Consider the following 230,686-nt stretch of genomic DNA (forward strand, 5'->3'; position numbering starts at 1 on the left):
GGGTGGGCATGGGCTACAGCCAGCATGCTGGCATGGTGATTGTGGCCGACGGTAGTGAGCAGGCTGCGGCCCGTCTGGAGCGGGTCTTGATTAACGATTGCGCCAGTGGTGTGATGCGTCATGCGGATGCCGGCTACGAGCTGGCGATTCAAACGGCCAAGAATTTCGGGCTGACATTGCCCATGATCAAGTAAGAAAAACAGGACAGATAAATGAGCAAGAGTATCGAGCTTTCTCCCGGCGCACTGACTTTGGCACAGCTGCGCCAAATCTGGCAGGAACCGACTGTTCTGACTCTGCCACCAGAGGCGATCGGGGCCATGGATGCGTCCTCGGCCATTGTGGCCAAGATCATCCGGGAAGGTAATCCGGCTTATGGCATCAATACCGGCTTTGGCAAGCTGGCCCAGCAACGCATTCCCGACCACGATCTGGAGCAACTGCAAAAGAACCTGATTCTGTCGCACTCCGTGGGGGTGGGCGAGCCGGTGTCCGATGCAGTGGCCCGCTTGATCATGGCCATGAAAATTGCCAGCTTGGCACGGGGCTTTTCGGGCATACGTTCGCATGTGGTTACGACCTTGCTGGATATTCTGAATGCGGGCGTGGTGCCTTTCATCCCGTCCAAAGGTTCGGTGGGCGCATCGGGTGATCTGGCGCCCTTGTCGCACATGACCTTGACGCTGATCGGGGAAGGACAGGCCAAGTGGCAGGGCGAATGGATGCCAGCCCAGCAGGCGTTGGCCAATGCGGGTATCACTCCCATTGTGCTGGCTGCCAAGGAAGGCTTGGCGCTGATCAATGGCACGCAAGTGTCTACGGCTCTGGCCCTGAACGGCCTGTTCCGCACCCAGACCTTGTTCCGTAATGCGATTCTGGCCGGTGCCTTGAGCGTGGACGCCGCCAAAGGCAGTGATGCGCCTTTTGATGCGCGCATCCATGAGGTGCGTGGACAGCCGGGGCAAATATATGCGGCTCGCCTGTACCGGGAGCTGCTGGCTGGCAGCCAGATTCGTCAGTCGCATCGCGACAATGACAACAAGGTGCAGGACCCCTACAGCTTGCGCTGTCAGCCCCAGGTCATGGGTGCGATTCAGGATCTGATCACGCAGAACGAACGAAGCCTGCTGACGGAAGCCAATGCTGTCACGGATAACCCGCTGGTGTTTCCCGGCAAGAATGGCGAGCCGGATCAGGTGATTTCCGGAGGCAACTTCCACGCCGAGCCGGTGGCGTTCGCTGCCGATGGCTTGGCTCTGGCGATTGCTGAAATTGGTGCCTTGGCAGAGCGTCGAGTCGCTTTGTTGATTGATGCCAGCATCTCTGGCTTGCCACCGTTCCTGGTGCCTTCTGCGGGTTTGAATTCGGGCTTCATGATTGCCCATGTGACCGCGGCGGCTCTGGCTTCGGAAAACAAGTCGCTGGCACATCCTGCCAGTGTGGATAGCCTGCCTACTTCGGCTAATCAGGAAGACCACGTCAGCATGGCAACCTTTGCGGCGCGCCGTCTGGAAGACATGGCACAGAACACGGCTGCGATTGTGGCGATTGAATTGCTGTGCGCGGCACAAGGCATTGATTTTCATGCGCCCTTGCTGACTTCCGAGCGTTTGAAAAAGGTGCAAGACGCGATTCGCCAGGCCGTGCCTTTTTACGATCAGGACCGTTACTTGGCTCCCGATATCGAGGCCCTGAAAGCCTTGGTGCTGGATGAGAGCCTGGCGGCGACGGCGGCTGATCTTTTTTAGTTTTCATGAAGTACTGCTGATTGTTTTTGTCTCCACGAACTTGTCCCTGGCATGGGTCCCCACGCCAGGGATTTTTTTGCTTCACGGCGACCCAGCATTGCATTTCTCTGGACTACGCCCTGCTGACATAAGTCCACGGTGAACACGACGGCTGCTGCGTCCCCTACGTAGGCAGGCACGGTATCTGCTATCGAGCGACGGCCTGTATTGCCAACTGAGGCGTGCCAATCAAGATGGATATAAAGCTCACAAGTCACATGGCTGTGGCGATGTGCATGCGCTATGTTCACAAGGAGGATAAGCCCGCGTGGGATGGGCGAGCGGATGGCGAATTGGCTACTCCACGACGAGAGATTGATAAGTGTGCCCGATACGGGTATAGTTTGGAGGTCGATATGACGCGCGTTCTCAAGCGCAAAGACTTTGCGCGATGGCAGGCGGCCGAGAAGCTGCCTGATATTGCCTTGTGCAAGGCAGTTCAGGAGATGGAAAGCGGTCTGATCGATGTGGACTTGGGGGGCGCCTTATACAAGAAGCGGGTAGCTCGCCCTGGTGGTGGCAAAAGCGGCGGCTATCGCAGCTTGCTTTCGGCCAGAATAGGTAGCCGTTATGTGTTCCTGCATGGGTTCTCCAAGAGCGACAAGGGGAACATCACGCCGGATGAGAAGAAAGCGCTGCAATTTGTAGGGAAGGTGTTCCTGGGCTTGTCGCCTGAAGCCTTGTTGAATGCATTGCAGGCTGACGTGTTATTGGAGGTGAATTGTGAGCAAGATCATCGAATCGCTACGCGGCGACCTGGCGGCGCTTCAGGAGGCAGGAGCGATCGGCAAGGTGACGATGCGCGAGTTTGACGCAATTTGTCCACCGCCAGTTCGGGAGTTCGATGCGGCCGACATCAAACGGCTGCGGGAAGGCTTGAAGTTCAGCCAGCCGGTATTTGCGCTTTATTTGCATACTACGGCATCGACCATACGCAAGTGGGAGCAAGGTGAAACCCATCCCACTGGCCCGGCACTCAAGCTGCTGAATATCATTGCCGACAAGGGCTTACAGGCCATCATTTGATTTTTTTGTACCTAAGCCTTGTTCAGTAGACTGCTCAATGTTTTTTTATAAGCCGCAAATGCCGCCTCTTCCTGATGATGATGGCCCTCTGTCACACAGGCCTTACCACTGACGAATACATCACGAATCGGGTTGGCGTGGGCGCGTTCGGAAAAGACCAGAGCCGACAGCCAATGCTGCTTATCCAGCCCCGCCAGACTGGGGTGCTCCAGGTCAATCACCATTAAATCTGCCTGATGACCGGGGCTTAGTTGCCCGCTGGCTCGACCGGACGCCTGTGCGCCACCACGTGCGCAGGTGTCAAACAAGTAGTCCGCGACGAAAGGTTGTTGGGACGAAGTCAGCACATTGCGTTGCTGGCTGGTCAATCGTTGACCATATTCCAGCAAGCGCAGTTCGGCGCGCCAGTCTACGCAGATATGGCTGTCTGAACCTAGGCCCATACGTCCTTGCTCCGCCAGAAAGGCGGCAGCAGGGAACAGGCCATCACCCAGATTCGCCTCGGTGCTTGGGCACAAGCCTGCTACGGCACCGCTGCGGGCAATTTGCTTGCGCTCCTGCTCGTCAATATGAGTGGCGTGGATCAGGCACCAGCGTTCGTCCACATTGAAGTTGTCATAGAGATAGGCCACCGGACTGCTGCCTTTGATGTCCCGGCAGGCCAGCACTTCGGCTATCTGCTCGGCAATGTGGATGTGAATCGGGTGGCGTGACGGCAGGCTGTGCAGGCCGTCGATCAAGGTACTGATGGAGCCGACGTTGGCGGCGCGCAGGGAGTGGGGTGCAACTCCGTAACGCCGGTCAGCACTCAAGGGGTGGCTGTTGTGCAGAGACTCCAGCAGGTACAGCAACTGTGTAGGGCTATTCAGAAAGCGCTGTTGATCCTGACGCGGCGCCTTGCTACCGAAATCGCTGTACTGGTACAGCACAGGCAGCATGGTAATGGCCAGACCGCTGGCGCTGGCCGCTTCCATGACGCCTTGGGCCAGCAGGCCTATGGGCGTGTAATTCTGACCGTCGCGCTGGTGATGCAGATAATGGAACTCGCACACGCTGGTGTAGCCTGCTTTCAGCATCTGTATATAGAGCCATTGAGCAATGGCCTGCATGTGCTCGGGCTCCAGGCGGGCAGCGAAGCGGTACATCAGGTCGCGCCAGCTCCAGAAGCTGTCCTGGCCTTGCCCCCGGAATTCAGTCAGCCCGGCCATGGCACTTTGAAAAGCATGTGAATGCAGATTGGGCATGCCCGGCAGTACGGCACCTTGCGCTGTGTGGACGGAACCCGCCGCGTCTATGGCCTGCTGACTGGCTTCGGGCAGAACGTCTGTCAGTGTGCCGTCCTGGTCCCAGCGCAGCAGTACATTCGCTTGCCACTGGCCGTCCAGATAGGCCCAAGGGGCCCAGAGCGCTTCATGTTTTCGTAGGATGCTCATGATCATTCCTTGCGCAGGTCACGGCTGATTGTGCCTTGGTATACGACCAGGGCGCAGCGTGGCAGGCCCAGCCAGTAGACCAGCTCGGGCAGGGAGTCTATGTCCCAGGCGACAAAGTCGGCACGGGCCCCGATGCTGAGTTCACCGTTGATGTCGGGGGCACCCAAGGCCTGAGCAGCATGGCGGGTGACACCTGCCAGGGCTTCGGGGACAGTCAGTCTGAAAAGCGTGCTGCCCATGTTCAGTATCAGTAATAGGGATGCACAGGGGGAGGTGCCAGGGTTGCTGTCAGTGGACAGGGCCATCGGTACGCCGTGTTTGCGCAGCAGTTCAATCGGGGGTAACTGGGTTTCGCGTAGAAAGTAGTAGGCTCCGGGCAGCAGCACGGCCACGGTTCCGGCTTTTTTCATGGCAATGACGCCTGCTTCATCCAGATATTCCAGATGGTCGGTGGACAGGGCCTGGTAGCGGGTCGCCATTTCCGTGCCGCCCAGATTGGAGAGCTGCTCGGCGTGCATTTTGACGGGCAAGCCCAGCGCTTGGGCCGCTTTCAGAACGCGTTCGGACTGCTTCAGGTCGAAGGCAATACGCTCGCAAAAGACGTCAACCGCGTCGATCAGTCCTTCTTGTGCCAGAGTGGGCAGCATTTGATCACAGACCAGATCCAGGTAGGCATCGGTTTGCCCGGCAAATTCAGGGGGCAGGGCATGGGCACCTAAAAAGGTGGTGCGCACCGTGACCGGGCGCAGCTCGCCCAGACGGCGGGCGACACGCAGCATTTTGCGCTCGCTCTCCAGATTCAGACCGTAGCCGGATTTGATTTCAATCGCGGTGACGCCTTCGTCCAGCAAGGCATCCAGTCGGCGCAGGGCTTGGGCCAGCAGTTGGTCCTCGCTCAGGGAGCGCGTCGCTTTGACGGAGGACACAATGCCGCCACCCTGACGGGCGATTTCTTCATAGGAGGCCCCTGCCAGCCGCAAGGCAAATTCCTGGGCGCGGTTGTCGCCGTAGACCAGATGGGTGTGGCAGTCGATCAGCCCGGGGGTGACCCAGCGGTTTCCCAGCTTGTGTTCTTGAGTGGCGTCTTGCCACTGCGCAGGCAGGTCATGACGTGGGCCCATCCAGGCGATACGGTCCGCCTGTACAACCAGGCAGGCATCTTCGATGACGTACTCGGGGTCGGCGGTGGGGGCCAGGCGTAAATCGGTCCAAAGTGTGTAGCTCATCATTTCATTCCGTGGGAGCGATATAGACGTAGACCAGCGGGGCATCAGCAGGGTCGGCCTGCAGTTGCAGGGACAAGGGGGCGGGTGTGCTGCCTGTCAGGGCTTGCCCGGCGCCCAGGGTCCAGCTGTGTGTGTCGGCCTGGAGTTGATAGCCGCCTTGCGGTGCGTACAGAAAATGCGTACCAGCGGCCAATTTCATGGAGTCGTTCCGTCCTTGCCATGCGTGCAAGCTGCCTTGGGCTCGGCCCCGGCGCAGCATCAGGTTCAAGTCCTGTGTCGGACCGAGTGGTAACAAACAGGCCATCTTGTCCTCGCCGGCGAAGGCGTAGGGCTGGAATGGATGCAGCACATGGACGTGTTGGTCGTGAATCAGCTGCATGTTGTCGCCCTCGATCAACATGATGTGTCGGTCTATGCCGGGGAAACGGGAAAAATCGCCGGAGGTCTGGACCTGGGCCAGGCTGATGCGCCAGTCAAAGTGCTCATAGTCGGAATGTTCGGGATGGCACAGCACCTCGCGCGTGGTGCCGCCACCGTTTTTCCACGGCTGCGCGGGCAGGCTGCTGATGTTTAGCAGACGAAGCAAAGTGGCAGGGTGGGGCTGGCTCATGGTGGCATGGCTCCGGGCGGATTTTCAATTGTATATACAATAGCTGAGTATAGACAAAGTGCGACGATCGTCTTGAAGGGCAGGCTGTTTTTTCAGGGTAAATCCCGAGCACAAACCCTTGAGCTACTTGCGCTGCAAGCCGCTTGGTGGCAAGGTATACGCTAATAAACCCGAGTCATAATTCATTCAAAGGTGCAGGATGCCTGGTTTTTTCGGCATCCTGCGTTATTTATTGCAAGCTAGAAAGTTTGCATATGAAGTATTTAATCGTTCTTCTTCAGGACTTCCCCGAATCATGGATACCCTCTCGCAGTCTTTTACCTTTTCCCAACGTGCCCAGAAACTGAGTGGCTCCGCAATTCGTGAAATTCTCAAGGTCACTGCGCGTCCCGAGATTATTTCCTTTGCGGGCGGTCTGCCCACTCCAGTCGGCTTTCCTGTCGAGGAAATGCAAAGCGCGTTCAACAAGGTACTGAGCGAGCAGGGCCGTGTGGCACTGCAATACACCACGACGGAAGGCTATCTGCCCCTGCGCCAATGGCTGGCAGAGCAAATGAGCGCCGAAGGTGCTCCTGTGGACGCCGACGAAATCCTGCTGGTGAACGGTTCGCAGCAAGCCCTGGACATGCTGGGCAAGCTGTTCATTGATGAAGGCAGCAAGGTGCTGGTGGAGTCGCCTACTTATCTGGGCGCTTTGCAGGCTCTGTCTGTGTACGATCCCTCTTTCGTGGCTATTCCTACCGATGGCCAGGGCATGATCCCCGAGTACGTGTCGGCTCCTGAAGCCATGGGTGCCCGTCTGCTGTACGCACTGCCCAACTTCCAGAACCCTACCGGCCTGCGCCTGCCTCTGGAGCGTCGTCAGGATCTGGTAGAGCGATGTGCGGCTGCGCATATCCCGATCGTCGAGGACGATCCCTACGGCGAACTGCGTTACGCCGGCGAGCGTCTGCCCAGCCTGCTGTCCTTGGGCCGCAAAGCCGGTGCTACCGTGATACGCCTGGGTACCTTCTCCAAAGTGCTGGCTCCTGGCCTGCGTCTGGGCTACATCGTGGCTCCCGCCAAGATCATCGACAAACTGGTGCAGATCAAGCAGGCCACGGACTTGCATACCTCCACACTGACACAGATGGCTGTTTACGAAGCCGTCCATAACGGTTTCCTGGAAAAGCACCTGCCCAAAGTGCGCGATATTTACCAGAAACAGTGCGCCATCATGCTGGACGCCATGGACAAGAACTTCCCGACGACGGCTCAATGGACCCGTCCTGAAGGCGGCATGTTCATTTGGGTGACCTTGCCCGAGCATGTGGATGCGACGGTCCTGCTGCAAAAAGCCATTGAGAACCTGGTGGCCTTTGTTCCGGGCGAACCTTTCTACGCCGGCAAGGACGTCAAGCGCAACACCCTGCGCCTGAGCTTTGCCACCGTGCCCGAGGAAAAAATTCGCGAAGGCATCGCCATCTTGGGTAAACTCATCAAGGAAGCCTGATCGTCGTTTGGCAGGCAAGGGACGCAGACTGATGGGTCTGCGTCTTTTCATGCGCTGGCCTGGCCAGCGCTGTGGTTTTCAGCGCCGGCCATTGTGTTTTGCCTGCTCCCAGAGCATGAACAGGTTCCTGGAATCCACCGCATACCCTCTGCCAGAGGGTATGCCTGTTTTCAGTCTATGGCTTGAGGCCTGGATTTAGGTTTTACCTCTATGACATCTCCATCCGCTTCGGAATCTTCCCCGCGTCCTGATCTGTCCGATATGCGCCCCAACAATGACTGGGTGGCTCGCTATTTGCCAGCATCCTGGGGGCCGTATGCCCGTTTGTGTCGGCTGGATCGGCCTGTAGGCACCTGGCTGACCCTCCTGCCCGCTCTGGCCGCTCTGGTGCAGGCAGCGGACGGTATTCCTACCCTGTGGCGTTTGGTGATCTTTTCTCTGGGCGCCTTGTTGATGCGCGGTATTGGCTGCTGCTTTAACGATATGGCGGACCGTAATTTCGACCATCAGGTTGAACGTACCCGTTTCCGGCCCTTGACCAGTGGCCAGATCACCATGCGTCAGGCGGTGATCTTCGTGCTGGCGCAAATGGCCGTGTGTGCCTTGCTGCTGCTGGCTATCAATGAGTACAGCCGTTGGCTGGCACTGGCCCTGTTCCCGATCGTGATGATTTACCCCCTGTGCAAGCGTTTTACCTACTGGCCGCAAGTGGTTCTGGGTATCTGCTTTAACTGGGGCATGTTGATGGCCTGGTCCGATACGCAGAACATGGTGCCTTTTGGCGCCATCCTGATGTGGGTGGGCGCGATTTTGTGGCAGGTGGGCTACGACTCCATCTATGCCTATATCGACATGGCTGACGATACCAAGCTGGGCCTGCACTCCACGGCTCTGCGTTTCCGCGATGCAGGCAAAACCTGGATTAGCGGTTTTTACATCGCCGCCATGGCCTGCTGGCTGGTGGGCGGTTTTCTGCTGAACGAGCGGATTTTGTACTACGTGGTGATGGCCGTCATCGGCATTCATCTGCTGTGGCAGATGCGGCAGTTTGACGTGCGCTATCCCGAACGAGGCCTGCGCCTTTTCCGTGCCAACATCTGGGTTGGTGTGTTGCTGGTGGTGGCCGCTTTGGCTGGCACGATCAGCCTGGCTTGATCTGCATTCAAGCAATTTACGTAAAGCTTTAAAGGTTTGAAGAATGGCCTCTCCTCTTGAGTATGTCGCAACGGCGCTATTTGCCATTGCCATCGTCCACACCTTCTCGGTTCCGGTATTCGCCCGCCTGGCCAATAAAGGCGGCAGCCACGCGGGGCTGTGGCACATGTTGTCCGAGGTCGAGGCCGTGTTTGGCGTCTGGGCCTGTGTGCTGGTGGCCTATATGGCCGTTTTTGTGGATTTGCAGTCCGCCATCGAGTATCTGGAAACCCGCAACTTCACCGAACCCATGTTTGTGTTCGCGATCATGGTGGTTGCTGCCAGCCGTCCGATTCTGGAATTGGTGAACAAGACGGTGTCGGTGCTGGCGCGTGCCGTGCCCGTGTCTGACAAGATTTCCACCTACTTCATCACTATTTCGGTAGTGCCTCTGGCCGGTTCCCTGATTACCGAGCCTGCTGCCATGACGTTGGCGGCGCTGCTGTTGCACAAAGCCTATTTCCGTCACCAAGGCCATGCCGGTTTCAAATATTTAACCGTGGGCGTGCTGTTTGTGAACGTCTCTATTGGTGGCGTGCTGACTGCCTATGCAGCCCCTCCGGTCTTGATGGTGGCCAGCACCTTTGGCTGGGACACCGCCTTTATGGCGACGCATTTTGGTTGGCGTGCTGTGATGGCCGTCTTGATCAATGCCACCCTGGTCACCCTGGTTTGCCGTAAAGCCTTGATGGAAATGGGGCAGGGCATGCCTGAAACACAACAGGCACAGCGTTCAGTGCCCATTACCGTCATGGCCATTCACGTGGCTTTCCTGGTGGCGATTGTGCTGGGCGCGCATCACCCCATTGTGTTCATGGCCCTGCTGATGCTGTTTATTGGCTACGCCCACTCCTACAAGCATTACCAGAACCCCTTGCTGGTGCGTGAAGGCCTGATGGTTGGCTTCTTCCTGGCCGGTCTGGTGGTCCTGGGCGGGCTGCAAAAGTGGTGGCTGCAGGATCTGCTGGGCGGCTTGTCGCCCACCGTGCTGTTCTGGGGGGCGACGGCCTTGACGGCAGTAACGGATAACGCGGCGCTGACCTATCTGGGCTCTCTGGTGGAAGGCACCTCGGATATCTGGCGCTATATGCTGGTGGCCGGTGCGGTTACGGGCGGTGGTCTGACCGTGATTGCCAACGCGCCCAACCCCGCCGGCTTCTCCATTCTGAAAGGCAGCTTCCCGGATGGTGCGATCTCGCCTCTGCGTTTGCTGCTTAGTGCCATGGTGCCAACCCTGGTCGCAGCCTGCATGTTTTTGATCTGAACCGGATGGCCGCCAGGGGCGGCCTGTCTGGCCGGGGCGAAGTTCAGTGCGATTGAACGCCAAAAGGGCTAAAATCACGGCAGAAGCGCCCCTGGGAACCCTTTGCGGTTGCTGATTGAACGGGTCTCCGGCTTGAATTTGCTGGTTTCGACCCTACTTATTTGTATCTCGAAGTTTGTTTCGGCTTTTTGTTAGGGTGAGTCGTGCCTATCTATGCGTATAAATGCAGCTCGTGCCAATACGAAAAAGATGTGCTGCAAAAAATGTCGGACCCCGTTTTGGAGGTTTGTCCAGAATGTAACCAGCCTACCTTTACCAAACAGGTAACGGCGGCCGGATTCCAGCTCAAGGGTACGGGCTGGTATGTAACGGATTTTCGTAACCAGGGTGGCAGCAAGCCCGCGGACAGTGGCGCTACGTCCACACCCGCGCCTGCGACGACACCTTCTTCCTCATCGTCCAGCTAACACCATTTCTTATGCGCCCCTTCAAGCGTTATTTCGTCACTGGCCTGCTCATTTGGGTGCCCTTGGTCATCACCGTCTGGGTGCTGACTTTGCTGATCGAAACGCTGGAGAGCGTAGTGCCGGAGTTTCTGTCTTCGCAGGCCCTGTTCGGCCTGCGGATTCCCGGCTTTAGAATTGTGCTGGTGCTGGCCGTCTTGTTTGGCACGGGTTTGCTGGCGGCCAATTACCTGGGCCGTGCCGTTGTGGATCGTTGGGAATTGCTACTTGGGCGTATTCCTTTGGTGCGTTCCATTTATAATTCCGTCAAGCAAGTCAGTGATACGGTGTTGGCACCCGATGGTCAGGCGTTTCGCGAGGCCGTTCTGGTGCAGTATCCCAGGGCCGGTTCCTGGACCATTGCCTTTTTGACCGGCACGCCGGGCGGACAAGTGGCGCAGATACTGGGAGAGGACTTTGTCAGCGTCTACGTGCCCACCACGCCCAACCCGACTTCCGGTTTTTTCCTGATGATGCCTCGGGCGGATGTACACAAGCTCGACATGACAGTGGATGCGGCGCTTAAATACATCGTATCCATGGGAGTGGTCAGCCCTACCGAGCCGATCGCTTTACCCCCTGTTTCTGACCAGCCGGAGGGTCCTGAAGGGACACCCCCCTTGGCTGGAACCTGAATTTTCCAATTTGCAGTTTTTACTATTTCGGAGTCATCCTAGATGCGTACGTGTTATACCGGCGAGGTTTCCAAAGAATACCTGGGCCAGACGGTCAATTTGTTTGGCTGGGTACATCGTCGCCGCGACCACGGGGGTGTGATTTTCATTGATCTGCGCGACCGTGAGGGTCTGGCGCAGGTTGTCGTCAACCCTGACAACGTTCAGGCCTTTGAAGTGGCCGAACGTATCCGTAATGAGTACTGCCTGCGCATTACCGGCCGCGTTCAGGCTCGTCCTGAAGGCACGGTCAATCCTGATCTGCGCTCGGGCGAGATTGAAATCGTTTGCGACGAAATCGAAATCCTGAACGCTTCGGTCACGCCTGCTTTCCAGCTGGATGATGACAATCTGTCCGAAACCACGCGTCTGACGCACCGTGTGCTGGATTTGCGCCGTCCGCAAATGCAGAACAACCTGATGCTGCGCTACAAAGTGGCCATGCAATCCCGTCGCTACCTGGACGACCTGGGTTTCATCGATATTGAAACCCCCATGTTGACCAAGAGCACCCCTGAAGGCGCTCGCGACTATCTGGTTCCCTCGCGTGTGAACGCAGGCGAATTCTTCGCACTGCCCCAGTCGCCCCAGCTGTTCAAGCAAATGCTGATGGTGTCGGGCTTTGACCGCTACTACCAGATCACCAAGTGCTTCCGCGACGAAGACTTGCGTGCTGACCGCCAGCCTGAATTTACCCAGATTGACTGCGAAACCTCCTTCCTGAACGAAGAGCAGATTCGCGATATTTTTGAAGGCATGGTCACGCACATTTTCCGTACTGTGCAAAACGTGGAACTGCCCAAGTTCCCCACCATGAGCTGGACTGAAGCCATGCAGCGCTACGGTTCGGACAAGCCTGACCTGCGCGTCAAGCTGGAGTTCGTGGACGTGGCTGACTTGATGCGTGAAGTGGACTTCAAGGTCTTCTCCGCTCCCGCCAACGACCCATCCTGCCGTGTGGTTGCCCTGCGTATTCCTGGCGGTGGCGCCATGCCCCGCAGCGAAATCGACGCCTACACCAAGTTCGTCGGTATCTACGGTGCCAAGGGCCTGGCTTATATCAAGGTCAACGATGTGACCTCGATCCCTGAAGGCCTGCAGTCGCCTATCGTCAAGAACATCAACGTTGAGGTTCTGAAGCAGGTGATGGAGCGCACGGGCGCCCAGAACGGCGACCTGATCTTCTTTGGTGCTGACAAGGCCAAGATCGTGAACGACGCGATTGGTGCCCTGCGTATCAAGATCGGTCACAGCGAATTTGGCAAGGCCAACGGTCTGGCCGAAGACGGCTGGAAGCCTCTGTGGGTGGTGGACTTCCCCATGTTCGAATACGACGAGGGCGAAAACCGCTACTTTGCTGCTCACCACCCCTTCACCAGCCCCAAGGACGGCCACGAAGACCTGCTGGAAACCGATCCCGGCAAGGCCTTTGCCAAGGCCTACGACATGGTGCTGAACGGTTGGGAAGTGGGTGGCGGTTCGGTCCGTATCCACCGTGCCGACGTTCAGAGCAAAGTGTTCAATGCCTTGAATATCGGTCCTGAAGAAGCACAACTGAAGTTCGGCTTCCTGCTGGATGCGCTGCAATACGGTGCGCCTCCACACGGTGGTCTGGCCATGGGTCTGGATCGTCTGGTCACCTTGATGGCTGGTGCCGATTCGATCCGTGACGTGATTGCTTTCCCCAAGACACAACGTGCTCAGTGCTTGCTGACCCAGGCCCCATCGGCTGTGGACGAGCAGCAACTGCGCGAGTTGCATATTCGTCTGCGGGCTGTTGAAAACAAGTAAGTCAGATGGGGGGACGGCGTGTCAGTGATTCGGGTAGTTAGCTACAACATTCACAAGGGCCGCTCGGCTTCGGGCAAACGGGAGTCTTTGGCGGATCTGCGTCTGGGGCTTTACGGGCTGTCTCCCGACTTGTTGTTTTTGCAGGAAGTGCAAGGGCGTAACCAGCTGCAAAGCAGCCTGGACGCCCAGCACGAATCGCTGGCTGCTGCCTTGCGCATGAATACGGCTTACGGCTGCAACGTGGTGCGTCCCCATACGGACCATGGCAACGCCTTGTTGTCGCGCTTTCCCATTTTGCAGTACGAAAACCAGGACATCTCCGACCATCGCATGGAACAGCGCGGTTTGCTTCATGCGGTTGTGGATGTTGGCGGCCGTCCGGTGCATTGCATTGTGGTGCACCTGGGGCTGTTCAACAGTGGTCGGGTGCGTCAGGTTCAGGCCTTGCTCGATCGCATCAAGCGCATTGTCCCTGCGGACGAACCTTTGCTGATCGCGGGCGACTTCAACGACTGGAATAACCGCCTGGCGCCTATCTTTGTGCAGCAATTGAATCTGTATGAAGTGTTTTCCTTCTCGCCTCGTGGTCAGGCCGATAACCGCTTCCGTTTGCGTCAGCCCATCAAATGGCTGCGCACCATGCGCAAAAGCGGGCTGGTCGTGCCGGATCAAGGCATTCAGCTGGGCGTGAATGGTGCCGCCCGCATGACGCCACCTCCCCGCACCTTCCCCGCCGCCTTCCCCTGGCTACGTCTGGATCGTGTCTATCAGCGTGGTTTTGCGGTGCGTAATGCCCGTGTGCTGGTGGGTGAGCCCTGGAAGCAATTGTCCGACCACGCCCCCATCCTGACCGAGCTGGAGCTGCCTTAAAGGGCATTCAGTGGTTTCCTAACGCATAGGCCTAGCAAGCATGCCGAGTCTGAAGCGCGATCCACTTTGGCACGAAGGTAATCAGATCACCTTGCTGCAAAACGGCCAGGAATTTTTTCCGGCTATTTGCAAGGCGATCGACCAGGCCAAAAAGCGCCTGCACCTGGAAACCTACATTTTCAACCTGGATGACAGCGGTAATAGTGTCCTGGACGCCTTGCGTCGGGCCTGCGAGCGGGGTGTGCGCGTCCGCGTGGTGATTGATGGTTTTGGCAGTGATGTGCATGCCTTGCAGATTGCAGAACAGCTAAAGGCCATGCGTGCCCGCTACCGAATTTATCGCCCCAAGCCCCAAGGTTGGCGCGAACCGCGCTTGTCTTTGCGACGCCTGCGCAGGCTGCACCGGAAAATGCTGGTGGTCGATGAGCGCATTGGCTTTGTCGGTGGCATCAATATTCTGGATGACTTTGATGATGTGCCCTTGATCAATGGCGAGGGCAGGCCGCGTTTTGATTTTGCCGTGCGTTGCGAAGGGCCGATTGTGGATGATATGGTGCGGGCTCAGCAGGCTTTATGGCTGCGTATGGCCTGGCGCAGACGCAAGGATTGGGACAGCTTCACCCAGCGTTTTACCTTATGGCGTGAATGGCGCAAGCGCCGTCAGGAACGCAAGAAGGCAGAGCAGGCCGGCCAGGTTTTTGAAGGCATACGGGCCAGTTTGCTGCTGCGGGATAATGTGCGCCATCGTCAGCAAATTGAGCAGGCCTACTTGCAGCTGCTGTGCAAGGCAAAGGAGCAGGTCATTTTGGCCAATGCCTATTTCTTTCCGGGTCGCACCTTGCGCCGTCGTATTGAGCAGGCTGCGGAGCGGGGCGTGCGGGTGCGCTTGTTGCTGCAAGGCCATGCTGAATACTTCCTGCAATATCGGGCCTGTAGATTCATGTATGGACAATTGCTGGATCATGGCATCGAGCTGTACGAGTACAAGGCCAGCTATTTGCACGCCAAAGTGGCCGTCATTGATGACTATTCCATGGTGGGTTCGTCCAATCTGGATCCGTTCAGCCTGCTCCTGGCGCGTGAGGCCAATGTACTGATTCAGGATCAGCCGTTTACCCAGAACTTGCAGGCCAGGCTGGAGTACGAGATCGAGCACAATGCCGCACGAGTCTACCCGGAGCAGTATCAGCGTCTGGGTGTATTCAGCCGGCTGGTCGATTACCTGGCCTATGGTATGTTGCGCCTGGGCGTGCTGCTGACGGGTAAATCGTCCTTGTATTGAGTGCAATCCTGTACGTTGTGCGGGTCTTTACCCATACAAGGTGCCGCCAGCCGGGCAGCACCTTATAAAATACTCTCTATACTTTAAGAGTTTGGTCCCGAAGGACCGAGTTTGCCGTAACCATAATTACTTTTACCCGGAGGGTGGACCACATGAAAACACGTGCAGCTGTTGCCTGGAAAGCGGGCGCACCGCTAACGATTGAAGAGGTCGATCTGGCAGCTCCCAAAGCGGGCGAAGTGCTGGTCGAGATCAAGGCGACGGGCATTTGCCATACCGATTACTACACCCTGTCTGGCGCGGATCCAGAAGGTTTGTTCCCAGCGATTCTGGGCCATGAAGGTGCAGGCGTGGTGCTGGATGTGGGCGCTGGCGTGACCAGCCTGCGTCCCGGCGATCACGTAATCCCTCTGTACACACCCGAGTGCCGTCAGTGCAAATCCTGCCTGTCGCGCAAGACCAACCTGTGTACCGCCATTCGCTCTACCCAGGGCAAGGGCCTGATGCCCGATGGCACCTCGCGCTTCTCCATTGGTGGCAAGCCTGTGCACCATTACATGGGCACATCGACTTTTGCCAACCATATCGTGGTGCCAGAAATTGCCTTGGCCAAGATTCGTAGCGACGCACCTTTCGACAAGGTGTGCTACATCGGCTGTGGCGTGACCACAGGCTTGGGCGCTGTATTGTTCACCGCCAAAGTGGAAGCGGGTGCCAATGTGGTGGTCTTCGGTTTGGGAGGTATTGGCCTGAACGTGATACAGGGCGCCAAGATGGTCGGCGCTGGCAAGATCATTGGCGTGGATATCAACCCCGAGCGCGAAGCCATGGCTCGCCAGTTCGGCATGACCGATTTCGTGAACCCCAATGAAGTTGAAAACGTGGTGGACCACATCATTCAACTGACAGACGGCGGCGCGGATTACTCCTTTGAATGTATCGGCAACACCAAGGTGATGCGTCAGGCGCTGGAGTGCTGCCACCGCGGTTGGGGCCAGTCCATCATTATTGGTGTGGCCGAGGCCGGTGCCGAAATCTCCACCCGTCCCTTTCAACTGGTCACAGGCCGTGAATGGAAGGGCTCTGCTTTTGGTGGCGCCCGTGGCCGTACCGACGTGCCCACGATTGTGGACTGGTACATGGATGGCAAGATCAATATCGACGATCTGATCACCCACACCTTGCCGCTGGAGCGCATCAACGAAGGCTTTGACCTGATGAATGCCGGTAAATCCATCCGTTCGGTGGTGATGTACTGATAGACGTCGCTTGAGGAGGGCGCAGGCAGCCGCCTGCACCCTTTATCCCGGTTCCAGAGTCCGTGGCCGCCCTTGGGCGTGCCACAGGATGTGGGCCGGATCTGCAATTGAGAACAAGAGGGGGCTATGACTCAGACACTGGAACTGCTCAACGAACACCGCTGTTTTAATGGTTGGCAGCGCTACTACCAACACGCTTCGCAGACAATTGGCCTGCCCATGCGTTTTTCTGTGTATATGCCGCCGCAACTGCAGGCCAGCGCCCAAAAAGGGGCCGCCAGTCTGGCAGAGGCCATCGGGCAAGGCCGTGTGCCTGTGCTGTTTTTCCTGGCAGGGCTGACCTGCACGGAAGAAACCTTCATGATCAAGGCCGGTGCCCAGCGCTACGCTGCCGAGCACGGCATCATGCTGGTCACTCCCGATACCAGCCCGCGTGGCGCGGGTGTGGACGGGGAGGAGGAGGGCTGGGATCTGGGAACTGGCGCCGGTTTTTATCTGGATGCCACTGAGCCTGGCTGGAACAAGAATTACCGCATGGAAAGCTATGTGACCCAGGAGCTGTTTGATCTGGTCACGACCATCCTGCCCGGCGACGCCAGCCGTGTGGGTATTTTTGGTCATTCCATGGGCGGCCATGGTGCCTTGACGCTGGCTCTGCGCCATCCTGGCAAGTACCGCTCCGTGTCGGCCTTTGCGCCTATTGCTGCGCCAACCCGCTGCCCCTGGGGCGAAAAAGCATTTGGTGCCTACCTGGGTCAGGATCGCCAGGCTTGGGAACAACATGACGCCAGCGTCTTGATGGCCAAGGCCAGCACACCGTATCCCGCCGGTATTCTGGTGGATCAGGGTTTGAGCGACGGTTTTCTGGCCGAACAACTGTATCCGGAAGTATTCGAGCAGGCGTGCGAGCAGGCCAAACAGCCTTTGACCCTGCGCCGTCACGATGGCTATGACCACGGCTACTACTTCATCTCGACCTTCATTCAGGACCATCTGAATTTCCACGCCGAGCGACTGTGATCGCTGGATAAACAAGGTCGCACTTTGTTATTTTCAGGTGGGCATGAAGGCGTTACTCTCAGGCAGCCACGGTTTTTTTTTGCCTGTTTGTGGCGTTCTGCCCACCGATTTGCAGCAGTTTTCCCCCAAGTAGTGAACTTTTTCTTGCTGCGACGCTCTTATTCCTGTATTCGAAATTTTTAGCACTCCAGACCATCGAGTGCTAAACTCAATGATTGTTGAAATACGTTTTCTGCGGTTTGAGGGCCTGGTTTAGTGCTCTCGCCGGCTGACCTTTGAAGGATTTTCCATGACACAACAAGCGAACGCTTTGGCCCTGACGTCTGGTAATGAACTCGTCGCCGCCGTGTCTAATCCAGGCGCACTGGGGACGATCGAAGCGTATATTTCTGCTGTTAACCGCCTGCCCATGCTCAGCGCTGAACGCGAGACCGAGCTGGGTCAACGCCTGCGCGACCAGGATGACCTGGATGCTGCGCGTGAACTGATTTTGTCGCACCTGCGTCTGGTGGTCTCCATTGCCCGCCAGTACCTGGGTTACGGCTTGCCTCATGCCGACCTGATTCAGGAAGGTAACGTGGGCCTGATGAAGGCCGTCAAACGCTTTGACCCCGATCGCGGGGTGCGCCTGGTGTCCTTTGCCGTGCATTGGATCAAGGCCGAGATCCACGAATACGTCGTGCGCAACTGGCGCATGGTGAAAGTGGCCACGACTAAGGCCCAACGCAAACTGTTTTTCAATTTGCGCCGCATGCGTCCGGACGGACAAACGCTGGATACGGCTCAGGTAGACGCGATTGCACGTGAACTTGATGTGCGTCCACAGGACGTCAGCGAGATGGAAGTGCGTCTGTCCGGTCACGATATGGCCCTGGAAGCCCCGGCCAACGACGACGATGACAACTTCGCGCCTATTTCCTACCTGTCCGACGAAGGGCACGAGGAACCGACACGCGTGCTGGAGCGTCGTGCCCAGGACATGCTGGAAGGCAGTGGCCTGGAAGAAGCGATCGACACGCTGGACGAGCGTTCGCAGCGCATTGTGCGCGCCCGCTGGTTGCAGGACGATGGCGGTGCCACCTTGCACGATCTGGCCGCCGAATTTGGCGTGTCGGCAGAGCGTATTCGCCAGATTGAAGTGGCGGCATTCAAGAAGCTGCGCGTCGCCTTGGCGCCAGCGGCTTAAGTCGTTTTAAAGAGTTACAACTTTTCGGGGAATCCGAAGAACTTAAGCTGATCTTCGCGGACTAAACAATACATTTGCTGATTTTTGCCACCTATGCAATTCGGCATTTGCGCATCCGCTTCGGCTTCTCCTCTTCCCCTCCCTTTTGAAGCGGATGTTTACGGGACACCAGCTAGGTGTCCCTTTTTTTTTGCCCTGATTTTTCAGCTGTTTTGCCTGCCGAGTCAGCCCGACCCAGCAGGCAAAAACGATCAGAAGGTCAAAGCGGCACGCAGCCAGACGGTGCGGCCAGGGTCATTAAAGCGGCTTGCTGCGCCAAAACCAAAACCGCTGTTCCCGGCCAGATTCAGGTGCTCGCCGTAAGTCTTGTCGAACACATTATCCACACCGGCAGTCAGCGACAGATTGCGGTTGATCTTGTAGCCGCCATACAGCGACAGGGTGCTGAAGCCACCCGTAGGCCCGAAGTCGTAACCCACCACATTCCCTTGCCCCTGTGAATAGCGATTTTGCTTGGCCACAATGCGCCAGACTCCGCCTGCAGACCAGGGGCCTTGCACATAGTCCGCCGTCAAACGCACATCCAGCGGGGGCATTTGCGGCAGGGCGCGGCCATCCGTACTGTTGCGGCCCCAGGCATAGGCCAGGCTGCCGCCCAAGGTCCAGTTGGGCGTGGCTTTCCAGTCTGCACCCAATTCCCCACCCATGATGCGGGCCTTGACGTTTCTGGCTTGGGTTTTCGTGCCCATCATGCCGCCGGGCAGGTAGTCGAACAGGATGTAATCCTGAATCTGGCCAATATAGGCGGAGGCCCAGGCCGAGACTGTTTCATCCTTGTACTGCGCGCCAAAATCCAGCTGTGTGGTTTTTTCAGGCTGAATGACCAGGAAGGCACTGGCGCTGCCTTGTGGACCGCTGGCCGGGGAAATCAGCTCCCAGTAATCCGGCATGCGTTGCACATGGCCAATACCGGCGTACAGACTCAACGGCAGGGAATCCAGATCATGCTCGATACGCAGGAAGGCACTGGGCAGGGTTTCCTTACGGCGCTCGTTCGCGCCGGGGTTGGGCTTGCTCATCATGCCGCTGCCCAGGCTGGGGCGCAGGTCACGGGCGCTGGCCCAATCCAGACGTGCACCACCAATCAAACGGCTGGCGTCGTTCAAATCCCAACGGGCTTCGGTGAACAGGCCAATATTGTCGAACTCGGCATCTTTCACCCAATCCTGATCGCGGTAATCCTGCATGCCCATGCCACTGCGTTTGCGATGGCGGCTGCGCATCAAATCAGCACCCGTGGTCAGGGTCAGGTCTTCGCTCAAGGCCCAATCCATGCTGAGACGGCCGCCCCAGGTCAGGCGGTCCACATTGGAGGCCATAGGCATGGACATGCCACCACCCGGTTTGAAGGTGCGCAGCCCGTAGTTGTCCATAACGTGATCGGCGTAGTTGTAGTAGAGCTGGGCCTCCACATTGCGCAGCACGCCTTCGTGCATATCCTTCTTGAAACGCAGACCCAGGGTTTCACGCTTGAATTTCGTACCATCCATGCCACGACCAGCATAGCGGGCATAGCCGTCACCCGTACCTGCGCTTAACTCCAGCAAGGTATCGGCATCCGGTGTCAGGCCAATGGCGACGTCTGTATTCCACTTTTTCCAGCGCGAGGGCACACGTTCACCATCCCCGTCCTTGTAGTCCTGAGCGCGATCTTGATTGGCGGTCAGGCGGGCATAGTAAGAGGCATTGCCAGCAGCAAAGTCCACATTGCCTGCGTGACGGCCAGCCGAGCCGCCCAGAATACTGGCGTCCAGCGTGGCATCGTTTTCGGTAAAGCCGGGCGCTTTGCGCTCGAAACGTACCGTCCCGGCAGAAGCCCCTGGGCCCCAGCGCACGCTTTGCGGACCTTTGATGATGGTCAGTTCATCAAAGGATTGGGGCGAAATGTAGGAGGTCGGCGCATCCATGCGCGACGGGCAGGCCCCGGGCATGGAGCTGCCATTGGTCAGTATGTTCAGACGCGAGCCAAACATGCCGCGCAGTACCGGGTCCCCGTTGCTGCCGCCATTACGAATGGCGGCAAAGCCAGGAATGGTTTTCAAGTAATCTGTGCCGTCGCTGGCCGGCAAGGGCAGGCGGGGCAGCTTGGGGTTGGTGCTGAACTGCAAAGGGGATTCAGGAGCAACCCCGGTCACCACAATGGGGCTCAGTTGTTCAATAACGGTGGATTGGGCCAGGGCAATAGAGGGCACGCAGGCCAGCACACCGGCGCTGATCAGGCCGGGGTTTATTAATTTCTTCATGACTAAATTCCGAAGAGCAGCCGTCGTCCAGCGGCAAACCCGCTTGGGCGATAGCAACAAAGGAGAAAAGGCGTAGCGGCAGGGCCGAACGCGGGGAATCAGGCAGGAAGAAGAGAGGGCGGGGCGCGTTGCCCCACCGGCGGGCCACGAATAAAGGCCTGTGCCAGGGCGGGGCTAAGAGGGGGAAGCAGGAAGGGCCGGAAATGGCCCAGGCTCAAGGGCGTGACGACCGCAACAGGAGCCGGTGTCAGCGCGGCTTGCAGCATGACAAAGAAGGGACAGGTCGCGCTGGTGGTGGCCTCGTCCGAATGGGCGCTGTTGTCCTCGCCTAACAAGGCCGCCCAGTGCTGAATCATTTCAGGTGGCAGGTTTTGTCCTGAGGGCAGACAGAAGGCCAGCGCATAACCCTGATCGGTCTGCTTGGGCATATAGCCCGCAGGCACCATTCCGCGTAGCACCACTGCCAGCAACAACAAGCACAGGCCCAGACGATGGGGCCAGTGTGTCGCAGCGAGGAAGGTGCGCGGAAAATTCATGATGCGAAAGTATAACGAGTTATGTCAGGGACGAATTTGCGCTGGCGCAGATTTTGGCTTGCTGCCGTATCACCGTCTATTTGTGTTTCTGACCGCGGGCCGGAGACCAAAAAACGTAAATTTTGCGAGAAAAAGATAATTCGGCGGCTGTAGGTCGGGAAAAAGGCGCTATTCTGATTCATGCGGAAAGCGGGGGGATTTTCCGTGCCGATCTGGCTTGCCCATGCCTGAATGCGTATGCACATGCCGATCGACTCAATGCCGATGACAAAGGATGTCGCGATGCAGATTGGGCAGTTTGTTTTTGGATTGGCAGGCCTGCTAGGGCTGGTTGCCTTTATGCCGCCTTTGGCTGGACGCTTGCGACTGCCGTACTCCGTACTTCTGGCCCTGATCGGCTTTGCACTGGGTATCTTGCTGCATCTGCATGCCTGGGCGCCCAAGATGGTGTCGGACTTCCTGAATACCTTGCAGGCCTTCGACATCTCCTCCGAGACCTTTCTTTACGCCTTCCTGCCTATCCTGCTGTTCGAGACATCGCTGGCCATGAACTTGCGCCGCCTGCTCGACGATATAGGCGCCATCCTGATGATGGCTATCGTGGCCGTGGTGGTCTGTACCTTTGCCGTGGGCTACGCCCTGAACGCTGCTTCCTCCTATGGGCTGGTGGTCTGTCTGATGCTGGGCGCAATTGTGGCCACCACTGACCCAGTCGCTGTGGTGGGCATCTTCCGTGAAGTGGGCGCACCCAAGCGCTTGTCCACGCTGGTGGAAGGCGAAGCCCTGTTCAACGATGCGGCTTCAATTGCCTTGTATTCCGTGCTGCTGGCCGTGCTGACCGGCGGTGGCGAGTTAAGCGGCAGCACCGTGCTGGGCAGCTTTCTGTTCAGCTTCTTAGGCGGTGGTGTGGCAGGTTTCCTGATGGGGCGTCTGGCTAGCGGCCTGTTCGTGCTCTTGCGTGGCTGGCCGGCGGCTGAAGTCACCTTGACGATTGCCTTGGCGTATCTGGCCTTCTTTGTGTCCGAGCATTATCTGGGCGTATCAGGTGTGGTCGCCACGGTGATTTCCGGCTTGGTGGTGGGCTCCACGGGGCGTACCCGCATGTCGCCTGCGACCTTCGAGCTTTTGAGCAGCTCCTGGACGCAGATGGGCTTCTTGGCCAACTCCCTGATCTTCTTGTTTGCTGCCATGCTGATTCCGCGCCTGATGGCCGAAATCACCTGGACGCAGATTGGCCTGGTGGCCTTGCTGTTTGTGGTGACCTTGCTGGCGCGGGCCGTCATGGTGTTTGCCGTGCTGCCTTTGCTGGGGCGCACCCGCTTTGGCACCCGAGTCAGTCGCCCCTATCGGGTGGTGATTTTATGGGGTGGTCTGCGCGGCGCTGTCTCCCTGGCACTGGCCTTGGCCGTTACGGAACAGCATGCCATTCCGCATGATGTGCGCCAGTTCATCGGTGTGGCTACCACGGGCTTTGTGTTGCTGACCCTGTTTGTGAACGGGATCAGTTTGCGACCCTTGATTCGCCGTCTAGGCCTGAACCAGCTGACACCGCTGGAACGTCATTTGCGCGATCAGGCGGTGAGTCTGGCCCTGGAAGAGCTGCGCGACAAGACGGAGGAGTTGGGTCGGCAAGAGCAGATCAAACCACAGGTTATCGAGCGCCTGTGTACGGTCTTCGATGCCAGTCAGGCCGGTGTGGCGTCTGGCCAGATCCAGAGCCTGACCGAGGCGCAGAAAGTGAAAATGGGCATGGCGATTCTGTCGGCCCGCGAGGTGGAGCTGTTTTACGAGCTGCTGAAATCGCAGATTGTGGATTGGAAAACAGCCGAGTCCTTGTTGAGCCGCGCCGAACGCATGAACGATACGGTGCGTCTGGCTGGTTTGGCCGGTTTCGAGGCCGCCATTGCCAATGATCTGCGTTACTCCCGAGGTTTCCGGTCTGCTTTGCGCTTGCACTATCTGTTTGGCCTGCAAGGCTGGCTGGTGCGGGAACTGGACAAGCGTTTCTCGAACCTGATCGCCAAGCGGTCTGTGGCCCAGCGTCTGATACGTTTTGCCGAAACCGAATTGGCCCCCTTACTGGGCCAACAGGCCACAGGCACGATTGTGCAGGCTCATAAGCTGCGCCTGTCTCAGCTGGAAGATGCCTTGCATTCCTTGACGCTGCAATACCCGGTGTTTGCGCAGTGGTTGCAGGAGTCCTATCTGGCACGAGTGGCGGCGGCCCAGGAACGGGCGCACTACCGCACCATGCTGTCGCATTCCCTGATTACCAGCGAAATGTATGCCGATCTGGTCAAACAGATTACGCAGCGTTGGCGTTATCTGGATGAACGTCCCACTCTGGACATGACCATGAGCGCCATAGAGCTGATTGCCCAAGTGCCCATGTTCGATGGCATCTCCGAGCAAGCCAAGAAAGACCTGGCACGGCGCTTGCGTCCGCGTCTGGCGCTGCCAGATCAGAAAATTCATCTACGCTATGGCGGTATGCGAGTCATGTTCTTCGTTGCTTCCGGAGCATTGGAACTGACCTTACCCGACGGTAGTCTGGTGGAACTGGGAACCGGCCAGACCATTGGCGAAGTGAATGTCATGGAGCACAGTGACCATGCCGGTGAAGTGCGCTCCCTGGGCTATAGCCGCCTGCTGATGCTGACCGAACGCGACTTCGATACCTTGCGTGGCAAAGATCCCAGCTTCAGTGAAAAAATCGAAGCCGTTGTGCGCCAACGCCAGCGGGCTTACCAGGTCTGGCAGGAGTTCGAGTCCGGCCAACGCCAGCACGAAGAACTGCCACCGCTGTTTGGTTTGGCGCATGCCTTGAGTCAGGCGGAGAGTTTTGTGGGGCCTTTGCAGCCTAGTGGGGGCACCTCTGTTGTAACGGAAGCGGCGTAGTCCGGCAGCAAGCAGCGTGAATACGACCTTGATGGCGGAGTGATGTAAAAGAGTGGTTATCGACGTTGGTCTGGCTGTTGTCCGACCAACTTTGTCGTATCAGGCGTATTCCGTGGCTACTACGAGATAGGCAACAGTTACTCGGTCACCGTAGACTCGTGCTGACGTTGAATCGTCAGAGTAAAGAACTTTTTACTTTGCGCACTTTCTCGGCTACGTGCCCGTGTTTACAGAGTGTGCATGATGCCTTTCATAGACTATGACTGCCAACACTCAAACCGTGAAAAAAGACAGTATCTTGATACTTGATATTGACGGTACGTTGACCGATTCCATTGCCATGCATCAGGAAGCCTTGTTTGGGACCATGCAAGCGCTAATGTTGGAGCATTTGAATACCGACTGGGGCAGCTATCCTCATCACACTGATACCGGGATCTTTACTCATGCAATGGAAGAGCATGGGCGAACAGGGATCTCGCCAGATCAGATGGCGAGTTTTGAGAGGGATTTGGGTTCCCGGTTTTCGGTCCTGCTTGCTGAGCGCGGCTTGCGTGAAATTGCTGGTGCCCGAACATTCGTAAAGGCTATGGAGACGACACGCTGGGGCGTAGTGTTCGCCACGGGAGGTATCCGGTCAGTGAGCCGGAAAAAACTTCATGCTGTTGCGATCGATTTTGTGGAGGAAGCGTTGCTTACCTCGTCCGAGCATGCTGCACGTGATGATCTCGTCGAGGCTGCGCGAGTCCGTGCAATGCATCTCTATGATATGGACAGGCCTCGGGCCGTGGTGTCTGTAGGAGATGGTTTGTGGGACATGCGGGTCGCGAGTGCGCTTGGTTTGGGGTTCGTTGGTATTGGCAGTCCTGATTCAGCATCAGGTCGTGCCTTGCGTACTCAAGGAGCCACTGTCGTTGATGATCTGGGTGATGTCATACGATGTCTGGAGTTGTCGTAAGCATGACGGTCTCAGGGCGTTATCAATAGCGCGCAAGATATTGGCTTGGCGTGATGCCGGTGACCTTGCGAAACATCAGGGAAAAGGCGCTGGGTGTGTCGTATCCGACATCCCCTGCCACTTTGGTAATAGGCATTCCTGCGGTTAAAAGAGGAATCGCCGCCAGTAAACGCATTTGTTGACGCCAATCTCGGAAAGACAAGCCAAACTCTGCCTGGAAAAGCCTGGTAAGTGTCCGACTGGACGCTCCCACAATGTGTGCCCAATCTTGAAGGCTCCTGTCGTCAGCTGGAGTTTTATGCACGCTATCAAAGATTCGTTTGAGTCTCGGGTCTCGAGGACGTGACACTGATAATGGCCGACGTTCCTTCCAGTCTATTTCTAGCAAGATGAGCTGAATTATCCGCTCGTCGCGTCCTCCCAATTCGTACTCTATCGGCATCTCAATTGCACGGCTGATTAGTTCTCGTAGTAGTGCAGAGACTCGAATGATTGTCGGCTGCTTCGGGGACCCTAAGGCACAACGTGTCGTGTCGATATAAAGGGTCTGGAGCGAGACATTCCCTCGCATGCGTGTTTCATGAGTCGTTTCCGCCGGAATCCAGAGCGCTTGCTGAGACGGAACAACCCAGAGTGTGTCGTGCGTCTGAACTTCCATGACACCAGCAGAGGCATACAGAAACTGTGCACGTGGATGACTATGTGCAGAGCTTATATATCCGTCAGGATATTCTTTGCCCATCGCACCAATAAAGCGGGGAATGTCTTGGTAGTCAGTGTGGTATAGGCTTTTTTTTCTCATGGCCTTCCTTGGTTCATTTAATTGCCTATTTTATAGAAAATCATTTTAAGTTTTATTGTTTGTTGAGGCTTAGACTTATTGCTGCCTAATTTAATTTTCATTGCTTAATAATTTTTTAAAAAATAGTAATGGAAATAAGATGGTTTTCTTGTTTTTTTTGGTCATGGCGGATGAAATTGTCGCTTTAGACATATTTTTTGTCTGAATAGGAATAGATCATCATGGGGCAAGTCAATAAAATATACTTCGTTTTAAATAATTTTTGTATTTAATTTTCATTTTTAATAGATATTTATAATGACTCTATGAATAAATTGAAGGCTTCTGGAAATGTGTTTAGAACTGATTTTCGACAAGAAGATACTAAGCTAAATGAGACGCTGAGCATAATTGAGGAAGCTTTTTTCGCTCCTTCTTATCCAGATGAAATCACTATAGATTCAGCGTCTGCTCTTTGCCTTGAAGATATTTTACATATGGAGGCTATCAAGGGAAGCGCTAGCGAAACTATTGGTAGTCCTTTTTTTTGTGTAAAGCGTGAAGATTTTCTCCAGTGTGGACGGGCTTGGCTAAGTAGGGCTCTATCCAACCCAAGAGTTGATGATTACGTGCAATCAGGCGCGTTGCGGCATCCTCAACGGCCAGAGCGCCCTATCGGCTTTGTTTACTCTAGATATATTTCACAGCTGGGCTACCGATTGAGTTTCCGAGGGTTAGATCCTGAAGTTGATCAAATACATCTCCATACATGGATGAACAATGAGCGTGTCAATGCTTTCTGGGGAATGCAGGGAACGCCAGAGTTTCATTATCAATTACTACATGCACTGCTTGCAGATAAGCATGCACAGCCATTGATTGGCGAATTTGATGGCTGCCCTTTTGGTTATTTCGATGTTTATTGGGCGAAAGAGGACAAGGTAGGTCAACACTATGATGCGGCCGACTACGATCGTGGACTTCATATGCTGGTTGGTGATGATCGATTCCGAGGTGAACATCGTGTAGAGGCCTGGCTTGCATCACTTATCCATTATGCATTCTTGGATGAGTCTAGGACGCAGAGGCTAGTTTGTGAGCCTCGTATTGATAATGAGCGCATGATCAATTATTTGCGCCGATTTGGATTTTCTGTTGTAGGGGAGATTGATTTTCCTCACAAGAAAGCACTACTGCTGAGCATGACTCGAGATATTTTCTTTAAACGTGGCATGCTCTTGGGGTCATTGGATTAGTAGATTTAATCGATGTTTTGAATTTTTGATTTTTATTTAAGATGATTTTTTAGCAATTTTTCATAGTGAATTTATAGCTGGTTCTTAATTCGCTATTTATTATTTTCAAAAAATTATGGAATATGTATCCGCCGATTTAATTAGGTATTTGCCTTTGGAATTAGCCATTTTATGGGCGGTTTTGGGCTTTGCATATACGGTTAAGGTAGTGGTAGGCGGGAGACTAAGTGTCACTACTGTCGAAGAGTTAGGCCCACGTATTCAAACCTGGTTAAAGATCTTGCTTTTTTTTACTGTTCCCGCGTTTTTTGGGAATGTGGCAATTGTGGTTGCTATGTCTTTAGTGAGTTATCTTGCCTTACGTGAGTTTATCTCTATAACTCAACTTGGGGTTCATGGTAGAGCACAGTGTTTTTTTGCGTATATGTTGATCCCCGCGACTTATACGATGGCCTATTTTTACCCTCAAAGCTTAAATTTGTTCATCCTTCCAGTTGTGGCGGCGACGTCTATTAGTTGCATCTCCGTTTTGAAAGGTGAAACTAGTAACTATATTTCAACTACCGCTACTTTATTGTGGGGCTATATTTTTTTGGTTTTTAATTTGAGTTTATCGGTAACTTTTATTTCATCGGGTGGCGCAATTGTTGGCAGCGGATTTTATATGCTGTTGTTGCTGACCGTAGTCAATGATGTCATGCAGTACGTATGGGGGAAGGCTTATGGCAAACGGAAGATTTTCCCTTCCGTTAGTCCAGGTAAAACAATAGCCGGGGCTATTGGTGGTGCACTGAGTACAGCCGTCGTGTCACTCATATTAGCTCCGTATTTAATTAATGGAATGAGTATTTTTATTTCTATCGTTTTAGGTTTTTCAGTTTCGTTGGCCGGTGTTTTTGGTGATGTTTGCTTCTCGGCAGTTAAGCGGAACTTAAATATTAAAGATAGTGGTAGTTCTCTTCCTGGGCACGGCGGGTTTCTTGATCGCGTGGATAGTTTGACTTTGAGTGCGCCTGCATTTTTTTGTTTTTTATTTATTTGAATTAATGTTTAATTTAAATAGTTAATTTTTAATATGTCAAATCTCATAAAGCCGTTAAAGATTGCAACTCGAAATCCGCATTTTGAAATAGTTAATGAGCCAGTTTTTAATGAGTTTTGGCTCTGGTTTATGTATTACACTCCGATTGGGGTGGTATTGCGTTATGTTATTTTTCGAAATCGCTTTTTTTCGAATATTTATGGAATTCTGAATCGTAGCAATAAATCTACTCGTAAAATTCGTAGTTTTGTAAAAAACTATAATATTGAGATTAGCGAATTGGATCGTCCTATAGAATCATTTTGCAGTTTTGACGAATTTTTCACGAGGAAACTGAGAGTTGGGGCTCGGCCAATCGATATGAAGCTGGGAGTGTTGATCTCACCCGCAGACGCGCGTGTAATTAAGTATGAGATGAAAGAGGATTGTGTTCTTCCCGTTAAGGGGCGTAGCTTTACTTTGGAAGCACTTCTGGGAAAAGCCGAAATGGCGCAAGCTTATGTGGGAGGCACTGTCATCGTGCTCAGGTTGGCTCCATTCGATTACCACCGCTTTTGTTATATCGATGATGCGACGGTTGGCAATACATGGACGTCTGGGCGTTTGTGTGAGGCTGTTCATCCGTATGCATTGTGGGCTAATGCTAAATCGTTCACGGTTAACGTACGAGATTGTAGCCTCTTACATACCACCACTTTTGGCGATGTTTTGCATGTTGACGTAGGAGCGTTGGGTGTCGGCGCTATTACTCAGTTAAACCAATCTGGTACCCGTGTGGTACGTGGGCAAGAGAAAGGTTTTTTCTCTCTTGGTGGGTCGACAATAATTCTTGTTTTTAAACCAGGTACCGTTGTGATGGATTCTGATATTGAAGCGAATAGTAATAATGGAATTGAAACATTGGTGCGCTATGGAGAAAGTATTGGCTTTCGAAAAAATTGATATGAATTCCTCGAATTTGGTTATTCAAGCTAGGGATTTTTGCTCGCGTTGGAAAGGACGTTTTTTTTCATCGGATGCAGTTTCAGCGTTGCGAAAAACTGATATTTTGTCGCATATGGTTGACCGACAAAAACTTCCATATGAGATTTACCGATCGTCTTTTGAATTACTGCATGAAATTGGTAAGGTTGATATTGCTGCAGCGGTTGGGCTAACCATGCATCAGTATGCTTTAGGGACGATTGCTACTGCAGAGATTTTTGATGAGGAGTCTCGTCAGAAGCGAGATTATTTTCTCAAGATGATTCAAGATGAAAAGCTACTGTGTGCGGTTTCGAGTTTTGATATGACGATTCAATCGGATGGGCGAATCAAAGCTGGTCTTAACGCAGTGATGGTGGATGGGCGATGGGTGGTTACCGGACGTAAACGCTATCAGTCGATGGCAAGTATTGCCGATATTCTGTTTTTTACTGCAGCCATTTCTGATCATAGTTTTGGGCTTTTTTATGTCGTATTGAAAGACAATCCAAATATTGCGTTCGATACAACTCCTCCCGTTGCTTTTTTGCAGGAGACCGATACGCGTGCAATTAACTTTGATCAGGTCAGTATTGCCCCATATCAGCTTGTTAGCGTAGCTGATATCACTGCCACAACGCAGTTTCATGCCTATTCACTTTCTTGGTTTCAGTCGCTTATTTCAGCTGCGTATCTTGGCGCAGCGCGTGCAGCTTTAGAGGTTTGCATACGTAAGATAGCCACGGTAGGTTCCGGTGATAGCGTTCTGAAGCATGAAAGTGCTGTAGGTCGTATGGAGCTGCAATTGCGTTCTGCGCTCTCCTTACGTTATGCCGTTGAGTCGGTGTTGGTGGAGGCTTCTCATAACTCTCCAGCTGTGGCGATGAGAGAGTTTAGCGTTGCAGCAGAGGTTCTCAAGTACACCGGTACACAGGTCGCTTCTTCTATCGTCTCGCAAATTCGGCACTTAGGAGGACTCAGCATGATGGTAGATGAAAGTTCATTTGGCAGAATCTCTGAGTATGTGCTGTATGGCGCTATGCATCCCCGTTCTAATAGTGATTTAGAAAGTAGCTCGGGCCGTAGTGCGTTGAGCAGGTAGGTCTTTGATGCGGTCAAGCTGATGAAATTTCTTTTCCAAGTTCTACTGCGCCTGATTTTTTACAAGGCATTTGGTCGGTTTATCTCGATCTTTGTCCTCGGAGTGAGAGTGACGGGGCGGGAGCGCCTTCCTAAAGCTGGTCCTGCCATTTTGATTGCGAATCACAATAGTCACTTGGATACACTAGTGCTCGGAGCCTTACTTCCTTTCAGGGCTCTTCCTTTGCTTAGTCCCGTTGCTTCAGATCGCTACTTTTTACGAAATCGTTGTCTTGCTTGGTTTGCCACCCATGTTGTAGGTATTCTTCCGGTTGGGGGGGCAAACGGTGGCGAGGCGAAGCGCTCTTTGCAGCGTTGTAGTAAGGCCTTGGAGGAGGGACAGATCTTGATTTTCTTCCCTGAAGGCACTCGTGGAGAACCCGAGATTCCATCGCGTTTGAAGGGCGGTATCGCAACACTTGCTGAACAGCATCCCAATGTTCCCATGATTCCTGTGCGGCTTTCGGGGTTAGGGTATTCACTTCCTAGAGGGGCTGCGATTCCACTCCCGCATGCTTGCTATGTGCGAGTGGGTGTGCCTGTGCGGTGGAATGGCTCTAGACGCGCTTATATGCACTCGGTTTCGGTTGAGTTTGGTGTAACGGACGCAGAGTCGTGTGCTTAGGTTGAGAGGAACCTTGAACACGAGCCGCAGGACTAATGCCCTACAGGGCATGGCGTACGCTATTTTAGCCTTTCGAGTGTTTGGAGCGGTCCCACGTCTATTATTGCAGGCTCTAGCCCCTCAGTTGGTGGTGATGCTAGGCGTTCAGCCTGCTGATATTGCTTTTGTGCTACTGGGCAATATGCTTGTGGCAAGCATGATCATTCTTATCTATCCTGTAATAGCAAGGTATGTGGGCATTGGATTGTTACTCTTGATAGGGACGAGTCTCTCCGCTGCGACATTGGCTTTCATTGCATTTGCGGATTCATTTCATATCTTGGCTGCTGTTTTTTGCATTGGCGGTGGCATAGGATGGGCATTGCTCGGGTTGCAGTGTCCTCAGCACTTGGTTGCTAACCTACCTCCTGAATCCTTGTTGATTAATATGCGGGCGCTGACTGTTGGGCCACTCATCTCAGGCTTGGTTGTACCGCCTGCGGTACTGTGGGCTTCTCAGTTCATCCAATGGCAGACTGCTGTGCTTTGTTTAGTTGTGATGACACTGGTATTTTGCCTGTTTGCGGTTATACGAGTGCCTTCTAGAGGACGGTTTTTACCTACCCCAGGAGAGGCCGGACGGCATATTGCGGCGAGGTCAATGTTGCGAGTGGGTTTTGCTGAGTATGCAGCGATTGCTTTGTCGGGCGGACTCGCTGGTTTCTTTGCTTTGCATTTTGTGCTTATCGTTGACCAGGCATTCGAAAGCCCTAATATCACCGCGATCGCGCTTTTTATGTCGGGTCTGACAACGTTTGGCTCGATCTTCCTGTTTACGCGCATGCAGGAATCGGGAAACCTGTTTCGCAGTCTTATTGTCGGATCGATGCTGGCCTCTGCTGTATGTATGGTGACAGCAGCTTTTTATCAAACTTGGCTTGGGTTGGTCAGCTTACAGGCTTGGCCAGCACTTTCTGCAGGCTATTTTATGTACAGCATGAGTGTAGCTGCATCTTATGACAAGGTAGCACGTGTGTCGGGTCGTTTGATCATAGTGCACATGTGCAGTGCTGGTGCTGGCGCTTATTTATTTAGTTTGGCTGTGCAGGCAATGGGCTCTTATTTATGGCCTTTGCGAATTGTTGCTGGGTTCTCGTTCTGTGTGTCGTTATTGTTGGTAACCATGGCAAATAATAGAAAGTCTTCAAGGCCATAACTCAATCTATCGAATAGTTTTGTGGTTTTAAAATCTATGCATTTGGATAGACGTAATTACTTGGTAAGGGCCATACGCCTATATTGCATAAGCAGACTGGGTGGCGCCCTCTGGGATAGGGCGGTCGTTATTTCCTCACTCTGTCGATGAGATTCAGATCAAACGCACCCAATGATCCAGCAGCAGCGCTCCAAACAGGACGGCCAGATAAATAATGGAAAAGCGGAACAGCTTGCGGGACAGCTCATCGCTGTAGTTGCGGTGCAGTTGATGGGCGTATTGAATGAAACGTGCGCCCAGCAAGATCGCAGCCACTAGATACAGCACACCACTCATGCGGATGATGAAGGGCAGCAGGCTGGAAGCCATCAGGATGTAGCTGTAGAGCAGCACATGCAGCGTCGTAAAGGTTTTGCCGTGGGTGACGGGGAGCATGGGCAGGCCGGAGCGCTGGTAGTCGTGCTGACGGTAGAGCGCCAATGCCCAGAAGTGCGGGGGCGTCCAGATGAAGATGATCAGCACCAGCAGCCAGGCTTCAGCCGGTACGGCATTGGCAATGGCGGCCCAGCCCAGGGCAGGGGGCATGGCACCGGACAAACCGCCGATCACGATGTTTTGTGGGGTCAGGGGTTTGAGAATCACGGTATAGATCACCGCATAACCAATGAAGGTGGCCAAGGTCAGCCACATGGTCAGCGGATTCACCCAGTAATACAGCACCAGCATGCCCATGCCGCCCAGCAAACCGGACATGGCCAGGACTTGCGGCGGGGTAATGGTGCCGCGTGCCGTACCGCGCCGAGCGGTACGCAACATGCGGGCATCAATCTGGCTTTCGATCAGGCAGTTGATGGCAAAGGCGGCAGCCGCCAGCATCCATATGCCCAGCGTGCCCGCGACCACGGTGCCCGGATCGGGCAGGCCGGGAGCAGCCAGAAACATGCCGATAACGGCACAGAAAACAGCCAGCTGGGTGACTCTGGGTTTAGTCAGTACCAGATACTGGCGCAGGAGCGAGGCGGGAGCCAGGGTAGCGGTGTTTGTCATACTGTATTCCTTGGGGGACAGTCGACTTGCGGGAAAGCCGTACCAACAGGGTGACGCAGCATAAAACGAGACCGGCAGCTCCCCCATTATGCAGGACGGCAATCAAAAGAGGCCATTGGAAAAAGATCGTGGTTAACCCCGTGATGAGCTGAGCCAGCAGCAGCAAAAGGACCAAAGTTGCGGGGCGACGCAATATGGGGTCGGCGCGTAATTTCCACGCAACGGAACCCAGAACCAGAAACACCAAAAAGGCCATATTGCGGTGAACCCAATGGATGGCGGTCAGCGCGGCCTGGGAAATCATTTCACCGGAAGGCAGCTCGCCCAGCGCGCGGAATAGCGAGAATCCGCCGTGCAGATCCATCTCGGGTATCCATTGGCCGTGGCACTGCGGGAAGTCCATGCAGGCCAGCGCAGCGTAGTTGGTGCTGACCCAGCCACCCAAACCAATCTGAATGGTCAGCAGGAGAAATGCGCCGATCAACCAGGGTCGCCAGCGGCGGGTTACCGGGGACACAGGCGGGCCGGGGTTCTCGCGCACGGCCAGCCAGGTCATCAAGGCCAGCACGCTCATGCCGCCCAGCAAGTGGGTGGTGACGATAATGGGCATCAGCTTGTGGGTCACGGTCCAGGCGCCAAAGGCGCCTTGCACGCACACCGCCAGCAAGGTGAATAGAGCCAGGCGTGCCGAATGGCCCAGCGTATGACGATGCCGCCAGGCCATCCATACAATGGCAATAATCAGCATGCCCAGGGCCGCGCCTACGTAGCGGTGGATCATTTCAATCCAGGCCTTGCCCCAGCTGACCGGGCCATAAGGCATGGCTTGATAAGCTTGTTCGATATGTGCGCCCGCGCCCAGCGGCGTGAGCTTGCCATAGCAACCGGGCCAGTCCGGGCAGCCCAGACCGGAATCTGTCAGGCGCACAAAAGCGCCAAACATGATCAGGTCCAAAGTCAGGAACCAGGTCAGGTAAACCAGCTTGCGGTAGCGTTGGCGGATATCGGCCATAAACTTATCCGATGCGTGAATTGTTCAGCAGTTTGCGTATATCGGTGCGAACCTTGAGCGGGTCGGCATCGCCCGGAAACAGCATCATCAAATTGCCATTGGGGTCGATGATCCACATGCCATTCTTGACGGCTTGTTCGGGGGCCTTGCCAGCAGCGTCAGGAGTCAGAAATTCGGCCAGCTGGCGCGGATCGGCGCGCAGCATATGCGTACCTTGATAGGCCTCCAGAATTTGCTCGGTTGGTTGGCCCTGGTCGGTCACAAACCAAACACGAGCCAGGCGATCCACGTTCTTGCCTTGGCTGGCGTGGGAGTTGCGCAGGATGAACAGCTTGCGCACGCAGCTTTCGGGGCAGGCGCTTTCATCGGCGCTGACCAGTACCCAGCGACCCCGCAGCGATTGCAGATCAAAGGCCTCGCCTTGCAAATTGCGCAGGGGCAGGGCGGCGGGTTCAGGCACGCTGCGCTGGGGCTCAATCAATTGACCGTAGGCATTGCTCTCGTCTGGCCGCAGTCCCAATGAAGGCATGTAGTAGGCGGCCAGTGCAAACAGCACGGGTGCCAGACTGATCGCCAGCAGCAGATACAGCGGAGTCATGGAACGCGGGCGGGCAGGGGTTTGAGTCGTGTCCACGTTAGGTTTTCCTTGTAGGGGCAGAGTTGGGCCTGGAGCGTCGCAGCCATTTCCACGCTACACCGATCCAGGCACACAGGGCAATCAGGGCAAAACCGAACCATTGCAGTGCATAGCCCCGGTTCTTTTCAAAGTCGATATTCGGGTCGGGCCAATTGGTTTGCAGCTCCGAGGCGGGGGCGGTCTGGGCCAGTACACGCGGCAGCACAGGTAGATCAATGCGGCTGCGCAGATCTTCCAGGGCCAGGTTCTGCACGACAGGGGGCGTACCCGACGAGTCGGGCAAGTGTTCGGGCAAGGGGCTGCTGCCCAGCTCAAACAGACGCGGAACACGTTCCATCAACTCGCCCGAAATGGTTTCGGAGCCGGAAGGCGCGGCCGGAACGCTAGGGGTTTGCCCCGGTACACGAGCCAGCCAACCACGTAGCACGAGCAGGCTGGAGCCCGCCAAATCGCCCTCATCCAGCACAAAAGGGGTGGCAATCCAGTAGCCCGGTTTACCTTTGAAATTGCGATTATCCAGGAGTACAGTTAACTCACTGCGCCAGGAGCCGTGCACCGCGACAGACTGCCACAAGGCACCTTTATCCAGGCTGGCCTGGGAATCAATATGCAGGGGAGCTTGCTGGCGGCCTTGTTCTATTTGTTGTGCCAGGCTTTGACGTTCCTGCGCGCGGCTCAGTTGCCAGCGTCCCAGGCTAATGAACAGCAGCATCAGCAAACCCAGACAAACCAGGGCAAGCAGGGATCGAGTCGAAGAAGAACGAGGATTGTTGCTGGACATCAATTCAACCTGAAGCGGGGGAGACGTAATGCGTGTGCTAGTCCTGATCGTGTTTCTGGGGATTATTGTTTCGTTGGGTTCGGCCCTGGTGTATTTGATGCGGGACCGGGGTAATTCCAATCGTATGGCCTATGCTCTGACCTGGCGAGTGGGTTTGTCCGTGGCCCTGTTCCTGTTTGTGTTGCTGGCCCATTACCTGGGTTGGATTGAAAGCACCGGCGTGCCCTTGGCCTGAAGTAAAAACCCAGGCCCGAAGAAACGGGCCTGGGTCATGAATCACTAGAACCAGTAGACGTACAGGTACAGGCCCAGCCACACCACGTCCACAAAGTGCCAGTACCAGGCGGCACCTTCAAAACCAAAGTGGTGCTCGGCGGTAAAGTGGCCGCGCATCAGCCGTATCAGCATCACCGTCAGCATGGTGGCGCCGATAATCACGTGAAAGCCGTGAAAGCCCGTCAACATATAGAACAAGGCCCCGTACGCACCGGAAGTGAACTTCAGGTTCAGTTCGGCGTAGGCGTGCATGTATTCGTAAGCCTGGCAGGCCACAAAGGCGAAGCCCAGCGCAACCGTCATGAACAGCCAGAAGATCGCGCCGCCACGCTTGCTGGCGCGCAGGGCGTGGTGAGCAATGGTCAGGGTGACGCCCGAGGTCAGCAGCAAGGCCGTATTGATCGTAGGTAGCCACAGCGGGCCTACGGTCTGGAACGGGGCGACAGTGCCAGCGGGGCCCTGGTTGGGCCAGGTGCCGGTGAAGTCAGGCCAGAGCAGGGCGCGGTGATCCAGGTCGCTTAACAGCGGCGTGGCAATTTCACGGGTATACCAAAGCGCCCCGAAAAAGGCCGCAAAAAACATGACTTCGGAAAAGATGAACCACGACATGCTCCAGCGATAGGAGACGTCTACGCGTGTGCTGTTCAGGCCGGTTTCGGACTCGCGCACGGCGTCGCTGAACCAGAAGAACAGCACCAGCAAGAAGCTGAGAATCCCGACCAGAAACACCCAGAAGCCGCCCGGCCAGTTATTGATCCAGGTAGCCGCACCCAACAGCGTCAGGCACAGGGAAATGCTGGCGCGTACCGGATGCCCCGACAAGCCGGGGACGTAGTAATACGGCGCCTTGGACGGGTGAGCCGTAGTCTCGACATGCATAGTGTTCTCCTTCGGGTCATGTGCCCTTGGGCGCAGTATCCGGCCAGGGTTCAGCTGGCCTGACCAATGAACCAGCGGGCCACCATAATCAGGCCCACAACGAAAACAACCGTGGCGATCAAGGCGGCAATAATCAGATAGACCGGATTGATCTTGGCAATGTCCTGCTCATGGTCGCGGCCACGACGGACTCCAAAAAATCCCCAGGCAATGGCTTTCAATGTCTGGAAAAAACTGAGCTTGCGCCGTGTGAGGTCCCGAAAATCGTCATCCATATCACTGTCCTAAAAATTGACTGCCTTTTAGAAAGGTCCAGGCCATGACGGCAATGACGAACACGGCCAGGAGCAATCCCAGACGGCGGTTGCGACGGCGTTGTTCGGGGGTCATACGGCGTTCCTCCAGTGTTACTTGACGACAGGGGGTACTTCAAACGTGTGATGCGGGGCGGGCGAGGGCACCGTCCATTCCAGACCCTCTGCGCCTTCCCATGGCTTGGCACTGGCCACTTCACCCTTGCCGCGCGCCGCCTGAATCACGATGTAGATCAGCAGCAGTTGCGACAGGCCGAACCAGAAGGCGCCAATGGTGGCAATCTGGTGGAAGTCCGTGAACTGACCGGCGTAGTCCACATAACGACGTGGCATGCCCGCCAGGCCCAGAAAGTGCATGGGGAAGAAGGTCACGTTGAACGAGATCATGGTGGACCAGAAGTGGATCTTGCCCAGACGCTCGTTGTACATGCGACCGGTCCACTTGGGCAGCCAGTAGTAGGCACCGCCAAACAGGGCGAACAAGGAACCGGCCACCAGCACATAGTGGAAGTGAGCCACCACGTAATAGGTGTCGTGTACCGCAATATCAATCGGAGCCACGGCCAGGATCAGGCCGGTAAAGCCGCCAATCGTGAACACGAAGATAAAGCCGATGGAAAACAGCATGGGTGTTTCAAAGGACAGCGAACCGCGCCACATGGTGGCCACCCAGTTGAAGATCTTCACCCCGGTCGGAATGGAAATCAGCATGGTGGCGTACATGAAATACAGCTGCCCCGTTACCGGCATCCCAGTGGAGAACATGTGGTGGGCCCACACCAGGAAGGACAGAATCGCGATAGCGGCGGTTGCGTACACCATGGAGGCATAGCCAAACAGGGCTTTGCGCGAGAAAGCAGGCACGATGGCAGAGACAATGCCAAAGGCCGGCAAGATCATGATGTAGACCTCCGGGTGTCCAAAGAACCAGAAGATGTGCTGGTACAGAACCGGGTCACCACCACCGGCAGCGTTAAAGAAGTGGGTGCCAAAGTGACGGTCTGTCAGCAGCATGGTCACGGCAGCGGCCAGTACCGGCATCACGGCAATCAGCAGGTAAGCGGTAATCAGCCAGGTCCAGCAAAACAGCGGCATTTTCATCAGCGTCATGCCAGGGGCGCGCATGTTCAATACCGTCACCACAATATTGATGGCCCCCATGATGGAGGACGCGCCCAGAATATGGACCGCAAAAATCGTGAAGTCCATGCCCGGTCCCATCTGCAAGGACAGCGGGGCGTACATGGTCCAGCCACCGGCAGGCGCGCCGCCAGGCACAAAGAAGGACGCGGTAAACAGAACGGCACCCACGGGCAGCAGCCAGAAGCTGAAGTTGTTCATGCGGGCAAAGGCCATGTCCGATGCGCCAATCTGTAGCGGAATCATCCAGTTGGCAAAGCCCACAAAGGCCGGCATGATCGCGCCGAAAATCATGATCAGGCCGTGCATGGTGGTGAACTGGTTGAACAGCTCGGGCCGGAAAAACTGCAGACCCGGCTGGAACAGTTCGGTACGCAGCAGCAAAGCCAGCACGCCGCCCTCCAGCAACATCACAAAGGAGAAGATCAGGTACATGGTCCCGATATCTTTGTGATTGGTGGCGAACAACCAGCGACGCCAGCCGCTAGGGGTGGCATGGGCATGATGGTGATCATCATGTCCGCTCGGGTTCGCTACATGGTCGACGGTGACGCTACTCATGCTTGACTCCTTGCTGCACTCCCCCTGGCCGTAGTCAGGGATAGATTGATAGTGTGATAGGCGGCGAGCGCAGACTTAGCGCTGTTCCTTGACGTCGGCGGGCATCACGACAGGGTCAGGCCCTTTGCCAGCGTTGCCCCAGGCGTTGCGTGTGTAGGTAATGACCGCAGCAATCTGTACATCGGTCAGTTGATTGCGGAAGGCGGCCATTGCGGTGCCAGGGTGACCATTCAACACCGTGTCGATCTGGCCTTTCTTGGGGGCGAGCACAAATTTCGTATCGCCATCCAGAGCGGGGAAGGTGCCGGGCATGCCCTTGCCGTTGGCCTGGTGGCAAGCCACGCAGTTCTGCGCAAAGATCTGTTTGCCGCGCTCGGTCAACTCGTCCTTGGTCCACTCTTTATTGGGATCGTCGGCCTGGGCAGTCATCAAGTCGTTCTGCTCCTGGGCCCACTTGTCGTAGTCTTCTTGCGCCATCACTTGCACCACGATGGGCATATAGGCGTGGTCCTTGCCACACAGCTCGGCGCATTGACCGCGGTAGGTGCCGACCTTGTCCGCACGGAACCAGGTATCGCGCAAAAAGCCAGGGATGGCATCTTGCTTGACGCCAAACTCGGGCACCATCCAGGAGTGGATGACGTCCTCGGCCGTCAGCATGACGCGCACTTTTTTATTAACCGGCACGACCAGTGGCTTGTCCACTTCCATCAGATAGTTCGGGCCAATGGGTTCGCGGCCTTCAATCTGGGCGCGCGGGGTGGACAGGTTGGACAGGTATTTCACACCCGTGGCCGGACCGTCCAGATACTCGTAGCCCCATTTCCACTGATAGCCAGTGACCTTGACGGTCAGGTCGGCGCTGCTGGTGTCCTTCATGGCCACCACGGTTTTGGTGGCAGGCAGTGCCATGCCGATCACGATCAGGAAAGGGATGATGGTCCAAGCCACTTCCACACCCAGGTGTTCGTGAAAGCGGGCGGCAATCGCGCCCTTGGACTTGCGGTGCCGGATGATGGAATAGAACATCACGCCGAACACGCCAATAAAGATGATGGTACAGATGATCAGCATCATCCAATGCAGCCAGGCAATGTCCTGGGCGATGGGGGTAACCCCGTTATGCAAATTGAGCTGATTGACACGGGGACCACCCTCCATGTGGGTGATCTGAGCCAGGCTTGGCCCTGCCGTCGAACAGGCGGTCAGAGCAAATAAACTTCTCCACATCTTCATTGTTGTCCCTCTTTTGGTGTTGCCATGCCAAACCGGGGTTCGGCTGCGTCAACGCTCCGAAAAATCCAACGCTGGAAGAAACTGCTGTGTTGCAGTGGCGGGCTTGTCGCATCTAAGTGCTGGTCCGCTCGAAGTTTTTAGTAGCTTATCTGTTCACGGAAATTATATAGAACTTGTTTTAGCCTTCAAGGGCAGGGTATGTCCCTAGAAGACAAGGTTGGACTAAACGCTACAAAAGCCGTAATGGGGCAAGGCTTGAATTACAATCGCCGACTATGACTTTGTTCCAGAACCGATCACTTACTCAGGCCCTGCGTCAGCGCATGGCCAGCTTGACCAGTCAGCTGCAACAATTGCCCCCACCGGGCAGCCGCCCTGTCACTGTTGATGGGCGCGTTGCCGGATGGATCACCCCCAAGGCCGCTCGTTGTATCGAGCCTTTGCCAGGGGTCTCGATTGAAGAAGATGTCTTGCGTCTGAGCGATTGCCCCAGCCAGGAATTGAGCTTGGCTCAGGTCCTGGATCAGGTCGCCTTGCGTTTGCAGGAAGGCGGTTGCATTCGGGCCTGGCGTGACGAGTTGCTGGACGTGGTCGGAGAAGGGCAGTGCCTGTCGCGCATTGAACGCGGTGCGGTACGGCCCTTGGGCTTTTTGACGCAAGCCGTGCATTTGAATGGCTGGTCCACAGACGGCCGTATCTGGGCCGCACGTCGTTCACCCACCAAATCGACAGACCCGAATATGTGGGACACGCTGGTCGGTGGATTGGCAGTCAGTGGTGAATCACTGCATACCTCTCTCATACGCGAAAGTTATGAAGAAGCGGGGTTGGCCGAGTCCGTGCTGGACAATTGCACCCCCTTGCGCGTGTCCTTGCGCATGCACCGTCGTCTGCCGGAAGGCTATCAGGTGGAGAACGCCCTGGTTAGCGATTGCGTGCTGGCCGACGATGTACGGCCCTGCAATATGGACGGCGAGGTTAGTGAGTTTCGCTTATTGACGCTGGATGAAGCCTGGCAAATGATAGAAGCAGATTTGTTCACCCTGGAAGCGCAAGTGGTGCTGATCGACAGCATCAAGCAGCATCTGGAACAGCTGGCCTGAACCTGGGAGTCACCGGGCAGGCATCAACCCGATGGGAGCTACGCATGAACCCGAATCCTTTTGGTATACCTGATTTCAATGCCCTGGGCGGCGGCAACAATCCCTTGCTGCGCAGCATGGACATGATGGCGCAGGCCTGGAAAAACATGGCCAGCGGCGGGGCGGGCGATTTGAGCTCGGGCATGATGCCCAGCTTGTCCCCCGATGATCTAGATCGTCGTATTCGTGACTTGCGTGCCGTGGAAAGCTGGTTGCAGCTGAACCTGTCCATGCTGAGCACGACCATCCAGGGGCTGGAGATTCAGCGCTCCACCTTGGCGGCCATCAAAACCATGGCACAGCAAGGTACGCAGGCTGCGGGCGGGAAAAATCCCTTTGAAGCCTTTATGGCCTTCAATCCCATGGCGGCAGCGGCGGATAGCGCGGCTACCTCAGATTCCAAGTCTGGGGCCAACAAGCCGGAAGCGGCATCGCAAACGGCATCTCAACATGCTTCGACACAGCCTCAACAAGCTGCGCCACAGCCCGAAGCGGCTGCCACGCAGGACGCCCCAAAAGATAAACAGCCCGGTGCCCAGCAGGACGCCGGTGCAGGCAATCCCGCTGCACAAGCGTGGTGGAACATGCTGCAACAGCAGTTTGATGCCATGGCGACCGCCACAGCGGCATCAATGCAGCAGGTGGAAAATTATCGTCAGCAGGCGAGCAAGGCTAAAGCGGCAGGCTCGTCGGCCAAACCCTCCAAACCGGCAGCTGCCAATGCCCAGACGTCGGCCAAGACCAGTGCTCCGGCAGCAGCCAAGCCGGTGAAAACGGCAGCGAAAGCCGCCACTAAAACTGCGGCCAAGGCGGCCACCAAAACGGCGGCTAAAAAAACCGCCACGCGCAGCACCAAAAGCAGTACCAAAAAGAACTGATCGACCAACCTTGTAGGTAAATTTTTATGCTTAATATCGTGATTCTGGCAGCAGGCATGGGCAAGCGTATGCAGTCTGACCTGCCCAAAGTACTGCATCCTATCGCCGGCAAATCCATGCTGGCCCACGTGCTCGACAGCGCACGTGAACTGGAGCCGGAAAAAGTTGTGGTCGTGGTGGGTCATGGCGCCGAGCGCGTTCAGCAAACCTTCGCACAGGCCGAGCTGGCCTTTGCCTTGCAGCAACCGCAGCATGGCACGGGCCATGCAGTGCAACAGGCCGTGCCTGAACTGGTCGGTGGCCACCAGGAAGATGACGCCACGCTGGTTCTGTATGGCGACGTTCCTTTGGTCCAGGCTGACACCTTGCGCCGCTTGCTGCAAGCGCGTGGCCAAGGCGTGGCCGTGCTGACCGAAACGCTGGCAGACTCCACCGGCTACGGCCGCATCATTCGCGGTGCAGATGGCACCGTACAGCGCATTGTCGAGCACAAGGATGCCAGCGAAGCCGAGCGTGCCGTGAAGGAAGTGAACACCGGCATTCTGGTAGCCCCGACGGCGCGCCTGAAAGATTGGCTGACCCGCATCACCAACGACAACGCTCAGGGCGAGTACTACCTGACCGACATCATTGCCTTGGCGGTTGCCGATGGCGTGCCCGTGCAAGCTGCTCAACCAGCTGCTGGTTGGGAAACCCTGGGTGTGAACAGCCGCATTCAACAGGCCGAGCTGGAGCGTCTGTGGCAAGCAGAACAGGCTCGCCGTCTGTTGGAAAAAGGCGTGACCTTGGCCGACCCGGCCCGCTTTGATCTGCGCGGCACACTGGAGTGTGGCCGTGATGTGTTCATTGATGTGGGTTGCGTGTTTGAAGGCAAGGTTGTGTTGCAAGACGGCGTGCGTGTCGGCCCGCATAGCGTGCTGCGTGACGTGACGATTGGTGCCGGTACGCAAATCGAAGCTTTCAGCCATCTGCAACAAGCCCAGGTTGGCGAAGAAGCCCGTATCGGCCCTTACGCCCGTCTGCGCCCTGGTGCTGTTCTGGCCAATCACACCCACGTGGGCAACTTCGTGGAAATCAAGAACACCCAGCTGGGTGAAGGTTCCAAAGCCAATCACCTGGCCTATATCGGTGATGCCGATGTGGGGCAGCGTGTGAACATTGGCGCAGGCACCATCACCTGCAATTACGATGGCGTGAACAAGTTCCGCACCGTGATTGGTGACGATGCCTTCATCGGCTCGGATACGCAGCTGGTGGCTCCGGTGACGGTAGGCCGTGGCGCAACAATTGGTGCGGGTACGACCCTGGTGCGCAATGCGCCGGATGATCAGCTGACCTTGTCGCGTTCGGAACAGCGCAGCGTGTCCGGCTGGAAGCGCCCGGTCCGCAAATCTTGATGTGTGTTAGCCCATCTTTGGCATCCCTCCCTTTGCATCGCAAGGGGAGCATTGCTGCGTACGCTTGTGGCACACAGTGCCCGGATGGGCTGATTCTGGATCGTCTTCATGCGCATTCTGCAGCTTAACTTCGAGCGCGGCTGGCGCGGTGGCGAGCGGCAAACCCTGCTGAGCATCCAGCAGATGCAACAGGCTGGTCATCAGGTCAGTCTATTGGCCCGACGTGATGAAGAGTTGGCCAAGCGTGCTAAAGAGCAGGGCGTGAGTGTGGTGGAATGCGCCTCCGTGGGTGCCGCGCTACGCTATTTACTGGTGCATGGCCGGGGTTTTGATATCGTCCATTCCCAAACCGCGTCCTGCATGAGCTGGCTGGCCTTGCTGCATTTCTGGTTGCCCAAACGGGTGGTCTTTACGCGCCGCACGGCTTTTCCGATTGACCGCAAACGCGTCGAGCAACGTAGCGGACAGCAGCCAGACAGCGCTTTGACTTCCAAGGAACGACGCACGCGTTGGAAGTGGCGCAAGGCGGATCGTTTGGTAGCGATCAGCCAGGCAGCAGCGGCAGAGCCGCGTCGCCTGGGCTTTTCCGTAGATGTGATTCCTAGTGCCATCGAGTACGTCGAGCAGGATGAGGCCTATGTGAACCACTTGCGGCTGCGGTGGAATCCGCAGGGCTTGCACGTTCTGGGGACGATGGCGGCATTGACGTCTGAGAAAGACCCCCAGACTTTGATACGCGCGGTTCATGCCTTGTATCAGCGTCGTCAGGACTTTGTGTTTCTGCATTTCGGTGCGTCTGGCTCCGAGACCTCGGCGGCAGAGGAACTGATTGCGCAGTTGGGGCTGGAAGACTGCTACAAGCTGGCTGGCTTTGAAGCCCGCCCTGAACAGGCTTATCGCTTGATGGACGGCTTTGTCCTGAGCTCCCGGCATGAAGCCCTGGGCTCCAGCGTTCTTGATGCGTTCGTGTACGGCGTGCCCGTTACGGCCACGATGGCGGGCGGTTTGAGTGAGCTGCTGGATAATGGCCGTGGCAAGTTATGCGCGGTAGGGGATGCACAAGCCATTGCACAGGCTCTGGATGACACTTTGAGCAATCCGACAGCAGCGCGGCAACAGGCAGCGCTGGCGCATCGTTGGGTGCAGCAGGAGCATGACCCCGCTGTCATGGTGCAGCGTTACTTGCGTCTGTATCAGCAACTGGTACAGCAACGTGTACGGAACTGAGCCCGGCTTACATCTTTGGTGCAGGTAAAGGCACCCGCGTCTCGAACTTGGCCTTATGAATCGAAAAGAAGCTTCGTATATTGCGGATATTCGCCTGGCTGGTGAATAAAGCGTGAGCCAGCTTGTGATACGCCGTCATGTCGCTGACCTGCAAGATCACAATGAAATCCACCCCGGTCGAGACGCGATAGCATTGCGTCACTGCTGCTTCGGGGGCCATCAGGCGCTCGAATTGCTGCAGGTATTCTTCACCCTGACGGTCCAGCGTAATCTCCACAATGGCCGTCAAGCTGGGGCCCAGTTGCTCCGGGTCCAGCAAGGCAACCTGCCTGCGAATTACCCCTTGTTCGCTTAAACGACGTACTCGCCGCAGGCAGGTCGGGGGAGAGGCATGCACGCGCAAAGCCAGCGTTTGATTGCTGATGGAAGCATCATTTTGCAGTTGCTCCAGAATGCGTAAATCCAGCTCATCCAGTTCAATCATGACAATGTTTATCTATCTATGATGAAATAAAATTCCGTTAAATAAATTTAATTTATCTTTTCTTTCATATTGATTATTAAATGAAATTTTAATTCATTTCAAAGAAAAAATAGACATAAAATTTTTCATGATTCAGATCAGAATAAGCGGATTGAATTGATTAGTTGGCCCACCGAAAGGGGCCATGAACAGGAGTTGGCTATGTGTGGAATTGTTGGCGCGGTAGCGCAACGCGATATTGTCCCCGTGCTGCTGGAAGGTTTGAAGCGTCTGGAGTACCGGGGCTACGATTCTTGCGGCGTTGCTGTTCATGCGCAGGGCCAGTTGTTGCGGGCACGCAGTACTCAGCGCGTGGCCGAGCTGCAAGAACAGGTCAAGGCAGATCATCTGCAAGGCTTTACCGGCATTGCTCACACTCGCTGGGCAACGCACGGCGCGCCTGCTACTCACAATGCTCACCCTCATTTCTCCGGCAAGGGCAAAGCGCGTATTGCGCTGGTGCATAATGGCATCATTGAAAACCACGACGAATTGCGCGCCGAGCTGCAAAGCATTGGCTACGTGTTCGAGAGCCAAACCGACACCGAGGTTATCGCTCACCTGATCGACCACCTGTACAACGGGGATCTGTTCGAGGCCGTGCAGCAGGTCATCCGTCGCTTGACCGGTGCTTATGCGATTGCCGTGTTCTGTCAGGACGAACCTCACCGTGTAGTGGGTGCGCGCCATGGTTCGCCGCTGGTTGTAGGTGTGGGCCAGAATGAAAACTTCCTGGCTTCGGATGCCTTGGCATTGGCCGGCACCACCGATCAAATCATCTACCTGGAAGACGGTGATGTGATTGATTTGCAGATCAATAAAGTGTGGATCATGGACAAGGACGGCCGCGCTGTTGATCGTCCGGTACACACCGTACATCTGCACACCGCAGCCGCTGAATTGGGCCCATACCGCCACTTCATGCAAAAGGAAATCTTCGAGCAGCCCCGCGCTGTAGGCGATACCTTGCAAGACATTGAAAGCGTCACACCCGAGTTGTTTGGTGACCAGGCCTACAAGGTTTTCCAGGACATCGACAATGTGCTGATTCTGGCTTGCGGCACCAGCTACTACGCCGGTCTGACCGCTCGCTACTGGATTGAGTCTCTGGCCAAAATCCCCGTCAATGTGGAAATTGCCAGCGAGTACCGCTACCGCGACAGCGTGCCCAACCCGCGCACTTTGGTGGTGACGATTTCCCAGTCCGGCGAAACCGCGGATACTCTGGCCGCCTTGAAACATGCCCGCAGCCTGGGCATGGAACAGACCCTGACCATCTGCAACGTGGCCACCAGCGCCATGGTGCGCGAATGCAAACTGTCCTACATCACCCGTGCTGGCGTGGAAATTGGTGTGGCTTCCACCAAAGCCTTCACCACCCAGTTGACCGCCTTGTTCCTGCTGACCATCGCGCTGGCTCAAGTCAAAGGTCACCTGAATCAGGAGCAGGAAGGCGACTACCTGAAAGCCCTGCGCCACCTGCCTACCGCTATCGCTGCCGTGCTGGCTCTGGAGCCACAGATCATGGCATGGGCTGACCGTTTTGCCAGCAAGGAAAACGCCTTGTTCCTGGGCCGTGGCATGCATTACCCCATCGCCATGGAAGGCGCGTTGAAGCTGAAAGAAATCAGCTACATCCACGCCGAAGGCTACCCAGCCGGTGAACTGAAGCACGGCCCTCTGGCCCTGGTCACCGAAGCCATGCCCGTGGTCACTATCGCCCCACGCGATGAACTGCTGGAAAAGCTGAAATCCAATATCGAAGAAGTCCATGCACGCGGTGGTGAGCTGTACGTGTTTGCTGACGCCGATACCCGCATCGGCAGCAGCGAGCGCGTGCATGTGATCCGTATGCCGGAGCACTACGGCAAACTGTCTCCCATCCTGCACACGGTGACCTTGCAATTGCTGGCCTATCACACTGCCTGCTCGCGTGGCACGGACGTGGATAAGCCACGGAATTTGGCCAAGAGTGTGACTGTCGAATAAGTTTTTCAGATTACATCGACCGTAAAGAGCCGCTTATGCGGCTCTTTTTGCATTCTTCGCCGTTTGGCAATTTTCGAGTGGTTTTTATAGGGAAATAAATCCTGCGAAAGAGGGTGAGCCTTGCCTGAAAGCCAGTTTATGTGTCGCTGCAAACACACACCGCTAGCGGATTTTGCAGCTCACACTCTATAATTGATAACGATTCTCATTATCTAGCGGTGCGGAGTACCCTCGTGTCATCTTCAGTTCTTCCCTTGTCAGGCGTGTATTCGGCCGAGTCGGTCGAGTCACTTTACTGCGACCACCATAGTTGGTTGCAGCGCTGGCTGCATCACCGCTTGGGTGGCGCGGACCAGGCGGCTGACTTGGCGCAGGACACGTTTGTACGCTTGTTAAGCAGCCGTTCCCGCTGGCAATTTGCCAGCCCCGGCGAGGCTCGCGCCTACTTGCGCAAGACAGCACAAAACCTGTGCATCAATCTGTGGCGACGTCAGGAAATTGAGCAGGCCTGGCTGGATATTCTGGCTGCTACACCCGAGAATTTTTACCCTTCGGCGGAACGTCAGGCCATGATTTTGCAGGCGCTGGAAGAGATCAGCGCCATGCTCAGCAGCCTGTCTCCCAAAGCGGCCAAGGCGTTTACCCTGGCCGTCATTTGCGAGATGACGGACGATGAGGTCGGCGCAGAAATGGGTATTTCCGGCCGCATGGTGCGCAAGTACGTGGCACAAGCCATGTTGGGCTGCATCAGTCTGCATGCTTGCCAGACCGTCGCCGAATTGCGTCAGGAACCTCAATACTAAGCCTCATGAAGCACGGCTCCAGTTTTTCTTCTCCCGCTACACCTCCCCACGCCGTTTTGATGCAAGCCGCTGAATGGTATGCCTGCCTGCGCGATGGCAAAGCCAGTGCGGCGCAGCGCTCTGCCTGGCAGAACTGGCTCAAACAGGACGAGATGCACAGCACCGCTTGGCGTTATGTGGAGGAAGTCAGCCGCAGTTTTGAGCCTGTGCGTACCACGCCGGATTCGCGCCGTGTGGTAGAGAAATTGCATACGGCTAACGAGCGTTTGCATCAGCGCCGTCGCGTGCTGACCAGTGTCGCCGTACTGGCAGGCACGGGAGTTCTAAGCTGGCTGGGCTGGCGTCAGTCCTGGCTGCCCTCCAGTGTTCTGGCTTTGGCGGCTGACCACTCTACACAAACCGGAGAGCAGAACCAGATTGTGCTGGCAGACGGTTCCCGGCTGTGGCTGAACACCGCCTCTGCGATTGATGTGCAGTTCACTGCGCAGGTTCGCCATATTGTTTTGATCTCCGGCGAGATCTTCATTCAGACGGCCAAAGACGATACGGACAGACCGTTCACTGTTCAAACTCCGCAGGGCAATATGCGTGCCTTGGGCACGCAATTCAATGTGCGTATGGACAAGGACTGTACGCAGCTGGCGGTCTACGAAGGGGCTGTGCAGGTGTCTACGGCAAAAGGTCAAAACACCGCCACGGTACAGGCGGGCAAGCAGGTGCACTTTAGTGCGCAGCGTATCCGGCAAAGCATGGACGCCGATCAGGCGCGCGAAGCCTGGACCCAAGGCGTGCTGGTGGCTGACAACATTGCCTTGCGTAGCGTGATCAAGGAATTGAGCCGTTACCGCAAAGGCTATCTAGGTGTAGATGAGGCAGTGGCCGATCTGAAGGTCTATGGCAGCTTCCCCATTCATGACACGGACCGCGTGCTGAAAATGCTGGCTTCAGCATTGCCGATTCGCATCGATCAGCCCATGCCCTGGTGGACCAGTGTGCAAGCTCTGGATTGATTGAGCAGGGCATTCCACCAACGATGGTCATAAATAATAAAAATAAAAACCTATCAGATTCAAAGGCTTGCCGGATTTTGGCCAAAAAACCTCAAAAAAGATGCAAAAGCAGGTTCCGGGTTTTGGAGACTTGGTGGTTTTAGACAGTAAGAGGACCTGATTGGCGTGAGGCCAATGAAGCAGGAGGCAGCCCGCCGTGGCTGCTCAGTACTGAACATCAACGCAAGAACATCGTTCAGGTTCATCGTTTTTATTGTGACTGACCCGTGTTTTTGAAGGATGTCTCCTTATGCATCGTCGCCCCGATCCCCTTTCCCTGTCCAAGGATGCAGGATCGCATTGCGCCCCTTTGCGTCCACTGGCCTTGGCCCTGTATGTCTTGATGGCCGGTAGCGCGTTTATTGCCAGTACCTCGCCTGCCCAGGCGACCACGCGAAGCAGCCCGACGGCAGACAAGACACAGCGTTATGACATACCAGCAGGCCCCTTGAGCCGGGTGTTGATGCGCTTCTCGCAAGAAAGCGGGGTCTATCTGGTTGGCGCAGGCAGCGTGGCCGAAGGCAAGCAAAGCGCGGGCCTGAAAGGCAATTACAGCGTGACGCAGGCCTTGGATACCTTGCTGGCAGGCACGGGCATTCGCTACTCGCGCGATGCCAATACCGTCAATTTGTGGCCCGTCACGGAAACCACTCAATTGGCCCCCGTGCGTGTGCAGGGCACCTTGAATCGGGCGACTGAAGACACAGGCTTGTACACGCTGAACGGTACCAGCAGCACCGCGACGCGCTTGAACATGGACACCCAGCACACGCCGCAGTCGGTCAGTGTGATGACGCGCCAGCAAATGGACGATTTCGGCCTGACCAGCTTCGATGATGTGATGAACTTTACCACCGGCGTGACGGCCAATACGGCTGCGGTGGGAGGCGGGTTTCAGTTTCAGGCCCGTGGCTTTGACATCAGCAATGTGCAAGTGGATGGCGTGCAAAGCAGCTACCGTGCTGCCGGGCGTGGAGCATTTAATCCTATTTCTCTGGATATGGATTTATACGACCGTGTGGAAGTCGTGCGCGGAGCGACAGGTTTGTTGTCGCCTACCGGCGAGCCCTCCGCCTTGATCAATTTGATTCGCAAACGTCCGCAAGCAGAATTTGGCGGCAAGTTAAGCGCCCACTATGGCTCCTGGAACGACAAACGCGTAACGGCGGACGTGACCGGCCCGCTGACTGAAGACGGCCGTTTGCGTATGCGTGTTATTGGTTCGCGCAAGCAGGCGGATTCCTTCATGGATCGTCAGGACCACAAGAACGATTTGCTGTCCGGCATGCTGGAATTCGATTTGACTGACCGAACCTTGCTGACCGCGGGCTACGACTACCAGACCGCCAAGCTGCGAGGCGAAGGCAATATGGGTGTGCCCTTGTTTACCAGCGAGGGCGACCGTATTGACGTTTCGCGCTCCATGTCGCTGGTGCCGGATTGGACCTACTGGGACAAGAAGCATCAAAACGCTTTCTTCTCGGTCGAGCATGAGTTTGAAAACAAGTGGAATGCCAAGCTCAGCTACAGCCATCAACGTGACGATGGCGATGCCCTGATTACTGGCCTGGGGCAGGGCGTGAATCCGGTGGTGCGACCGGACGGATCCGGCATAGGCATCCGCGCCAACCTGGCCGCCAATGGCTATCGCCATCAGGACAACCTGGAGTTGTCGGCCAATGGTCCTTTCGAGCTGTTTGGCCGCGAGCACCAGCTGATGTTCGGTTTTAACGGCACTCGCAAGCGTGACACCACGTATACCATGCAGGTCAGCGATACCCGCAACTGGTTCATCCCCAATATTTACGACTGGGACGGCTATATGCCCGAGCCCAGCGTCAGCCGCACGGGTGAATGGAACCGCGTCCACACACGCGAATACGGCTTCTTTGCCGGCACGCGCCTGAACATTATTGATCCCTTGAATGTGATCATGGGCATGCGCTTGTCGGATTACAAAACCTACCGTGACAACTACGGTAAAACCGGCCAGTTCACTGGCGTGTCCAACGAGCTGCGCAACCGTAATGAAATTACGCCGTACTTTGGGGTGACGTATGACATCAACCCGAACCTGACGGCCTACGCCAGTTATACCCGCCTGTTCCAGCCGCAAAGCTACAAGGACATCAACGAGAATTTCCTGGATCCTATCACCGGGGTTAACCGTGAGATCGGTCTGAAAGGCAGTTTGATGGAGGAGGCCCTGCAGTTCTCCCTGGCCGCTTTCGAGACCCGTCAAAACAACCTGGCCGTCCTGGACCCTTCGGTGCCGGATGACTTCCTCTTGCCCGATGGCAGCCGTCCTTATGTATCTTCGGGTGCAGGCAGTAAAACCAAGGGTTTTGAAGTGGAGCTGAACGGCGCGCTGACCAACAACTGGAACGTGTTTGCCTCCTATAGCTACGCCAGCACCAAGAACGGTGAAGGCGAGCGGATCAACACCTACATTCCCAGCCAAACCTTCCGTCTGGGCACCATGTACCAATTCTCCGGTGCGTTGCAAGGCTTGAGCGCCGGCGCCACAGTGAATTGGTTTGGCAAGCGTGATCTGTGGACGGCTGGCCGTCCTTACACCGCCAGCAACGGCAAGGTGCTGGAAGACACCCACAGCAGCTATGCCCTGGTTGGCTTACATGCCAATTACCGCGTGAACCAGCATTGGAATGCCAAGCTCACGGTAAACAATTTGTTCGACAAGCGTTACTACGACAACTTCGTGATCTTCCGGGCACGTTACGGCGCGCCGCGCAATGTGCATCTGTCCATTGATTACCAGTGGTAATTCCTTCCCCCACTTTTATCGAGCCTAAATTATGACGTCGTCTACTACTCGCCATCTTGTGCGTGGTCTGTACCTTGCTATTGCAATGAGCTTGTCGGCCGGCTACGTACACGCCAAAACTCCTGCCCCTGCAGGCTATCAAGCCGTTACCCAAGCACAGATCATGCAAAAACCGACTGCCGCCGAAGTTCTGGAAATCGTCTTCAGCCCTGCGCAATCCAGCTTGTACGTGTCCTCTCCCAACTGGAAGGACGAGACCTTGTCGCGCACGCTGGTGCTGGACCCCAAGACCCTGGAAATCAAGCAAGAGATTCCCATGGAGGCCAAGAGCTTTGGGGTAGCCCTGGATGATGCCGCCAACCGCCTGTATCTGACTCAAGGTTTCAACGGCACGATTGCCGTGGTTGATACCGTCAAGAACGAGGTCATCAAGCGCATTCGGGTGCAGGAAAAAATCAATTTTCAGGACACCATCAACGCGGCTGATTTTGGCCAGGCACGCAAAGACGGTTTGCTGAAGATGATGGAGCGTTTCAAGATTACCGAGGACTTCCAGTACAAGACGCGTGAACTGGTCGTGGACAAGAAAAACCACCGTGTGTTCGCGCCTGGCTTGGGCCTGGGTTTTGACAGTGTGCTGTTCGTGGTGAATACCCGGACATTGGAGCTGGAAAAAGTGCTGCCAGGCTTTGGCTATAACGTCGTGGGCATCACCCTGGACGAGGCCAATAACCGCTTGTTTGTCTCCAATATGCAGGGCCAAATCATGGTGGTAAATAGCCAGACCTTGAACATCGATCAGGTCTGGGAAATTGAAGCCGACCAGTTGCTGAACCTGGCGTATGACCCGGCGCAGAACCGATTGTTCGGGGTGGACCAGGGGATTGACCGTGATGACGCGCGTAACCTGCATCTGGAGCGTGAATACAAGCGCCGCAGCGCTGGTCATCAAGTGTTTGTGCTGGATGCATCCAACGGTAAAACCCTGGCAACCATGCCTACCGGCGAAGTGCCTATTGGTGTGCGTTTTGACGCCGAATCCCAGCGTCTGTTTGTCGCTAACCGAGGCGGTGTGCGCGAGAAAGAGGGCAAGGGTTCGGTCAGTATTTTCGATACGGTGAACTACAAGCCGCTGCAAACCATTGAGCTGGCTCCACACCCCAACAGTCTGGAATACATCCCCGCTGAAAAAGCCTTGTATGTGTCGGTGAAGAACGACGGCAACAGCAAGGAAAAAGGGACTAAAGAGCGTATGGTGCGCATCCAGTTCTAAAAGGCCAAAGCAGCCTGATTGATTGACAAGGTGGGACCCAAAGCCCGGGTTTGGCGTGATGCCGAACTCGGGCTTTTTTACGTGTATGGATTGCTTGCGAAATTTATTCGTAATCTATAAGATTAGATATCTAATCAAATGGCATGTTCTATGTGGAAAGGGTGAAACAGTGCTGCAGTCTTGCGCTGCACGCAGTTTCTTTGTTGCCCCACCTGTAAACGCTACATATCCAATTCTTCAGTCCCTATTACGTCTCCTCAGTGAAAGGAAAACAGCCCATGTCTCATTATTTGATCGAGCTTTACACGCCTAATACCAAGTGGAATGCCTTGCCCGTCGAGCAGCGCCAGACCTTTCTGACAAGTCTTCAGGAGGCGATGGGTGGCCTCTCAAACCTTGGTATTGAGGTGCTGGCTCTGACCGCTACCGAGCACGATATTGATTGCTCCAGTGCGCACCGTTTCATGGGTGTTTGGCGCTTCCCTGATCAACAAGTTTGCCGGGCCTTGCTGGCCGGCATTAAAGCCAGTGGCTGGTACGAGTACTTCGATCATGTGAATGCGGCGGGAGCAGAAGGGGGTTTTGCTCAACACCTGGCGGAGCTGGCTAAGGATTCTCAGCCTGTTTGAGGGGCAGGCAGTCAGGCGGGGCGGTTAAAAAACGTTCATAGATCAGAGTTTATGTGATATAAACGGTTATCTATGAACGATTATGGTTGTCTGCACCATGCCCAAGAAACTCGCTCCTACTCCGTTTTACCTGCCAGCCGTCGAGTCACGGACTCTGGTGTGGGGGCGCTGCATTCGTACTCAACGTGTTGCTCAGAAAATTACAGCTCAAGTCTTTAGTTCAAGAGTCGAGGTCTCAGAAAGTACATTACGCCGAATGGAACGAGGCGATCCGGCTGTGGCAATGGGGAGCTATTTGACTGCCTTGGCAGCGCTTGGTCTGCTCGAATCCATCGTGCCTATGCCTGATGCTCATTGGAGCAGTGGAGATATGAAGGGGCGCGCAAGACTGGACAGAGATGACGATGAGTATTTCTAAGCCTTTATACGTCTATTTGCAGCGGCCTGACACGGGGCAATGGGTGACCGTGGGTCGGTACAGCCACGACTCGTCAGCTCAGCTTGGCCAATTCATTTATGCGCCTAGCTATCAGGATGCAGGTCTGCCATGGTCAATTGATCCGGTTAACTTACCGCTGAGTGGCTCCGTCCCAATTCAGGCGAGTCGCTACGGTGGCCTGCATGATGCGCTACGTGATACTTGTCCCGACGCCTGGGGCCGGTTACTCATTCAAAGGCAACACGGATTAAGCGATAGCTCTCCAAACCATGCTTATCTTCTGAAGGCTGGTAATGCGGAGCGCTGGGGAGCATTGGCGGTCGGCTCTTCGCCTAAACCCTCGATCGCAGAATTGTCCGCACCGCCCATCACAGAAATTGAAAAGCTGAGCGCAGAGCTGCAAGCAATGCAACTGCGCCGCCCTCCGGTGGACCCGTATTTACGTCGCCGGCTGATGGCCACACCCAGTATGGGTGGAGCCAGACCGAAAGCAACCGTTCGTGATGGTGATCAGTTCTGGCTTGTGAAACCGATTCTGCCATCTGATACCGAGGATATTCCGCGTCTTGAACATGCAACTCAAGAGTGGGGTCGGGCAGTGGGCTTGAACTTTGCCCAAACCGCGTACACAGGTTTGGGTGAGGACTCCGCCCTGAGTGTGATGCGCTCATTGAGGTTTGATCGCCAACATGGGCTTAGGGTCATGACATTGAGTGCGGCATCCTTGCTGCAGACGGAGTATCCCGGTCATTCAGGCTCATCGGCCTGGAGTTATCCCAACTTGGCCAGAACGTTGACGATGATAGGTGCCCCTCAGGAGGACGCCATTGAATTGTTCTGTCGCATGATTTTCAATGCGGTCATTGGCAATGATGATGATCATCCCCGCAACCATGCCATTCATTATCTTCATGCTCAGGGCCGATGGCGTTTGACGCCCGCTTTTGATGTCGTTCCTAATCCGGATTTCACCCCTCAGTATCTGGCGATGGAGTTGAGTCATGGAAGCCGCCAGATCAGTCGAGCCAATGCGTTACACGATGCAAAAGCCTTTGGCTTGTCAGGTGATGAAGAGGCGGCGGAGCTGCTTGATCGGCTGCTGGACAGGATAGAAGGGCAGTTTGATCAGGTGCGTCTCCTGCTCGGACCTCGTTTGGAGTCGCTCATGCAGGAGAGGTTGTCTGAAGGACTGCGGCGCATGCGCATTAGGTAGCTACTCGGACATGCCCGAGAAATGCCCCAAAGTTTTGATTTGAGGTACTTGCGAAGCCCTGATTCGGCGTCATGCTGAGCCAGGGCTTTCAATCGCACAAACACAGTGATCAATAAATCGCACGCGGTGCATCCGCCTAGCATGCAAAAGAAGCGTCCAGCCTTTCTTGTCTTGTATTCCCTATAACTCGATTGCTATGGCCCTTGCTATTGGTTGCATCGATAGCCAGTGCGAATTAATCGATTTGTCCCCCTTGGTATGCCTCTCTACGATGACTAGTAACAATAAGGAGGCAAACCATGACGGCGTATTTTTCCAACCCGGTTCGGACCTGCTTCGGCCCGGGAAGTTTGAATGAAATTTCTACCTTGGCGGCCAACAAGAAAGTCACCTTGGTGACCTTTCTGGAGGCTCGTGGGCTGGGTTTGGTTGAGCGTATCGGGAATTTGCTGGGCGACAGGCTGATTCATGTTGTCGAAGATGTGCAGCCAAATCCCGATGTCAGTTACTTGAAGGATGTCTACGAGTCCTTCTGGCAGCAAGCCGGGCAAACGGACATTGTGCTGGCCGTGGGCGGGGGCAGTGCCATTGATACGGCCAAGGCGCTGATTGTGGGGACTCAGACGGGCACTTTCCAGGAACTGCTGAATCTCTTGTCCACCGGCAAGGCTTTTACTCCTGTTCAGGTCAAGTCCTTGATTGCGGTGCCTACAACCGCAGGGACCGGCAGCGAGGTCACTCCGTGGGCCACGATCTGGGATCAGCAAGCACAGAAAAAGTACTCTTTGCATCTGGAGCAAACCTGGCCTGCCGTCGCCATTATTGATCCGGAGTTGATGCTGACAGTACCGGAAAAAGTGACGGTCTCAACTGGGCTGGATGCTTTGTCGCACGCCTTGGAGTCGATCTGGAATGTGAATGCCAACCCCATTTCCGACACCTTTGCGGTCTCTGCCATTCAGGACATCCTTACCTATTTGCCCTTGCTGCAGAAGGATCTGGGTAATATCCAGCTGCGCTCCAAAATGGCGCTGGCGGCCTTGAAAGCGGGCATGGCGTTTTCCAATACCAAGACCGCCCTGGCGCACTCCATCTCTTACGAAATGACCTTGCGTCACGGCTTGCCGCATGGCATCGCCTGCTCCTTTACCTTGCCCTTTGTACTGGGCCTGGCCTGGGGCTGCGATCCATCTCGGGATCTGGTGTTTGAAAGCCTGTTTGGCCCTGATCGCAAGCAGGCTCAAGCTCATTTGCGGGACTTCTTGCTCAGTGTGGGCGTCAAGACCGAGTTTGAGGACTACGGCGTAGGGCCGGACGAGCAGGCTGCCATGATTACTTATGCCTTGCAGGGTGCACGCGGCAAGAACTTTATCGCCGCTTGAATCATAAAAAAAACGAGAGACAAACGAATGAAGGGAGAGAGGAAAGATTCCCCCCCTTCTCATACCGCATGAATAGAGCATTCCTCTGGCCTGGCTTGCCAGCAGCGGGGGAGTGAAAGGAGCTGGTTATGAATCACGCAACAAGTCTGTCGGGGGCCACGGCGGCATCCGGGTCTTCGTTTCGTCGGGCCCAATGGCGCATGCTGCTGGCCGCGATGTTCTGTTATCTATTTTTCTATACCGGGCGGCAGACTTTCGGGTTTGCAATTCCGGGCTTGAAAGAAGAGTTTGGCTTTAGCAGTGCTGCCCTGGGCTGGGTATCGGCCGCCTTGTTATGGGCCTACGCCATTGGACAAGCCATCAATGGCAATCTGGCGGACAAGTATGGCGGTCGTCGCATCATGTCTGCTGGCGCGATTCTGTCGTGTGGTGCGAACTGGGTAGCCAGCTTTGCCACTGGTTTTTTCAGCCTGATCATTCCCTGGGGTGCCAATGGCTACTTTCAGGCGCTGGGCTGGGCACCGGGCAGTCGCCTGATCTCCAACTGGTGGGGTGTGTCCGAGCGCGGCAAGGCCTATGGCTTATACGTGTTCGCCGCAGGCTGTGCGTCGATTCTGTCGTATGTCACCTCGATCGTGGTGATCGATGTCATGCATCTGGACTGGCGCTGGATTTTCCGGCTGCCCGTATTGCTGATGTTGCTGGGCGGAATCGTGTTTTATCTGGTTGCTCGCGAGCGGCCAGAGGATATGGGCTTTGAGCCTTTGGCCGATACGGGAGTGGCCAATGCCAACGATCAGGCCAAGGCGTTGGAAGGGGAGAAGGAGTCCTCTTGGGAGCGTTACAAGGCTGTTCTGAAAAACAAGCGCCTGCTGATCGCTGCCTTGTCCCTGGGCTTTCAGAATGCAGCCCGATACGGCTTGATCGTCTGGGTGCCGGTCCATTTTCTGGGCGCGGACTGGAAGACGGGCGACAGCCTGATTGATCCCAAGTGGATCACGATCGCTCTGCCAGTGGGCATGGCCGTTGGAGCGCTGAGCAATGGCTGGATTTCAGACCGCCTGTTTGGCTCCAAGCGTTACCTGGCCATCATGCTCTATACGAGCCTGGGTGCCTTGACCAGCCTGTGGATGTGGACCTTGCCGGTTCATAGCACTTTGGGCCTGGTGGCGCTATTTCTGTGCGGTTTCTTTGTGTATGGACCCGCTTCCAGCTTCTGGGCCTTGTGTCCCGATCTGGTGGGAGCCAAACGTTCGGGCACGGCAACCGGTGTCATGAACTTTTCTTCCTATCTGTTCGCCGGTCTGGCCGAGCCCATGATCGGGAGCGTCCTGGACTCGACGGGGGATACCTCGCTGATCTTTGTGATTGTGTTGATTGCGTGTGCCTGCAGTGCACTGGTGGCACTATTCATACGTCGTTAATCATCACTCCTGAGGCTTGTCCATGCACCAGTACCACAAATGGTTGAGATCGTTTTATGCCGTCGCCCATACCGGCGGTTTCACCTCGGCCGCACGTTATCTCAGCATTGGGCAGCCTACCGTCAGCGAACAAGTCCGGGCTTTGGAAAAGCGTTTTGATGTCGAGCTGTTTTATCGCTCCGGCAATCAGCTGGAACTGAGCTCGGCCGGACAGCAGCTCTACGAGATCACCAAGCCCTTGTTTGATCTTGAAGAGGAAGCGGTGCAATTGCTGGAGAGTTTCAAGCAGCGTAAATCCGGCCTGTTGCGAGTGGGGGCGGTCTCGCCACCTATCGCGATGGATCTGATTTTCAAGCTGGGGCAGAACAATCCGGATATTGAATTGAAAACCTACTTTGCCTCGGCCAGCGAGGTGCTGGAAAAGCTCTACGACTTTGATGTGGATGTGGCCTTGCTGGCGCATCCCAAATCAGATCCAAGCTTGTACACCCGGCTTTACCAGCGCTATCCGGTGGTGGCTGTAGTGCCCGAAAAGCATCCCTGGTGCTCGCAGGGTCGGGTATCGGTTCAGCAGCTTCAGGATGAGCCTGTCGTGCTGAGGGAGCAAGGTTCACGCACCCGCCAGATTATTGAGGAGGGTTGCAGGCAGCATCAGATCAGGATCAATTGCGTGATGGAACTGAACAGCCGCGAGGCCATTGTGCATGCCATACGTAAAGGGCTGGGCATTGGTTTTGTCTCAGCGCCGGAGTATGTGGATATTCCCGGTACCCGGCTGATCACGTTCGACCAGCATCCTTTTTATATCGACTACTACCTGTGCTGCCTGGAATTACGAAAAGACCGACCACTTATTAATGATTTGTTCATGGATCTGGAATCCACCCATTAGCTTGTTTACACCGCATTTCGCGTTTGGAGAACGATGATGACGTATCAGCAACCTCAACAAGTACAGGCCGTTATTTTTGACTGGGCAGGCACTGTCGTTGATTTTGGCTCTTTTGCACCCACGCAGATTTTTGTCGAGGCTTTTGCCGAGTTTGGTGTGCAAGTGTCCCTGGAAGAAGCTCGTGGCCCCATGGGGATGGGCAAGTGGGATCACATTCGCACCTTGTGCAATGTGCCCGAGATTGCCGAGCGCTATAAAGCCAAGTTTGGCCGTGTCCCCAGCGACGACGATGTCACGGCGATTTACGAGCGCTTCATGCCTTTGCAGATCGAAAAAATTGCCGAGCACTCGGCCCTGATTCCGGGAGCGCTGGAAGTAATCTCCAACCTGAAAAGTACCGGTGTCAAAGTAGGATCGTGTTCTGGCTACCCCAAAGTGGTCATGGATAAAGTGGTCGAACTGGCAGCGAAAAATGGCTACATGGCAGAATGCGTGGTCGCAACGGATGAGGTGCCCAATGGCCGCCCGTACCCGGCTCAGTCGCTGGCCAACGTGATTGCCTTGGGTGTGTCGGACGTGGCCGCCTGCGTCAAAGTAGATGACACCTGGCCCGGCATTGTGGAGGGGCGCAGTGCGGGAATGTGGACCGTGGCACTAACCTGCTCGGGCAATGCTCTGGGTCTGACCTACGATGAGTTCAAGAAGCTGCCTGCCGACAAGCTGCAAAGCGAACGCGAGCGTATTGGGGCCATGTTCAGCGATTCGCGCCCGCATTATCTGATCGATACCATTGTTGATCTGCCCGAGGTGCTGGCAGACATCAACCGCCGCTTGGCCAATGGGGAAATGCCTCAAAGCAGCTGATTTGCTGCACCGCATCTCAAGGAAAACCTCCATGTACGGCGGCTAAGCATGGCGGCACACTGAAAGATAGGCCACGCCCGCCCGGGGTTTGGCCTATTTTCGGGATGAGGTCTGATGCAGTCTTCACATGTGGCACATGTCCAAGAGATCACGGCTGTTTGGCAGGGCAGCCTGTCCCGGCGCGATCAGGCTGTGGTCCACAGCTGGAGACGATGCATTGAGCATCACAGACTGGACCCGGCGCAGGCTTGCGAGGCCTATATCGTGCCGGATTCCCAATTGCGCGAGCATCGTCAGCAGTCCGAGGCCCTGATCAATATTGCGCGCTCCGGGCTGGAGCGTCTTTATCAGCAGGTCTCCGGGCTGAATTACGTGCTGCTGCTATCTGATAACAAGGGCGTCACGGTTGATTTCCTGGGCTCGGATGGACAGCGTGATGCCTTGCGGCAGGCCGGTCTGTATATGGGCTCGGAGTGGTCTGAAGAGCGTGCAGGGACCTGCGCGGTGGGTACTTGCCTGCACACGGGCGAGGCCCTGACCATTCATCAAAACGATCATTTCGATCATATGCATGCGCCCCTGTCCTGCACGGCGGCGCCTATCTATCATTACGACGGCGAGCTGGCTGCGGTGCTGGATTTATCCTTGCTGCAGTCGCCGCAGGCCAAGGCCAGCCAAGGTTTGGCCCTGCACCTTGCCAATGCGGCGACCCGCCGTATTGAGCTGGCCAATTTGATGGCCTGTCACCGTCAGGAATGGATTTTATGCTTGTCGCAGTCGCCGGAGTTTCTGGATATTGATCCGGAAGCGGCTATTGCGATTGATGGCTCCGGCCGTATCAAGGGCATGACGCATACGGGTGCTCGCATTCTGGCGCGGGCGGCGGGAGTGGATTGGCGTAATCCTGCGGGCTTGTTGGGGCAGAGCTTGATGCGCTTTCTGCATCTGGAAGTGGACCAGTTGCCGACCTTGATGCGTTACCGCCCCACGCAGGAGCGTGTCGTTATGGCACGTGATTGCAGTGTGCTGTTTGCCCATGCCATTGAACCCCGACGTGTGTTGAGCAACCGGTCTGTGGGGATGGATGGGGCAGCCGTGGATGCCGCCTTGCCACAAGCCTTGCGAGGTTTGGCAGGCACAGATGCGGCCATGCAGTCCATGCTATTGAAAGCCGCGCGTTTGGCAACGCGGGAAATGCCGGTGTTGTTGCAGGGCGAAACAGGTTCGGGCAAAGAGTATTTGGCACGTGCGATTCACACGGCCAGCGGTCGTGGCGGGAATTTTGTGGCCGTCAATTGTGCGGCCTTGCCCGAGAGCCTGATTGAAAGCGAATTGTTTGGCTATCTGGCCGGTACGTACACCGGCGGTGCTGCACGGGGCCGTGCGGGTTTGATCGAGGCGGCTGATGGAGGCACCCTGTTCCTGGACGAGATCGGCGATATGCCGCTGGCCCTGCAAAGCCGTTTATTGCGGGTGCTGGCCGAATCCGAGGTGATGCCACTGGGCGCACGCACTGGCAAGCGGGTAGATTTGCGTGTGATTTCAGCCAGCCACCATGATTTAAGTGCCTTGGTAGAGCAAGGCCGCTTTCGTGCGGATTTGCTGTATCGCTTGAATGCGGCAGTGCTGGCCTTGCCCGCTTTGCGTCAGCGTAGTGATCTGGAATGGTTGGTGCAGCAGATATTGCATCGGCGTAATAAAGGCGATGTGCCCGGTTTGTCTCCCGAGGCCTGGCAAGCGCTGCAAGCCTACGAGTGGCCGGGTAATTTACGCGAGCTGGACAATGCGCTGGTGCTGGCATTGGCCTTGGCGGAAGGTTCCTGCATTGAGGTGCAGGATTTGCCGGAGGCCTTGCGAGAGCGGCGTCTGGCCACATCTACAGGCAGCCCAACGGCCGCAGCCGTCTCTGCCGGAGAGTCGTCCTGGCAGCAGGTTTTGCAGGCCTGTGGCGATAACGTCAGTGCGGCGGCCCGGCAATTGGGTATCAGCCGGTCCACTTTGCATCGTTATATCAAACGGGCAGGCGTAGCTCGCCAAGAGTCGCCCTCTGACACAGGTTGCGACACCTGATGCACTACCTGTGTCACCGCTGGCACAGTTTCACCGCCTTAAAACAGGCAGCGCCCCTTTAAAACAAGCCACTCCCGGTTTGGCACGGTGTTTGCTATGTACTCCATAGCTGGGCAACAAAAGCCCGGCGCAACATTAAAACGATATGGAGACAAATCATGCAAACACAGCAGCAACTGCAGCCGTCTGCGCGACAGTTGGACACGGTTCTTGAACAGCTGACCCATGCGCTTGCCAGCAATGCACCGGACGATGCGGCAGCCCTGTTTGCCGAAGAATGTTTTTGGCGTGATCTGGTCATGTTCACCTGGAATATCCGAACCATGGAAGGACGCGACCAGATCCGCGACATGCTGACGCAGCAACAACAAGGTGCCGTGTCAGCCAGGTTCGAGCGCGACAGTGCCGAGCCGGTCAGTGACGACGGCCAAGGTTTGGTGGAGGGCTGGTTTCGTGTGGAAACTGACGTGGCGCGTGGCTACGGCCATATTCGGGTCAAGGACGGGAAGATCTGGACCTTTCTGACCACCATGTCGGAATTGAAAGGGCACGAGGAGCCTTTGGGTGTGCGCCGCCCCATGGGGGCCGAGCATGGCATTCGCCGTGGGCGTCAGACCTGGCAGGAACGTCGTCAACAGGAGCAGGCTGAGTTGGGCACGACCGAGCAGCCCTATGTGCTGGTGATCGGCGGCGGGCAGGGTGGTATTGCGCTGGGCGCGCGCCTGCGGCAGTTGAATGTACCCGCGCTCATCATTGATCAACATGCACGCCCTGGCGATAGCTGGCGCAAACGCTACAAGTCGCTGTGCCTGCACGACCCCGTCTGGTACGACCACCTGCCTTACATGCCTTTCCCCGATAACTGGCCTGTCTTTGCACCCAAGGACAAGATTGGCGACTGGCTGGAAATGTACGTCAAGGTGATGGAGCTGAATTACTGGAGCAGCACCGTATGCAAGAAGGTGCGCTACGACGAGTCCAGCCAGACCTGGGAAGTGGAGATCGAACGTGATGGCAAGACCATGACATTACGGCCACAGCAATTGGTCTTTGCTACGGGCATGTCCGGCAAGGCGAATGTGCCCAGCATAAAGGGGCAGGATGTGTTCAAGGGTGAACAGCAGCACTCCTCGCAGCATCCCGGACCGGAAGCATATGCGGGCAAGAAAGTAGTGGTGATCGGGGCCAATAACTCGGCGCACGATATTTGCGCGGCGCTGTGGGAGGCGGGGGCAGATGTCACCATGGTGCAGCGTTCGTCTACCCACATTGTGCGATCCGACTCCTTGATGGAGATCGGCTTGGGAGATCTATATTCTGAACGGGCACTGGCATCGGGAGTCACCACGCGCAAGGCAGATTTGCTCTTTGCCTCTCTGCCGTACCGCATCATGGCGGACTTCCAGATTCCTGTGTACGACAAGATCCGCGAGCGCGATGCACAGTTCTATCAGAAGCTGGAGGAGGCAGGCTTCATGCTGGATTGGGGTGACGATGGCTCCGGTTTGTTCATGAAGTATCTGCGTCGTGCTTCGGGCTATTACATCGATGTGGGCGCTTGCGAGCTGATTATTGATGGCAGCATCAAGTTGAAGTCTCGGACCGGTATCAGTCATTTGACCGAGAACGCTGTGGTGCTGACAGACGGTACGGAATTGCCTGCGGACCTGGTGGTGTATGCCACCGGCTACGGCTCCATGAATGGCTGGGTGGCCGATCTGGCAGGCCAGGAAATGGCGGATAGGGTAGGCAAGTGCTGGGGTTTGGGTTCGGAAACCACCAAAGATCCAGGGCCCTGGGAGGGCGAGCAGCGCAATATGTGGAAGCCAACGCAACAGCCGAACTTGTGGTTCCATGGCGGCAATTTGCATCAGTCGCGTCATTATTCCCAGTACCTGGCCTTGCAGCTTAAAGCGCGTCAGGCGGGCTTGCCGGTGCAGGTTTACGGGATGCAGGAGGTGCATCATCTGCGTTGATCGATAGTGACTTTGTTGTTTGGGTGAGAGTGCGCAGTCTGCACCTTGTTCTGATTTTGGCCAGATTATCAATTCGATGATCTGGCTTTTTTTTCCGCTTGTTAGCTGCGGTGGGCGTGTTTGCGCGGCAAGCATCGCGGCCCAGGCGGTGGTTTTGTTAGCAGCCCTGCTAAATTTTTTACTTTATGTATCTGCCCCGAGCGGTTCCTATCCAGTGAGCGAGGCTCTGCTTGACTGCTCTGTTCGTGCCCAGAATTTTTCGCGTCAAAGGGGCCTCCGTTTCTTCGGCAGGAACGTATGGAAACCAGCCGTGCTGCGTCTCAGGGCGGATTTTGTCTAGCCAGCATGATGGCCAGGATTGGCCTGACACAAGCCGCTTGCCATAAGTGAGGTGAATAGGGATGTGTGAAATTTGAAGAAATTACTTATAAAGAAAACGCTTGTAGCATTTCGTAGTTTCCAGCCTGATCGGGAATGTTACGGTGGAACCATCCATCGCAAACAACGAAATTTTTGTTGATTGATTTGGACTCCTTTTAATAGCAGGGGTAAAGGGTTTTTTAAATTAAAAATTCCCTTTCTGATATTGGAGAACTTATATGAAAAAATCTGCCATCCTATCCAGTGTATTAATGGCTACCGCTTTGAGTTTTGGTTTACAAAGCGGGGCAATGGCTAATGAGCCAGCCGTTAATCAGGATCACTCGGCAACCGCAGGTGAAGCCGTCAGCGATACCTGGATCACCACCAAGATCAAGGCTGATCTGGCCAGCACCAAGGATTTGAAGAGCACGGATATCTCTGTTGAGACCAATAATGGCGTCGCAACATTGACCGGTACCGTGCCCAGTGAAATTGAGCACAAGAAAGCCGTTGCTGCAACGGAAAGTGTGAAAGGCGTTGTGAAAGTCGATTCGTCGGGATTGAAAGTAAAACCGGAATAAAAGTTCCGTCATCAATCCTCATTGTGAATTCCCGTTGAAACAGGAGAACGACTATGAATGAAGATACGATCAAAGGTAAATGGAAACAGCTGTCTGGCAAGATTCAGGCCAAATGGGGAAAACTGACCAATGACGATATTGATGTTGCCGAAGGCAATACCGAATATCTGGTCGGCAAAATTCAGGAACGCTACGGCATTGCACGTGAAGAAGCTGAAAAGCAAGTTCGCGACTTTAATGGCGGCGCCTGATCCTTTGGCTTGATTGCCCAGGACTACAAAACGCCCTGCATATGCAGGGCGTTTTTCTTTGTGCCTTGGCAAGGTTGCTGTCAGTCCTCATCCATCTGCTGGTAGCGTTCGACCAGGTAATCCAGCAATGCTCGCACAGCTGGCATCTGCCCCCGGCGGGAGGAAAACACGGCATGAATGATTTCGCGTCGTGGAGCCCAGTCCGGAATCAGTTTCACCAAAGAGCCGTCGGCCAATTGATCGCAGACTACCAGGGTAGGCAACTGCACCACACCAACGCCTTTTAGTGCTGCGCAGCGCAAGGCCGTCATATCGGTGGTAATCAGGCGGGGCGTGTGATGCAGCACGGCTTGTGCGCCATCGGGACCATACAAGGTCCAGGTATGGCTTTGTTGTGGCAGCCCCAATGCCAGGCTGGGATAGTCCGCCAGATCAGCGGGTGAGCCGGGCATTCCGTGGCGGGCAATCAGCTCCGGGCTGGCTATCAAACATTGGCTGCGGTCGGACAGAACACGCATCACCAGATCGCTGTCTTGTAATGGTGGCGGGCGCACGCGGATCGCCATATCCAGCGCTTCCCCGATCAGGTCCACGCGCCGGTTGGTGGCATCCAATTGCACCGTGACATGCGGGTAGCTGACCATGAAGTCGGCCAACATATCACTGACATGGGCGTTCAGTAAGGTGATGGGGCAACTGAGGCGCACCACACCGCGCGGCTCGGCACGTGTCAGTTCGATGGCTGCCTGTGCCGCTTCGGCCTCTACCAGCATGGCCTTGCAGTGCTCGTAATAGGTCTGGCCAATCTCGGTCACGGTAAAGCGGCGGGTGGAGCGCTGGATCAGCCGCACTCCCAGGCGCTCTTCCAGTGCAGCCAGCCTGCGGCTAAGCGTGGATTTGGGTAAACCCAGTGCGCGACCGGCCGGGGCAAAGCCGCCGTGATCCACAATCTGAACGTAGAAGTACAAGTCGTTTAAATCTTGCATGGCAGTTTTATCGTTCCATAAATGGAACATAGATGGCCGATTTAGGGGGCTACTGGCTTCGTTGTCCCGAGTTTATTCTGTCTCTTATGTTGAAACAAGGAGATGGACATGAAGAAAATTCTTGGTATCTATAGCGCTCCCCGTCCTCACTGGGTGGGCGACGGCTTCCCCGTTCGCTCCCTGTTTTCGTACCACACACACGCAAAACAGTTGAGCCCCTTCCTGCTGCTGGACTATGCCGGCCCTGCCGAGTTTGCTCCCAGCAACCACAAGCGCGGCGTTGGCCAGCACCCACATCGGGGTTTTGAAACCGTCACCATCGTCTACAAGGGCGAGGTTTCACACCACGACTCCACGGGCCAGGGCGGCACGATCGGCCCCGGTGATGTGCAGTGGATGACGGCCGGCTCGGGCATCTTGCACGAGGAGTATCACTCCGACGCTTTTGCTCGTTCTGGCGGCACTTTGGAAATGGTGCAGCTGTGGGTCAACCTGCCTGCCAAAGACAAGCGTGCTCCCGCTGGCTATCAGGCCATTACCGACCAGCAAATTCCTGTGGTCGCACTGCCTGATGCTGCTGGCATGGTGCGCGTGATCGCCGGAGAAAAGGACGGTGCCACTGGCCCTGCCAGGACCTTCACTCCCATGAATGTATGGGATATGCGTCTGAATCAGGGGGGTATTGCCGAGCTGGAAAGCCCTGAAGGCTGGACAGCCGCCTTGGTGGTGCTGCAAGGCACCGTACTGGTCAATGGTCAAAGCGTGGCTCGTGAAGGGCAACTGGTCGTGCTGGATCGGACAGGCAGCCAGTTCAGCGTGGAAGCCAATAATGACGCCGTTGTCTTGCTGATCAGTGGTGAACCCATTGATGAGCCCATTGTGGGACACGGCCCCTTCGTCATGAATAGCAAGCAAGAGATTTTGGAGGCTATGGATGACTTCAGCAGTGGCCGCTTTGGTGCGATGGCACCAGGGTCGGCATCGTAGTGCAAGGCCCGCGGGGGCCGCATTCAGGTGGCCCCCGTCTCTCATCCACAGGAGAAACATGATGACTATCCCCAGCAATGTAGCCAACTTTAATGGTGCCGCTCCCGTAATTGATCCCGATGATGCAGTCATGCTGCTGATCGACCACCAAAGCGGCCTGTTTCAGACCGTGAAGGACATGCCCATGACCACCTTGCGTGACCATGCGGCAGCACTGGCCAAAATCGCCACCTTGAGCAAGCTGCCCGTGATTACCACGGCTTCCGTGCCCCAAGGCCCGAACGGTCCTCTGATTCCCGAGATTCACCAGAATGCTCCCCACGCCCAATACGTGGCACGCAAGGGCGAGATCAATGCCTGGCACAACGAGGACTTTGTTGCCGCCGTCAAGGCAACCGGCCGTAAGACCTTGATCATTGCCGGCACCATTACCAGCGTGTGCATGGCTTTCCCTGCGATCAGCGCGGTGGCTGAAGGCTACAAGGTGTTTGTGGTGATTGATGCCTCCGGCACCTACTCCAAGATGGCCGAGGAAATTACCCTGGCTCGCATGATGCAGGCCGGTGTGGTGCCTATCGATACGGGTGCTGTTGCCTCCGAACTGCAGCGCACCTGGAACCGCCCTGATGCCCAGGAATGGGCCCAGGTCTACACCAAGATTTTCCCCGCCTATCAGTTGCTGATCGAAAGCTATGCCAAAGCACAGGACGTGCTCAAGAATCAGGAACAGCTGGATTCGCAGCGTTAATCAACGCCGCGCTCTTGCAGTACCGGGTGCAGTCCCCGCACCCGCCCCTTTCAATCATCGTTAAGGAAGACTGAGATGACTACGCCTTACAAACGTCTTGATAAAGACCAAGCCGCTGTACTTCTGGTTGATCACCAAACGGGGCTGCTGTCTCTGGTGCGTGACATTGATCCAGACAAGTTCAAGAACAACGTGCTGGCTCTGGCCGATCTGGCCAAGTACTTCAACTTGCCCACCATTCTGACCACCAGCTTTGAAGAAGGCCCTAACGGTCCTTTGGTCCCCGAGCTGAAAGAAACCTTCCCGGATGCGCCTTACATCGCTCGCCCTGGCCAGATCAACGCCTGGGATAACGAAGACTTCGTCAAAGCCATCAAGGCAACGGGCAAGAAGCAGCTGATTATTGCCGGTGTGGTGACTGAAGTGTGCGTGGCTTTCCCGGCCCTGTCGGCTTTGGAAGAAGGCTTTGATGTGTTTGTGGTCACCGATGCATCGGGCACATTCAACGAACTGACACGTCACTCGGCCTGGGATCGCATGTCCTCGGCTGGTGCTCAGCTGATGACCTGGTTTGGCGTGGCTTGCGAACTGCACCGCGACTGGCGTAACGACGTGGAAGGTCTGGGTGCCTTGTTCTCCAACCATATCCCCGACTACCGCAACTTGATCAATAGCCACACCAAGTTCACATCCGGTAAGTAAATCGCTTCGGCGCTGCGCTGGTCACTTGAGTGGCCAGCGCTTTTGGCTGTTTGAAACCCAGCCCCCAGATCTGTTTTCAGGAGTTCGACCCATGAGTACACACAGTTCCGAAGTCTCTTCATCCTTTGATTGTCCCGAAGACATCAACGGCGAAAAACGTGTTCAACGTGTTGCCGGGCGCGGCGCACAAGTGGGTGGGGGCATTACCGTCAGCCGGATTCTGCCTTCCTCGCAACGGCGCATGGTGGGGGCCTGGTGCTTTCTGGATCATGCAGGGCCCGCCGTGTTCACGTCGGGATCCGGCCTGCGTGTGGGCCCTCATCCACATATTGGCCTGCAAACCTTTACCTGGATGATTCAGGGCGAGGTTTTGCACCGTGACAGCCTGGGCCATGTGCAAGTGGTCAAGCCTGGTCAGGTGAACTTGATGACAGCCGGACGCGGTATCAGCCATACCGAGGAGTCTTTGCCCGGCGAGGACAAGCTGCATGCGGTTCAGCTCTGGATTGCCTTGCCGTCCAAGGACGCCACCTGTGAACCCGCTTTTGACCACCATCCTGACTTGCCTCATTGGCGTGAGGGCGAGTGCGACTTTACCCTGCTGGCCGGTACCTATGCACAGCATCAGGCACCCAGCAAAATGTATTCGCCTATGGTGGGGGTGGATTTGAGCAGCTCCAAGGCTGGGGAAGTGGGACTGAATTTGAATCCCGAGTTTGAGTATGGCTTTTTAGTCGTGCAAGGCACCTTGGGTATTCAGTCCGAGCAGTTCGAGGCCAATGAACTGGCCTATGTGGGCCGTGGCCTGACGCAGTTGAGCTTGAGTCTGAGCGCCGGCAGCCGAGTCATTGTGCTGGGTGGCGAGCCGTATACCGAGGAGCTGGTTCTGTGGTGGAATTTTGTTGGTGAAAACAAGGATGTCATCGGCCAGGCACAACGCGATTGGCGTGCGGCCCATGAGCGCTTTGGTGTGGTGCATGGCTATGACGGTGAACCCTTGATTGCGCCGGATCTGCCATGGGAAAGCAACTGATTTTCAGTGACGGCTGCTGGTTCTGATCGTCTATTGCGATGACGCTGGCGGTGGTTTGCTGGCTGCCTGTCCTGGTTTCCGAGCAGGGCTATGGCGCATGTGTATTTCGCCCTTATCCCGTTGTTCAGATGGCCCCTTTCGGGGCCATTGTGTCTGTGTACAGTTTGCCTACCGTGACTGGCGGTCTGCCTGTGATCGGAGTACAAAACAGTGTGCTGGTGCAAGCAAGGCCACAGGAAAAGGTCTGTACGGCTGCGGTCAAGCCCTTTTGTTTGCACAACAGCGTTGAACAATTTCTAAAAGGTAGCTGGAATGCGATTGAAAGATAAAGTGGCCATAGTCACCGGTTCGGCAGCTGGAATTGGTTTGGCAACAGCCAGGAAGTTTGCCCAGGAAGGGGCGATTGTGGTGTTGTGTGATCGTAATGCGGATGCCGTCAATCAAGCAGCGCAGTCTTTAAGTGGTAATGGCGTTACCGCCGTAGGCTACACCGTGGATGTGACGGACCGTGCACAGATTGACGCCATGGTGGCGGATGTGAAGCAAAAGTTTGGCCGCATTGATGTGCTGGTGAACAATGCCGGGATCACCAAGGACGCCAAGCTGGTGCGCATGACCGAGCAGCAATTTGATGATGTGATTGATGTGAACCTGAAAGCGGTTTTCAACTTCACTCAGGCCGTGGCCGCGGTGATGCTGGAGCAGGAAAGCGGTTCCATTCTGAACGCTTCCAGCGTGGTGGGTTTGTACGGCAATTATGGTCAAACCAATTACGCGGCCAGCAAGTTCGGGGTGATAGGCTTTACCAAAACCTGGGCCAGGGAGTTGGGCCCCAAGGGGATACGCGTCAATGCCGTCTGTCCCGGTTTTATCGAGACAGACATTCTGAAAACCATCCCCGAAAAAGTGCTGCAAGGCTTTCGTGATCATTGCTGGCTGCGCCGCATGGGCAAGCCTGAAGAGATCGCCAATGTGTATGCGTTTTTGGCCTCGGATGAAGCCAGCTTCATCAATGGCACGACGCTGGAAGTGTCGGGCGGTTTGACGGTTTAATACCGTGTTCTGAACGATGGCTTGGAGGATTCCTGTTTGAATCCTGAGCCGCCACAAAAAAGCCTGAATCTGACTTAAAGCAGATTCAGGCTTTTTCTACGGGAACAAGCGGTTTGGCGTTGCCGCTGTGAAAGTTGCAGGGGGCGTTTCAGGCCCCCCATCCGACAGCACCTACCCTCTATATAGAGAGGGCTGTTTTATTAATCCAGCTCGGGGTGGCGGTCCACCAGACGCTGGCGTTTTTGCTTCAAGGCTTCCAGTTCTTCCTCGGCCTTGGCAATGGCTTCTTCCACATCTTGCACGCTTTGTTCGATGTGGTCATACGCTTCTTGCAGCAGTTCCTTGGCTTCCTTGCGGTTGGAGGCGGTAGGTGTATCGCCGCGCAAGGGGCGGTTCGCCGTTTCGGGCAGGAACAGGGCGGTAATCAAGCCGATGACACTGGCAAACATCAAATAGTAGGCAGGCACCAGCAAGTTGTTGGTCTGCTCCACCAGCCAGGCCGCAACCGTAGGCGTCAGGCCCGCCACAATAATGGCGATGTTAAAGGAGGCGGCCAAGGCACTGTAACGTAGCCGGGTCGGGAACAGGGCGGGCAGGGTAGAGGCCATGACCCCGGTCAGGCAGTTCAGTAAAACGGCCAGAATCAGCAGCCCCAGGAAGATCTGCACATTGCTGTCGCTACCAATAAAGTGAAAGGCGGGAATCGCAAAGATCAGCAGGCCCAGACTACCGGCCATCAGAAAGGGTTTGCGACCTATCTTGTCGCTGACAAAACCCACCACCGGTTGCACGAACAGCATCCCTATCATCACCACCACAATAATGAAGACACCATGTTCTTCGGCATAGCCCAGGCTGCTGGACAGATAGGTAGGCATATAGGTCAGCAACATGTAATAGGTGATGTTGGTGACCAGCACCATGCCAATACAAATCAGCAGGGCTTTACGGTACTTGGAGAAGATCTCGCCAAAGGAAACCGTGGGGCGCTCTGTCAGGGCGGCGCGGTCTTCTTTCTCCATCTTTTCCAGTTGCTCGGTAAAGGCGGGAGTCTCTTCAGCGGCATGGCGCAGGTACAAGCCCAAAATACCCAGTGGACCGGCAATCAGGAAAGGAATGCGCCAGCCCCAATCCTGGAAGGTCTCTTCGGTCAGGGACGTTTGCAGCAGCACGACCAAACCGGCGCCCAGAACAAAGCCCGCGATAGAGCCAAAGTCCAGCCAGCTACCCAGGAACCCGCGCTGCCGGTCGGGCGCGTATTCGGCCACAAAAACTGCCGCGCCAGTATATTCACCGCCTACGGAAAAGCCTTGGGCCAGCTTGCACAGCAGCAGCAAAATGGGTGCCCAGATGCCGATGGATAGATAAGAGGGAATCAAGCCGATCAGGAAGGTGCTGATGGCCATGATGATAATGGTTAGGGAAAGCACTTTCTGACGCCCGAACTTGTCTCCCATCAGCCCGAAGAACACCCCGCCCAGAGGCCGCACCAAAAAGGGCACCGAGAAGGTACCCAGGGCGGCGATGGTTTGTACTGCGGGAGAGGCATCGGGGAAAAAGACTTTACCCAAGGTGGCGGCCACAAAGCCGTAAACGCCAAAGTCAAACCATTCCATGGCGTTGCCCAAGGCAGCGGCGGTTACGGCTTTTTTAAGTTTGCTGTTGTCTACGACGGTAATGTCGTCAATGTGAAGCGGCTTGGCGTTGCTGGATGCCGCGGAGGACTGCGTCATATGGCTTCTCCTGGAGAGCAGGACAATGACCTGCAGGGTCGCCCTGTGTGCGATCGATACCAGAGAAGAAGCACTGGCATGACGGCATTCTGATCAGGCGAGGCTTGAAGGCGATTCTACGTCCGGCTTTGCTGTTCGTCTATCGAAGGGAAAGGGTCGAGCAGTCAGGGCCAAGTCGCGAGAAAAACGGGACGCGACTTGCCGTCCTTATTGTTACTGAGCCCAAGCCTGTCTCCCACCATATTTGCACATGCTTACAGAGCGCGGCATCCAGGCGGTAAAGGAGCTTTTTTCACGTAGGCTCGCACCTCATCGACCAATGCCGCTGCCGCGGGCGTCAAGTCATGCTCTTGGTGAAACATCAGACACAAGGTACGGACCAGCGTGGGGGCCTGCAGCAAGGAGAAGCTCAGACCGGGCATCAAGACCCGTTGTGCAGCCAAGGCAGGCAGCAGGGCAATGGCCAGACCACTTTGCACCAGCGCTGCTTGCGAGGTGGTGCTGGACGCTTCATAAAACGGGGCCGAGGTTTCGATGGGCAGGTCCGGACGGGACTGCAGCACCGCCATGATCCCGGTTTCGTCTACGACGCCGACCAGTTTGCGTTCGTCCAGAGCAGACCAGCTGACCGTGTTGTTGGCATCCGGTTTGATCAGCTTGTCGTCGCTGCGATAGAGCACGCCAAACTGGTCTTCCAGCAAGGGTTGACTGTCCAACCCTTGGACATCCGCCCAGGGACTGGTCAGACCAAAGTCGATCTCCCCGGCCACGATCTGGCGTTGAATGCGTCCCGAGTTGTCATCCCGTAAATACAGACGGACCGCCGGATGCTGCTGGGAGAAATTGGCGGCTGCCGGTGCTATCAAATCCGTAATGGCCGACGGCGCTGCGGCCACACTGACCCGCCCGCTTTTCAATTCCCCATAACGCATGACATCGCTGATGGCGCCATCAAAATCTGCCAGCAGGCGGGTGATGCGCGGCAGGAACTCCTGACCAATAGGCGTCAGGGATACACGCCGACTGGTGCGGTTGAACAAGGTGGTATTCAGGGCAACTTCCAACTGCTGGATCAGGCCCGTGACCGAGGATTGTGTTTGAAAAAGACGACGCGCGGCATGGGTGAAACTGGCCTCCTGGGCCACGGCGACAAACGCGTTCAAGTGCTTGAGCGTGATGTGCTTGGGAAGTCTGTCCATATCATTTTCTGATTAATCAATTAACTTAAACAATTTTTCATATTAATAATACCTTTGGATAATGCGGTCAACTCCCCTTTTTGTGGGAGGGTTAGTGGAGACGTAGATGCAGACAGACGACCGCAGGCTGGACGTCAAGATCAGCAATGGCTGGATTATTGATGGCTTGGCCACCCCGCGTTGGCGTGGTGATGTGGGTATTCGAGAAGGACGGATTGTCGCCGTGGGCGACTTGAGCGCCTGGCACGCCGATCAATCGGTGGACGCCAGCGGCCATGTGGTGGCTCCCGGGTTTATTGATACTCACGGCCATGATGACTTGATGTTCATCGAGCGGCCTGTTCTGGACTGGAAAACCAGCCAGGGCATTACGACGGTTGTGGTCGGCAATTGTGGCGTCAGCGCTTTCCCGGCTCCTTTGCCCGGTAACTCGGCAGCGGCTTTGGCCTTGCTGGGCGATTCTCCCTTGTTTGAAGACATGGCGCAGTACGTGCAAGCCGTGCGCAAGCTCAAGCCCATGATCAACGTGGCGGCTTTGGTCGGTCACGCGAATCTGCGCATGGCCGTGATGCAGGACCCCTTGTCCCAGCCGAATGCCGATGAACAAAAGGCCATGGAAGCCTTGCTGGCCAAGGCCTTGGAAGAAGGCGCCGTGGGCTTTAGCACCGGCCTGGCTTACGAGCCCGGCTGCATGGCCGAGCCGGCCGAACTGGAAGGTCTGGCCCGTGTTGCCGCTTCCAAAGGCTCTTTGCACACCAGTCATATTCGCAATGAAGGCGATACGGTGCAGGAGTCGGTAGAAGAAGTGCTGGCGGTAGGCCGCCAGACGCAGTGCGCCACCCTGGTGTCGCACCACAAGTGCATGATGCCGGCCAACTGGGGCCGCAGCAGCCATACCTTGGCCAATATTGATCGGGCCCGCGCCGATGGCGTGCAGGCCACCCTGGATATTTATCCCTATTCGGGCAGCTCCACGATCCTGATCCCCGAGCGCGCCCACACCATAGACCAGATTCGTATTACCTGGTCCGAGCCTCACCCCGAGTGCAATGGCCTGTATCTGGCCGAGATTGCCGAGCAGTGGGGCTGCGACCGGGAAACTGCCGCACGGCGTTTGCTGCCTGCTGGCGCGATTTATTTTGCGATGGACGAGAAAGAAGTCCAGCGCATTTTCAGCCACCCATGTTGCATGGTGGGCTCGGACGGATTGCCTGCGGATGCGCACCCCCACCCTCGTTTGTGGGGTAGTTTCACGCGCATTTTAGGGCGGTACGTACGCGAAGATGGCCTGATGTCCCTGGAGCAGGCGGTGGCCAAAATGACCGCCATGCCTGCCTCGGTCTTCGGGCTGGAAAACCGCGGCGTGTTGCAAGTCGGCGCCTGGGCGGATCTGGTGGTGTTTAATCCCGAAACGGTGCAAGATTGCGCCACCTGGGAAGAGCCCACCTTACCGTCTCAAGGTGTGCAGACCGTGTTTGTGAATGGCGTACAGGTTCACCCTGTTGCCCCGGAGCAGCGGCCCGGCCAGGTGCTTGATCGCGCCTTTGCCGCTCAGGCACAAAGCCTGGATGCGCCGATTATCCCGCTATAAGCGGCGCGTCGGACAAGAAAACAGTCGCTGTGATCTGGGGCGGTCAACCAGGGCAGGGCGATTGCATCACATGCAGGCCGGTTTTTGAAAACTGGCCAGGAAGGATCGTTAAGGAGACGACATGAGTGTCATTCAGCAACAAATGCCAACGGGCAAGCGCAATGCTGCCATGGTGGTGTTTTTAATTGGCATGGCGATTGCCTTGTACACCCACTTTTACATGCCGGGTGAAAGCTCCCTGTGGGGCTTGACGCCGGTAGTGGTGTTTGCGCTTATCGCCTTGTTGGGTGTGGATATTGTTCTGGCCACGATTGGTGCGATTGTATTGGGCGCCATCATGACCAGTACGACGCCCATTGCCATGGGCAAACTGCTGGCCGAGTCCCTGGGCTCGTTCATTGCCGTGGTGGGTTTGATTATTGTGCTGGGCGCCGGGGTGGGTGAAGTGGCTGCCCGTACGGGTGCCGCCGAGCAATTGGTGCGAGCCATTGTGAAGCGTATTGGCTTGTCCAATCCGGTACGTGTGCGTCTGGGCATCATGGTGGCCTCCACCTTGATCTGTGGCGCTCTGGGTACGCTGGCTGGCGGTAACGCCATTATTGCTGCGGTGGTGATTCCAATTGCCGCGGCCGTGCGTCTGTCCCCTCCTGCTGTGGCTGCCTTGTTCCAAAGCGCCGGTTCCGCCGGTCTGGTGCTGGGCCCATTCACCCCTAACGTGGTGACCGTGACGGGTCTGACCGGTTTGAGCTACACCGATTACCTGCTGGTTGCCGGTCTGCCCATGGCTGCTGCTACCTTGCTGACGGGCTGGTTCATGTCCGGTCGTATTCAGAAGATGACCAAGGATCATTTCCAGTACGAAGAAGCCTCGCAAGGTCAGGCTGCTTTTGACGTGAATGCCAAGGCCTCCCCCAAGGCCGTGCGTGCTGCCTGGGCTTTCTGCATAACCATCGTGGGTCTGGCTGCAGTGGGTATTGCCTCCAAAGCCGGTTTTGCCTACGCCATTATTGTGATGGTGTCTCTGGGTGCCACCACCGGTCTGGCCGGTGGCATGAACCCACGTGAAATTCTGCAGGCCATGTATGCCGGTGCGGGCAAGCTGATCTGGATTTTCTTCCTGTTCTGGCTGTTCAACCCGGTGCTGGTGCTGGTGGATCAGTTGAACGCCTATCACGCCTTGCTGGATTCGGTGCAGCCCTATCTGGTCGGTATTAGTGGCGCCGTGCTGTGCATGTTGATTGTGGCCTTTAACGTGGTCGGTCACATTCCGGGTGCTGCCGTGGCGCAGATGACTTTCACCGCCAAGATCTTTGGTCCTGTGCTGGCGGCCGCCGGTGTGGGCCCCGCAGCCACTGCTGCCGTGATTCTGGGCAGTTCGCAGATTGACTGGTTTGGTCCTTTCCCTTCTTCAGATATGTTCGGCCAGATGGGCCTGGCGCGTTCCACTCAGCTCAAGTACATGTTGTATAACGGCTGGGCGGTCATGGCGGTCAACTTGTTGATGTTCGTCGGCCTGTTCCTGATTCTGGTCTAAGTATTGAAGGAGTGTTTGTATGTTTACCTTAGGAAGCGAGTTGCTGGATGCGCCACTGGTTCGTGAGCGCCTGCAGGAACGACTGGAGCCTTTGCTGACCCAGGAGTCCGCCCGTATTTCGATGGCGGTCTACGCTACCGACGGTACCTCCTTGTTCGAGTGGCAGGCGCAGCGCGTCATGCCCTCGGCCAGCCTGATCAAGACGCCCATGCTCCTGTGCCTGCTGGAACAGGTGGCACAGGGCAAGCTGTCGCTCGATACGGTTTACCCTCTGCCCGAGGGCGACCGTACCCCTGGCACCGGCATTTTGAGTCAGCTGCCCGGCGTGCCCAGCCTGAGCCTGCGCGAGTTGGCTCTTTTAATGATTATCCTGAGCGATAACGTCGCCACCAATGCCCTGATCGATTTGCTGGGCATGGATAACATCAACGCCTGGAGCGCCCAGGCCGGCTTGAAGCACACGGATTTGCAGCGCCACATGATGGACATGAAGGCGCGCGAGGCCGGTAAAGACAACTGGACGACTGTTCAGGATGCCTGCTCGACCTTGCTGTATCTATTGCATTCGCCTGCCCTGCCGGAAAACCTGCGTCAGCAGGGGCTGGACATGCTGGCGGATCAGCGCGAACGAGGTCACTTTGCGGCAATTTTGCCTTCTATCGCCCAACTGGCGCACAAGACCGGCTCCTTGCCCGGCTTGCGTCACGACGCCGGTATCTTGACGATGGGCGAACGCAGTGTGGTGCTGGCTGTGATGGCTGATGGCTTTACCGATGGCCGCACCAGCACCTCTTTATACGGTGGCCAGGGAGCGGGTGTCTTGTCCCGTCTGGCCTTGGAAACGGCCCGAGCCCTGCAGTACTGAGCCGGTCCGAAAGGATAAAAGTATGTCTACGACACGTGTTGCCCTGGTTCAATTGGATAGCGGCCGCGACCGCCAAACCAATCTGGACCAGCTGGAACATTGGGTGCTGGCCGCTGCCAAAGACGGCGCACAACTGATTGTGACTCCCGAGTACAGCGATGTACGTGGTGATACGGAATGGTTGCAGCAAAATGCCACGCCCATTCCGGGTCTGGTGACGGATCGCATGGCCAGCCTGGCGCGCCGCACCGGTGCCTGGATTCATCTGGGTTCCATGCACGAGCGCCGTCCTGATGATCATCGCCTGGGCAACACGAGCGTGACGTTTTCACCAGAGGGTGAAATCGTGGCGCAATACCGCAAAGTGCATTTGTACGATGCGGTGGTGAACGGTCTGGAATACCGCGAGTCCGACGATTTCTGCCACGGCCAGCATCTGCAAAATGTGCAGGTCGGGGATCTGAATCTGGGCCTGAGCATTTGCTACGACATGCGCTTTGCCGAGCTGTTCCGTACCTTGCGTGCCCGTGGCGCGAATGTGCTGGTAGTGCCCGCCGCCTTTAATGTGCATACCGGCCGTGACCACTGGGAAGTGCTGTTGCGCGCCCGAGCCATTGAAAATCAGTGTTACGTGCTGGCCGCCGCGCAGATCGACGGTCCCGGTCCTGCCATGCCGTGCTTGGGTCGCAGCATGATTATTGACCCTTGGGGCACCGTATTGGCCTGTATGCCTGATCATCCAGGCTATATTTGCGCCGATCTGGACCCCGCTCGCGTGCAGCGCATGCGTGAATCACTCCCGGCCTGGCAGCACCGCCGGGGTGATCTGTATCCTATTCCTTCTTGATTGTGTGCTGAAACAGACTGGAGTCTGCCATGACCGTACCTGCTGCCTTTGAGTTTTACCCGGGCACTGCCCCCTTGTTGATTTCCATGCCCCACTCGGGCACCTACGTGCCTTCGGACTTGCAGGCGCGTTTTACGGAGTCAGCGCGTCAGGTGCCGGATACGGATTGGCATATTCCACGCTTGTATGAGTGCGCCCAGAAACTGGGTGCGTCCGTGCTGGTGGCGACGTACTCGCGGTTTGTGGTGGATCAGAACCGCCCGCCGGACAATGCCAGCCTGTATCCCGGTCAAAGCGTCACCAGCCTGTGTCCCGTGGACACGTTTGGCGATGAACCCATTTACCAACCTGGCCAGGAACCGGACGAGCGTGAGGTTGCTCAGCGTCGCGAGACCATCTGGTTGCCGTATCACCAGAAGCTGGAAGAAGAGCTGACGCGTTTGCTGGCCCTGCATGGCCGTGTGGTCCTGTGGGATGCGCATTCGATTCGTTCGGTCGTGCCGCGCTTTTTTGAAGGCCGTCTGCCGGATCTGAATTTCGGGACTGCCAATGGTCAGAGTTGCGATCCAGCCTTGAGCGAACGTCTGATGAAAACCGCCTCGGCCAACAAAGACTACAGCAGCGTGTTGAATGGTCGTTTCAAAGGTGGTTACATTACCCGCCACTACGGACGTCCCGAGCAGAACATCCATGCTGTGCAGCTGGAAATGGCGCAGTGCTGTTACATGGAAGAGCAGTGGCCCTTTGAGTACAAGGAAGAGGCGGCCCGTAACATCCAGCCCCTGATCGAGGCCTTGCTGCGCGACGCGCTGGCTTTTGCGACCAAGTCGTAAATTCATCCTGAGCCCCGGCATAGACAGGCCGGGGCGCTACACTATCGCCTTGGCCACGGTGGCCGTAGAGCGATTCATTCATGTCTGACCTTTCCCCGCCCTTGTTCGAGAAACTGTGCTGTCCTTTGGACGGCTTGCCGCTCTCGTTTGAGGCTCCCAGCTGGCGCTGCCCCTCGGGCCATTGTTTCGATACGGCCAGCCAGGGCTATATCAATCTGCTTCCTGTACAAAACAAGCGTTCACGCGATCCGGGCGACAGCAAGGAAATGGTGGCGGCGCGGCGTCGTTATCTGGAGTCCGGGGTGTACGAGCCTATCGCCGCTGGCGTGTGGCGTGCCTTGATGGATGGCCTGGAAGGGGAGGCGCCTTATGCCTGCCTGGATGCGGGCTGTGGCGAAGGCTATTACCCGCGTTATTTGCGTCAGCAGGATCAGGAAGGGCAGTTGGCCCTGATTGGTCTGAATATTTCCAAGTGGGCTGTCATGGCGGCGGCGCGCAGTTCCTCGGACATACGTTGGCTGGTGGGTAGCAATGCTCAATTGCCCGTGCCGGATGGTGCTTTGGATGCCTTGCTGTGCATGTTTGGTTTTGCCGTGCCCGAGGAGTTCTTGCGCGCGCTGAAGCCGGGCGGTATCTGGGTGCAGGTTGAAGCGGGCCCAGACCATTTGCTGGAGCTGCGCCGCATTATTTATCCGACCTTGAAAGCCGATAAGGACGAGACTTTGCAGTCCCCGGTCGGTTTCAGTCTGGAAGCTGTTGAACGTGTTCGTTGTCAGATCAGCCTTGATTCACAAGAGAAAATTGCCGATCTGCTCTTGATGACGCCCCATTTGTTCCGAGCCAGCGCGCAAGGGCTGGAGCAGGCTCGCCAATTGACGAGCCTGGATCTTCAGGTGGATGTGCGTATCAAGGTCTTGCGCCGTCTTTAAGCTGATCTGCTCTGAGCGTCGCTGGCGACAGGATCGCAAATTTCTACGCGGTTGCGTCCATTGCGCTTGGCCTTGTAAAGCGCTTCGTCCGCCAGTTTCAACACTGTGCTGTGTTCTCGGGCATGCAAGGGCCAGTGCGCCAACCCAATGGAAATCGTAATGGGTGAGCCAGTTGGGCTATTGGTTTCGCTGATCAAAATGCGCAGGCGCTCGGCCAGTTGCACGGCCTGGTCTACATCCTGATCGGGCAGAAAAATACAGAACTCTTCACCCCCGACCCGACAGATCAGGTCCGTATCGCGGGTGCAGGCCCGCATGGTGTCGGCCAGAAAGCTCAGCACCAGATCGCCCACATCGTGCCCGTAGGTGTCGTTCACGCGCTTGAAGTGGTCGATATCCACCGTCAGCACGGAAAAGGGCGTGTCCGTTTCCTTCCATTGCTGTAGCACAACAGCCATGCCCCGGCGGTTGTTCAGGCCGGTCAGCGGGTCGGTATTGCGCTCCACATCCATGACGCCCATTTTGCGATTAACACGTTTCAAGCCCAGCAACATGGCCAGCTTGATCTGGCGGGACTCAAAATACCAGGCATGAACTTGTTCGATGCGCGAGCTGGCCTTGGCTGAATCCAGATGCGGAGCCTGACGAGCCAGTTGTCGCAAGGGTTTGGCGATCAGCATGGCCAACATCCAGATCAGGATCTGCACGGCCAGGAAAAAGGGGATGGAATTGCGCAGTACTTTGCCCAGCAGGACCGTTAATTCATCCAGCACCACTTTGGTGGGGCTTTGCACCACGACTCCCCATTTCACATCGTTGCTGGGCGCGAAACCGGCCAGCATGTCTACGCCCTTCACGTTGCGCAGGGACAGAGCGTCACTCTCGCCCTGGCTGACAGCGTCAATGGCCGGGTTGCCGTGTATGACTTCGCCAATCCGGGCGACGTCACGGTGAAAAATCAGCCGTTTGTGCTGGTCAACTACATAAATGTAAGAACCATCACGGTAAAAGTGCTCGCCCAGCAAGGCGTTCAGGCTATTGGGCTCGTGCAGGTAGATGGAACCACCTACCAGGCCTTTGTAATTGCCTTCTGCATCAAAAATCGGGTGCGACAGGAAGATCAGCAAGCGCCCGGTGGCGGACAGATAGGGTGGGCTGACCACGGGTTTCCGGGTTTTCAGTGCCAGTTGCGTGCCTTCCCCCCGCAGTGTCGTGCCAAGCAGGTTGAGCTGTTGGGGAGCATTGGCCAGAACCCGGCCCTCGGTATTCAGAATCAAAACCGAGTTAAAGCTGTTGTTTTGTTCTTTCAGGCGCCTGACTTCGTCACGTAGCATGGGCTCGTTGCCCTGATTCAGGGAACGGGAGAGTTCGTTGGCGCTATAACGAAGTTGCTGTTGCAAATTGGCGATGAAGGCATCGGTGCTGCTGGCCAGTTTCAGCGCGTAGGCGCGGTTCTTTTCCAGAGCTTGCTCGATCAGCAAGGAACGCTCCGCTGAATAGGCTCCATACAAGGTGTAGCCCATGGTCAGCAGACTGCTGGCAGTAGCCAGCAAGAGAATCAGCCGGCGCAGATCAACAAAAAACATGAGGATGGGCGAACGCTCGAAGTAAAGGGAGGGGCGGGGGAGGCCGAACAGACGGGCGTAAGACGCCTAAAACATTATACGTAAAGAATGTTTCCGAGTTTGAGGAGGTGTGACCTAAGGCCACAGGAAGGACGTCGCGCAGGGCAGGGGATTACGCCAGAGTGTAAGATGTGAAATGGTCTAGACCAATAGACAGTTACCACATGTGTATCGCTGGCTGGGTAGATTGGATGGTATCGGCCGGCACTTTTCCATGGAGATCCCGATATGAAAAGCGTAGATAGTTTTAAGGCTTTGCACCAGTTGGATGTCGGCGGGCAGTCCTACGACTACTATCGGTTAGATGCGGTTCGTGGAGATGGCCTGGATGTTGCCAGCCTGCCTTATGGCTTGAAGATCCTGCTGGAAAACTTGCTGCGCACTGAAGATGGTGGCGATGTCACGGCCGATGATATTCGCGCCCTGGCCGCCTGGGACCCTGCTGCCGAGCCCGATCGTGAAATCGCCTTTACCCCCGCACGCGTTGTGCTGCAGGACTTTACCGGCGTGCCAGCCGTTGTGGACCTGGCCGCCATGCGTGAAGCCATGCAGGCCTTGGGTGGTGATCCGCAAAAAATCAACCCCCTGGCACCGGTAGAGCTGGTTATTGACCACTCGGTGATCGTGGACGACTTTGGCAAGCCCAGCTCGTTTGAACGCAACGTGGAAATCGAATACGAGCGCAATATGGAGCGCTACCAGTTCCTGCGCTGGGGCCAAAGTGCTTTTGATAACTTCAAGGTCGTGCCACCGGGCACCGGTATTGTTCACCAGGTGAACCTGGAACATTTGGCCCGCGTGGTCTTTACGCGCGATGAACAAGGCCGTCAGCTGGCGTATCCCGATACCTGTGTGGGCACGGACTCGCACACGCCTATGGTGAACGGTCTGGGCGTGGTGGCCTGGGGCGTAGGCGGTATCGAGGCCGAAGCCGCCATGCTGGGCCAGCCCATTTCCATGCTGATCCCCCGCGTTGTGGGCTTCAAGCTGACGGGCCAAATGCCTGAGGGCACCACGGCTACCGACCTGGTGCTGACGATTACCGATATGCTGCGTCAGCATGGGGTGGTCGGCAAGTTTGTGGAGTTCTACGGCCCCGGCGTCAGCGCTGTGCCGTTGGCCAACCGTGCCACTATCGGCAATATGAGCCCTGAATACGGCTCCACCATCTCCATGTTCCCCATCGACGAGGAAACCCTGCGTTATATGGAGCTGACGGGCCGCAGCAAAGAGCAGATCGAACTGGTACGTGCCTACGCCAAGGTTCAGGGCCTGTGGCACGATCCGCAGCACGAGCCTCGCTACTCCGAGCGCCTGGAGCTGGATCTGTCCACCGTTGTTCCTTCGATTGCTGGCCCCAAGCGTCCCCAGGACCGCATTGCGCTGTCCTCGTCCAAGCCTGCATTCCGTACCGCTGTGCGCGACTTGCTGGGTGACGATGTAGCGACCTACGATGAGGCCGTGGAAGAAAGTTTCCCCGCGTCGGACGTGCCTTCGCATAAGCCGCCAGCACCCCGTAAAGCTGCTGTGAAATTCACCTTGGCCGATGGTAGCCAGTGTGAGCTGGATCACGGTTCAGTGGTGATTGCCGCCATTACCTCGTGTACCAATACCTCCAACCCCAGCGTCATGATGGCCGCCGGTCTGTTGGCCAAGAAAGCCGTGGAAAAGGGCTTGAGCCGCAAGCCTTGGGTGAAAACCAGTCTGGCCCCCGGATCGCGCGTGGTCACGGACTACTACCAGCGTGCAGGCCTGACTTCCTATCTGGACAAGCTCGGTTTTGATCTGGTTGGCTATGGGTGCACTACATGTATTGGTAACTCTGGCCCCTTGATTCCAGAGGTCAGCCAGGCCATTAACCAGAACGATCTGGCCGTGGTGTCCACGCTGTCCGGTAACCGCAACTTCGAGGGCCGTATTCACCCCGAAGTGAAGATGAACTACCTGATGTCGCCACCGCTGGTGGTCGCCTACGCCTTGGCGGGCACCATGGATATTGACCTGTACCACGAGCCTTTGGGGCAGGGCAGCGATGGCAAGGATGTATTCCTGAAAGACATCTGGCCGTCTGCCGCTGAAGTGCAGGATGTGATCAGCAAGGCGATTGCCTCGGATATGTATCGTGATGGTTATGCCGATGTGTTCGCCGGTGACGAGCGCTGGCGCTCTCTGCCTACCCCCAAAGGGGATCGTTTCGAGTGGCAGGATGATTCCACCTACGTGCGCAAACCGCCTTACTTCATTGACCTGAAGCGCGATCCAAGCCCTGTCTCGGACATTCGCGGTGCTCGCGTGCTGGCCAAGCTGGGTGATTCGGTGACAACCGACCACATCAGCCCCGCCGGTTCGATTGCGCGTACCTCGCCTGCGGCAACGTACTTGATGGATCACGACGTCAAACCGCAGGATTTCAACTCTTACGGCTCGCGTCGCGGTAACCATGAAGTCATGATTCGCGGCACTTTCGCTAACGTGCGTCTGCGCAACCAATTGGCTCCGGGTACAGAAGGCGGCTATACACGCGACTTCACGCAAGATGGCGCACCAGTAGCCACGATTTACGATGCCTCGCGCAATTACTTGAATGCCGCTGTCCCGCTGGTGATTCTGGCCGGCAAGGAATACGGTTCGGGTTCTTCGCGTGACTGGGCGGCCAAAGGCACGGTGCTCTTGGGCGTCCGTGCAGTCATTGCCGAGTCCTACGAGCGTATTCACCGCAGCAACCTGCTGGGCATGGGCGTGATGCCTTTGCAGTTCCCGGCTGGCCAGAACGCCGAAACCTTGGGCCTGGCGGGGGATGAAGTCTTTGATATCGAAGGCATTACCGCCCTGAATCAGGACAAGATTCCCGAGAAGGTCAAAGTGCGTGCGGGCGATATCGAGTTCGAGGCTCTGGTCCGAATTGATACGCCTAGCGAAGCGCATTACTACCGTCACGGCGGCATCATGCAGTACGTTTTGCGGGGCTTGTTGAAGGCGTAAGCCCCGTAGCAGGCCCAGGCGTGTGCATGCACGCCCAACAGTGCGTCAGTTGTGCCCTGTGCAACTGGCGCACTGGTGTGTTTGAAGGGCCGGCACGGTTGCCGGCTCTTTGTTTGGATAAAGAAAAATGGCAAATACCCAAGAAGCGTCTTGGTCTGAACTCCTGTCTGGCCGTAATGGCTTGCGCTCACTGGCCTTGGCCGGGGGCGTGGCCGTTCATGCGATCAACGTGTACGTGGCGACTACGATTCTGCCCTCGGTGGTGGAGGATATCGGCGGGCTGGAGTACTACGCCTGGAATACCACGCTATTTGTGGTGGCCTCGATTCTGGGCTCGGCCCTGTCGCCACAAGTTCTGGAAAAACTGGGTCTGCGTTACAGCTTTTTGATGTCCTTGCTGTTCTTTGCCATTGGCACGACCCTGTGCGCGGCAGCGCCTTCCATGCCTTTCCTGCTCTTTGCCCGCACGATTCAAGGTTTGGGCGGTGGCTTGCTGCTGGGCCTGAGCTATTCTTCGATCCGGCTGGTATTTGAAGAGCGACTTTGGCCGCGCGTCATGGCCTTGGTATCCAGTATGTGGGGTGTGGCAACCTTGTCGGGCCCGGCGATTGGTGGGGTATTTGCCCAGATGGGGCAGTGGCGTCTGGCCTTCTGGAGTGTCCTGCCATGTGCTGCTTTGCTGGCGATCCTGGTCTGGACGCAATTGCGCGATGCGCGTGCACCTGAAACCCGTAAATCCGGTTCCACTTTGGGCAAGGTATTGCTGCTGACCGCTTCTGTGCTGGTCATGTCCGCAGGTAGCCTGTCTACTTCCTGGATGATCAATCTGGCCGGTGTGCTGGGCGGGGCGATTCTGGTTTATTTGATGGCGCGTGTCGACAGCAAGTCCACCAGTCGCCTGTTTCCGCAGGGCACTTACTCCATCAGCACGGCCTTGGGCAGTCTGTATGCCGGTATTGGTCTGGTCAGCGTGGCCGTGGCAACGGAAATTTTCATTCCCTATTTCCTGCAGATCATCCACCACATGAGCCCGCTGAAAGCAGGCTATCTGACGGCCTTGATGTCAGGCGGCTGGACCCTGGGTTCTATTGCCAGCTCCAGTCGGGGGCTGAAAACCGGGGATCGCATGATTATTGCCGGGCCTGTGCTCTCGGGCTTGTCATTGGCTGCCTTGGGCGTCTTTATCCCGTGGGTAGGCTTGAGTGAAGGGACGGACTATTCCTGGGCCTTGTATCTGTCTTTATTGGGAGTCGGAGTGGGAATTGGTCTGGCCTGGCCGCATTTGCTGACGCGGGTATTTCATTCCGCGCCCAAGGGGCAGGAGAATATTGCCTCGGCCGCCATTACCACCTTGCAGTTGTTCACGATGGCATTGGGTGCGGCCTTGGCAGGAATCATTACGACAGCCTCGGGCTTTGTGGACCCCGGTGGGGTGCAGGGCGCACGCCAGTCGGCGCAGGCTCTGCTGTGGTTGTTTGCCCTGGCGCCCCTTCTTGCAGCCTTCTTGTCCGGGCCTGCGCGTCGGGTGCGCCCCAAGGCTTAGTCCTGGACGGTGCTTTTGGGCAGGCGGAACAGCTCTGGATCCGGGCCAAGACGGCCGTCGGCCTGATCCAGGCTGGCAATGGCGGCCATATCGGCTTCGCTTAGCTCAAAGCTGAAAATGTCCATATTGTCGCGCTGGCGCTCGGGGGAGTTGGACTTGGTAATCACCATATTGCCCAGCTGAATCTGCCAGCGTAGCATGATTTGCGCCACGGAACGGCCATGTTCCTTGGCAATCTTGTTCAACACCGGGTTGTCCCACAGCGTGCCCAATCCCAGCGGGCTCCAGGCTTGCGTCTGGATGGCGTGGTCTTCGTGGTAATGGCGCGATTCAGCCTGCTGAAAGCCGGGGTGCAGCTCGATCTGGTTCAGTACGGGCAACACACCTGTCTTGTCCAGCAAGGTTTGCAGGTGCTGGGGCAGGAAGTTGCACACCCCAATCGACTTCACACGACCTTCATTGCGCAGATTGATCAGCGTTTCCCAAGTCTGGATGTACTGGCGGTTCTTGGGCACGGGCCAGTGAATCAGGTACAGATCCACATAATCCAGCTGCAGCTTGTCCATGCTTTCTTCAAAGCCTGCACGGGTATTGTCGTGGCCATGCATGTCATTCCACAGCTTGGTGGTCACAAACAGCTCTTCGCGTGGCACCTTGGACTGACGAATCCCTTGGCCCACCTCGGCCTCGTTACCGTAGATGGCGGCGGTATCGATCAGGCGGTAGCCTGCTTCGATGCCACTGCACACCACATCGGCCGTTTGCTCGGCAGGTACCTGCCACACGCCCATGCCCAGTTGTGGCGCACGGTTATCGTCGTGGAAGGTGATTGTTGGGGGGGTAGTCGACATAGGTCTCTCCTCGGTTGAGTGCACGGCAAAACAGCCAGGACATGGCTGATGAAACCACCGCGCATTGGGAACGATCGGGCTCTAGAGTACAGGCGGTGTCAAAGCAAAAGTCCTTAAAAGGACCTGAATCCGCATGGGATGGACACGCGAAGCTTGTACGTAGGCAGGAAATTAGCTTATTGTTTTTTGTCCTGCGGCGATTATAGAGGCGTCGACTGGATTTTTTCTTAAGATGTTGCAATCTGCATCATTCATAATCCCATATAAGCTTTAGCTCTATGGGATTCCAGCTGGAGTAAGTATGAGCGTACATACCACGCAGGTCCGCGTTAGCGTACCCGCCTTGATCGCCTGCAAGGGCAAACAAAAAATTGCTTCATTAACAGCCTACATCGCGCCTATCGCACGTATGCTGGACGAGCACCTGGATATGATTCTGGTGGGCGATTCGACCGCTATGGTGGGCTATGCCATGCCCGATACCTTAAGCATTACGGTCGATATGATGGCGGCCCATGCTGCTGCCGTGGTGCGTGCGACTCAACATGCTTGTATTGTCGTGGATATGCCGTTTGGCAGCTATCAGGAATCACCCCAGCAGGCATTTGCCAATGCATCGCGTATGCTCGCCATCAGCGGTGCCCAATCGGTGAAGCTGGAAGGCGGTCAGGCCATGGCTGAAACCACGCGCTTCCTGGTCGAGCGCGGTGTGCCCGTGCTGGCACACGTGGGTTTGATGCCCCAGTACGTCAACACCATGGGCGGTTACAAGGCTCAAGGCATGACAGATGCGGCTGCCCAACGTGTGCTGGAAGACGCGGTGGCTCACGCACAGGCGGGTGCCTGGGGGGTGGTGCTGGAAGGGGTGGCAGAAGGTCTGGGTCGCCGTATTACTGAAACCATCGCCATTCCGACCATCGGTATCGGTGCGTCCCCCGCATGTGATGGCCAGGTTCTGGTGACGGAAGACATTCTGGGTCTGACCAATGGCAAGATCCCCAAGTTCGCCAAACCCTACGCGGATGTGGGTGCCTTGATCTCCCAGGCAGCCGGTCAATACGCGGCTGAAGTGCGTGATGGTTCTTTCCCCACGCTGGATCAATGTTTCGGTGTGAAACGCTAGTCCGGCTAACTATTCCGCATTAGAATATTCCGTGTTGATAAATGCGGCATTCACATAGAACGACATGGAAATTCGCCAATTAGAAGCCTTTGCAGCGGTAATGTCTGCTGGCAGTGTTACCGCTGCTGGCAGACTGCTGGACCGCTCTCAGCCAGTGGTTAGCCGCCAGATCCAGGAGCTGGAACAGGAACTGGGCTTCAGGCTTTTTACCCGCACCCGTCCGCAGGTCACCTTGACTGAACAAGGGCGCGAGTTCTATCTGGAAGCCCGGCCCGTGCTGATGAATCTGGAGGTGCTGCAAAGCCGCGCTCTGGAAATCGCCCGTGGGGGCCTGCGACCCCTGCGCATCGTGACTACTCACGCCTTGGCGATTGGCCTGGTGCCGCAAGCGCTGGGCATCATGGAGCAGCACGATCCGGCCTTCAAGCAAAAGCTGATTATTGATACGGTAAAGCCGGAAGAAGTGGTGCAAGCCATTGACGAAGGACGGGCCGATCTGGCGGTGACCAGTTTGCCGCTGGACATTGATGGCTGCACCTTGCATTGGTCAGGTCAAAGCCCCTGCCTGCTGGGCATGGCCGTCAATCATCCCCTGGCCAAACAGGAACTGGTGCGTCTCAGTGATATTCAGGGCACCCCCCTGATTTCCATCCAGAACCGCCACCGCTTGCGTCATACCCTGGCAACCGCCTTGCTGCGTGCCAGTCCGGAAGCCCCGGAAGATATCCGTCATATCGAGGTTGCCTCCTCGTTGGAAGGCCTGGTTCTGGCCAGCCAAGGGGTAGGCGTGTCCTTGATTGACCCCTTTACCGCCCACGGCCTGCCACTGCCCAACGTCGTGTTGCGCCCGATTGATATCCATGTGCCTTATATGGTCGGTGTGGTGTCCTTGCGATCCCGCGAACTGCGTCCGGATGCGCAGCGCCTGGTCGAGGCCATGCGGCAGTATGTGCTGCAATTTATCCCGCGCTTTGTGCTGGGGGATGACACCGGTTTGCCAAGCACCCAGGATCCGTTTGACTCGCTGTAATCAACACGCTTGTTGATCAAGGCTCGGGCGGCTTGGCTGGATGCTCGTCCGCCTCTGCAGGCCTTAGGGGATCATCGCGTACGCCAGAACTTCCAGCTTCATGCCCGGCTCCACCAAGGCTGCAACGCCAACACTGGCGCGGTTGGGGAAGGGCGCGGAGAAAAACTCTCTGTACACCTTGTCGATGCTGTCCATGTCGGCAACATCGGTCATGTAGATCAGCACTTGGGTGACATTTTCCAGGCTGCCCCCGGCCGCTTGCGTGGCCCGTTGCAGATTGGCAAAGGTCAGGCGAGCTTGCTGCTCGATGCTTCCCGTATCAATGCTGCCGTCCGGCCGCACAGGTCCGTTCACCGTAAACAGCATTTCCCCCTTGGCTTTGACGGCCCAGGAAAACGCTTGCTTCAGGGGTGGCAGTCCGACGTCGACAACTTGTTTCATCACTTGCTCCGAGTAGGGGTGACCGGCAAGGACGCAAAGAGCGCGTGCGTGGCATCGCCCAAGCGGGTGTTGGGACGAGCCTGGTCAAGAATGACATCGAAGTGGTTGCGTGCTGGCATTTCGATGGGGGGCAGATACCGGACACCTAGTGCATCAAGCGCATCGGCAAAAGCCTGACTCTGGCGTTTGAACTCCGAGGTTTCGATTTCTCCCCAGCTGATGATGGCGGGCGGAAAGCCCGTCAGATCAAGCAGTTGGGGGCTGATCGCTTGTGCGCTCGCCGTGTCCAGAGACAGTGCCTCATTGATGCTGGTGCCAATCAGGGGCTGCAGGTCGTAAATGCCTGAAACGAGTACCGCCGCTGCGGGTGCCCCTACGGGTAAATCGGCATCATCTTTCCATCCACGCAAGCAGCACATGGCAGCCAGATGCGCGCCGGCAGAACTGCCAGACACGACGATACGTTGCGGGTCAAAGCCCAGTTCTTCGCCATGTTGATGCAGCCAGCGCAGAGCCTGGCGGCACTCCAGCACCATGTCGTGGACAGAGGCTTGCGGTGCCAAGGTGTACTCAATGGCGGCAAAGGCAATGCCGGCCTCGGTGCAGTCCGGGGCCGAGAATAAAGAGGAAGCCTTGGAAAGCTCCTGCCAGTAGCCGCCATGAATAAATAGCAGCAGCGGCGGGAGGGATTCCGAGTCGCGGGGTGCAGGTAAAAAGAGGTCAAGCTTATGCGCGGCGGCATTGCCATAGGCAAGCTCGGCATGCCGAGCTCCGTTTTGCAAAGCTGCTGCGCTAAGTGTGGCGTAGTCCTCGATATAGGGTGCGTAGTTCCCGCCTATACAGGAACTGGGCGAGTATTCACGTTCGCGCTCCTGCGCGGAGAGTAAGTCCTGTGGGGCTTGCATTACAGCGCGGTCCGAACAGTCCAGATCTCGGGGAACAGCACCACATCGAGCATCTTGCGCAGGTAACTGACGCCGCCTGTGCCGCCCGTGCCGCGTTTGAAGCCGATGACGCGCTCAACAGTCGTGACATGGCGGAAACGCCAAAGACGGAAGGCGTCCTCAATGTCGGTCAGCTTCTCGCCCAGCTGGTATAGATCCCAGTGTGCATGCGGGTCACGGTAGACCTCCAACCATGCAGCTTCCACCTCGGGGCTGGCTTCGTAGGGCTGTGTCCAGTCACGGTCCAGGTGATCGGCGGGAATGGCAAAGCCCTGGCGGGCCAGCAGGCGCAGCGACTCGTCATAGAGCGAAGGGGCACGGTACGCCTTGTCGACCATCTGGAGCAGGTCTGGCCTATGGGCATGGGGCTTGAGCATGGCCGCATTCTTGTTGCCCAGAGCAAATTCAATGCAGCGATACTGCGCGCTTTGAAAACCGCTGGAGCTGGCCAGATAAGGGCGCATCGCCGTGTATTCCGGCGGGGTCATGGTCGAGAGCACGGTCCAGGCACTGACCAGCTGCTCCATGATGCGCGAGACCCGCGCCATCATCTTGAAGGTGTCGGCGTAGCGGTCGGCTGCGATGGCTGCAGTGGCGGCGGTCACTTCATGCAGCATCAGTTTCATCCAGAGTTCGCTGGTCTGGTGCTGGATGATGAACAGCATTTCGTCGTGGGCAGGCGAGAGCGGGTGCTGAGCGCCCAGCACCTCGTCCAGGTGCAAGTAGTCGCCATAGCTCATGGATTGGCTGAAATCCAACTGCGCTTTTTCTTCCGAAACAATGCGCTCTGTCTCGCTGATTCCCTTGTCAGCCGATGCTTTGGAAGCATTCATTTGTTCTGTTCCCGGTACGTTAATAATGATCTGCGCGACCTGTGGAACAGGTCGCGTGGGTCGATAGAAAATCAAAGTCGCGTTGCGCGCCGAGAGGAGTTTGCAATGCATCTTGCCCGAAGGTCTCCATCAGCGGCAGGATGCGGTCACCTGAGTAGGCGGGCATAGGGGTAAAGCTGAAATGGGTCTGTGGTTTCATAATTTCATCCCACTTAAATTTATGCGTTGATCTTATGGATTTAAGGGTCTTGCGCCAAGCTGTTTTTTATAGAAGCATAACTTTTTCTGAAAAACTTAAAAAACGGGTTTTTTTATGCAAATAGAACTGGATCAGGTGGATGGCAGTTTGCTGGCCGAGCTGCAAGGAAACGCCCGGCTGACAACAAGCGAGCTGGCGCAAAAAGTGGGTATATCGCAGTCGCCTTGCTGGCGTCGGATTCGACGCATGGAAGAAGCCGGGCTTATTTCAGGCTACCACGCCCGGCTGGATCGTCGTGGCCTGGGTTATGGCGTGGTGGCCTTTGTCAGCATCAGTGTGGACTTTCAAAATGAAGAGCGTTCGGTGCAATTTGTAGAGGCTGTGCGCGATATTCCGGAGGTGGTGATGTGCCACGGCATTGCCGGTCCGGCGGATTTTTTGCTGATGGTCGTGGCCAAGGATCTGGACAGCTATTCGGAATTGTTGCAACGAAAATTGCATCGTTTACCCGGTGTCCGGCAAGCGCAGACCAGTTTTTCCTTGCAGGAATTCAAGGGCCTTAACGCACTGCCAATCCCAGCAATGGCCGGCCCTGCAGCCTGATCAAGTGCTCTGCAAAAGCTGATGCGCGGCTCGCTCACAAAGCGTGTCGAGTCGCTCATCACGAATCAGGTGGCTAAGGGTTAGCTCTGATTTGTTGTCGTAGAAGTCCGTCCTTAGAATTGATCAAAAATCACAAATCTTTGCTCGAATTCACGTTGTGACGGAATTTAATGAAACATTCAGATGCTGCAAGCACAAGCGCTCCGCTCGAAGCTTTTCAACCCATCGTTCGGCAATCCGTCAACGAAGCGGTCTATCAAGCCCTACGTAACAAGCTGATGCACGGTGAGTACCGTGCGGGCCAAGTGCTTGGCATTCAGTACCTGGCCGATGCGCTGGGCACCAGCACCATGCCCGTGCGCGAAGCACTGCGCCGTCTGGTGGCACAGCAGGGGCTGGAGCCTTTGCCTAACGGCACTACCCGTGTTCCTTTGATCACCAAAGCCTGCCTGAGCGATATTCGCCGCGCCCGTGTTTTGATCGAAGGCACCGTCACCGAATGGGCGGGGCCTTTCCTGACTCCGTCCGTGCTGGATCAGCTGGAACAACTGGCGCAAGAAATCACCCAAGAGCGCCGCACGCCCAAAGGCGTGGCCAGCAGTCTGGAAAAAAACCGGATCTTTCATTTCACGATTTACGGAGCTGCTCAGTCTCCCGTCATGCTCGCCATGATCGAGAGCCTGTGGCTGCAGTCGGGCGCTTACTTGCGTGAAACCCGCGAGCAGCTGCACAACGAAGACTCTGCCGATCACCTGCACGAATCCACCGTCAAAGCGCTGCGCGCGGGCAATTTTGCCCAGGCGCGCCAATACATTCAGGAAGATGTTTCCTGGATCTTCGACCGCTTGGACCTGGCCGATTAAGTCGATCTCTCAACTACTCATCACCACCAAAGACCATGCTAAAAAAACATAGATCAAAAGCAGTGACCGAGGGCGTGACTCGCACCCCACACCGAGCCTTTCTGCGTGCAACAGGCCTGGACGATGATGATCTGGACCGTTCGATGGTCGCCATCATTGGCACCGCCGGAGACAACACACCCTGTTCCAAATCGCTGGGCCCACAAGCAGACAGCGTGCGCCTGGGTGTAGCCCAAGGTGGTGGTGTACCCGTCATGATGAACACGATTTCCGTGTCCGATGGCACCTCCATGAACCACGCTGGCATGCGCATGAGTCTGGTCTCGCGCGAGATGATTGCCGACAGCATGGAAATAGCCGTGCGTGGCCATGCCTATGACGCTCTGGTTGGTTTGGGCGGTTGCGACAAGACGCTGCCCGGCACCCTGATGGCCATGGCGCGCCTCAATGTCCCTTCGGTTTTCATTTACGGTGGCTCCATGTTGCCGGGCTACTCGCCCGATGGCACTGAAAACACGGTGCTGACTGCCATTGAGGGTGTGGGTCGTTATCAGACTGGGGCGATTTCCCTGGAGCAACTGCACGGCATTGAGCGCACCTGTGCCATGACCGTGGGCTCCTGTCCGGGCCAGTTCACCGCCAATACCATGGGTATGGTGGCAGAGGCTTTGGGCATGTCCTTCCTGGGTTCGTCGACCACCCCGGCGGTTTACAGCCAGCGGCACGCACTGGCTCGCCGAGCTGGTCGCCGCGTGATGGAGATTCTGGAAAACGGGGGGCCTTTGCCGCGTGATCTCATCACCCGCAAGAGTCTGGAAAATGCCGCAGCGGCTGTTGCAGCGACTGGCGGCTCGACCAACGTGGCCTTGCATATCCCTGCCATTGCACACGAAGTGGGCATTCGTTTCACCATGGACGATCTGGCCGAAGTGTTCAACCGCACGCCGCTGATTGCCGACCTGCAGCCTGGCGGCCGTTATCTGGCTCGCGATCTGGACGTGATCGGTGGGGTGCCTGTAGTGCTCAAGGCACTGCTGAAAAGCGGCCACCTACACGGCGATGTGTTGACCATTACCGGCGAAACCTTGGCCGAAGCCCTGGAGAGCTTCCCCGATGTGGATGGCCGTATCGTGCGTAGCAGCGATCAGCCCATCCATGCGTCGGGCGGTCTGGTCGTGCTCAAGGGCAATCTGTGCCCCGATGGCGCCTTGCTGAAGATTGCCGGCTTGAAGTCTTTGGTTTTTGAAGGCCGTGCTCGCGTCTTTGAAACCGAGGAAGATTGCATGGCCGTGGTATCCAAGCAGGCCTACGAGACTGGCGATGTACTGATCATCCGCAACGAAGGACCCAAAGGCGGCCCCGGCATGCGCGAGATGTTAAGCGTTACTGCGGCTATTTACGGCCATGGCAATGGCGAGAAAGTAGCACTGCTGACCGATGGCCGTTTCTCCGGCGCGACACGTGGCATGTGTATTGGCTATGCCAGCCCCGAGGCGGCAGCCGGTGGGAACATCGGCTTGGTGCGCGACGGCGACCGTATCACCATCGATGCCACGCAAAGCAGCATGCAGCTGCATGTGTCCGACGAGGAGCTGGCTGCACGCAGAGAGCAATGGAAACCCTTCGTACGAGATCGTTTGGCTGGCGCGCTGGAGAAGTACGCACGCTTGGTTGGACCGACCAATGAAGGGGCAGTGACTCATTCGGGTGCTGCCGAGTGGCCGCAAGAGCAGCTTGAGGACGTATAAGATGAAACTCGGTTTTTGCGGTTTGGGATTGATGGGTGCTGCCATGGTGCAGCGCCTGCTGAAAGCGGGTCACGAGGTCAAAGTCTGGAATCGCTCCAGAGAAAAGGCCGAACCGCTGGCAGCGCTCGGCGCGCAGATTGTGGGCACGCCACGTGAAGCGGCTGAAGGCACCGACGGCGTCTTGTTATGCCTGTTTGATGCCAAGGCTGCCGAGGCTGTGGTGTTCGGTGCGGACGGGATTGCTCAGGCAACGGGCCTTAAATGGCTGGTGGATCACTCCAGTATCGACCCCGAGGCCACACGCAAATTGGCCGCCCGTTTGCTGGAAAGCTGCGGAGCGGACTGGATTGATGCCCCGGTGTCTGGCGGTATTCCCGGCGTGGAGGCCGGTACCCTGGCCATCATGACGGGCGGTAGTGAAACCCATATGGCTGAAGCCGAGGCCGCCATGCGCGCCTATGCCGGCAATATTACGCATATGGGGCCTTCCGGTACCGGGCAGGCGACCAAGCTGTGCAATCAGGCCATCGTGGCGACCTCGATTGCGGCGCTGGCCGAAGCCATTGGCTTTGCCCAGCGCAATAACATCAATGTGGACAAGCTGGCACCGGCGCTGGCGGGCGGCTGGGCGGACTCCAAGCCCTTGCAGATCTTTGCCCCGCGCATGATAGAAGCCCAGGCGAAAAGCATCGGTGCGCTCTCGACCATGCTCAAGGATATCGACACCTTGATCGCCAATGCTCAACAAAGCGGTGCGCCTATGCCGGTTGCGGCCAGCGTGCAGCAAATGTTGCGCGTGGCAAGCGCCATGGGTTTGGGTCAGGCCGAAGTGTCTGCCTTGGTCAGCGTTGTGCTGCCTGAGCAGCGTGACGCCTTCCTTCGCCAGATAGACGCATAAGACAGGCGGCTCCCATGCAACTATCCGCTAATCTCAGCTGGTTGTATCGGCATCTGGACTGGAGCGAACGTTTCGAGGCTGCAGCGGCTGACGGTTTTCAGGGCGTCGAGATTTTACTGCCCTATGACTATGCACCCGACTGGTACGCCAGTCAGTTGCAATCCGCCAAGCTGGAACTGACACTGATCAATACGCCGATAGGCGAGGGGCAGGGCCGTTTGGGCTGGGCGGCCATTCCCGGCGCACAGGCGCAGTTTCAGGAAGCCTTTGATCGCGCCCGTGCTGTGGCACAGGCTACCGGCTGCCGCCGTATTCATGTGATGGCGGGTGACGTCAGCCTTTTTGCACAGCAAGACTGTCGGGCCGCACTGCTCAGTAATCTGGAACAGGCTTTGGCCCTGGCTGAAGCGGATGATCTGGTGCTGACGCTGGAGGCGCTCAACCGCAGCGATATGGCCGGGTACTTCTATTATTTGCCCGAGCAGGTCATTGAGGTGCTCCAGCATTTCAACTCCCCGCGCCTGCGTCTGCAGTTTGATTACTACCACTGCGTCAAAGAAAGTCTGGATGTCCCGTCCAGCGTGGCAGTCTGTGCTCCCTGGATTGGCTATGTGCAGATCGCGGGTGCCGATGGTCGCTACGAGCCTGATCTTGCACAGCATGATTTGCTGGCAGGCGTAGCCGCTTTGCCCGCCTTGGCTTACGACAGCTGGCTGGGTTGCGAGTATCAGCCTCGCGGCTTGCCTTCAGAAGGTTTGGCTTGGTGCCAGCCCTTGCGTGATCGTGGTGTGCTGGCTGCGCCACGTCAGCGTGATGCTGCTTGCATGCAGGCTGCCGGGAGATAAGCCATGAAGCACGTCTTGATTACCGGCGCCAACGGCTACATCGGTCAAGCGCTTGCTCGTGCGGCGGCCAAACTGCTTGCGGCTAATGAGATTCAAAGCCTGACGCTGACGGATTTGGCTTTTGAAGAGCAAGGCTATCCCCACCTGCCTGGACTGCGTTGCATTAGTGGTGACTTGTCCGATAAAGCCGTGCTGGGGGCGGTGCTAACGCCAGCACCCGACACGGTTTTCCATCTGGCCTCGGTGACCAGCCGGCTGGCTGAAGAGAATTTTGCACGGGGTTTGCGCGTCAATATAGACGGCACGATAGGCTTGTTTGAGCATCTGCGACAGCAAGGCCAGTGTCCCGTTGTGGTGTATGCCAGCAGTATCGGTGTCTTTGGTACGCCACTGCCCCAGCAGGTGGATGACAACACGCCCGTCGCACCCACTTTAAGTTACGGAACGCAGAAGCGGATGGTGGAACTGCTGCTTGCCGATTACAGCCGCCGGGGTTTTCTGGATGGCCGCTCGGTTCGTTTGCCTACTGTGGTTGCCCGCCCCATGACTGCTGAAACGGCCTTGTCTTCATTTGCCAGCTCTTTGATCCATGCCTTGGCTGCTGGAAGCACTTACGAGTGCCCCATCGGCCCGCAAGGCTGGATCTGGCTGCTTTCCTTGCCCGCCTGTGTGCAGCACCTTCTGACAACAGCGAGCCTGGAAGCCGCTCGCTTGCCCGCTGGTCGGGTGTGGAATCTTCCCGCCCAGCGTCTTCAGGTGGCAGACCTGGTACAGGCTGCCAAATTCCGCTATGGCCGGGGGGCCGATGCGGGATTGAGCTTTCAGTCCAACCCTCAGTTTGACCAGCAGTTTGCCCAGTGGCCGCCTTTGACAACGGCAATCGCCACGCAGTTGGGTATGCATCATGACGGCGATGCCGAAACCTTGATTGAGCAGGCCCTTGTCTCCTGACGGGCCTGGCTAACTATACCTATAACGATCTACCACCAAAAAAGGATTTCCCCATGAAGAACCGATGGATTTCTCGCCTGTTGGGTATGGCCTTAACCAGCCTAGCAGTGGCAGCTGGTCCCGCAAAAGCGGACAAGCCTGTGGAGCTGACTTTCTCTGCCTGGATTCCGCAAACGCATGTGCTGGTGGCGAACTTCATGAAGCCCTGGGCCAAAGAGGTGGAGCAGGCCACTGAAGGGCGCGTCAAGATCAACTTTCTGACCAAGGCCGTGACCAACCCGGTAGGGCACCTGGATGCGGTACGCAATGGGATTGTGGATCTGGCCTTTATTTCCTATTCCTATTACCCCGGCAATTTTGATTTGATGAAGTTTGCCATGCTGCCCTTCTCGGGCAATAGCGCCGAGTCTACTTCGCTGGGGGCCTGGGACATTTATAGCAAGTACCTGCAAGATGCCAAAGAGCATCGCGGTATCAAATTGCTAGGCATTTATGGACACGGCCCAGGCAGCGTCTACACCACTGACAAGCAGGTACAGAACATTGCCGACTTCGAGGGCCTGAAGCTGCGCATTGGTGGTGGTATGCAGGCCGACTTGTCCAAGGCCCTGAAGGTGAACGCGGTTGTGAAGCCAGCCTCCGAATCGTATGAGCTGCTGAGCACCGGCGTGGTGGACGGCGTGCTGTTCCCGCCCGAATCTGTGGCCTCTTTCCGCCTGGATACGGTGGTCAAGCACGCCACGGTTTTTCCCGGTGGCCTCTATGCGGATCTGCACGGCATCATCATGAACCCGAGCGCCTTTGATCGTTTGTCTGAAAAAGACCGCGAGATTCTGATGAGCCTGTCCGGTGAGCATATTGCTCGCCTGGGCGGCAAGGCCTGGGGGGATGCAGACGTGGCCGCCATGAAGATCCTGGAAGAGCACAAGGTGCAGTTTCATCCTGCCAGCGATGAGCTGATTGCCGCCGTCAAAGAGCGCACAGCGTCCTTCGAGCAGGCATGGCTGGATGCTGCCAAGGCCAAGGGCATAGACGGGCCTGCTGTACTGGCCGAGTTTCGTGCCGACCTGAAGCAGCGGGAAAGCGCGAATTGATCAGCACACGCAGACTGTCTTGAACCTGCTGTGCGCCTCGTGCGCCAGCAGCCCCGGAGCTACAAAGCATGAACTCCATTCTCTCTTTATTAAGAGCGGGTCTTCGACGTTTGACCGAGTTATGCATGGTCTCGCTGGCCTTGCTGACTCTGGCTGATGTATTAGGGCGCTACATTTTCAACGTATCGGTCATGGGGGCGGTAGAGCTGACCGAAATACTGATGGTAGGTGTCATTTTCTGCGGCATCGTGTTTGCCACCATGGCGCGTGAACACGTTGTTGTTGATGTAGTGCCTATTCCGGGTGGGGAGAAGGGTGTCCGTGTCGTCCATGTCACCAGCCACCTGCTGGCTGCTGGAATCAGTGCCTTGCTGGCCATGGTCAGCTGGACACAAGCCGAGTCGGCGGCCGAATACCTGGATCAGACCACTTTGCTGGGGCTGCCATTGGCTCCGGTTGTTTATTTCATGAGCATCATGCTGTTCGTCAACACCATCGTGGAGCTGGCTCAGCTTCGCCGGGATCTGAACGCAGACACCGCCCATCTGGAAGAAGAGGCACAGAATGACTGAAGCACTGATTGGCTTTGCAGCCATGCTCCTCTTGATCTTCCTGCGGGTGCCGGTGGCGTTTTCCATGGCCCTGGTGGGCTTTATTGGCGTTGGCATCATGCGCAATTGGCCTTCTGCCTATGCCATGACCGGCGCAGTCGTGCGTGAAAGCGGATTTCAGTATTTGCTGTCCGTGTTGCCGTTGTTCATCTTGATGGGTAATTTCATTACTCAAGCCAAGTTGTCCAAAGAACTGTATGCCGCGGCGTATGCCTTCCTGGGCCATCGTAAAGGTGGTTTGGCCATGTCTACGGTGGTGGCCTGTGGTGGCTTTGGTGCCGTGTGTGGCTCCAGCCTGGCAACAGCGGCCACCATGTCCAAGGTGGCTTATCCGGAAATGCGCAGACTGGGCTATAGCCGTGCGCTGGCTTCCGGTTCCATCGCTGCCGGTGGCACGCTGGGCATTCTGATTCCGCCCTCTATTGTCATGGTGGTCTATGCCATCTTGACCGAGCAGAGCATAGGCAAGATGTTTGCTGCCGGTATTTTGCCGGGCCTGCTGGCCATTATTTTCTATCTTCTGGCGGTGCGCTGGACGATCTGGCGTGACCCCAATGCGGGCCCTCCCGGCGAGCGCATGAGCTGGAAAGAGCGTTTGCTTGCGTTGCGCGATGTCTGGGGCGTGCTGGTGCTGTTCATCATCGTCATGGGCGGTATTTACGGCGGGATCTTCAGTTCTACCGAAGCGGCGGGGATTGGTGCGTGTGGTGCCTTCCTGTTCGCGCTGTTGCGTGGCCGTTTGACCTGGCAAGTGCTTTCCAACGTGCTGGTCGAGTCGGCGCGTACCACGGGGATGCTGTTCATGGTGCTGATCGGAGCCTTGCTGTTTTCCAGCTTCATCAACTTCACCTCCATGCCTGGCGATTTGCAGGATTGGGTGCAACAGTTCGATATGAGCCCGATCGTGGTGATTCTGCTGATTTGCGCGATTTACATCGTGCTGGGCAGTGTGTTGGAAAGTATGTCCATGGTCTTGCTGACCGTGCCTATTTTCTACCCCTTGGTGCAGCACCTGGGCTTTGACCTGATCTGGTTCGGCATCATCGTGGTGGTGGTGACGGAAATCAGCTTCATCACCCCGCCCGTGGGCATGAACGTGATGGTCCTGAAAAGCCTGCTGCCCGACGTGAAGATGAGCACGCTGTATCGGGGTGTGATTCCCTTCGTGGTAGCCGACGTTTTCCGCCTGGCGGTGCTTTTGGCCTTCCCGGTCATCTCGCTGCTTTTGCCCAAATACCTTGGATAAAAACGGATTCGCAATATGATTATCGACCAAAGAACCTACACCATCCCCACCGGCCTGCTGCGCGATTTCCTGTCCTTGTACGCGACGGAAGGACGTGCCATACAGATCGAACATCTGGGCCCCTGCCACGGCTACTACACCACGGAAGTGGGCGAGTTGAATCAGGTGGTGCACCTGTGGGCATACGAAGATATGGCTGACCGAGAGGCCCGTCGTAATGCCTTGGAGGCTGACCCCCGCTGGTTGGACTATCGCCGTAAAGCCGCCGCTGCGGGGCATGTCATACGCCAGAGCAATGCACTGTTGAAACAAGTCGATTTCGACGTTTTTACGAGCGAATGATGACCATGAGCCAGAAAATTCTTCAAGCTTGCCCCTTGCCACCACCACTGGCGGGCAAACTGCCCGCCTTGTGCCCGGTCGAAATCCTGAGCGATGCGCCTGATCAAGCGGCGTTCTTGCGTGAGCACGGAGCTGAATTCACGGTGCTGATCACCACCGGAACGCAGGGCGCAGACAAGGCACTGATTGATGCCTTGCCAAACCTGAAAGCGATTTGTAGCCTGGGCGTTGGTTACGATGCCATCGACCTGGATGCCGTCCGTGCGCGTGGGGTGATGCTGAGCAATACGCCGGATGTTCTAAACGATTGCGTGGCCGACTTGGCCATGGGCTTGCTAATCGATACGGTGCGGGGCATTTCTGTTTCTGACCGTCACGTTAGGCGTGGTGACTGGCCGCGTGTCGGCCCCACCATGCCAAGCACGCGGGTCAGCGGCAAGCGTCTGGGCATGTTGGGCATGGGCCGAGTCGGACAGGTGATTGCACGTCGCGCGATCGGCTTTGACATGGAGATCCGCTATCACACACGTAGCGCCAAACCCGAGTTGCCTTGGCAGCACGAGCCTTCGCTGCTGGCCTTGGCGCAATGGTGCGATTTCCTCATCGTGGCGTGCCCCGGCAGCCCGGAAACCTATCACCTGGTGTCTGCCGAGGTCTTGAACGCTCTTGGGCCCCACAGCTACCTTATCAACGTCGCCCGTGGTTCTGTCGTGGATGAAAAAGCCCTGGTCGCCGCTCTTGAAAACGGCCAATTGGCAGGAGCAGGGCTCGATGTGTTCGAGAACGAACCTGAAGTGCCAACTGAATTGCTGAGCAATGATCGGGTCGTAGTATTACCCCATGTAGGGAGCGCGACCCGTGAAACCCGAGCGGCCATGTGTGATTTGGTGTTGAAGAATGTGGAGCGTTTCGTCAAGGAAGGGGAGCTGGTGACGCCGGTGAGGCTATAAGGTGGGGCGGCGGGCTGGCGGCCTTATGTCGTCCGGCAGATTTGGCCCAATGTCTTGTATCCTCTATCGAGTAAGGCGTTCGACGCCCGCTGAAATCAGCGGCGAGAAATTTACTCTTTGGGGGTATGGCTTGTGAAAGGAAGCTGTCTTTGCCAAGGCGTGGTCTTTGATATCACCGGCTCCATTACGGATCTGCTCTATTGCCATTGCCGTATGTGTCGCAAGTCTCATGGTTCTGCGTTCAGGGCGCGGGGCAAGGTAAAGACTAAAGACTTTCATTGGTTTCGCGGGCAGGAGCTGTTGCGCTTTTATGAGTCCTCGCCAGGGGAACACCGTGGCTTTTGCTCTCGGTGTGGATCAAATATTTTGACCAAGTTTGATCAGAAGCCGGGGGAGCTAGGCTTGGCGCTAGGTGTATTGGATGATGACCCTGGTGCGCGTCCGACATGCCATGTGTTCGTAGGTTCGAAAGCATCTTGGCATGAGATTACTGATGATCTGTCTCAGTACGAAGCATTCCCGCCAGAGTAAAGGCAAGATTCCGACAGCAGAAAAACAAAACGCCAAGCTTTCAAAAGCTTGGCGTTTTGTTTTATTCGTGGTGCCGGCTAAAGGAGTTGAACCCTCGACCTTCGCATTACAAGTGCGCTGCTCTACCAACTGAGCTAAGCCGGCGAATTGACGATTATAGCCGGGTTTTTCGCCAAGAAGCAATCACCAGAAAAATATTGCTGTGGTGCACACCACGCCAGCCCAGCCAATAGATAGGTTCTGGTTATAAGAGCATGATGAAAATGTCGTTTTAAATGCCTTTTTCCCTACCCATAATCTGATCTATCCAAGCTGCGCTTATATAGATAGCACGCGATTGAACATCAGTGACGGGCTCCGAAGGCCGCGTCCGGGACCTTTGGGGAACACCATGAAATTGAAGTCTGTTGTTGGCTCTGCCTTGTTGTTGGCATCTTTGCTGGGTGGCACGGCCAGTGCCCAGGTTTCTTTGCTGAACGCCTCGTTTGACGTGGCGCGCGAGACCTTTGCGGCGATTAACCCCAAGTTTGTTGAACACTGGAAAGCGACGACTGGTGAAGACATCAAGATTGACCAGTCTTTTGCTGGGACCTCTCGTCAAGCCCAGGACATTATCCAGGGCAAGAAAGTAGACACCGTTACTTTCAACCAGGTTACCGATATTGAGTTCCTGGCCGAACGCGGGGCGGTTGCCAAGGATTGGGCCAGCAAGTTCCCGAACAACAGCTCGCCTTACTACAGCACCATCGCTTTTCTGGTGCGCAAGGGCAATCCCAAGAACATCAAGTCCTGGGATGATTTGGTACGTGACGATGTGAAGCTGGTGTTCCCGAACCCCAAGACCTCGGGTAATGCCCGCTACACCTATTTGGCGTCCTGGTTGTACGCCAATGAGGCTTTCGGCGGTGACGAAGCCAAGATCAAGGAGTTTGTCGGCAAGGTGCTGGGGAATGTAGAAAGCTTCCCCACAGGTGGTCGTGGTGCGACCGTGGCGTTTGCCCAGAATGGTCAGGGCGACGTTTTGCTGACCTTTGAATCCGAAGTGATCAATATTGCTGCCAGCGATGAGTTCAAGGGCAGCGAGCTGGAAGTGGTGGTGCCCCCTGTCAGCGTATTGGCCGAGTTCCCGGTAGCCGTGGTGGACCGAGTGGTCGACCAGAAAGGCACTCGCAAGGAAGCAACCGAATATCTGAAGTTCCAGTACACCCCCGAGATTCAGCGCCTGCTGGCTGGCTTCAACTACCGTGTGACGGATCCTGCCGTGGCCAAGGAGTTCGAGTCCAAGTACGCGCCGGTCAAGCTGATCAATCCTACTGATGTTCTGGGTTCCTGGACTGACATCCAGAGCCGCCACTTTGCTGCTAACGGGGTGTTGGACCAGTTGCTGGCCAAGTAATTCATGAGTCGTACTCTTGTGGGCGGGGCGCAGGATTCCGGGGCGAAGACTGCGCTAAAGCCCATCTTCTTTCTGCGCCGCCCCGTCATGCCGGGTTTTGGACTGAGCTTTGGCTTTAGCGTCCTGTACCTGTCCATTATTGTGCTGCTGCCTTTGTCGGCCTTGTTCATGTACGTCAGTGACATGAGCCTGGCCGATTATTGGCGTGCGGTGACTGATAAACGCGTTGTCAGCAGTTATCAGGTCACGATCAGTGCCGCTTTTTACTCCACTGTGATTGCCAGTGTGGTGGGCTTCATCATTGCCTGGATTATCACGCGCTTTGAATTTCCGGGGCGCCGTCTGATTGATGCTTTGGTGGACCTGCCGTTTGCCTTGCCAACGTCGGTAGCAGGTTTGACCTTGGCGACGCTATTTGTGCCTGGTGGCTGGTTTGGCCAGTTTCTGCCGGAGGGTTGGAAGGTTGCTTATCAATACCCCGGTATTGTGTTGGCCATGACGTTCACCAGTTTGCCCTTTGTGGTGCGTATCGTGCAGCCCGTGATTGAAGAGCTGGGTGCCGAGTATGAAGAGGTTGCCCACACCTTGGGTGCCAGTGGCTGGCAGACCTTCAGCAAAGTGGTGTTTCCTCCGCTGATTCCTGCTCTGGTGACTGGAGCGTCTCAAGCTTTTATTCGTAGCCTGGGTGAGTTTGGCGCAGTCATCATGATTGCGGGCAATATTCCCTTCAAAACTGAAGTGTCGTCCCTGATGATTTTTGTGCGGCTGCAAGAGTTCAATTACCCGGCCGCTGCCGCGATTGCCTCGGTGATCTTGATCGCATCCTTGCTGCTCTTGTTCACCTTGCAGATGGTGCAGAATCGTCTATTGGGCTGGCAGCGGAGGGCACCATGAGAAAAACACCTAAAAGCACGGCAGACCGCCTGATTTTGGCCTTGGGCATTGTGTTGGTGCTGGGGCTGCTGGTAGTCCCCTTGGTACTGATTTTCTCCAAAGCCTTGGGCGATGGTTTGCCTGCCTTGTGGAGCAATCTGCAAGAGGACTATATGCTGCATGCCATCGGGTTGACTCTGTTTGTGGCGGTGCTGACGGTGCCCCTGAATATGGTCTTTGGCATCTTGCTGGCCTGGTGTCTGACGCATTACCAGTTCCGTGGTCGTCGTCTGCTAAGTACCTTGGTGGATTTGCCTTACGCGGTCTCTCCGGTGGTGGCGGGCCTGTGTTACCTGGTGGTCTACGGTGTGGAGTCGTCCCTGGGGCAATGGCTAAGCGCGCGTGATATTCAGTTGATGTTCGCCTGGCCGGGTATCTTGATGGTCACTATCTTTGTGACGACGCCTTATGTGGCTCGTATCCTGATTCCCATCATGCAGGCTCAGGGCTCGGATGCACAGGCGGCGGCTTTAAGTCTGGGTGCAAACGGCTGGCAGATCTTCTGGCATGTGACGCTGCCGGATATCAAATGGGCCTTGCTCTATGGCGTGGTGTTGACCAATGCCCGTGCGATTGGGGAGTTTGGGGCCGTGTCCGTGGTGTCGGGCACCATCATGAATCAGACTTTGACCTTGTCCTTGCTGGTGGATCAGCTGAACAACGATAACAAGGCAGCAGCGGCCTTTACAGCGGCTGCGCTGCTGGCGGTGTTCGCGATTGTGTCTGTGATGCTCAAGAGCCTGCTGGAGTGGCGTGTGGCGGCTGGGCGTCGCCGTAATCAAGCGGAGGCAGTACAAGGGTAGATGGTGGGCTGGAGGCTTGGGAAATATTTTCAGTGGCGTTAGGTGGCTGAGTATTCCCTGAGGTGGTTTAAGTAGCTGATACTGATCTGCCAAGCCAAGCCAAGCCAAGCCAAGCCAAGCCAAGCCAAGCCAAGCCAAGCCAAGCCAAGCCAAGCTAAAGCCAAAGCCAAAGCCAAAGCCAAAGCTAGGGTGATTGCCGAGCTTGGAACCCAAATAAATAGAGCCCCATGCGGGGCTCTATTTTTGTCTGCGTCGAACGCGCCTTATTTGACGATCTTCAGGTGCGAGACCTTGTCAGCGTCTTTCTTGGCAGCGGGAGCTTCCGGTGCAGCTTCAGGAGCGGCGTCCGGTGTGTCACCTTCTGCGTAAGGCTCGGACTCCACCACTTCAAAACCCATACCAGCGCCTGTTTCGCGTGCGTAGATGGCCGATACAGCTGCCACGGGTACGAAAATGTCTTCCGTGACGCCGCCAAAGCGGGCCTGGAATTCAATGTAGTCGTTGCCCAGGATCAGGCCATTGGTGGCCAGATGCCCGATATTCAGGGTGATTTGACCATCCTGAATATGGCCGCGTGGAACAACCGTGTTGGCGTCTACCGTGACCACGATGTGTGGGGTGTATCCGTGGTCGGAACACCATTCGTGTAGAGCGCGCAGCAGGTAAGGCTTGGTCGAGGTTTCTTGCATAGTGGATTAGCGACGCATGACTTTTTCGGAAGGAGTCAGTGCTTCAATGTAGGCAGGACGCGAGAATACGCGCTCGGCGTACTTTTGCACAGGAGCAGCGCTCTTGGGCAGTTCGATACCGTAGTGGTCCAGGCGCCAGAGCAGGGGAGCGATCGCCACGTCCAGCATGGAGAATTCTTCACCCAGCATGTACTTGTTCTTGAGCAAGATGGGAGCCAGCTGCGACAAGTGGTTGCGGATTTGCTGACGGGCCAGTTCTTGTGCCTTGGCATCCGCGTTGCGGCGGTCTTCCAGGGCGGCCACGTGTACAAACAGTTCCTTTTCGAAGTTGTACAGGAACAGGCGTGTGCGGGCGCGCATGGTGGGGTCCGCAGGCATCAGCTGAGGATGCGGGAAACGCTCATCAATGTATTCATTGATGATGTTCGATTCGTACAAGATCAGGTCACGTTCTACCAGGATCGGCACCTGTCCGTAGGGGTTCATGACGGCGATATCTTCAGGCTTGTTGTACAAGTCGATGTCGCGGATCTCGAAATCCATGCCTTTTTCAAACAACACGAAACGGCAGCGCTGTGAGAATGGGCAAGTTGTTCCAGAGTAGAGCACCATCATGGTAGGAGATTCCAGTCGTAGAAATAAAAACAAGAGCCTCACGGCTCAGAATTTAAAACCCTGCAAGGGGTTTTAACAATAAAAAGCCGGGCAGGCTAGTTAGGCCTGCCCGTCTAGCATAGCGTTTTACTTGATGTCTTTCCAGAAAACGCTGTTCAGGCGCCATGCAACGGCAAAGAACAAGAGCAGGAACAGGATCACGCCCACGCCAATTTTCTTGCGCTCCAGCTGCACAGGCTCGGCCATCCAGTCCATGAAGTTGGCCAGGTCGGCCACGTCGCTGTCGTATTTGGCAGCAGCCTTGGCGTTAACAGGCTCAAGCTTGACGCTGTCAGTAGCGTGACCGGTGTAATCGGCCAATACTTCTTTCTTGACGTCGGAGAAACCGGCTGGATCGTAAGTAGCCGTGGTCTTGACCCATTCCTTGCTGCCATCGTCCTTGGCTTCCTGGGCCACGGTCGTGCGGTGCAAGGTGACGCCACCTTGGCGCTCCCACATGGCGTGAGGCATACCCACGCTTGGGAAAACCAGGTTATCCCAGCCGGTTGGGCGGGATGCGTCACGGTAGAAAGTGCGCAAGTAGGTGTAGATGTAGTCTGCGCCGCTGGGGCCCAAGTTGGTGGACTTGGCACGCGCAATCACGGACAGGTCCGGAGGAGCGGCACCAAACCACTTCTTGCCCATTTCAGGGGTCAGGGCGATCTTCATCAGATCACCCACCTTGTCCGAGGAGAACAGCAAGTTTTTCTTGATGTCCTCTTCGGTCAGGCCGATGTCTGTCAGCTTGTTGTAGCGCATGGAGTTGGCGCTATGACAGTTCAGACAGTAGTTCACAAACAGTTTTGCGCCATTTTGCAACGCCGCCATGTCATTCATGCGGTCGGGCGCGCGCTCCAGGGCATAGCCACCTTCGGCGGCACCAGCCACCGTGCAGGTAAGGGACAAGGCCAGAGCGCCAAGCAGTTTCTTAATCATGGTCATTCCGTTTCGTGTTGGGGGCCTAGTGAGGGCGGAAAGTCACGCGATCAGGTTCGGGTTTGAACGTACCCATGCGGCTCCATACTGGCATCAGCAGGAAGAAGGCCAGGTAGATCACCGTACCGATCTGGCTCAGCAGGTTGAACAAGTCGTTCGGAGCCTGTGTGCCCAGGTAACCCAAGATCAGGAAGTTGATGATGAAAATCGCGTACAGCACTTTGTGCCAGGTAGGACGGTAGCGAATCGACTTCACAGGCGATTTATCCAGCCAAGGCAGGAAGAACAGGATCACGACCGTACCACCCATGGCCACCACGCCCCAGAACTTGGCGTCGATAACACGCAGCAGCACAGCAACAGCGATCAGGACAGCGGGTACGACCAGGCGCCAGATACCGGGCAGCTTGCCTTTGACGAACAGCACCAGAGCACCCAGCACGGAAGCACCGGCCAGAACCCAGGTAAAGTCGGCAGTCGTGGCACGCAGCATGGAGTAGAACGGCGTGAAGTACCAGACAGGAGCAATGTGCGGAGGAGTCTTCAGTGCATCGGCAGGGCTGAAGTTGTTGAACTCCAGGAAGTAGCCGCCCATTTCAGGGGCAAAGAACACAATCGCGGCAAACACAATCAGGAAGCCCGCCACACCCAGGATGTCGTGCACGGTGTAGTAAGGGTGGAAGGGGATGCCATCCAAAGGACGACCTTGAGCGTCTTTGGGGCCTTTCTTGATTTCCACGCCGTCGGGGTTGTTGGAACCCACTTCATGCAGTGCGATCAGGTGAGCCACAACCAGACCCAGCAGGACCAGAGGCACCGCAATCACGTGCAGAGCAAAGAAGCGGTTCAGGGTGGCGTCGGACACCACGTAGTCACCACGGATGAAAATAGCCAGGTCAGGACCAATGAAAGGAATGGCCGAGAACAGGTTCACAATCACCTGGGCGCCCCAGTAGGACATCTGGCCCCATGGCAGCAGGTAGCCCATGAAGGCTTCAGCCATCAGACAGAGGAAAATGGCAACGCCAAAGATCCAGACCAGTTCACGTGGCTTGCGGTAAGAACCGTAGAACAAGCCGCGCAGCATGTGCAGGTACACCACCACGAAGAACATGGAAGCGCCTGTGGAGTGCATGTAGCGAATGATCCAGCCACCGGGCACTTCACGCATGATGTATTCAACCGACTCAAAGGCCAGCTTGGCATCAGGCTTGTAGTTCATGACCAGGAAAATACCAGTCACGATCTGGATAACCAGCACCAGCAGTGCCAGAGAGCCAAAGAAGTACCAGAAGTTGAAGTTCTTCGGCGCGTAATATTCTGACATGTGCTCTTTGTACATGGATGTCAGGGGGAAACGCCTGTCAATCCATCCCAAGAGTCCTGTCGTTTCGACGGTTTTCTCGCCAGCCATGAAACGGCTCCTTTATCTTTTTAAATAGTACGTATTGGGTTACAGCCGCCTTAGGCCTTGTTGTTTTCGTCTACGCCGATGGTAACCATCGTGCCGTCAGCCGAGAACTCGTAGGGCGGGATTTCCAGATTGTCTGGAGCAGGCTTGTTGCTGTAGACGCGGCCGGCCAGGTCGAACGTGGAGCCGTGGCAGGGGCACAGAAAGCCGCCTTCCCAACCACCGGGCAGACCAGCGCCAGCGCCAGCAGCCAGATGCGGGGTAGGGGAGCAACCCAGGTGGGTGCAGATACCGATACAGATAAAGATTTCAGGGCGACGCGAACGGTATTCGTTCTTGGCGTACGCAGGGGTGTAACCGGGGCGATCCGAGTCAGGGTCGGCCAGCTGGCTGTCCAGCTTGGGCAGTGCGTCCAGCTGCTCTTTGGTGCGGTGCAGAATCCAGACGGGTTTCCCGCGCCATTCCACGGTGCGCATCTGACCGGGGGCGATACCGGAAATATCGACCTCTACGGGAGCGCCGGCCGCTTTCGCTTTCTCGGAAGGAGCAAAGGAGCTGACAAAGGGAACAGCTGTCGCCACACCAGCGACACCACCTAATGCACAGGCGGTGGCGACCCAGGTGCGGCGCGAAGGATCGGGCGGAAGATTGAAATCAACCGCGCCTATGGCATCGGGCTGTGTCGTATTCTGACTCATTCTAGTATCCTTATTCCTGCCCGACTCGGGCAATACCACAATTTACGGATTTGGGCCTGGGTATATTATTCAACCGCACATTATACGCGTTACCCAGCGCAGCATAACTTGATCAAAGGTGAACATATGAACAAGGCTCGAGGTTTCCTGAACGAATTCCGGGAGTTCGCAGTTAAGGGCAACATGATGGACCTTGCGGTCGGTGTCATTATTGGCGCTGCTTTTGGCAAGATTATCGACTCGCTGGTAAAAGACATCGTCATGCCCGTCATCAGTTTCATCCTTGGCGGCGAAGTGGATTTTACCAACCAGTTCACGGTCTTGCGTACACCAGAGGGCTTTACCGGCCCAGAAACCCTGGAAGCTCTGAATGCGGCCGGTGCTGTTGTTTTGTCGTGGGGTAACTTCCTGACCATTTTCATCAACTTCATCTTGCTGGCCTTCGTGGTGTTTTGCATGGTCAAGATGATTAACCGTATGCGTGCCACCGTGGCCAAGGCTGAAGCTGCTGAGGCCGTACCCGAACCAACCCCTGAAGACGTCATCTTGCTGCGCGAGATCAGGGATTCGCTGAAAAAATAAAAGCCCAGACTTATCAAAGCTTTAAGGTGCCTTTCGGCACCTTTTTGTTTATGTAAACCCACCGGCAGGGTCAAGTTTGCCCGCGCCGGATGCCTGATTTTAGCCTTTCAGGGCCTGGGCTTGTCTAGCCTGCGGCGCTTTAAAGCTTGTTCAAGGTCATATGTGCGGGTTTTTGATGAAATCAGATCGGGTTGTCCAGATCGATGAACTCCACTTCTATGCCAAACTGGCGAGCGATTTCTTCGCCCAAAGCCTTGGCTCCATAGCGTTCGGTTGCATGATGGCCGGCTGCCATGAAGGCAATGTTGTTTTCCTGTGCACTGTGAAATGTCTGCTCCGAAGCTTCGCCGCTGATGTAAAGATCGGCCTGCGCGGCGATGGCGCTATCAATAAAGCCCTGTGCCCCTCCTGTGCACCAGGCTATTCGGCGGATTTTCCGTTGTAAATCGCCAACAACCAGTGGCTGCCGTTGTAAATTATTGCAAACTGTCAGGCTGCATGTTTCCAGTGAAACTGGGGTTGGCAGTTCACCCAGCCAGACCAGTCCATCCGGACCACAGGTTTGTGCCACGCCGTCTGCGTCGCGCAGCACCTCGATGCCTAACTGGCGAGCCAACTGGGCGTTATTGCCCAGGACAGGGTGAGCGTCCAGGGGCAGGTGATAGCCCAAGAGGTTAAGCTGATGCGTCAGGACGCGTTCTATACGAGTTTTTCGGGCGCCTACAATGCACGGGTTTTCGTTTTTCCAGAACCAGCCGTGGTGCACCAAAATTGCGTCCGCCTGGCGGGCAATAGCGGCGTCAATCAGTGCCAGCGAGGCCGTCACGCCGGTGACGAGTTTGCCAATATAGGGCTTGCCTTCGACCTGAAGCCCATTGGGACAATAGTCCTTGAAACGGGCGACATCCAAGGTGCTATTGAGCCAGCTGGCCAGTTCGGCTGTTGAAACCTGAGTCATGGAAATCCTTATCTGAAAGAGTGCTATGCGTCGATTGTGGCTAGTGTTTGCTCAAGCGGTGACAATTTGTCTGGCGGGCTTTTTTATTGTAGTGACGCTGCGACCGCAGTGGGTGGGCGCGCCCGAGGCTCCCGTCCGCTCTACGAATACGGTGGTTTTGCCTGCACCGGTTCCGTCCCTGATCCCCGCGCCTGCTATGGAGCAGGATGGCCCGCTGTCTTATGCCTCGGCTGTCACTAGCGCCGCGCCGGCGGTCGTTAATGTGTACACCAGCAAGCATTTGGAAGGCAATTCTCCCTTGCTGGAAGATCCTGATCTGCAGCGCCTGTTTCGCGAACTGCCCGACTTGATGGGTCGCCGCTCCACAATCAACCTGGGTTCGGGCGTGATCGTACACGAGCAGGGTTATATCCTGACCAATTACCACGTGATTGAAGCGGCTGATGCCATCGAGGTGGCATTATCGGATGGACGTCAGGCCAAGGCGCGTCTGATTGGCTCGGACCCTGAAAGCGATCTGGCCGTGCTGAAAGTGGATCTGCCCAAGCTGGCTGTGATTCAGACCCAGGAACAGGATCAATTGCAGGTGGGCGATGTGGTGCTGGCCATTGGCAATCCTTTCGGAGTGGGTCAGACCACGACGATGGGCATTGTCTCCGGCTTGGGACGCAATCGCCTGGGCATCAATATTTACGAAAACTTCATTCAGACCGATGCCGCCATTAATCCCGGCAACTCGGGTGGGGCTCTGGTGGATGCGGTTGGCCGTTTGGTGGGAATCAATACCGCTATTTATTCCGAAACAGGGGGTTCGCTGGGTATCGGTTTTGCCATTCCGTCCTCGACTGCGCTGGCCATCATGAACGAAATTATCCGTAATGGTGAAGTGACACGCGGCTGGCTGGGCCTGGAGCCACAGGACATTACCCCGGACCTGATCAAGTCTTTCAAACTAAAGAGTGGTGCAGGTGTGATTATTGCCAGTGTGCAACGTCACGGCCCGGCTGCCGAGGCGCATTTGCAGGTGGGCGATATTGTGTTGCGCTTGAATGGTCAACAAGTGGCCGATTCAATTGGCCTGCTCAATCAGATTGGCCCAGTGCAACCCGGGCAGACCGTGACATTAAGCGTATTGCGCGATGGCAAGGAGCTGGACGTTCCCGTCAAGGTCGGTATGCGACCTCAGGTGCGCAAATAGGGCCAGCAGCTTCTCCTCTTCGCTGGAGTTCACTGAAAGAGCGTAACGGTGCGTTCAAGGCCTTCCAGGCCGTACAGGCTCTTGGGTAGTGTGTGATGCTTGTGTGGTCAGGCGATTTGCATTTGGCTACGCTGTTTTGCAGATCGTAGTGGCGCGAAGGCTTGGCAAGGTATCTAAAAAAAATGGCTCTCTGGGCTACTCCTTTTGGAGCAAGGCAAGAGAGCCATTTTTGGGTCTGCACGCCATGTGACGCGTACAAACAGGTGTTGCTTTGATCGTTTTACAGATCCAGCTCGCGGCCTTCGCTGTTTTCCGCTTCCCGTTTCTTGATCAGGCTGGCGGCCAGAATCCCTAATTCATAAAGCAGGCATAGCGGGGCGGCCAACAAGATCTGGCTGACCACATCGGGCGGGGTCACGATAGCGGCGATCACAAACGCGCCCACAATTACATAACCACGGATTTCGCGCAGTTTGGCTACCGTTACAACGCCTGTTTTCACCAGCAAAATCACGGCGATAGGCACTTCAAAGGTAATGCCAAAGGCCAGGAACATGGTCATGACAAAGCCCAGATAGGCTTCGATGTCCGGTGCTGGTGTAATCGATTGCGGGGCAAACGAGGCGATGAAGTGAAACACGGTGCGGAACACCACGAAATAACAAAACGCCATGCCGGCAATGAACAGCAAGGTGCTGGTCATGATCAGCGGCAGAGCCAGCTTCTTTTCGTGGTTGTACAAACCTGGCGCAATAAAGGCCCATGCCTGGTAGAGCACGATAGGCAAGGCCAATACGAACGATGCCATCAAGGTGACCTTGACCGGCACCATGAAGGGGGTAATCACCCCGGTGGCAATCATGCGCGTACCCTCGGGCAGAGAGCTCATCATGGGCTGGGCCAGCACATCATAAATGGCCGAAGCGCCCGGATACGTAAACAGCACGATAAAAATCCCGACCACGGCAATGACCGCGCGCAGCAGGCGTGTACGCAGCTCGACCAGGTGGGAGATGAAGGTATCTTCTTGAGGCGCTTCGGTGCTCATGCCGTCGGTCCTTTAGAGGGTTGGGCGGGAGCATCCGTAGGACGGGGAGCGTCGTCACTGGCTGGCGCACTGGGCGCTGGCTGGGCGGCTGCATCCGTATCGAGCTGACTGGCAGCCGATTCTTTCGCGGGGATGGCGTCGGGGCTCGCCTTGACGCTCTCGGCGGTATCCGAGAAGGCCTTGCGTGCGGACTCCGACGCGTTTTGCAGGGTGTCGCGGGCTTCTGTCAGAGGCTGGCTGATGCTTTTGCCCGTGTCCTCGACCGAACTGCGCACCGAGCGCGCGGCGTCCTCCATCTGGTCTTTGAGCTTGTTCACCTCATCCAGATTGATTTCGCGTTGGATATCGGTCTTGACCTCGTTAACGTAGCGCTGTGCGCGGCCAAGCAAATGGCCGACGGTGCGCGCTACTTTAGGAAGACGTTCGGGACCGATGACGATCAGGGCAACCACTCCAATCAGGAGCAGTTCACTAAAGCTGACATCAAACATTCAGACTCACACAAGAAGGGGATCAGGCGCGATCGGATTTTTCCTTGGCCTGCACGTCGATCGTTTGAGGATCGGCAGCGCGTTGGCTGACGGTTTCGGGTGTTTTTTCTTCTTCACCCACGTCTTTCATGCCTTCTTTGAAACCTTTGACTGCACCGCCCAGATCCGAGCCGATATTACGCAGTTTCTTGGTGCCGAAAACCAGGGCAACGATGACCAGAACGATCAGCCAGTGCCAAATGCTAAAGCTACCCATAATGTATCTCCCTTAAGCAGCCATGGCTGCGCGTTGTTGCCATGGGCGCTCACCGCCCAAGATGTGCATGTGTAAATGGTTGATTTCCTGCCCGCCATCCAAACCGTTGTTGATGACAATGCGGAAACCGCCTTCAGGGCCAGGGCGACAACCAGCCTTTGCGGCCAGGGAAGGTGCCAAAGCCATCATTTTACCCAACCATTCGCTATCCTGGCCCGATACGTCCTGCATGGACACGACGTGTTTCTTGGGGATTACCAGGATATGGATAGGTGCAGCTGGGTTGATGTCGTGAAATGCCAGAAAGTCCTCGTCCTCGTACACTTTTTTGGACGGGATCTGATCGGCAGCAATTTTACAAAACAGACAGTTCTCGCTCATAGCAACCTCGGTAGCGAAGCACTTGCTGGGCAAGTGCCAAAAATCTAGGTATCAGGACAGTGTAGCGCGTCTAAATGACAGAATTACACCTGGTCCTTAGGGCGCGAAGCTTTTTCTTCCAGGCCTGATGTACCTTCGCGGCGCAGCAGTTCTGTCAGGACATCGCGGGGCTCCAGACCGTAGTAAGTCAGGGCCACCAGGCTATGAAACCACAGGTCTGCCGTTTCGTAGACGATGCGCTCGCGTTCTTCATCCTTGGCAGCCATGACCAGCTCGGTCGCTTCTTCCCCGATTTTCTTCAGGAATGCATCCGGTCCCTTGGCCAGCAGCTTGGCGGCGTAGGAAGAGGATGGGTCCCCGCCTTGTGCAGGCAGGCGGGACTTCAGGGTGCGGCCAAGATGATCGAGGATCGTCTCGACAGTAGGTTGTTCGCTCATCGGTAAATATGCTCCGGGTCTTTCAGGACGGGGTCAACCGCCACCCATTGTGCCTGATCGCTCTGGCCTTGCAGCTGGCGATAAAAGCAGCTTTCACGACCCGTATGACAGGCGATCTGGCCAACCTGTTCCACGCTAAGCAAAATAACGTCGCCATCACAGTCCAGGCGCAAGTCGCTGACATGCTGTACGTGACCGGATTCCTCGCCCTTGCGCCACAGGCGCTGGCGGGAACGCGACCAGTACACGGCGCGGCCGGTGCTGACGGTCTCTTGCAGGGACTCCTGGTTCATCCAGGCGACCATCAAGATTTTGCCCGTGGCCTGGTCCTGTGCAATCGCGGGGATCAAGCCTTGTTCATCAAAGCGGATTTCAGCCAGCCAGGCCGGTAAGTCAGCCATTAGCGTCGCACCTGTATACCTTGCGCAGCCATGAAATCCTTGGCTTCGGCAATAGTGTGTTGACCGTAGTGGAAGATGCTGGCGGCCAGTACGGCACTGGCGCCGCCCTTGATCACGCCATCGGCCAGGTCTTGCAGGCCGCCCACACCACCAGAGGCGATAACGGGAACGGAGACCGCCTCGGACACGGCACGAGTCAGTTCCAGATCAAAGCCGGATTTGGTGCCGTCGCGGTCCATGCTGGTCAGCAGCAGTTCGCCGGCGCCGTATTCGGCCATGCGAGCTGCCCATTCCACCACGTCCAGGCCGGTTCCACGACGACCGCCGTGGGTAAAGACTTCCCAGCGGGGGGCTTCGTTTTCAGCACTGACACGGCGTGCATCAATGGCGACGACCATGCATTGCTTGCCATGGTGATCGCTGGCGGCACGCACCAGGTCCGGGTTGCTGATGGCGGCGCTGTTAATGGACACCTTGTCCGCACCGGCATTGAGCAGGCGCTGGATGTCGGCCACTTCGCGCACACCACCGCCCACTGTCAGGGGGATGAAAATCTGACTGGCCACCTGTTCGATGATGGGCAAGATCAGATCACGGTTGTCCGAGGTGGCCGTAATGTCCAGGAAGGTCAGTTCGTCGGCACCCTGGTCGTTGTACTTGCGGGCGATCTCGACCGGGTCTCCGGCATCGACCAGATCCACAAAGTTGATGCCTTTGACCACGCGGCCAGCGGTAACGTCCAGACAAGGAATGATGCGGCAGGCTAATTCGTTGGTGACGTCCTGGCTCATGCCTGGTACTCGTCAGCGAAGGTTTGCGCCTCGGCAAAATTCAGGGTGCCTTCGTAAATGCTGCGACCCAAAATCACACCTTCGATGCCTTCGTGCTCTACGGCACACAGGTCTTCGATGTCTTTCAGGTTGGTGACACCGCCGGAGGCGATGACGGGAATCTTCACGTGCTGGGACAGCTTGACGGTGGCTTCGATGTTCACGCCAGTCAGCATGCCGTCGCGGCCAATATCGGTGTAGATAATGGACTCGCAGCCGTAGTCTTCAAATTTCTTGGCCAGATCCAGTACGTCGTGGCGGGTCAGCTTGCTCCAGCCGTCGGTGGCGATTTTGCCGTCACGGGCATCCAGGCCAACAATGATGTTGCCAGGAAAGGCGCTGCAGGCGTCTTGCAGGAAACCAGGGCTTTTGACAGCGGCAGTGCCAATAATGACATAGCTCATGCCAGCGTCCAGGTAGCGCTCGATGGTATCCAGGTCGCGGATACCACCGCCGATCTGTACGGGAATTTCACCGTCGATGGCAGCAATAATGGATTTGATGGCTTCGCTGTTCTTGGGCTTACCGGCAAAAGCGCCGTTCAGGTCCACCAGATGCAGGCGCCGGGCCCCTTGTTCCAGCCATTGTGTTGCTATTTTGGCCGGATCATCCGAGAAAATAGTGGCATCGTCCAGGTCACCCTGGCGAAGGCGCACACAACGCCCGTCTTTGAGGTCGATGGCGGGAATCAAAAGCATGGTCTTTAGCCGTAAAAAACGTAAGAAATACTGGGTCGGAAAAAGTCAGAACAACGCCGGGAAGCTTGCTTGAAAAATCATGGCTTCCAGTTGGCGAAATTCCGGAACAGTTGCAGGCCGTTGTCTGCGCTTTTCTCAGGATGGCATTGCAACGCAAAAATATTAGCGTTTGCTATCGCCGAGGTAAAGCGTTGGCCATAGTGCGTCGAACCACAAGTTTGATCTATATGCAGCGGATCGACAAAGTAGCTATGAACAAAGTAAAAGAACGCGCCATCCTCAATGCCAGCCCATAAGGGATGATCCTGAGTCTGGTGTACGCGGTTCCAGCCAATATGGGGCACTTTCAGCCCGGGGCCGGAGGCGTGGTCGCTGCTTTTGTAGTTCGGGCCCTCAAAACGGCGCACTTGGCCGGGAATCAGACCTAAACAGGGGACATTGCCTTCCTGACTGGAATCGAACAGCATTTGTTCGCCTACGCAGATGCCCAATAAGGGCTTGTTGCGGGCGGCTGTCAGCAAGGCATCGCGCAAACCGGATTGGTCCAGGTGGGCCATGCAATCGGGCATGGCACCCTGGCCGGGTAAGACAACCCGGTCCGCATCCAGAATGGCTTGAGGGGTTTGAGCAAGAACGATGCGCGCATCAGGTGCGGCGGCATGCAGTGCTCGGGCAACCGAGAAGATGTTGCCCGAACCGTAATCGACAATAGCGATAGTGGTCACGATGTGTGTCCGAAGGACGTTTACAGAACCCCTTTGGTCGAAGGCACCACGCCTTCGCTACGTGGGTCCAGCTCCAGAGCCATACGCAATGCTCGGCCAAAGGCTTTGAACACGGTTTCGCACTGGTGGTGTGCGTTTTCGCCGCGCAGGTTATCGATGTGCATAGAAACCAGGGCGTGATTGACAAAACCCTGGAAAAACTCGCGTGCCAAGTCTACATCGAACTGGCCGATTCGTGCGCGGGTAAAGGGCACAAAATAAAACAGGCCGGGGCGACCGGAGAAGTCCACCACTACGCGCGAGAGCGACTCGTCCAATGGTACATAGGCATGGCCGTAGCGGCGCAGACCGGCTTTGCTGCCTACGGCCTTGGCAAAAGCCTGGCCCAGCGCAATGCCGATATCCTCGACAGTGTGGTGATCATCGATGTGGGTGTCGCCCTCACAGTGCACGTCCAGGTCAATCAGACCATGGCGGGCGATCTGGTCCAGCATGTGGTCCAGAAAGGGCACGCCGCTGTTGAGCGAGTGACGGCCGGTGCCGTCCAGGTTAACGGCCACGCGGATGCGGGTTTCATTGGTATTGCGGGTAATCTCGGCGGTACGCATATCAGTGCCGGCGGCAAGGCCGGTATCAGGATTGGTTCAATCGGAATTGCGCGCTGGCAGCGTGGGCGTACAGGCCCTCGCCTTGTGCCAGCGTAGCGGCTATGGGTCCCAATGTTTGGGCGCCTGATTCTGAAACCTGAATAATGCTGCTGCGTTTCTGGAAATCGTAGACGCCCAAAGGTGACGAGAAACGCGCAGTGCGTGCCGTCGGCAGGACATGGTTAGGCCCGGCACAGTAATCGCCCAGCGATTCGGAGCTGTAGGGGCCCAGGAAAATGGCGCCAGCATGGCGGATTTTGCCCAACAAGTCCTGGGCGTTACGGGTAGAGACTTCCAGGTGTTCCGGCGCGATATGGTTGCTGATCTTACAGGCCTCGTCCAGATCGCGGACGTGGATCAGGGCACCGCGACCAGACAGGCTGCGACGGATGATGTCCGCGCGTGGCATGGTGGGGAGCAGACGTTCGATGGCCGCTTCAACCTGGTCCAGGAAGTCCGCATCGGGACACAGCAAGATGGCCTGGGCCAGCTCGTCGTGTTCAGCCTGGGAGAACAGGTCCATCGCCACCCAGTCAGCAGGAGCACTGCCGTCGCTGATGATCAGGATTTCGGAGGGGCCGGCAATCATGTCGATGCCAACGACGCCAAAGACGCGGCGTTTGGCAGCGGCGACATAGGCGTTGCCGGGGCCGACGATCTTGTCTACCGGCGGGATGGTGTCCGTACCGTAAGCCAAAGCGCCTACAGCCTGCGCGCCACCAATAGTGAACACGCGATCGACACCGCCCAGGGCGGCAGCCGCCAGCACGATGGGGTTGCGCACGCCATCGGGTGTAGGCGTGACCATGATCAGTTCTGGAACACCAGCCACTTTGGCAGGAATGGCGTTCATCAGAACCGAGGAGGGGTAAGCGGCCTTGCCACCGGGGACATACAGTCCCACACGGTCCAAGGGGGTAACTTGCTGCCCCAGCACGGTGCCATCGGCTTCCGTGTAGGTCCAGGTTTCAGTGCGCTGATGCTCGTGGTAACGACGCACACGCTCGGCGGCCTGTTCCAGTGCCTTGCGCTGATCGGCAGGCAGGCTGTCCAGAGCCGCAAACAGTTCTTCTTTGGAGATTTCCAGTGCCGAGGCCTGTTCAACAGCCAGTCGGTCAAAGCGCTGGGTGTAATCCAATAAGGCCGTGTCCCCCTCATGCTGGATACGATGCAGAATTTCGGCACAAGCGTGCTCGATAGACGCGTCTTCGGACGCTTCGTAAGCCAGTAGAGTGCGCAGTTCGGCATCGAACTGGGCGGATTGGGAGGTTAGGCGATGGATCAGTGACATGTCGCTATAGGAAAAAGCTAAGGTTCAAGGGCCAGTGTATAACATTTCGCTTAGGCAAAAGGCGGTCTGCGCCTTTTGCGCAAGCAGGATTGTCAGGCTGTTTATCCCCCGCCCGTGGCAGGGGAAGTTTTACTCGTCTACCGAAGCGCGAGAGAAAGCGTCGATCAGGGGTTGCAACTGGGCACCACGATTCTTCATGGCAGCCTGATTGACGATCAAGCGCGAGGAAATGGGGGTGATGTCTTCCACTTCCACCAGCTTGTTGGCACGCAAGGTGCCGCCGCTGGAGACCAGGTCCACAATGGCGTCGGCCAGGCCGACCAGCGGAGCCAGTTCCATGGAGCCATACAGCTTGATCAAGTCCACATATACGCCTTTGCTGGCGAAGTGTTCGCGGGCAGCGCGGGTGTATTTGGTGGCGATACGCAGGCGCGAACCTTGCTTGACGGCCGAATGGTAGTCAAAGCCTTCGGCCACGGCCACACACAGGCGGCAACGGGCAATGTTCAGGTCCACGGGCTGGTACAGACCGCCGGGGTGCTGTTCCATGTGCTCGTACAGCACATCCTTGCCGGCAATTCCGATATGGGCGGCACCGTATTGCACGTAGGTTGGCACGTCGGTGGCACGCACAATAATCAGACGCAGGTCCGGGTTATTGGTGGGCAGGATCAGTTTGCGCGACGTTTCGGGGCTTTCCAGCACCTTGATGCCTGCCTCTTCCAGCAATGGCAGGGTTTCGTCAAAAATCCGGCCTTTGGACAAGGCCAGCGTCAGAGGTTGATTTAAACCGGCGGGACTCATTGGGTTTCCTTGCTGCTGATTCGCTCGATGTTGGCGCCTACGGCTTGAAGCTTGGCTTCCATGCGGTCGTAGCCACGGTCCAGATGGTAGATGCGTTCGACGGTAGTGTCACCCCGAGCCGCCAGGCCTGCAATGACCAGGCTGGCCGACGCACGCAGGTCGGTTGCCATGACGGTGGCGCCAGTCAGGTAAGGAGCGCCGGTAACGACGGCCATATGGCCTTCGATATCGATCTGTGCACCCAGTCGGTTCAGTTCCTGTACGTGCATGTAGCGATTTTCAAAGATGGTTTCCACGACCGAGGCGGTGCCGTCGGCAATGGTGTTCAGTGCCATCAATTGAGCCTGCATGTCCGTGGGGAAGCCGGGGTATTCGCTGGTACGGAAGCTGACCGCCTTGGGGCGACCATTCATGCTGGCCTTGATCCAGTCCGAGCCGGTTTCAATCTGCAGTCCGGCTTCGCGCAGCTTGTCCAGCGTGGCGCCCATGGCGTTAGCATCGGTATTGCGCAAGGTCAGTTCGCCACCGGTAGCGGCAACGGCGCACAGGAACGTACCGGCTTCAATACGGTCGGGGCAGATGGTGTGTTTGGCACCGTGCAGGCGTTCGACACCGTCAATGACGATACGGTCGGTACCGTGGCCCTGGATTTTGGCACCCATTTTGATCAGCAGCTCGGCCAGATCAATAATTTCCGGTTCGCGGGCTGCGTTTTCCAGAATGGTTTGGCCTTCAGCCAGAACGGCGGCCATCATCAGGTTTTCGGTGCCGGTCACTGTCACCATATCCGTGCGCACCACGGCACCGCGCAAGCGTTTGGCGCGCGCATTCACAAAACCGTGCTCGACATGGATTTCTGCACCCATGGCCGCCAGACCCTTGATGTGTTGATCCACAGGGCGTTGGCCAATAGCACAACCACCGGGCAGGCTGACGCGGGCCTCGCCAAAGCGGGCCAGCAGGGGGCCCAGCACCAGAATGGAGGCGCGCATGGTTTTCACCAGTTCGTAGGGCGCTTCCAGATTGGTGATGTTGCCTGCATTCAGCTCCAGCGTGCCATTGCGCTCCTGGGTGACACCCAACTGTCCCAACAGCTTCAGGGTGGTGTCGATGTCACGCAGACGCGGGACATTGTCCAGGTACACCGTGTCGGCAGTCAGCAGACTGGCGCACAGAATGGGCAGGGCGGCGTTTTTGGCGCCAGAGACGGTGATCTCGCCATTCAGGCGTTGTCCGCCTGTGATGCGTAATTTATCCATTCGGATTGGCCTTGTATTCGTCGGGGGTAAGCGTGCGCATGGACAGGGCGTGGATTTCGGCTTTCATCCGGTCGCCCAGGGCTTTGTAAACCAGTTGGTGACGCGCAATCAGGCGTTTGCCTTCAAAGGCGGTGCTGACGATCAGGGCCTCAAAGTGCGAACCATCGCCTTGCACTTGCAAGTGTTCACAGGGCAGGTTGTCGGCAATGTATTGGTGAACTTGTTCGGGGGTCGGCAACATGAAATCAATTCCGTAATTTATAGCCTGAGGCAAGCAGGCGTAGCGAAATCAGACACAGCGCAACAAAGACGCTGGCGACAACGGTCAGGCTGAACCAGGGAGAAATATCCGAGGCGGCAAAAAAACCGTAGCGGAACCCGTCAATGGTATAGAGCAACGGGTTCCAGTGTGAAACAGTTTGCCAAAACGGCGGCAGGCTATGAATCGAATAGAACACGCCCGACAGGAACGTCGCAGGCATGATCAGAAAGTTCTGGAACGCGGCCAGTTGGTCAAACTTTTCAGACCACAGTCCGGCGATCAGACCCAAGGTGCCCATGATGCCGCAAGACATGACGGCAAACACCAATACCCATAAGGGCTTGGCTACAGGCAGGGACACGAAGAACAGCGACACCAGCCACACACAGAGGCCCACACAGACACCGCGGGCGATGGACGCCAGCAGATAGGCGGCGAAAATCTCGCGGTGCGAGAGCGGCGGCAGCAGGATAAAGACCAGATTGCCAGTGATGCGGCTTTGAATCAGTGATGAGGACGGGTTCGCAAAAGCGTTTTGCAACATGCTCATCATCATCAGGCCCGGAATCAGGAAGGCGGTGTAGGGCACGGAGTCGTATACCGTGACGCGGCCTTCCAGCACGTGGGCGAAAATCAGCAAATACATCAGCGCCGTCAGTACGGGCGCAGCAATGGTCTGAAAGCCCACTTTCCAGAAACGCATCAGCTCCTTGCGCAGCAGCGTAGGAAAGCCCGAGCCCATCTTGGGCTGAGGGGGCAGGCTCAGGGTGCCGATCTTGGCAGCGGGGGCGTCCGTGTTTTGAGGCACGCCCCAGTGTTTGGGAGAATTGTTCTGGTTCACAGTGCGACTCCCATTTTTCCTTCGTTGTGCATGATGCGCACAAATGCATCCTCCAGATCGTGGCCGCCTGCGCGCTCCATAATGGCTTGCGTGGTATCCAGGGCGACGATCTTGCCACTTTTAAGCATGGCCAGGCGACCACAGAGGGCCTGGGCTTCTTCCAGATAGTGGGTGGTCAGCAAGATGGTGTGGCCTTGTTGATTCAGGCGAATGATGAACTCCCACAGCGTGCGGCGCAGGTCCACGTCCACACCGGCAGTGGGTTCATCCAGAATAATGACAGGGGGGCGGTGCACCAGCGCCTGGGCAACCAGAACGCGGCGCTTCATGCCGCCGGACAAGGCGCGCATGTTCACATCGGCCTTGTCGCTCAGGGCCAGATTGGCCAGAATCTCGTCGATCCAGTCGTCATTGTTTTTCAGGCCAAAGTAGCCCGATTGCAGACGCAAGGTTTCACGGACGGTGAAAAAGGGATCGTAAACAATTTCCTGTGGCACCACGCCCAGCGATTGGCGGGCTTTTTGATACTGGGTGCGCACATCGTAACCACAGACACTGACCTGGCCGCTGGTGGGACGGGTCAGGCCGGCCAACATGGAAATCAGGGTTGTTTTGCCGGCGCCGTTAGGGCCGAGCAATCCGAAAAATTCACCATGTTCGATAGTCAGGCTGACCTGATCGACGGCCAGAAAACCGGCATCGGAACGGGGAGGGGAAAACAGGCTTTTGAGTCCCCGGCTTTGGGGAGCGAAGCGTTTACTGACGTTATCGAGTTTGAAGGCGGACATGGCAATTTGGGTTGGCCTGACGCGGGTGTGGCGGTGTAAGTCGTCGCTGTAGCGTCTTTGTTAACTAAACAGGCCTACGCATGGGCGTAGACCTGTTTGGGGGTGATCAGGCTCTTTATTATAGAGTACGACTCTGGTCTGCTTAAGAATGCCCGACCAAAGCGCCCGTGCTTGCCACGGCCTGTCTTAGCTGTTTTGCTTGTTCAGCGCCTGAATCAGGCCATCAATGCCACCCTGCTCAATTTGCTGGGCAAACTGGTTGCGGTAGTTTTGAATCAGCCAGATGCCTTCCACGTTCAAGTCGTAGATTTTCCAGCCTTCAGGTGTTTTTTCCAGACGGTAATCCACGCCAACCGGGCCACCGTTGGATTGAGTCAGCGAGGAGCGCACCACCACGTCGTCTGCATTGGCATCGCCACGGAACGGCAGGATGGTCAGCTGTGTCTTGTCATCCACGCGGGACAAGGCTCCGCTGTAGGTACGCACCAAGGTGCCCTTGAACGCTTCGACCAGCTTCTGACGCTGTTCGGGGCTGGCTTGACGCCAGTAGCGGCCAGCGGACAGACGTGTCGTCTTTTCCAGGTTCACGTAGGGCATGATGTTTTCGTTCACGGCAGCCAGAATGGCGGCGCGGTCACCCTTGCGGATGGCGTCGCTTTCCTTGACCACTTGCAATGCTTGATTACCGACCGATTCAACAAACTTGTTGGGCTCCCCTTTGGGATCTGCAACTTGTGCCTGGGCTGCGACGGCGTGCAAACACAGAGCCAGGGCCGCACAGACGGTCAGGATCCAGGAAATCAGGCGAGAGGGGGAGGACTGCAAAGCAGTCCCGCCCAAGGCGGGACGGGAAATCATAAAAAACTCCAGAAGAATGTTCTGCGGGCAGCGCGTTTTTATTCGTCTGCGTCCGAGTAGTCAGGCAGGTCCTGGCTGGTGTCGCCACCGGTGCGGCGGGCTTGCACCATCGCATGGCGTCGTTGCAGGTAAGCGTCGCGTATGAAGCTGTAGCGGTCAAGGGCGATGTCGTTAACAAGTTTTTCTGCATCCAGCACGCCAGCACGGGCATCCAAGGCCCACAAACCCAGGATGCTGTTGCGTACCGGTACATCCTTGATCGCCATGATCGGACCCGTGGAGGAGAAGCCTTCCAGGAAGCTGGTGCCACGTGCCACACCGTCGCGAACGGTGCTGGGGCCAAAGAAGGGCAGAACCACGTAAGGGCCAGACTTGACGCCCCATACGCCCAGCGTCACACCAAAGTCGTTGGGGATGCGCTTGGAGCCGTTCATGGTGGCAACGTCAATACAACCGCCCAAGCCCATGGTCGAGTTGAACAGGACGCGACCCAGGGTGTTGAAGAAGTCGACGTGTTCGCCTTGCAGGAAGCTGTTGACGGCCGACCAGGCATCGCCCAGGTTGTTGAAAATGTTACTAATACATGTGCGTGCAGGCTGCGGCGTCAGGGCGTTGTAGCCTTCTGCAATCGGTTTGATCAGCGCGCCGTCCACGGTTTCGTTAAAGGCGTAGATGCCACGGTTCATGCCTTCCCAGGGGTCCTGGGGGTTGGGGTTGGGCACACTGGCGCAACCGGCCACAAGCGCAGCACTGGCACCGATCAGGCTCAAACGGACTCCTCGAGGCAGGGAGTAAGAGCGGCGAGTTGTTGTATTCATGGTTGTGTCGTCTGTAATGAGCATGAACGGGCGGGTTTGCTTACTCCGATTTGGAGCCGCCGTCCTTGGAGGCCGTGTTGTAGAGGAACTTGCTGATCAGTTCTTCCAGCACAACCGCGCTTTGAGTATAGGTAATGGTGCTGCCACCTTGCAGGTCCTTGTCGTCGCCACCCGCAGTCAGGCCAATGTACTGTTCGCCCAGCAGGCCTGACGTCAGGATGGAGGCCGAGGTGTCGACAGGAAACTTGTAGTGCTCGTCCATATCCAGGGTGACCACGGCTTTGAAGTCCTGGTTGTCAAAACCAATGGAGCCAACCCGGCCAACGACCACACCGCTGGCTTTGATGGGAGCGCGTGGTTTCAGACCACCCAGATTATCGAACTTGGCCGATACCTGGTAGGTCTTGGCAAAGGAAAAAGAACTGAGGTTACCCGCACGCAGGGCCAGGAATGCCAGTGCGACCAGCCCCAGCAAAACAAACAGGCCAACCCAGAAATCGGTTTTCTCGCGATTCATAGCTGAGCAATTCCTAAATAGTTAACTGAACATAAGGGCGGTGAGCAGGAAGTCCGTGCCCAATACCGCCAAAGCGCCGCTGACGACCGTGCGTGTGGTCGCGCGAGAAACGCCTTCGGGCGTGGCCTTGGCATGCCAGCCCATATACAGCGCAATCAAGGTCACGATCAGGCCAAACACCAGGCTTTTGATCACTCCGTTGAGTACGTCATCAATCACATCGACACCGTTTTGCATTTGCGACCAGAAGGCGCCCGCATCAATGCCGATCATCTGCACACCGACGACATAGCCGCCCAGAATGCCGACCATGGAGAACACGGCGGCCAGAATGGGCATGGCAATAATGCCACCCCAAAAGCGCGGTACCAGCAGGCGGCGCAAGGGGTCTACCGCCATGACTTCCATGGCGGCAATCTGTTCACCGGCCTTCATCAAGCCGATTTCGGCGGTTAATGATGTCCCGGCTCGGCCTGCAAATAGCAGGGCGGTGACGACCGGCCCCAGTTCACGTACCAGAGACAGGGCGACCAGCAGGCCCAAGGCCTCTTCGGAACCATAGCGGTTCAGTGTGTAATAACCTTGCAAGCCCAGCACAAAACCCACGAACAGCCCGGAAACGGCAATGATCAGCAGCGAATAGTTGCCAATAAAGTGGATTTGCTGGGAAACCAGACGGGGGCGACGCCACAGCAGGGAAGACCGGGCCAGCAAGGCCACGAACAGGCGGCTGAAGGCACCCAGGCCGTAGATGCTATTGCGTATCGCAGCGCCTAGCGCGTTAATCGGGGCGGTGATGAAATTCATGAGCGCGTCGTCCGATTCTGGAGCCAGGCTTCAAAAGCCGGGGTGACGGGATAGTTAAAGGCGATAGGGCCGTCGGGTTCACCACGCAGGAACTGCTGCACGTAAGGATCCTTGGAGGCGCGCAGCTCGGTGGGCGTGCCCTGGGTCAGCAAACGTCCCTGGCCAACAATATAAACCTGGTCGGCAATCGCAAAGGATTCGGCCACATCGTGCGTAATCAATACTGAAGCGCAGTTCAGGCGGTCGGTCAGGTCGCGAATCAGCTGCGCGGTAATGCCCATGGAAATAGGGTCCAGGCCGGCAAAGGGTTCGTCGTACAGAATCAGCTCGGGCTCCAGCACAATGGCACGGGCCAGGGCAACTCGGCGAGCCATACCGCCGGAAATTTCATTGATGCCTAAATGGGCAGCCGCGCGCAGGCCAACGGCGTCCAGCTTGTCCAGTACACGGTCCTGAATGGCGGCTTCGGAGTCGTTTGTCAGCTCCCGCAGGGGAAACGCCACGTTTTCAAACACGTTCAGGTCAGTAAACAGGGCACCCTGCTGAAACAGCACACCCATGCGTTGACGCGTCTGGCGCAGAGCCTCGCCGTCCAGCTTGGCCAAGTCCTGGCCAAAAACCGTAACAGTCCCTTTCTGAGCACGAATTTGTCCGGTCGCAGCACGCAGAAGTGTTGTTTTTCCGGAACCTGACCCCCCCATCATGGCGACGACCTGACCTTTCTGAACGGTCATGGACACGTCCGCGAGCACGGTAAAGGCACCGTAGCCCAGCGAGGCGGAGTCCAGATTTAGTACGGCTCGGTCAGTATTTACAACCATGTCGCGGGCAAAAGGGGATAAAAGGACCTGCCATTGTACCGCTTGCAGCTCTGGCGTCTCAATGTCTTGTGCGCTATGGGGGCGGGATCGTGGCGCTTTTATGAGCCATTTTGTGGCTCTTGATACAGCCACTTACTTCAAACCGGCTTTGGTGGTGAAGTCGCCCTTTTTTGTGTCGAATTTGTTTTAGATAGCGGGTTGTATCAAGGCGAACAGCAATCCGCCGCCTGCCAGCAACCATAAAGGGTTGATGCGACTTAGCAGCAAAATGGCCGTACAGGCCAGAGCCGTGCCCCAGGCCCACAGTCCGCCTTGGGCCGCTTTCAGAATTGTGCCGCTGGCGGCCAGGATCATGCCGGCGGCAATGGGCAGCAGACCAATTTCAATGGCGCGGATGATGCGTGTGCCCTCATAGCGCTTCCAGATTGTTGCCAGGTAATAGATCAGCAGGGCAGAGGGCAGGAAAATGGCGACGGATGCGGCCAGGGCACCGGCCCAGCCAGCCGCCTTCCAGCCCACCAGGGTGACAAGCAAGGATTTCGGGCCGGGTGTCAGGCGCGACAGGGCGAACAGATCCAGAAATTCCTGATTGCTGAGCCAGCCATGGATTTCTACCGATTGCCGGTGAATCTCCGGGATGATGCTTTGCCCGCCCCCTATGGTCAGAAAAGACAGGGGCGCAAAGACGCGCATGAGCTGGAGCAAAACCGTGATCATGATTGCTCCACCGCTTTGTCTCCAAGTTGCAGCCAGGCATACCAGACGGACAGCGGTGCACAGATCAGAATAACGGGGATCAGGCTCCATTCCATGACGAAAATGCCGACAAAAACGGCCAACATGAGGGCAATGGGCACGATTCCGGTGGCGGCGCTTCGCGCCGAGCGTACGCCCATTTCAAGAGACAGGCCAATAGCGGCAGCGGCAATTCCGGCCATGACTTGGGGCACCAGGGTAGAGCCCGTCAGTTGTTCCAGACCAATCAGCATCAAAATGGCCAGCAGTAGCGGGGGAAGCACCATGCCCAGCGTGGCAACTAACGCCCCAGGCCCGGCCAGCAGACGATAACCAATCCATATAGAGAGGTTCACCACATTGATGCCGGGCAGTGCTTGGGACAGCGCCAGACCGCTAAGAAAATCTGCCTGGCTCATCAGGCGCCGCTGAACAACAAACTCACGCATTAACCAGCCACTCAAGCCCCCACCAAAGCTGGTCAGGCCAATGCGGGCAAAGATCAGAAATAGAGCGCTTAAGGATAAAGGGGCAGCTTCTTGAGACCGGGTCATAGAGCAATGAAGGCGGATAGGGCTCGTCAAAAGTGGAAGTTTGAACATTCTGGCATACAAATTAAGCCGTTTTTTCCCTCTTGTGCGCTCGGGTGGCGGCCTGATCCTTCTTGCTGGGGGTGCGGCGTGGCCTTTATTGGCAAGAAAACGGCTGTCGGGCAGCGGTCGTTCAAATTTTTTTCTACCCTCAAGCGCTGCTTATTTGTTTGAAATATTTAAAGATAAAAATTAATTAAAGTAGGTGCAAAAATTAAATAAAAAATGAATTGAAATAAATAAGAAAAGAATTAAAAAACTAGCTTGAAACCATGTGTGATGCCCGCTTGAGGGGCCGGGTGCTTCCGGCGGCTAATGAAGGGTGTAATGAGCTTTTTATGGGTTCAATCTATTGAAATAAAAGAGATTGAAACGATCGTTTGAATTTATGGTGGCTTGCTGGAGCGGCTGAGCAGCCCGATCCGGATCCAAACATGGACAGTTTCATGAAGATGGATTTGATCTATACCCATCTTTGATTGAAAATAAAAAAGACTTTATGGTCGTAAAAGCGGTTGTGCGTGTACGATTATTCGATTGCCTCGCATCGTAGAGCGTCCGTTTGGGACCTTATGCTGCGTGGGGTTTCAGTTTCCTGGAGACAAACCTATGACATCTAGTTCAGCCAGTGCAGTGACGGGCAGTGCCCGTACCTTGCGTCGGGTCGCCGTGTGCGGTGCCGGCGTCATGGGCGCGCAAATTGCCGCCCATTGCGTGAATGCAGGCATACCAGTAGTTCTGTTTGATCTGCCCGCCCGCGAGGGGCCCAAAAATGGCATCGCCCTGCGTGCCATTGCCAATCTGCGCAAAATGAATCCAGCTCCTTTGGGTACGCCAGACCTGGCCGACCTGATCGAGCCCGCCAACTACGACGACAACCTGGACCGTCTGGCCGATTGCGATCTGGTAATCGAAGCCATTGCCGAGCGTCTGGACTGGAAACAGGATCTGTACCGCAAGATCGGGCCAGCACTGAACCCTAATGCCATCATCGCCAGCAACACGTCCGGCCTGTCCATCACTTCCCTGGCAGATGTTTTGCCGGAAGCGCTGCGCCCACGTTTTTGCGGTGTGCACTTTTTTAATCCGCCACGCTACATGAGCCTGGTGGAGCTGATCCCCACGAAATACACCCAGCCAGAGCTGCTGGATGTTCTGGAAACCTTCCTGGTATCGCAACTGGGCAAGGGCGTGGTTCGCGCCAAAGATACCCCCAATTTCATCGGTAACCGCATTGGTGTTTTTGGCATTCTGTCCGTGTTCGAGCAGGCTCGTCGTTTCTCCCTGACTTACGAGCAGGTTGATGAATTGACGGGTACACGTCTGGGTCGAGCCAAATCGGGTACTTACCGTACCGCTGACGTGGTTGGCCTGGACACTCTGGCACACGTGATCCGCACCATGCAGGATCAGCTGCCCGATGACAGCTTCAAAGCACACTTTGGCCTGCCACCAGAAGTGCAGGGCCTGATTGATGCAGGTGCTTTGGGTCAAAAGACCGGTGCCGGTTTCTTCCGCAAGAAGGGCCGTGAAATCCAGCGTTTCGATGCTCAGCAGCGCGATTACGTGGCTGCTGACCAGAAAATCGATCCTGATGTCGCCGCCATTCTGGCTGTACGTGACCCGGCTGAGCGCCTGCGCCAGCTGCGCGAGTCCGACAAGCCTCAGGCTCAATTCGTGTGGGCCGTACTGCGCGACACCTTCCACTACAGTGCCATTCATCTGCAAGACATTGCCGACAACGCCCGTCAGCTGGATCTGGCCTTGAAATGGGGCTTTGGTCACAAGCAAGGCCCGTTCGAGATCTGGCAGGCTGCCGGATGGCGTCAGGTGGCCGAATGGATCAACCAGGATATTCAAGACGGCAAGACACTGAGCAGCCAGCCGCTGCCAGACTGGGCGACTCGTGGTCCTGTGTGGGAAGCGCAAGGCGTGCATACCGCTGCCGGTTCCTGGAATCCGTCGCAAAGCCGCTTTGAAGGCCGTAGCGATCTGCCTGTTTACCTGCGCCACATTGGCACACCTTTGCTGGTGGGCGAGGTCGAGTCTCTGGAAACCACCACGGTTTTCGAAGATGAGTCGGTACGCTGCTGGACGCTGCCCGCACCGCACCCACAAGACGTGCTGATCGTGTCCTTCAAGACCAAGATGCACACGCTGAGCCCTGGTGTGGTCAATGGCATGTTCAAGGCGATTGAGCTGGCTGAAGCCTCGTATCAGGCTCTGGTGGTGGCCCAGGATGGTGATCCATTCTCCGCAGGCGCTGACCTGAAAGCCATTTTGCCCGTGTTCGAGAAAGAAGGCGTGGCCGGTGTTGAGCCGGTAGAGCGCGCCATGCAGGACATGGTTCTGCGTATCCGTTACGCCCAGGTGCCTGTGGTGGCTGCGGTTGCCGGTCTGGCTCTGGGTGGTGGTTGCGAACTGGCTGTTCATTGCGCGCACCGCGTCGCTCACTTCGAGTCCTACATTGGTCTGGTTGAAGTGGGTGTGGGTCTGGTTCCAGGCGCAGGTGGTCTGGCTTACTCGGCTCGTCGCTCGGCTGAACTGCAAGCCATGGGTGCACCTGATGCCCCGTTGCTGGCCTACCTGAAGCGTTTTGCTCTGGCTATCGCCAGCGCACAAGTGTCGCGCTCCGCTCTGGATGCGCGTCAGCTTGGCTTCCTGAAAGAGTCCGACACCATCGTCATGAACCGTCAGGAACTGGTTTATGTGGCCGTTCGTCAGGCACAGGCTCTGGCCAGCGCCGGTTGGCGTGCTCCATTGCCACGTCGCTTCCCGGTTGCCGGTCGCGATGGCATTGCCACGTTGAAAGCTCAACTGGTGAACATGAAAGAAGGTGGTTTCATCTCGGAATATGACTTCCATATTGCCGAGAAGGTCGTAACCGTGATCTGCGGGGGCGATGTGGATCCAGGCTCGCTGGTGGATGAAGCCTGGATGATGGCGCAAGAGCGGCAGGCCTTCCTGGAGCTGCTCAATTCCCCCAAGACCCAGGAACGTATTACTGGGATGCTGACCACTGGCAAGCCAGTGCGTAACTAGAGCGGATCAAGGAGTAGACATGACTGTACAACAAGCTTATATCGTCGCTGCCAAGCGTACGCCCATTGGAAAAGCGCCTCGCGGTGTGTTTTCGTCCTACCGTCCTGACGAGCTCTTGGCAGAAGCCATTCGCGGCATGCTGGCCGATGTGCCCAAACTGGACCCTGCCGCCATTGAAGAAGTGGTGGCTGGTTGCGCCCTGCCTGAAGGCCCGCAAGGTTTTAACGTTGCGCGTATTTCTGCCTTGCTGGCAGGCCTGCCGCATACCGTGGCCGGGATGACCGTCAACCGCTTCTGCGCCTCGGGTTTGAGCGCCATTGCGATTGCTGCTGACCGTATCCGTACGGGCCAGGCAGACATTATCGTGGCTTCGGGTGTGGAATCCATGAGTCAGGTGCCGGTGATGGGCGTGAATACCACGTTCAGCCCCGAGATTTTCACTTCGGACGAGAACTACGGGATCGCTTACGGCATGGGTCTGACCGCTGAAGAAGTAGCGCGTCAGTGGAAAGTCTCCCGTGAAGATCAGGACGCGTTTGCCTTGGCCTCGCACCAGAAAGCCGTCAAGGCGTGGGAATCGGGCGAGTTCACGGGCGAAGTTCTGCCTGTGACGGTGACACGTCGTCAACCCAACCTGAGCACGCAGGAAATCTCCGTCAAAACTCAAGTGGTTGATCGTGACGAGGGTCCACGCCCTGATACCAGCCTGGAAGTGCTGGGCAAGCTGCGCCCCGTATTTGCGGCGCGTGGCTCGGTCACGGCCGGCAACAGTTCGCAGACTTCGGACGGGGCAGGTGCCTTGCTGGTTGTTTCCGAACGCGCCTTGCGCGAGCACAATCTGACTCCGCTGGCCCGTTTCGTGACTTTCTCGGTCCGTGGTGTGCCGCCAGCAATCATGGGTATCGGTCCTAAAGAAGCCGTGCCTCATGCGCTGGCCTTGGCTGGCCTGAAGCAAGACCAGATGGACTGGATCGAGCTGAACGAAGCCTTTGCTGCTCAATCTCTAGCCGTGATTCGTGATTTGGGCCTGGACCCCGAGCGCGTCAATCCGCTGGGTGGTGCTATTGCCATGGGTCACCCTCTGGGTGCGACTGGTGCCATGCGTGCCGCCACCGTGGTTCATGCCTTGCAGCGTCGTCAGCTGAAATACGGCATGCTCACCATGTGTATCGGTACAGGCATGGGAGCCGCCGGGATTTTCGAGCGGACATAATTTCCGATCTGCTGCTGTTTCTATCGTTGCTGGACAAAGCCGCCTTCGGGCGGCTTTTTTATTGGGGCGTCCCCCGCATCGGTGGGCAATAGCACAATACGTGTAAGCAAATTTGCTTAAAACCCGCTAAATGTCAAAAAAGTAAAGTTTTGTTGTTGTCATAGAGTAGACATGGGCTCGGGCCATAGTCCTTTTCATTGTGTTGAACAGCTCACACGGAGGATGTATGGGATTGCCCTCGCGCATGGTGTCCAGCCTGCACGTTCCCCCCATGTTCTGGCAGGGACGGGTCAAGGCTCGTCTGGAGTCGGGGCAGTTTGAAGTCGACTGCGGCGAGCGCTGCTGGATTGTGCCGCAGGCCGTCAGTTGCCTGGTGCAGCCGCAAGTGGGCGACAAGGTCTGGGTAGGCGGTGCCGATGGCGAGCAGGCCTATGTGTTCGCCGTGCTGGAGCGACCCGAGGGCGGGGCTTTGCATCTGATCGCCGAGCAGGGCTTGCATGTGCAGGCGGCCCAGGGTGGGGTACTTATCCAGTCCGAGGCGGACCTGACTTTGCAGGCAGGTGGACATTTGCGCCAGTCTGGCCGGGAGATGAGCCTGACCGCAGGCACGCTGCGGATTTTGTCGCGCGTGCAGGAAACCGTGGCGGATCGCCTGTCCCAAGTGTGCAATCACGTATTTCGTCTGACTGAAAAAGAGGAGCGTTGGCGTGGGGGCCGCATGGATGTGCAGGCCCAGCATCAAATGCGTTTGCATGCCCGCCATACCTTGATGACTGCGCGCGAGCTGGTCAAAGTCGACGCTGACCAAATCCATATGGGGTAAGCATGCTGACAGAACGCCTTGTACAAGTGCATAGCCCGTTGGGGCCGGAAGTCTTGCTATTTCAGGCTCTGCAAGGTCGGGAAGCCTTGTCCCAGCCTTTTGAATTGCAGGTGGATGTGGTCTGCAATACCCCCTTGCTGGATTTGCGCAGCTTGCTGGGCGAGTCCCTGAGCCTGGAAATCAAAACACCTTTTGCAGTGCCGCGCTTTCTGGATGGTCGTATCAGCGCATTTCGCCTGATGGGTAAAACCGGCCGCAGCGACCGCTTCTACACGTATCGGGCCACCTTGCGCCCTTGGCTCTGGTTCTTGAGCCAGAACATGGACAGCCGGATCTTTCAGGAAAAGACCGTGCCCGAGGTTTTGCAGGATGTGCTGGGCCGCTACCCCTTTGCCTGGGAGTCGCGCCTGACGCAGGACTATCCGCGTCAAACCTATTGCGTTCAGTATCAGGAAAGCGACTTTCAGTTTGTTAGCCGCTTGATGGAGCGCGAGGGGATTTACTACTGGTTTGAGCATCGTAATGGCGCCCATACCTTGGTGATGGCCGACGATGTGGGTCAACATGCGGCTGCGCCCTGGCTTTCTGAGCTGCCCTTTGTTTCCCCCGATCGGGTAGCGCATCCCGATGTTGAGCATATCCATGCCTGGCACCCGTATGAGCAAGTCACTCCGGGCCGCTACGCGACCGCTGACTACGACTATTGCAAGCCGGGAGCCAGCCTGGACGCCACGCGCAGCAACCCAGCTGAGCACGCCTTGGGTGATCTGGAAGTCTACGAATGGGCGGGTGGCTACACCGAGCCTCAACATGGTGAACATTACTCCCGCTTGCGGCTGGAAGCCTTGCAGGCAGTACGTAGCCAGGCTCAAGCCCAGACTAATGCGCGTGGTGTCGCGCCGGGTTATTTGCTGTCCGTACGCAATCATCCGCGCCCCGAGGACAACCGCGACTATCTGGTGACGCAGGTCGATTACGACTTTCTGGATGTAGGCCATACCGGCGAGAGCGGCATGGCCAGCCACTACTTCATCGATTTTCTGGTGATCCCGTCCAGCCAGCCGTATCGCCCGTTGCGACGTACACCTATTCCGCGTACCTACGGCCCGCAAACCGCCAAGGTGGTGGGCAAGAGCGGCGAGCAACTGTGGACCGATCAATATGGTCGCATCAAGGTTCAGTTTTTGTGGGATCGCTACGGGCAGGCCAATGAAAACAGCTCCTGCTGGCTGCGAGTCTCCAGCCCGTGGGCAGGTGGCGGCTTTGGTGGCATTCAGCTGCCCCGAGTGGGCGACGAAGTGATTGTGGATTTTCTGGGGGGTGACCCGGACCGGCCCATTGCCGTCGGTCGCGTGTATAACGCCAGTAATATGCCGCCCTGGAACCTTCCGGACAATGCCACACAAAGCGGCTTTCTAAGCCGTTCCAAAGACGGTGATCCCAGCAACGCCAACGCCTTCATGTTCGAGGACAGAGCCGGGCAGGAGCGTATCTGGCTGCATGCCGAGCGCAATCTGGATACGGAAGTCGAGGGTGATGAAACCCATACCGTCGACGGTAACCGGACTACTGTGGTCACAGGCCACGATACCTTGAGCGTCATGGCAACCCGCACGACAACGGTGCAGGATCTGGAAACCGAGACATTTAATAGCGGCGTCGTACGTACGGTCATCGGGGATCTGGTTGAAACCATAGAAGGCGAGCAGACCCGAACTCATACCGGTGATGTGACGCGTACCGTGACGGGCAATGTCACCGACACCTTGACCGGCGATTTGACCCGAACCATCACCGGCGAGGTCACTCATACGGTCACGGGCGATGTCACGGATTCCATCACCGGCACTCGCAACTCCACCCAAACCGGCGATTACACCCGCACGATTACCGGCGCGGTGGATTACACCGTGACTGGCGATGTCAAAGAAACCATTACAGGTGATGTGGACCTGACCACCACCGGCAATGTCACCGACACCCTGACCGGCAATCTGACCAAAAGCATTTCCGGTCCTGTGGACATTACCGCCGCAGCGGGCGTGAACATCACCACGCCTAGCTGGAAGGTGAATGTCACAGGTATTGAAAAATGGTGGATTCCGCATACCGAAAAAGTGACGGGGTTCCGCCTGAACGGCACGATTTCCTCGCTGGATGCCTGGGGTATTCGGGCGCAGGGCTATCTGGTCAATTTCCAGGCTGCCGTCATGAAGATGGACCACTCGGCCTTCAAGGACGAGAAAGCCTACGCCGCGATCAAGACCAGTGCGGTGTATCTGGGCAAGCAGGCGGTGCGCGTCGGCAGTTCGGCTCTGCGTTTGGCCAAGTCCGGCTTGCACATCTTTTTTTAAGGACGTCCGCGACGATGCTGGGACAGATTATATGGATGGCTTTCAGCGCTTTGATGGGAGCCATCATGATTTCGATTGGTATTGCTCTGGAGTGGCGGGATTGGCTGCCTTATCTGGTCATCTTGCCCATGTTGATCGCAGTGGGTGGTTTTGTGGCTGGGTATAGGGGTTTTACGCGCTATTGGCGTGCTCGTCCTGAAGAGCTCTTGTATCAGCGTCTGCATCGTGCCGAAGTCGTCCCCCAACAGGCAATGATCGTCTCTCAGGACGAGCTGCTGCCAGAAGTCTTCAAATCTGCTTATCCGCTAGTGCGCCTGGGCCTGGACGTGGATGGTCAGAAAACCCATGTGGATGTGCTGGTGCAGCCCGAACTGAACAAGCGATTCAAACCGGGTAATTGGGTCAGCGTACTGTGCGATCCGGCCAATGATCAGCTGTGTGCTCTGAACCGTGAACAGGTGACCTTGCAGCTGAAACCCGCCGCCAACTCCTATGGGGATTGATTGATGGTGGCGCTGGCTTCGCAGTTGATCGGGGATGACGCACACGCGGGTCCGGAGCAGTCAGGCAGTGCTCCTGCTCCAAGTCAGTCCTGCTCGTGCTCTCCCAAAGGACAAGTCCCATGCGCATCGTAAAGCCCTTGCGCTTGGGTGTTTTGGCACGCCCCTGGAGCTGGCGCGGACAACACGCGCTAAGCGTGTCGGTACAGGCCTGGTGCTCCATGGATGCCCCGCATGTCTTGAGCACCGATGCACGTATGTGGCAAAGCGTATCCGGCCTGATGCAGGACGACGATGTGCTGGATCTGGCCTTGCCCAAACCTTGTGCAGAGTTTCTGGTCTCTGGCCATGCCTGCGCTCCTGGTGGTGAGCCGGTATCCCAACTGGCAGTACAGGCACGTGTCGGCCCGATAGAAAAGCAGCTGGCTGTATTTGGGCAACGTCAGTGGCGGCAAGGCAGACCGGGGGAGGCAGAGCCTTTTACCCGCGTGCCTTTGGATGGCAGCCGTAGCTGGGGCGGGCCGCAGTATCCCGATAATCCCGCCGGCATGGGAATGGAAGCAGCCAGTCCGGGCGAACCGCTTTGCTTGCCGCAGGTAGAGCCTTGGGAAGGGCGTTTGCACCGTTCTGGCCAGCAGGGCCGTCCAGCGGGTTTGGGGCCGGTATCGCCTTTGCGACCACGTCGCTTTCGTTTGGCGGGCCGTTATGACCCCGCCTGGCAGCAAGGCGATCCAGGCATGATGCTGGACAGCCTGGACCCACATTTTTTCAATGCTGCTGAACCGGACCAGTGGTGGCGTGAGCAAGGTCATTGGCCCGCAGACAGTTCTTGGGAACTACACCATCTGCACGCTCAGCGACCCCGGTGGAGTGGCAGCTTGCCGCAGTGGGAGGTGATCTGCTGGTATCAGGATCGTCGTCTACCTGGTCTGCAAAAGCTGGACCTGCGGCACACCACCGTTTGGTTCTTCCCTGATTTAGGCCACATGCTCTTGCTGTACCAAGGGAGCGTGCCGGTTCAGGACGCGCAGGCGCAAGATGTGAACTTATTAATGCCTGCCCTGGAGCCCTTGGGGCAAGCGCGTGGCCAGGACCATTACGAGCAAGTGCTGCGCTTGCGTAGTGAAGGCGATCAAGCCGGATTATTTGCCTTGCGCGACCAGGATTTGCTACCCGCTGACTGCTGCGCACCTTTGGATGATTTTCAGACTAGCGCAGACGACCCCTTGTCCCTGACCATGCGGATGCGCCTGGAGCGCTGGGCGCAGGACGCGGCACAGGAGCACCCGGCTTGGCAGAACGAGCTGTTTTCCTTGGCGCAGGCTGGGCCTCCCAAACCTATGGATGTGGACCGAACGGATTGGGTGCAGGAAGTGCGCCAAGCCAATCGCCAGCAATGGGATGCGCGTCAGCAGATGGAAGAGGGCATGGCGAAAGTGCAGGACTTGCAGCGTGAATCTCCATTTCAGGATCAGGCCGGCACTCGTGTGACGGCTCGTGATACACAGCGCATGTTGTGCGAGCTGGATGCCACAGCCAGCGATCAAGCCCCTGTGTCCGGCTTGCTATCCAAACCCATGGAGCAGGCCAGACGTGCGATGCAAGCTTATGCCCCTGCACCGCCTGTTGCCTCTGATCTGCGTCAGCAGCGTTTGCGCAGGCGAGTGGAGTTGATTCTGGCCGGAACTCGCAATCTGTCTGGCCTGGACTTGAGCGGTTTGCATTTGCAGGACTTCGATTTCTCCGGGGTGCGCTGTGTTGGCACCTGCTTTAACGATGCGGTTCTACGGCAAGGCACGTTTGCAGGAGCTGATTGCTCGGGAGCCACATTTGTGCGGGCGCGATTGGAGCAGGTTCAATTCAATCAATCCCAATTGGATGATGTGGATTTCAGTGCGGCAGTACTGCAATCCGTACAGTTTCGTCAGGTGCAGGCGGCCCGATGGCAGCCGCGCGAGTCCAGTTGGCAGGATGTCTTGTTCCAGCAGTCGAACCTTCAGGAGCAGGAGTGGCTGGATGTGGACTTGCTGCGCTGCACCTTCGAGACCTCGCAATTAAATAGCGTGCAATATTTGATGCGCTCGCGCTTGTCCGAATTGTCTTATCTGGATTGCCAGTTGCAGCAATGCGCTTGGCTGGACTGTGATCTGCGGGACCTGTCCTTGAGGGGCTCCAGCCTGGAGGACACGTCCTGGCTGCTGGGTCTGTTGGACGGTGTGCTCGATTGCCGTGACAGCCGCTGGCGTCAAAGCGTGGTGTCCGGCGTGGACATGCCGGGGTCAGACTGGCGCGGTGCCCGCTTGGAAGAAAGCAATTTGCGTGGGCTGGACTTGTCGCAATCCTGTTTTGAACAGGCCCAACTGATTCGCTGTGATTTATCCGGTGCCAATCTCCAGGGGTCGCAATGGACGCAGGCCCGCCTAAGTGACTGCATTCTGATCGAGACTGACTTTAGCCAAGCCATCATGAACAAGGTGGATATGAGCAATAGCCTGGCCGGGGGCGCGAATGTTCAAGGCACGATGTTGGATACCGTGAACTTCTTTCGCGCTGATTTGATGGGTTTGCAAACGGATGCGCGTACCCGCAGCCGCAATCTGTATTTACGCACGGCACGTCGCGACCCGGCCGGGGGACAAGCCTGATGGACGCCCATGCTTTGCGTTTGCGTATTCGGCAAGGCGAGCCTTTGCTGGGGCTGGATTTCAGAGATCTGTACTTGCCACCGGGCGATTATTCAGGAGCGGTGTTCATCGCTTGCCGCCTGCCGCGTGTGCAAGCCTTGGGTGTCAATCTGGCGGGTAGCCGCTTTCATCAATGTGACTTGAGCGGAGCAGTACTGGACGCCAGTGTGCTGGATGGCTGTGTCTTCATGGAGTGCGTGCTTGCCGACCTGTCTTGCAAGCATGTCCAGGCCAGTGAGGTGATGTGGCAGGACTGTGATTTACAGGGCGCTATCTGGCAAGGCGGAGCCTGGAGCGACACTCACTGGGCGCAATGCATCTTGCAATCGGGCAACTTCGACCAAGCTCTTTTGCAGCGCTGCACTTGGACTGGCTGCGGCGCAGGGGGCTTGTCCTTGCAGTCGACCCGTCTGGAAGATGTGGTGGTCACCGAACTGGATTGGCGGGGCAGCACTCTGGCCGGTAGTCGCTGGCACAGGGTGACGGCCAAAACCTGCAATTTCCAGGGCATGGACCTGTCGTGGCTGGATTTCAGCGGCAGTGTCTTGATGGAGTCCGACTTTACTCAAGCGGATCTAAGCCACGCTCGTCTTTGCGGCACCAATTTCAAGTCTGCCATCTTGAATCAGGCCGTGCTGAACAAGGTCCAAGCCAAGCAGGCTTTATTTGTTCAGGCACAGGCTCAAGGACTGCAGATTCGGGAGGCGGATCTGACACAAAGTCTGTGGGCTCAAGCCCACGCTCCCGAGGCAGATTTTCGTGGCTCTTTTTTGCAGCAGGCCTACTTCGCGCAGGCAGTGTTGGAGCAGGCCCGTTTCGAGCATAGCCAACTGCGCTATGCGGATTTCTCGTATGCAGATTGCCGTCGTGCTCGCTGGGATGGCGCACATTTTGAGCGCACCCAGTTTCATCGTTGCTTGCTGGACAAGGCCGGGCAAGAACAGGCCGCAGGCTGCCTGCCCAATGACCCGGCCTTGCACGAGTCTGAGAGCTGGACCGCGCGTCACATGAATCTTGAATAAGGAGCCCTGATGTTTGCCAATTGCCAACGGGGCGGCATGGATATTGCCTTCCCCGACATCTGCAAGACACCACCGGCTCTGTTGCCGATTCCTTACCCGAATTTTGCGACGGGCCTGATGGGTATTCCCAATGCCTGGAACATCCTGTTGCAGGGTGGGCCTGCCCATAACTTGCTCACAACGATACCCTTGAGTAATGGTGACAATCCGGGTGTGGCTTTGGGCTTGATCTCGCAAACCGTGATGTCGCGTTCGCGCTCCATTACCTGTGTGCCTAATGTGCTGTGGAAGGGAATCCCGGCGACCCGTCTGACTAGCTTGAGCATGCAGAACACGGTGAATACGGTGGGCATGCGGGTAGTGCCCAGCCAGTTCAAAGTGCTGTTGCTAGGTGGCGGTGGTGCCGGGGGCGGCGCCGGTAAAGGCGGCAAGGGTGTGTCGGGCAGTGGGCCGGATGCGGCACGCGAAGCCAAGCGGGCACAGCTGAAACGCAACCGGCGTCGGGGTGCGCAGCGAGAGCGCGAGGTCGAGGCCGAGCTGAAGCAGGAAGGCCACGAGGTCATGGGCACGCAGGTGTCTGCAAAAACCCCATTGACCCGCCGTGTGATCGATATACTGATCAAGGACAAGAACACGGGCAAAATCCGGGCGGTCGAAGTCAAGAGCGGGGGAGCGCGCCGCTCCGCAACCCAGAAGGCCAAGGACAAGGCAATGGAGAGCAAGGGCGCAGAGTTGATTGGCAAGAATGCACCCAAGCAGCCACTTCCCAAGAACATACGCATACCTACGGAGGTACGACATTGAAAACGCACACTGATCCCGTTAAATATGACGCTGTGGACTGGCATGTGGGCGGGGACTACCCCTCTGATCTGGGCCCGCAAGGTGGTCGCACGCACATCGGCATGTATCTGGCCTGGCTGGTGGAAAAAGGCCTGCTGGCCAATGCTTTTATGGACCGCTACCCCAACGAGGTGCGCCAGTGCCGTGATCACATGATCAAAGGCTCGCAACTGCTGCAAGAGTGTTGCGACGATGTGCTGGTCAGCGAAGACATGTCCGAGCAGGGCAAAGCCTTTAGCGACTTTTACTACGACGAGCTGTATCTGGATGATTACGTGGATACGCTGGACGACGAGGTTTTGCCATCCATCTATCACGTGCCTGACGATTGGGACAGCTACGAAACCTTGCGGCCGGTTCTGGAGCAACGCTACCAGCACTGGCGACAGGAGCAGGGGTTGGACGACTAGCTTCTCGCCAGTTTTTTTCCTTTGAAAAGCGCTGCCTGCGGGTGGCGCTTTTGCTTTATTTGCTTCAAAAAGAGCGTAAATACATCCATTTTGCAAAATAAGTAAGGAAAAATTTTCGTCAAAAAGGTGTCACCTTCAGTTCCTAGACTGGCTCCGTGATCAGTTATCCGAGACGACAGCTATGGTCGAAGGAATACAGGAGCAGTGGCAGCCAGCCTGGATTTTGGCTCCCGAAAACGCCCACTACGGCGAGAACCTGGAATACGAGGCAGACTTTCTGGCCTTGATGCAGGCTTTGCAAGTACAGGGCGAGCAGCAGTTTGGCCAAACCATCATTCCGGCCCAGGTGCCGGAATGGACGCGCATCGTGCGCCTGGTGCAGGATTTGCTGGACCGCTCGGCAGATATTCGCTTGCTGGTGGTGCTGGCCCAGGCGCGTTTGCAGACAGGTGGGCTGCCCGCTTTGGTGGAAGTGTGCGACTGGCTGCTCAGCGCCCTGCAACAAGGCTGGGAGCACGTTCATCCGCGTCTGCACGACGATGGCGAGCTGGACCCCTTGCCGCGCGTCAATGCGCTGGCCGGGCTGTCGGCTATTGATGGTCTGGGTCGCCTGATGCGTGAGGCTCCCGTGGTCAGCCTGGGGCATCGTCAACTGAATTTACGTGAAGTCGGCTATGTGCTGGATGGCAGTCAGAAAGATAGCGGCCTTCCGGGTCGTGACCGTCTGGTCGACGAGTTGCGCCGTGCCTTTGCCGCCGGCCAAAGCCAGACCGTGGCCTTGAGCCGTTTGCGTCAGTTCCGCCAGGAACTGGAGGCCTTGGTGCATCGCCATCTGGATGCTGAGTGGTCCGTGCGTCTGGACGGAGCCTGGGACACCGTGGAGGCTGCCTGCGCGGTGCTGGATGCGGCGACTTCACTGTCTACCCCTTCTGCTCCCGAGCATGTGCAGGAAAGTCACTCCACCATTTCCGTGTCGCCGCAGCCTGCTAATCAGGTACCGCCGGTGATGGGCTTGGCGGGCTGGCAAAACCTGCATGTTTCATCCCGCGAAGAGGTGGTGTTGTTGCTGGACAAGCTGGTGGCGTATTTCGAACAGCACGAACCCAGCCATCCTGCCCCTTTGCTGCTGCGTCGTGCCCAGCAACTGGTGCCCATGGGTTTTCACGAGCTGATTCGTGACCTGGCTCCCGGTGCCTGGGATCAGATCCAGGTTTTCATGCCTCGATCCGAAGTGGCGACAGCCGCTTCTTAATTCCATAAATCAACTGGAGAAGACCTGATGTCTGTGAAATCCAATTCTGGCAGCGGCCAGAAATTCCTTGGGCGCAATCGGGCTCCGCGTGTGCAAATTGAGTACGACGTTGAACTGTACGGCGCCGAGCATCGTGTGCAACTGCCTTTCGTGATGGGTGTGCTGGCGGATCTGGCCGGGCACAACACGGAGAGCCAGCCGGAGCTGGGCGAGCGCAAGTTTATGGAAATCGACGTGGACAACTTCGATGACCGCATGAAGTCCATCGCACCCAAGCTGAACATGCAGGTTCCCAACAGCCTGAAGGGCGATGGCGTGCTGGGAGTGGAAGTGTCTTTTGATTCCATGGACAGCTTCTCCCCGGCTGAACTGGCCCGTCAGATCGAACCTCTGGCCCGCTTGCTGGAAGCTCGTACCCAGCTGGCGAATTTGCTGACTTATATGGATGGCAAAAGCGGGGCGGAAGAACTCTTGTCCCGTCTCCTGCAGCAGCCCGAACTCTTGCGCGCCCTGGCTGGCCGCCCGCCCCAGGCCCTGACGATGGACGAGTCCCAGCCCGATCAGGACAACGAGCCCAAAGCATAAGGAGCCCGCCCCATGACTTCCACCCAGACCTTGACCGCCACTCGCGATACGGCCCAATTGGATGAACTGTCCAGCCTGTTGCAGCAGGAGTTTCGTCCCAAAACCGAGCAGGCCCAGCAGGCGGTTGAATTTGCCGTCACCACGCTGGCCGAGCAGGCGTTGGACCAGTCCGTGACCTTGAGCGACGACGCTTATCAAACCATTCAGGCAGTGATTGCCCAGATCGATCAGAAGATGACCGAGCAGATCAATCACATCCTGCATCACCCCGAATTTCAGCGCCTGGAAGGGGCATGGCGGGGCCTGCACCATCTGGTCAGCAATACCGAAACTGATGAGTTGCTGCGTATCCGTGTGATGCCTGCCACCAAGAAGGAATTGGCGCGCAACCTGAAGCGCTACAAAGGGGTGGCTTGGGATCAAAGTCCCTTGTTCAAGAAAGTGTACGAACAGGAATACGGCCAGTTTGGTGGCGAACCCTTTGGTTGCCTGGTGGGGGATTATCACTTTGACCACAGCCCGCCTGATGTGGAAATGCTGGGTGAGCTGGCTCGTATCGGCGCTGCCGCGCATAGCCCCTTTATCGCCGGTGCTGCGCCGTCCGTGATGCAGATGGAATCCTGGCAGGAGTTGGCCAATCCGCGTGATCTGACCAAGATTTTTTCCAATACCGAGTACGCCGCCTGGCAAAGCCTGCGCGAATCTGATGATGCCCGTTATCTGGGCCTGGCCATGCCGCGTTTTCTGGCGCGCTTGCCCTATGGCGCACGTACCAACCCGGTTGATGAGTTCGACTTCGAGGAAGACACCGACGGAGCCAGCCACGACCGCTACACCTGGGCCAACTCGGCCTACGCCATGGCGGTCAATATCAACCGATCCTTCAAGCATTTTGGCTGGTGCACGGCAATTCGCGGAGTGGAGTCGGGCGGTGCAGTCGAGAACCTGCCTTGCCATACCTTCCCCACGGACGATGGCGGTGTGGACATCAAATGCCCCACGGAAATTGCCATCAGCGACCGCCGCGAGGCCGAGCTGGCCAAGAACGGATTCATGCCCTTGGTACACCGCAAAAACTCCGATTTTGCGGCCTTTATCGGCGCCCAGTCCTTGCAGAAGCCCCAGGAGTACTACGACGCAGACGCTACCGCCAATGCCCGTTTGGCTGCGCGCTTGCCGTATCTGTTTGCCTGCTGCCGTTTCGCGCATTACCTGAAGTGCATTGTGCGCGACAAGATCGGTTCCTTTCGCGAGCGCGACGATATGGAACGTTGGCTGAACAGCTGGATCATGAATTACGTGGACGGCGACCCGACCAACTCTTCGCAGGAAACCAAGGCACGCAAGCCGCTGGCTGCCGCCGAAGTCTCGGTGCAGGAAGTACCGGACAACCCCGGTTATTACGCTGCCAAGTTCTTCTTGCGCCCGCACTACCAGCTGGAAGGCCTGACGGTTTCCCTGCGCCTGGTGTCCCGCTTGCCGTCACTGAAAGGCGAGCAGAACTGATTCCCACCCTGGCCTTTTGATGGCCTTATTCGACCTCCAAGGAGAAAAGCGTGTCTGTTGATATGTTCATGAAAATTGAAGGCGCCAATGGCGAATCCAAAGACTCCAACCACAAGGATTGGACCGATATCCAGTCCTTTTCGTGGGGTGCCTCGCAACCGGGTAGCATGAGCTCGGGCGGTGGCGGTGGCCAGGGCAAGGCCAATTTCAACGATCTGCATGTGGTCGCCCGCATCGACAAGGCTGCGCCTGCCGTGATGAAGCACTGCGCCAGCGGCAAGCACCTGGGCAAGGTGGAGCTGTCGGTGTGCAAGGCCGGTGGCGAGCAGGTGGAATACTCCAAAATCACCCTGGAAGAAGTGCTGGTGACTTCGGTTCAGCTCAATGCCGAGCGCGATGTGGAAAGCGTAATGGTCAATTACTCCTTCCAGGCCGCACGCGTCAAACAGCAGTACTGGGAACAGTCCGACCGCGGCAGCAAAGGTGCTGAAACGCTGGTGGCCTGGGACATCAAGCAGAACAAAGAAGCCTGATCGGGCTTGGGTTTTCAGGCAGGGCCGCTATGGACCGCTTTCGCTTACCGGGACGCCGCGGGGCCGCGCTGATGCGCGGCCAGGCGGATCGCTTGCAACCTTGTCTGCTGGACAGGCTGACCGACGAGCGGCCCGATCAAACCTGGGAGCCTCCTCAGCCCATGAGCCAGTACCAGATGCGTCAGGCGGTATTGCGCGATCTGGGTCATTTGCTCAATACACCCAATCAGGGCGCTACTCCCTTGATGCAGGCCTTGGCTCATGTGCGCCGCTCCTGCCTGAACTACGGCATGAGCCCGCTGGCAGGCAAGACCATGAGCGAGGTGGAGTGGCTGGATGTGGAAGAAGCGCTGCGTACCGCCATCCTGCATTTCGAGCCTCGCATTTTGCCCGATACCTTACAAGTGCATTGTCTGGATCACAGGGCTCAGCGCGATTTGCATAACGTCTTGAGCCTGCGTATTCAGGGCCATGTCTGGTGCGAGCCGTATCCGCAGGAATTCTTGCTGCGCACCAGTATTGATCTGGAAAGCGGGCAGTTGGACCTTGAAGAGAGTTACGCGTCGGGATGAATCCGGAGCTGCTGCATTACTACAACCGTGAATTGGCTTACCTGCGCGAGCTGGGAGCCGAGTTTGCGCAAGCCTACCCCAAAGTGGCGGCCCGTCTGGGCGTGCACGATACGGCGGTGGCTGACCCGTATGTCGAGCGTCTGCTGGAAGGATTCAGCTTTCTGACGGCTCGCATTCAGATGAAGATGGACGCGGAATTTCCCCGTCTTAGCCAGCAGTTGCTGGATGTGATTCAGCCTTCCTGGTTGATGCCCACCCCCAGCATGGGACTGGTGCAGTTTCGTCCCAGCATGAGCGAAGGTGCTCTGGCCAAAGGCTTTACCATGCCGCGCCACACCGCCTTGCGCTCCCGTATTCCGGCCGGAGAACAAACCGCCTGCGAGTTTTCTACTTGCCATGCCGTGGACTTGTGGCCCATGAGCTTGTCGCAGGTACGTTTAGGCGATGTAGCAGCTGATCTGCCCCTGGCGGCTTTAGGTAGCCGGCAGGCCGCGCAAGCTCGTTCGGCCTTGAAACTGGACTTCACGGTGCATGGCGGTTTGACACTGGAGGAGCTGGCTCTGGATGAGCTTAGCCTGCATCTGGACGGCCCGGAATCTGACAGCAGCTTGCTGCTGGATGCCTTGCTGCGGCAGGCGTTGGGGGTGTTCATCCAAATGGAGGACGAGGCCCCACAATTCCTGGCTACGTCTGCTTGTCTGACACACGATGGCCTGGAAGATGATCAAGCCATCTTGCCCATGGTGTCTCACGAGTTCTCCGGCCATCGCTTGCTGCGGGAGTATTTCGCCTTGCCGGGCCGTTTTGCTTTTGTACGGCTGCGTGGTCTGCAAGCAGCTATCGCCAGAGGACGTGCGCAGGAGCGAAAAAGCCGCCGCTGGAGCCTGCATATTGTCCTTAAGCAGGCTTGGCCCGATCTGGCGGCACGCGTTGGCCCTGGCCATGTGCGTTTGTATTGCACGCCTGTCGTGAATTTATTTCGTCGACGCAGTGAACGCATGGCCTTGCGCCCACAGGCAACAGATCATCATGTGGTCATGGACAGAACGCGTCCCATGGACTTTGAAGTTTGCTTGATGGAGCAAGTGCAAGGACATGGCCGACAAGGAACAGACGATGTGCTGTTTCGACCCTTGTATGCCAGCACGGCGCAGGATGCAGGACGCTATGGCAGTTACTACACTGTGCGACGCGAACCGCGTGTCGTGTCTGATACCCAGAAACGCTGGGGTGGCCGCAGCAGTTATGGCGGTAGCGAAGTGTATTTATCGCTGGTGAATCAGCACGAGCAGTCCGAGTTTTTCGGCATGAGTCAGATCAGTGTCACAGCCTGGTGCAGCAACCGTGATTTGCCCTTGCTGCTGCCGCGCTCGCCCGAGTCTGACTTCAGCCTGCAAGTCTCGGCGCCCGTGGCCGGTGTCAGTTTATTGGGAGGGTTGACCCGTCCGCGAGCCGCATCAACCGGCGGCCGTCAGGCCTGGGACTTGATTTCGCAGATGAGTCTGGCCCAGTTGGGTGTGGCCCAGTCCGACCCTAAGCAGGCAGCAGGTCGCTGGCGTGCCTTGCTGGCCCCGCATGTGGACAGCGCGGATGCCGGTGCCTTGCGTCAATTGGCCTCCATTGTGGCGGTGCAGGCGCGGCCTGTGCAGAGGGCCATGCCGGTGCCAGGGCCCTTGGTGATGGCGCGTGGCGTGCATTTTGAGGTCACGCTGGACCAAAGCGGTTTTCCCGGCGGTCGTCCTTTTGTTCTGGCCGCCGTGCTCAGTCGTTATCTGGCTCGTCATGTCAGCCTGAACAGTTTTGTCTCTACCCAGTTTCGTTCCGAGACAGGGGTGGAACTGGGAGCGTGGGGGCCGCAAGCAGGTACGCGGGCGGTGCTGTGAACCGGGCCGAGCAGGAACAGCTAAAGCCCCAGGCTTCTTTGGAAGAGCTGGGCCGTATCATTCAGCAATGGCCTTATGGCCATGATCTGTTTCGGGTTTTGCGGGCCGTCGATGCCTTGCAAGCCGCCCAGGGCCAACCTCGTTTGGGAACCGCGCCTACGCCTCGCCAAGAAAATGTGCGGGTAGGCCAGCCGCCTAGTTTGGCTTTTGCGGCCTCCAGTGTGCAAACCGCTCGTTGGGACGATGAACAACTGCATCTGGATGTGCAGGGCTTTGGTTTGTGGGGGCCCAATGGCCCTTTGCCGCTGCACATGACGGAGTACTTTTTTCAGCGTAGTCGCAACTTTGGTGACCGTGCTGGTGTGGCCTTTCTGGACCAGTTTCACCACCGTCTTTTTTTACTGTTTTTCAGAGCCTGGGCACAAGCGCAAGCGGTTTGTGATCTGGAACATGATCAGGATGGTTTTACGCGCTGGCTGGCCAGCCTGGCCGGAGTCGGGAGCCCGAGCGAATCGGCTCCCATGAGCGACCATGCGGTCCATTTTCAGGCACCCGCGCTGGCGTCTCAAACCCGTAGTGCGCCTGCTCTGCAATCGCTTCTGGCCAGCTATTTCCAATTGCCCGTCAGCATTCAGCAGAACGTGCCTGTGTGGGTGTCGCTAGATGATCAAACCCAGGTCAGCCTGGGTCGCAGTTGTTCGGGGCTAGGGAAAAATTCCGTTCTGGGTGCACGTATTCTGGACGTGCAGCAAACCATACGAATACGGATTGGCCCTTTGAGTCGGCAGGACTATGGCCGCTTCTTGCCAGGTCGTCCGGCCTGGCGGCAATTGCGCTATTGCCTGGCTTTGTATCTGGGCTTGGAGTGGTCGGTTCAGTTGCAACTGGTGCTGCAAGCCAGCGAACAGCCTGATCTGGGTTTGGGGGCGGGCTTGGGCCTGGGTCAGGAAACCTGGCTGGGCCGGCCCGGCACACAGGACAAAGCGGATCTGTGCCTGTTTCTGGACAGCCGTCCAGATTGGCAAGATCCGCGCAGCTAAGGCTTAGGCCTGACGCATTCCCTGCAAAAGATCGAACTCATTTTCCTTATCGGACAAGGTGCTGACCCACTCCGGGGCGCGACCCAACTCTGGCTGCCAACTGGCTGCCGGAATGGTGCTGTCGGTGCTGGGTGAGCTGGCTGGTTTGGCTGCTGTATCGAAGGGGTGCTTGTCCGAGGGCGCAGGCATGGGACCACCGACCGGGACCATGCCGGGAACATGCAGATCTGCGAAAGGATCGGCCGCCGGCGCAGCTGCCAAAGGCGTTTCATCCTGTGTGACGGGGCTGACTCCCGATTCCACCCGGTAGTGCATTTCCCCCAAGGTCAGGCGGTCCCCATTCTGCAAGGTCTTGACCTGTGCCAGTGCCAACTCGATGCCATTCACGGCGACCTGACCGTCTGCGCTAGCTCGTTGAATCGTCAGCACATCGTGCTGGCGACGCAGGTAAGACAGCACGGGCGGCGTCTGATTGTTATCGGGCAAAACCAGATCAGCCTGAGTCCAGGAACCGCAGACCAGACCGGGTTCAGGAACAGGGCGCGGGGCTCCGCCGGACTCTGCTTGCAAACGCCAATCTACAGCTGTGCTCATGGCTGTGCTCCTGCCACTTTTTCATACACCGGGCCCCAGGTGGGGTGACCGCGCTCGGCCTGGGCCAGGGTAAAGCCAGGGTCTACAGCCCGTGCCTGCTTGAAACGCTCTTCACACAAAAAAGTGTAGTCGCGTACGCAAAAGCTGAAGGCCTGCAGTTTCAAGGCTTCGCTGTATTGATTGGGTGCGGCAGCAGGCAGGGTGCTGGAGCGGCCCACTTGCCGGATCACGGTGCTGTAGTCGCCTTCATTAAAGGCAGAGCGTATTTGCTCCAGTTCAGCTTCGGCAGTTGGGCTGAAAACAGCCACTGGCTTGTTCTGGGTTTGGGCGCAGGCTGTCAGTAAAAGGGCCAGAGCCGGAACGATCAGGCGGGCAGGTAAATACATGGCAGGAAAAAGAAAAGTTGTACTTGCCCTCAAGACTAGGAAAGGAAAAAGACAGCCACATGACATGACGCGGACGGTTTTGTAAGAGTTGTTGCGCAAGGGTAAGCACCGAAACACCCCGTGTCCTTAACAAAGTTGTCGCATTCATGCTTTTAGATGGGGCGCATTGCCATTCAAGGAGACATCGTGACCGTTCGCCGATTGCTTCGTGTGTGTTCGCTGCTGATGCTGGGTTTGCTGGCCTCGTGTGCGTCCACCTCCAGTCGCATGGCCGTGCCCTACGAGATTGTTCTGACTGCGGATGAACAGCTCAACCCGGATGCCACGGGTCGGCCCTCCCCGGTACAGGTGTTTGTGTTCGAGCTGCGCTCGGGCAGCACCTTTGAATCCCGGGACTTCTTTGCCTTGCAGTCTGACCCGCAACAAGCCTTGCAGGCGGATCTGCTCAATGTGGAGCAGATCGTGCTGCGCCCCGGCCAGACTCATACCTTCAAAAGGCCAGGCGATTTGCAAGCCACTGCTGTTGGCGTGGTCGTAGGGTATCGCGAGCTGGATGCCAGTGTGTGGCGTGTCCTGTTGCCGCTGCCCGAGTCGCGCACCACCAATATCTACAAGTTCTGGCAGTCGGCCCCGGACGCCGTCCAGGTCAGTCTGCAATTACGCAAGAACGCCATTCATGTCGTTAATTGATGGGCGTGGAACGGATTATTTCAATGGATAAAGTCATTTGGACCGAAGGGCTGTTTTTACGGCCTCAGCATTTTCAGCAGATGGAGCGCTATCTGGAGCACTATGCCCACGCCGGAAGGCGGGCTGCGCAGCCGTTTTGCTGGGGCTTTGAAACCTTGAGTCTGGACGAACAGGCCCTGAGTATGGGCAGTGTCGCATTGCGCGAAGCGCGCGGTTTGTTGCCGGATGGCACGCCCTTTGATTGCAGGCCGGGAGCGATGCAGATTGTGGCCTGGACAGCCCCCGAAGTGGTGCGTCCCGAGCGTCTGATGCTGGTGCTGCCTCGTCGTCAGGCCGGGCGGGCAGAGATTCAGTTTGATGGGCACAGCTCGCGTCGTTCGCGTTATGTGGTCAGCGAGCAGGATCTGTATGACAGCAGTGGTTTGTCACCTGAACCCTGCCTGTCGCAGCTGGGGCGTTTGCAGCCTGTTTTGCTGCCCGAATCCGAGGTGTATGAAGACAGTGTTGCCATGCCCGTGGCCCGCATTCTGGAGCGCGGACCCGACCGATCGCTGGTGTTGGACCCGGATTTCATTCCCCCTATCTTGTCCATTCAGGCCCATGCCCGGCTAAGTGCTCTAAGCGCGGATGTACAGGCGTTATTGCAGGCCCGTGCCCAAGCTTTGGCAGAACGTCTGGGGCCGGGAGGGCGCGGGCAGGGCGATGTAGCCGACTTCATGATGCTGGAGCTGGTCAATCGCTATCGGGCTGCCTTGTGGGCCATGGAGCAGCGCGTACACGTACATCCTGGCGAGCTGTATCAGGCCTGGATGGAATTACATGGTGCTTTGGCTACCTACACCCAGGACGGGCGTCAGCCGCTGATCTGGCCTTCCTATCAGCATGACGATCTGGCCCAGTCCTTTTTGCCGCTGGTGCTGGAGTTGCGCCGTGCCTTGTCCGTGGTCCTGGAGCAGCAGGCCGTGTCGATTGCGCTGGAGGACAAGGGGCAGGGCGTACGTCTGGCCCAGATTGCGGATCGTGCGCTCTTGCGGCAGGCGGGTTTTGTGTTGGCCGTGCAGGCCGATTTGCCCGCCCAAACCGTGCGGCAGCATTTTGCGGCACAGGTGAAATTGGGGCCGGTAGAACGCATCCGCGATCTGGTGCATCTGCAATTGCCGGGCATCGGTTTGCAGCCTTTGTCTGTCGCGCCACGAGCCTTGCCGTATCACGCAGGATTCACCTACTTCGAGCTGGAAAAAGGCGGCGAGCTGTGGCGTCAGCTGGAGCAGAACGGCGCATTAGCCCTGCATTTGGCCGGAGACTTTCCTGGCCTGCAACTTGAGTTTTGGGCGATACGCCGTTGATCCGGAGCATGGCTATGAACGAGACAGTTTCCTGGAGTAACGGCCCGGTCCCGGACGAGCGCCGATCGCGGGCGGATGCGCCACGCTTTGTTGCGCAAGGGGCCAATCCCTTGCTGGAGGCCGCCAACCCTTTGCTGGTGATGGTGTCCGATATACGCCGCAGTGCCCGACATGCAGACCCGGCAGGTCTGCGTGCCAAGCTGGTCGCTGAAATCCGTCAATTTGAATTGCGCGCCCAGGCCGTGCCAGTGGCCAATGAAACCATTTTGGCGGCGCGCTACTGCCTGTGTACGACCCTGGACGAGGCGGCTGCGCTCACCCCTTGGGGGCAGGCCGGAGTCTGGTCCTCGCACACTTTGCTGGTCACCTTTCACAACGAGACCTGGGGCGGGGAGAAGTTCTTTCAGCTTTTGGATAAATTGATGCAAAGCCCGGCAGCGCATTTGCAGTTGCTGGAGCTGATGTACTTTTGCCTGGCTTTGGGTTTTCAAGGCCGCTATCGCGTGCATGAGCAGGGCGCCAGCCAGCTGGAAACCGTGCGCCAACGGCTGTACATGAGCTTGCGCCAGTATGGGCAGACGGTACCAGCCGCTCTGTCCCCGCATTGGCGCGACAACCCGGCGCAGAAAGTTGGCAAGCCTTTGCCTGTGCCTATCTGGGTGGCCGTTTGTGTGGCCTTGCTGCTGTGCTTGTTGATGTATCTGGGTACCAGTCTGTTGCTGAACCGGCAGTCTGATCGGGCTTTCGAGGACATTGTGGCTTTGCGCCTGCCGGCCTTGCAGACACAGGGCCAGCCGCCGTCCAGTGGCGTTGCGCCGCAGGCACCCTTGGCCTTGGCAGAGCTGCTGGCCCCCGAGGTGGCCGAGGGCCTGCTGACCGTCCGAGATCAGGCCGATCGCAGCGTCATTATCTTGCGAGGCGACGGTCTGTTCGACTCAGGAGCCGACCAGATCCGTGCGCCGCTGCTCCCTGTCATTGCTCGTATTGCGGATGCCGTTGAAGCTGCACCGGGCCTGGTACTGGTGGATGGCTATACCGATAACGTCCCCATACGCAGTGTGCGCTTTCCTTCCAATTTTCATCTCTCGCAGGCTCGTGCCGATTCAGTCAAGGCCGTCTTGCAGGAGCGCTTGAGTCAGCCTGAACGTGTGCGTGCCCAAGGCCGGGCCGATGCTGCACCTGTGGCCGATAACGGTACTGCTCAAGGTCGGGCACAAAACCGTCGGGTAGAAATCACGATTGTGCCCTTGAGCAAGGAGGCCGGGCAATGACACGTCTTTTGAGTCTGGTCTTCAGCCGCAGCGTCTGGACCTTTGTGGGTGTGCTGATCCTGCTGGTGCTGATCTGGTTGCTGGGGCCTTTGTTGGCGATTGGCCAAACCCGGCCATTGGAAACCGAGCTGTCGCGCTGGATTGCGATGGCTGTGGTGGTGGTGTTCTGGTTGCTGCGCTTGTTGTGGCGCAGCTGGCGTGAAGGCCGCTTGAACGCGCAGTTGCTAGGCCAATTAAGCCGCCCGGCGCAGAAGGCATCAGCATCGAGCAATACGGCTACGCCGCATCCTTTGCAAAGCCAGTTTGATGAGGCCATCGAACTGCTCAAGCGGATTCGCTTTGGTTCGCATATGGGCGGACGTTTGCGCTCCTTGCTGTCGCGCCAGTACGTGTATCAATTGCCCTGGTATGTCTTTATCGGGGCACCCGGAGCGGGCAAAACCACGGCGCTGGTCAATTCCGGCTTGCAGTTTCCCTTGTCGGAGCGCTACGGAAAAACGTCGCTGCGAGGTGTAGGGGGCACGCGCAATTGCGACTGGTGGTTTACTGACGAAGCCGTCCTGCTGGATACGGCAGGACGCTACACCACGCATGAAAGTGATCCGGTAGGAGATGAGCAGGAATGGCGTGGTTTCCTGGGCCTGCTCAAGCGCTATCGCCGCAGGCAGCCGATAAATGGCACTTTGCTGACTATCAGCGTGCCAGATTTGTTGTCCAGCACGGCCGCGCAACGTCACGATCATGCGCAGGTCTTGCGCCAGCGCCTGGCCGAATTGCGCGAGCGTTTGGGGATTCAGTTTCCTATCTATGTGCTGGTCACCAAAATGGATTTGCTCCAGGGCTTTCAGGAGTATTTCGACCATTGTGATCGTCAGGAGCTGGAGCAGGTCTGGGGCTTCACCTTGCCTTATGAAAGCTCGCGCGAAGCGGGATTTTCCTTGTCGCATACCTATGGGCGCGAGTATGAGGCCTTGCATCAACGCCTGGAGCGTGGTCTGGCGGCCGTGATGGCCGAGCAGCCCAACGAAAGCGTGCGTGCCGAAGCCTATCTGCTGCCACAACAGTTTGCTCGCCTGGGGCCGGTGCTGGAGGAGTTTCTGGAACAGGTGTTTAGCCAGTCCCGCTTCGAGGCACCACTGTTGCTGCGCGGCGTGTACTTCACCAGTGGTCGGCAAGGAGGTGTGCGTCTGGATCAGGTGCGGGACTCCATGCGCGAGTATCTGGAAGTGGATGTGCAGGCGGATCAAGCGCAGCCGGTGGCCGGTCAGGGCCGCAGCTATTTTCTGACCCAGCTGCTGAAAGAGCTGATCTTTCAGGAGGCCGGTGTTGCAGGCCGCGACGAGCGCTGGGAGCGCCGCGTGCGCTTGCGTCATTTTCTGGTCTACGGTCTGGTGGCGGTGGGTGTGTTGCTACTGGGGCTGGCCTGGAGTCGCAGCTTTCTGTTGAACCGCAGCTATGTGGAGCAGGTTGAAGGACGTGTTCCGCAGGCTCAGCAACAGGCGGACCAAACACAGGTGCTGGATACCACACCGGCGGTCGGCTTGCTGCCTTTGCTGGATATGTTGTCGCTGCTACCGCAAAGCGATCAGTTTCCCTTGGATGCGCCCGGTCTGGAGCGGCGCATGGGCCTGTATCAGGGCGACAAGATGAAGGCCGCCGCCGATACCGTTTATCAACGCGCCTTAGAAAAACTGCTGGCCCCCTTGCTGGCGCGTCGTATCGAAACCGTGTTGCGTAGCGAGCAGGCGCAGGATCTGGAGTACGGCTACGAGGCCCTGCGCGCCTATCTGATGTTGTACGACACGCGACGTTATGACGCGGCCCATTTACAGACCTGGTTGCTGGGTAGTTTGAAGCAGGACTTGCCGGCAGGCTTTACCCAGTCGCAATACGACAGGCTGGAGAGCCATGTCCGTGCAGTGACACAGGCGGGCTTGCTCTTGAATCCCTTCCCGCGCAATGAAGCCTTGATTGAGCAAAGCCGAGAACGTCTGGCGCGTATCAGCCTGGAGCAGCGCACTTACAGCCGCATGCGCCGTATTCTGGCGGCCACGCCCGGTTTGATACCTATGTCGGTCTCAGGCATGGCCGGGCCCTACGCGGCCTCTGTATTCAAGCGCGACAGCGGCAAGCCGTTAACCGAAGGGATAGACGGTCTGTACACCTACGAGGGTTACTGGACCGTGGTTGAACCACGTATCGACAGCGAACTGCAGCAGATGCGTGAGGATGATCGCTGGATTCTGGGGCTGGATACGGGAGCCGGACAGTCCGAGGCGGCGCGTCGTGCGGCAAGCCAGGAGCTGCGTCGTCTGTATCTGCTGGATTATGTGCGTGTGTGGGATGAGTATCTGGCTGACTTGCGCCTGTTGCAAGGCGGCAGCTTGCTGGAAAACATTCAGCTGGCCCGCACCCTGTCCATGGCCGATTCTCCCTTGAAGCAGTTGGTCCAGCAGGTGGCTTTGCAAACTCGTCTGTTGCGAGAGGATGCGCAGCAGGGGGCCTCTTTGGGGGCACAAGCCAAAGTGCGGCTGGACGATACCCGGCAGGCGCTGGAGCAGATGTTTGGCCCGGTCGGGTTGGAGGGGAGTCGTCGTAATGAGCCTCAGGCCAAGCAGGTAGAGGCCATCGTGGATCAGCATTTCGAGCCTTATCACCGCCTGGCTTCCAGTAGTGGCGGGGCACCAGCGCCTATTGATGGCACCCTGGAATTGCTGGATGAGTTCTATGCTTTTTTGACCTCCTCGGATGCTGCTCTGCGCAGCGCGGGTACACCGCCGCAGTCCAATGTCTTGACCAAGTTGCAGGCAGAGGCAGGTCGGTTGCCTGGGCCTTTACGTGATGCGCTGGATCAGTTTTCGGTGGGTGCTTCTGCCGAGATCGCGTCGCGGACTCAAGCCAGTTTGGGGCAGTTGGTAAACGCCACTATCGGTCAGTTTTGCCGTAGTGCGATTGCGGGGCGTTATCCCTTCGCCGCTCAATCCAGGCAGGATGTCGCACCTAACGATTTTGCCCGCATGTTTGCGCCGGGTGGCTTGATGGATGCCTTTTTTCAAGAGCATCTGATGCACCAGGTGGATATGTCAGGTGGGCGCTGGCGTTTCAAACCGGGCATAGATGGGCAGGCGGCGGCCAACTTCCGTTATCTGGATGCGTTTCAGCGTGCGACTGTGATTCGGGACGTGTTCTTCCCGGCAGGCAGTAATCAACCGCGTATTGATATGGCGTTCACCCCGGTTCAGCTGGATGCAGAACTGTCGCAAGTGCTGCTGGATGTGGATGGTCAGGTGCTGCGTTATGCCCATGGCCCGCAGGTCGCCATGGGCGTGCAGTGGCCGGGGCCGCGCGGGGGCCGTCAGGTCAGTCTGGAGGCACAGCCACAATCCGAAGGGTCAGGGATGAGGGCGACAGGTGCCTGGGCGTTGTTGCGATTGCTGGACAAGGCACAGCCTGTATCGGGTGCGTCTGCTGGGGCACAGCGCTTGTCTTTTGCTTTGGGGAGTCGTCAGTTTGTGGTGGATGTGGTGGCCAATAGCTCCAGGAATCCGTGGCGTTTGGCGGAGATGAGAGGGTTTAGCTGCCCAGGGAGCCATTGAGATGCGCCAGGATGATTTCGACTCCAGCCCGGAGGTGATGTGGTACGGCAAGATTCCGGCCATGGGGGACTTTGTGCGCAGACGTATGCCCGAGCCGATTTTGTTGCCGTGGGAGCGCTGGTTCAGCAGTGGTGTCAGCCAGATTCGTTCGCCCCACAAAACGGCTGGAGCCAATATGCCCAGCTCGCCTGTCCATGCCTGGGGATTTCTGATGTCCTTGCCGCAAGGGGGCGTGCAAGCAGGAGCGGTCATGCCCAGTCAGGACCGGGTTGGGCGCGAGTATCTGGTGTGCGCTTTGGTGCCTTTGAATGCCGAGCAATGTCAGCGTATCCGTCTGCCTGTACTGGCCAATATGGTTGAGCAATTGGGCCTGTCCTTGCAGCAAGGGGTGCGGTTTTGCTGGGCGGCAACCCAGTTGGATCAGACTTTGTGTAGTGCCGTGCCTTATGCCGGTTTGCTGGCGGAGAGTGCCGCCGCCCAGTCCGAGCAGCGTGATGCCGGGCAGGACATTCTGGATGTTTTGTATGGCTCTCGTGCGCCGTCTGTGCCACAAGACCCGTGGGCTGTCCTGCAGCCTTGTCTGGAGCCCGGCTCCCACCGTAGTTACTGGTGGTGCCTGGGCATGAACAATCCTAGCTGGCGCAGCGTGACGCACAGTGGCGAGCTAAGTCTGGCCCTGTTTCGGCGCTTGTTCGTGTCAGCAACAGCGGCAGATGCAGCAAACCGCGCCTATCAACCATGGTGAGATCCCTCATGAAACGTACAAACTCTGCCAAGGATGTCCAGGGTCGCCCTTTGGGGCAGATTCTGGACTCTTTGCTGCTGGACCAACGGCTGGTGATTCTGGATCAATTGGCTTTGCAACTGGCCGAGCTGCATGAGAGCCAGGAATGGTATGGCGCGCTGGGGCTGGATACGGTGGTTTTGAGTGATGAAGGTCTGGTTCAGTTATTGCCGCTGGAGCAGAACATGCACAAGCGCAGTCTGGCACAGGCGCGTGCTCAGGGTATGGCCTTTGATGAGCCTTGCGCGGCCCCCGAGCAATATGTGGATGATCCTGTGCGGCCTGCCGGTCCCTGGACGGATGTCTACGCTTATGCGGCCTTGCGCTGGCAACTGACAACGGGCTTTCCTCTGATGGCCGCCCCTTGGCGGCAGTTGAAAGATCCTGTGGTGATGGACGAGGACGCGGACGGTCCGACGCAGGCCATGTTGCAGGGCCTGGCCCTTGACTGGGTGCAGCGGCCTCAGTCCATGGCTTCTTACCGAAGGCTGGAACGATTGGGGCAAGTGCCAGAGCCTGTGCCCGCACATGCTCCCGCTGCGCAAACTGTGCTGCCGATTACGCCTGAACGCCGGTCTTCCTTGCCATTGTGGCTGGCGGGTTTGGCAGTAGTCGTTCTGGCAGGGCTGGGGGCGGCGTATTGGAGCGGTGATGGCGATACTTCCGGGCCCGCTGTTGCAGCGTCTGATTCCAATCGTCCGGCGGTGGTGGGCGCCACGCCTGAGGAGTCCACATCAAGGCCGGGACCGGGATCAATCACGTCGGAGTTGCAGGGCGGGCTGGTGGCGGCTGGGGAGTCCAAGCCGAATGATGTAGCTGTTTTGGGGGCAGGGGGGGCGTCTGCACCTCAATCGGGGCAGCCTTTGGAGGCAGGATCAGATCAGCTTGGGTCGCAGTCGACAGGTGCACAAAATGACTCGGTGGCAGGGCAGCAATTAGCCCAAGCTTCGGGCTCGCAAGCCGCGACAACACCGGAGTTGAAACTGCTGGCCGAGTCGGGAGCTTTGCAGCCTGCTTTGCCAGTTCAAACACAAAACACATCGGATGATGCAGCTCGCCTGGTTTTGGCCGATCATGCTGCCGGAACAGCCGGAACAGCCGGAACAGCCGGAACAGCCGGAACAGCCGGAACAGCCGGAACAGCCGGAGCCGCTGGAGGGGGAGCAGCAATAACAGGCGCCTCCGGAGTTAATGAAACTACCGGGGCTGCGGGAAGTGCCGGAGCAATGGGAATTACCGGGACTGCTACGGCCACTGCATCAGGGGTGGCCGCAAGCACGCAAACCGACTCCTCTGAGCCTTCCGCGCAAGTCGATCATGTGGAACAACTGGAGCCGGTCGCTGCCAAGCCTGCGCCACCTGCCAAGGGCACAATCGCCCTGGATATACGGCCTTGGGGGGAGGTCTATGTGAATGGCCGAAAGCAAGGTGTCAGCCCGCCTTTGAAGTCCTTGTCGCTGGCTCCAGGCTCGCACCGCATTGTTGTCAAGAATGCGGGATTGCCAGAGTTCAGCACAACAATTCGAGTGCGCTCAGGAAAGACGGCCAGCGTCAGTCACGAGTTCAAATAGGCTGCGAGAACCGAGAACCGAGAACCGAGAACCGAGAACCGAGAACGAAGACGCTTGAAGGCGGCGTAGCTGACTTACGTCGTCTTGCGCTTGCCGATCAGCCCTGTAGCCAGCAATGTCCCGAACAGAACGGTACTCATACCGATCAGCATCTGCGCGGTCAGGGCCTCGTCCAGCAGCAAGGCACCCCACAACACCCCAAAAGGTGGCACCAAAAAGGTCACCGTAATGGTTTTGGAGGGGCCGACATTGGACAGAAGGCGGTAAAAAATCAGATAGGCGACGGCCGTGCACAGCAGGGATAAGGACAGCGCAGCCCCCCAGGCATGCAGGCCCGGAAACTGTGCGGGCCACCAGTAAATGGCTGCGGGCAATAGAACCAATGTTGCGCTGACCATGCTGCCTGCTGCTACTGCCTGTGGCTGCACGCCGCGCAGATAGCGGGCGGTAAAGTTGGCGGCAATACCGTAAAACACTGTGGCCAGCAAAGATGCCAGCACAGCCCAGCCTTCGGCGCCTTTATTGAAGCTGAGCTTGTCGTACACCAGAATCAGAATGCCCAGGAAGCCCAGACACAGGCCCAGAATGCGGCTGGGTGTCAGGCGCTCTTTCAACCAGACTCGTGCCACCAGTGCGCCGAACAAGGGAGCCATGGCATTCAAGACGGCCAGCAAGCCCGACTCCAGTCGCAAGGCTGCGAAGGCGTATAAGGAGAAGGGCACGGCGGCATTCAGAATGCCCAGCGCAAAGATGGGTTTCCAGTTCGCCAGAAAGATGGGCAAGCGTCCCGTGACGGTGATGTAGCTCATCAAGGCCAGGGCGCTGACACCGACCCGTATGGCGGTCAGGGGAAAGGGGCCAAAGTCGGGGACCGCTTGCAGCGTAAATAAAAACGAGCCGCCCCAGATGGCGGCCAGCAGGAATAAATCGCGTAAGTCTTTGGGGGACATGGGAGTCAGATTGGTGGCGGCGGTCCGCATGGGCCGCATAACAGAGCCGATTGTAATCCTCTGGTCGCGACCAGGACACTGATGCGGGGCGTTCAAGTGGAAGGTCTGAAATCCCTTGATGCTTTAAACAGACAGCTCGTTGTTCAAAGCCCGTTTCAGGACGTTGAAGACGCGTTTGTCCCCGCATTGAGCGACGTTGAAGCGCAGAAACTGGGCAGCATCAGGAGCTTGGCTGAAAACAGGGCCAGGGGCCAGCACGATGCCATGGGGTAGACAGGCGCGTGTCAACGTCAGGGCATCATGCCCGGCGGGCAGGCGCACCCAGAGAAACATGCCCTCGCGGGGGCGCAGCCATGGCGTCAGGCCAAGTTGCTGCAGCTGTGTCACGGCGTGATCCATGGCTTTGGAGAGCCGGTATCGAACTCGTTCCAGATGTTTGCGATAGCCGCTGTCGCCAAGCGCGCTGTTCAGAATATGCGAGGCCAGGCGGTTGCTGCTGAAACTGGTGGCGGTACGCAAATCGACCAGGCTCTCGATCCATGGAGTCTGGGCCGCGATATAACCGCAGCGCAAGGCGGCCGACAGTGTTTTGGAAAAACTGCCTATCTGTACTACGCGGGACAGCCCATCCAGTGCCGCCAGTCGGGTAGCGGGTCGGGTCTCCAGATCCCCGAAAATATCGTCCTCAATAATGTAGAGGTCGGCGCGTTGCGCCATGGCCAGCACGCTATGGGCCGTCATGGCCGAAAGACGTGCGCCGGTTGGATTGTGTATGCCTGAATTGGTGATGTACAGGCGGGGTTTGTGTTCTTTAAGGGCAGCCTCAAAGGCCGCCAGATCAGGGCCCTGATGGGTATAGGGCACGCTGGCGATTTTGGCCCGATGCGCTCGCAGCAGCGCATGGAAATTGAAGTAGCAGGGGTCGTCCACCAGGACCGTATCGCCTGGCTCCAGAAAGAAGCGACAAAGCAGGTCAATAGCTTGAGTGCCCGAGTCGGTCAGCATGATGTGATGCGGGGCAGCATCTATTTCGGACTGCACGAGACGACGGGCCAGCATTTGTCGCAAGGGCTCCAGGCCCAGAGGCGAGCCGTAGTCCGTCAAGTCCGCGCTGGGGCTACGGGCGGCCTTACGTAAACCGCGGCGCACTCCTTGGTCATACATCCAATCCGAGGGCAGCCACCCGCAGCCGGGCATCAGGACATCGGCCTCGGCTTCCAGAGATTGGCGCGAGATCCATAAAGGATCGATATCCTTTTCCAGAGCTGGTTCCAGGGCGGCCAAGCTGAGTGGAGCCAAAGGAGCCGTCACATAAAAACCGGAACCCGCGCGAGCCTCGATCAGACCTTCGGCGGCCAGCCTGCCATAGGCTTCGACAATCGTGGACACTGACACGCCTGCCGATTTTGCTTGTGCGCGTACGGATGGCAGGCGGGTGCCGGGCGGGTAGGTCCGTGCCGCGATGCGTTCACGTACGGATTGCATGATGTGGTCGATACGGGTCAAAGCAGACATGGGGCGGGCTCGGGCACGGTGTACGGGTCTGGTAAGCAGTACAGTTTTTTAAAACTGTACTGGACTGTGCCTGTGTATGCTGGCATAGCTGTGTTGTACTGACAAGCATCTTTGTTGGAGAGTGAATGATGGATAGCAAGGCAGTCAGCTGGCTAAATGGCTTTATAGGCGTAGCAATCTTTGCCGGATCTCTGCCGGCTACACGTGTTGCTGTGCTGGGCATGGATCCTTTTTTCCTGACTGGCGCGCGAGCGGTAGTCGCTGCCTTGTTGGCAGCTGTCTGGTTGCTGATCGGGCGTGTGGCACGGCCAAAGCGATCAGACTTGTTACCCCTGGCCGTGGTTGGTTTTGGTGTCGTGCTGGGATTCCCCTTGTTGACGGCGCTGGCCTTGCAGTACATCACTTCGGCGCATTCTATTGTGTATGTCGCCTTGCTGCCTTTGTGCACAGCCCTCTTCGGGGTGGTCTTGGCCGGAGAGCGGCATAAGCCCGTGTTCTGGCTGTGCTCTGTTTTAGGCTGCTTGCTGGTGATGGCCTATGCCGCGCGAGAAGGTCTGGATGCGGCCTGGCAAGGGGACCTGTATATGCTGGCCGCCGTGGTGGTGTGTGGCTTGGGTTATGCCGAAGGTGGACGTCTGTCGCGTCGTTTGGGTGGCTGGCAAGTTATTTGCTGGGCCCTGGTGCTCTCCTCGCCTTGCATGTTCGTCATGATGCTGTGGTTCTGGCCGCAAACATTCAGCAATGTGAATACAGCAGCCTGGTTAGGTTTCGGCTATGTGTCAGTGTTCAGCATGTTCCTGGGGTTTGTGTTCTGGTATCGGGGGTTGGCGCAGGGCGGGATTGCCGCAGTGGGGCAACTGCAGTTGTTGCAGCCTTTTATGGGCCTGGGACTGGCTGCCGCCTTGCTGGGTGAGTCCGTCAATGCCAGCATGATCTGGGTGACTTTAGGCGCTGCCTTATGCGTAGCCGGTGCGCGGCGCTTTGCCTCCTGATGGCAGAAGCCGGACGATAAAAAACCGGCCTGTCCCATTCATGGACAGGCCGGTTTCAAGACAAGCTGAGCAAGCGTTTTAGGCTTCCGCGTGCTTGGCTGCTTCTACCGCTGCATGCGTATCTTCTTTAGCACCATTAAAGAACAAGTTAAGCAGAACGGCAGCAATCGAGGTCAGCAAGATGCCCGATTCGATCAGCGGGTGAATGGCGTGAGGCATCCACTGCATGTAGTTGGGCGCAACCAGCGGAATCATGCCGACGCCAATGGAGATGGCCACGATCATGGAGTTGTTGCGGTTGGTTTTGTAATCCACGTTGGACAGGATGCGAATACCGGTGGCCGTCACCATACCGAACATCACAATCCCGGCGCCGCCCAGCACCACTGTGGGCAGGGACTCAACCAGGGCAGCCATTTTGGGCAGCAGGCCCAGAATGATCAAAATCACACCCCCGGCCACGCAGACAAAGCGGCTGCGCACGCCTGTCACGGCAACCAGGCCCACGTTTTGCGAGAAGCTGGAGTAGGGGAAGGTGTTGAAAATGCCGCCCAGCAAGGTGCCCAGACCGTCGGTGCGCAGGCCGCGTGCCAGATCTTTCTGATCCACTTTCTTGCCTGTCATGTCGCTAAGAGCCTGGAACATGCCGGTAGACTCAATCAGCACCACAATCATGACCAGTGTCATGGTCGCAATGTGCAGGATATTGAACTTGGGCATCCCGAAGTGGAAGGGCAGAACCAGATCAACCCAAGCTGCATTGGCGACTTTCTCGTAGGTCATGATGCCCATGGCCGAGGCCACAATGGCGCCAATAACAATACCCAGCAAGACGGCCACGTTAGCCAGAAAGCCTTTGGCAAATTTGGCGATCAGCAGGATCGAGGTCAGCACGATGGCGGCAATGCCCAGGCCAGTCAGGTTGGCGTAGCGCGGGTTCGGTACCGTTGCTTTCAAGGCCAGACCTTCTGGAGGTGGGGGCAAGGCCGAGCCGGGCATGGCTGCGGCCGATTGTGCGTGCTGAATCCAGGCCAGGTGGTCGGGGTTGATGACCGTGGGGGCGGTAGGGCCAACAGGGTTACCGAAAATCCAGTTGATCCCCACTCGCATCAGCGTAATGCCGATCATGGCAATAATGGTGCCGGTGACCACAGGCGGGAAAAAGCGCAGCATGCGGCTGACGGCAGGGGCGATGATCATGGTGATGATCCCCGCCCCGATGACCGTGCCAAAGAGTAACTGGGCTCCTTCCTGGCCGGGGTTGGCCTGTGCCATGGAGACCATGGGGCCGACAGCGGCGAAGGTCACGCCCATCATGACGGGCAGCTTGATACCAAAATACTGCGTAAAGCCCATCGATTGGATGATGGACACGATGCCGCAGACAAACAGGTCAGCAGCAATCAGGATTGATACTTCTTCAGACGTCAGGTTTAATGCCCGGCCCACAATTAGTGGAACCGCGACGGCACCGGCGTACATTACCAGAACGTGCTGCAAGCCCAGTGCAGCCAGCCTGCCGTTCGGTAATCGTTCGTCGACGGGTGCGGTGGTCGCGTTCGTACCCATGAAATGTCTCCAGAGTGGATTAATTATTAGATGAAGCCATTTCAATGTAACGGCGTGCGACAGCCCTGTCATAAGACAATTCGTATAGAGCCTAGGTGGACCTAGCTATAGATGAGGGATAACCCCCAAAAAAAACGCCCTGATTTGGGCGTTTTTGATGCGGCTAAGGGAAAACACTGCTTTGGTGACACATGGTCAGGCCATGAGGGAAGGTCGTTGTATACCGGCACCAGTAACGGGTTTGCGCTCGTCGCGCGTATGTCGTGTTTGTATCAAAAATGAGTTTTTCACTACGACTTGATGGTTGTGTCAGACCTACTGGAACGTCAGCAAGTGTCAGTCATGGCTGCCTTGTAAGCTGCCTGATAGTCCTGAAAAAGCTCGTCTGGCGGCTTTAGCACAGCATCGGATTGTTACAGTGCGGCCCTGCTCGATTTCAATTCTTTATAGATTAGAATAACTGCGTAATGGTAACATTCGCAGCTGCTAATCTTTTTGCAGTGCAGCAGGCTACCGCCAAGTAGGCAGGGTTTTTTGGCGAGGAACAGTCTTTGCTTAATGTCGAGTTGAAGTTTTTATTTCGCTAAAGGTGGCGACGAAATAAAAAAACCTTTGATATTTTGCCTAGTGTCTTGATTAGACAGCCTTGGTAAATATACCCAAGGCTTTGTTATTTTTCAAACACTCGTTTTTTGTGCTTAACAATAAATAGAATAATATCGTCAGTGAATATTTAATTTGGATGTTTTATTTTTGGCATGATCGCTTAAATAAAAATCGAAAATAAATATTATCGGATTACATGGAATTTATATATATTCCATGTAATTAGGGTTTGTAAATCATAGTAACGGGACGTAAGTTTCGCCATTGTTTACTGGTGTGCTGCCTGCGACACGGCTATGTCAGAAGTCGTTGTCCGAAATAGCGTTTTATCAAATATGACTATTCCGTGCTCCGCGGTGACAGGGCAAGTCAGTAAAGATCGAAAGGGTAGGGTGCGTGTCTCAAAATACAGGCAAGGGTGCTAAGGAGTTAGAAGCATCCCGTACGGATATTAATAAAAGCAATACTGCGTCTGGAGCAATCGCCATTATTGGTATGGCGTTTCGCTTTCCGGGTGACCTGTCGCAGCCCGACCAGTTCTGGAATGCCTTAATTGAAAAGCGCGATCTGGTTACGGAAATCCCCGCGGACCGCTGGGCGACGGCCGAGTTGCAACACGATAAAAGGTCCGAGCCGGGGCGTAGCATTACTTTTTCGGCCGGTGTCTTGTCGCGCATTGACGAGTTCGATGCGGACTTTTTTGGCATTTCCCCTCGCGAAGCCGCCTGGCTGGACCCCCAACAACGCTTGTTGCTGGAGCTGTCCTGGGAAGCCATGGAGAATGCGGGCGTCTTGCCCTCCAGCATGGCCGGTAGTGACTGTGCGGTTTATGTTGGTATTTCCGGCCTGGATTACGGCATGCGCGGTCTGGACGATTTGGCCAGCCTGACAGCCCATATGATGACCGGCAATACCATGAGTATCGCCGCCAACCGTCTGTCTTATATCTACGACCTGCACGGTCCGTCCATGGCGGTGGATACCGCCTGCTCGTCTTCTTTGGTCGCTTTGCATCAAGCCTGCTCAAGTTTGCGCAGTGGCGAGGCTTCGACAGCCTTGGTCGGTGGCGTCAATCTGTTGCTGCACCCTTATCCCTTTGTTGGCTTTACCAAAGCGTCGATGCTGTCGGCAGATGGCCGTTGCAAGGCGTTTGATGAAGCTGGTAATGGTTACGTGCGTTCCGAAGGTGGCGCGGTACTGATGCTCAAGCCCCTGGAGCAGGCGCTGGCCGATGGCGACCAGGTACAGGCCGTCATTTTGGCAACGGGCGTGAATGCCGATGGGGCTCGCAAGACCGGCATTACTATTCCTAGCTGCCAGGGACAAATCGAGTTGATGCGCTCCGTGCTGGAGCGCAGTGGCCTGACAGCGGCTGATGTGGACTTTGTAGAAGCCCACGGTACCGGTACAGCCGTAGGCGATCCTGTTGAAACCACCGCCATCAGCGCGGTGTATGGCAAATCGCGTGAGCAGCGTTTGCCTATTGGTTCAGTCAAAGCGAACTTGGGCCATATGGAATCGGCCTCCGGCATGGCTGGCCTAGTCAAGACAGTGCTGGCATTGCAGCACCAAGCCTTGCCGCCTGCTTTGCACTTGAATACCCCCAATCCCGCCATTGATTTTGATGGTTTGAATCTGGAGCTGCTGCCCCAGGGCCGCGAGTTGCAGCGTACCGATGGCAAGCCTTTGGTCGCAGGACTTAACTCGTTTGGCTTTGGTGGTGCCAACGCCCACGTCTTGTTGCAGGCTCCTGTAGCGACAACTGCCCAATCGGCAACGGTGCCGAACTTGGGTTTGCCGCCTTTGGTCTTGTCGGCCAAGACAGAAGCCGCTCTGCGTGAGCAAGCGGGTAATTATGCGGACTTGCTGGACGGCAAGACGGCACAAGATTTTTACGATGTCAGCTACGCGGTCACTCACCGTCGTCAGACTTTGGCTCGTTGTTTGATCATTCAACCCGAAACGGTTGAAGAAGGCGTGGCGCAATTGCGTGCTTACGCGCAAGGCCAAGCCCCACAAGGTTTGCAAACCGTAGACGCCCTGAGCAAAGAAGGCCAATTGGCCTTTGTCTACGCCGGTAATGGAGCGCAGTGGTTGGGCATGGGCGTGACCTTATTGCGCGAGTCCCCTCGTTTCGCGGCTTTGCTGTCCCAGCTGGACGCCATGATGAAGCCCTTGGCGGGCTTTTCGCTGCTGGAACAATTGCAGGCCGAACCTGCCGCTTCCCGCATGGACGACACGACAGTCGCCCAGCCTTTGTTGTTTGCTATACAGGTTATTGTGACGCGCATGCTGCGCGAAGATGGCATTGAACCTGATGCCGTGACTGGCCACAGTGTGGGCGAAATCGCTGCTGCCTGGGCCGCTGGTGCCTTGGATCTGGAACAAGCCATACGCGTTATTTGTGCCCGTAGTCAGGCTCAAGGTCTGACTCGTGGCCAAGGCCGGATGGCCGTTATCGGTCTGTCGCACGAAGCGGTGAACACCTTGCTGGAAGGCTTGGGTGCGGACTTGGGCGTGAATGTGGCGGGGGTAAACAGCCCTTCCAATATCACTCTGTCCGGCAGTCTGGAAGGCTTGCAGCGTATTCAGTCTGCTTTGGAAGGACAAAGCGTTTTCTTCCGCCTGCTGGATTTGGATTACGCCTTTCACAGTCCCTATATGGATGGCTTGCTGCCGCATCTGGAAAAGAGCCTGGGCGATTTGCAGCCCGGTCAGCAGGCTCCACAAGCCCGTTTTATCTCGACCGTTACGGGTGAAGAACAGTCCCCGCAAGAGCTGGGCGTGGATTACTGGTGGCGCAATATTCGCGAACCCGTGCAGTTCGAGCAGGCTATTGCCTGTCTGGCGAACCAGGGCTGCCGCGTATTTCTGGAAATTGGCCCGCACGCCATTTTGCAGCGCTACATCCGTGAAACCCTGACTCAGTGTGAGATTCAGGGCGTGGTGTTGCCCAGCTTGCGCAAGCATGACGATGGCCCGCAGCGGCTGACTGATACGGCCTTGCATACCCTGGCTTTATTGCCGACCCAATTGAAAGCCCGTTTCCCTGTGGCTGGCAATCCAGTGGAGCTGCCCGTTTACCCATGGCAGCGCGAGCGTCATTGGTACAAGAACAGCACAGAAGGGATGCGCTCCATCGAGCGTCGTCGTGTGCATGATTTGCTGGGTTGGCGTTTGCCGGATAGCGATATCAGCTGGGAAAACGTGCTGGACCCGGTGATTTTGCCTTGGCTGGCGGATCACAAAGTGGGTGGTGCCATGGTGTACCCAGGTGCCGCTTATCTGGAAATGGCTTTGGCTGCAGCTTGTGAGTGGCTGGGCGAAGCACTGATCCTGGTGGACGAGCTGGATATTCTGGCTCCGCTGGTTTTTGATGGTGAACATGCCCGCAGCCTGCGTTTTGTGCTGAGCCCGCGTGATGGCAGCTTCCATATCAAGAGTCGCCAACGCTTGAGCCAGGACGAGTGGGTGGTACACGCCAGCGGTCGTATTCTGGCTTCGGATGAACGCATGCCCGTGGCGGAACTCTCGCCCCTGGCCTCGGCTGAACTGCATATTGATCGCGATCGACACTATCGCTTGGCGCATTCCCTGGGTCTGGATTACGGTCCGGCCTTCCAGGGGTTGAAAGCCTCGCAGGTGCAAGGTACTTATCTGAGTGCCGAACTGGAGATGCCCGTCAGCCTGGAGCAAGATGGCTATCTGTTGCACCCGGCCTTGATGGACGTGTGCTACCAGTCTCTGGTGGATTTCTTCGCACAAGATATTGAAGCAGGCCAAGGCGTGGCCTTGCTGCCTGTGAAAGTAGGCCGTTTCACCCTGTCTACAGAAGGGCAGGTAACGCATTTCCGTGCACACCTGCGTCGTAGCAGTGCCCGTTCGGTACTGGCGGATTTCGAGTTGTATGGAGCTGATGGCCGTTTGCTGGCCAGCGCCCAGGCCTGCCGTTTCCGCGCTGCGTATTTCTTGCGCCAGGATCGCCACGCGGTGTCGAACTGGCAAATTACCCCGTATCTGCGCCCTCATCCTCGCGATGAGCGAGTTGCCGTTACGCTCTCGCCTGAGCAACTGGCCCAAAGCGGCTGGGCAGCACTGGCTGACCAGCAGCAAGAGCGAGAAACCTGGTTCCAGCAGACTTTGCCTTTGCTGGATGCCTTGAGCCTGTCCTTTATTTATGAAGCCTTCCAGAACGTAAAGCCTTCCGAACTCAGCGCCGAAGTATTGAATAGCCCGTATGGCCGCTGGCTAAGCGAGCTGCTGCGCGCTGAAGAGCTGCTGCAAGATGACGAAGGCTATCGTGTGGTGGAGCAGGCCGATATGCCTGCCGCCCAGGACTTGTGGCGCACAATTTTGCAGGATTCGCCTAGCAGCTTGCCGCAACTGACCCAGATTGGTTCGGTCGGACGCCAATTGCCGGCCTTGTTGCGTGGCGATATTTCAGGCGAAAAACTGCTGGCTTCCTTGCGCCGTTCCCCCGTGGTTGAAGTGCTGTATGACGATGACCCCATGTATCTGGGTGTGCGTCTGGCACTGGAAACCCAGTTGCGAGAACTGGCTGCGAACTTGCCTGCCTCCCAGCGACTGCGCGTGCTGGAAGTCGCCGTAGGCCCAAGCGATTTGCCCAAGACTCTGGCTGCTTGCCTGTCCGAAGACCAGTTTGAATACGTATTGGCTTTGCCAGATGCTGATTTGCAGGCTCGCCAGGCGACGCAGCACCATGCTTTGGCCAACGTGCAGGTGCTCGGTTTTGATCTGCAAGACTGGCAACTGGAGCAGGTCGATAAGCCCCAGTTCGATGTCGTGATTTTGCGCCACAGCCTGCACCGTACCGTGCATGTGCCTCCCGCCCTGATGCGGAGCAAGCAATGGCTGGCGACGGGTGGGGTCTTGCTGGTGGCCGAGTGTCACCCTGACTGGCATGCAGACTTCTTGTCCGGTCTGGACCAAAGCTGGTGGCATGCCGCCGGTGAGTCGCAATCCTCCTCCTTGTTGTCGCCCGAAGGCTGGCACAAGGCGTTGGAGCAAGCAGGTTTTGAGCAGGTGCAAACTGCGCAAGAGCCTGCCGCACAGGAATTGAGTGAAGGAGCCTATTTGTTGCTGGCCAAGGCCGCGACAACGCAGGCGATTCCAAACCAGGAAGCCGTCGCTGCAGCGAAATGGGTCTTGTTGTTTGATGAGGCTTCTCAAGTTCAAGCCCATTCGTTGCAAGCCCGTTTGGAAGCAGCTGGCCAAACAGTTAACGCTCAAATCTGGCCGCTCAGTGCCGACATTTTGGCTGAAGAGAGCCCTCTGAATGTAGTGCAGATGCTGGGTTGGGCCGATACTGCTGCTGCGGTCAGCCAGACCAGCGCGCAACTGCTGAGCCTGACGCAGGACTTGTCCGCCCGTACCGTTGCAAGTCGCCTGTTCCTGGTGACGCAAGGCGGTGCCTTGCCGGCGATGGCAGAGGAATTGGATTGGGCGGTGAATCCAGCCCAGTCGGCCTTGTGGGGCTTTGGTCGCGTCGTTATGAACGAGCTGCCCGCCTTGTCCTGCACCTTGATTGATCTGGCCGGTGATGTGAATGCCAGCGATATCGCTCAGCGTCTGGAACTGGAGTTGCTGTGGCCGGATGAAGCAACAGAAATTGTCTTGTCCCAAGACGCACGTCATACCTTGGTGCTGGAAGAGGCTACTGCGGCAGCGACTGCCCAGCTAAGCCAGGATGCGCGCTTCAAGCTGGACTTTCAGGTGCCCGGACAACTGCGCAATCTGGAATGGCAAGCTGTTCAAGCGCCGAGCCTGGCTGCGGATCAGGTTGAAGTCCGTACCATGGCAGCGGGCCTGAATTTCCGTGATGTGATGTATTTGATGGGCCTGCTACCAGACGAAGCTGTAGAAAACGGTTTTGCCGGGGCCAGTCTGGGCCTGGAGTTCTCGGGCGTCGTCACCCGCATTGGGGCTGATGTCACCAATTTGACGGTAGGCCAGCCGGTGATGGGTTTTGGTTCCTCCTGCTTTGCCAGCCATGTGGTGACACGTGCGGATGCTATCGCTCCCATGCCTGAAGGCTGGGATTTTGACGCAGCCGCCACCGTTCCAACGGTGTTCTTCACGGTCTACTATGCCCTGACGCATCTGGCTCATATCCAGCCCGGTGAAAAAGTGTTGATACACGGTGCCGCAGGTGGTGTGGGGATTGCTGCAATCCAGCTGGCCCGTCATTTGGGCGCAGAGATTTATGCCACCGCCGGTACAGACGAGAAACGCGTATTCGCCTCCTTGCTGGGCGCTGACCATGTGTTCGATTCGCGCAGCCTGAGCTTTGCTCAGGACGTGATGGATGCTACTGGCGGCGAAGGTGTGGACGTAGTGCTGAACTCGCTGGCGGGTGAGGCCATGCGCCGCAGTTTGGACGTCTTGAGTCCCTTTGGCCGTTTCCTGGAGTTGGGCAAGCGTGACTTCTTCGAGAACACGCCGATTGGTCTACGTCCCTTCAAGAGCAATATCAGCTACTTCGGTATTGATGCCGACCAACTGCTGACGGGACGCCCAGCTTTGGCGGGACGTTTGTTCAAGGAAGTCATGGAGCTGTTCCATGATGGCGCGCTGTTCCCACTGCCTTACCGCAGCTTCGGTGCCGAGCATGTAGTTGATGCATTCCGCGCCATGCAGCAGGCTCGTCACATCGGCAAGCTGGTGGTTTCCCTGAAGGATGCCCAACCCCGTTTGCCTGCAACACAAATCGCTGCCCCTCTCGACTTGTCCGAACAGGGCACGTGGTTGGTTACGGGTGGCTTGTCTGGCTTCGGTTTGGCTTCCGCCCAATGGCTGGTCAAGCGTGGCGTGCGCTCTCTGGTCCTGGCTGGTCGCCGCGGTGCCGACACCCCTGGTGCACAAGAGCTGCTGGAGCAGTTCCAGGCACAAGGCTGTCGCGTGCAAATCGTGGCGTGTGACGTTACGGATTCCGCAGCAGTACAAGCTGTTGTCGCGCAGATTCAGACGGGTGATAGCCCACTGACTGGCGTGCTGCATGCTGCCGCCGTGTTTGATGACCGCCTGATCGCCAATATGGATCAGGACAGCTTGAACAAGGTGCTGCAAACCAAGTTGGTGGGTGCATGGAATCTGCACCTGGCTACTCAGGATTTGAAGCTGTCCCACTTCGTGCTGTATTCGTCTGTGACGACTTCTATTGGTAACCCCGGACAGGCGAACTATGTAGCCGCCAATGCAGGCCTGGAAGGCCTGACGCGCTTGCGTCAGAACCTGGGGCTGGCGGCTTCGTGCATCGCCTGGGGGCCGATTGGCGACGCAGGTTACCTGACCCGCAATGAAACTGTGAAGGACAGCTTGGGCAAACGTCTGGGCAAGGCGCCGTTGCAGTCGGATCAGGCACTGGATCAACTGGATCGCGTCCTGGCCGCCAATGGCGAAGTGTCCATTGTGGCCAACTTCGACTGGAATGCCTTGGCACGCTTGCTGGCCTCGGCCCAAAGTGAACGCTTTGCCATCTTGAACCGTGCCCGCAAGGATCACGACTCAGGCAGCGATGGCCAGGATATTCACACCTTGATCGCTGGCAAAACGCCCGAGCAAATTCACGCTTTGGTGGCCGAGTGGGTGGCGCAGGAAGTTGCCAACATTCTGCGCACCGAAGTAGACCGTATCGAAACCCAGCGCTCCTTGCATGATCTGGGCATGGACTCCTTGATGGCTGTGGAACTGGCCCTGGGCTTGGAGCAACGCTTTGGCGTGCAGTTGCCCGCCATGGTGCTGAACGATTCTCCCACCGTCTGGAACGTCGCGGCCCGCATTGTGGACAAGCTGACGGCCGGTGGCGAGGACTCGGCAGAGCAGGACGCTGGGCACTTGGTGGCCGATGTCGTACGTCAGCACGGGGACGATATGTCCGAGGCTGACTTGCAAGGCTTGGCAAAAGATGTACAGCGATTGGCAGAAACAGGAACATCACTGATCCATGAGTAAGAACGATCTAGCGCCAGGCAGTAAAGCACAACTGATACAGCGCATTCTGGGACGTAAAACCGGACAAGCGGCCAGCAATGGCCGCATGGCCGAGCAGTCCGCCACTCATCAGGGGGCGGCCAGCCATATTCCGGAGTCCTTCACCCGCTTTGACCGCCATCCCGGTTACGAGAAAATGCTGGTGCCCAAGGCCATGGCTGATCGTATGGGCGTGCGTAACCCCTTTTTCCGCAGCCACGATGGTGTGGCCGCTGCGCACACCCGTATCGACGGGCGTGACTATCTGAACTTTGCCAATTACAACTATCTGGGTCTTTCTGCACACCCGGAAGTGAATGCGGCCGCCAAAGCCGCGATGGACCAGTACGGCACATCGGCTTCGGCCAGCCGTTTGGTAGCAGGCGAGCGCCGCGTCCAGCGTGAGCTGGAAGAAGAGCTGGCGCAGAACTATGAGGTGGATGATTGCGTGGTTTTTGTCAGTGGACATGCCACCAACGTCAGCACTATTGGTTACTTGTTCGGTCCCAAGGATCTGGTGATTCACGATAGCCTGATCCACAACAGTATTTTGCAAGGCATCCAGTTGTCGGGTGCCGCCCGCCGTTCCTTCCCTCACAACGACAGCGCCGCTCTGGAGCGCATTCTTGCCGAGATTCGTGGCCAGTTTGAACGTGTGCTGATTGTGATCGAAGGCTTGTACAGCATGGATGGCGACATTCCGAACCTGCCTGCATTTATTGACATAAAACGGCGGTATAAAGCGTTTTTGATGGTCGATGAAGCTCACGCCCTGGGCGTGCTGGGCAAGACGGGTCGCGGCTCGCACGAACATTTTGGTGTGACAGGCCGTGATGTCGATATCTGGATGGGCACCTTGAGCAAGACCCTGGCAAGTTGCGGCGGCTATATCGCTGGCGACCGCGCGCTGGTGGAGCTGCTCAAGTACGCTGCCTCCGGCTTTGTGTACAGCGTGGGGATTTCCCCCGTGCTGGCGGCTGCCTCACTCAAAGCCCTGCAGATCATGCGCCGGGAACCCGAGCGTGTGCATACCCTGCAAGAACGGGGCAGTCAGTTTCTGAATTCGATGCGCTCGATGGGAATCAATACCGGCTTTGCCGAAGGCTACGCCGTGATTCCCGCGATTACAGGCAGTTCTCTTAAAGCAGTCAAACTGTCCGGCCAGTTGTTTGATGCCGGTCTGAATGTGCAACCCATTATCCATCCTGCGGTGGAAGAAAAAGCAGCGCGCTTGCGCTTTTTCCTGTCCTCCACGCATAGCCAGGATGACATAGACCTGGCGTGTGAAACCGTTCACACGCTCATGAAGAAATAAGCATGGCTCAATTACTACACACAGCAGTAAGCAAGATTGCAGCAATGGGACGGCCAGTACTGGCCAGCACCCTGGTCGTCGTACTGGCCGGATGTGCCACGATGCCCGACTGGATGCCTGCAGACGGCCCCAGCCGCCAGCAAGTACAGGAACGACGTGAAGGCCGTATCGAAGGCATCACCCTGGTCAACGTGACAGACGAGTTGACCAAGAAGTTGGCCGCTAAAAAGCGCATGGGTGACTTTGCAGCCCAGTTTCCCAGCTCCGGCTCGAATAATTACCTGATTGGCCCTGGCGATGTGCTGGAAGTGTCGGTTTGGGAAGCGCCGCCAGCTATGTTGTTTGGTGCTATCGCGTTGGATACTAATGCGACAGGAGCTACCACGAATGCGGTGGCATTTCCGCAGCAAATGGTCACTCCAGATGGCATGATAAGTATGCCTTTTGCGGGTCGTATTGCCGTCAAGGGTCGCAACACCCAACAGATTGAAGAAAGCATTGCCAAGCGCTTGCAAGGCAAAGCCAATAACCCACAAGTTTTGGTGCGTGTCATCCAGAACAACACATCCAATGTGACAGTGGTGGGGGAAGTTAATCAAAGCACCTTAATGCCTTTGACACCTAAAGGCGAACGCCTGTTGGATGCCCTGGCTGCGGGCGGTGGCGTAAAACAAGCGGTTAACCGTATTGCCATTCAGCTCTCGCGTGAGATGAATACATCTACGATGGCACTGGATACGATCATCCGTAATCCCAACCAGAACATCATGCTGAAACCGGGTGATGTAATTACGGCTTTGTATCAGAACCAAAGCTTCTCCATTTTGGGAGCAACCGGCAAGAACGAAGAGATTCCGTTTGAGGCACAAGGTATCTCTTTGGTTCAGGCCCTGGCCCGTTCGGGTGGTCTGGATACGTCACGAGCTGATGCCCGCGGTGTGTTTGTCTTCCGCTTTGAAGATGCGGCACTGGTGGACGGCGCGCCTGAATCGACACTGCTGGACAAGAAGGGCGTCGTACCCGTGGTGTACGAGATTGACCTGCGTGATCCAGCTTCTTTCTTCGTCACCCAGAACTTCCCGGTGCAGGATAAGGATGTGATTTACGTTTCCAACTCGCCAGCGGCGGAGTTCCAGAAGTTCCTGCGTCTAGTGGTGTCGGTGGCCGTGCCTAGTACGACGTTGAACAGGATGGTGGATTGATGTTAGCTACATCCGAAACGAGTTTTTTTGATGGGAGCCAAAATGACTGAGCAGGTACGTAGCCCTATGGCCGTCACCTGGTCGGTCTGGCGGGCGCTGTTTCTGCGTGAAGCGTTGGATCGTCTGTTTGATATGCGTGCGGCCTGGTTTTGGCTCTTGATGGAGCCGGTGCTGCATATCAGTTTTATCACTTTCCTATTCACTGTGATCCGTTTACGGACCGTGGGTGGTATTGATGCATCGATCTGGATTGTGATTGGGATGTTGGCATTTTTCACGTTCCGGCGCACCGCTGTTCAAGTGATGTATGCGGCTGATAGTAATAAACCTTTATTTGCTTATCGGCAGGTTCATCCGTTTGATACGGCGATTGCTCGCGGTGCTCTAGAAGCATTTCTGATGGCTTTGGTGTCTGCTGTGATTCTTACAGGGGTCGCCTTGTTTGGACATGATGTGCGTCCAGATGACCCTATACAAGTTTTAATCACCATGTTTGGCCTTTGGGTGTTTGGAGTGGGGTATGGGTTGATTGCTTCGGTATTGATGGCTCTAGTACGAGAAACCGAGCACGTATTAAAGATATTGATGATGCCCTTGTACTTGATTTCAGGTGTCATTATGCCGATCTCAGCAGTGCCTCAGCCATATAGAGATATTCTGTTGCTTAACCCATTGGTTCATGGTCTGGAGTTGGTGCGGCATGGTTTCTCCAGTTATTACCATATGGTCCCCGGCATCAGTATGGGTTACCTATATGTGTGGGGGGTTGTGAGTTTGTTTTTTGGACTCTTGTTATACCGACGCTTTACACAGCAGTTGGTGATGAAATGATTGTTGTTAAGGATGTGTATAAGCGCTATAAGACGGCGCACGGCGTTGGTAGATGGGTTTTAGAGGGAGTTAATTTAACGATTCCCCCTAAGGTGAATGTGGGGTTGATTGGATCCAATGGCGCCGGTAAATCTACTTTGTTGCGTCTGATTGGCGGGGTGGATCACCCGAATAAAGGATCGGTGCAGCGATTGTGTCGGGTATCTTGGCCGATGGGAAACGGAGGCTTAGAGGGTACGTTGACGGGACGTCAAAATGCGAAGTTTGTGTGCCGTGTGCATGGGCATCAAGATGACTTGGCTGACCGAATAGCCTTTATCAAGGATTTCTCCGAGTTGGGACAGGCGTTTGAGCAGCCTATTTATACCTATTCTTCAGGAATGCGTTCCAGACTGCAGTTTGCCCTATCTTTCGCGTTTAATTTTGATGTTTATATCTCTGATGAAGTGACGGCGGCTGGGGATGCCGCCTTCCGTAAGAAAGCCGCCGATGCTTTCAAAACGATGACTAATCGTGCCGGGCTGATTATGGTGGCGCACGATAATAGAACTTTAAAACAATTCTGCCAGGCTGGAGTCTGGCTGCATCAAGGAAAGGCGCATTGGTTTGACCAAATTGATGATGCGCTTAATGCCTATAAGGATTCGCTTCCAAAATGACCGAAACACCTAGTGCAACTACGCAGGCTAGTGCTCCATCTGTACAGGCGCCATCTAAAGGATTTACGTTTTTGACGCGAGTGAGAGCTCTTTTCTCTTTGCGCCTGTTTGATTACGCAGTGCATCTGATCTTAGCCTTGGCAGCGCTGACAACCGTGTATTGGTTGGTCTTTGCCTCGGATAGATATGTGTCTGAGGCGAATGTCATTATCCGTAAGACAGACTCCGTAGGAGCCCCTACGTTTGATCTTGGAATGTTGGTGTCAGGGGTGGCTTCGGTAGACAGGGCCAACCAACTTTTATTGCGTGATTATTTGCTCTCTGTAGACATGCTTAAGAAGCTGGATGCTTCCTTAGATTTACGGACGCACTACAGTTCATCTGAGCATGATCTAGTGTCTCGGATGTGGTTTCATGACTCGTCCATGGAGTGGTTTTATCGCCATTACCTGAGCCGTGTTCAGGTGGAATTTGACGATTTTTCCGGCGTGTTACGCATAAAAGTACAAGCCTACGACCCGGAAACGGCTCAAGCTATCACCCAGCAATTGGTTCAGGAGGGAGAGCGCTACATGAACGTGCTGGGTCATGAAATGGCTCAAGTACAAGTCGATTTTCTGGTGACTCAGGTTGATCAAGCACAGGATCGCTTTCAAAAGGCGAGCCAGGATCTACTGAACTACCAGAATCAGGCTGGATTGTTATCGCCACAGGCGACGGCGGAAAGTATCAATGCCATTGTGGCTGCATTGGAAGGGCAGCGTGCTCAGCTACAGACACAGTTAGCATCTTTACCGAAAACCTTAGATCGAGATCACCCGAATATTGTGAGGATTAAACAATCCTTGAAGGCTGTAGATGCACAGATTAAGCAGGAGAAGCTTAAATTGGCTACTCCTTCAGGTGGAACGTTAAACACGTACGTGGAAGAGTTCTACCGACTGGAAATGAATGTGCAGTTTACACAAGAGTTATACAAGTCTTCTTTGGGGGCTTTAGAGAAAGGGAGGATTGATGCGACTCGGATGTTGGAGAAAGTATCAGTCTTGCAGTCGGCGACATTGCCTGAATATCCAATGGAACCCCGTCGTTTGTACAACTCTTTGGTTACTTTACTTTTGGCCATGATTTTGGCTGGAATTTTGAAGTTGCTCAAGAGCATTGTGCTGGATCATGTGGACTAAATTTTGATTGCATAGAGTGTCAGTTAGTTTGGGCAGACGAGGTTTTTCTTGTTTGGGATTATGAGAGGGCTGACTTAAGCATGTTCGATTTTTTAGCCTGCCGCCTCTTGAGTAAGTGGGGAGTACGTAGCTTTTCATTTCGTGAGCGTTGGTGGTACAGAACGTAGCGCACCTGATAATTGTTTGTATTAAGGGTATGTGGGGTCAATAGATGAAAGTTTTAACTGTATTTGGTACGAGGCCGGAAGCCATCAAGATGGCTCCGGTCGTTAAGGCACTGGCTGCCGACTCTGCGTTTGATGCGCGTGTTTGCGTTACCGGTCAGCATCGCCAGATGCTGGATCAGGTTCTGGATATTTTTTCCATTAAACCTGATTTTGACTTGAACCTGATGAAGCCAGGCCAGGACCTGTATGACATCACCAGCAACGTGCTGTTGGGTATGCGGGATGTGTACAAACAATGGCAACCAGACATGATCCTGGTGCATGGTGATACGACTACCACCATGGCCGCAGCTTTGTCGGCCTATTACGCCAAGATCAAGGTCGGTCACGTAGAGGCTGGCTTGCGTACTCATAATAAGTACTCGCCGTGGCCAGAGGAAATGAACCGCCGCCAAGCAGGCGTACTGGCTGATGTGCACTTCGCCCCGACCGAGCAGTCGCAAGCACACCTGCTGCACGAAGGAGTCGATCCTAAAACAGTGCACATAACAGGCAACACTGTTATTGACGCGTTGCTGGATGTAGCCGCACGCGTACGCCAAGACTCCGAACTGCGCAGCCGTTTTGAATCGCAATTCTCTTTTATCAATCCAGCCAAACGCTTGGTTTTAGTGACGGGGCATCGTCGCGAAAACTTTGGTTCCGGCTTTGAAAACATCTGCCTGGCTTTGCGCCAGATTGCCTCCCGTGGTGATGTGCAGGTGGTGTATCCAGTGCACTTGAATCCAAATGTTCAGGAACCAGTACGTCGTATCTTATCCGACGTTTCCGATGTTCATTTGATCGAACCACTGGATTATTTGCCCTTTGTTTACCTAATGGATCGTTGTGACCTTTTGGTTACTGACTCCGGGGGCATTCAGGAAGAAGCGCCTTCTTTGGGCAAACCGGTATTGGTGATGCGAGACACGACCGAGCGCCCTGAAGCCGTGGATGCAGGAACTGTGCGGTTGGTGGGAACAGAAACACACGCCATTGTCAGCGCTGCCACGCAGTTGCTGGATGACGCTGCGGAGTATGAGCGTATGGCGCGGGCGCACAACCCTTATGGTGACGGCAAGGCCGCTACACGTATTGCCGAAATTTTGAAAACTTTGAACTTTTGACTCGGAAAACCAGCATGTTTGAAACTTTATCCATGATCGGCCTGGGCTATATCGGCCTGCCTACTGCAACTTTATTTGCGTCGCGCCGCAAAAAGGTGATTGGGGTTGATGTGAACCCTCACGCAGTTGATACGATCAATCAAGGACGTATTCACATTGTTGAACCTGAACTGGATATGCTGGTGCAGGCAGCGGTAAGTGGCGGTTATTTGCGCGCAACGTTGACCCCAGAAGCTGCTGATGCCTTTTTGATTGCAGTTCCTACGCCGTTCCTGGAAGGTAATAAACCAGATTTGAGCTATATAGAACAGGCCGCCAAAGCTATTGCGCCCGTTCTGGTTAAAGGTAATCTGGTCATTCTGGAGTCGACCTCTCCTGTTGGCACGACCGAGCAATTGGCTCAATGGTTGGCTGAAGCCCGCCCAGACCTGAACTTTCCTCAGCAAGCAGGTGAGGAGGCTGATATTCAGGTTGCCTACTGCCCTGAGCGTGTTCTGCCCGGCCGTGTGGTACACGAGTTGGTCAGCAATGCTCGAGTGATTGGCGGTATGACCCAGAAAGCTACTGATATGGCGATTGAGTTGTACCGGATCTTTGTAGAAGGGGATCTGGTGCCAACGAATGCTCGTACAGCTGAAATGTGCAAACTGACAGAGAACAGCTTCCGCGATGTCAATATTGCGTTTGCCAACGAGCTGTCTCTGATTTGCGATCGCTTGAATATTAATGTGTGGGAACTGATCAGCCTGGCTAACCGTCACCCACGCGTTAATATTTTGCAGCCCGGCGCCGGGGTGGGTGGGCACTGCATCGCCGTGGACCCTTGGTTCATCGTGGACAAGACACCTGAAGAGGCTCGTATTGTTCGCTTGGCCCGTGAGATCAACGACTACAAACCTGAGTGGGTTGTAGAGAAAGTTAAAGCTGCTATTGCCGGAGTGTTGTCGCTGCGTCCTGATGCGCGTATGGCTGACATTAAGGTTGCATGCCTAGGCTTGGCATTTAAACCTGATATCGATGATTTACGCGAGAGCCCTGCTGTTGGCATCGCCAATAAGATTGCTAGCCTGGGCTGCAAAGTGAATGCGGTAGAGCCTAACATTCAGAGTCTACCTGCCAAGTTGCAAGGTACTGGTATCGAGTTATCCGCTCTGGGTAGCGCCATGGCTGATGCTGATGTCGTTTGCGTTCTCGTTAAACATCGCCCGTTCATTGAGCAAAAGGCTGAGATTCAAAAGCATGCCCAATGTATTGACGTGGTTGGGTTGTTTTCTGAATAAGTTTTTATAAATCTGGTATTTAGGCGGCATAGCACTATTTAGTATTTTTCTTAAAAAAATATGCTGGATTTTGATTTAAGTATTGAATGTTGTTCTAAATACCAGCTTTCTTAGGTGTGTTATTGGTCGGTAATACAGCTTAGGGAATATTTTAACTAAAACTGTAGTTAAGGTATTCGATTTGTATTTCTGCTTTTTCGTTGAGTTATAGCGTTTGGGCGGGTTTTTCTTGGTTTGTAAACTGAGAGATAGGCGATGATGCAAATGTTAAAGAAATTCTTTGGATTAAAAGAAAGAGAAGAAATACCGCTAAAAAAGAATAGCGTGTATTTTGATTTTTTTGTGGATGATGCCTCAGAGGTGAAGGTTAGCATTGTTGCTGCCGTCACGCGTATAAAGGGGAAAGGTGGAGATTTAAAAAAAGCTGCTGTCGCTCATTTCGAATTTTATGATGAGAAAGGTGCTCGTGTCGAAATCGCTAATAATTCTTTATCAGTTAGCTCGGTGATTGGTACGTATAAGTATTTAGAGTTAAATGAAAATGAGGATGTGTCCACGGATATTGATTTGAGTGTGGGTGCAGGGGTGAAGTCAATTAGGTTGGGTCTTCGAGGTTGGGATAAAAATATCTCAGTTGTCTTAAGACAAAAGCCAGCGGCTAAGTTGACAAAGAATAAAGTATTAGAAATCGGCTCTGGGGGTGAGGAAAAGCAGGTAAATGTAAGTGTTTATGAGTATAGGCCAGTGGAGCGCGAGCGGTTGAAAAGAAAACCAAAGGTTTTCGACATATTAGTTAAGAATTTAGATTGTCAGAGAAAAGCCTTAGTGAAAATATTTTCGTTTATCGAAGAAAAGTTTTCTAAGTCTGATAGGTTAAAAAACTCTGCATTGGCTTCCTTTGAATACTTAGATTCAAGTAATCGTGTCATGATGCCAGATGAGGGGTTGGCAATCAGTCCTGCTGTTGGGTCTTACAAATATTTATCAGCGAATCCAGGGAAAATAGCTGAAACTATTGTTGAGATTAATATTCCAAAAGGCTGTTCTGTTGTCCGGATATCACTTGTGGCTTGGTCCAATGAAGTAGATGTTTATTTGAAGGACGAGCCGTATATTGACCTGATCCAAGAGGATGATGAAGAGCAAGTTACTGTTCAAGGGCGTATTGATGAGATCCTTGAAAGGGCTGCAGGCAGCAAAGGGTTGGTGTTCTTATATACAACGGCTCCGTTGATGGGACATACGTCGCTTGGGCTGCGTCCAAATCGACTCGCTAGAGAGTATGCAAAACTTGGGTATTGTGTAGTATTTTTTCCTTTTGGAAAAGTTCAGGACAATGAAATTAAATATCAGGATAATATTTTTCAATTTAATCGAGAAATTATTGCTTCATTGCTAGAAGGTGCTACCAAGCTATGGGGCGTGGATATTTTATTTATTTGTAGCTCTTTTCCAGATACCTCTGCCATTGCAGCTGTTGATTTTGCCAAAACATACGGTTGGAAAACCTTGTATGAGGTTAGAGATGAAATGGAGGAGTTTAACCGGGTTGGGTATTCTGTATGGTATCGATCTCGGCTTGAGGCATATATGTCTCAGCGTGTTGATAAGATTATTACGGTCAGCCCATCTTTGCGCGACAAAATGATTGTTCTGGGGGCGAATCCAGAAACTACTTTAGTGATCCCTAATGCGGTGGAGGAAGGGTTTATCCAGAAGGCTGAGGCTATTAGGCGAGGCCGTGTGGAAAAACACGGTATTAAGGTGTCAAAAAAGGTAGGTTACATAGGGCATCTAACCCCCTCTTGGTTTGATTGGCCATGGGTTATTGCAGCCGCTAAGGCTCTTCCTCATGTTGATTTCGAAATCATCGGTCATGGGGCTCCGGAAGGCTTGCCTTCTGTTAAGAATTTAAAGATCTTGGGGCCCAAGACACATGATGAATTTTTGGATATTTGTAAGACATGGAAAGTGGGTTTGATCCCATTTAAGCCGTCACGCTTGACTCGAGCTGTAGATCCAAATAAGTTATTTGAATACTTGGCGGTAGGACTAAGTGTTGTTAGTTCAAACATGGGAAGTGTGAATGAGAGTCCAATTACTTATGTGTATAAATCAAAAGACGATTTGATTCAAAAGATTAAGTATGCTTTGGATGAAAAAATAGATGATGTAGGGTTGGCTGATATAGAGAGTTATCTAAATTCGGCAAATTGGAAAGAACGGGCAAAATCCACATTAAATTGGGTGTTTGGTTGATATGAATATACTGAGTGTATACCCTAATTGTAGTCTTGGTGGTATGGCGACGGTTTATAAGAATAGGGTTTTATTTGATACGCCTGCAAAAAATACTTTTGTTTTTAGAAATGATGCAGGGGGACGAAATAGCTTTGAGCAATTGTCTGGTGTGGATGTAAAAATTGTTCGGGGAGATCGCCTGGCAAATTATGTCGCATATGCAGCAAAGATTTGTAGGTTTGATGAAATTAGGATTACCTCTTTGCCCAAATTGGTTAAATCAGCTTCGGAGTCGGGTGCGAAGAAAATCATCTATGAATTTCATACGTCTACGGAAAAAGTTATAGAGTCAGAAATTTCAGAGTGTGATTTGTCGCTGGTTTCAGAGTTTTGGGTACCTAGCGCATATTTAAAAGAAGTTGTCGTTCAACTGCTGCCATCTGAGTGCCATGGCAAGGTTAAAGTACGACCAAATATAGTTAATACAGATATATTTTCAAAAAAAGATAGTGTTGAAGATAATCGTGTATTTGATGGTATTCCCTTGCTGTGGGTGGGTAGGTTCGATAAAGGGAAAAACCCGAAGGATTTTTTAAGAATTTTAAAAATCCTGCCTTCTAAGTATCATGCTGTTTTTGTTGTAAGTCTTGAAGGGGATTCAGAGCGGACTGATGATTTCATTGCAGAAGCGTTTGCGCATGGAGTGGCCGGAAGACTTAAGCTCTTCATGAATTTGTCATCGGAGGAAATGGGACGCTTATGTCAGTCTATTAGGAGCCGTCATGGCGCCTATTGTAGTACGTCTTTAGGTGAATCATTTGGCTATAGCGTTGCTGAATGCTTGAGCGCCGGGCTCAAAGTTGTTGCTTATGATGTGGGCGCTATTGGTGAGTTTAGTGATCCTAATTTACATTTAGTTGATGTGGGCGACATGTTTGGGTTTGCTAATAAGATTAAAGAATTGTCGTGATTTCATGATTGGGTGATGGCTATGAACGCATGGGGCTCTTGGAAAAGTCAGATGGAAAAACGAGTTTCTAGAGAAGAGGATGGGGTTCCATGGTTCATTGAGAATAAAATTAAGTCTTATGATTTTGTAAAGGAAGTAGGTGTCAAAACTCCAGAGTTGTTTTATTTAATGAAAGAGCCGGAGGGCTTGTTGTCTGTGGAGTTACCTGAAAGGTTTATTTGTAAACCTGCGACACTGTCATCTTCCCAAGGTGTGTTGGTTTTGAGGAGGAAGGACAGTGGAGTTTACATAAATCAGAGAAATGGGAAGGAGTTGTCGTTAGCGGAAATTATTGCTTTGCAGAATAAGTTTCGGGATAAATCTATTTCTGAGTCTACTGAAGAGTATGGGTTAATTGTTGAGGAGTGGTTGGCTGGGGAGGGGCAGCCGCCAGATGAAATACCCTATGATTATAAGTTTTTTTGTTATGGGGATAGGGTGGTGTATGTTGCCCAATATGATAGAAATGCAAGAAAAAGTTCTGTTAATTGGTTTTTGCGGGAGTTCGAGTCAGAGGGTATGGACGGTCGGATTATCTGCAATTGGAAATACGTAAATAAAGGTATTGCAAAGATCCCTTCTTGTTCTAAAGATTTAGTTCAAATTGCAAGGAAGCTTTCAAGAAGGTTGAAGACTCCGTTCGTTCGGGTGGATATGTATGCTACTGTTGATGGGCCTGTTTTTGGGGAGTTTACGCTAACGCCCGGAGCGGCATATTACGGTGATATTTATCAGTATACGGATGAGTTTGATACTTATTGTGGCTTGCTTTGGCAAGCGGAGCGAATGAATATCGATCTTGATAAAAAATCTAAATGAAGATCAAGGGCCTCTGTGATGGACTGGGATGTTAAATAGACGCTACATTTTGCTGACGGTTGATACGGAGGCATTGCAAGGTCGAGCTTCAAGTGACCACATTCAGCGATTAGTCTGGGGGGAGCATGCTAGTGGCACAGCAGGTATTCGTGAAATGTGCCGGATTGGGGGTGAGTTTGGTGCTAAACACGTATTCTTTGTAGACCTTTGTGCCACTTGGGGAATGCAGGAGAGAATGTTGGATGTGGTGAGGTGGCTTGATCAGCAAGGCCAGGATGTGCAGTTGCATACTCACCCAGAAACGCTACCTAAAATTTTTTGGGAGCAGTTTGGGTTAAATTCTCGTCCTAGGATGATGAATGAATATCAGGATCAGGAGCGTGCAGAGTTTATTCTCCGACATTTTGGGGCGCTGATCTCCGATATCACTGGCAAGGCTATTTTGGCACATCGGGCTGGTTCATTCCGGTGGAACTCCCACACCGTGCGAGCTTTGCAGTCTGTTGGTGTTCCGCTATCTTTTAATCAGTCTATGCGGGCCGCTTTACTTGGCCGATGCCCTTTGGGTAGGGGAGACTGTCAGCCTTATAGATGGTCGAATGGGGTCATCGAAGTTCCTGTAACTGAGCGCTTCACTCCTGGTACACCAGATGTAAGGCCGGATCGTTGGTCGAGTCTGACTTATCCAGAGTCATCATATTTTCAACTTGGGTCGAGACCTACGACTTTTTGGAAAGATCCGTTATGGTCTATGCCTAAGGTATCCGTAGTGTTGATGCATTCCTGGTCTTTGCTGGACCTGGATGAAAACGGTCATTTCCAGTACACCAACGACCGCTTGCTGGAGGGCTACCGGCTTTTCATGCAACGAGTTGTTAAGGATTACGACGTGATCACCACAGCTGATTTTTTAGATCTGCAGGCGCGGGGTAAAATCCGTCTTTCGCGAACAGTTAACTTAGAGCAGGTAGAAACACAGGTATGAGGGATCGCTACGCAATGATTACGGTCGACACAGAGGCGCTGCCAAAGCGCGCCTCTGACGACCATGTTAATCGTCTGATCTGGGGGCGATTTCCAAAAGGTACAGCTGGTGTCGCCGAAATGTGCAAGATCGGTGACGAGTTCGGCGTCAAGCATGTGTTCTTTACGGACTTGTGCGGTGCCTACTCTCGGCTGGATGAGCTGAAAGAGGTTGTGCGCTGGCTGGATGAGCAAGGTCAGGATGTGCAACTGCACACTCATCCGGAGTACTTGCCCGACAGCTTCTGGAAAGAGCATGGCTTGTCGAACCGCCCGCAGTACATGAACCAGTACACAGAGCAGGCTCGTGCGGAGTTCGTGTTCAAGCATTTTGCAGGTTTGATGTCCGAGGTAACTGGCAAGCCGGTTCTGGCGCATCGTGCCGGTTCGTTCCGCTGGAATGCGGATACGATTCGTGCTCTGAAGGCAGTGGGTATTCCGTTGTCCTTCAATAATTCTGTATGTGCTGTCCATAACAAGCAATGCATTTACAGCAAGCCCACGAACAATCCTTTTGCTTGGTCTAACGGCGTGATCGAAGTGCCCATGACCGAGAAACGGATTCTAGGTAAGGTAGGCAAGCCAGAGTGGTGGGCTCGCCTTACTTACCCAGAGTCCAGCTATTTCCGCTTCCGCCCCTGGTGGGGGCAGTTGTTGTTGAATACGCTTAGCGGCAATCCGTCATTTGCGATTTTTTTGCTGCACTCCTGGTCCTTGCTGTTCTGGGACGAGAACGGCTTGGGTGAGTATCGTGACGATAGCCGCAAGGAGGGCTATCGCAAGTTGCTGGCCCGTCTGACTAAAGACTATGACGTGATTACGACGGCAGAGTTTCTGGATTTGAAGGCTCGCGGAAAAATTGTTGTGCCTGATACGGTGGACTTGTCGCTGGCAGAGCTGCAAGCAGAACCGGACAATAAAATTCAGAAAAAGGCCTGAGGGAAATGCTCTTTAAGTTATGGCGTGGGCTGTTGCGTGAGCCTTGGATGGCTCTGAGCCGGCGGTTGACCTTGTTTATGGTGCGTCGGCAAACCCGACGCGGTCAGCGTCGCGAGACCCCTTATGAGCCTGTGCCAGGACGTTTGCTGTATGTGCCGGCTAGCGCTTTGCCGTATCACATTAGTGGCTACACCACCCGTACCCACGAGATTATCCGCGCCATGCAGGCGGCCGGTGGCGATATCTGCGTGTTGACACGCCCAGGTTATCCATGGGATCGTAAAGACAGATTGGTAGATGCCGAGCAAGATGAAACCCTGGTGGATGGGGTGCGATATGCGCATGCTCGCAATCCCTCCAACAAGCGCCCCGTCATGCAGTTCGCCATAGAAGCCGCCGCTTCCATCGTACAGGAAGCCATCAAGCAACGCGTCGCCGTTATTCATGCCGCGTCCAACCACGTCAATGCCTTGCCGGCCTTGATCGCCGCACGTCAGTTAGGCATTCCGTTCCAATATGAAATGCGTGGCTTGTGGGAGTTGAGCCGGGCCTCCCGCATGCCAGAGTTCCGTGATTCTCAAGGTTTCAAGCAGGGCCTGGAACTGGAGGGTCTGGTTGCTAGCCAGGCAGACCGTTTGTTTGTGATTTCCGAGCAGTTGGGGCAGTACGCTCGCGAACACTGGAATGTTGATCCTGCACGTATGGGCCTGATGCCCAATTGTGTCGACCCCACTCGCTTTACTCCTGGCGCTGTTCAGGATGTGCAGCCCAACACGATTGTCTACGCTGGTTCCCTGATTGTTTATGAAGGGCTGGATGTCTTGATTGACGCCGTAGCGGATCTGGCAGGCCGTGGCAAGGATGTGACCCTGACCATTATTGGGGATGGGGAGGCGCGCGCTCCGCTGCAGGCTCAGGTGCAAAGTCTGGGTATGGAACGGCACGTGTTGTTTGCTGGTCGAGTCTCGCCTGAAGAGGCCCGCGCCTTGCAGGCCAAAGCCGTGCTGGTATGTATTCCTCGCCGCCCCTTTGAAGTGTGCCGTATCGTGCCTCCCATCAAACTGGTCGAGGCGATGGCGATGGGCAAACCTGTTCTGGTGCCGGATTTGCCGGTGTTTCAAGACGAAGTTGGGCCATGTCGCTCGGTACGCTTTTTTAAAGCGGGTAATGTGCAGGATCTGGCTCGTGTGTTGGAGGAGACTTTTCAGGCTGGTCCGGAAGTGTTGGCACAGGATGGTGCCTTGGCACGTGAAGAAGCCACGCAGCGTCGCAGCTGGGCTGACTTTGTGGTGCATGCTTTGCCGGCCGGGGCTAACTCATGATCGGTCGTGCAATCCGGGCTCTGGGCGCGCGCGTCTACACGCACCCAACCGTCAGCGAAGACGGCAAGCCTGCAGGGCAGTTTGGGCAATTGAAAGTGGCCTTGGTCTCGGACTACTTCACGGCAGATTGCCTGTCCGCCGAATGCTCTATCCGTATTCTGAACCCGCGCAATTACGAGGAGGTCATCTCCTCCTGGAAGCCTGATCTGCTTTTTGTGGAGTCCGTGTTTCATGGGCTGGGCGGCGCGTGGCGTTACGAGCTGGCCAAGCAGTCACGCCTTATCCGTTTGCGCACGCCTCGCACGATTTACAAGCTGGTGCAGTTCGCTAAGGATCAGGGTGTGCCCACGGTGTTCTGGAACAAGGACGACGGGGCGTACTTCGAGCACTTCATTGATGTGGCCAAGGCCTTTGATTATGTATTCACCACGGACAGCGATTGCCTGCCGCGTTATCGGGCCCGTTTGAGTCCTGATGTGCCTGTGAATACCTTGAGCATGCCGTATCAGCCTGCGTTTCATAGTTTCACGGGCTTTGATTTCACGCGCAAGGAAGGGTGTTTTACGGGCAGTTATTACCGCCGCATTCTCAGTGAGCGTCGGCGTTTTCTGGATATGATTTTCGGGGCCTGTGAAGATGCTCAAATGCATCTGAATGCCTACGACCGGAATCATGACAGATTGTCCCGTCATATCGAATTCCGTTTTCCTCGTTCGACCCATTTACAGGTGCACGGCCAGGTGCCGCACCGCGAGACGGGACGTATCTACAAAGAGCACGTGATGTGCCTGAACGTGAATTCGGTTACGGACTCGGACACCATGTGCTCGCGCCGCTTGCTGGAAATTCTGGCCAGTGGGGGCATTGCGGTGACTAACCCCGGTCGTGCGGTGGATCGTTATTTCCGTGATTTCTGCCATGTGGTGCATTCCCGTGAGCAGGCCAGTGAATTGTTTGCCCGTCTGCGCCAAGGTCCCTCCGCACAGGACTGCGAGCGTGCGGCGGCGGGGGCGGCTTATGTACGCCAGTTCCACACCTGGGAGCATCGCCTCCAGGAGTTGGCTGATGTGGTCGGCTTCTAGGGTGCGCTTGTTTCCATGATTGTGAACATTTTTGCGTACCTGATTCAGGCGCTGTTCTTGCTGGTTGTCGGGGCCTTTGCCCTGTACGTGATCCTGGAGTTGCGGGTACTGTTGATCTCGCGGCGCGTGGAGCGCCGCAAGTTAAGCGATCTGGTGCAGACGTCTGCCTCCTTGCAGCAGGACTGGTATCCCAAGGTCAGTGTTCTATTGCCGATTTATAACGAGGCGGCCGTTGTCGAGCGTCTGATTGATGCGGCTTGTCGCCTGGATTATCCGGTGTCCGCGCTGGAAATTCTGGTACTGGACGACTCAACGGACAAGACGGCGCTGTTGGCCCAGAACAAGGTGGATCAGTGTGCTCGGCAAGGTGTGCCTATTCGCCGCATTCAGCGTGCCGATCGTGCGGGCTACAAGGCCGGGAATCTGGTGCATGGCATTCAGCATTCCCAGGGCGAGTTTTTTGCGATCTTCGATGCGGACTTCTTGCCGCCAGCCGACTTCCTGCAGAAAACCATTCCGCCTTTCAAGGACGCGAAGCTGGGTTTTTTGCAGACGGGTATTGGCTATGAAAACCGTGACCACTCTTTCCTGACCCGCTTTCAGGCCATGGAAATGGGCCACCAGCAATATGTGACGGTGGGGCTGAGCGAAGACGGGGATATGGCTTCCTTAAGTGGCAGTTCCTGTGTCTGGCGACGCGCTTGTGTGGAAGCCCTGGGTGGCTGGAATGCCTCCACCATTACCGAGGACGTGGACCTGGGTTATCGGGCCCAGTTTGGTGACTGGAAGTACGCTTATTTGCGCGATGTGGTGTCCATGTCCACCTTGCCCGAGAACATCAGTGCGTTCCGTGTGCAGCGGGAGCGCTGGGGGCGAGGGCTGATTCATAGTGCCTTCAAGCACCTGGGGCAGATGTGGCAGCAGGACATGCCCTTGATGAAGCGCATGCATGCGTTTTCCATGATGTTTTCATCGGTCATGCTGGCCTCCATTTACGCCTTGATTTTGTTGAGCCTGCCGCTGAATTATTTGCTGGATTTTGACCACGTCGTCTTGCTTTGGGGCGCACCGCTGTTTTTCCTGCTGGTCGCTGTCTGGGCGTTGAATAATGCCTTTGGGGCTCGCAAGGGCGCGCGTTTCGATGACAGGCCGGGTGTCTTGGGGACCGTGTGGCATACCTACTTGTATGTCGCCATGTTTCCGCCCATGGCTTGGTATTATTTTGTCGGTGGCGTACGAGCCGCCTTCAAGGTTTACGGGGAATTTAACCGTACGCCCAAAGGCGAAGTCGAGAAGGCGGCAAGACAGCCTCGCATCAATCTGTATTTGCTGATCGGAGAAGTGTTTACCTTCCTGTATTCGGCACTGGCCTTGTATGTGGCCATACGCATGGGCAACTACTTGTTGGTTCCCTTGAATGCGACGGTGTGTGTAGGCTTTGGCATGGTTTTGTACTGGTCCTTTCAAGAAAGGAGAGCACGTGGGCGTAGCTGAACCAGCAGGGCAGGAACGGATTCTGATCACCGGAGCTACCAGTGCTATTGGTGGCGAGCTGGCGCTTTATTACGCCAAGCCCGGTACAGAGCTGACTTTGCATGGTCGCAATGCTGCGATTCTGGAGCCTTTGGCCCAGCGCTGCCGTCAGGCGGGCGCGCAAGTGCATACCCATCAGCTGGATTTGCGTGATCTGGATGCCTTGCATGGCTGGTTGTCACAATGCGCCGCGTTTGATCTTGTCATCGTGAATGCGGGCATGAATATCCATGTAGGTCCTAATGGCGAGCCAGAGGCTTGGGAAGATACCGAGCTGTTGCTGGATATCAATGTGAAGGCTTCGCTGCGAGTCGTGCAATCTGTGCTGCCTGCCATGCGCGCGAGAGGGCGCGGTCAGATTGCCTTGATGAGTTCCTTGGCCGCCTACTTCGGTTTGCCTACCACGCCGTCCTATAGCGCCAGTAAGGCGGCTGTCAAAGCTTATGGTGAGGGGCTGCGTGGCTGGTTGGCCCCGGAAGGGATCAAGGTCAATGTGGTAATGCCAGGCTACGTTAGCTCGCCCATGTGCGATGCCATGCCGGGCCCCAAGCCGTTCTTGTGGACCCCGCAACGAGCAGCCAAGCGTATTGCCCGTGACCTGAAAGCCAATAAAGCGCGCATCAGTTTTCCTTTCCCTTTGAACCTGGGCTGCTGGTTTCTGGCTGTGTTGCCTGCCCGCTTGTCCGTCTTTATTCTGAGCAAGATCGGTTATGACGCTTGAGCCGGGATTCTGGACTGCTATCCTGGCGGCCTTGTCGGGGCTGGCCCTGACAGTTGGGCTGGAGCGTTTCTTGCAGACGGCAGCCAGCTTGCGTCGTCCTGCGGCGGCCTGGGCTTTGCATGTTGGCCTGTATGGTTTGGCGTATGTCGTGCTGGTTTTCGTGTTGGGGCGGCCTATCTTTGCCACGGCCTTGCTGTGCGCATTTTTCCTGCTGCTGGTCGTGGTCAGCAATGCCAAGTTCAAGGCGTTGCGTGAAGCCTTTGTGTTTCAGGACTATGAGTATTTTACGGATGCGATCCGTCATCCTCGGCTCTACATTCCTTTTCTGGGATGGGGAAAGTTCTTCCTGGCGGCAGCGGGTTTTATTGCTGCTCTGACGATTGGCTTATGGCTGGAGGCTGTGCCCGCCTTGCGGGCTGCCTGGACAGGGCAATGGGGCGCTTTGGCTCTGCTCGCTGTGCTGAGTTTGAGTCTGCTGCTGTGGGGCAATAGGGCGTGCTTGATGGTGCAGATTGTACCGGAACAGGACGTGCAGGCCTTTGGGCTGTTAGCCAGCTTCTGGCGTTATTGGCAGCAAGGGCGGCAGCATCCTATCGTGTCTTCCCCCTTTGCCGATGTAACATCGCGAACTGACTCGGCTTTGCCAGAAGCAGGCTCCTTGGGGGGGCAGCCTCATTTGATCTCAGTGCAAAGCGAGTCGTTTTTTGATGCTCGTCGTATTTGGGATGGTATACGGCCTGAAATTTTGGCGGAGTTTGATCGTTTCAGGTCACAGGCCAGCGCAAGTGGCACTTTGCAGGTCCCAGCTTGGGGGGCCAATACGGTGCGCTCAGAGTTTTCTTTTTTAAGCGGTATTGAAAACAGTGCGTTGGGCGTACACCGCTTCAATCCTTATCGCGCTGTGTGTGCTGGTTGGTCCGTGGCTACCTTGGCCTCCTACTTGAAAAGCCAGGGCTATCGTACGATTTGCATCCACCCTTATCCGGCTAGTTTCTACCAACGCAATCGTGTCTTCCCACTATTTGGTTTTGAGGAGTTTCTGGATATCAAGGCTTTCGTTGATGTGGAGCGCACAGGTCCGTATATTGGCGATAGGGCCGTGGCTGATAAGGTTACCAGCGTGCTGGAGCAAGCTACAGGCCCAGTGTTTATCCATGTTATTACCATGGAAAATCATGGACCTTTGCATCTAGAAAAAGTAGCCCCAGGTGATGTGGAGAGCTTATATCGTCAGGCTCCACCAGAAGGCTGCGACGACTTGACGATTTATTTGCGCCATATTCGTAATGCAGACGCCATGCTGATGCGTTTGCGAGAGGCCTTGAGCGCCTTGGAGAGACCTGCCAGCCTGTGCTGGTATGGGGATCACGTGCCCATTATGCCCTCAGTCTATGCCGCGTTGGGAACGCCTTGTGGGGATGTAGACTACTTTATTTGGCGTTCTGAGGATCAATTGAGTGGATCGCCACATTGTGATGAGGCGATCCATGAGTTAGCAATAAGGTGGATGAGACTGAGTGGGTTACTTCATTAATGGATTTGATACTTCTCTTGTCTTTAGTGATTATGGTCAAGCAATAGGTAAAATAGGAATCTGCTCGAGTTTTAATTTGTATTTATAAGTTTTCTTTTTATTGAAGATGCCGTTTACCTCTAATAAACAGTTGAGGGTTGTTGCGTTATCGAATTTTTCTAAATTAATAGCGATTGTTTGAGATCTATTCAATGGTGTTGTTGTCTCATTTCCAATATCATCATATATTTTCCATGTTGCAATGAATGAGCTATAACCATGTGGTTGATAAGAGCAAATAAGGAGATTGTTTAATATGAAATGAAGTGGTTGCTGTTGTTCAAGTTGAACGGATGTTTGTAAGTCGATCCATAGGGGGGATTTGGCTGGCCGGGTTTGAATGCATTTGTATTTTAAAAAATGCTTGTTTGCAACGGTATCATTAATAGTTTCTAAAACTACAGGTTTAGTTGGCCCTGCATGGCCTTTGCCAAAGCTGCCAATGTGTATAAGACAGTTGTTGGTTAGAAAATTGTTGCTGTTGATTCTTTCGATATCAGAGTTAAGGAAATAATGATTCATGTGCTCAAAAATATGTGAGCTGTCATCATCATTAATAAAATAAGTGATTTTTCCTTTTTTTGGGACCAGCCTAGTTTCGTTTTTTATTTTTAGGGATTTGAGCGTTTCCTCTATATCTTTTTCATTTTTTATTTTAGATGATTCCACTTTAAAGCATGTGCTGATATACCGACGTACAGCCCATAGCTCGTATTTTGATAGTTTTATTTGTGGATTCCATGTAAATACAGATACGTTACTGCAGTCTATCACTTCCAGTGTGCGCAGTGCGGCAAATCCTCCCCCGCTTGCTCCTAATAATATCAGTCTACATTTGTATCGTTGCACAATGCCTTGTAAAAGATAAGCAATTTTTTCTATTAGGTCAGGTATGAACTGATTGCCTGCATACCAGGCGAGATTGAGGTTTTTGTCTAGATAAAGACTCGGGTCGGATATAGCGATGAATGGAACATCTTTTCTTAGCTGTTGGCATACTCCAGCGAATCCGAAAAAAGGCCCGGTCTTGTTTACTCTGTTGGGAATAGCTCCCGCAAATGCCACGATTATTTCTTGTAGTTGGTTAGCATTTTCTTGTGGAAAATTATTGATTAGCAGGTCAAGGGGGAGATTCTCATGCCCGATATTGATCGAGTACAATCCGTCCGGACCGAGGTGCTCCAATGCTAGGTCGATCGAGTTGAATTTATGGACAGGGACGCCAAACTGCTCGTAATTAGGGGCTTCGAAGATCATAGGAGTAGTTGAAAATCATACAGAGTGCGAGGGTAACATGAATTTTTGGTCCGAGTCACATCTATGTAGTGACTAAGTTCCTGTAGTATGTTTGTTTGGTTGACATAAAGTTGCATGTGTATGGATTTAAAGGAATATTATTAGTATTTTCACTTTCTGTTCTTTGGTGTAAAGCTATCGATTTTGCTTTTGGGTCGGGCTGGTAACATATTTATATTGATTTTCATAAAAAAATGAATGAAATAAAAACATATTCGTATAGAGGTTCAGACGAGTCCCTGGAATCAGATGAGCTTTATCAGGCAAAAATATATCGCTTTGGAAGTTTGTCCGAGGTTCCTTGGGTGGATTTTTCAAAAAATTATAATATTGTTGTTCGGATTATCATCTCTGACCCAACTTCAGATCTTCCTGTGGATATTTTATATATTCCTAGGGAAAGTAAACGATTGCTAGTAGGGTTTCATGGCGCAGAGGATAGGTCAAAAGCGAATTTGCCCAAGTTTCAGTTTGTGAAATCATTTCAGACGCAACGAAGTGAGTCTCTGGTTTTTGTTTCAGATTCTACGCTGCTTCAGTCGGATAAAATGGTGATTGGATGGATGTTTGGTACGCAACGCTCACACTTTGTTAGCAAGGTGGCAGAGGTTATTAATGCTCTAATTCAGGGGGCTGCCATAGAGCGTACTATGCTAGTTGGACATTCGGCAGGTGGGTTTTGTGCTGTGGCGGTGGGAGCTAGAATTGAGAATTCAAGGAGTATTTCCGTTAATGGGCAGACTGTAATTTTACGGCATCGGCCTTGGACTATTAATAGATTATGGAACACTATTTTCAATGGCGAGCCCAATCTTAAAGTTCTAGAAGCTGAATATTTAGATCGATTGGATCTGAGAGTTATTCTCGACAACAGAGTTAAAAACTCGAGCTTTTCTTTTTTTGCTCACGCAGATGACCCTTTGGTTATGAGTGATCACCCCCATTTTCCAGTTTTAGCTGATCATTATGGACTTGGGGCTAAGGGGGGGTAACTGATAATGGTGATGCGTTTGTTCTATGTCGGTGGGACCATGGGAATATTAGCCCTCATGCTCTTCCAGGTAGCGTTATCCCTTTTATCCAATTAGTGTGTGGTGAGGAACCGTTGAAAGACGTCAAGCCATCTGATGTGAGTGTTGCTTGGCATCAGTAGTTAGTGTTATGGATTCGGTGTTATTTTAAATCTTTTATTTCCTGATAAGATTTTTTTGAGATTTTTATAGTAGGAATGAGGTAATAGCTCAGCGGCGTTTTACGAGAGGAACTCACCATATTATGGTGGCATGAGCGTGCTATTGATTACTGGCGTGAAAGAGTAGGAAGCACGAAAACTCATGGTTTCGAAAGTTGTAACTTCGACAAAGTAGCCTAGGGTGGGAGTAGTGGTAGACTGATGCCGCTTTCCTGTGTTAAATGGCTTGAGGAGTCGTATAAGGTTGGGACTTATTGATCTAGTTGACCTGTCAAGAGTTTGGGTGACAACCGACGGTGTTGCTGTGCGACATTACTACTTTTAGTTTTGTTTAAAATCTGGAAAACTACACCTACTATCATATACTTACAAATAGTTCTGTTTTATCGCGGGCTTACCCTAAGTTTTTTGAAGTATGCTCTTCGTTCTGGAATTTGGAGAGTAAGAAAATGGCAACTCGTAATAATCACAGTAATCATGTCGTCCGTCTAAGTAAAAATGAAGAAATTGCGCTTGAGCTTGCTAAAGCTGCGGTACAGGGTGGTGCATTGCAACGCCTGAAAGCCGTTGAAAGTGTAGGCACTCGCGCACAGCACGATGCCATTTATTCGATTGGGCTTTACAAATCTATTTTAAAAAGACTAGAGAACGCCGAGCCTGAATCATAAGTTGTTGTATTGAAGCCCTTGCCGCCTGTTCTGGACGTCTGGAACCCAGTAATGGGTCAGGGGCTTATTGCAGATAGTAAGTTCTTGTTTGAGTTAGCCGTAACTTTGCGAGACATACGGTGAAGAGAGCTTCAGGGCGGTGAGTTGGCTAAATGGGCCATGTGAGTTAAGTCTAGCCCCGCCTATTATCGGTATGTAGTCGTCAATGTGGACTTTGGGAATGTGGGGTTGCAAGAGATTTAAGGGCAATCCACCGAGGCTTTGGCTTGTGCCGTCTGAACCAGTATTCTTGACGGCTTCAACTCCTGTGCGTTAAATCGAGTATGTAAGCTAATGCATTACTAGTCTATAGCAGTGCATCGCACTCGAGGGCTTGACATGATCGATGGGTTTAACTTTGATTCATTAAGCGTCAACATTGATTTCTCTCGTAGTGCCTTTTACACACTCCCCAATTGCAATGCTAACGCTTGAAAGTCTCTATCCAATGCCGGGTAGACGCATCATGTTCAGCAGAGGTTTCTTTCTCTCCCGACAGCTCCTGCAAAATCCCGTTCGCCAATACTTTCCCGTACTCCACACCCCATTGGTCAAAGGGGTTGATCCCCCAGATCAAGGCCTGCACAAAAATCTTGTGCTCATACAAGGCCAGCAGGGCGCCTAGCGAGAAGGGGTTCAGGCGTGGCAATACGATCAGCGTGTTGGGGCGTCCGCCCGAGTGCACGCGGTGGTGGGCCAGCTCGGCAGCTTGCTCACCCAGACCTTGCTTTTCGCATTCGGCCAGGGCTTGCTCGTAGGTTTTGCCGCGCATCAGGGCTTCGCGTTGGGCCAGGCAGTTGGCCAGCAGCAGATTATGGTGCTCGGCCTGATTGTGATCCGCCTGCTGGCACACAATAAAGTCCACTGGGGCGCCATCGCTGCCTTGGTGCAGCCATTGGTAGAAGGTGTGTTGTGCGTCTGTTCCGGCCAGCCCCCAGACGGCTGCGCCTGTGGCTAAGCCGACGGGTTCGCCGTTAGTGGTGACGGATTTGCCCAGGGACTCCATGTCCAGTTGCTGAATGTAGGGCACCAGATTGCCCAGTCGGAAGTCGTAGGGCGAGATATTCAATGAGCCATAGCCCAGCACACTGCGGTTGACTACGCCGGCCAATGCCATTTGTACGGGCACGTTGGTGGCGATGGGAGCTTCCTGAAAGTGCTGGTCCATGGCGGCAGCGCCCGATAGCATGCCAGCGACAACATCACTGCTGACGGCCAGGGCAGTGGTCAAGCTGACGGCAGACCATAGTGAAAAGCGGCCACCGACCCAATCCCAGAACTGGAATATCTGTTTTTGTGGGACGCCCCAGCTGGAGGCGGTGTCAGGACGGGCCGTGACAGCAACGATTTGCTCGTAAGGGTTGGCAACGCCCGCGGCTTGCAGCCATTCCAGGGCGCGCTGGCCGTTCTTGAGGGTTTCGGTGGTGGTGAAGGATTTGGAGGCGATCACGATCAAGGTGTCGTGAGGGTCCATCCCTGATAAGGCATGTTCCAGCGCGTGGCCGTCGATATTGGCCAGGAAACGCACGTTGCGCCAGCTGTGGCGATAGCCAAAGGCTGCCAGTGACAGGCGCACGCCCCAGTCACTGCCACCAATACCGATATGAATGATGTTGCGCCAGCGGCGTTCGGAGTCGGCTACGCGTACGAATTCGTTCATGCGCTCGCGTTCTTTGGCGACTTCCGCCGTGGGGGCGGGCGCACGCAGGGCGCTGTGCCAGGCGGCGCGGTGCTCGGTACGGTTGACGATACCGCCGTTAAGTAGTTGTTTGCGTGCCGTGTCGAAATGGCGGGCCGCCAAGAGGGCTGCCCCGGCTGCCTGTAATTCCGGCGAGTGTCGCTGCCCGCTCAAGTCCACTTGCAAGCCTGCTGCCTTCAGGCAATGCAGGTCCAGCGCGTAGCGGTCGGACTGGCGTGCTGCCTCGCAAAACCCGGTCCATTCTGGCAGACCGGGCAAAGGGGCAGCAGAGGGAAGGGTTTGGGTATCGAGGGGCATGGGGGTTTGGCCTGCAGTAGACGAAACCGCCATTGTACGAGGCTTTATCGAGCTTGAGCGTCTGCCGGTAAGCGGGTTTGTCTTGGTGTTTACGAGTGCATGGGCACGAGCTGATCACCATCGTAAGGCAGCACCCATGCCCGCAAACCAGGATCGCTGGCCAGAACCCGCGTAATCTCTTGTGGCGACATCCAGGAGAAGGCCGTGGACAGGGCGTCGGCAATCGTGGCATTCCCAGCCACGACAGAGACACTGCGATACAAAGGCCGGGCCTGACCATTGGCGGGGTTGAACAGATGAGTCACAGAGCCATCGCGGCTAAGCGCTGTGCCTGACCCCGATGAGGTGCTGACTGCCTGATTGTGTACGCCCAGACTTAACAGGCTGACGGGTTCAGTTTGATCGCCTGCCAGACCGACGCGCCAGGGACGATTGCCCGGAGCCATGCCCAGGCCGCGTATCTCGCCCATATCGACCAGAGCGTGCTCCAGACCTGCCTGTTTCAGCTGCTCGGTGATGCGATCGGTGATGTAGCCTTGGGCAATTCCGTTCAGCGTCAGAGCCATGCCAGGACGTTGTAGTTGAACAGTGTCGTCTTGAATGTGGATGGCTTGGTGGCCAACCTGCTGCAGCGTTTGCCTGATCTCGGCTGCAGTGGGAATGGAAGCCGTGTCGCTGCGTTGAGCGGCCTGACTATACAGCTCCCAAAGCACCTGCACGGTTGGATCAAAGGCCCCGTTCGTTAATTCACTCAGGCGCTGTGACTCCAGCAGCAAGCGCGTCAGATCACCGGGGGCTTGCTTCAGATAGCCGTCGCGGTTCAGGCGTCGCAAGGCGCTGTCTTCCTGATACAGGCTGAATATTCGCTCCAGTCGTCGCACTTCGGACAAGGCTTGATCGATCAAGGTCTGTGCAAAAACCGGGTCGGGGTGGTGGATATGCAGTTGTGCGTTCGCACCCAAAGCCACACCTTGCCAGGAGCTGAGCGGGGTAGGGGCCGCTTGCATCGCTTGGACGGCCCAGGGCACGCAAGTCAGTGCGCTGGTCGCGGCCACGATACCGAGAAAACGACGACGGGAAACAGGAGTAGAAGTCATGGCAAATACCTGGGATCAGGAAGATAAGCGTTTCAAGGCAGCGCGACCGCACCGAAGATGTAGTTCTCCGGCATGTCGGCAAAGCGAACCAATTGGCCGCCATGTTGTTGCTGGAAGTCCTTGGCGGCCTGCTCCTGGCTAAAGGGCAGGGCATCGATGGTGCCCATGCCGCCGGTATAGCGGCTGTAGATCAGATACCAGGCATCTTGTGCCGGTATCCAGGCTTGTTCGGGGAACTGACCGTCCTGATCGCGCTGGGCCATGTCTTGGACATAAGTAGCGGCGATGGCTTTGGATTCTTCAGGCAGCATGGTGTAGGCAAAGACCTCGCGTATGGTGGTGAACCAGAGCGGCGCTTCGCGTTCGCGCAGAAGAATCTGCCCTTTGGGGCCTTGGTGCTCGAACAGGTACATGCCGCAGTAGTGGCCCACGGCGGTTTGGGGGATCTGGACGACGGGCGGCGGTGGGGCCTGTATAGGCTCAGGCTGGCCACAAGCGGCCAGTATCAGTCCCAGGCACAGCAACAGAAAAGTGCGCAGTTTTTTCATAATGCTTTTCTTTTGAATACCAGACTCGCCAGACCAAAAGGCACAGCGATCCATAGCAGCAGAACGCCCATCAGCACGCTGGCGGGCAGACGAGCCTGTTCACTTAAACCGGCCATGCCGGCAAACATGGCGACATTCTCATAGCCGGTCAGATTCAGCAGGCGGTACACGTCGGTGGGGTTGAACAGCAGAATGATGTTCAGCCAGGACGCGGTGATCATGGCGCCTTGATCGGCAACCAGAATGCCTAGCAGAGCCATGTCATAAATCACCACGAAGAACAGCCAGATACCGATGGCCAGACCTGCTGCCGTTGCCCGCTCTCTGACCAGGGTGCTGATGAAATAGCCCATGGACAGGAAACTGGCGCCGAGCAGAACGCTGGCCCCCATCATGGCCAGAAAGGGCGTCCAGACGCTGAAGTCCAGGCCGCCATGCGCCACTTGCAAGGTGATGCCTGCCAGGCCATAGCCCACCACCGTGGACAGACTCAGGATCAGGGCATGGCCCAGGAATTTACCGACCAGCACCTGCCAGCGATGGACGGGATAGCTCAGCAGCAAGGACATGGTGCCGCGCTCGATCTCGCCCACAATGGCGTCGTAGGACAGCAGCATGGCAATCAGCGGGATCAGGAAAATAGACAGGCTGGACAGGCTGACAACCGTGACTGTCAACGGATCTACCTTGACGCTGCCGGTGGGGGCGCTGCCCAGAAAGCCGAGAGACAAAGCCAGGGCGGCCAGCAAGAGGGTGACCGCCAGTACCCAACGATTGCGCAATCCGTCGCGCACTTCCTTTTGGATGATGATCAGGACAGGGTTCATGGCTTAGTAATCCTCGCGCTTCAAAAAGTGCGCATACAACTCGTCCAGACCGGGGGATTCCAGCTCCAGGTCGGTCAATCCGGGGATGGCATGCGCTTCGCGCAGAATCTGGATTTTTTCGACTTCGGTGCAATGGCGCTCCAGACGATTGGTGCCGATGACGTTCCAGTGCTGTGGAACAGAATCGGGGATCTGCTCCACGGTCAGGCGAATACGTACCGGCAAGCCAGCGTGTTGGCGCAGTTCGGACAAGGTGCCATCGGCAATCTTGCGTCCTTGTTGCATCACGATGATGCGGTCTGCCAGACGTTCCATCTCTGCCAGAGCGTGGGTGCTGAGCAGGATGGTGGCCCCGGCATCGCGCAGTTCTTGCACGATCTCGTAGAACAGCAGACGGGAGGCCGGGTCCAGTCCGGTTGTGGGTTCATCCAGCAAAAGCACACGGGGTTTGCCCAGCAGGGTTTGGGCCAGTGCCAGCCGTTGGCGCATGCCTTTGGAGTACGTGCCTACGCGCTTGTGAGCCGCTTGGGCAATGCCGACACGTGCCAGTAAAGCCTGGTTGTCACTGGTCGGCAGCCCTTTGAGGCGGGCGTAAAACGCCAGTGTTTCGGTGCCGGTCAAGGCAGGGTGCAAGGCAACGGTTTCAGGCAGGTAGCCGATATGGGCTCGCAGCCGGGCAGCCTGGGATGAACCCGCATCGTGGTCCAGCAAGGTGACCTTGCCTTCATCGGCACGGATCAGGCCCAGAATCAGTTTGATGACAGTACTTTTGCCTGCGCCATTGTGGCCAGCCAGCACCGTGCATTGGCCGGGGTAAAGCTCGAAGTTCACCGCGTTGGCGGCACGCTGCTGGCCATACAGCTTGCTGACATTGGCCAGCGCGACAGGGGCCGTACAGTTATTGGATGGAGTCATGATTGGCCTTGTAGCGCTCCCAGACGGGATTGTCGGGCGCACGCATCAGCGGTGCGCTATCGATGATGCCGCCGGGCAAAATGGCAGGAAATTGGGTTTGCGCCCAGCGCACAATGGAAACGGCGGGGCTGTTCAAGAGCACGCGGGCCGAAGGGGCTCGCCACACCAGTTGTTCAATCAGGCCATTGGGGCGATAAGCGGTGTCACCGATGCCGTCACCGTTCAGGTCAAAGGCGCTGTGATCGCTCCAGTAATTGCCCCGGTCCTTGCTGGACCACTCCAGGTAGCGGGTGCCCACATACTTCACCTGATTCTGGTTCTGGATGAAGGCGTTTTCCGTGATCTCATTGCCTTCGGAACCGGCGGTGTAGTGCACCCCGATCTGGGTGTTCTGAATCAGGTTGCCGGAGATCTTGTTGAAGTTGGCGTTGTAGAGAAAAACGCCTTTCTCGGCCCCGTCCACGATATTGTCGGTAATGGTCGATTGTTGGGCGGCATTGAGCATCAAGCCTTGATGTGTGCTGTTGATGCTGATGTTTTCACGTACCGTCAGGAACTGCGAAAACATCAGGGCATAAGCAATGTCATTGCCTATGGAGACATTGCTGCTGACCTCGCTGTTATTGGTGTACATGTAGTGCACCGCATAGCGCAGCTGGGTAAAGCGGTTGTGGCTGAAAACATTGTCGCGGCTGGTATTGGAAAAAATCCCGTCGCGACCCCAGGAAATATCGTTGTACAAGATGCGTGAGCCGGGGGAGTTCCAGACGGTCACGCCATTGCCGCGCTCATTCAGACGCAGCTCTTTATTGCCTACGATAGTGTTGTGTTGCACCAGCGCGTTGTGGGGTCCCCAGACATATACCCCCACCAGGTTGTCGAGGATGTCGTTATTCTCGATCAGGGCGTTATGGGCGGGCTTGTCCAGGAAGATGCCCGCATCCATATCGGGCAGGCTCAAGCCGGAATTACGCACGGTGATCTGACGTATCTGCACATCTTCCGCCTGCACCCACACCGTGCGGCCTTCACGTTCGCCCATCAACACGGCTTGCCGGTTGCTGGGGCCTTGAAGCGTCAAAGGTTTGTTCACGATGATATTGCCCTGATACGTGCCGGGAGCCAGCATCAGGATGTCGCCGGCTTGGGCGGCATCGATAACGGCTTGCAGCGCGGTATCGGCAGGCACCTCAATGGTGGCCGCTTGAGCAGCCAGACCACTGGCCGCAAGGGCCAGGATCGTAAGCGGCTTGAAGGCCAGCCTCAGCACCAGGGTTGGGCTGAGGCATCGTGCACGGGCGGGGAGCAGGCGGAAAGGCTTCATGTCACCGTCAGGCTTTGGGTTTCACATTCATCTGACCGGACATTTCCATGTGCAAGGCGTGGCAGAACCACTGGCAGTAGTACCAATGCACACCGGGGCGAGAGGCCGTGAAGGTGACCGAGCTGGTTTGCTGCGGTCCAATTTCCATGGCCACGCCATAGCCAGACAGGGTGAAGCCGTGGGTCAAGTCTTCGATCATTTCCATATTGGTGACTACGACGGTGACTTCATCGCCCTGATTGACCTCAAAGCTGGGTACGGAGAACACGGGTGCCACGGCAGTCATGTAGACCCGAACCTTGTTGCCATCCCGGATGACCTTGGAGGCACCTTCCAGGGTGACGCCATCTTTCTCGGCCATCTTCCGTGCGCTGTCCCACCATGGATCGTCGCGAGTCCAGACGCGCTTGGGTCGTACTTTTTCGGCGGCAACCAGCAGCATGTCGTGCGGTTCGGCAAAACTCGGGCCATCGTGGACCAGCTTCATCACATCGCCTGAAATGTCGATCAACTGATCGTTCTCGGGTTTGAGCGGGCCTACGTTCAGGAAGCGGTCTTTGGAGAACTTGTTCAGCGATACCAGCCATTTGCCATCGGCTTCTTTGGTCTCGCCCATGGTGGTGTGGTTGTGGCCAGGCTGGTAGTGCACATCCAGTTTCTGGATGATGGGGTCTACGTCCTTGCCCTGATACGCCTCGATGGCTTTGGCAATGTTCCACTTCACGATCTGGCTGTCGATAAACAGCGTGGTGTAGGCATTGCCGCGGCCGTCATAGGCGGTGTGCAGTGGGCCCAGACCCAGCTGAGGTTCTGCCACTACGCAGTCGCGTGGTTTGATCTTGTCGGCAAACAAGTCATCCAGGCGGCGCACGTCGATCATGGTGACGGTGGGCGAGAGCTTGCCGTTAAAGACCACGTGGATGCCATCGGGGGAGGCATTGCAACCGTGGGGGGAGTTGGGTACGGGGATGTAGCGGGTGTAGCGCGAGCCTTTGCGACCATCCAGCACTTTGACACCCTGCATTTCTTTGAAGTCGCCTTTCTTGACGCCGTCTTCAATGGCTTTCAGGTTGAACACCACGGCCCAGTCCTGCTCGTTGGCGCTCATCTCGCCGACATCCAGCCCCTTTTCGGAGTTGTAGCAGGTGGAGAAGGCGTACTTGCCCTGGTAGTCGGCGTCGCAGTTGTCCAGGTTGCCGTCCACGATCACCTGCCAGGCGATTTCCATGGTGTCGCCATCAATGGCGGTAAAGACAGAGAAGTAGTTCTCTTTGGGGTTGCCGAAGATGGTGCCGTTATTGGGCAGGGGAACGATGTGTTCGCCGTTGCAGAACACATAGCCGGTGCGGGGGTAACGTTGGGGGCGCAGGCCGTGGATGCCGTCGGCATTGGGGATCTCGATGATCTTGTCGCACTTCATGACATCGCAACGCACGCGAGCCACGCGGTTATTGGCCTTGTCGTTGATGTAGATGAAGCGCCCGTCGTAAGTCCCGTCGGTAAAGGACATATGGGGGTGGTGAGCATCGCCGTTAGGCAGGATGCCGCCCAAGGAGTCAGCAAAGGCCAGGGTTTCAGGCGTCAGGTTGGCGCGCATGATCTGGCGGCTTTCGTTGGTAATGCCCCAGCCCGTCGCGCTGCAAATGTTGAAAATCGGGATGCGCATCAGCTCGCGCATGGAGGGCAGGCCCATGATGCGGATTTCGCCGGACTGACCGCCGGAGTTGAAGGCGTAGTACTGGTCCAGTTCACCCGGCTCGATATGGGCGTTTTGCCCGTCCGGTGCTTTTTTCGTATCGGCCAGGGCATTGCCAATATGGGTGGCGCTGACGACTGCGGCACCTGACAAGGCGGCGGTGCCCAGAAAGGCGCGACGACTCAAGCCGTGTTTATCCTGTGTGTTCTCGGACATGGTGTGATCTTCCTTTTGTGTGATGACGTGACCGACTTGGCGCTGGGGCGCGCCCAGCCGTCTCACGGCGTGGCTGGCGTGGAATCGGTACTGTCTACGCTGCGTGGACGCACGGTAGGGCGGGCAGCAGCATCGTCTTGCAGCGAGCTGGCAACGGCAACGGGGGCCGGTTTATCTCGTTTGCGCTTGGCGATCTTTTGAATCAGGTGCGGGCATTTTTTCTCGTGGTGATACAGCATCTGGCAGTTCAGGCACTGGATGCACTCGTTGGGGTTGATCGGGCCTTCTGGCTCGATGGCTTGGACGGGGCAGTCGGTTGCACAGCGCTGACAGGGGTTGCCACACATGGGGTAGCGACGCAGCCAGTCAAAGATGCGCAAGCGGGCGGGGATAGCCAGGGCAGCGCCCAGGGCACAGAGGTAGCGGCAGTAAAAGCGCTCGATAAACAGGCTGGCAATCAGCAGCAAGACGGCAAAGATGGTGAAGGGCCAGTCGCGGATGAATTTCAGGATGATGGCGGTCTTGAAGGGTTCGACTTCGGCCATCTTTTCCGCCACGGCCATGTCGTACAGGGCAAAGCCAAACAGCAGAATGAAGATCACGTATTTGATGGACACCAGGCGCTTATGGGCGCTGTAGGCTACCTTGATTTGCGGAATGCGCAGGAAGCGGGCCAGCTTGTTGGCTAGTTCTTGCAATGCTCCAAAGGGGCAGAGCCAGCCACAGAAGGCACCTCGATTCCAGAAGATCAGGGAGATGGCGGTGGCGATCCACAGAATGAAGACCAGCGGATCCATCAGGAAGTACTCCCAGCGGAAATCGGTGCGCAGTGCGTGGGAGAAAGTCAGTACGTTCACCACGGACAATTGGGCCGAGGCGTACCAGCCAATCCAGACCAGGGAGAACAGCAGAAAGCCGATGCGAAAGCGCTGGTAGAACACTTCGTGCTTGGTTAGCGTGTCCTGAAAGAAGAAGACTCCACCCAAGGTCAGCAAGGACAGCAGCAGCACGGCAATCTGCACTTTCTTGCCCGCCCAGATTTGCTTGTACAAAGGCTCGCTGGCGGTTTCCAGGTCATCGTGCGCTGCGGTATCGGGGGCCGCTGCAACTGCTGCTGGAGGGGGCGCTGTCAAATAGGCGTCAGGAAGCTGGTAATTCAGGTTCAGCGTGACAAAGGCTTTGTCCTTGACGCTTAGCACACGCTGGACCAGCAGTTGGAGCCGCCAGGGCTGGACCGGATCAAAGGTAGCGGTAGCCGGAATCTTGAACAGAGCGGCTTCTTTGAAGTCAGGGGCATTGGCGGCTTTTACGCCGGGCAGACGCTGGTGGTCCAGATCGGTGAAGTGAAAGCTGTCCAGATCCTGGACGATCTCGATACGGTCAAAAATCCCGCCGCGTACATAGCCTGACCCTTTGAAGGAATACAACCCGTTACCGACGACCAACATGGCTTGCTGACCGGGTTTCAGCTCTTGCTGCAGGTACGTGTAGTCAGATTCGCCCAGCAAGCTTTTTCCAATGCTGGGCACGCTAACCAGGGCGGCGTACAGATCAATAAAAGTGTCTTGTGGGTCGCCTTCCTGCGGATGAGCGGCGGCTTCTGTACGGCCACTGTCGATGAAGGCCTGGTTGATGTCGGCCACGCTGACGTGCAGGCGTTGGATGGCACCGCTTTGGAGCAATTCATCCCAGCTTGCAATGGTTTGATTGCTGCTGTCTATGCTGCGTTTGACTGCCGCTGGTGCTGTGGCGGGGGCGGCAGGCTGGCCTATGCCTTCTTGCCGGGCCACCAGTTGCGAAGAGCGCATGATGCTGTCACCGACCACCATCAAGGTCACGGTGGCGCCACTGATAATGTCGACAGGTGGTGGTGCGCCGGGTTTGGGACGGTTCTTGATGTAGTTCTGACCCACATAGCCTTGAATGAAGGCCTCTACCCGCGACTCGGGGATGCCAATCAAGACAATGGGTTCATGGTGTTCCAACAGTTTGGCAGCGACGATGCTGCCATCCATGCTCATGGCGACCAGGGTGTCGATGGGGAAGCTGGAGTAACCACGGGTGTTGACGATGTCGGTCGTCACATACACATACCCTAGCTGTTCCTGATCCTTAAAGACCTTGGCAACAGGCAAAGTGCCTGCGGGCTCGCTGGTGTGGGTGGCGGTGGGAAAGATCTCGTTAAGGGCAATGTCCGGCAGGAAATGGGCAATGCGTGAACTGGAGTGTGCCGGAGGACTGATCAGACAGGCTGCCAGTACCAAAAGCAGGAGCCAGATAATACGGAACTGAACATGCCGGGCAACGCGATTGAGGGACGTCATTTCTTACCACCTGCAACAAGATTCTTGCGAGATGGTAGGGGTTACCCTTTGTTTACTCTTTGTGTCAGAGCAAAGACAGATTCTGACAAGAGTGGATGTGGGTCGGCGTCAGTCTGTTCTTGATCTGTGAGGAATGATGGCGGGCTTTGCTGGCCGGGCTTTAGATGAGGTTCAGCCTTGCTGACGCAAATAATTCAGGACCGCGTCGGCATCACCCTGAAAAATGATCCGTTCCGCTTTTTGTTCGCGTTGATAGGCGTACATGGGGTCGTAGTATTGCGTCAGCAAACCACCGATCCAGTCCCGGTGACCCTCCAGCGCGCCGCTGCGCTCCTGCTCCTGCAAGGCATCGTCCATGATGGCGGCCAGTTGCTGGTAGCGTTGATGGCCCAGGCGCTTGGTAATGCGGGCCAGGCTTTGACGCAGTTGTTCGGCAAAGAGTGCAAAGCCTGTTTGCGGCTCGTATTGGGCTGTGTATTCCGCGTGCAGGTTCTGGACGTAATCGCGCACGATGCGCGTAATGCGGTTTTCCAGGCTATCTTCCAGCCAGATGATGGACCACTGCTGCATCCCCCGGTACAGGCCCAGTGGCAGGCTGCAACGGCCTATCGTTTGGCTTTCATCTTCCAGGACGAAGCGCTGGTGCCCTTGGGCCGTCTTTTTGAGCATGGCGATCGATAGCCTGTGCTCGAAGTCGATCTGGCTGGGCTGGCTGGTGGCGTGTTTGCCAAAGCTGGAGCCACGATGATGTGCGTAGCCTTCCAGGTCCAGACTGTTATCAAGCTGCTGCAGGACATCGGTTTTGCCCGTGCCTGTCATGCCGCCCAGAACCTGAAAACGGGCGTTGCCGACGGTTTGTTCCAGGTTATTCAGCAAAAAGCCACGCATAGCCTTGTAGCCGCCCACTACGCGGGGATAGGGAATGCCTGCCTCTTCGCGCAGCCAGGTTTGTGTGATCTGGCTGCGCAGGCCACCTCGAAAGCAATACAGGTAGCCGTCGGGATGGTCTTGCGTAAATTGTGCCCAGGCCTGCAGGCGAGCTTGCTTGAGCTGGCCACTGACCAGCTTGTTACCCAAGGCAATGGCGGCATCCTGGCCATGTTGCTTGTAGCAGATCCCCACCAGGTGACGCTCCTCGTCGTTCATCAGTGGCAGGTTCAATGCGCCGGGAAAGGCGCCTTTACTGAATTCGATGGGAGCGCGAGCGTCCATCAAAGGCACATCGTTCAGGAACAGCTCGCGGTAGTGGTGGGTATCAGGACGCATCAAGCGATTTCGACGGCGTGGGTTTTGGCGGGGATGAATTCCCCGATGGCTTCCAGGGTCAGGCCCAGTTCTTGTGCTGTTGCCAGAAACTCGGCAGTGGCAGCAGGCTCTACGGCGATCAGCAAACCGCCGCTGGTTTGTGGGTCGCACAGAATGTTGATCTGATCCTGGCTGATAGGAGCGATGCGATGGCCGTAGCTGTCGAAGTTGCGTTGCGTGCCGCCGGGCACACAGCCTTCTTGCAGGTAGTATTCAATGCCGGGCAACAGGGGCACACGATCCAGATTCAGACGGGCGGTCAGGCCGCTGCCATCAGCCATTTCGATCAGGTGGCCCAGCAGACCAAAGCCAGTCACATCGGTCATGGCTTTAACACCGGGCAGTTGTGCAAAGCGGCTGCCGGGCTTGTTGAGCGTGCACATCCAGTCGCGGGCCAGGTTTTGATCTTCAGGACGAAGCTTGGCTTTTTTCTCGGCCGTGGTCAGCACGCCAATACCCAAAGGCTTGGTCAGATAGAGCTGGCAGCCTTCGGTTGCGGTGTCGTTGCGTTTTAACTGGCCTTTATCAACTACGCCAGTTACAGCCAGACCAAAAATAGGCTCGGGGGCATCAATGGAGTGACCACCGGCCAGGGTGATGCCAGCGGCATCGCAAGCCGCACGCCCACCACGCACGACCTCGCGGGCAACTTCAGGGGACAGGACATTGATGGGCCAGCCCAAAATGGCGATGGCCATGATCGGTTTACCACCCATGGCGTAGATATCGCTGATGGCGTTGGTCGCAGCAATGCGCCCAAAGTCATACGGATCGTCCACGATGGGCATGAAAAAGTCGGTGGTCGAGACGACGCCTGTGTCCTCATTCAAACCGTACACAGCCGCATCATCACGTGATGTATTGCCTACCCACAGGTTCGGGTCCACGTTCTGGGCTCCGCTTCCCGCCAGGATTATGTCCAATACTTTGGGGGAAATCTTGCAGCCGCAACCGGCTCCATGACTGTATTGGGTCAGACGAATGGGAGTATCCATGAGCGCGTACCAAGAAAGAGGTTGAAGATGAAATGATACTAAATTGCCCCTATGCCCTGCAGGCTTTTGCTACGGAAAGGGCAGAGGTCGAACACGCTGGGCCAGTTGGTCGGCGGCCACCCACTGTGCAAATTGCTCGCCCAGTCGCTGGCTTTGTTCGACGGAGTTTTGCCAGGCAATACGCCGGTCGGCGTCGGGCAGACGCTTGTAGTCGGAACGATCGGGGATTTTGCGGTCTTTTAGACGCCGATAGAAACGTTCGGTCGGGCACAGCAAAATCAGATTGTCCAGGCTGTGACGGCGGCGAGCCTTTTGCCGACGGGGCAGGTATTTGTCGAACCAGCTGGCGCTGATCTTTTGAGTGAAATGCGGAAACAAGGTCAAGCCTGGGCTATCCAGATCCAGAGTGCAGAAGTTGTAGTCGACTAGGCCTCCATCCCGGTATAGACCGGCAGGCCAGTTATGGGCGGCATTCACACCGTCAATCACGAGTGGAATAGCGGTGCTGGCGGCCAGGGTCTCGAACAGATTGTGCTGATCCAGTGCGGCGTAGCGAGCCAGGTCTTGATGTCTGCCGTGAATGGGCAGGCGGCTACGAGTGTCGTGCACGATGACCCGCTCAAAGAACCAGTGCGGGATAGCAGGGTGCACATAATTGCCGACCATGCAGCTGAGCAGGGCTGCGCCAAGCTGTTTGGGATTGCGGGAACCCGCCCAGCCCTTGCTGCGTGCCACGGTAATGGCGAAGCGATAGCGTGGATGGTTCAGAATCGCAGCCTGTGAGTCGGCGTCCCCCAGCAAGGTTTTCAGCATGGTCTGGGTCGACCGGGTAATGTCCGCTACCGTGGATTTGGGCAGAAAGGGGCTGTGTATATAAAGCTGCGCAAAGTCCGCAAAGGCTTTGTGCGGATCGCTCTGGGCCGCACAGGCAAAGCGCCAGGAAGCGATGGAACTGCCAAATAGCCATAGCGGCTCATCATGTGTGTTGAGCCAGTCGCCAAACAAATACTGATCCAGCCCGGTTAGCGCCAAAGCCTTGGGCCCACCCGCGCTGCCAATCAGCGTGCTGATGTCCTTGGCATGCAAACCATTGCTTTGAATATGACGATAAGCACGAGGCCCGGCGTAGATCGCGAGATCAGACTCGGTGGACGACAAGATCAGCTCCCGAATGTGGTGATTCTGTAGCCAGAAAGCTGGCTAACCAGGCTTTAGTCTAGCGCTGTTGGAGTGAGGTCGGGAGGGCTCTCTTGGATTGAGGTGGGATAAGATACCGCCCGTGCTGCTCCAGACGGGGCAGCACGGGCGGGCATAGCGATCAAGCATCCGGACTCCTGCTGGAGTCCGAAGTAAAGCGTGGAGTATTAGAAGCTGGCAGTCAACGTTGCGTAGTATTGGCGACCAGGTTCGTTATAGGTGTTGGCACCTTGGCCGCTACCCGAGTCTTCACGGTACAAGCGTTTGTCGAACAGGTTGTTCACGCCCAGACGGATGTTGGTGGACTTGGTGACCTGGTAAGCGCCGCTCAGACCGAAGATGGCATATGAACCACGTTCACGCAGGCCATCACCTTTCACTTCCGAGTTATTGGACAGATTGTGCGAGCGTGGCTTTTGTTTGCCATACAGCGTGGCGGTAGCCAGCAAGGACAGCTTGTCGTTGACGCGCCAGTCCAGCGTGCTGTTCAGGGTGTAGCGGGGGATGACGGTCAAAGGCTGATTGGTTTCCTTGGACTTGTTGGTGATCATGTAAGTCAGGTTGTTGCTCAGGCTCAGTGTGTCGCCGTTCTCGCCCAGGATCGGGATAGTCAGGTTGCCTTCCAGGCCACGGATCACGGCCTTGCCGGAGTTCACCCACTGGAATGGGCGGACCAGGGAGCCGCCAATGTACACCGCATCCGGAATGGTCTGGTCGCCCATATCGGCCACAATCTTGTTGCTGTAATCGTTCTGGAAGTAGGTCAAACCGGCTGCCCAGCCCGCGTTGTCGTAAGCCAGACCAATTTCCTTGTTGATACTGCGTTCGGGCGACAGATTGTCGTTACCGAAGATGTAGCAAGGACCGCTTACGCGTTGACCAGTTACCGGGTCGTACGGGCAACCGTTACCGCGCGTCTGGTACAGGTAGTTGGGGTTCGACTGATACAGGTTAGGGGCTTTGAAAGCGCGTGCGATACCGCCTTTCAGGGTGATGCTGTCGGTGATGAAGTAGGAGGCGTTCAGGCTGGGGCTCCAGTTGTCACCGAACTTGCTGTGATGGTCGAACCGCACTCCTGGTGTCACGGTCAAGGCGTCGGTCAGCTCGATATTGCCTTCCACATAGGCGGCTGTTGTACGGGCCTTGCTTTTGGAATCCGTGTTTTTGTTGATGGTTTGGCCAGAGCGAGTGGCGTAGTCATCATCCAGGCTTTGATCGCGGTGCTCGAACCCGACCGTCATCAAGACGTGCTTGCTGGCGATCTGCAGGGGTGTGTTGTATTCGCCTGAGATGTTCAGGGAACGCAGCTCGGAAACCGAGCCAGCACCGGGGTTGGAGATGCTGCCCTCAACGGCACCGGCCAGGCCCTCATTCAAACGTGAGTTGGTCGTGCCTTCATATGCAAAGGTCAGGCGGGAGCGGCGCCCCTGGCCGTAGTCACCATAGTGGCTGAGCGAGCCGGCGCGACGATACATGATGTTCGTTTCAGCCCCATCTTCGGCAAGTGATGCAATGGTTTGCGTGCTGCGGCTAAACAGACGCTCTCCTGAGTAGATATTGCCTTGGCGGCTGAATGAGCCTTCCAGCTCCAGACGGTGGTCCCGGTTGATATCCAGGCGCAGCAAGCCGTTAACGTCTTTATTGCGTACCCCCTCGCGGCCCGCTGGTGGCACGGTGGTTTCGTTCACCTCCATGCCGGAAGCCTGGGCGTTCAACGCGGGTTTGTCGGCATCTGTCTTGGCGATATTGCCGTAGACGCGGAAAGACAGCTTTTCGGCAATGGGACCGGACAAGTTAAAGCCGGTACGGCGTGTGGAGCCGTAGTCGCTGTCCTCAGGAATCAGACCGTAGGCGGTTACCGAGCCGGAGAAGGTATCGGTAGGCGCTTTTGTGATGATGTTCACGACACCACCGGCAGCACCAGAGCCATAGCGAGCAGCAGCCGGGCCACGCAGCACTTCAATGCGTTCGATGGCGTTGACGGGCACCCAGTTGCTGTCACCACGGGTATTACGTTCACCGTCGCGCCCCATGCGAATGGAGTCGCGCGAGCTAACAGGTTTGCCGTCAATCAGGATCAGGGTGTTTTCAGGGCCCATGCCGCGCAAGTCGATCTGGCGGCTATTGCCGTAGGAACCGGATGGGCTGTTACCGGTCAGGTTCACGCCGGGCATGGTGCGGATCAGTTCGGACAGGTCGTTGGCGGGAGGGCGTTTTTCAATATCCTTGGCAGTAATTGTGGACACGCCAGGAGCCTGTTTGACGGCTTCTTCTGCCGAAGGCAAGACGCGAATTTCTTCCAGCGAGGTGACCCCACCACGGACGTTGGAAGTTTGTGCCTGAGCACTGAAACTGGCTGCCAAAGCCGTGGCGAGCAGGCCCAATGCAAAGATCGGGCGGCGAGCCGGAGGCGCCAATAAATTCATAATCACTTTCCTAGTAAACGATAAACAGAATGAGAATTGTTCGCGATCAGGATTGTGTTTAAAAATGTGACGGCTGTCGAGAAAGCTGACGGATTTGTGGTGTGTAAAACACGGTCAAAGCAAAGGGGAATTATTTTTCTGAATTGACACTTAGCTTCCTGCCAAGAAAACATGGGTGTTTTTTGGCATTTCCATGTCCTGGTCGGTGTGGTCCCCAGACAGCGCGTTTTGAGGCTGTTGCTTGATAAAAGATCACACGCATTTAAAGGAATTCTTGTGACAAGTACTCTAAACCTCTCCAAGCCCACTTTGATCGCCCGCGCCCAGGAGCAGATGCAGGCTCAGTTTCAGGTTCCGAAACGTAGTGTTAGAGAAAAGCTGGCTCTGACCTGTCGCATCCTGTTTGATGGTGGTCATGATTCGGGCTTGGCGGGGCAGATTACGGCGCGGGGCGAGCAGGAAGGTACGTATTTCACCCAGCAGTTAGGGCTAGGGTTTGATGAAATCAGCGTGTCCAATATCTTGCTGGTGGATGAAGATCTGACGGTTCTGGAAGGTCAGGGCATGCCCAACCCTGCCAACCGTTTTCATTCCTGGGTGTATCGTGCGCGTCCTGATGTCAATTGCATTATTCATACCCATCCTCTGCATGTCGCGTCCTTATCCATGCTGGGCGTGCCCCTGGAGGTGTCCCATATGGATAACTGCACGCTGTACGAGGATTGCGCTTTTCTGAAGGACTGGCCTGGTGTGCCTGTAGGCAATGAGGAAGGGCAGATTATTTCCCGGGCCCTGGGTGATAAGCGGGCGATCTTGCTGGCGCATCATGGCATGTTGATTGCGGCCAGCTCTGTTGAGGAGGCCTGTGTGCTTGCCCTGCAGTTCGAGCGTGCCGCGCGGATGCAGTTGCTGGCCATGTCAGCCGGAAAGATCAAACCCATATTGCCGGAGTTGGGGCGCGAGGCACACGACTGGATTTTGCGCCCTCGCCGGTCCGAGATCGGGTTTGAATATTACGTGCGCAAGGCGTTGAAGCATCATGTCGATGCGCTCGAGTAAAAAGATGGGGGCTGTTTGGGGGCGAGTCAGCTTGGAGCAGTGCTTTGGCCCAGAGGTCGGTGGCGGAAAGCAGCAGGAGTCGAACCTACCTGGGAACGTCTGACGCCCCCAACCGGGTTTGAAGCCCGGCCGTGCCACCGGGCACGGATGCTTTCCTTCAAGAGGCCCTATCATACGTTAGGGCCGATGACGCTTCAACGATCAGGGCGTTGCCTGCTCTGGTTCCCGCATGAAGCTCCGGGCTCAGTCCGCCGCTGCCCAGGCTTCACCTCGTAATACATGGCGATCACGCACACGTCGTGTATAGCCGACGCGATCAAAGAACTCCAGAATCTGAATGGCCCGTTTGCGGCCCAGCCCTGTCGCGTCTCGGAACTGCGCGGCGCTGACGCCTTGGCCGCTGTGCAGCTCCTTGACGATATTGGCTAGCACCGCGATCTGGCGGCGGTGATAGAACAGATCATGCACGATCTGAAACAGCTCGCCCTGGCGTACCAGTCGGCGCAGTACGTTGCGGGTCTGGTCTTCCGGGGCTTCGGTTTCTTTGGCCAGATCGCGTGTCCATGGAGGGTCGAAGCGGCCTGCCTCGATCAGGGGCAGCAGGGCGGTGGCTAAAGCTTGGTCTTCGGGGCTCAGGGTAACGCGGTGGCCTGGTGTATGCAGCCAGGCTCCTTGTCGGGCCAGGCGCTGTTCTGCCAGCAGATATTCGGTCAGGAGCTGCCAGATTGCGTCGGGCATGGTGGGGGCGGCCATGCGTCGCAAGCGGCTGTTGGACAGGCCAGGCTCGTCCGGATTGCGCTCGTGAAACTGCAGCATCACGCTTTCTATGTGCTGACACAGCGCTTCCAGGCGCGCATCGCTAAGCAAGATAGGCTGACTTTGTGGGCGGGATCCGGTGTGCCAGCGGGCATTGGCGGGGGCGCTCAAGCCTTGTTGAGATCCTCCCGACAGACGCAGCAGTGTTGCTTCGTCCAGACCGTAAGGTGCTTGGGCCAGCAGGCCCTCCAACGGTCCGCCGCGTGTCCATTGCGCCAAGGCGTCCAGCCAGGCCAGACGTGTCGTAGAGCGTCGTTTGCGGTCCGGCGCATTTGGGTCCAGCACAATCCCGCCGCCGACGGTCTCGCTGGCCTGGGCGTTGCGCAAGATAAAGCGCTCGCCCGTCATGGTGCAGATCGGGCGGTCAAAGACCAGCTGGACCTTGCCGGTCTGGCCGGGCTGCAAGGACTCGCCATCCAAAGGCACGGCATGGGCCGTCAGGTGAGCAGCCCCCATGTGGACATGCCAGGGCGACCAGGTACGTAGGGCGGGAATATCTTTGTCCAGCAGGCTCAACTCCACGTCGATACGTGTGGAGGGGATGAAGCAGCGGGCGTCGGCCAGCCAGTCGCCACGCTCGATATCCTGTACATCAATTCCGCCCAGGTTCAGGGCACAACGCTGGCCGGCACGGGCTTGGCGTGATGCCTGATTCTGGGCGTGAATGCTGCGCACTCGTACGGGTGTACCGCGTGGCATCAGGCGCAAGTCCATCGCCGGGCCATCCAGATCCAGCACGCCATCGTGCACTGTGCCGGTCACGACGGTGCCGTGACCTTGCAAGGTGAAGACACGGTCAATGGCCAGGCGGAAATAGCCTTTGCCATCCTGTTTGGTGGATTGCATGGCCTGTGCATGCAGATGCTGGTGCAGTGCTTCCAGGCCGGGTTTGTCGTCGGACAGGGCATCAACAACGAAGATGGGGGCATTGTCCAGAAAGCTTCCTTGGACAAGTGCTTGCAGCTCGGCTTTGACGGATTCAATTCTGGCAGCATCAGCGCGATCCGCCTTGCTCAGGACGATGGCTCCCGCCTGCAAACCCAGCAATTGCAGTACGGCCAGATGCTCGCGGGTTTGTGGCATGACGCCGTCATCTGCGGCCACGATCAGCAAGCCAAAATCAATACCGGTCGCACCTGCGACCATGGTGTGCACCAGACGTTCGTGACCGGGCACATCAATAAAGCCCAGGATCTGTCCGTCGGGCAAAGGTGTATAGGCATAGCCCAACTGGATGGAGATGCCGCGCTTTTTTTCCTCGTCCAGACGATCGGTATCCACGCCGGTCAAGGCGCGGATCAAGGTGGTTTTGCCGTGATCGATATGTCCTGCGGTGCCAACAATCATGCTTGCTCGGGAATCAGTTGTGCGCTGAAGGCGGCCTCAAAGGGCTCTTCCAGGCAGCGCAAGTCCAGCCAAAAGGCATCTTGCGCAATGCGCCCGATGACGGGCTGGGGCAAAGTGCGCAGGCGTTTTTCCAGTTGAGTCAGATGGCGGCCCGGACGGCCTGTGCCTTGGTAGGCAAAGCGCAGTCCAAAGCTGGGCAGTACGTCTTCGGGCAACGCACCGCTGCCGATCTGGCTTAGCATGGCAGTGGGTTCGACTGCAAATTGTGTCCCCACCCATTGCTGCAAGACAGGGGCCAAACGTAGTGCTTGGGCACGCATTTCAGCCGAAGGTCGAGTCAGTAGACGCAAGGTGGTCAGGTGCTCGGGCAGGCGCTCTGGCGAACGGTACAAGGCCAGCACAGGTTCCAGTGCGGCCAAGGTGATTTTGCCCACGCGCAGAGCACGTTTGAGCGGGTTTTTCTTGATCTTGGCGATCAGGTCTGCACGGCCTACGATCAGACCGGCCTGGGGGCCACCCAGCAGCTTGTCGCCGCTGAAGGTCACGATATCGGCACCGGCTTCGATGGTCTCGCGCACGGTGGGTTCAGGCGGCAGGCCCCATTGGCTCAGGTCCACCAAGGTGCCGCTGCCCAGATCCACGCTGGTGGGCAGGCCGTGTTTTTTGGCTATCTGTGCAACTTCTTCGACTGAAACGCTTTTGGTGAAGCCTTTGACGGCGTAGTTGCTGCAATGCACCTTCATCAACATGGCGGTGCGCTCGTTGATGGCGTTTTCGTAATCAGCTGCGTGGGTACGGTTGGTGGTGCCTACTTCATGCAGGCGAGCACCGGCACGCTTCATGATGTCGGGAATACGAAAGGCTCCGCCAATTTCAACCAGCTCGCCACGTGACACCACGGTTTCGCGGCGGGGGCTCAGGGTGCTGAGCATCAGCAGCACGGCGGCCGCATTATTGTTGACGACTGTAGCCGCTTCAGCGCCGGTCAGTTCGCAGAGTAAGGGGTTGATCAAGTCATCGCGGTCGCCTCGGCCGCCGGTTTCCAGATCAAATTCCAGATTGGCGGGCGAGCGCATGGCCTGGACAACAGCCTGTATGGCTTCATCCGGCAGCATCGCACGCCCAAGATTGGTGTGCAGTACGGTGCCGGTCAGATTGAAGACCGGGCGTAGCTGCAAGCGGGATTCTTCCTGCAGTTGTGATTGCAGTGCTTTGGCAAGCTGAGCGGGCTCCAGATCCTGAGGGCTTAGTGCTCCCTTCAACACGGCCTCCCGCAGTGCCTGCAAATGGGCACGAGTGCGTTGACTCAGGCGTGTGTGGCCGAACTGGCTTAGCAAGGGCTCGAACTCTGGCGAGCGCAGCAAGCGATCCAGGGAAGGGATGTGGGCGGGGGAGAGTTCAGGCGTAGGGCTCATCATTCAAAGGCAGGCGTTTGAGTCTATGGGCAAGGTCCGTCAGCTACGCCTTGTGCTCGGGGCAGCAAGGCGTAGGGGAATCTTAGCTTAAGACTGGTGCCAAAGAAGTGGATTGCCGCTGGCGCGGGAATAGCCTTCTTCACCCATCAGAACGTCCAAAGCCAGACTGGCCAGGTCGTCCGCTACCGGGTCAATGCCCAGCTGCTTTTCCTGATAGAAGATTTTGCGGTAGGTATGGCAGTTGTCGCAGGACTCGGCCTTGATGCCTTCCGGGCCATCTTCAATGGCGTGATACGCCACGCTTTTGGTGCTTTCGCAATGCGAGCAGGTGACACGCACCAGATGCCATTCCACGCTGCAGCGCGGGCAGCACATGTAGCGGCAACCATCTTCACGACCACCCACACGCACCACGCTGGATACAGGCAGGCTGCCGCAGGACGGGCATACGCCAAAGGGGCTGGTTACAGACAGTTGGCCCTCGGTCAGCGAGCAGGCCAGGTGAGTCCAGTAAACCTGCAAGGCGGCCATGACAAAAGGTGCCGCGGCACCGTCTTGCTCAGGCAATTGCTCGGCCAGAATCGCGTCAGCCAGATCTTCCAGTTTTTGTGGGTCAGACTCGGCTTTCTTTAGCAGGCTCTGACAGACTTCTTGGGCGGCTGCAGGCACGTCCGAAGTGTTGATCATGTGATTGAGCAGGCTGCTCAAAATGCTGAGCCACTGTGGATCGCGTTTCCAGCCCGATGCCAGCAAGGGTGGCATACCGTGTCTTTGTGCTGTTTCCAGCACCTCGGCGGGCAGTTCGGCCGGGGGCAGGGCATTGAGTTGTTTGTGCTGTCCATCAACCAGATGTGCCAGCAAGAGCAGGTAGGCACCAACGGGATTGCCGTCAGCCAATTGACGCAGACGTGCTGCTCGGTCAGCAAAGACGCTGGCTCGCACAGGCAGGCGCAGTCGGGGGATGGAGGTGTGGTCCAGACTTTCGATTTCGCCGCGCGGAAGGATGCGTTGCAAGACAGACTCCTGAAAACAAGGCTGCCATGCCCGAAATGGTGCATGGCAGCCGGGTTGCTTATGTACCAGAGCCCCGCCTATTCGGCAGGACGGCTGGGACCTTTTTCCATTTCTTCACGGAACCAGGCGCGGTGGTGCTTCCAGGCCCAGGCACGGGTAACCGTACCGCGGGTCATGGCTTTGACCGAACCTTTTACCCAGATACCGGCGTAGATGTGCACGATAATCGCGCAGATCATCAGCAGGGCGCAGACCGCGTGCAGCACGGAGGCCAGGCGGATAGCCCAGATGGGGAAGAAGGCGGAAAAGTATTCGCGCCACATCACCACACCGGTTGCCAGCAGGCCGATCATGAAGATCACCAAAGCAAAAAACAGGATTTTTTGCCCGGCGTTATAGCGGCCTACTTCGGGAATGCGCTCGTCCTTGGCGTTCAGCACATCCTTGAAGTGACGCAGCCAGGCCGCGTCACCCTTGGAGAACATATTGTGCCGTACCATGCGGGCCGCAAACAGGAAAAAGCACACAAACATCACCACACCAATGAACGGGTGCAGAATGCGTGTCCACGGACCGCCGCCAAACAGGTTGGTCAGCCAGAACATTGACGGATGAAACAGCGCCAGCCCGGACAAGGCCAGCAGCACAAAGCTCATGGCAATGATCCAGTGATTAATGCGCTGACTGGTGGTGTAGCGCTGAATCAAGCCCTTGCGGTTGTGATCAGTCATGGTGAGCCTCCTGGATCTTGCGTGCGTCCTCGTCGGCGCGGCGCTCGTCTTCCTCGTCGGTCTCGTTAGGACCGGTTCGGATGTAGTGGAAGAAACCAATCAGGGCGGTCAGTGCCATGGCAGCAACCCCCAGCGGCTTGGCCACTCCCTTCCAGAGCGAGACCATCGGACTGATTTGCGGGTCCTTGGGCAGGTCGCTGTACAGCTCGGGCTTGTCGGCGTGGTGCAGCACGTACATGACGTGGGTGCCACCCACTCCAGCCGGGTCGTACAAACCTGCGTTTTCAAAGCCGCGCGATTTCAGGTCTTCGATACGCTCTGCAGCGTGGTGCTGCATGTCTTCTTTGGTACCGAACACAATCGCGCCGGTAGGACAGGTCTTGGCACAGGCCGGTTCCTGTCCGACCGCCACACGGTCCGAACACAAGGTGCACTTGTAGGCTTTCTTGTCCTTTTCCGAAATGCGAGGCACATCGAAAGGACAGCCGGTAACGCAGTAGCCGCAGCCAATGCAGTTTTCCTCGTGGAAATCCACAATGCCGTTGGTGTACTGCACGATGGCGCCTGGCGAGGGACAGGCCTTCAGGCAGCCCGGGTCCTCGCAGTGCATGCAGCCGTCTTTGCGAATCAGCCATTCCAGATCGCCAGCGGGGTTTTCATACTCCGCAAAACGCATGATGGTCCAGGACTTGTCGGTCAGGTCGGCCGGGTTGTCATACACCCCGACGTTGTGACCGATTTCGTCGCGCGTATCGTTCCATTCCATGCAGGCGACCTGACAGGCCTTACAGCCAATGCATTTACTGGTGTCGATCAGCTTGGCCACTTCCCCACCCACGGGCTCGCGTACGCTGGGCGATGGGGTGGTGGTTGCGGAGCGCCGTTTGATATCAAGTGATTGCAAGGCCATGGCTTACTCCTTAACCTTTTCAAGTTGAACCAGGAAGGCCTTGGTCTCCGGCGTTTGCGAGTTGCCATCGCCTACCGGCGGGGTCAGCGCATTGATCAGGAAACCAGGTCGGGCCAGACCCACAAATCCCCAGTGCAGCGGGATACCCACTTGGTGGACAACCTTGCCATCCACGTTCAGGGCCTTGATGCGCTTGGTCACCACCGCCACGGCCTTGATATAGCCACGGTTGGAGGACACCTTGACGCGGTCACCTTGCACAATGCCCACTTCCTTGGCCAGCTCCTCGCCAATTTCCACAAACTGTTCGGGCTGCACGATGGCGTTCAGCTTCACGTGCTTGGTCCAGTAGTGGAAGTGCTCGGTCAGGCGGTAGGTGGTGCCCACATAGGGGAACTTGTCTACCGTACCCATGGCTGCCAGGTCGTCCTTGAAGATACGGGCCGCCGGGTTGGTCATGGCACGTGGTTCGTCAGGACTGAGCGGGTTGTAGCTCAGAGGGCTTTCAAAAGGCTCGTAGTGCTCGGGGAAGGGGCCTTCTGCCATGCCTTTACGGGCAAAGAAGCGGGCGACACCTTCGGGGTTCATGATGAACGGGCCCATGCCATCAACCGGATTTTCATCGGCCTTGTAGTCAGGGACGTCCGCACCACCCCAGCGCTTGCCATCCCAGTGAACCAGGCTGCGACGTGGGTCAAAGGGTTTGCCGGTCAGGTCACAGGAAGCACGGTTGTAGAGCACGCGGCGGTTTGCTGGCCAGGCCCAGGCCCAGTTCAGCGTCTGGCCGATTCCGGTTGGATCGCTATTGTCGCGGCGAGCCATCAGGTTGCCTTGCTGCGTCCAGGCACCGGCATAGATCCAGCAACCGCTTAGCGTGGTGCCGTCGTCGCGCAATTCGGCAAAGCCATCCAGCTGCTCGCCTGCCTTACGCGTGATCTTCGTCGGATCCTTGGGATCATGCAGATCCACCAGTGCGCGGCCCGAGTATTCCTTGGCCAGTTCAGCGGCGGTTGGATCATCCGGGTTGGAGTAGGGCCAGGACAGGTTCAGGATCGGATCAGGGAAGGCACCGCCTTCTTTCTGGTACAGCGAGCGAATACGCGTGAACAGCGTGCTCATGATCTCAATGTCGCTCTTGGCCTCGCCCGGAGGGTTGGCGGCCTTCCAGTGCCATTGCAACCAGCGGCCCGAGTTCACCAGTGCGCCTTCTTCCTCGGCGAAACAGGTGGTGGGCAGACGGAAGACTTCGGTCTGGATGGAAGCGGAATCGACATCATTGTGCTCGCCATAGTTCTTCCAGAACTCTGACGTTTCCGTAACCAGCGGGTCCATGATGACCATGTACTTGAGCTTGGAGAAACCTCGCAGCAGCTTGGCCTTGTACGGTGCCGCCGCCAGGGGGTTAAAGCCCTGACAGATGTAGCCCGTCATCTTGCCTTCGTCCATCAGCTCGAACACTTGCAGCATGTCGTAGAGCTTGTCCAGCTTGGGCAGATAGTCGTAGGCCCAGTTGTTCTCGGCCTGGGCGGCATCACCAAACCAGGCTTTCATCAGGCTGACGTGGAACTTCTTGTAGTTGCGCCAGTAGCTTAGCTGGTTGGGGCGTAGCGGCTGTTGGGCACGTGCGCCGATGTAGCCGTCAAACTCTTTCTCGGCCTGGTTGGGCAAAGTCAGATAGCCGGGCAGCAGGTTGGACATCAAACCCAGGTCAGTCAGACCCTGAATGTTGGAGTGTCCGCGCAGCGCGTTCATGCCACCGCCGGCAATACCAATATTGCCCAGCAGCAGCTGGACCATGGCGCCGGTACGGATGATCTGCGAACCAATACTGTGTTGCGTCCAGCCCAGCGCATACAGGATGGTGCCCGCGCGACCCGGTTCAGCGGTCGAGGCCAGCATTTCACAGACTTTCAGGAACTTGTCCTTGGGCGTGCCACAGACGCGTTCCACCATCTCGGGCGTGTAGCGCTCATAGTGCTTGCGCAGCAGTTGGTAGACCGAGCGTGGGTGTTGCAAGGTGGGGTCCGTCTTGACGTAGCCGTCCTCGCCCAGCTCGTAGTCCCAGGAGGACTTGTCGTAGCTGCGTTTTTCTTCGTTGTAGCCCGAATACAGCCCCTGCTCGAAGTCAAAGTCTTCGCGCACGATAAAGGGCATATCGGTGTAGTTGCGCACGTATTCGTGCTGGATCTTGTCGTTGTCCAGCAGGTATTTGATGACGCCACCCAGGAAGGTGATGTCACTACCGGTACGTATAGGCGCGTAAAAGTCCGCTACGGATGCCGAACGCGTAAAGCGTGGATCCACAACGATCAGTTTTGCATTGTTGTGTGCTTTGGCCTCGGTCACCCATTTGAAACCACAGGGGTGCGCCTCGGCTGCGTTGCCGCCCATAATCAGCACAATATCCGCGTTCTTGATGTCGACCCAATGGTTCGTCATCGCTCCACGGCCAAACGTCGGGGCAAGACCTGCCACCGTCGGGCCGTGTCAGACACGTGCTTGGTTATCGAACGCCAGTACACCCATGCTGCGGATGACTTTATGGGTGACATAGCCCACTTCGTTACTACTTGCCGAAGCAGCCAGCATGCCGGTGGTCAGCCAACGGTTGACGACGGTGCCGTCTTCAGCGGTGGTCTGGAAGTTGGCGTCGCGGTCTTCTTTCATCAGCTTGGCAATACGCGTGAAAGCGTCTTCCCAGGAGATGCGTTCCCACTTGTCCGAGCCAGCGGCACGGTATTCAGGGTATTTGAGTCGGTTGGGGCTCTTGATGAAATCCACCAAGCCTGCGCCCTTGGGACAGAGTGTGCCGCGGTTCACGGGGTGGTCGGCATCGCCTTCAATGTGAACCACGCTGGGCTCGGCATTCATGGCGCCGTCACCACGGGAGTACAGCAGCACCCCACAGGCTACGGAACAGTAAGGACAGGTATTGCGCGTCTCTGTCATGCGGGTCAGTTTGTACTGCCTGACTTCCGCCATGGCGGGGGTGGGCGCAGCGCCCAGCAAGACCATGCTGGAACTGGCCAGCGAGGCCCCCGTCACTTTGAAGAACTGACGCCGATTCATGTTCACCATGCGGCTCTCCAATAGGATTGTGTTTTCGTGTTTGAAATCGTCAGGGGAGGCGCCTTGTGAGCTCTGCCCCTGTTTTATAGTTGAACAGTATAAGCGTTGAACTTATGGGCTACTGCCAAGAGGGCGTGTCTAATTGATCAAGGACAATCTTGATTCTATTGAGGTTTTCACGCCGGAGCCGCAAGTGTAGTCGGTGATGCGGGTATTCACCTACTATTTGCAAGGGATTTTTTCAATTTAGCGGGCTTGTTTGAAGAATTCGATCTGAAAGCTGCCGGGCAGTTCGAACTCCACGTGATGCAGAACTTGGGGCTCAATCGCCACACATTGTCCGGCTGTCAGCACCACTTCAGTAAAAGGCTCCTGATCCAGAGCAAAGCGCAGCACGCCGGTTTGAACACGCAGCAGGCCCCAGGTGCCAACTTTGGTGTTGTGGGCACGGCGCAAGGCCTCGGGCAAATTGTCCGGCGTGAAAACGGGGGATTGGCTGTAGCGCTCCAGCCCTTCAGGCAGGGTGTCAGGCAGGCGCGTTTGATTGCTTTGCGCCTGATAGGTCTGCCAAAGTTTGGCGGCAATGCGGTCTGCCATAGCGTCTGCCTTTTGTTGCAGGGTGGGTTTGCCCAGCGTGGCCGTGGTTTGGTGGAAAATTTCCAGCCAACGCTCAAACAAGGGCCAGGATAACTCGGGCAGGGCGGCATGGCGTGCAATCGGGGCCCCTTTGAAGCGGCGTGTGCCCAGCAAGATGGCCGACCAGAAATCGCACAGCATATCCAGATGCTCGTCCCAGTCCTGCACATTGTGTTCAAAAATCGGGCCTAGCTGCGCATCTTGCCGAACCTGGGCGTAGAACTGGGTCACCAATTGGCGAATGTCGGCTTCGGTGTAAGCGGCCTGCGGCGGCAAGTGTGTCATGAGTATCAAGCAGAGAAGCTAAAAGTCGGCATTCTCGGTCTGCTTGAAAAGTACTCAAATGACAAAAGTCATGAGTGCGTCGATCGCTTAAAAAGAGCGTTGGGCTGGACTGGCCAAGCGGCGCAGGTGGGCCTGGTCATGTACCTGCCAATCGCTGCGCTTGCCACTGACGTAACCACGCGCCTGCCAGTCGGTGAACAATCGGCTCAAGGTCTCTGCCCGTATACCCAGATGGGCGGCCAGTTGCCGTTGGTTCAAGGGTAACTGGATTTTTTCCCCTTGGCGGGCTTGCAGATTGAGCAAGTAGTTCGCCAAACGCTCGGCGGCCGAGCTGGCTGAAATCCAGTCCACTTTATTGACTTGTGCATACAAGGCGCTGCTCAGGCCCGCCATCATGTTCATGGCCAGTTCGGGCCAGCGGCGGCAGGCTTCTTGCAGGCTGCTGCGCGAGAGTTTGTAGACGCGCACGGTTCCCTTGGCGCGAGCGCACATGGGGTAGCGTCCATGCGGCATGAACATGGCGGCTTCCGCTACCAATTGGCCGGGCTCGAAAACATTGAAAACACGTTCGTCACCATTTTGGCTGTAGCGCAGGATTTCTACCTGTCCACTGTCCACCAGCAAGCAATAGCGGGCCTCGTCGCCTTCATTGAACAGAATCTGCCCAGAACTGGCGTTTTGAGCCAAAGCGTCACGGCACAAATGCTGGATGACCTCGATGGGCAAACCTTGCAGGAGACGGTGGCGAGCCAGCAATTCAAACAAAGCTGGACACGGGCCGGGCATGTTGACTTTTGTCATTGGGGCGCTGGGATGAAGATGGGAAAATCCCCATTTGATAATAGTTCTCATTATGCAAATCTTCATGCCATATATCTATCAAGGGTTTCATTGCTGGGCTGCATCTCAGGGAAAAATTGCCCGTTCAGAGAGAGGGCGGCAGGCTCTCGCCAGCCATGCGCGTGGGCTTCCCTTAAACCAAGCTGCTCCCAAGGCAATCGATGCTGGCTTATCGGGTAAGCATGCTGCCATGCTCCGTCTGGATGAACCTGATCTAAAAAAAGGGGCACAGGTTCACGTTTTGGGTGGAGTTAAGGAGCGGGTTCTTGCTCGGTTTGCCTCTAAGGCGCTGGGTAACTCCAAAAGAGATGGCCGTGGGATGTTCGTTCGCAAGGTCTTGAGCCGTGTTTTGCCTGGCTTGCTCCTGGCCTCGCTGGTAGCAGGTGCCCAGGCCGCTCCCCGTTACAAGTCTCTGACTCTGGCCGGCCCAGGCGCGGTGGTGTCCTATCCCTTGATGCATATGGCGCGGACCCAGGCCTTGAGCCAATACACGGACAAGCTGGAGTTTCGTCTGTGGCAGAACCCGGATCAGTTGCGTGTTCTGCTGGCTAAAAAGGAAGTGGATTACAGCGCTGCACCCAGCAATTTGTCTGCCTTGATGTTCAACAAGGGGCAGGCCGTCAAACAGCTGAATATTTCGGTCTGGGGCATTTTGTGGCTAGTCAGCCGTGATCCCGCCGTCAAGAGCTTTAGCGATCTGGCCGGTAAGGAACTGCTGGTGCCATTTCAGCGCGATCTGCCTGCTGTCTTGCTGGATACCTTGCTGGTCAAGCAAGCCCAAGGGGGTAAGGAAACTGTACGCTTGCGTCGTACGCGCGATGCTCAGGACGCCATTGCCTTGATGCTGACCGGCCAGGGCGATCAAGCCTTGCTAGTTGAACCCACTGCTTCCTTGCTCTTGTGGCAGGCGGAGCAGAAGAAGGTGGAGCTGCATCGCGGTCAAAGTCTGGAGCAAGCCTGGGCGCAGGCTTTTCCTTTGCAACAGGCGCTGCCTCAAGCCGGTGTCATGGCTAACGTCACTGTGGCCCACGATACCGAGCTGAATCAGGCCGTGGAACGGGCTTATGCCGAGTCGGCCCGCTGGTGCAGCCAGCAGCCGCAAGAGTGCGCCCAAATGGTTCATGGCTATTTGCCTCAGTTCCCGGTTCCGGCAATTCAAACCGCTATTGAAAAGACTCGTCTGGATAGTCGTCCAGCCAGTGAAATCCGCCCTCAACTGGAGGCGCTGTACCAATTGCTGGCGGATCAGCATCCCCAAGCCTTGGGTGGTGGTCTGCCTGCTGCCGGGTTTTATGGACCATGAAAACCAGGTCTCATTTAACGGCTCGTAGCTCTCGTGCATGGGGCGTAGCGGGTGTGCTGCTGATTCTGCTGTGCTGGCAGATCAGCGCCATGTTTCTGGGGCCTTTGCTGATGGCTTCGCCCATGGAAACTGCCCGCGCGATTCCGCGTTTGATGATGTCCGGGCACTTTCTGAATGACGCCGGAGCCAGTCTGCTGCGCGTGGCCATTGGCGTCAGCGTGGGTTGCTCCATTGGTTTCACGCTAGGCATTTTGGCGGCACACAGCCCGCGTCTGCGTGGCTTGCTAGAGCCTTTGCGTTGGCTATTGATGGCGATTCCGCCTGTGGTGGTTGTTGTGCTGGCCATGCTCTGGTTTGGCCTGGGTTCGAGCATGGTGATTTTCATGACGGTGCTGATGATGGTGCCGGGCATGTACGTGAACACCGTCAAAGGGATGTTGCAGGTGGACCGCGATCTGATCGAGATGAGCCACGTGTACCGCTTTGGCTGGTGGCGCCGTCTGCGTCACCTGTATCTGCCTTCTCTGACGGCTCCTTTGACTGCCGCTTTGCTGATCGCTTGCTGCGGTGGGGTTCGTCTGGTGGTGATGGCCGAAGTGCTGGGTGCAGAAAGTGGCGCAGGCTATGCCTTGGCCAACGCACGTAGCACCTTTGACAGCGCCGAGCTGTACGCCTGGGTTGTGCTGATTCTGGGCTTGGTCGCCGTGATTGAATTTGTTCTGCTGCAACCCTTGCAGCGTCGTCTGGGACAGTGGCGGGAGGACAGCCATGCTTGAGCTAAGCCATGTCCAGGTCCTGTTCGGGCAAAAGCCGGTTTTGCAGGATTTAAGTTTCACCTTGCAGGCCGGGCAGCGCCTGGGCGTTCTGGGGCCTAGTGGCGAAGGGAAAAGTACCTTGCTGCGTTTGGTTGCGGGCCTGATCAAGCCTGATTCCGGCCAGGTCTGGAACGAGTTTCGTCACCCCGTGCTGGTGTTTCAGCAGCCCCGTTTGCTGCCTTGGCGCAGCGTGCTGGACAACGTGCAGATTCCGCTGCGTGCGCAAGGCTTGTCGACTGCGCAAGCCAAAGAGCGTGCCATGTATTGGCTGGGGCAGGTGGAACTGGCCGATGTCGCCCAGTCCTGGCCCGGCGAGCTGTCCGGTGGCATGGCACAGCGGGTGGCACTGGCCCGCGCCTTTGCCTTGCAACCGGACCTTTTGCTGCTGGATGAACCCTTCAGTGCTCTGGACCCGGCGTTGCGCAATAGCCTGGCTCAAGTCTGCCTGCGCTGCCTGGAAGAAACCGGAGCAGCGCTGCTGTACGTCAGTCATCAACCCCGTGAATTGATGCGGGTCGCTGATTCCTGCCTGCTGCTGAAAAAGGGGCAAGGCCAGTTGTTTGAACCGGTGGCCCCGGCGGATACCGCTGCCCGCGAGCGTCTGGCCGATTCCTTGTATGCCCAACTTTTGTCTCAGGAGGTTTTGACGCCATGACTGCCTATCCCGTGATCCTGCTGTTCCATCTGTTTGCCGCTCTGTTTTTCATCGGCACGGTGTTTTTTGAAGTCCTGATGCTGGAAGGCATACGCAAGCACGTTCCGCGAGAGGCCATGCGTACCTTGGAGATTGCCATTGGTGACCGCGCCCGCCGCATCATGCCCTGGGTTCTGCTGGTTCTGTACAGCGCCGGGATAGGTTTGGCTTGGCATCACCGCGCTGCGCTGGCCCATCCTTTCGATAACACTTTGGGCCTGTTTTTGACCATCAAGATTCTGTTGGCGCTCAGCGTTTTTGGCCACTTTCTGACGGCCATGACTTTGCGGCGCACCGGACGCATGAAGTCCATCCATTTCAAGCGGATTCACCTAAGCGTGTTCTGTCACATGGTCGGGATCGTGATCCTGGCCAAGACCATGTTTTATCTGCACTGGTAATTTCACTTTCTATCGAGAATACGATGTCACACGTTCCTGTATTGCGTCGGCTGACAGTCAGCCTGGCGCTGGGAGGGCTGTGGTCGGGCGCCGCCTGGGCCGACCCGTCTACCTCCACCCTGTCTCCCATTGTCATCAAGGCGCCTGTCGGGCAAAGCGTGCTGCAGGCTGACCTACGACAAGAGAAAGCCCGCCTGGACGCCGTGCCCGGTGGCACCAACTTGATTCAGCCGCAGGAAGAAGTGCGTCTGGTGACCTTGCGCGATGCCCTGGATTATCAACCCGGTTTGGTAGTGCAGGATTTCTTTGGCGGGATTGATCAGCCTCGGCTCAATATTCGCGGTTCGGGGATTCAAAGTAATCCGGTTAATCGAGGTGTCTTGCTGTTGCAAGATGGTCTGCCTTTGAACGAGGCGGATGGCTCGTTTGTGATCGGCTTTCTGGAACCGCGCAACAGCTCCTTGATCAGCGTGCGGCGTGGTGCGAATGCCTTGTCCGCCAGTGCGACCACTTTAGGTGGGGAGTTGGATTTTCGCTCCATGAACGGTACGCAGGGTGACGCCATCAGCGTGGAGGGCGGCAGTTTCGGGCGTCTGGGTCTGTATGCCGCCAAGGGTTTTCAGACGGACGAGTTTGATGGGCGTTTGGCAGTCAGCCATGACAAGGCCGATGGCTATCGTCATCACTCGGATTCCGAGCGCACGAATGTACAAGGCAATATCGGATTCAAGCGCGGGCAGTTCGAGAATCGCACCTACCTGTCCTATGTGGATTTGATGTTTGATATTCCCAATGTGGTCCCACGCGAACGTCTCTACAGCGATCCGCGCAGTGTGATGGGGGACTATGGCACGCCGCAGGATATGGCAGCTAACGTCTATAAACGTGACCCGAATCGCAAGGCTACTCAATTCCGTCTGGCTAACCGTAGCTACTGGGGCACTGAAGATTTCAATCAGACCGTGGGGCTGTATTGGCAGACGGTGGACGATACCTTTACGAATCCGCAGGTGTCTTCGCCCACCAAGGGGAATACCTATGGCGCACAGTGGCAGTTGGCTGGTCGTGAAGGCAGCCTGGATTATCGCCTTGCCCTGGACTGGGCGCGCAGTGATATGGATCGTGAGTTGTATGCGGTCAATCCTGCCAATGGCAGCCGTGCCTTGTTCTTTGGGGACTATCGCCTACGGGCTGAAAACCGCAATGCGCTGTTGGGTTTGAGCTGGAAGGTTGCGCCCCAGTGGGCCGTGGTGGGGGATGTGAAGTACAGCCAGGCGATTCGTGATGCGCGCAATCGTTTGGGGGGCGATACCCTGAACCAGAAATGGTCCTACGCCAGCCCGAAACTGGGAGTGGTGTGGCAGCCGTCCGAGGATTTGCGGGTGTTTGCCAATGTCAGCCGCAGTCATGAGGCGCCTACGTATTGGGAGATCATCAGTGCGGAAGTACCGCAGCCCATGAATGTGCGCTCGGCAGTGACAGGGCTGACGGAATTGAATGTGCAAAAGGCGACGACTTTTGAGTTGGGTGGTGCCGGGCGTTGGGGCAGTGGCGAGTCGGCGGTGGACTGGTCCCTGGCTGTGTATCGCAGCAATGTGAAAGATGAGCTGATGGCTGTCAGTGATGCAACCGGGGCTTCATCGGTGACATTTAACTATGCTGATCGGACGCGGCACCAGGGCGTGGAGGCTGGTTTGAGCGGTTCCTTGCCTGCTCCGGCTGCAGGGCGCTGGGACTATCGTCTGTCTTATACCTACAGTGATTTCCGCTTCCGAGGGGGCGAGTATGAAGGCAATCGTATTGCCGGGGTGCCCAAGCATTTGCTGGGTGCAGAACTGGTATATCGACGTGGTGGCTGGCGGTTTGGGCCGAACGTGCGCTGGCTGGCTTCAGATACGCC

The 230,686-nt window shown here is 56.2% G+C and carries 202 protein-coding genes, 2 tRNA genes and 2 pseudogenes (1 of these 206 cut by a window edge); 124 read left to right on the forward strand and 82 right to left on the reverse strand.

What is annotated here, in order from left to right; genetic code table 11:
• The 4 genes and pseudogenes from KOE80_RS01480 to KOE80_RS01495 all read left to right on the forward strand — a co-directional run.
• A pseudogene (locus KOE80_RS01480) lies at window positions 1-194 on the forward strand (urocanate hydratase); the annotation flags it as partial.
• An 18-nt stretch (window positions 195-212) separates the two neighbouring features.
• Complete coding sequence (gene hutH / locus KOE80_RS01485) at window positions 213-1,748, forward strand: histidine ammonia-lyase (protein WP_226348183.1); 1,536 nt, start codon at window positions 213-215, stop codon at window positions 1,746-1,748.
• A 395-nt stretch (window positions 1,749-2,143) separates the two neighbouring features.
• Window positions 2,144-2,524, forward strand: a pseudogene (locus KOE80_RS01490) (type II toxin-antitoxin system RelE/ParE family toxin); the annotation flags it as partial.
• Window positions 2,511-2,813 carry a helix-turn-helix domain-containing protein gene (locus tag KOE80_RS01495; RefSeq protein ID WP_035269706.1) on the forward strand — a complete coding sequence of 101 codons (303 nt, stop codon included), beginning with the start codon at window positions 2,511-2,513 and terminating at the stop codon, window positions 2,811-2,813. The pseudogene KOE80_RS01490 and the gene KOE80_RS01495, both read left to right, overlap by 14 nt.
• Before the next feature lie 11 nt (window positions 2,814-2,824).
• Here the strand turns inward: KOE80_RS01495 and KOE80_RS01500 are convergent, their stop codons facing one another.
• From KOE80_RS01500 to KOE80_RS01510, 3 genes are read right to left on the reverse strand one after another with little or no spacing between them, the layout of a single operon-like run.
• The gene (locus KOE80_RS01500; protein ID WP_226348184.1) at window positions 2,825-4,246 is read right to left on the reverse strand and encodes a formimidoylglutamate deiminase; all 1,422 of its coding nucleotides are present in this window, start codon (window positions 4,244-4,246) and stop codon (window positions 2,825-2,827) included.
• Window positions 4,247-4,248: 2 nt separating this feature from the next.
• Complete coding sequence (hutI, locus tag KOE80_RS01505) at window positions 4,249-5,472, reverse strand: imidazolonepropionase (protein WP_088453136.1); 1,224 nt, start codon at window positions 5,470-5,472, stop codon at window positions 4,249-4,251.
• Window positions 5,473-5,476: 4 nt separating this feature from the next.
• Window positions 5,477-6,082, reverse strand: a complete 606-nt coding sequence (locus tag KOE80_RS01510) for a HutD family protein (RefSeq protein ID WP_226348185.1) — start codon at window positions 6,080-6,082, stop codon at window positions 5,477-5,479.
• A 295-nt stretch (window positions 6,083-6,377) separates the two neighbouring features.
• Between KOE80_RS01510 and KOE80_RS01515 the strand changes: the two genes are divergently transcribed.
• The 11 genes from KOE80_RS01515 (at window position 6,378) to rpoH (ending at window position 18,617) form a co-directional block, all read left to right on the forward strand.
• Window positions 6,378-7,574: a PLP-dependent aminotransferase family protein gene (locus KOE80_RS01515; protein ID WP_035269711.1), complete on the forward strand. Its 1,197-nt coding sequence runs from the start codon at window positions 6,378-6,380 to the stop codon at window positions 7,572-7,574.
• A gap of 210 nt (window positions 7,575-7,784) precedes the next feature.
• Complete coding sequence (gene ubiA / locus KOE80_RS01520; RefSeq protein ID WP_035269713.1) at window positions 7,785-8,729, forward strand: 4-hydroxybenzoate octaprenyltransferase; 945 nt, start codon at window positions 7,785-7,787, stop codon at window positions 8,727-8,729.
• 43 nt (window positions 8,730-8,772) lie between these two features.
• Window positions 8,773-10,032: a putative Na+/H+ antiporter gene (locus KOE80_RS01525; RefSeq protein WP_226348186.1), complete on the forward strand. Its 1,260-nt coding sequence runs from the start codon at window positions 8,773-8,775 to the stop codon at window positions 10,030-10,032.
• 263 nt (window positions 10,033-10,295) lie between these two features.
• Window positions 10,296-10,499, forward strand: coding sequence for an FmdB family zinc ribbon protein (locus KOE80_RS01530; RefSeq protein ID WP_371478382.1), 204 nt, complete (start codon window positions 10,296-10,298; stop codon window positions 10,497-10,499).
• 11 nt (window positions 10,500-10,510) lie between these two features.
• Complete coding sequence (locus tag KOE80_RS01535) at window positions 10,511-11,170, forward strand: DUF502 domain-containing protein (protein WP_026483570.1); 660 nt, start codon at window positions 10,511-10,513, stop codon at window positions 11,168-11,170.
• A 42-nt stretch (window positions 11,171-11,212) separates the two neighbouring features.
• The gene (aspS, locus tag KOE80_RS01540; protein WP_042485503.1) at window positions 11,213-13,000 is read left to right on the forward strand and encodes an aspartate--tRNA ligase; all 1,788 of its coding nucleotides are present in this window, start codon (window positions 11,213-11,215) and stop codon (window positions 12,998-13,000) included.
• An 18-nt stretch (window positions 13,001-13,018) separates the two neighbouring features.
• Complete coding sequence (locus tag KOE80_RS01545) at window positions 13,019-13,870, forward strand: endonuclease/exonuclease/phosphatase family protein (protein WP_042485507.1); 852 nt, start codon at window positions 13,019-13,021, stop codon at window positions 13,868-13,870.
• 40 nt (window positions 13,871-13,910) lie between these two features.
• A complete protein-coding gene (clsB, locus tag KOE80_RS01550; RefSeq protein ID WP_042485509.1) occupies window positions 13,911-15,152 on the forward strand; it encodes a cardiolipin synthase ClsB in 1,242 nt (413 codons plus the stop codon).
• A gap of 152 nt (window positions 15,153-15,304) precedes the next feature.
• The gene (locus KOE80_RS01555) at window positions 15,305-16,411 is read left to right on the forward strand and encodes an S-(hydroxymethyl)glutathione dehydrogenase/class III alcohol dehydrogenase (RefSeq protein ID WP_226348187.1); all 1,107 of its coding nucleotides are present in this window, start codon (window positions 15,305-15,307) and stop codon (window positions 16,409-16,411) included.
• Between the two features lie 126 nt (window positions 16,412-16,537).
• Entirely contained in the window at window positions 16,538-17,431 is an 894-nt protein-coding gene (gene fghA, locus KOE80_RS01560) for an S-formylglutathione hydrolase (RefSeq protein ID WP_042485512.1), read from the forward strand.
• Between the two features lie 289 nt (window positions 17,432-17,720).
• Window positions 17,721-18,617 carry an RNA polymerase sigma factor RpoH gene (gene rpoH, locus KOE80_RS01565; protein WP_009457472.1) on the forward strand — a complete coding sequence of 299 codons (897 nt, stop codon included), beginning with the start codon at window positions 17,721-17,723 and terminating at the stop codon, window positions 18,615-18,617.
• A 251-nt stretch (window positions 18,618-18,868) separates the two neighbouring features.
• Here the strand turns inward: rpoH and KOE80_RS01570 are convergent, their stop codons facing one another.
• Entirely contained in the window at window positions 18,869-20,920 is a 2,052-nt protein-coding gene (locus KOE80_RS01570) for a TonB-dependent copper receptor (RefSeq protein ID WP_226348188.1), read from the reverse strand.
• Between the two features lie 98 nt (window positions 20,921-21,018).
• Complete coding sequence (locus KOE80_RS01575) at window positions 21,019-21,456, reverse strand: DUF2946 family protein (protein ID WP_226348189.1); 438 nt, start codon at window positions 21,454-21,456, stop codon at window positions 21,019-21,021.
• A 282-nt stretch (window positions 21,457-21,738) separates the two neighbouring features.
• On the opposite strand from KOE80_RS01575, the gene KOE80_RS01580 reads away from it, so the two are divergent.
• A complete protein-coding gene (locus tag KOE80_RS01580; protein ID WP_226348299.1) occupies window positions 21,739-24,354 on the forward strand; it encodes a cation:proton antiporter in 2,616 nt (871 codons plus the stop codon).
• A gap of 259 nt (window positions 24,355-24,613) precedes the next feature.
• Window positions 24,614-25,312 (forward strand): HAD family hydrolase, encoded by a 699-nt coding sequence (locus KOE80_RS01585; protein WP_226348190.1) that lies wholly within the window; start codon window positions 24,614-24,616, stop codon window positions 25,310-25,312.
• A gap of 22 nt (window positions 25,313-25,334) precedes the next feature.
• Here KOE80_RS01585 and KOE80_RS01590 read toward each other — a convergent pair whose 3' ends face one another.
• A complete protein-coding gene (locus KOE80_RS01590) occupies window positions 25,335-26,114 on the reverse strand; it encodes an AraC family transcriptional regulator (RefSeq protein ID WP_226348191.1) in 780 nt (259 codons plus the stop codon).
• Between the two features lie 305 nt (window positions 26,115-26,419).
• On the opposite strand from KOE80_RS01590, the gene KOE80_RS01595 reads away from it, so the two are divergent.
• The 6 genes from KOE80_RS01595 to KOE80_RS01620 all read left to right on the forward strand — a co-directional run bounded on the left by KOE80_RS01595 (window position 26,420) and on the right by KOE80_RS01620 (window position 32,314).
• A complete protein-coding gene (locus KOE80_RS01595) occupies window positions 26,420-27,349 on the forward strand; it encodes a GNAT family N-acetyltransferase (protein ID WP_226348192.1) in 930 nt (309 codons plus the stop codon).
• 115 nt (window positions 27,350-27,464) lie between these two features.
• Window positions 27,465-28,391, forward strand: coding sequence for a phosphatidate cytidylyltransferase (locus KOE80_RS01600; RefSeq protein WP_226348193.1), 927 nt, complete (start codon window positions 27,465-27,467; stop codon window positions 28,389-28,391).
• 33 nt (window positions 28,392-28,424) lie between these two features.
• Window positions 28,425-29,333 carry a phosphatidylserine decarboxylase gene (locus tag KOE80_RS01605; protein WP_226348194.1) on the forward strand — a complete coding sequence of 303 codons (909 nt, stop codon included), beginning with the start codon at window positions 28,425-28,427 and terminating at the stop codon, window positions 29,331-29,333.
• Window positions 29,302-30,456, forward strand: coding sequence for an acyl-CoA dehydrogenase family protein (locus KOE80_RS01610; protein WP_226348195.1), 1,155 nt, complete (start codon window positions 29,302-29,304; stop codon window positions 30,454-30,456). Before KOE80_RS01605 ends, KOE80_RS01610 begins: the two co-directional genes overlap by 32 nt.
• 21 nt (window positions 30,457-30,477) lie before the next feature.
• Window positions 30,478-31,119, forward strand: coding sequence for a lysophospholipid acyltransferase family protein (locus tag KOE80_RS20505; protein ID WP_226348196.1), 642 nt, complete (start codon window positions 30,478-30,480; stop codon window positions 31,117-31,119).
• Window positions 31,120-31,252: 133 nt separating this feature from the next.
• The gene (locus KOE80_RS01620) at window positions 31,253-32,314 is read left to right on the forward strand and encodes a hypothetical protein (RefSeq protein ID WP_226348197.1); all 1,062 of its coding nucleotides are present in this window, start codon (window positions 31,253-31,255) and stop codon (window positions 32,312-32,314) included.
• A 153-nt stretch (window positions 32,315-32,467) separates the two neighbouring features.
• On the opposite strand, the gene cyoE is transcribed toward KOE80_RS01620, so the two are convergent.
• The 4 genes from cyoE to KOE80_RS01640 are packed head-to-tail and all read right to left on the reverse strand — an operon-like array spanning window position 32,468 to window position 35,791.
• Window positions 32,468-33,361: a heme o synthase gene (gene cyoE / locus KOE80_RS01625; RefSeq protein WP_042485530.1), complete on the reverse strand. Its 894-nt coding sequence runs from the start codon at window positions 33,359-33,361 to the stop codon at window positions 32,468-32,470.
• Window positions 33,300-34,373: a COX15/CtaA family protein gene (locus KOE80_RS01630; protein WP_026483577.1), complete on the reverse strand. Its 1,074-nt coding sequence runs from the start codon at window positions 34,371-34,373 to the stop codon at window positions 33,300-33,302. The genes cyoE and KOE80_RS01630 overlap by 62 nt, the downstream gene beginning before the upstream one ends.
• A 4-nt stretch (window positions 34,374-34,377) precedes the next feature.
• On the reverse strand, window positions 34,378-34,971 hold the full coding sequence (locus KOE80_RS01635; RefSeq protein ID WP_042486076.1) for an SCO family protein: 594 nt from the start codon (window positions 34,969-34,971) through the stop codon (window positions 34,378-34,380).
• Between the two features lie 37 nt (window positions 34,972-35,008).
• Window positions 35,009-35,791: an SURF1 family protein gene (locus KOE80_RS01640; protein ID WP_063692068.1), complete on the reverse strand. Its 783-nt coding sequence runs from the start codon at window positions 35,789-35,791 to the stop codon at window positions 35,009-35,011.
• A gap of 28 nt (window positions 35,792-35,819) precedes the next feature.
• On the opposite strand from KOE80_RS01640, the gene KOE80_RS01645 reads away from it, so the two are divergent.
• Entirely contained in the window at window positions 35,820-36,026 is a 207-nt protein-coding gene (locus KOE80_RS01645; protein ID WP_042485541.1) for a twin transmembrane helix small protein, read from the forward strand.
• A gap of 44 nt (window positions 36,027-36,070) precedes the next feature.
• Here the strand turns inward: KOE80_RS01645 and KOE80_RS01650 are convergent, their stop codons facing one another.
• The 5 genes from KOE80_RS01650 to coxB form a co-directional block, all read right to left on the reverse strand.
• Window positions 36,071-36,946, reverse strand: coding sequence for a cytochrome c oxidase subunit 3 (locus KOE80_RS01650; protein ID WP_226348198.1), 876 nt, complete (start codon window positions 36,944-36,946; stop codon window positions 36,071-36,073).
• Between the two features lie 50 nt (window positions 36,947-36,996).
• On the reverse strand, window positions 36,997-37,221 hold the full coding sequence (locus tag KOE80_RS01655) for a DUF2970 domain-containing protein (RefSeq protein ID WP_003805158.1): 225 nt from the start codon (window positions 37,219-37,221) through the stop codon (window positions 36,997-36,999).
• A gap of 1 nt (window position 37,222) precedes the next feature.
• Window positions 37,223-37,336 carry a cytochrome oxidase small assembly protein gene (locus KOE80_RS01660; protein ID WP_009457495.1) on the reverse strand — a complete coding sequence of 38 codons (114 nt, stop codon included), beginning with the start codon at window positions 37,334-37,336 and terminating at the stop codon, window positions 37,223-37,225.
• Window positions 37,337-37,353: 17 nt separating this feature from the next.
• Window positions 37,354-38,961 (reverse strand): cytochrome c oxidase subunit I, encoded by a 1,608-nt coding sequence (gene ctaD / locus KOE80_RS01665; RefSeq protein WP_045929425.1) that lies wholly within the window; start codon window positions 38,959-38,961, stop codon window positions 37,354-37,356.
• A 75-nt stretch (window positions 38,962-39,036) separates the two neighbouring features.
• Window positions 39,037-40,197, reverse strand: a complete 1,161-nt coding sequence (gene coxB, locus KOE80_RS01670; RefSeq protein WP_026483582.1) for a cytochrome c oxidase subunit II — start codon at window positions 40,195-40,197, stop codon at window positions 39,037-39,039.
• A gap of 275 nt (window positions 40,198-40,472) precedes the next feature.
• Here coxB and KOE80_RS01675 point away from each other — a divergent pair, with 275 nt between their 5' ends.
• The 4 genes from KOE80_RS01675 to KOE80_RS01690 all read left to right on the forward strand — a co-directional run bounded on the left by KOE80_RS01675 (window position 40,473) and on the right by KOE80_RS01690 (window position 44,841).
• Window positions 40,473-41,300 (forward strand): NUDIX hydrolase, encoded by an 828-nt coding sequence (locus tag KOE80_RS01675; RefSeq protein ID WP_009457498.1) that lies wholly within the window; start codon window positions 40,473-40,475, stop codon window positions 41,298-41,300.
• Between the two features lie 44 nt (window positions 41,301-41,344).
• The gene (locus tag KOE80_RS01680; RefSeq protein WP_226348199.1) at window positions 41,345-42,217 is read left to right on the forward strand and encodes a PhaM family polyhydroxyalkanoate granule multifunctional regulatory protein; all 873 of its coding nucleotides are present in this window, start codon (window positions 41,345-41,347) and stop codon (window positions 42,215-42,217) included.
• A gap of 26 nt (window positions 42,218-42,243) precedes the next feature.
• Window positions 42,244-43,614, forward strand: coding sequence for a bifunctional UDP-N-acetylglucosamine diphosphorylase/glucosamine-1-phosphate N-acetyltransferase GlmU (glmU, locus tag KOE80_RS01685; RefSeq protein ID WP_226348200.1), 1,371 nt, complete (start codon window positions 42,244-42,246; stop codon window positions 43,612-43,614).
• A 108-nt stretch (window positions 43,615-43,722) separates the two neighbouring features.
• Window positions 43,723-44,841, forward strand: a complete 1,119-nt coding sequence (locus tag KOE80_RS01690; protein WP_226348201.1) for a glycosyltransferase family 4 protein — start codon at window positions 43,723-43,725, stop codon at window positions 44,839-44,841.
• Window positions 44,842-44,848: 7 nt separating this feature from the next.
• Here KOE80_RS01690 and KOE80_RS01695 read toward each other — a convergent pair whose 3' ends face one another.
• Window positions 44,849-45,325, reverse strand: coding sequence for an Lrp/AsnC family transcriptional regulator (locus KOE80_RS01695; RefSeq protein WP_226348202.1), 477 nt, complete (start codon window positions 45,323-45,325; stop codon window positions 44,849-44,851).
• A 201-nt stretch (window positions 45,326-45,526) separates the two neighbouring features.
• Here KOE80_RS01695 and glmS point away from each other — a divergent pair, with 201 nt between their 5' ends.
• The 15 genes from glmS to KOE80_RS01770 all read left to right on the forward strand — a co-directional run bounded on the left by glmS (window position 45,527) and on the right by KOE80_RS01770 (window position 65,347).
• Complete coding sequence (gene glmS / locus KOE80_RS01700; RefSeq protein WP_022983659.1) at window positions 45,527-47,353, forward strand: glutamine--fructose-6-phosphate transaminase (isomerizing); 1,827 nt, start codon at window positions 45,527-45,529, stop codon at window positions 47,351-47,353.
• A 233-nt stretch (window positions 47,354-47,586) separates the two neighbouring features.
• Window positions 47,587-48,156, forward strand: a complete 570-nt coding sequence (locus KOE80_RS01705) for a sigma-70 family RNA polymerase sigma factor (RefSeq protein WP_223253978.1) — start codon at window positions 47,587-47,589, stop codon at window positions 48,154-48,156.
• Window positions 48,157-48,215: 59 nt separating this feature from the next.
• Window positions 48,216-49,166 carry a FecR domain-containing protein gene (locus tag KOE80_RS01710; RefSeq protein WP_226348203.1) on the forward strand — a complete coding sequence of 317 codons (951 nt, stop codon included), beginning with the start codon at window positions 48,216-48,218 and terminating at the stop codon, window positions 49,164-49,166.
• A gap of 289 nt (window positions 49,167-49,455) precedes the next feature.
• Window positions 49,456-51,990, forward strand: a complete 2,535-nt coding sequence (locus KOE80_RS01715) for a TonB-dependent siderophore receptor (RefSeq protein ID WP_226348204.1) — start codon at window positions 49,456-49,458, stop codon at window positions 51,988-51,990.
• 31 nt (window positions 51,991-52,021) lie between these two features.
• Window positions 52,022-53,263 (forward strand): YncE family protein, encoded by a 1,242-nt coding sequence (locus KOE80_RS01720; protein ID WP_226348205.1) that lies wholly within the window; start codon window positions 52,022-52,024, stop codon window positions 53,261-53,263.
• 278 nt (window positions 53,264-53,541) lie between these two features.
• A complete protein-coding gene (locus KOE80_RS01725) occupies window positions 53,542-53,892 on the forward strand; it encodes a DUF6616 family protein (protein ID WP_226348206.1) in 351 nt (116 codons plus the stop codon).
• Window positions 53,893-54,296: 404 nt separating this feature from the next.
• Window positions 54,297-55,544, forward strand: a complete 1,248-nt coding sequence (locus KOE80_RS01730) for a type II toxin-antitoxin system HipA family toxin (RefSeq protein ID WP_226348207.1) — start codon at window positions 54,297-54,299, stop codon at window positions 55,542-55,544.
• A gap of 299 nt (window positions 55,545-55,843) precedes the next feature.
• Window positions 55,844-56,926 (forward strand): iron-containing alcohol dehydrogenase PsrA, encoded by a 1,083-nt coding sequence (psrA, locus tag KOE80_RS01735; RefSeq protein ID WP_226348208.1) that lies wholly within the window; start codon window positions 55,844-55,846, stop codon window positions 56,924-56,926.
• A gap of 128 nt (window positions 56,927-57,054) precedes the next feature.
• Window positions 57,055-58,350, forward strand: coding sequence for an MFS transporter (locus KOE80_RS01740; RefSeq protein ID WP_035269757.1), 1,296 nt, complete (start codon window positions 57,055-57,057; stop codon window positions 58,348-58,350).
• Window positions 58,351-58,372: 22 nt separating this feature from the next.
• On the forward strand, window positions 58,373-59,242 hold the full coding sequence (locus KOE80_RS01745) for a LysR substrate-binding domain-containing protein (protein ID WP_035269759.1): 870 nt from the start codon (window positions 58,373-58,375) through the stop codon (window positions 59,240-59,242).
• Window positions 59,243-59,278: 36 nt separating this feature from the next.
• Window positions 59,279-60,106, forward strand: coding sequence for a phosphonoacetaldehyde hydrolase (gene phnX, locus KOE80_RS01750; protein ID WP_035269761.1), 828 nt, complete (start codon window positions 59,279-59,281; stop codon window positions 60,104-60,106).
• Between the two features lie 114 nt (window positions 60,107-60,220).
• A complete protein-coding gene (locus KOE80_RS01755) occupies window positions 60,221-62,176 on the forward strand; it encodes a sigma-54-dependent Fis family transcriptional regulator (RefSeq protein ID WP_226348209.1) in 1,956 nt (651 codons plus the stop codon).
• A 158-nt stretch (window positions 62,177-62,334) separates the two neighbouring features.
• Window positions 62,335-64,152, forward strand: coding sequence for an NAD(P)/FAD-dependent oxidoreductase (locus KOE80_RS01760; RefSeq protein ID WP_226348210.1), 1,818 nt, complete (start codon window positions 62,335-62,337; stop codon window positions 64,150-64,152).
• Window positions 64,153-64,751: 599 nt separating this feature from the next.
• Window positions 64,752-65,096, forward strand: a complete 345-nt coding sequence (locus KOE80_RS01765; protein WP_035269768.1) for a BON domain-containing protein — start codon at window positions 64,752-64,754, stop codon at window positions 65,094-65,096.
• A gap of 53 nt (window positions 65,097-65,149) precedes the next feature.
• Window positions 65,150-65,347, forward strand: coding sequence for a CsbD family protein (locus KOE80_RS01770; protein ID WP_009456875.1), 198 nt, complete (start codon window positions 65,150-65,152; stop codon window positions 65,345-65,347).
• Window positions 65,348-65,427: 80 nt separating this feature from the next.
• Here KOE80_RS01770 and KOE80_RS01775 read toward each other — a convergent pair whose 3' ends face one another.
• On the reverse strand, window positions 65,428-66,333 hold the full coding sequence (locus KOE80_RS01775) for a LysR family transcriptional regulator (RefSeq protein ID WP_009456866.1): 906 nt from the start codon (window positions 66,331-66,333) through the stop codon (window positions 65,428-65,430).
• Window positions 66,334-66,441: 108 nt separating this feature from the next.
• Here KOE80_RS01775 and KOE80_RS01780 point away from each other — a divergent pair, with 108 nt between their 5' ends.
• The 5 genes from KOE80_RS01780 (at window position 66,442) to fabG (ending at window position 70,856) form a co-directional block, all read left to right on the forward strand.
• Complete coding sequence (locus KOE80_RS01780) at window positions 66,442-67,320, forward strand: pirin family protein (protein WP_226348211.1); 879 nt, start codon at window positions 66,442-66,444, stop codon at window positions 67,318-67,320.
• A 61-nt stretch (window positions 67,321-67,381) separates the two neighbouring features.
• Window positions 67,382-68,068, forward strand: coding sequence for a hydrolase (locus KOE80_RS01785; protein ID WP_042485591.1), 687 nt, complete (start codon window positions 67,382-67,384; stop codon window positions 68,066-68,068).
• Window positions 68,069-68,143: 75 nt separating this feature from the next.
• Window positions 68,144-68,770, forward strand: coding sequence for an isochorismate family cysteine hydrolase YcaC (gene ycaC / locus KOE80_RS01790; RefSeq protein ID WP_026483600.1), 627 nt, complete (start codon window positions 68,144-68,146; stop codon window positions 68,768-68,770).
• A 91-nt stretch (window positions 68,771-68,861) separates the two neighbouring features.
• A complete protein-coding gene (locus KOE80_RS01795) occupies window positions 68,862-69,803 on the forward strand; it encodes a pirin family protein (RefSeq protein ID WP_226348212.1) in 942 nt (313 codons plus the stop codon).
• A gap of 312 nt (window positions 69,804-70,115) precedes the next feature.
• The gene (fabG, locus tag KOE80_RS01800) at window positions 70,116-70,856 is read left to right on the forward strand and encodes a 3-oxoacyl-ACP reductase FabG (RefSeq protein ID WP_009456856.1); all 741 of its coding nucleotides are present in this window, start codon (window positions 70,116-70,118) and stop codon (window positions 70,854-70,856) included.
• Window positions 70,857-71,056: 200 nt separating this feature from the next.
• Here fabG and proP read toward each other — a convergent pair whose 3' ends face one another.
• Both proP and KOE80_RS01810 read right to left on the reverse strand, forming a co-directional pair.
• Window positions 71,057-72,589 (reverse strand): glycine betaine/L-proline transporter ProP, encoded by a 1,533-nt coding sequence (gene proP / locus KOE80_RS01805; protein WP_022983652.1) that lies wholly within the window; start codon window positions 72,587-72,589, stop codon window positions 71,057-71,059.
• A gap of 254 nt (window positions 72,590-72,843) precedes the next feature.
• Entirely contained in the window at window positions 72,844-73,788 is a 945-nt protein-coding gene (locus tag KOE80_RS01810) for a LysR family transcriptional regulator (protein WP_035269784.1), read from the reverse strand.
• 106 nt (window positions 73,789-73,894) lie between these two features.
• Here KOE80_RS01810 and KOE80_RS01815 point away from each other — a divergent pair, with 106 nt between their 5' ends.
• The 6 genes from KOE80_RS01815 (at window position 73,895) to KOE80_RS01840 (ending at window position 80,387) form a co-directional block, all read left to right on the forward strand.
• Window positions 73,895-75,379 carry an N-acyl-D-amino-acid deacylase family protein gene (locus KOE80_RS01815; RefSeq protein WP_035269787.1) on the forward strand — a complete coding sequence of 495 codons (1,485 nt, stop codon included), beginning with the start codon at window positions 73,895-73,897 and terminating at the stop codon, window positions 75,377-75,379.
• A 121-nt stretch (window positions 75,380-75,500) separates the two neighbouring features.
• On the forward strand, window positions 75,501-76,913 hold the full coding sequence (locus KOE80_RS01820) for a hypothetical protein (protein ID WP_035269790.1): 1,413 nt from the start codon (window positions 75,501-75,503) through the stop codon (window positions 76,911-76,913).
• A gap of 19 nt (window positions 76,914-76,932) precedes the next feature.
• On the forward strand, window positions 76,933-77,778 hold the full coding sequence (locus KOE80_RS01825) for a serine hydrolase (RefSeq protein WP_035269792.1): 846 nt from the start codon (window positions 76,933-76,935) through the stop codon (window positions 77,776-77,778).
• 22 nt (window positions 77,779-77,800) lie between these two features.
• The gene (locus KOE80_RS01830; protein WP_088451818.1) at window positions 77,801-78,625 is read left to right on the forward strand and encodes a carbon-nitrogen hydrolase family protein; all 825 of its coding nucleotides are present in this window, start codon (window positions 77,801-77,803) and stop codon (window positions 78,623-78,625) included.
• Window positions 78,626-78,654: 29 nt separating this feature from the next.
• A complete protein-coding gene (gene hutG / locus KOE80_RS01835) occupies window positions 78,655-79,458 on the forward strand; it encodes an N-formylglutamate deformylase (protein ID WP_226348213.1) in 804 nt (267 codons plus the stop codon).
• Window positions 79,459-79,538: 80 nt separating this feature from the next.
• Window positions 79,539-80,387 (forward strand): putative RNA methyltransferase, encoded by an 849-nt coding sequence (locus KOE80_RS01840; RefSeq protein WP_226348214.1) that lies wholly within the window; start codon window positions 79,539-79,541, stop codon window positions 80,385-80,387.
• On the opposite strand, the gene KOE80_RS01845 is transcribed toward KOE80_RS01840, so the two are convergent.
• Window positions 80,384-81,973: a diguanylate cyclase gene (locus KOE80_RS01845; RefSeq protein ID WP_226348215.1), complete on the reverse strand. Its 1,590-nt coding sequence runs from the start codon at window positions 81,971-81,973 to the stop codon at window positions 80,384-80,386. The genes KOE80_RS01840 and KOE80_RS01845 overlap by 4 nt on opposite strands.
• Before the next feature lie 267 nt (window positions 81,974-82,240).
• Between KOE80_RS01845 and acnA the strand changes: the two genes are divergently transcribed.
• Both acnA and KOE80_RS01855 read left to right on the forward strand, forming a co-directional pair.
• On the forward strand, window positions 82,241-84,994 hold the full coding sequence (acnA, locus tag KOE80_RS01850; RefSeq protein WP_226348216.1) for an aconitate hydratase AcnA: 2,754 nt from the start codon (window positions 82,241-82,243) through the stop codon (window positions 84,992-84,994).
• Window positions 84,995-85,121: 127 nt separating this feature from the next.
• On the forward strand, window positions 85,122-86,537 hold the full coding sequence (locus tag KOE80_RS01855; protein WP_226348217.1) for an MFS transporter: 1,416 nt from the start codon (window positions 85,122-85,124) through the stop codon (window positions 86,535-86,537).
• On the opposite strand, the gene KOE80_RS01860 is transcribed toward KOE80_RS01855, so the two are convergent.
• Window positions 86,534-87,388, reverse strand: a complete 855-nt coding sequence (locus KOE80_RS01860) for an aldo/keto reductase (RefSeq protein ID WP_022983645.1) — start codon at window positions 87,386-87,388, stop codon at window positions 86,534-86,536. The genes KOE80_RS01855 and KOE80_RS01860 overlap by 4 nt on opposite strands.
• Before the next feature lie 301 nt (window positions 87,389-87,689).
• On the opposite strand from KOE80_RS01860, the gene panB reads away from it, so the two are divergent.
• Together panB and KOE80_RS01870 are read left to right on the forward strand one after the other, a co-directional pair.
• Window positions 87,690-88,511 (forward strand): 3-methyl-2-oxobutanoate hydroxymethyltransferase, encoded by an 822-nt coding sequence (gene panB / locus KOE80_RS01865; RefSeq protein ID WP_009456821.1) that lies wholly within the window; start codon window positions 87,690-87,692, stop codon window positions 88,509-88,511.
• Between the two features lie 64 nt (window positions 88,512-88,575).
• Window positions 88,576-89,541 (forward strand): LysR family transcriptional regulator, encoded by a 966-nt coding sequence (locus tag KOE80_RS01870; protein WP_009456820.1) that lies wholly within the window; start codon window positions 88,576-88,578, stop codon window positions 89,539-89,541.
• A gap of 63 nt (window positions 89,542-89,604) precedes the next feature.
• Here the strand turns inward: KOE80_RS01870 and KOE80_RS01875 are convergent, their stop codons facing one another.
• From KOE80_RS01875 to KOE80_RS01890, 4 genes are read right to left on the reverse strand one after another with little or no spacing between them, the layout of a single operon-like run.
• Complete coding sequence (locus KOE80_RS01875) at window positions 89,605-89,982, reverse strand: RidA family protein (protein WP_035269810.1); 378 nt, start codon at window positions 89,980-89,982, stop codon at window positions 89,605-89,607.
• Window positions 89,982-90,887, reverse strand: a complete 906-nt coding sequence (locus KOE80_RS01880) for an alpha/beta hydrolase (protein WP_226348218.1) — start codon at window positions 90,885-90,887, stop codon at window positions 89,982-89,984. The genes KOE80_RS01875 and KOE80_RS01880 overlap by 1 nt, the downstream gene beginning before the upstream one ends.
• On the reverse strand, window positions 90,887-91,759 hold the full coding sequence (gene kynA / locus KOE80_RS01885; protein WP_021447253.1) for a tryptophan 2,3-dioxygenase: 873 nt from the start codon (window positions 91,757-91,759) through the stop codon (window positions 90,887-90,889). Before kynA ends, KOE80_RS01880 begins: the two co-directional genes overlap by 1 nt.
• Window positions 91,760-91,778: 19 nt before the next feature.
• Entirely contained in the window at window positions 91,779-91,958 is a 180-nt protein-coding gene (locus KOE80_RS01890) for a hypothetical protein (RefSeq protein WP_021447252.1), read from the reverse strand.
• 114 nt (window positions 91,959-92,072) lie between these two features.
• Between KOE80_RS01890 and KOE80_RS01895 the strand changes: the two genes are divergently transcribed.
• The 12 genes from KOE80_RS01895 to KOE80_RS01950 all read left to right on the forward strand — a co-directional run bounded on the left by KOE80_RS01895 (window position 92,073) and on the right by KOE80_RS01950 (window position 102,640).
• A complete protein-coding gene (locus KOE80_RS01895; protein WP_035269814.1) occupies window positions 92,073-92,561 on the forward strand; it encodes an Lrp/AsnC family transcriptional regulator in 489 nt (162 codons plus the stop codon).
• A 170-nt stretch (window positions 92,562-92,731) separates the two neighbouring features.
• Window positions 92,732-93,424, forward strand: a complete 693-nt coding sequence (locus KOE80_RS01900; protein ID WP_009455428.1) for a GntR family transcriptional regulator — start codon at window positions 92,732-92,734, stop codon at window positions 93,422-93,424.
• 35 nt (window positions 93,425-93,459) lie between these two features.
• Window positions 93,460-95,172, forward strand: a complete 1,713-nt coding sequence (gene ilvD / locus KOE80_RS01905; RefSeq protein WP_031232959.1) for a dihydroxy-acid dehydratase — start codon at window positions 93,460-93,462, stop codon at window positions 95,170-95,172.
• Between the two features lies 1 nt (window position 95,173).
• Window positions 95,174-96,070 (forward strand): NAD(P)-dependent oxidoreductase, encoded by an 897-nt coding sequence (locus KOE80_RS01910; protein ID WP_226348219.1) that lies wholly within the window; start codon window positions 95,174-95,176, stop codon window positions 96,068-96,070.
• 14 nt (window positions 96,071-96,084) lie between these two features.
• A complete protein-coding gene (locus KOE80_RS01915; RefSeq protein ID WP_226348220.1) occupies window positions 96,085-96,915 on the forward strand; it encodes a hydroxypyruvate isomerase family protein in 831 nt (276 codons plus the stop codon).
• Window positions 96,916-96,918: 3 nt separating this feature from the next.
• On the forward strand, window positions 96,919-97,866 hold the full coding sequence (locus KOE80_RS01920; protein WP_226348221.1) for an NAD-dependent epimerase/dehydratase family protein: 948 nt from the start codon (window positions 96,919-96,921) through the stop codon (window positions 97,864-97,866).
• A gap of 53 nt (window positions 97,867-97,919) precedes the next feature.
• Window positions 97,920-98,960 (forward strand): TRAP transporter substrate-binding protein, encoded by a 1,041-nt coding sequence (locus tag KOE80_RS01925; RefSeq protein ID WP_226348222.1) that lies wholly within the window; start codon window positions 97,920-97,922, stop codon window positions 98,958-98,960.
• Window positions 98,961-99,028: 68 nt separating this feature from the next.
• Window positions 99,029-99,532: a TRAP transporter small permease gene (locus KOE80_RS01930; protein ID WP_226348223.1), complete on the forward strand. Its 504-nt coding sequence runs from the start codon at window positions 99,029-99,031 to the stop codon at window positions 99,530-99,532.
• Window positions 99,525-100,817 carry a TRAP transporter large permease gene (locus KOE80_RS01935; RefSeq protein ID WP_035269825.1) on the forward strand — a complete coding sequence of 431 codons (1,293 nt, stop codon included), beginning with the start codon at window positions 99,525-99,527 and terminating at the stop codon, window positions 100,815-100,817. The genes KOE80_RS01930 and KOE80_RS01935 overlap by 8 nt, the downstream gene beginning before the upstream one ends.
• Window positions 100,818-100,832: 15 nt before the next feature.
• Window positions 100,833-101,159 (forward strand): NIPSNAP family protein, encoded by a 327-nt coding sequence (locus KOE80_RS01940; RefSeq protein ID WP_226348224.1) that lies wholly within the window; start codon window positions 100,833-100,835, stop codon window positions 101,157-101,159.
• The gene (locus KOE80_RS01945; RefSeq protein ID WP_226348300.1) at window positions 101,159-102,109 is read left to right on the forward strand and encodes a 2-hydroxyacid dehydrogenase; all 951 of its coding nucleotides are present in this window, start codon (window positions 101,159-101,161) and stop codon (window positions 102,107-102,109) included. Before KOE80_RS01940 ends, KOE80_RS01945 begins: the two co-directional genes overlap by 1 nt.
• Window positions 102,110-102,268: 159 nt before the next feature.
• On the forward strand, window positions 102,269-102,640 hold the full coding sequence (locus KOE80_RS01950) for a GFA family protein (RefSeq protein WP_407845316.1): 372 nt from the start codon (window positions 102,269-102,271) through the stop codon (window positions 102,638-102,640).
• A gap of 68 nt (window positions 102,641-102,708) precedes the next feature.
• On the opposite strand, the gene KOE80_RS01955 is transcribed toward KOE80_RS01950, so the two are convergent.
• Window positions 102,709-102,784: transfer RNA gene (locus KOE80_RS01955), tRNA-Thr, on the reverse strand.
• A gap of 247 nt (window positions 102,785-103,031) precedes the next feature.
• Here KOE80_RS01955 and cysP point away from each other — a divergent pair.
• From cysP to cysW, 3 genes are read left to right on the forward strand one after another with little or no spacing between them, the layout of a single operon-like run.
• A complete protein-coding gene (gene cysP, locus KOE80_RS01960; protein ID WP_042485687.1) occupies window positions 103,032-104,036 on the forward strand; it encodes a thiosulfate ABC transporter substrate-binding protein CysP in 1,005 nt (334 codons plus the stop codon).
• Between the two features lie 3 nt (window positions 104,037-104,039).
• Window positions 104,040-104,930, forward strand: a complete 891-nt coding sequence (cysT, locus tag KOE80_RS01965) for a sulfate ABC transporter permease subunit CysT (RefSeq protein WP_060185455.1) — start codon at window positions 104,040-104,042, stop codon at window positions 104,928-104,930.
• Window positions 104,927-105,772: a sulfate ABC transporter permease subunit CysW gene (cysW, locus tag KOE80_RS01970; RefSeq protein WP_051316283.1), complete on the forward strand. Its 846-nt coding sequence runs from the start codon at window positions 104,927-104,929 to the stop codon at window positions 105,770-105,772. Before cysT ends, cysW begins: the two co-directional genes overlap by 4 nt.
• A gap of 263 nt (window positions 105,773-106,035) precedes the next feature.
• On the opposite strand, the gene KOE80_RS01975 is transcribed toward cysW, so the two are convergent.
• The 5 genes from KOE80_RS01975 to petA form a co-directional block, all read right to left on the reverse strand.
• A complete protein-coding gene (locus KOE80_RS01975) occupies window positions 106,036-106,461 on the reverse strand; it encodes a ClpXP protease specificity-enhancing factor (RefSeq protein WP_009455465.1) in 426 nt (141 codons plus the stop codon).
• 6 nt (window positions 106,462-106,467) lie between these two features.
• Window positions 106,468-107,076, reverse strand: coding sequence for a glutathione S-transferase N-terminal domain-containing protein (locus tag KOE80_RS01980; protein WP_009455466.1), 609 nt, complete (start codon window positions 107,074-107,076; stop codon window positions 106,468-106,470).
• 126 nt (window positions 107,077-107,202) lie between these two features.
• Complete coding sequence (locus KOE80_RS01985) at window positions 107,203-108,057, reverse strand: cytochrome c1 (RefSeq protein WP_226348225.1); 855 nt, start codon at window positions 108,055-108,057, stop codon at window positions 107,203-107,205.
• Between the two features lie 19 nt (window positions 108,058-108,076).
• The gene (locus KOE80_RS01990) at window positions 108,077-109,465 is read right to left on the reverse strand and encodes a cytochrome b (protein ID WP_009455468.1); all 1,389 of its coding nucleotides are present in this window, start codon (window positions 109,463-109,465) and stop codon (window positions 108,077-108,079) included.
• Window positions 109,466-109,515: 50 nt separating this feature from the next.
• Window positions 109,516-110,160: a ubiquinol-cytochrome c reductase iron-sulfur subunit gene (gene petA, locus KOE80_RS01995; RefSeq protein WP_035269839.1), complete on the reverse strand. Its 645-nt coding sequence runs from the start codon at window positions 110,158-110,160 to the stop codon at window positions 109,516-109,518.
• A gap of 126 nt (window positions 110,161-110,286) precedes the next feature.
• On the opposite strand from petA, the gene mscL reads away from it, so the two are divergent.
• Window positions 110,287-110,742 carry a large conductance mechanosensitive channel protein MscL gene (mscL, locus tag KOE80_RS02000; RefSeq protein ID WP_009455470.1) on the forward strand — a complete coding sequence of 152 codons (456 nt, stop codon included), beginning with the start codon at window positions 110,287-110,289 and terminating at the stop codon, window positions 110,740-110,742.
• Window positions 110,743-110,923: 181 nt separating this feature from the next.
• Here the strand turns inward: mscL and KOE80_RS02005 are convergent, their stop codons facing one another.
• Complete coding sequence (locus tag KOE80_RS02005) at window positions 110,924-111,700, reverse strand: Nif3-like dinuclear metal center hexameric protein (protein ID WP_226348226.1); 777 nt, start codon at window positions 111,698-111,700, stop codon at window positions 110,924-110,926.
• Between the two features lie 25 nt (window positions 111,701-111,725).
• On the opposite strand from KOE80_RS02005, the gene KOE80_RS02010 reads away from it, so the two are divergent.
• Complete coding sequence (locus KOE80_RS02010) at window positions 111,726-112,898, forward strand: S1C family serine protease (protein ID WP_226348227.1); 1,173 nt, start codon at window positions 111,726-111,728, stop codon at window positions 112,896-112,898.
• A 280-nt stretch (window positions 112,899-113,178) separates the two neighbouring features.
• Here the strand turns inward: KOE80_RS02010 and tatC are convergent, their stop codons facing one another.
• The 23 genes from tatC to KOE80_RS02125 all read right to left on the reverse strand — a co-directional run bounded on the left by tatC (window position 113,179) and on the right by KOE80_RS02125 (window position 129,167).
• Window positions 113,179-113,946, reverse strand: a complete 768-nt coding sequence (tatC, locus tag KOE80_RS02015) for a twin-arginine translocase subunit TatC (RefSeq protein WP_009455473.1) — start codon at window positions 113,944-113,946, stop codon at window positions 113,179-113,181.
• Window positions 113,943-114,437, reverse strand: a complete 495-nt coding sequence (gene tatB, locus KOE80_RS02020) for a Sec-independent protein translocase protein TatB (protein WP_060185454.1) — start codon at window positions 114,435-114,437, stop codon at window positions 113,943-113,945. Before tatB ends, tatC begins: the two co-directional genes overlap by 4 nt.
• 22 nt (window positions 114,438-114,459) lie before the next feature.
• Window positions 114,460-114,693, reverse strand: a complete 234-nt coding sequence (gene tatA, locus KOE80_RS02025; RefSeq protein ID WP_021447245.1) for a Sec-independent protein translocase subunit TatA — start codon at window positions 114,691-114,693, stop codon at window positions 114,460-114,462.
• Between the two features lie 12 nt (window positions 114,694-114,705).
• Window positions 114,706-115,074 carry a histidine triad nucleotide-binding protein gene (locus KOE80_RS02030; protein ID WP_026483636.1) on the reverse strand — a complete coding sequence of 123 codons (369 nt, stop codon included), beginning with the start codon at window positions 115,072-115,074 and terminating at the stop codon, window positions 114,706-114,708.
• 83 nt (window positions 115,075-115,157) lie between these two features.
• Entirely contained in the window at window positions 115,158-115,511 is a 354-nt protein-coding gene (locus KOE80_RS02035) for a phosphoribosyl-ATP diphosphatase (RefSeq protein ID WP_021447244.1), read from the reverse strand.
• Window positions 115,508-115,912 carry a phosphoribosyl-AMP cyclohydrolase gene (gene hisI / locus KOE80_RS02040; protein WP_009455478.1) on the reverse strand — a complete coding sequence of 135 codons (405 nt, stop codon included), beginning with the start codon at window positions 115,910-115,912 and terminating at the stop codon, window positions 115,508-115,510. Before hisI ends, KOE80_RS02035 begins: the two co-directional genes overlap by 4 nt.
• Window positions 115,912-116,703: an imidazole glycerol phosphate synthase subunit HisF gene (hisF, locus tag KOE80_RS02045; protein WP_035269852.1), complete on the reverse strand. Its 792-nt coding sequence runs from the start codon at window positions 116,701-116,703 to the stop codon at window positions 115,912-115,914. The genes hisI and hisF overlap by 1 nt, the downstream gene beginning before the upstream one ends.
• Window positions 116,700-117,440, reverse strand: a complete 741-nt coding sequence (gene hisA / locus KOE80_RS02050) for a 1-(5-phosphoribosyl)-5-[(5-phosphoribosylamino)methylideneamino]imidazole-4-carboxamide isomerase (RefSeq protein WP_009455480.1) — start codon at window positions 117,438-117,440, stop codon at window positions 116,700-116,702. Before hisA ends, hisF begins: the two co-directional genes overlap by 4 nt.
• A 77-nt stretch (window positions 117,441-117,517) precedes the next feature.
• Window positions 117,518-118,165, reverse strand: a complete 648-nt coding sequence (gene hisH / locus KOE80_RS02055) for an imidazole glycerol phosphate synthase subunit HisH (protein ID WP_009455481.1) — start codon at window positions 118,163-118,165, stop codon at window positions 117,518-117,520.
• A 20-nt stretch (window positions 118,166-118,185) separates the two neighbouring features.
• Entirely contained in the window at window positions 118,186-118,773 is a 588-nt protein-coding gene (gene hisB, locus KOE80_RS02060; protein ID WP_009455482.1) for an imidazoleglycerol-phosphate dehydratase HisB, read from the reverse strand.
• Window positions 118,774-118,798: 25 nt separating this feature from the next.
• Window positions 118,799-120,103: a histidinol dehydrogenase gene (hisD, locus tag KOE80_RS02065; protein ID WP_035269855.1), complete on the reverse strand. Its 1,305-nt coding sequence runs from the start codon at window positions 120,101-120,103 to the stop codon at window positions 118,799-118,801.
• Window positions 120,104-120,232: 129 nt separating this feature from the next.
• The gene (hisG, locus tag KOE80_RS02070; protein ID WP_009455485.1) at window positions 120,233-120,907 is read right to left on the reverse strand and encodes an ATP phosphoribosyltransferase; all 675 of its coding nucleotides are present in this window, start codon (window positions 120,905-120,907) and stop codon (window positions 120,233-120,235) included.
• Window positions 120,904-122,166, reverse strand: coding sequence for a UDP-N-acetylglucosamine 1-carboxyvinyltransferase (gene murA / locus KOE80_RS02075; protein ID WP_115634542.1), 1,263 nt, complete (start codon window positions 122,164-122,166; stop codon window positions 120,904-120,906). The genes hisG and murA overlap by 4 nt, the downstream gene beginning before the upstream one ends.
• Window positions 122,159-122,407, reverse strand: coding sequence for a BolA family protein (locus KOE80_RS02080; RefSeq protein ID WP_009455487.1), 249 nt, complete (start codon window positions 122,405-122,407; stop codon window positions 122,159-122,161). The genes murA and KOE80_RS02080 overlap by 8 nt, the downstream gene beginning before the upstream one ends.
• A gap of 4 nt (window positions 122,408-122,411) precedes the next feature.
• On the reverse strand, window positions 122,412-123,170 hold the full coding sequence (locus KOE80_RS02085) for an ABC transporter permease (protein WP_042486095.1): 759 nt from the start codon (window positions 123,168-123,170) through the stop codon (window positions 122,412-122,414).
• A 95-nt stretch (window positions 123,171-123,265) separates the two neighbouring features.
• Window positions 123,266-124,057, reverse strand: a complete 792-nt coding sequence (locus KOE80_RS02090; protein ID WP_009455490.1) for an ABC transporter ATP-binding protein — start codon at window positions 124,055-124,057, stop codon at window positions 123,266-123,268.
• Window positions 124,058-124,243: 186 nt separating this feature from the next.
• Window positions 124,244-124,915, reverse strand: a complete 672-nt coding sequence (locus tag KOE80_RS02095; protein WP_035269860.1) for a phospholipid-binding protein MlaC — start codon at window positions 124,913-124,915, stop codon at window positions 124,244-124,246.
• A 38-nt stretch (window positions 124,916-124,953) separates the two neighbouring features.
• Window positions 124,954-125,733: a VacJ family lipoprotein gene (locus tag KOE80_RS02100; protein ID WP_051359147.1), complete on the reverse strand. Its 780-nt coding sequence runs from the start codon at window positions 125,731-125,733 to the stop codon at window positions 124,954-124,956.
• 40 nt (window positions 125,734-125,773) lie between these two features.
• A complete protein-coding gene (mlaD, locus tag KOE80_RS02105; RefSeq protein WP_009455494.1) occupies window positions 125,774-126,250 on the reverse strand; it encodes an outer membrane lipid asymmetry maintenance protein MlaD in 477 nt (158 codons plus the stop codon).
• A 21-nt stretch (window positions 126,251-126,271) separates the two neighbouring features.
• Window positions 126,272-127,057, reverse strand: coding sequence for a lipid asymmetry maintenance ABC transporter permease subunit MlaE (gene mlaE, locus KOE80_RS02110; protein ID WP_226348228.1), 786 nt, complete (start codon window positions 127,055-127,057; stop codon window positions 126,272-126,274).
• The gene (locus KOE80_RS02115) at window positions 127,054-127,878 is read right to left on the reverse strand and encodes an ABC transporter ATP-binding protein (RefSeq protein WP_009455504.1); all 825 of its coding nucleotides are present in this window, start codon (window positions 127,876-127,878) and stop codon (window positions 127,054-127,056) included. The genes mlaE and KOE80_RS02115 overlap by 4 nt, the downstream gene beginning before the upstream one ends.
• Before the next feature lie 186 nt (window positions 127,879-128,064).
• Window positions 128,065-128,595, reverse strand: coding sequence for a chromate transporter (locus tag KOE80_RS02120; protein ID WP_021447240.1), 531 nt, complete (start codon window positions 128,593-128,595; stop codon window positions 128,065-128,067).
• On the reverse strand, window positions 128,592-129,167 hold the full coding sequence (locus KOE80_RS02125; protein WP_060185452.1) for a chromate transporter: 576 nt from the start codon (window positions 129,165-129,167) through the stop codon (window positions 128,592-128,594). Before KOE80_RS02125 ends, KOE80_RS02120 begins: the two co-directional genes overlap by 4 nt.
• Window positions 129,168-129,890: 723 nt before the next feature.
• On the opposite strand from KOE80_RS02125, the gene KOE80_RS02130 reads away from it, so the two are divergent.
• The 16 genes from KOE80_RS02130 (at window position 129,891) to tssG (ending at window position 149,465) form a co-directional block, all read left to right on the forward strand.
• Complete coding sequence (locus tag KOE80_RS02130; RefSeq protein WP_232467074.1) at window positions 129,891-132,245, forward strand: 3-hydroxyacyl-CoA dehydrogenase/enoyl-CoA hydratase family protein; 2,355 nt, start codon at window positions 129,891-129,893, stop codon at window positions 132,243-132,245.
• Window positions 132,246-132,264: 19 nt separating this feature from the next.
• Window positions 132,265-133,458 carry an acetyl-CoA C-acyltransferase gene (locus tag KOE80_RS02135; RefSeq protein ID WP_009455514.1) on the forward strand — a complete coding sequence of 398 codons (1,194 nt, stop codon included), beginning with the start codon at window positions 132,265-132,267 and terminating at the stop codon, window positions 133,456-133,458.
• Between the two features lie 226 nt (window positions 133,459-133,684).
• On the forward strand, window positions 133,685-134,281 hold the full coding sequence (locus KOE80_RS02140) for a DUF3540 domain-containing protein (protein WP_226348229.1): 597 nt from the start codon (window positions 133,685-133,687) through the stop codon (window positions 134,279-134,281).
• Between the two features lie 2 nt (window positions 134,282-134,283).
• The gene (locus tag KOE80_RS02145; RefSeq protein WP_226348230.1) at window positions 134,284-136,635 is read left to right on the forward strand and encodes a type VI secretion system Vgr family protein; all 2,352 of its coding nucleotides are present in this window, start codon (window positions 134,284-134,286) and stop codon (window positions 136,633-136,635) included.
• A gap of 35 nt (window positions 136,636-136,670) precedes the next feature.
• Complete coding sequence (locus KOE80_RS02150) at window positions 136,671-137,138, forward strand: hypothetical protein (RefSeq protein ID WP_226348231.1); 468 nt, start codon at window positions 136,671-136,673, stop codon at window positions 137,136-137,138.
• A gap of 119 nt (window positions 137,139-137,257) precedes the next feature.
• Window positions 137,258-139,780 (forward strand): DUF2169 domain-containing protein, encoded by a 2,523-nt coding sequence (locus KOE80_RS02155; RefSeq protein ID WP_226348232.1) that lies wholly within the window; start codon window positions 137,258-137,260, stop codon window positions 139,778-139,780.
• A complete protein-coding gene (locus KOE80_RS02160) occupies window positions 139,780-140,841 on the forward strand; it encodes a pentapeptide repeat-containing protein (RefSeq protein WP_226348233.1) in 1,062 nt (353 codons plus the stop codon). The genes KOE80_RS02155 and KOE80_RS02160 overlap by 1 nt, the downstream gene beginning before the upstream one ends.
• Window positions 140,842-140,850: 9 nt before the next feature.
• Window positions 140,851-141,645, forward strand: a complete 795-nt coding sequence (locus tag KOE80_RS02165) for a DUF4150 domain-containing protein (RefSeq protein ID WP_226348234.1) — start codon at window positions 140,851-140,853, stop codon at window positions 141,643-141,645.
• Window positions 141,642-142,094 (forward strand): hypothetical protein, encoded by a 453-nt coding sequence (locus KOE80_RS02170; RefSeq protein ID WP_009455524.1) that lies wholly within the window; start codon window positions 141,642-141,644, stop codon window positions 142,092-142,094. The genes KOE80_RS02165 and KOE80_RS02170 overlap by 4 nt, the downstream gene beginning before the upstream one ends.
• Window positions 142,095-142,275: 181 nt before the next feature.
• Window positions 142,276-143,346: a type VI secretion system protein TssA gene (gene tssA / locus KOE80_RS02175; RefSeq protein WP_226348235.1), complete on the forward strand. Its 1,071-nt coding sequence runs from the start codon at window positions 142,276-142,278 to the stop codon at window positions 143,344-143,346.
• Between the two features lie 27 nt (window positions 143,347-143,373).
• Window positions 143,374-143,931 (forward strand): type VI secretion system contractile sheath small subunit, encoded by a 558-nt coding sequence (gene tssB, locus KOE80_RS02180; protein WP_086061191.1) that lies wholly within the window; start codon window positions 143,374-143,376, stop codon window positions 143,929-143,931.
• A 12-nt stretch (window positions 143,932-143,943) separates the two neighbouring features.
• Window positions 143,944-145,437 carry a type VI secretion system contractile sheath large subunit gene (gene tssC / locus KOE80_RS02185; protein WP_009455530.1) on the forward strand — a complete coding sequence of 498 codons (1,494 nt, stop codon included), beginning with the start codon at window positions 143,944-143,946 and terminating at the stop codon, window positions 145,435-145,437.
• A gap of 50 nt (window positions 145,438-145,487) precedes the next feature.
• Window positions 145,488-145,970, forward strand: coding sequence for an Hcp family type VI secretion system effector (locus KOE80_RS02190; RefSeq protein WP_035270090.1), 483 nt, complete (start codon window positions 145,488-145,490; stop codon window positions 145,968-145,970).
• A 29-nt stretch (window positions 145,971-145,999) separates the two neighbouring features.
• Complete coding sequence (gene tssE, locus KOE80_RS02195; RefSeq protein WP_021447237.1) at window positions 146,000-146,542, forward strand: type VI secretion system baseplate subunit TssE; 543 nt, start codon at window positions 146,000-146,002, stop codon at window positions 146,540-146,542.
• Window positions 146,539-148,425 carry a type VI secretion system baseplate subunit TssF gene (gene tssF, locus KOE80_RS02200; RefSeq protein ID WP_115634534.1) on the forward strand — a complete coding sequence of 629 codons (1,887 nt, stop codon included), beginning with the start codon at window positions 146,539-146,541 and terminating at the stop codon, window positions 148,423-148,425. The genes tssE and tssF overlap by 4 nt, the downstream gene beginning before the upstream one ends.
• Window positions 148,422-149,465 (forward strand): type VI secretion system baseplate subunit TssG, encoded by a 1,044-nt coding sequence (gene tssG / locus KOE80_RS02205; RefSeq protein ID WP_226348236.1) that lies wholly within the window; start codon window positions 148,422-148,424, stop codon window positions 149,463-149,465. Before tssF ends, tssG begins: the two co-directional genes overlap by 4 nt.
• Before the next feature lie 3 nt (window positions 149,466-149,468).
• On the opposite strand, the gene KOE80_RS02210 is transcribed toward tssG, so the two are convergent.
• Both KOE80_RS02210 and KOE80_RS02215 read right to left on the reverse strand, forming a co-directional pair.
• Window positions 149,469-150,059, reverse strand: a complete 591-nt coding sequence (locus KOE80_RS02210) for a hypothetical protein (protein WP_115634532.1) — start codon at window positions 150,057-150,059, stop codon at window positions 149,469-149,471.
• Window positions 150,056-150,445 (reverse strand): TssQ family T6SS-associated lipoprotein, encoded by a 390-nt coding sequence (locus KOE80_RS02215; protein WP_060185441.1) that lies wholly within the window; start codon window positions 150,443-150,445, stop codon window positions 150,056-150,058. Before KOE80_RS02215 ends, KOE80_RS02210 begins: the two co-directional genes overlap by 4 nt.
• 186 nt (window positions 150,446-150,631) lie before the next feature.
• Here KOE80_RS02215 and tssJ point away from each other — a divergent pair, with 186 nt between their 5' ends.
• Genes tssJ through KOE80_RS02245 form a run of 6 tightly spaced genes read left to right on the forward strand, consistent with a single transcriptional unit; the run spans window position 150,632 to window position 159,703 of the window.
• Window positions 150,632-151,135, forward strand: coding sequence for a type VI secretion system lipoprotein TssJ (gene tssJ / locus KOE80_RS02220; protein WP_226348237.1), 504 nt, complete (start codon window positions 150,632-150,634; stop codon window positions 151,133-151,135).
• Between the two features lie 23 nt (window positions 151,136-151,158).
• The gene (tssK, locus tag KOE80_RS02225) at window positions 151,159-152,481 is read left to right on the forward strand and encodes a type VI secretion system baseplate subunit TssK (protein ID WP_115634588.1); all 1,323 of its coding nucleotides are present in this window, start codon (window positions 151,159-151,161) and stop codon (window positions 152,479-152,481) included.
• Window positions 152,482-152,495: 14 nt separating this feature from the next.
• Window positions 152,496-153,752, forward strand: a complete 1,257-nt coding sequence (locus tag KOE80_RS02230) for a DotU family type VI secretion system protein (RefSeq protein WP_115634530.1) — start codon at window positions 152,496-152,498, stop codon at window positions 153,750-153,752.
• On the forward strand, window positions 153,749-157,348 hold the full coding sequence (tssM, locus tag KOE80_RS02235; protein WP_137430556.1) for a type VI secretion system membrane subunit TssM: 3,600 nt from the start codon (window positions 153,749-153,751) through the stop codon (window positions 157,346-157,348). The genes KOE80_RS02230 and tssM overlap by 4 nt, the downstream gene beginning before the upstream one ends.
• Window position 157,349: 1 nt before the next feature.
• Window positions 157,350-158,093 carry a type VI secretion system-associated protein TagF gene (tagF, locus tag KOE80_RS02240; RefSeq protein ID WP_226348238.1) on the forward strand — a complete coding sequence of 248 codons (744 nt, stop codon included), beginning with the start codon at window positions 157,350-157,352 and terminating at the stop codon, window positions 158,091-158,093.
• Between the two features lie 8 nt (window positions 158,094-158,101).
• Entirely contained in the window at window positions 158,102-159,703 is a 1,602-nt protein-coding gene (locus KOE80_RS02245) for a PEGA domain-containing protein (protein WP_226348239.1), read from the forward strand.
• Window positions 159,704-159,777: 74 nt separating this feature from the next.
• Here the strand turns inward: KOE80_RS02245 and KOE80_RS02250 are convergent, their stop codons facing one another.
• Together KOE80_RS02250 and KOE80_RS02255 are read right to left on the reverse strand one after the other, a co-directional pair.
• On the reverse strand, window positions 159,778-160,692 hold the full coding sequence (locus tag KOE80_RS02250) for a DMT family transporter (RefSeq protein ID WP_009463539.1): 915 nt from the start codon (window positions 160,690-160,692) through the stop codon (window positions 159,778-159,780).
• Between the two features lie 84 nt (window positions 160,693-160,776).
• Entirely contained in the window at window positions 160,777-162,168 is a 1,392-nt protein-coding gene (locus tag KOE80_RS02255; protein ID WP_137430559.1) for a PLP-dependent aminotransferase family protein, read from the reverse strand.
• 128 nt (window positions 162,169-162,296) lie between these two features.
• Here KOE80_RS02255 and KOE80_RS02260 point away from each other — a divergent pair, with 128 nt between their 5' ends.
• Window positions 162,297-163,160: a DMT family transporter gene (locus KOE80_RS02260; RefSeq protein ID WP_226348301.1), complete on the forward strand. Its 864-nt coding sequence runs from the start codon at window positions 162,297-162,299 to the stop codon at window positions 163,158-163,160.
• Window positions 163,161-163,238: 78 nt separating this feature from the next.
• Here KOE80_RS02260 and KOE80_RS02265 read toward each other — a convergent pair whose 3' ends face one another.
• Window positions 163,239-164,729, reverse strand: a complete 1,491-nt coding sequence (locus KOE80_RS02265; RefSeq protein ID WP_226348240.1) for a nucleobase:cation symporter-2 family protein — start codon at window positions 164,727-164,729, stop codon at window positions 163,239-163,241.
• 1,002 nt (window positions 164,730-165,731) lie between these two features.
• Between KOE80_RS02265 and KOE80_RS02270 the strand changes: the two genes are divergently transcribed.
• The 18 genes from KOE80_RS02270 to KOE80_RS02355 all read left to right on the forward strand — a co-directional run bounded on the left by KOE80_RS02270 (window position 165,732) and on the right by KOE80_RS02355 (window position 193,351).
• Window positions 165,732-173,306, forward strand: a complete 7,575-nt coding sequence (locus KOE80_RS02270) for a type I polyketide synthase (RefSeq protein ID WP_226348241.1) — start codon at window positions 165,732-165,734, stop codon at window positions 173,304-173,306.
• Window positions 173,299-174,639 (forward strand): aminotransferase class I/II-fold pyridoxal phosphate-dependent enzyme, encoded by a 1,341-nt coding sequence (locus KOE80_RS02275; protein ID WP_226348242.1) that lies wholly within the window; start codon window positions 173,299-173,301, stop codon window positions 174,637-174,639. Before KOE80_RS02270 ends, KOE80_RS02275 begins: the two co-directional genes overlap by 8 nt.
• Window positions 174,640-174,641: 2 nt before the next feature.
• Window positions 174,642-175,841 carry a polysaccharide biosynthesis/export family protein gene (locus KOE80_RS02280; protein WP_226348243.1) on the forward strand — a complete coding sequence of 400 codons (1,200 nt, stop codon included), beginning with the start codon at window positions 174,642-174,644 and terminating at the stop codon, window positions 175,839-175,841.
• Between the two features lie 42 nt (window positions 175,842-175,883).
• The gene (locus tag KOE80_RS02285; protein ID WP_226348244.1) at window positions 175,884-176,672 is read left to right on the forward strand and encodes an ABC transporter permease; all 789 of its coding nucleotides are present in this window, start codon (window positions 175,884-175,886) and stop codon (window positions 176,670-176,672) included.
• Window positions 176,669-177,331, forward strand: a complete 663-nt coding sequence (locus KOE80_RS02290; RefSeq protein ID WP_226348245.1) for an ABC transporter ATP-binding protein — start codon at window positions 176,669-176,671, stop codon at window positions 177,329-177,331. The genes KOE80_RS02285 and KOE80_RS02290 overlap by 4 nt, the downstream gene beginning before the upstream one ends.
• Entirely contained in the window at window positions 177,328-178,515 is a 1,188-nt protein-coding gene (locus KOE80_RS02295) for a chain-length determining protein (protein ID WP_226348246.1), read from the forward strand. Before KOE80_RS02290 ends, KOE80_RS02295 begins: the two co-directional genes overlap by 4 nt.
• 211 nt (window positions 178,516-178,726) lie before the next feature.
• Window positions 178,727-179,848, forward strand: a complete 1,122-nt coding sequence (gene wecB / locus KOE80_RS02300; RefSeq protein ID WP_226348247.1) for a non-hydrolyzing UDP-N-acetylglucosamine 2-epimerase — start codon at window positions 178,727-178,729, stop codon at window positions 179,846-179,848.
• A gap of 14 nt (window positions 179,849-179,862) precedes the next feature.
• Window positions 179,863-181,128, forward strand: coding sequence for a UDP-N-acetyl-D-mannosamine dehydrogenase (gene wecC / locus KOE80_RS02305; RefSeq protein WP_226348248.1), 1,266 nt, complete (start codon window positions 179,863-179,865; stop codon window positions 181,126-181,128).
• Window positions 181,129-181,392: 264 nt separating this feature from the next.
• Window positions 181,393-183,387, forward strand: coding sequence for a glycosyltransferase (locus KOE80_RS02310; protein WP_226348249.1), 1,995 nt, complete (start codon window positions 181,393-181,395; stop codon window positions 183,385-183,387).
• Window position 183,388: 1 nt separating this feature from the next.
• Window positions 183,389-184,339, forward strand: coding sequence for a glycosyltransferase family 4 protein (locus KOE80_RS02315; protein WP_226348250.1), 951 nt, complete (start codon window positions 183,389-183,391; stop codon window positions 184,337-184,339).
• 51 nt (window positions 184,340-184,390) lie between these two features.
• Window positions 184,391-185,197 carry an ATP-grasp fold amidoligase family protein gene (locus KOE80_RS02320; protein ID WP_226348251.1) on the forward strand — a complete coding sequence of 269 codons (807 nt, stop codon included), beginning with the start codon at window positions 184,391-184,393 and terminating at the stop codon, window positions 185,195-185,197.
• A 28-nt stretch (window positions 185,198-185,225) separates the two neighbouring features.
• Complete coding sequence (locus tag KOE80_RS02325; protein ID WP_226348252.1) at window positions 185,226-186,182, forward strand: polysaccharide deacetylase; 957 nt, start codon at window positions 185,226-185,228, stop codon at window positions 186,180-186,182.
• 119 nt (window positions 186,183-186,301) lie between these two features.
• On the forward strand, window positions 186,302-187,159 hold the full coding sequence (locus KOE80_RS02330) for a polysaccharide deacetylase (protein ID WP_226348253.1): 858 nt from the start codon (window positions 186,302-186,304) through the stop codon (window positions 187,157-187,159).
• A 5-nt stretch (window positions 187,160-187,164) separates the two neighbouring features.
• A complete protein-coding gene (locus KOE80_RS02335) occupies window positions 187,165-188,481 on the forward strand; it encodes a glycosyltransferase (protein ID WP_226348254.1) in 1,317 nt (438 codons plus the stop codon).
• Window positions 188,478-189,563, forward strand: a complete 1,086-nt coding sequence (locus KOE80_RS02340; protein WP_109089235.1) for a glycosyltransferase — start codon at window positions 188,478-188,480, stop codon at window positions 189,561-189,563. The genes KOE80_RS02335 and KOE80_RS02340 overlap by 4 nt, the downstream gene beginning before the upstream one ends.
• Window positions 189,564-189,578: 15 nt before the next feature.
• Window positions 189,579-191,057: a glycosyltransferase gene (locus KOE80_RS02345; RefSeq protein WP_226348255.1), complete on the forward strand. Its 1,479-nt coding sequence runs from the start codon at window positions 189,579-189,581 to the stop codon at window positions 191,055-191,057.
• Window positions 191,044-191,817 (forward strand): SDR family NAD(P)-dependent oxidoreductase, encoded by a 774-nt coding sequence (locus tag KOE80_RS02350; RefSeq protein WP_226348256.1) that lies wholly within the window; start codon window positions 191,044-191,046, stop codon window positions 191,815-191,817. Before KOE80_RS02345 ends, KOE80_RS02350 begins: the two co-directional genes overlap by 14 nt.
• Window positions 191,807-193,351, forward strand: a complete 1,545-nt coding sequence (locus KOE80_RS02355) for an LTA synthase family protein (RefSeq protein WP_226348257.1) — start codon at window positions 191,807-191,809, stop codon at window positions 193,349-193,351. Before KOE80_RS02350 ends, KOE80_RS02355 begins: the two co-directional genes overlap by 11 nt.
• Before the next feature lie 36 nt (window positions 193,352-193,387).
• Here KOE80_RS02355 and KOE80_RS02360 read toward each other — a convergent pair whose 3' ends face one another.
• Complete coding sequence (locus KOE80_RS02360; protein ID WP_226348258.1) at window positions 193,388-194,647, reverse strand: hypothetical protein; 1,260 nt, start codon at window positions 194,645-194,647, stop codon at window positions 193,388-193,390.
• Between the two features lie 233 nt (window positions 194,648-194,880).
• On the opposite strand from KOE80_RS02360, the gene KOE80_RS02365 reads away from it, so the two are divergent.
• Together KOE80_RS02365 and KOE80_RS02370 are read left to right on the forward strand one after the other, a co-directional pair.
• Window positions 194,881-195,678 (forward strand): hypothetical protein, encoded by a 798-nt coding sequence (locus KOE80_RS02365; RefSeq protein WP_226348259.1) that lies wholly within the window; start codon window positions 194,881-194,883, stop codon window positions 195,676-195,678.
• 649 nt (window positions 195,679-196,327) lie between these two features.
• Window positions 196,328-196,546, forward strand: a complete 219-nt coding sequence (locus KOE80_RS02370) for a hypothetical protein (RefSeq protein WP_226348260.1) — start codon at window positions 196,328-196,330, stop codon at window positions 196,544-196,546.
• Between the two features lie 463 nt (window positions 196,547-197,009).
• Here KOE80_RS02370 and pgi read toward each other — a convergent pair whose 3' ends face one another.
• From pgi to KOE80_RS02430, 12 genes are all read right to left on the reverse strand, one after another.
• Window positions 197,010-198,581: a glucose-6-phosphate isomerase gene (pgi, locus tag KOE80_RS02375; protein ID WP_226348261.1), complete on the reverse strand. Its 1,572-nt coding sequence runs from the start codon at window positions 198,579-198,581 to the stop codon at window positions 197,010-197,012.
• A gap of 89 nt (window positions 198,582-198,670) precedes the next feature.
• On the reverse strand, window positions 198,671-199,678 hold the full coding sequence (locus KOE80_RS02380; protein WP_226348262.1) for an FAD:protein FMN transferase: 1,008 nt from the start codon (window positions 199,676-199,678) through the stop codon (window positions 198,671-198,673).
• Between the two features lie 32 nt (window positions 199,679-199,710).
• Window positions 199,711-200,226, reverse strand: a complete 516-nt coding sequence (locus KOE80_RS02385) for a nitrous oxide reductase accessory protein NosL (RefSeq protein ID WP_086061209.1) — start codon at window positions 200,224-200,226, stop codon at window positions 199,711-199,713.
• A complete protein-coding gene (locus KOE80_RS02390; protein WP_042485871.1) occupies window positions 200,223-201,053 on the reverse strand; it encodes an ABC transporter permease in 831 nt (276 codons plus the stop codon). The genes KOE80_RS02385 and KOE80_RS02390 overlap by 4 nt, the downstream gene beginning before the upstream one ends.
• A 3-nt stretch (window positions 201,054-201,056) precedes the next feature.
• Window positions 201,057-201,968: an ABC transporter ATP-binding protein gene (locus tag KOE80_RS02395; RefSeq protein WP_226348263.1), complete on the reverse strand. Its 912-nt coding sequence runs from the start codon at window positions 201,966-201,968 to the stop codon at window positions 201,057-201,059.
• Window positions 201,952-203,292 carry a nitrous oxide reductase family maturation protein NosD gene (locus KOE80_RS02400; protein WP_226348264.1) on the reverse strand — a complete coding sequence of 447 codons (1,341 nt, stop codon included), beginning with the start codon at window positions 203,290-203,292 and terminating at the stop codon, window positions 201,952-201,954. Before KOE80_RS02400 ends, KOE80_RS02395 begins: the two co-directional genes overlap by 17 nt.
• Before the next feature lie 7 nt (window positions 203,293-203,299).
• Window positions 203,300-205,204, reverse strand: a complete 1,905-nt coding sequence (gene nosZ, locus KOE80_RS02405) for a TAT-dependent nitrous-oxide reductase (RefSeq protein ID WP_226348265.1) — start codon at window positions 205,202-205,204, stop codon at window positions 203,300-203,302.
• A gap of 62 nt (window positions 205,205-205,266) precedes the next feature.
• On the reverse strand, window positions 205,267-207,528 hold the full coding sequence (locus KOE80_RS02410) for a NosR/NirI family protein (RefSeq protein WP_226348266.1): 2,262 nt from the start codon (window positions 207,526-207,528) through the stop codon (window positions 205,267-205,269).
• A 171-nt stretch (window positions 207,529-207,699) separates the two neighbouring features.
• Window positions 207,700-208,794: a tRNA 2-selenouridine(34) synthase MnmH gene (gene mnmH, locus KOE80_RS02415; RefSeq protein WP_226348267.1), complete on the reverse strand. Its 1,095-nt coding sequence runs from the start codon at window positions 208,792-208,794 to the stop codon at window positions 207,700-207,702.
• Complete coding sequence (selD, locus tag KOE80_RS02420; RefSeq protein ID WP_226348268.1) at window positions 208,794-209,828, reverse strand: selenide, water dikinase SelD; 1,035 nt, start codon at window positions 209,826-209,828, stop codon at window positions 208,794-208,796. Before selD ends, mnmH begins: the two co-directional genes overlap by 1 nt.
• Window positions 209,829-209,897: 69 nt before the next feature.
• Entirely contained in the window at window positions 209,898-210,986 is a 1,089-nt protein-coding gene (locus tag KOE80_RS02425; protein WP_226348269.1) for a hypothetical protein, read from the reverse strand.
• Between the two features lie 206 nt (window positions 210,987-211,192).
• Window positions 211,193-213,451: a FepA family TonB-dependent siderophore receptor gene (locus tag KOE80_RS02430; RefSeq protein ID WP_226348270.1), complete on the reverse strand. Its 2,259-nt coding sequence runs from the start codon at window positions 213,449-213,451 to the stop codon at window positions 211,193-211,195.
• A gap of 276 nt (window positions 213,452-213,727) precedes the next feature.
• Here KOE80_RS02430 and KOE80_RS02435 point away from each other — a divergent pair, with 276 nt between their 5' ends.
• Window positions 213,728-214,510 (forward strand): aldolase, encoded by a 783-nt coding sequence (locus tag KOE80_RS02435; RefSeq protein WP_083054837.1) that lies wholly within the window; start codon window positions 213,728-213,730, stop codon window positions 214,508-214,510.
• 60 nt (window positions 214,511-214,570) lie between these two features.
• On the opposite strand, the gene KOE80_RS02440 is transcribed toward KOE80_RS02435, so the two are convergent.
• From KOE80_RS02440 to KOE80_RS02480, 9 genes are all read right to left on the reverse strand, one after another.
• A tRNA-Sec gene (locus tag KOE80_RS02440) sits at window positions 214,571-214,666 on the reverse strand.
• A gap of 87 nt (window positions 214,667-214,753) precedes the next feature.
• The gene (selB, locus tag KOE80_RS02445) at window positions 214,754-216,673 is read right to left on the reverse strand and encodes a selenocysteine-specific translation elongation factor (protein ID WP_226348271.1); all 1,920 of its coding nucleotides are present in this window, start codon (window positions 216,671-216,673) and stop codon (window positions 214,754-214,756) included.
• A complete protein-coding gene (gene selA / locus KOE80_RS02450; RefSeq protein ID WP_115634497.1) occupies window positions 216,670-218,088 on the reverse strand; it encodes an L-seryl-tRNA(Sec) selenium transferase in 1,419 nt (472 codons plus the stop codon). The genes selB and selA overlap by 4 nt, the downstream gene beginning before the upstream one ends.
• 87 nt (window positions 218,089-218,175) lie before the next feature.
• Window positions 218,176-219,102, reverse strand: coding sequence for a formate dehydrogenase accessory protein FdhE (gene fdhE, locus KOE80_RS02455; RefSeq protein WP_083054831.1), 927 nt, complete (start codon window positions 219,100-219,102; stop codon window positions 218,176-218,178).
• Window positions 219,103-219,179: 77 nt separating this feature from the next.
• Window positions 219,180-219,833 (reverse strand): formate dehydrogenase subunit gamma, encoded by a 654-nt coding sequence (locus KOE80_RS02460; protein ID WP_009463457.1) that lies wholly within the window; start codon window positions 219,831-219,833, stop codon window positions 219,180-219,182.
• Window positions 219,826-220,743 carry a formate dehydrogenase subunit beta gene (gene fdxH, locus KOE80_RS02465; protein WP_021447214.1) on the reverse strand — a complete coding sequence of 306 codons (918 nt, stop codon included), beginning with the start codon at window positions 220,741-220,743 and terminating at the stop codon, window positions 219,826-219,828. Before fdxH ends, KOE80_RS02460 begins: the two co-directional genes overlap by 8 nt.
• Window positions 220,744-220,746: 3 nt before the next feature.
• Entirely contained in the window at window positions 220,747-223,821 is a 3,075-nt protein-coding gene (gene fdnG, locus KOE80_RS02470) for a formate dehydrogenase-N subunit alpha (protein ID WP_226348272.1), read from the reverse strand.
• 237 nt (window positions 223,822-224,058) lie between these two features.
• A complete protein-coding gene (locus KOE80_RS02475; RefSeq protein WP_137430586.1) occupies window positions 224,059-224,733 on the reverse strand; it encodes a DUF1971 domain-containing protein in 675 nt (224 codons plus the stop codon).
• Between the two features lie 87 nt (window positions 224,734-224,820).
• On the reverse strand, window positions 224,821-225,534 hold the full coding sequence (locus KOE80_RS02480) for a Crp/Fnr family transcriptional regulator (protein WP_226348273.1): 714 nt from the start codon (window positions 225,532-225,534) through the stop codon (window positions 224,821-224,823).
• A 358-nt stretch (window positions 225,535-225,892) separates the two neighbouring features.
• Between KOE80_RS02480 and KOE80_RS02485 the strand changes: the two genes are divergently transcribed.
• The 5 genes in view from KOE80_RS02485 to KOE80_RS02505 are tightly spaced (at most 23 nt apart) and all read left to right on the forward strand, a layout consistent with a single transcriptional unit that may run on beyond the window.
• Window positions 225,893-226,876: an ABC transporter substrate-binding protein gene (locus KOE80_RS02485; RefSeq protein WP_226348274.1), complete on the forward strand. Its 984-nt coding sequence runs from the start codon at window positions 225,893-225,895 to the stop codon at window positions 226,874-226,876.
• Window positions 226,873-227,652, forward strand: coding sequence for an ABC transporter permease (locus KOE80_RS02490; RefSeq protein WP_226348275.1), 780 nt, complete (start codon window positions 226,873-226,875; stop codon window positions 227,650-227,652). The genes KOE80_RS02485 and KOE80_RS02490 overlap by 4 nt, the downstream gene beginning before the upstream one ends.
• Window positions 227,645-228,346 carry an ABC transporter ATP-binding protein gene (locus tag KOE80_RS02495; RefSeq protein ID WP_226348276.1) on the forward strand — a complete coding sequence of 234 codons (702 nt, stop codon included), beginning with the start codon at window positions 227,645-227,647 and terminating at the stop codon, window positions 228,344-228,346. The genes KOE80_RS02490 and KOE80_RS02495 overlap by 8 nt, the downstream gene beginning before the upstream one ends.
• Complete coding sequence (locus tag KOE80_RS02500; protein WP_035270184.1) at window positions 228,343-228,786, forward strand: CopD family copper resistance protein; 444 nt, start codon at window positions 228,343-228,345, stop codon at window positions 228,784-228,786. The genes KOE80_RS02495 and KOE80_RS02500 overlap by 4 nt, the downstream gene beginning before the upstream one ends.
• Window positions 228,787-228,809: 23 nt before the next feature.
• Window positions 228,810-230,686 carry the 5' portion of a TonB-dependent receptor family protein gene (locus tag KOE80_RS02505; protein ID WP_226348277.1) on the forward strand. Its footprint extends 232 nt past the window's final position, so 1,877 of the gene's 2,109 nt are visible here — the first part of the coding sequence; the start codon lies at window positions 228,810-228,812; the stop codon falls past the right edge of the window.

It is taken from the genome of Alcaligenes sp. 13f, assembly GCF_020496585.1.
GTDB lineage: Bacteria > Pseudomonadota > Gammaproteobacteria > Burkholderiales > Burkholderiaceae_B > Alcaligenes > Alcaligenes phenolicus.

Bases quoted from the DNA above. Each gene is read 5' to 3' on its own strand.
- cysP (WP_042485687.1), top strand. From the start codon at position 103,032: ATGAAATTGAAGTCTGTTGTTGGCTCTGCCTTGTTGTTGGCATCTTTG.
- tssB (WP_086061191.1), top strand. From the start codon at position 143,374: ATGTCTGTGAAATCCAATTCTGGCAGCGGCCAGAAATTCCTTGGGCGC.
- KOE80_RS02120 (WP_021447240.1), bottom strand. From the start codon at position 128,595: ATGATCACGGTTTTGCTCCAGCTCATGCGCGTCTTTGCGCCCCTGTCT.
- KOE80_RS02030 (WP_026483636.1), bottom strand. From the start codon at position 115,074: ATGAGCGAGAACTGTCTGTTTTGTAAAATTGCTGCCGATCAGATCCCG.
- KOE80_RS02115 (WP_009455504.1), bottom strand. From the start codon at position 127,878: ATGGTTGTAAATACTGACCGAGCCGTACTAAATCTGGACTCCGCCTCG.
- hutG (WP_226348213.1), top strand. From the start codon at position 78,655: ATGACCGTACCTGCTGCCTTTGAGTTTTACCCGGGCACTGCCCCCTTG.
- KOE80_RS01870 (WP_009456820.1), top strand. From the start codon at position 88,576: ATGGAAATTCGCCAATTAGAAGCCTTTGCAGCGGTAATGTCTGCTGGC.
- KOE80_RS01825 (WP_035269792.1), top strand. From the start codon at position 76,933: ATGTTTACCTTAGGAAGCGAGTTGCTGGATGCGCCACTGGTTCGTGAG.
- cyoE (WP_042485530.1), bottom strand. From the start codon at position 33,361: ATGACAAACACCGCTACCCTGGCTCCCGCCTCGCTCCTGCGCCAGTAT.
- wecB (WP_226348247.1), top strand. From the start codon at position 178,727: ATGAAAGTTTTAACTGTATTTGGTACGAGGCCGGAAGCCATCAAGATG.
- KOE80_RS01745 (WP_035269759.1), top strand. From the start codon at position 58,373: ATGCACCAGTACCACAAATGGTTGAGATCGTTTTATGCCGTCGCCCAT.
- KOE80_RS02490 (WP_226348275.1), top strand. From the start codon at position 226,873: ATGAAAACCAGGTCTCATTTAACGGCTCGTAGCTCTCGTGCATGGGGC.
- KOE80_RS01880 (WP_226348218.1), bottom strand. From the start codon at position 90,887: ATGCAAGCCCCACAGGACTTACTCTCCGCGCAGGAGCGCGAACGTGAA.
- KOE80_RS01570 (WP_226348188.1), bottom strand. From the start codon at position 20,920: ATGAAGAAATTAATAAACCCCGGCCTGATCAGCGCCGGTGTGCTGGCC.
- nosZ (WP_226348265.1), bottom strand. From the start codon at position 205,204: ATGTCCGAGAACACACAGGATAAACACGGCTTGAGTCGTCGCGCCTTT.
- KOE80_RS01895 (WP_035269814.1), top strand. From the start codon at position 92,073: ATGCAAATAGAACTGGATCAGGTGGATGGCAGTTTGCTGGCCGAGCTG.
- KOE80_RS01785 (WP_042485591.1), top strand. From the start codon at position 67,382: ATGACTATCCCCAGCAATGTAGCCAACTTTAATGGTGCCGCTCCCGTA.
- hisB (WP_009455482.1), bottom strand. From the start codon at position 118,773: ATGCGTACCGCCGAGATTACCCGCAATACCAATGAAACCCGCATCCGC.
- hisG (WP_009455485.1), bottom strand. From the start codon at position 120,907: ATGAGTCCCGCCGGTTTAAATCAACCTCTGACGCTGGCCTTGTCCAAA.
- clsB (WP_042485509.1), top strand. From the start codon at position 13,911: ATGCCGAGTCTGAAGCGCGATCCACTTTGGCACGAAGGTAATCAGATC.
- KOE80_RS02265 (WP_226348240.1), bottom strand. From the start codon at position 164,729: ATGGGTACGAACGCGACCACCGCACCCGTCGACGAACGATTACCGAAC.
- KOE80_RS01645 (WP_042485541.1), top strand. From the start codon at position 35,820: ATGCGTGTGCTAGTCCTGATCGTGTTTCTGGGGATTATTGTTTCGTTG.
- KOE80_RS01595 (WP_226348192.1), top strand. From the start codon at position 26,420: ATGAATAAATTGAAGGCTTCTGGAAATGTGTTTAGAACTGATTTTCGA.
- KOE80_RS02430 (WP_226348270.1), bottom strand. From the start codon at position 213,451: ATGAATTTATTGGCGCCTCCGGCTCGCCGCCCGATCTTTGCATTGGGC.
- KOE80_RS02275 (WP_226348242.1), top strand. From the start codon at position 173,299: ATGAGTAAGAACGATCTAGCGCCAGGCAGTAAAGCACAACTGATACAG.
- KOE80_RS01935 (WP_035269825.1), top strand. From the start codon at position 99,525: ATGACTGAAGCACTGATTGGCTTTGCAGCCATGCTCCTCTTGATCTTC.
- KOE80_RS01630 (WP_026483577.1), bottom strand. From the start codon at position 34,373: ATGGCCGATATCCGCCAACGCTACCGCAAGCTGGTTTACCTGACCTGG.
- KOE80_RS01765 (WP_035269768.1), top strand. From the start codon at position 64,752: ATGAAAAAATCTGCCATCCTATCCAGTGTATTAATGGCTACCGCTTTG.
- tatB (WP_060185454.1), bottom strand. From the start codon at position 114,437: ATGTTTGATGTCAGCTTTAGTGAACTGCTCCTGATTGGAGTGGTTGCC.
- KOE80_RS02250 (WP_009463539.1), bottom strand. From the start codon at position 160,692: ATGCGGCCCATGCGGACCGCCGCCACCAATCTGACTCCCATGTCCCCC.
- proP (WP_022983652.1), bottom strand. From the start codon at position 72,589: ATGACGCAGTCCTCCGCGGCATCCAGCAACGCCAAGCCGCTTCACATT.
- glmU (WP_226348200.1), top strand. From the start codon at position 42,244: ATGCTTAATATCGTGATTCTGGCAGCAGGCATGGGCAAGCGTATGCAG.
- KOE80_RS02320 (WP_226348251.1), top strand. From the start codon at position 184,391: ATGGAAAAACGAGTTTCTAGAGAAGAGGATGGGGTTCCATGGTTCATT.
- KOE80_RS01725 (WP_226348206.1), top strand. From the start codon at position 53,542: ATGTCTCATTATTTGATCGAGCTTTACACGCCTAATACCAAGTGGAAT.
- KOE80_RS02130 (WP_232467074.1), top strand. From the start codon at position 129,891: ATGGGCGCGCAAATTGCCGCCCATTGCGTGAATGCAGGCATACCAGTA.
- KOE80_RS02360 (WP_226348258.1), bottom strand. From the start codon at position 194,647: ATGATCTTCGAAGCCCCTAATTACGAGCAGTTTGGCGTCCCTGTCCAT.
- KOE80_RS02140 (WP_226348229.1), top strand. From the start codon at position 133,685: ATGGGATTGCCCTCGCGCATGGTGTCCAGCCTGCACGTTCCCCCCATG.
- KOE80_RS01890 (WP_021447252.1), bottom strand. From the start codon at position 91,958: ATGAAACCACAGACCCATTTCAGCTTTACCCCTATGCCCGCCTACTCA.
- KOE80_RS02485 (WP_226348274.1), top strand. From the start codon at position 225,893: ATGTTCGTTCGCAAGGTCTTGAGCCGTGTTTTGCCTGGCTTGCTCCTG.
- KOE80_RS02370 (WP_226348260.1), top strand. From the start codon at position 196,328: ATGGCAACTCGTAATAATCACAGTAATCATGTCGTCCGTCTAAGTAAA.
- KOE80_RS02005 (WP_226348226.1), bottom strand. From the start codon at position 111,700: ATGACTCAGGTTTCAACAGCCGAACTGGCCAGCTGGCTCAATAGCACC.
- KOE80_RS01795 (WP_226348212.1), top strand. From the start codon at position 68,862: ATGAGTACACACAGTTCCGAAGTCTCTTCATCCTTTGATTGTCCCGAA.
- KOE80_RS01590 (WP_226348191.1), bottom strand. From the start codon at position 26,114: ATGAGAAAAAAAAGCCTATACCACACTGACTACCAAGACATTCCCCGC.
- tatC (WP_009455473.1), bottom strand. From the start codon at position 113,946: ATGAGCACCGAAGCGCCTCAAGAAGATACCTTCATCTCCCACCTGGTC.
- KOE80_RS02155 (WP_226348232.1), top strand. From the start codon at position 137,258: ATGCGCATCGTAAAGCCCTTGCGCTTGGGTGTTTTGGCACGCCCCTGG.
- KOE80_RS01780 (WP_226348211.1), top strand. From the start codon at position 66,442: ATGAAGAAAATTCTTGGTATCTATAGCGCTCCCCGTCCTCACTGGGTG.
- hutH (WP_226348183.1), top strand. From the start codon at position 213: ATGAGCAAGAGTATCGAGCTTTCTCCCGGCGCACTGACTTTGGCACAG.
- hisI (WP_009455478.1), bottom strand. From the start codon at position 115,912: ATGGCTGACTTACCGGCCTGGCTGGCTGAAATCCGCTTTGATGAACAA.
- hutI (WP_088453136.1), bottom strand. From the start codon at position 5,472: ATGAGCTACACACTTTGGACCGATTTACGCCTGGCCCCCACCGCCGAC.
- KOE80_RS02495 (WP_226348276.1), top strand. From the start codon at position 227,645: ATGCTTGAGCTAAGCCATGTCCAGGTCCTGTTCGGGCAAAAGCCGGTT.
- KOE80_RS01730 (WP_226348207.1), top strand. From the start codon at position 54,297: ATGAGTATTTCTAAGCCTTTATACGTCTATTTGCAGCGGCCTGACACG.
- KOE80_RS01860 (WP_022983645.1), bottom strand. From the start codon at position 87,388: ATGTCGACTACCCCCCCAACAATCACCTTCCACGACGATAACCGTGCG.
- KOE80_RS01715 (WP_226348204.1), top strand. From the start codon at position 49,456: ATGCATCGTCGCCCCGATCCCCTTTCCCTGTCCAAGGATGCAGGATCG.
- selD (WP_226348268.1), bottom strand. From the start codon at position 209,828: ATGGATACTCCCATTCGTCTGACCCAATACAGTCATGGAGCCGGTTGC.
- KOE80_RS01710 (WP_226348203.1), top strand. From the start codon at position 48,216: ATGCAAGCCGCTGAATGGTATGCCTGCCTGCGCGATGGCAAAGCCAGT.
- mlaD (WP_009455494.1), bottom strand. From the start codon at position 126,250: ATGAATCGCGAGAAAACCGATTTCTGGGTTGGCCTGTTTGTTTTGCTG.
- KOE80_RS02480 (WP_226348273.1), bottom strand. From the start codon at position 225,534: ATGACAAAAGTCAACATGCCCGGCCCGTGTCCAGCTTTGTTTGAATTG.
- tssA (WP_226348235.1), top strand. From the start codon at position 142,276: ATGGTCGAAGGAATACAGGAGCAGTGGCAGCCAGCCTGGATTTTGGCT.
- KOE80_RS02230 (WP_115634530.1), top strand. From the start codon at position 152,496: ATGAACGAGACAGTTTCCTGGAGTAACGGCCCGGTCCCGGACGAGCGC.
- KOE80_RS01740 (WP_035269757.1), top strand. From the start codon at position 57,055: ATGAATCACGCAACAAGTCTGTCGGGGGCCACGGCGGCATCCGGGTCT.
- KOE80_RS01640 (WP_063692068.1), bottom strand. From the start codon at position 35,791: ATGTCCAGCAACAATCCTCGTTCTTCTTCGACTCGATCCCTGCTTGCC.
- KOE80_RS01855 (WP_226348217.1), top strand. From the start codon at position 85,122: ATGGCAAATACCCAAGAAGCGTCTTGGTCTGAACTCCTGTCTGGCCGT.
- KOE80_RS01810 (WP_035269784.1), bottom strand. From the start codon at position 73,788: ATGGACAGACTTCCCAAGCACATCACGCTCAAGCACTTGAACGCGTTT.
- glmS (WP_022983659.1), top strand. From the start codon at position 45,527: ATGTGTGGAATTGTTGGCGCGGTAGCGCAACGCGATATTGTCCCCGTG.
- KOE80_RS01760 (WP_226348210.1), top strand. From the start codon at position 62,335: ATGCAAACACAGCAGCAACTGCAGCCGTCTGCGCGACAGTTGGACACG.
- KOE80_RS01680 (WP_226348199.1), top strand. From the start codon at position 41,345: ATGAACCCGAATCCTTTTGGTATACCTGATTTCAATGCCCTGGGCGGC.
- tssM (WP_137430556.1), top strand. From the start codon at position 153,749: ATGACACGTCTTTTGAGTCTGGTCTTCAGCCGCAGCGTCTGGACCTTT.
- KOE80_RS01510 (WP_226348185.1), bottom strand. From the start codon at position 6,082: ATGAGCCAGCCCCACCCTGCCACTTTGCTTCGTCTGCTAAACATCAGC.
- KOE80_RS02345 (WP_226348255.1), top strand. From the start codon at position 189,579: ATGATTGTGAACATTTTTGCGTACCTGATTCAGGCGCTGTTCTTGCTG.
- KOE80_RS02325 (WP_226348252.1), top strand. From the start codon at position 185,226: ATGTTAAATAGACGCTACATTTTGCTGACGGTTGATACGGAGGCATTG.
- KOE80_RS02100 (WP_051359147.1), bottom strand. From the start codon at position 125,733: ATGAATACAACAACTCGCCGCTCTTACTCCCTGCCTCGAGGAGTCCGT.
- KOE80_RS01515 (WP_035269711.1), top strand. From the start codon at position 6,378: ATGGATACCCTCTCGCAGTCTTTTACCTTTTCCCAACGTGCCCAGAAA.
- mscL (WP_009455470.1), top strand. From the start codon at position 110,287: ATGAACAAGGCTCGAGGTTTCCTGAACGAATTCCGGGAGTTCGCAGTT.
- murA (WP_115634542.1), bottom strand. From the start codon at position 122,166: ATGGATAAATTACGCATCACAGGCGGACAACGCCTGAATGGCGAGATC.
- KOE80_RS02145 (WP_226348230.1), top strand. From the start codon at position 134,284: ATGCTGACAGAACGCCTTGTACAAGTGCATAGCCCGTTGGGGCCGGAA.
- KOE80_RS20505 (WP_226348196.1), top strand. From the start codon at position 30,478: ATGAAATTTCTTTTCCAAGTTCTACTGCGCCTGATTTTTTACAAGGCA.
- KOE80_RS02390 (WP_042485871.1), bottom strand. From the start codon at position 201,053: ATGAACCCTGTCCTGATCATCATCCAAAAGGAAGTGCGCGACGGATTG.
- KOE80_RS02500 (WP_035270184.1), top strand. From the start codon at position 228,343: ATGACTGCCTATCCCGTGATCCTGCTGTTCCATCTGTTTGCCGCTCTG.
- KOE80_RS01975 (WP_009455465.1), bottom strand. From the start codon at position 106,461: ATGCAAGAAACCTCGACCAAGCCTTACCTGCTGCGCGCTCTACACGAA.
- KOE80_RS02340 (WP_109089235.1), top strand. From the start codon at position 188,478: ATGATCGGTCGTGCAATCCGGGCTCTGGGCGCGCGCGTCTACACGCAC.
- KOE80_RS02255 (WP_137430559.1), bottom strand. From the start codon at position 162,168: ATGTCTGCTTTGACCCGTATCGACCACATCATGCAATCCGTACGTGAA.
- petA (WP_035269839.1), bottom strand. From the start codon at position 110,160: ATGAGTCAGAATACGACACAGCCCGATGCCATAGGCGCGGTTGATTTC.
- ilvD (WP_031232959.1), top strand. From the start codon at position 93,460: ATGCTAAAAAAACATAGATCAAAAGCAGTGACCGAGGGCGTGACTCGC.
- KOE80_RS02365 (WP_226348259.1), top strand. From the start codon at position 194,881: ATGAATGAAATAAAAACATATTCGTATAGAGGTTCAGACGAGTCCCTG.
- KOE80_RS01530 (WP_371478382.1), top strand. From the start codon at position 10,296: ATGTCGGACCCCGTTTTGGAGGTTTGTCCAGAATGTAACCAGCCTACC.
- KOE80_RS02385 (WP_086061209.1), bottom strand. From the start codon at position 200,226: ATGAAAAAACTGCGCACTTTTCTGTTGCTGTGCCTGGGACTGATACTG.
- tssK (WP_115634588.1), top strand. From the start codon at position 151,159: ATGGATAAAGTCATTTGGACCGAAGGGCTGTTTTTACGGCCTCAGCAT.
- KOE80_RS01985 (WP_226348225.1), bottom strand. From the start codon at position 108,057: ATGACCATGATTAAGAAACTGCTTGGCGCTCTGGCCTTGTCCCTTACC.
- KOE80_RS01650 (WP_226348198.1), bottom strand. From the start codon at position 36,946: ATGCATGTCGAGACTACGGCTCACCCGTCCAAGGCGCCGTATTACTAC.
- ctaD (WP_045929425.1), bottom strand. From the start codon at position 38,961: ATGAGTAGCGTCACCGTCGACCATGTAGCGAACCCGAGCGGACATGAT.
- KOE80_RS01925 (WP_226348222.1), top strand. From the start codon at position 97,920: ATGAAGAACCGATGGATTTCTCGCCTGTTGGGTATGGCCTTAACCAGC.
- KOE80_RS02335 (WP_226348254.1), top strand. From the start codon at position 187,165: ATGCTCTTTAAGTTATGGCGTGGGCTGTTGCGTGAGCCTTGGATGGCT.
- rpoH (WP_009457472.1), top strand. From the start codon at position 17,721: ATGACACAACAAGCGAACGCTTTGGCCCTGACGTCTGGTAATGAACTC.
- KOE80_RS01875 (WP_035269810.1), bottom strand. From the start codon at position 89,982: ATGAAACAAGTTGTCGACGTCGGACTGCCACCCCTGAAGCAAGCGTTT.
- KOE80_RS02310 (WP_226348249.1), top strand. From the start codon at position 181,393: ATGTTAAAGAAATTCTTTGGATTAAAAGAAAGAGAAGAAATACCGCTA.
- hisD (WP_035269855.1), bottom strand. From the start codon at position 120,103: ATGTCACTGATCCATCGCCTAACCTCCCAATCCGCCCAGTTCGATGCC.
- KOE80_RS01690 (WP_226348201.1), top strand. From the start codon at position 43,723: ATGCGCATTCTGCAGCTTAACTTCGAGCGCGGCTGGCGCGGTGGCGAG.
- KOE80_RS02080 (WP_009455487.1), bottom strand. From the start codon at position 122,407: ATGTTGCCGACCCCCGAACAAGTTCACCAATACATTGCCGACAACCTG.
- KOE80_RS01605 (WP_226348194.1), top strand. From the start codon at position 28,425: ATGTCAAATCTCATAAAGCCGTTAAAGATTGCAACTCGAAATCCGCAT.
- KOE80_RS01675 (WP_009457498.1), top strand. From the start codon at position 40,473: ATGACTTTGTTCCAGAACCGATCACTTACTCAGGCCCTGCGTCAGCGC.
- KOE80_RS02095 (WP_035269860.1), bottom strand. From the start codon at position 124,915: ATGATTTCCCGTCCCGCCTTGGGCGGGACTGCTTTGCAGTCCTCCCCC.
- KOE80_RS01655 (WP_003805158.1), bottom strand. From the start codon at position 37,221: ATGGATGACGATTTTCGGGACCTCACACGGCGCAAGCTCAGTTTTTTC.
- KOE80_RS01580 (WP_226348299.1), top strand. From the start codon at position 21,739: ATGCAGATTGGGCAGTTTGTTTTTGGATTGGCAGGCCTGCTAGGGCTG.
- tssC (WP_009455530.1), top strand. From the start codon at position 143,944: ATGACTTCCACCCAGACCTTGACCGCCACTCGCGATACGGCCCAATTG.
- ubiA (WP_035269713.1), top strand. From the start codon at position 7,785: ATGACATCTCCATCCGCTTCGGAATCTTCCCCGCGTCCTGATCTGTCC.
- kynA (WP_021447253.1), bottom strand. From the start codon at position 91,759: ATGAATGCTTCCAAAGCATCGGCTGACAAGGGAATCAGCGAGACAGAG.
- KOE80_RS01840 (WP_226348214.1), top strand. From the start codon at position 79,539: ATGTCTGACCTTTCCCCGCCCTTGTTCGAGAAACTGTGCTGTCCTTTG.
- KOE80_RS02010 (WP_226348227.1), top strand. From the start codon at position 111,726: ATGCGTCGATTGTGGCTAGTGTTTGCTCAAGCGGTGACAATTTGTCTG.
- KOE80_RS02475 (WP_137430586.1), bottom strand. From the start codon at position 224,733: ATGACACACTTGCCGCCGCAGGCCGCTTACACCGAAGCCGACATTCGC.
- KOE80_RS01610 (WP_226348195.1), top strand. From the start codon at position 29,302: ATGGAGAAAGTATTGGCTTTCGAAAAAATTGATATGAATTCCTCGAAT.
- KOE80_RS01820 (WP_035269790.1), top strand. From the start codon at position 75,501: ATGAGTGTCATTCAGCAACAAATGCCAACGGGCAAGCGCAATGCTGCC.
- KOE80_RS01980 (WP_009455466.1), bottom strand. From the start codon at position 107,076: ATGATGGTGCTCTACTCTGGAACAACTTGCCCATTCTCACAGCGCTGC.
- KOE80_RS02460 (WP_009463457.1), bottom strand. From the start codon at position 219,833: ATGACTGATCACAACCGCAAGGGCTTGATTCAGCGCTACACCACCAGT.
- KOE80_RS01695 (WP_226348202.1), bottom strand. From the start codon at position 45,325: ATGATTGAACTGGATGAGCTGGATTTACGCATTCTGGAGCAACTGCAA.
- tssF (WP_115634534.1), top strand. From the start codon at position 146,539: ATGAATCCGGAGCTGCTGCATTACTACAACCGTGAATTGGCTTACCTG.
- KOE80_RS01900 (WP_009455428.1), top strand. From the start codon at position 92,732: ATGAAACATTCAGATGCTGCAAGCACAAGCGCTCCGCTCGAAGCTTTT.
- KOE80_RS01555 (WP_226348187.1), top strand. From the start codon at position 15,305: ATGAAAACACGTGCAGCTGTTGCCTGGAAAGCGGGCGCACCGCTAACG.
- KOE80_RS01660 (WP_009457495.1), bottom strand. From the start codon at position 37,336: ATGACCCCCGAACAACGCCGTCGCAACCGCCGTCTGGGATTGCTCCTG.
- mnmH (WP_226348267.1), bottom strand. From the start codon at position 208,794: ATGCGTCCTGATACCCACCACTACCGCGAGCTGTTCCTGAACGATGTG.
- KOE80_RS01815 (WP_035269787.1), top strand. From the start codon at position 73,895: ATGCAGACAGACGACCGCAGGCTGGACGTCAAGATCAGCAATGGCTGG.
- KOE80_RS02210 (WP_115634532.1), bottom strand. From the start codon at position 150,059: ATGAGCACAGCTGTAGATTGGCGTTTGCAAGCAGAGTCCGGCGGAGCC.
- KOE80_RS01920 (WP_226348221.1), top strand. From the start codon at position 96,919: ATGAAGCACGTCTTGATTACCGGCGCCAACGGCTACATCGGTCAAGCG.
- wecC (WP_226348248.1), top strand. From the start codon at position 179,863: ATGTTTGAAACTTTATCCATGATCGGCCTGGGCTATATCGGCCTGCCT.
- coxB (WP_026483582.1), bottom strand. From the start codon at position 40,197: ATGAAGATGTGGAGAAGTTTATTTGCTCTGACCGCCTGTTCGACGGCA.
- KOE80_RS02315 (WP_226348250.1), top strand. From the start codon at position 183,389: ATGAATATACTGAGTGTATACCCTAATTGTAGTCTTGGTGGTATGGCG.
- KOE80_RS02260 (WP_226348301.1), top strand. From the start codon at position 162,297: ATGGATAGCAAGGCAGTCAGCTGGCTAAATGGCTTTATAGGCGTAGCA.
- fabG (WP_009456856.1), top strand. From the start codon at position 70,116: ATGCGATTGAAAGATAAAGTGGCCATAGTCACCGGTTCGGCAGCTGGA.
- KOE80_RS01535 (WP_026483570.1), top strand. From the start codon at position 10,511: ATGCGCCCCTTCAAGCGTTATTTCGTCACTGGCCTGCTCATTTGGGTG.
- KOE80_RS01915 (WP_226348220.1), top strand. From the start codon at position 96,085: ATGCAACTATCCGCTAATCTCAGCTGGTTGTATCGGCATCTGGACTGG.
- KOE80_RS01910 (WP_226348219.1), top strand. From the start codon at position 95,174: ATGAAACTCGGTTTTTGCGGTTTGGGATTGATGGGTGCTGCCATGGTG.
- KOE80_RS02125 (WP_060185452.1), bottom strand. From the start codon at position 129,167: ATGACCCGGTCTCAAGAAGCTGCCCCTTTATCCTTAAGCGCTCTATTT.
- KOE80_RS02295 (WP_226348246.1), top strand. From the start codon at position 177,328: ATGACCGAAACACCTAGTGCAACTACGCAGGCTAGTGCTCCATCTGTA.
- KOE80_RS01775 (WP_009456866.1), bottom strand. From the start codon at position 66,333: ATGCAAGATTTAAACGACTTGTACTTCTACGTTCAGATTGTGGATCAC.
- KOE80_RS01600 (WP_226348193.1), top strand. From the start codon at position 27,465: ATGGAATATGTATCCGCCGATTTAATTAGGTATTTGCCTTTGGAATTA.
- fghA (WP_042485512.1), top strand. From the start codon at position 16,538: ATGACTCAGACACTGGAACTGCTCAACGAACACCGCTGTTTTAATGGT.
- KOE80_RS01525 (WP_226348186.1), top strand. From the start codon at position 8,773: ATGGCCTCTCCTCTTGAGTATGTCGCAACGGCGCTATTTGCCATTGCC.
- tagF (WP_226348238.1), top strand. From the start codon at position 157,350: ATGCGCCAGGATGATTTCGACTCCAGCCCGGAGGTGATGTGGTACGGC.
- KOE80_RS02150 (WP_226348231.1), top strand. From the start codon at position 136,671: ATGGCTTTCAGCGCTTTGATGGGAGCCATCATGATTTCGATTGGTATT.
- KOE80_RS01500 (WP_226348184.1), bottom strand. From the start codon at position 4,246: ATGAGCATCCTACGAAAACATGAAGCGCTCTGGGCCCCTTGGGCCTAT.
- KOE80_RS01585 (WP_226348190.1), top strand. From the start codon at position 24,614: ATGACTGCCAACACTCAAACCGTGAAAAAAGACAGTATCTTGATACTT.
- KOE80_RS01845 (WP_226348215.1), bottom strand. From the start codon at position 81,973: ATGTTTTTTGTTGATCTGCGCCGGCTGATTCTCTTGCTGGCTACTGCC.
- KOE80_RS01940 (WP_226348224.1), top strand. From the start codon at position 100,833: ATGATTATCGACCAAAGAACCTACACCATCCCCACCGGCCTGCTGCGC.
- selA (WP_115634497.1), bottom strand. From the start codon at position 218,088: ATGAGCCCTACGCCTGAACTCTCCCCCGCCCACATCCCTTCCCTGGAT.
- aspS (WP_042485503.1), top strand. From the start codon at position 11,213: ATGCGTACGTGTTATACCGGCGAGGTTTCCAAAGAATACCTGGGCCAG.
- cysT (WP_060185455.1), top strand. From the start codon at position 104,040: ATGAGTCGTACTCTTGTGGGCGGGGCGCAGGATTCCGGGGCGAAGACT.
- mlaE (WP_226348228.1), bottom strand. From the start codon at position 127,057: ATGAATTTCATCACCGCCCCGATTAACGCGCTAGGCGCTGCGATACGC.
- KOE80_RS01945 (WP_226348300.1), top strand. From the start codon at position 101,159: ATGACCATGAGCCAGAAAATTCTTCAAGCTTGCCCCTTGCCACCACCA.
- KOE80_RS01635 (WP_042486076.1), bottom strand. From the start codon at position 34,971: ATGACTCCGCTGTATCTGCTGCTGGCGATCAGTCTGGCACCCGTGCTG.
- hisF (WP_035269852.1), bottom strand. From the start codon at position 116,703: ATGAGCCAGGACGTCACCAACGAATTAGCCTGCCGCATCATTCCTTGT.
- KOE80_RS02285 (WP_226348244.1), top strand. From the start codon at position 175,884: ATGACTGAGCAGGTACGTAGCCCTATGGCCGTCACCTGGTCGGTCTGG.
- KOE80_RS02085 (WP_042486095.1), bottom strand. From the start codon at position 123,170: ATGGGCTCGGGCTTTCCTACGCTGCTGCGCAAGGAGCTGATGCGTTTC.
- KOE80_RS02215 (WP_060185441.1), bottom strand. From the start codon at position 150,445: ATGTATTTACCTGCCCGCCTGATCGTTCCGGCTCTGGCCCTTTTACTG.
- KOE80_RS01575 (WP_226348189.1), bottom strand. From the start codon at position 21,456: ATGAATTTTCCGCGCACCTTCCTCGCTGCGACACACTGGCCCCATCGT.
- KOE80_RS01770 (WP_009456875.1), top strand. From the start codon at position 65,150: ATGAATGAAGATACGATCAAAGGTAAATGGAAACAGCTGTCTGGCAAG.
- hisA (WP_009455480.1), bottom strand. From the start codon at position 117,440: ATGCTTTTGATTCCCGCCATCGACCTCAAAGACGGGCGTTGTGTGCGC.
- pgi (WP_226348261.1), bottom strand. From the start codon at position 198,581: ATGCCCCTCGATACCCAAACCCTTCCCTCTGCTGCCCCTTTGCCCGGT.
- KOE80_RS01990 (WP_009455468.1), bottom strand. From the start codon at position 109,465: ATGGCTGGCGAGAAAACCGTCGAAACGACAGGACTCTTGGGATGGATT.
- KOE80_RS01720 (WP_226348205.1), top strand. From the start codon at position 52,022: ATGACGTCGTCTACTACTCGCCATCTTGTGCGTGGTCTGTACCTTGCT.
- KOE80_RS01755 (WP_226348209.1), top strand. From the start codon at position 60,221: ATGCAGTCTTCACATGTGGCACATGTCCAAGAGATCACGGCTGTTTGG.
- acnA (WP_226348216.1), top strand. From the start codon at position 82,241: ATGAAAAGCGTAGATAGTTTTAAGGCTTTGCACCAGTTGGATGTCGGC.
- panB (WP_009456821.1), top strand. From the start codon at position 87,690: ATGAGCGTACATACCACGCAGGTCCGCGTTAGCGTACCCGCCTTGATC.
- KOE80_RS02330 (WP_226348253.1), top strand. From the start codon at position 186,302: ATGTGCAAGATCGGTGACGAGTTCGGCGTCAAGCATGTGTTCTTTACG.
- KOE80_RS02395 (WP_226348263.1), bottom strand. From the start codon at position 201,968: ATGACTCCATCCAATAACTGTACGGCCCCTGTCGCGCTGGCCAATGTC.
- cysW (WP_051316283.1), top strand. From the start codon at position 104,927: ATGAGAAAAACACCTAAAAGCACGGCAGACCGCCTGATTTTGGCCTTG.
- KOE80_RS02165 (WP_226348234.1), top strand. From the start codon at position 140,851: ATGTTTGCCAATTGCCAACGGGGCGGCATGGATATTGCCTTCCCCGAC.
- psrA (WP_226348208.1), top strand. From the start codon at position 55,844: ATGACGGCGTATTTTTCCAACCCGGTTCGGACCTGCTTCGGCCCGGGA.
- phnX (WP_035269761.1), top strand. From the start codon at position 59,279: ATGACGTATCAGCAACCTCAACAAGTACAGGCCGTTATTTTTGACTGG.
- KOE80_RS01830 (WP_088451818.1), top strand. From the start codon at position 77,801: ATGTCTACGACACGTGTTGCCCTGGTTCAATTGGATAGCGGCCGCGAC.
- KOE80_RS01930 (WP_226348223.1), top strand. From the start codon at position 99,029: ATGAACTCCATTCTCTCTTTATTAAGAGCGGGTCTTCGACGTTTGACC.
- KOE80_RS02380 (WP_226348262.1), bottom strand. From the start codon at position 199,678: ATGACTTCTACTCCTGTTTCCCGTCGTCGTTTTCTCGGTATCGTGGCC.
- KOE80_RS02400 (WP_226348264.1), bottom strand. From the start codon at position 203,292: ATGAAGCCTTTCCGCCTGCTCCCCGCCCGTGCACGATGCCTCAGCCCA.
- KOE80_RS02355 (WP_226348257.1), top strand. From the start codon at position 191,807: ATGACGCTTGAGCCGGGATTCTGGACTGCTATCCTGGCGGCCTTGTCG.
- KOE80_RS02280 (WP_226348243.1), top strand. From the start codon at position 174,642: ATGGCTCAATTACTACACACAGCAGTAAGCAAGATTGCAGCAATGGGA.
- KOE80_RS01620 (WP_226348197.1), top strand. From the start codon at position 31,253: ATGCTAGGCGTTCAGCCTGCTGATATTGCTTTTGTGCTACTGGGCAAT.
- ycaC (WP_026483600.1), top strand. From the start codon at position 68,144: ATGACTACGCCTTACAAACGTCTTGATAAAGACCAAGCCGCTGTACTT.
- KOE80_RS02245 (WP_226348239.1), top strand. From the start codon at position 158,102: ATGAAACGTACAAACTCTGCCAAGGATGTCCAGGGTCGCCCTTTGGGG.
- fdxH (WP_021447214.1), bottom strand. From the start codon at position 220,743: ATGGCCTTGCAATCACTTGATATCAAACGGCGCTCCGCAACCACCACC.
- KOE80_RS02410 (WP_226348266.1), bottom strand. From the start codon at position 207,528: ATGACGTCCCTCAATCGCGTTGCCCGGCATGTTCAGTTCCGTATTATC.
- selB (WP_226348271.1), bottom strand. From the start codon at position 216,673: ATGATTGTTGGCACCGCAGGACATATCGATCACGGCAAAACCACCTTG.
- KOE80_RS02160 (WP_226348233.1), top strand. From the start codon at position 139,780: ATGGACGCCCATGCTTTGCGTTTGCGTATTCGGCAAGGCGAGCCTTTG.
- KOE80_RS02035 (WP_021447244.1), bottom strand. From the start codon at position 115,511: ATGAGCGAACAACCTACTGTCGAGACGATCCTCGATCATCTTGGCCGC.
- KOE80_RS02135 (WP_009455514.1), top strand. From the start codon at position 132,265: ATGACTGTACAACAAGCTTATATCGTCGCTGCCAAGCGTACGCCCATT.
- KOE80_RS02090 (WP_009455490.1), bottom strand. From the start codon at position 124,057: ATGTCCGCCTTCAAACTCGATAACGTCAGTAAACGCTTCGCTCCCCAA.
- tssE (WP_021447237.1), top strand. From the start codon at position 146,000: ATGGACCGCTTTCGCTTACCGGGACGCCGCGGGGCCGCGCTGATGCGC.
- tatA (WP_021447245.1), bottom strand. From the start codon at position 114,693: ATGGGTAGCTTTAGCATTTGGCACTGGCTGATCGTTCTGGTCATCGTT.
- KOE80_RS02290 (WP_226348245.1), top strand. From the start codon at position 176,669: ATGATTGTTGTTAAGGATGTGTATAAGCGCTATAAGACGGCGCACGGC.